General features: G+C 38.5%; 240 protein-coding genes, 2 tRNA genes, 1 pseudogene, 2 riboswitches and 1 other annotated feature (1 of these 246 cut by a window edge). Of the genes and pseudogenes, 213 read left to right on the forward strand and 30 right to left on the reverse strand.

Annotation, left to right across the window (positions count from 1 at the left end):
• Nucleotides 1-663: 663 nt before the first annotated feature.
• Nucleotides 664-1692, reverse strand: coding sequence for a lactonase family protein (locus tag IEU90_RS02655; protein ID WP_188357685.1), 1029 nt, complete (start codon nucleotides 1690-1692; stop codon nucleotides 664-666).
• Between the two features lie 117 nt (nucleotides 1693-1809).
• Here IEU90_RS02655 and IEU90_RS02660 point away from each other — a divergent pair.
• The 3 genes and pseudogenes from IEU90_RS02660 to IEU90_RS02670 all read left to right on the forward strand — a co-directional run bounded on the left by IEU90_RS02660 (nucleotide 1810) and on the right by IEU90_RS02670 (nucleotide 5722).
• Nucleotides 1810-2663, forward strand: a pseudogene (locus tag IEU90_RS02660) (methyltransferase domain-containing protein).
• A gap of 176 nt (nucleotides 2664-2839) precedes the next feature.
• Nucleotides 2840-3349, forward strand: a complete 510-nt coding sequence (gene trmL, locus IEU90_RS02665) for a tRNA (uridine(34)/cytosine(34)/5-carboxymethylaminomethyluridine(34)-2'-O)-methyltransferase TrmL (protein WP_153710640.1) — start codon at nucleotides 2840-2842, stop codon at nucleotides 3347-3349.
• 21 nt (nucleotides 3350-3370) lie between these two features.
• Complete coding sequence (locus IEU90_RS02670) at nucleotides 3371-5722, forward strand: DNA translocase FtsK (protein ID WP_153710639.1); 2352 nt, start codon at nucleotides 3371-3373, stop codon at nucleotides 5720-5722.
• Nucleotides 5723-5819: 97 nt separating this feature from the next.
• On the opposite strand, the gene IEU90_RS02675 is transcribed toward IEU90_RS02670, so the two are convergent.
• Nucleotides 5820-5939, reverse strand: coding sequence for a DUF4044 domain-containing protein (locus tag IEU90_RS02675; RefSeq protein WP_003666746.1), 120 nt, complete (start codon nucleotides 5937-5939; stop codon nucleotides 5820-5822).
• A gap of 126 nt (nucleotides 5940-6065) precedes the next feature.
• On the opposite strand from IEU90_RS02675, the gene IEU90_RS02680 reads away from it, so the two are divergent.
• The 27 genes from IEU90_RS02680 to IEU90_RS02810 all read left to right on the forward strand — a co-directional run bounded on the left by IEU90_RS02680 (nucleotide 6066) and on the right by IEU90_RS02810 (nucleotide 32866).
• Nucleotides 6066-6422, forward strand: coding sequence for a hypothetical protein (locus IEU90_RS02680; RefSeq protein WP_153710638.1), 357 nt, complete (start codon nucleotides 6066-6068; stop codon nucleotides 6420-6422).
• Between the two features lie 274 nt (nucleotides 6423-6696).
• Entirely contained in the window at nucleotides 6697-7125 is a 429-nt protein-coding gene (gene mraZ, locus IEU90_RS02685; protein ID WP_163705564.1) for a division/cell wall cluster transcriptional repressor MraZ, read from the forward strand.
• 15 nt (nucleotides 7126-7140) lie between these two features.
• On the forward strand, nucleotides 7141-8097 hold the full coding sequence (gene rsmH, locus IEU90_RS02690) for a 16S rRNA (cytosine(1402)-N(4))-methyltransferase RsmH (protein WP_153710637.1): 957 nt from the start codon (nucleotides 7141-7143) through the stop codon (nucleotides 8095-8097).
• 6 nt (nucleotides 8098-8103) lie between these two features.
• Nucleotides 8104-8475: a cell division protein FtsL gene (gene ftsL2, locus IEU90_RS02695; RefSeq protein ID WP_153710636.1), complete on the forward strand. Its 372-nt coding sequence runs from the start codon at nucleotides 8104-8106 to the stop codon at nucleotides 8473-8475.
• On the forward strand, nucleotides 8475-10634 hold the full coding sequence (locus IEU90_RS02700; protein ID WP_153710635.1) for a PASTA domain-containing penicillin-binding protein: 2160 nt from the start codon (nucleotides 8475-8477) through the stop codon (nucleotides 10632-10634). Before ftsL2 ends, IEU90_RS02700 begins: the two co-directional genes overlap by 1 nt.
• Nucleotides 10635-10658: 24 nt before the next feature.
• Entirely contained in the window at nucleotides 10659-11630 is a 972-nt protein-coding gene (gene mraY, locus IEU90_RS02705; RefSeq protein ID WP_153710634.1) for a phospho-N-acetylmuramoyl-pentapeptide-transferase, read from the forward strand.
• A gap of 12 nt (nucleotides 11631-11642) precedes the next feature.
• Nucleotides 11643-13016, forward strand: a complete 1374-nt coding sequence (gene murD / locus IEU90_RS02710; protein ID WP_153710633.1) for a UDP-N-acetylmuramoyl-L-alanine--D-glutamate ligase — start codon at nucleotides 11643-11645, stop codon at nucleotides 13014-13016.
• 1 nt (nucleotide 13017) lies between these two features.
• Nucleotides 13018-14130, forward strand: a complete 1113-nt coding sequence (murG, locus tag IEU90_RS02715) for an undecaprenyldiphospho-muramoylpentapeptide beta-N-acetylglucosaminyltransferase (protein WP_153710632.1) — start codon at nucleotides 13018-13020, stop codon at nucleotides 14128-14130.
• A 26-nt stretch (nucleotides 14131-14156) separates the two neighbouring features.
• Nucleotides 14157-15005 (forward strand): cell division protein FtsQ/DivIB, encoded by an 849-nt coding sequence (locus IEU90_RS02720; protein ID WP_188357686.1) that lies wholly within the window; start codon nucleotides 14157-14159, stop codon nucleotides 15003-15005.
• A 122-nt stretch (nucleotides 15006-15127) separates the two neighbouring features.
• Nucleotides 15128-16501: a cell division protein FtsA gene (gene ftsA / locus IEU90_RS02725; protein WP_153710630.1), complete on the forward strand. Its 1374-nt coding sequence runs from the start codon at nucleotides 15128-15130 to the stop codon at nucleotides 16499-16501.
• Nucleotides 16502-16521: 20 nt separating this feature from the next.
• On the forward strand, nucleotides 16522-17769 hold the full coding sequence (ftsZ, locus tag IEU90_RS02730) for a cell division protein FtsZ (protein WP_153710629.1): 1248 nt from the start codon (nucleotides 16522-16524) through the stop codon (nucleotides 17767-17769).
• 72 nt (nucleotides 17770-17841) lie between these two features.
• Nucleotides 17842-18261: a cell division protein SepF gene (locus IEU90_RS02735; protein ID WP_153710628.1), complete on the forward strand. Its 420-nt coding sequence runs from the start codon at nucleotides 17842-17844 to the stop codon at nucleotides 18259-18261.
• An 18-nt stretch (nucleotides 18262-18279) separates the two neighbouring features.
• On the forward strand, nucleotides 18280-18540 hold the full coding sequence (locus IEU90_RS02740; RefSeq protein ID WP_153710627.1) for a YggT family protein: 261 nt from the start codon (nucleotides 18280-18282) through the stop codon (nucleotides 18538-18540).
• A gap of 19 nt (nucleotides 18541-18559) precedes the next feature.
• On the forward strand, nucleotides 18560-19345 hold the full coding sequence (locus IEU90_RS02745) for a YlmH family RNA-binding protein (RefSeq protein WP_153710626.1): 786 nt from the start codon (nucleotides 18560-18562) through the stop codon (nucleotides 19343-19345).
• Between the two features lie 21 nt (nucleotides 19346-19366).
• Nucleotides 19367-20110, forward strand: a complete 744-nt coding sequence (locus IEU90_RS02750; RefSeq protein WP_153710625.1) for a DivIVA domain-containing protein — start codon at nucleotides 19367-19369, stop codon at nucleotides 20108-20110.
• Nucleotides 20111-20131: 21 nt separating this feature from the next.
• Nucleotides 20132-20351, forward strand: a binding site (T-box leader).
• Between the two features lie 55 nt (nucleotides 20352-20406).
• A complete protein-coding gene (gene ileS / locus IEU90_RS02755) occupies nucleotides 20407-23202 on the forward strand; it encodes an isoleucine--tRNA ligase (protein ID WP_188357687.1) in 2796 nt (931 codons plus the stop codon).
• Nucleotides 23203-23316: 114 nt separating this feature from the next.
• Entirely contained in the window at nucleotides 23317-23520 is a 204-nt protein-coding gene (locus IEU90_RS02760; RefSeq protein WP_153710623.1) for a cold-shock protein, read from the forward strand.
• Nucleotides 23521-23533: 13 nt separating this feature from the next.
• Entirely contained in the window at nucleotides 23534-24085 is a 552-nt protein-coding gene (locus IEU90_RS02765) for an NUDIX hydrolase (protein WP_153710622.1), read from the forward strand.
• Nucleotides 24078-24347, forward strand: coding sequence for a hypothetical protein (locus tag IEU90_RS02770; protein ID WP_188357688.1), 270 nt, complete (start codon nucleotides 24078-24080; stop codon nucleotides 24345-24347). Before IEU90_RS02765 ends, IEU90_RS02770 begins: the two co-directional genes overlap by 8 nt.
• 11 nt (nucleotides 24348-24358) lie before the next feature.
• Complete coding sequence (locus IEU90_RS02775; RefSeq protein ID WP_153710621.1) at nucleotides 24359-25054, forward strand: 5'-methylthioadenosine/adenosylhomocysteine nucleosidase; 696 nt, start codon at nucleotides 24359-24361, stop codon at nucleotides 25052-25054.
• Nucleotides 25055-25079: 25 nt separating this feature from the next.
• Complete coding sequence (locus IEU90_RS02780) at nucleotides 25080-26234, forward strand: cysteine desulfurase family protein (protein ID WP_188357689.1); 1155 nt, start codon at nucleotides 25080-25082, stop codon at nucleotides 26232-26234.
• A 1-nt stretch (nucleotide 26235) separates the two neighbouring features.
• Nucleotides 26236-26574, forward strand: coding sequence for a DUF1831 domain-containing protein (locus IEU90_RS02785; RefSeq protein ID WP_153710620.1), 339 nt, complete (start codon nucleotides 26236-26238; stop codon nucleotides 26572-26574).
• Between the two features lie 107 nt (nucleotides 26575-26681).
• Nucleotides 26682-27815 carry a tRNA 2-thiouridine(34) synthase MnmA gene (mnmA, locus tag IEU90_RS02790; protein WP_153710619.1) on the forward strand — a complete coding sequence of 378 codons (1134 nt, stop codon included), beginning with the start codon at nucleotides 26682-26684 and terminating at the stop codon, nucleotides 27813-27815.
• 133 nt (nucleotides 27816-27948) lie between these two features.
• The gene (locus IEU90_RS02795; protein WP_153710618.1) at nucleotides 27949-28605 is read left to right on the forward strand and encodes a histidine phosphatase family protein; all 657 of its coding nucleotides are present in this window, start codon (nucleotides 27949-27951) and stop codon (nucleotides 28603-28605) included.
• A gap of 13 nt (nucleotides 28606-28618) precedes the next feature.
• Nucleotides 28619-29302 (forward strand): tetratricopeptide repeat protein, encoded by a 684-nt coding sequence (locus tag IEU90_RS02800; protein WP_153710617.1) that lies wholly within the window; start codon nucleotides 28619-28621, stop codon nucleotides 29300-29302.
• A gap of 21 nt (nucleotides 29303-29323) precedes the next feature.
• On the forward strand, nucleotides 29324-31822 hold the full coding sequence (gene recD2 / locus IEU90_RS02805) for an SF1B family DNA helicase RecD2 (protein ID WP_153710616.1): 2499 nt from the start codon (nucleotides 29324-29326) through the stop codon (nucleotides 31820-31822).
• Between the two features lie 69 nt (nucleotides 31823-31891).
• On the forward strand, nucleotides 31892-32866 hold the full coding sequence (locus tag IEU90_RS02810; RefSeq protein ID WP_153710615.1) for a ribose-phosphate diphosphokinase: 975 nt from the start codon (nucleotides 31892-31894) through the stop codon (nucleotides 32864-32866).
• Between the two features lie 59 nt (nucleotides 32867-32925).
• Here IEU90_RS02810 and dapF read toward each other — a convergent pair whose 3' ends face one another.
• Nucleotides 32926-33921, reverse strand: coding sequence for a diaminopimelate epimerase (dapF, locus tag IEU90_RS02815; protein ID WP_153710614.1), 996 nt, complete (start codon nucleotides 33919-33921; stop codon nucleotides 32926-32928).
• Nucleotides 33922-33931: 10 nt separating this feature from the next.
• Nucleotides 33932-35290 carry an aspartate kinase gene (locus tag IEU90_RS02820; RefSeq protein WP_153710613.1) on the reverse strand — a complete coding sequence of 453 codons (1359 nt, stop codon included), beginning with the start codon at nucleotides 35288-35290 and terminating at the stop codon, nucleotides 33932-33934.
• A 205-nt stretch (nucleotides 35291-35495) separates the two neighbouring features.
• A riboswitch (Lysine riboswitch) is annotated at nucleotides 35496-35675 on the forward strand.
• A 95-nt stretch (nucleotides 35676-35770) separates the two neighbouring features.
• On the opposite strand from IEU90_RS02820, the gene lysA reads away from it, so the two are divergent.
• The 12 genes from lysA (at nucleotide 35771) to IEU90_RS02880 (ending at nucleotide 46885) form a co-directional block, all read left to right on the forward strand.
• Nucleotides 35771-37081 carry a diaminopimelate decarboxylase gene (lysA, locus tag IEU90_RS02825; RefSeq protein WP_153710612.1) on the forward strand — a complete coding sequence of 437 codons (1311 nt, stop codon included), beginning with the start codon at nucleotides 35771-35773 and terminating at the stop codon, nucleotides 37079-37081.
• A gap of 35 nt (nucleotides 37082-37116) precedes the next feature.
• Nucleotides 37117-37827, forward strand: a complete 711-nt coding sequence (gene dapD, locus IEU90_RS02830; RefSeq protein WP_153710611.1) for a 2,3,4,5-tetrahydropyridine-2,6-dicarboxylate N-acetyltransferase — start codon at nucleotides 37117-37119, stop codon at nucleotides 37825-37827.
• 13 nt (nucleotides 37828-37840) lie between these two features.
• Complete coding sequence (locus IEU90_RS02835) at nucleotides 37841-38986, forward strand: N-acetyldiaminopimelate deacetylase (RefSeq protein ID WP_188357690.1); 1146 nt, start codon at nucleotides 37841-37843, stop codon at nucleotides 38984-38986.
• A 26-nt stretch (nucleotides 38987-39012) separates the two neighbouring features.
• On the forward strand, nucleotides 39013-39936 hold the full coding sequence (dapA, locus tag IEU90_RS02840) for a 4-hydroxy-tetrahydrodipicolinate synthase (RefSeq protein ID WP_153710609.1): 924 nt from the start codon (nucleotides 39013-39015) through the stop codon (nucleotides 39934-39936).
• A 3-nt stretch (nucleotides 39937-39939) separates the two neighbouring features.
• Nucleotides 39940-40719 carry a 4-hydroxy-tetrahydrodipicolinate reductase gene (dapB, locus tag IEU90_RS02845; RefSeq protein WP_153710608.1) on the forward strand — a complete coding sequence of 260 codons (780 nt, stop codon included), beginning with the start codon at nucleotides 39940-39942 and terminating at the stop codon, nucleotides 40717-40719.
• Between the two features lie 12 nt (nucleotides 40720-40731).
• Entirely contained in the window at nucleotides 40732-41916 is a 1185-nt protein-coding gene (locus IEU90_RS02850; protein WP_188357691.1) for an aminotransferase class I/II-fold pyridoxal phosphate-dependent enzyme, read from the forward strand.
• A 19-nt stretch (nucleotides 41917-41935) separates the two neighbouring features.
• Nucleotides 41936-42994 (forward strand): aspartate-semialdehyde dehydrogenase, encoded by a 1059-nt coding sequence (locus IEU90_RS02855; protein ID WP_153710606.1) that lies wholly within the window; start codon nucleotides 41936-41938, stop codon nucleotides 42992-42994.
• A 13-nt stretch (nucleotides 42995-43007) separates the two neighbouring features.
• Complete coding sequence (locus tag IEU90_RS02860; RefSeq protein WP_153710605.1) at nucleotides 43008-44150, forward strand: glycerate kinase family protein; 1143 nt, start codon at nucleotides 43008-43010, stop codon at nucleotides 44148-44150.
• Between the two features lie 155 nt (nucleotides 44151-44305).
• Nucleotides 44306-44656, forward strand: coding sequence for a hypothetical protein (locus tag IEU90_RS02865; protein WP_153710604.1), 351 nt, complete (start codon nucleotides 44306-44308; stop codon nucleotides 44654-44656).
• The gene (locus IEU90_RS02870) at nucleotides 44649-44945 is read left to right on the forward strand and encodes a hypothetical protein (RefSeq protein ID WP_153710603.1); all 297 of its coding nucleotides are present in this window, start codon (nucleotides 44649-44651) and stop codon (nucleotides 44943-44945) included. The genes IEU90_RS02865 and IEU90_RS02870 overlap by 8 nt, the downstream gene beginning before the upstream one ends.
• A gap of 168 nt (nucleotides 44946-45113) precedes the next feature.
• Complete coding sequence (locus tag IEU90_RS02875; RefSeq protein ID WP_188357692.1) at nucleotides 45114-46529, forward strand: C40 family peptidase; 1416 nt, start codon at nucleotides 45114-45116, stop codon at nucleotides 46527-46529.
• Between the two features lie 152 nt (nucleotides 46530-46681).
• Nucleotides 46682-46885 (forward strand): hypothetical protein, encoded by a 204-nt coding sequence (locus tag IEU90_RS02880; RefSeq protein WP_153710601.1) that lies wholly within the window; start codon nucleotides 46682-46684, stop codon nucleotides 46883-46885.
• Between the two features lie 137 nt (nucleotides 46886-47022).
• Here IEU90_RS02880 and IEU90_RS02885 read toward each other — a convergent pair whose 3' ends face one another.
• On the reverse strand, nucleotides 47023-47967 hold the full coding sequence (locus IEU90_RS02885) for a diacylglycerol/lipid kinase family protein (protein ID WP_153710600.1): 945 nt from the start codon (nucleotides 47965-47967) through the stop codon (nucleotides 47023-47025).
• Between the two features lie 204 nt (nucleotides 47968-48171).
• Nucleotides 48172-48384, reverse strand: a complete 213-nt coding sequence (locus IEU90_RS02890) for a DNA-directed RNA polymerase subunit epsilon (protein WP_153710599.1) — start codon at nucleotides 48382-48384, stop codon at nucleotides 48172-48174.
• 137 nt (nucleotides 48385-48521) lie between these two features.
• On the opposite strand from IEU90_RS02890, the gene IEU90_RS02895 reads away from it, so the two are divergent.
• Nucleotides 48522-48998: a hypothetical protein gene (locus IEU90_RS02895; protein ID WP_153710598.1), complete on the forward strand. Its 477-nt coding sequence runs from the start codon at nucleotides 48522-48524 to the stop codon at nucleotides 48996-48998.
• Between the two features lie 99 nt (nucleotides 48999-49097).
• Here IEU90_RS02895 and def read toward each other — a convergent pair whose 3' ends face one another.
• Nucleotides 49098-49658: a peptide deformylase gene (gene def, locus IEU90_RS02900; RefSeq protein ID WP_153710597.1), complete on the reverse strand. Its 561-nt coding sequence runs from the start codon at nucleotides 49656-49658 to the stop codon at nucleotides 49098-49100.
• A 256-nt stretch (nucleotides 49659-49914) separates the two neighbouring features.
• Between def and pdhA the strand changes: the two genes are divergently transcribed.
• The 16 genes from pdhA to holA all read left to right on the forward strand — a co-directional run bounded on the left by pdhA (nucleotide 49915) and on the right by holA (nucleotide 66205).
• Nucleotides 49915-51021 carry a pyruvate dehydrogenase (acetyl-transferring) E1 component subunit alpha gene (gene pdhA / locus IEU90_RS02905; RefSeq protein ID WP_153710596.1) on the forward strand — a complete coding sequence of 369 codons (1107 nt, stop codon included), beginning with the start codon at nucleotides 49915-49917 and terminating at the stop codon, nucleotides 51019-51021.
• 2 nt (nucleotides 51022-51023) lie between these two features.
• Complete coding sequence (locus IEU90_RS02910; protein WP_153710595.1) at nucleotides 51024-52001, forward strand: alpha-ketoacid dehydrogenase subunit beta; 978 nt, start codon at nucleotides 51024-51026, stop codon at nucleotides 51999-52001.
• 33 nt (nucleotides 52002-52034) lie between these two features.
• The gene (locus tag IEU90_RS02915) at nucleotides 52035-53351 is read left to right on the forward strand and encodes a 2-oxo acid dehydrogenase subunit E2 (RefSeq protein WP_153710594.1); all 1317 of its coding nucleotides are present in this window, start codon (nucleotides 52035-52037) and stop codon (nucleotides 53349-53351) included.
• A gap of 6 nt (nucleotides 53352-53357) precedes the next feature.
• On the forward strand, nucleotides 53358-54785 hold the full coding sequence (lpdA, locus tag IEU90_RS02920; protein ID WP_153710593.1) for a dihydrolipoyl dehydrogenase: 1428 nt from the start codon (nucleotides 53358-53360) through the stop codon (nucleotides 54783-54785).
• A gap of 137 nt (nucleotides 54786-54922) precedes the next feature.
• Complete coding sequence (locus tag IEU90_RS02925) at nucleotides 54923-55216, forward strand: UPF0223 family protein (protein WP_153710592.1); 294 nt, start codon at nucleotides 54923-54925, stop codon at nucleotides 55214-55216.
• Complete coding sequence (locus IEU90_RS02930; protein ID WP_188357693.1) at nucleotides 55209-55982, forward strand: inositol monophosphatase family protein; 774 nt, start codon at nucleotides 55209-55211, stop codon at nucleotides 55980-55982. The genes IEU90_RS02925 and IEU90_RS02930 overlap by 8 nt, the downstream gene beginning before the upstream one ends.
• A 111-nt stretch (nucleotides 55983-56093) precedes the next feature.
• Complete coding sequence (gene typA, locus IEU90_RS02935) at nucleotides 56094-57938, forward strand: translational GTPase TypA (RefSeq protein WP_153710591.1); 1845 nt, start codon at nucleotides 56094-56096, stop codon at nucleotides 57936-57938.
• A gap of 93 nt (nucleotides 57939-58031) precedes the next feature.
• Nucleotides 58032-59255 carry an FtsW/RodA/SpoVE family cell cycle protein gene (locus tag IEU90_RS02940; RefSeq protein ID WP_182597925.1) on the forward strand — a complete coding sequence of 408 codons (1224 nt, stop codon included), beginning with the start codon at nucleotides 58032-58034 and terminating at the stop codon, nucleotides 59253-59255.
• On the forward strand, nucleotides 59248-59532 hold the full coding sequence (locus IEU90_RS02945; protein WP_153710590.1) for a YlbG family protein: 285 nt from the start codon (nucleotides 59248-59250) through the stop codon (nucleotides 59530-59532). The genes IEU90_RS02940 and IEU90_RS02945 overlap by 8 nt, the downstream gene beginning before the upstream one ends.
• Nucleotides 59529-60086 (forward strand): 16S rRNA (guanine(966)-N(2))-methyltransferase RsmD, encoded by a 558-nt coding sequence (gene rsmD, locus IEU90_RS02950; protein ID WP_153710589.1) that lies wholly within the window; start codon nucleotides 59529-59531, stop codon nucleotides 60084-60086. Before IEU90_RS02945 ends, rsmD begins: the two co-directional genes overlap by 4 nt.
• Before the next feature lie 5 nt (nucleotides 60087-60091).
• Nucleotides 60092-60613: a pantetheine-phosphate adenylyltransferase gene (gene coaD / locus IEU90_RS02955; RefSeq protein ID WP_153710588.1), complete on the forward strand. Its 522-nt coding sequence runs from the start codon at nucleotides 60092-60094 to the stop codon at nucleotides 60611-60613.
• Entirely contained in the window at nucleotides 60597-61649 is a 1053-nt protein-coding gene (locus tag IEU90_RS02960) for a SepM family pheromone-processing serine protease (RefSeq protein WP_153710587.1), read from the forward strand. The genes coaD and IEU90_RS02960 overlap by 17 nt, the downstream gene beginning before the upstream one ends.
• An 88-nt stretch (nucleotides 61650-61737) precedes the next feature.
• Nucleotides 61738-62373, forward strand: a complete 636-nt coding sequence (locus tag IEU90_RS02965; protein WP_188357694.1) for a helix-hairpin-helix domain-containing protein — start codon at nucleotides 61738-61740, stop codon at nucleotides 62371-62373.
• Between the two features lie 60 nt (nucleotides 62374-62433).
• Nucleotides 62434-62919: a ComE operon protein 2 gene (locus IEU90_RS02970; protein ID WP_153710585.1), complete on the forward strand. Its 486-nt coding sequence runs from the start codon at nucleotides 62434-62436 to the stop codon at nucleotides 62917-62919.
• Between the two features lie 221 nt (nucleotides 62920-63140).
• Complete coding sequence (locus IEU90_RS02975) at nucleotides 63141-65192, forward strand: DNA internalization-related competence protein ComEC/Rec2 (RefSeq protein WP_229723567.1); 2052 nt, start codon at nucleotides 63141-63143, stop codon at nucleotides 65190-65192.
• Nucleotides 65162-66205: a DNA polymerase III subunit delta gene (gene holA, locus IEU90_RS02980; RefSeq protein WP_153710583.1), complete on the forward strand. Its 1044-nt coding sequence runs from the start codon at nucleotides 65162-65164 to the stop codon at nucleotides 66203-66205. Before IEU90_RS02975 ends, holA begins: the two co-directional genes overlap by 31 nt.
• Nucleotides 66206-66351: 146 nt before the next feature.
• Here holA and rpsT read toward each other — a convergent pair whose 3' ends face one another.
• The gene (rpsT, locus tag IEU90_RS02985) at nucleotides 66352-66606 is read right to left on the reverse strand and encodes a 30S ribosomal protein S20 (protein ID WP_003666832.1); all 255 of its coding nucleotides are present in this window, start codon (nucleotides 66604-66606) and stop codon (nucleotides 66352-66354) included.
• Nucleotides 66607-66866: 260 nt separating this feature from the next.
• On the opposite strand from rpsT, the gene rpsO reads away from it, so the two are divergent.
• From rpsO to IEU90_RS03025, 8 genes are all read left to right on the forward strand, one after another.
• Complete coding sequence (rpsO, locus tag IEU90_RS02990; RefSeq protein ID WP_003666833.1) at nucleotides 66867-67136, forward strand: 30S ribosomal protein S15; 270 nt, start codon at nucleotides 66867-66869, stop codon at nucleotides 67134-67136.
• Nucleotides 67137-67312: 176 nt separating this feature from the next.
• Nucleotides 67313-69094, forward strand: coding sequence for a ribonuclease J (locus IEU90_RS02995; RefSeq protein WP_188357695.1), 1782 nt, complete (start codon nucleotides 67313-67315; stop codon nucleotides 69092-69094).
• 168 nt (nucleotides 69095-69262) lie between these two features.
• Nucleotides 69263-70168, forward strand: a complete 906-nt coding sequence (locus IEU90_RS03000; RefSeq protein ID WP_188357696.1) for a hypothetical protein — start codon at nucleotides 69263-69265, stop codon at nucleotides 70166-70168.
• A gap of 178 nt (nucleotides 70169-70346) precedes the next feature.
• Nucleotides 70347-71537, forward strand: coding sequence for an elongation factor Tu (tuf, locus tag IEU90_RS03005; protein WP_153710580.1), 1191 nt, complete (start codon nucleotides 70347-70349; stop codon nucleotides 71535-71537).
• A gap of 196 nt (nucleotides 71538-71733) precedes the next feature.
• A complete protein-coding gene (tig, locus tag IEU90_RS03010) occupies nucleotides 71734-73044 on the forward strand; it encodes a trigger factor (protein WP_153710579.1) in 1311 nt (436 codons plus the stop codon).
• A gap of 139 nt (nucleotides 73045-73183) precedes the next feature.
• Nucleotides 73184-74434, forward strand: a complete 1251-nt coding sequence (clpX, locus tag IEU90_RS03015; RefSeq protein ID WP_153710578.1) for an ATP-dependent Clp protease ATP-binding subunit ClpX — start codon at nucleotides 73184-73186, stop codon at nucleotides 74432-74434.
• Nucleotides 74435-74457: 23 nt separating this feature from the next.
• Nucleotides 74458-75048 carry a ribosome biogenesis GTP-binding protein YihA/YsxC gene (gene yihA, locus IEU90_RS03020; protein WP_153710577.1) on the forward strand — a complete coding sequence of 197 codons (591 nt, stop codon included), beginning with the start codon at nucleotides 74458-74460 and terminating at the stop codon, nucleotides 75046-75048.
• Nucleotide 75049: 1 nt separating this feature from the next.
• The gene (locus tag IEU90_RS03025; RefSeq protein WP_153710576.1) at nucleotides 75050-75349 is read left to right on the forward strand and encodes a nucleoside triphosphate pyrophosphohydrolase family protein; all 300 of its coding nucleotides are present in this window, start codon (nucleotides 75050-75052) and stop codon (nucleotides 75347-75349) included.
• A 42-nt stretch (nucleotides 75350-75391) separates the two neighbouring features.
• Here the strand turns inward: IEU90_RS03025 and IEU90_RS03030 are convergent, their stop codons facing one another.
• Nucleotides 75392-75535, reverse strand: a complete 144-nt coding sequence (locus tag IEU90_RS03030) for an SPJ_0845 family protein (RefSeq protein ID WP_163705215.1) — start codon at nucleotides 75533-75535, stop codon at nucleotides 75392-75394.
• Between the two features lie 143 nt (nucleotides 75536-75678).
• Here IEU90_RS03030 and uvrC point away from each other — a divergent pair, with 143 nt between their 5' ends.
• The 4 genes from uvrC to IEU90_RS03050 all read left to right on the forward strand — a co-directional run bounded on the left by uvrC (nucleotide 75679) and on the right by IEU90_RS03050 (nucleotide 80684).
• Nucleotides 75679-77490: an excinuclease ABC subunit UvrC gene (gene uvrC, locus IEU90_RS03035; RefSeq protein ID WP_153710575.1), complete on the forward strand. Its 1812-nt coding sequence runs from the start codon at nucleotides 75679-75681 to the stop codon at nucleotides 77488-77490.
• A gap of 63 nt (nucleotides 77491-77553) precedes the next feature.
• Complete coding sequence (gene obgE, locus IEU90_RS03040) at nucleotides 77554-78873, forward strand: GTPase ObgE (RefSeq protein ID WP_153710574.1); 1320 nt, start codon at nucleotides 77554-77556, stop codon at nucleotides 78871-78873.
• Nucleotides 78874-78905: 32 nt separating this feature from the next.
• On the forward strand, nucleotides 78906-79835 hold the full coding sequence (rnz, locus tag IEU90_RS03045; RefSeq protein ID WP_153710573.1) for a ribonuclease Z: 930 nt from the start codon (nucleotides 78906-78908) through the stop codon (nucleotides 79833-79835).
• Between the two features lie 15 nt (nucleotides 79836-79850).
• The gene (locus IEU90_RS03050) at nucleotides 79851-80684 is read left to right on the forward strand and encodes an SDR family NAD(P)-dependent oxidoreductase (protein WP_153710572.1); all 834 of its coding nucleotides are present in this window, start codon (nucleotides 79851-79853) and stop codon (nucleotides 80682-80684) included.
• Nucleotides 80685-80794: 110 nt separating this feature from the next.
• On the opposite strand, the gene IEU90_RS03055 is transcribed toward IEU90_RS03050, so the two are convergent.
• The 9 genes from IEU90_RS03055 to IEU90_RS03095 form a co-directional block, all read right to left on the reverse strand.
• Complete coding sequence (locus IEU90_RS03055) at nucleotides 80795-81964, reverse strand: tyrosine-type recombinase/integrase (RefSeq protein WP_153710571.1); 1170 nt, start codon at nucleotides 81962-81964, stop codon at nucleotides 80795-80797.
• A 447-nt stretch (nucleotides 81965-82411) separates the two neighbouring features.
• On the reverse strand, nucleotides 82412-82564 hold the full coding sequence (locus IEU90_RS03060; protein WP_188357697.1) for a hypothetical protein: 153 nt from the start codon (nucleotides 82562-82564) through the stop codon (nucleotides 82412-82414).
• A gap of 44 nt (nucleotides 82565-82608) precedes the next feature.
• Nucleotides 82609-82998 (reverse strand): hypothetical protein, encoded by a 390-nt coding sequence (locus tag IEU90_RS03065; protein ID WP_188357698.1) that lies wholly within the window; start codon nucleotides 82996-82998, stop codon nucleotides 82609-82611.
• Entirely contained in the window at nucleotides 82998-83462 is a 465-nt protein-coding gene (locus IEU90_RS03070) for a hypothetical protein (RefSeq protein WP_188357699.1), read from the reverse strand. Before IEU90_RS03070 ends, IEU90_RS03065 begins: the two co-directional genes overlap by 1 nt.
• Nucleotides 83463-83495: 33 nt before the next feature.
• On the reverse strand, nucleotides 83496-83813 hold the full coding sequence (locus tag IEU90_RS03075) for a hypothetical protein (protein WP_229723568.1): 318 nt from the start codon (nucleotides 83811-83813) through the stop codon (nucleotides 83496-83498).
• A 118-nt stretch (nucleotides 83814-83931) separates the two neighbouring features.
• Complete coding sequence (locus IEU90_RS03080; protein ID WP_188357700.1) at nucleotides 83932-84393, reverse strand: hypothetical protein; 462 nt, start codon at nucleotides 84391-84393, stop codon at nucleotides 83932-83934.
• Between the two features lie 224 nt (nucleotides 84394-84617).
• A complete protein-coding gene (locus IEU90_RS03085) occupies nucleotides 84618-85187 on the reverse strand; it encodes a hypothetical protein (protein WP_188357701.1) in 570 nt (189 codons plus the stop codon).
• 56 nt (nucleotides 85188-85243) lie between these two features.
• On the reverse strand, nucleotides 85244-85672 hold the full coding sequence (locus IEU90_RS03090) for an ImmA/IrrE family metallo-endopeptidase (RefSeq protein ID WP_188357702.1): 429 nt from the start codon (nucleotides 85670-85672) through the stop codon (nucleotides 85244-85246).
• On the reverse strand, nucleotides 85672-85980 hold the full coding sequence (locus IEU90_RS03095; protein WP_188357802.1) for a helix-turn-helix domain-containing protein: 309 nt from the start codon (nucleotides 85978-85980) through the stop codon (nucleotides 85672-85674). The genes IEU90_RS03090 and IEU90_RS03095 overlap by 1 nt, the downstream gene beginning before the upstream one ends.
• A gap of 256 nt (nucleotides 85981-86236) precedes the next feature.
• On the opposite strand from IEU90_RS03095, the gene IEU90_RS03100 reads away from it, so the two are divergent.
• The 54 genes from IEU90_RS03100 (at nucleotide 86237) to IEU90_RS03370 (ending at nucleotide 127244) form a co-directional block, all read left to right on the forward strand.
• Nucleotides 86237-86446, forward strand: a complete 210-nt coding sequence (locus tag IEU90_RS03100) for an XRE family transcriptional regulator (protein ID WP_188357703.1) — start codon at nucleotides 86237-86239, stop codon at nucleotides 86444-86446.
• Between the two features lie 188 nt (nucleotides 86447-86634).
• Nucleotides 86635-86874: a hypothetical protein gene (locus IEU90_RS03105; RefSeq protein ID WP_153710564.1), complete on the forward strand. Its 240-nt coding sequence runs from the start codon at nucleotides 86635-86637 to the stop codon at nucleotides 86872-86874.
• A 145-nt stretch (nucleotides 86875-87019) separates the two neighbouring features.
• A complete protein-coding gene (locus tag IEU90_RS03110; protein ID WP_188357704.1) occupies nucleotides 87020-87274 on the forward strand; it encodes a helix-turn-helix domain-containing protein in 255 nt (84 codons plus the stop codon).
• The gene (locus IEU90_RS03115; RefSeq protein WP_188357705.1) at nucleotides 87267-87443 is read left to right on the forward strand and encodes a hypothetical protein; all 177 of its coding nucleotides are present in this window, start codon (nucleotides 87267-87269) and stop codon (nucleotides 87441-87443) included. The genes IEU90_RS03110 and IEU90_RS03115 overlap by 8 nt, the downstream gene beginning before the upstream one ends.
• A 39-nt stretch (nucleotides 87444-87482) precedes the next feature.
• Complete coding sequence (locus IEU90_RS03120; protein WP_143958557.1) at nucleotides 87483-87713, forward strand: hypothetical protein; 231 nt, start codon at nucleotides 87483-87485, stop codon at nucleotides 87711-87713.
• Nucleotides 87706-88638 carry a recombinase RecT gene (locus IEU90_RS03125; RefSeq protein ID WP_188357706.1) on the forward strand — a complete coding sequence of 311 codons (933 nt, stop codon included), beginning with the start codon at nucleotides 87706-87708 and terminating at the stop codon, nucleotides 88636-88638. Before IEU90_RS03120 ends, IEU90_RS03125 begins: the two co-directional genes overlap by 8 nt.
• On the forward strand, nucleotides 88622-89443 hold the full coding sequence (locus tag IEU90_RS03130) for a PD-(D/E)XK nuclease-like domain-containing protein (protein ID WP_188357803.1): 822 nt from the start codon (nucleotides 88622-88624) through the stop codon (nucleotides 89441-89443). Before IEU90_RS03125 ends, IEU90_RS03130 begins: the two co-directional genes overlap by 17 nt.
• 3 nt (nucleotides 89444-89446) lie before the next feature.
• Entirely contained in the window at nucleotides 89447-90373 is a 927-nt protein-coding gene (locus IEU90_RS11275) for a conserved phage C-terminal domain-containing protein (RefSeq protein ID WP_229723570.1), read from the forward strand.
• A 3-nt stretch (nucleotides 90374-90376) separates the two neighbouring features.
• On the forward strand, nucleotides 90377-90706 hold the full coding sequence (locus tag IEU90_RS03140) for a hypothetical protein (RefSeq protein ID WP_188357707.1): 330 nt from the start codon (nucleotides 90377-90379) through the stop codon (nucleotides 90704-90706).
• On the forward strand, nucleotides 90703-91230 hold the full coding sequence (locus IEU90_RS03145) for a hypothetical protein (RefSeq protein ID WP_188357708.1): 528 nt from the start codon (nucleotides 90703-90705) through the stop codon (nucleotides 91228-91230). The genes IEU90_RS03140 and IEU90_RS03145 overlap by 4 nt, the downstream gene beginning before the upstream one ends.
• Nucleotides 91231-91287: 57 nt before the next feature.
• Entirely contained in the window at nucleotides 91288-91716 is a 429-nt protein-coding gene (locus IEU90_RS03150) for a DUF1064 domain-containing protein (RefSeq protein ID WP_229723572.1), read from the forward strand.
• Between the two features lie 118 nt (nucleotides 91717-91834).
• On the forward strand, nucleotides 91835-92521 hold the full coding sequence (locus tag IEU90_RS03155) for a Rha family transcriptional regulator (RefSeq protein ID WP_188357709.1): 687 nt from the start codon (nucleotides 91835-91837) through the stop codon (nucleotides 92519-92521).
• Nucleotides 92522-92660: 139 nt separating this feature from the next.
• Nucleotides 92661-92957, forward strand: a complete 297-nt coding sequence (locus tag IEU90_RS03160; RefSeq protein WP_188357710.1) for a hypothetical protein — start codon at nucleotides 92661-92663, stop codon at nucleotides 92955-92957.
• A gap of 1 nt (nucleotide 92958) precedes the next feature.
• Nucleotides 92959-93150 carry a hypothetical protein gene (locus IEU90_RS03165; RefSeq protein WP_153701609.1) on the forward strand — a complete coding sequence of 64 codons (192 nt, stop codon included), beginning with the start codon at nucleotides 92959-92961 and terminating at the stop codon, nucleotides 93148-93150.
• Nucleotides 93150-93413, forward strand: a complete 264-nt coding sequence (locus tag IEU90_RS03170) for a hypothetical protein (protein WP_188357711.1) — start codon at nucleotides 93150-93152, stop codon at nucleotides 93411-93413. The genes IEU90_RS03165 and IEU90_RS03170 overlap by 1 nt, the downstream gene beginning before the upstream one ends.
• On the forward strand, nucleotides 93414-93764 hold the full coding sequence (locus tag IEU90_RS03175) for a hypothetical protein (protein ID WP_153711023.1): 351 nt from the start codon (nucleotides 93414-93416) through the stop codon (nucleotides 93762-93764).
• A 105-nt stretch (nucleotides 93765-93869) separates the two neighbouring features.
• On the forward strand, nucleotides 93870-94307 hold the full coding sequence (locus tag IEU90_RS03180; protein ID WP_188357712.1) for a hypothetical protein: 438 nt from the start codon (nucleotides 93870-93872) through the stop codon (nucleotides 94305-94307).
• Nucleotides 94295-94441, forward strand: coding sequence for a hypothetical protein (locus IEU90_RS03185; RefSeq protein WP_153711022.1), 147 nt, complete (start codon nucleotides 94295-94297; stop codon nucleotides 94439-94441). The genes IEU90_RS03180 and IEU90_RS03185 overlap by 13 nt, the downstream gene beginning before the upstream one ends.
• 10 nt (nucleotides 94442-94451) lie before the next feature.
• Nucleotides 94452-94628 carry a hypothetical protein gene (locus IEU90_RS03190; RefSeq protein WP_153711021.1) on the forward strand — a complete coding sequence of 59 codons (177 nt, stop codon included), beginning with the start codon at nucleotides 94452-94454 and terminating at the stop codon, nucleotides 94626-94628.
• Between the two features lie 81 nt (nucleotides 94629-94709).
• Nucleotides 94710-95132 (forward strand): transcriptional regulator, encoded by a 423-nt coding sequence (locus tag IEU90_RS03195; RefSeq protein WP_188357713.1) that lies wholly within the window; start codon nucleotides 94710-94712, stop codon nucleotides 95130-95132.
• 625 nt (nucleotides 95133-95757) lie between these two features.
• Nucleotides 95758-95830, forward strand: a tRNA-Asn gene (locus IEU90_RS03200).
• A gap of 243 nt (nucleotides 95831-96073) precedes the next feature.
• A complete protein-coding gene (locus IEU90_RS03205) occupies nucleotides 96074-96394 on the forward strand; it encodes a type II toxin-antitoxin system RelE/ParE family toxin (protein WP_188357714.1) in 321 nt (106 codons plus the stop codon).
• Entirely contained in the window at nucleotides 96387-97502 is a 1116-nt protein-coding gene (locus IEU90_RS03210) for a HigA family addiction module antitoxin (protein WP_188357715.1), read from the forward strand. The genes IEU90_RS03205 and IEU90_RS03210 overlap by 8 nt, the downstream gene beginning before the upstream one ends.
• 30 nt (nucleotides 97503-97532) lie before the next feature.
• The gene (locus IEU90_RS03215) at nucleotides 97533-97805 is read left to right on the forward strand and encodes a hypothetical protein (RefSeq protein WP_188357716.1); all 273 of its coding nucleotides are present in this window, start codon (nucleotides 97533-97535) and stop codon (nucleotides 97803-97805) included.
• A gap of 37 nt (nucleotides 97806-97842) precedes the next feature.
• Nucleotides 97843-98025: a hypothetical protein gene (locus IEU90_RS03220; RefSeq protein ID WP_188357804.1), complete on the forward strand. Its 183-nt coding sequence runs from the start codon at nucleotides 97843-97845 to the stop codon at nucleotides 98023-98025.
• Nucleotides 98026-98081: 56 nt separating this feature from the next.
• The gene (locus IEU90_RS03225; protein WP_188357717.1) at nucleotides 98082-98330 is read left to right on the forward strand and encodes a hypothetical protein; all 249 of its coding nucleotides are present in this window, start codon (nucleotides 98082-98084) and stop codon (nucleotides 98328-98330) included.
• Nucleotides 98323-98859: an HNH endonuclease gene (locus tag IEU90_RS03230; RefSeq protein ID WP_188357718.1), complete on the forward strand. Its 537-nt coding sequence runs from the start codon at nucleotides 98323-98325 to the stop codon at nucleotides 98857-98859. Before IEU90_RS03225 ends, IEU90_RS03230 begins: the two co-directional genes overlap by 8 nt.
• A 124-nt stretch (nucleotides 98860-98983) precedes the next feature.
• The gene (locus IEU90_RS03235) at nucleotides 98984-99439 is read left to right on the forward strand and encodes a phage terminase small subunit P27 family (RefSeq protein ID WP_188357719.1); all 456 of its coding nucleotides are present in this window, start codon (nucleotides 98984-98986) and stop codon (nucleotides 99437-99439) included.
• Nucleotides 99436-101310, forward strand: a complete 1875-nt coding sequence (locus IEU90_RS03240) for a terminase large subunit (RefSeq protein WP_188357720.1) — start codon at nucleotides 99436-99438, stop codon at nucleotides 101308-101310. The genes IEU90_RS03235 and IEU90_RS03240 overlap by 4 nt, the downstream gene beginning before the upstream one ends.
• The gene (locus IEU90_RS11500) at nucleotides 101303-101482 is read left to right on the forward strand and encodes a DUF1056 family protein (protein ID WP_188357721.1); all 180 of its coding nucleotides are present in this window, start codon (nucleotides 101303-101305) and stop codon (nucleotides 101480-101482) included. The genes IEU90_RS03240 and IEU90_RS11500 overlap by 8 nt, the downstream gene beginning before the upstream one ends.
• 17 nt (nucleotides 101483-101499) lie before the next feature.
• Nucleotides 101500-102690: a phage portal protein gene (locus IEU90_RS03250; RefSeq protein WP_188357722.1), complete on the forward strand. Its 1191-nt coding sequence runs from the start codon at nucleotides 101500-101502 to the stop codon at nucleotides 102688-102690.
• Complete coding sequence (locus IEU90_RS03255; RefSeq protein WP_443093930.1) at nucleotides 102677-103399, forward strand: head maturation protease, ClpP-related; 723 nt, start codon at nucleotides 102677-102679, stop codon at nucleotides 103397-103399. Before IEU90_RS03250 ends, IEU90_RS03255 begins: the two co-directional genes overlap by 14 nt.
• Nucleotides 103400-104575 (forward strand): phage major capsid protein, encoded by a 1176-nt coding sequence (locus tag IEU90_RS03260; RefSeq protein ID WP_188357723.1) that lies wholly within the window; start codon nucleotides 103400-103402, stop codon nucleotides 104573-104575.
• A gap of 19 nt (nucleotides 104576-104594) precedes the next feature.
• Nucleotides 104595-104948: a head-tail connector protein gene (locus tag IEU90_RS03265; RefSeq protein WP_094502288.1), complete on the forward strand. Its 354-nt coding sequence runs from the start codon at nucleotides 104595-104597 to the stop codon at nucleotides 104946-104948.
• Entirely contained in the window at nucleotides 104935-105312 is a 378-nt protein-coding gene (locus IEU90_RS03270; protein WP_188357724.1) for a phage head closure protein, read from the forward strand. The genes IEU90_RS03265 and IEU90_RS03270 overlap by 14 nt, the downstream gene beginning before the upstream one ends.
• The gene (locus IEU90_RS03275) at nucleotides 105296-105724 is read left to right on the forward strand and encodes a hypothetical protein (RefSeq protein WP_188357725.1); all 429 of its coding nucleotides are present in this window, start codon (nucleotides 105296-105298) and stop codon (nucleotides 105722-105724) included. The genes IEU90_RS03270 and IEU90_RS03275 overlap by 17 nt, the downstream gene beginning before the upstream one ends.
• The gene (locus IEU90_RS03280) at nucleotides 105724-106095 is read left to right on the forward strand and encodes a DUF806 family protein (protein ID WP_188357726.1); all 372 of its coding nucleotides are present in this window, start codon (nucleotides 105724-105726) and stop codon (nucleotides 106093-106095) included. Before IEU90_RS03275 ends, IEU90_RS03280 begins: the two co-directional genes overlap by 1 nt.
• Before the next feature lie 17 nt (nucleotides 106096-106112).
• A complete protein-coding gene (locus IEU90_RS03285) occupies nucleotides 106113-106724 on the forward strand; it encodes a phage tail protein (protein ID WP_144226913.1) in 612 nt (203 codons plus the stop codon).
• A 123-nt stretch (nucleotides 106725-106847) separates the two neighbouring features.
• Nucleotides 106848-107204, forward strand: coding sequence for a phage tail tube assembly chaperone (locus tag IEU90_RS03290; RefSeq protein WP_188357727.1), 357 nt, complete (start codon nucleotides 106848-106850; stop codon nucleotides 107202-107204).
• A gap of 231 nt (nucleotides 107205-107435) precedes the next feature.
• Nucleotides 107436-112091, forward strand: a complete 4656-nt coding sequence (locus tag IEU90_RS03300; RefSeq protein WP_188357728.1) for a tape measure protein — start codon at nucleotides 107436-107438, stop codon at nucleotides 112089-112091.
• Nucleotides 112092-112106: 15 nt separating this feature from the next.
• Nucleotides 112107-112982: a phage tail domain-containing protein gene (locus tag IEU90_RS03305; RefSeq protein ID WP_188357729.1), complete on the forward strand. Its 876-nt coding sequence runs from the start codon at nucleotides 112107-112109 to the stop codon at nucleotides 112980-112982.
• A 12-nt stretch (nucleotides 112983-112994) separates the two neighbouring features.
• Entirely contained in the window at nucleotides 112995-115661 is a 2667-nt protein-coding gene (locus IEU90_RS03310; RefSeq protein WP_188357730.1) for an NlpC/P60 family protein, read from the forward strand.
• A gap of 1 nt (nucleotide 115662) precedes the next feature.
• On the forward strand, nucleotides 115663-119286 hold the full coding sequence (locus IEU90_RS03315) for a gp58-like family protein (RefSeq protein WP_188357731.1): 3624 nt from the start codon (nucleotides 115663-115665) through the stop codon (nucleotides 119284-119286).
• Between the two features lie 31 nt (nucleotides 119287-119317).
• On the forward strand, nucleotides 119318-119485 hold the full coding sequence (locus tag IEU90_RS03320; protein WP_179225363.1) for a hypothetical protein: 168 nt from the start codon (nucleotides 119318-119320) through the stop codon (nucleotides 119483-119485).
• Between the two features lie 13 nt (nucleotides 119486-119498).
• Nucleotides 119499-119750, forward strand: a complete 252-nt coding sequence (locus IEU90_RS03325; protein ID WP_188357732.1) for a hypothetical protein — start codon at nucleotides 119499-119501, stop codon at nucleotides 119748-119750.
• A 12-nt stretch (nucleotides 119751-119762) separates the two neighbouring features.
• On the forward strand, nucleotides 119763-120239 hold the full coding sequence (locus tag IEU90_RS03330) for an alpha-amylase (protein WP_086131925.1): 477 nt from the start codon (nucleotides 119763-119765) through the stop codon (nucleotides 120237-120239).
• An 11-nt stretch (nucleotides 120240-120250) separates the two neighbouring features.
• The gene (locus IEU90_RS03335) at nucleotides 120251-120436 is read left to right on the forward strand and encodes a hypothetical protein (protein ID WP_086131924.1); all 186 of its coding nucleotides are present in this window, start codon (nucleotides 120251-120253) and stop codon (nucleotides 120434-120436) included.
• Between the two features lie 12 nt (nucleotides 120437-120448).
• The gene (locus IEU90_RS03340; RefSeq protein ID WP_188357733.1) at nucleotides 120449-120937 is read left to right on the forward strand and encodes a hypothetical protein; all 489 of its coding nucleotides are present in this window, start codon (nucleotides 120449-120451) and stop codon (nucleotides 120935-120937) included.
• Nucleotides 120938-120949: 12 nt separating this feature from the next.
• Nucleotides 120950-121267, forward strand: coding sequence for a hypothetical protein (locus tag IEU90_RS03345; RefSeq protein ID WP_188357734.1), 318 nt, complete (start codon nucleotides 120950-120952; stop codon nucleotides 121265-121267).
• On the forward strand, nucleotides 121264-121704 hold the full coding sequence (locus tag IEU90_RS03350; protein WP_188357735.1) for a phage holin, LLH family: 441 nt from the start codon (nucleotides 121264-121266) through the stop codon (nucleotides 121702-121704). The genes IEU90_RS03345 and IEU90_RS03350 overlap by 4 nt, the downstream gene beginning before the upstream one ends.
• Nucleotides 121697-123133, forward strand: a complete 1437-nt coding sequence (locus IEU90_RS03355) for a GH25 family lysozyme (protein WP_188357736.1) — start codon at nucleotides 121697-121699, stop codon at nucleotides 123131-123133. The genes IEU90_RS03350 and IEU90_RS03355 overlap by 8 nt, the downstream gene beginning before the upstream one ends.
• Before the next feature lie 518 nt (nucleotides 123134-123651).
• A complete protein-coding gene (gene recJ / locus IEU90_RS03360; RefSeq protein ID WP_153709784.1) occupies nucleotides 123652-125979 on the forward strand; it encodes a single-stranded-DNA-specific exonuclease RecJ in 2328 nt (775 codons plus the stop codon).
• Between the two features lie 17 nt (nucleotides 125980-125996).
• Complete coding sequence (locus IEU90_RS03365; protein ID WP_153709783.1) at nucleotides 125997-126515, forward strand: adenine phosphoribosyltransferase; 519 nt, start codon at nucleotides 125997-125999, stop codon at nucleotides 126513-126515.
• 111 nt (nucleotides 126516-126626) lie between these two features.
• Complete coding sequence (locus tag IEU90_RS03370; protein ID WP_153709782.1) at nucleotides 126627-127244, forward strand: DUF308 domain-containing protein; 618 nt, start codon at nucleotides 126627-126629, stop codon at nucleotides 127242-127244.
• 123 nt (nucleotides 127245-127367) lie between these two features.
• Here IEU90_RS03370 and IEU90_RS03375 read toward each other — a convergent pair.
• Nucleotides 127368-127455, reverse strand: a tRNA-Ser gene (locus IEU90_RS03375).
• Between the two features lie 161 nt (nucleotides 127456-127616).
• Between IEU90_RS03375 and IEU90_RS03380 the strand changes: the two genes are divergently transcribed.
• On the forward strand, nucleotides 127617-128288 hold the full coding sequence (locus IEU90_RS03380) for a ribonuclease H family protein (protein ID WP_153709781.1): 672 nt from the start codon (nucleotides 127617-127619) through the stop codon (nucleotides 128286-128288).
• A gap of 36 nt (nucleotides 128289-128324) precedes the next feature.
• A complete protein-coding gene (locus tag IEU90_RS03385; RefSeq protein ID WP_188357737.1) occupies nucleotides 128325-129485 on the forward strand; it encodes a hydroxymethylglutaryl-CoA synthase in 1161 nt (386 codons plus the stop codon).
• A 64-nt stretch (nucleotides 129486-129549) separates the two neighbouring features.
• Here IEU90_RS03385 and lexA read toward each other — a convergent pair whose 3' ends face one another.
• Nucleotides 129550-130176 (reverse strand): transcriptional repressor LexA, encoded by a 627-nt coding sequence (lexA, locus tag IEU90_RS03390; protein WP_153709779.1) that lies wholly within the window; start codon nucleotides 130174-130176, stop codon nucleotides 129550-129552.
• A 127-nt stretch (nucleotides 130177-130303) separates the two neighbouring features.
• Here lexA and IEU90_RS03395 point away from each other — a divergent pair, with 127 nt between their 5' ends.
• The gene (locus IEU90_RS03395; protein WP_153709778.1) at nucleotides 130304-130555 is read left to right on the forward strand and encodes a DUF896 domain-containing protein; all 252 of its coding nucleotides are present in this window, start codon (nucleotides 130304-130306) and stop codon (nucleotides 130553-130555) included.
• 73 nt (nucleotides 130556-130628) lie between these two features.
• Nucleotides 130629-130856 carry a YneF family protein gene (locus tag IEU90_RS03400; RefSeq protein ID WP_003666855.1) on the forward strand — a complete coding sequence of 76 codons (228 nt, stop codon included), beginning with the start codon at nucleotides 130629-130631 and terminating at the stop codon, nucleotides 130854-130856.
• A 43-nt stretch (nucleotides 130857-130899) separates the two neighbouring features.
• Here the strand turns inward: IEU90_RS03400 and IEU90_RS03405 are convergent, their stop codons facing one another.
• Nucleotides 130900-131538: a lysophospholipid acyltransferase family protein gene (locus tag IEU90_RS03405; protein ID WP_188357738.1), complete on the reverse strand. Its 639-nt coding sequence runs from the start codon at nucleotides 131536-131538 to the stop codon at nucleotides 130900-130902.
• A gap of 94 nt (nucleotides 131539-131632) precedes the next feature.
• Here IEU90_RS03405 and IEU90_RS03410 point away from each other — a divergent pair, with 94 nt between their 5' ends.
• From IEU90_RS03410 to ribF, 20 genes are all read left to right on the forward strand, one after another.
• Entirely contained in the window at nucleotides 131633-132388 is a 756-nt protein-coding gene (locus IEU90_RS03410) for a tRNA1(Val) (adenine(37)-N6)-methyltransferase (RefSeq protein ID WP_153709776.1), read from the forward strand.
• Nucleotides 132378-132668, forward strand: coding sequence for a GIY-YIG nuclease family protein (locus IEU90_RS03415; protein WP_153709775.1), 291 nt, complete (start codon nucleotides 132378-132380; stop codon nucleotides 132666-132668). Before IEU90_RS03410 ends, IEU90_RS03415 begins: the two co-directional genes overlap by 11 nt.
• Before the next feature lies 1 nt (nucleotide 132669).
• The gene (locus IEU90_RS03420; protein ID WP_153709774.1) at nucleotides 132670-133662 is read left to right on the forward strand and encodes a D-2-hydroxyacid dehydrogenase; all 993 of its coding nucleotides are present in this window, start codon (nucleotides 132670-132672) and stop codon (nucleotides 133660-133662) included.
• Between the two features lie 162 nt (nucleotides 133663-133824).
• On the forward strand, nucleotides 133825-134616 hold the full coding sequence (rpsB, locus tag IEU90_RS03425; protein WP_153709773.1) for a 30S ribosomal protein S2: 792 nt from the start codon (nucleotides 133825-133827) through the stop codon (nucleotides 134614-134616).
• Between the two features lie 99 nt (nucleotides 134617-134715).
• The gene (tsf, locus tag IEU90_RS03430; protein WP_163705235.1) at nucleotides 134716-135591 is read left to right on the forward strand and encodes a translation elongation factor Ts; all 876 of its coding nucleotides are present in this window, start codon (nucleotides 134716-134718) and stop codon (nucleotides 135589-135591) included.
• Nucleotides 135592-135672: 81 nt separating this feature from the next.
• Entirely contained in the window at nucleotides 135673-136395 is a 723-nt protein-coding gene (pyrH, locus tag IEU90_RS03435) for a UMP kinase (protein WP_153709771.1), read from the forward strand.
• A 4-nt stretch (nucleotides 136396-136399) separates the two neighbouring features.
• Entirely contained in the window at nucleotides 136400-136963 is a 564-nt protein-coding gene (gene frr, locus IEU90_RS03440) for a ribosome recycling factor (protein ID WP_153709770.1), read from the forward strand.
• Nucleotides 136964-137188: 225 nt separating this feature from the next.
• Nucleotides 137189-137968 (forward strand): undecaprenyl pyrophosphate synthase, encoded by a 780-nt coding sequence (gene uppS, locus IEU90_RS03445; RefSeq protein WP_153709769.1) that lies wholly within the window; start codon nucleotides 137189-137191, stop codon nucleotides 137966-137968.
• 19 nt (nucleotides 137969-137987) lie between these two features.
• On the forward strand, nucleotides 137988-138773 hold the full coding sequence (locus IEU90_RS03450; RefSeq protein ID WP_153709768.1) for a phosphatidate cytidylyltransferase: 786 nt from the start codon (nucleotides 137988-137990) through the stop codon (nucleotides 138771-138773).
• 22 nt (nucleotides 138774-138795) lie between these two features.
• Nucleotides 138796-140070 (forward strand): RIP metalloprotease RseP, encoded by a 1275-nt coding sequence (gene rseP, locus IEU90_RS03455; RefSeq protein WP_153709767.1) that lies wholly within the window; start codon nucleotides 138796-138798, stop codon nucleotides 140068-140070.
• A 23-nt stretch (nucleotides 140071-140093) separates the two neighbouring features.
• Complete coding sequence (locus tag IEU90_RS03460) at nucleotides 140094-141827, forward strand: proline--tRNA ligase (RefSeq protein WP_188357739.1); 1734 nt, start codon at nucleotides 140094-140096, stop codon at nucleotides 141825-141827.
• A gap of 75 nt (nucleotides 141828-141902) precedes the next feature.
• Entirely contained in the window at nucleotides 141903-146231 is a 4329-nt protein-coding gene (locus IEU90_RS03465; protein ID WP_188357740.1) for a PolC-type DNA polymerase III, read from the forward strand.
• Between the two features lie 132 nt (nucleotides 146232-146363).
• Nucleotides 146364-146837 (forward strand): ribosome maturation factor RimP, encoded by a 474-nt coding sequence (gene rimP, locus IEU90_RS03470; RefSeq protein WP_153709765.1) that lies wholly within the window; start codon nucleotides 146364-146366, stop codon nucleotides 146835-146837.
• A gap of 20 nt (nucleotides 146838-146857) precedes the next feature.
• Nucleotides 146858-148051, forward strand: a complete 1194-nt coding sequence (gene nusA / locus IEU90_RS03475) for a transcription termination factor NusA (protein WP_188357741.1) — start codon at nucleotides 146858-146860, stop codon at nucleotides 148049-148051.
• Nucleotides 148052-148087: 36 nt separating this feature from the next.
• Complete coding sequence (rnpM, locus tag IEU90_RS03480; RefSeq protein ID WP_153709817.1) at nucleotides 148088-148390, forward strand: RNase P modulator RnpM; 303 nt, start codon at nucleotides 148088-148090, stop codon at nucleotides 148388-148390.
• Nucleotides 148377-148688, forward strand: coding sequence for a L7Ae/L30e/S12e/Gadd45 family ribosomal protein (locus IEU90_RS03485; protein WP_153709763.1), 312 nt, complete (start codon nucleotides 148377-148379; stop codon nucleotides 148686-148688). The genes rnpM and IEU90_RS03485 overlap by 14 nt, the downstream gene beginning before the upstream one ends.
• Nucleotides 148689-148701: 13 nt before the next feature.
• Nucleotides 148702-150966 (forward strand): translation initiation factor IF-2, encoded by a 2265-nt coding sequence (infB, locus tag IEU90_RS03490; RefSeq protein WP_153709762.1) that lies wholly within the window; start codon nucleotides 148702-148704, stop codon nucleotides 150964-150966.
• Nucleotides 150967-150985: 19 nt separating this feature from the next.
• Complete coding sequence (rbfA, locus tag IEU90_RS03495) at nucleotides 150986-151345, forward strand: 30S ribosome-binding factor RbfA (protein ID WP_153709761.1); 360 nt, start codon at nucleotides 150986-150988, stop codon at nucleotides 151343-151345.
• A gap of 176 nt (nucleotides 151346-151521) precedes the next feature.
• Entirely contained in the window at nucleotides 151522-152427 is a 906-nt protein-coding gene (truB, locus tag IEU90_RS03500) for a tRNA pseudouridine(55) synthase TruB (protein WP_153709760.1), read from the forward strand.
• 14 nt (nucleotides 152428-152441) lie between these two features.
• Nucleotides 152442-153386 carry a riboflavin biosynthesis protein RibF gene (ribF, locus tag IEU90_RS03505; RefSeq protein ID WP_153709759.1) on the forward strand — a complete coding sequence of 315 codons (945 nt, stop codon included), beginning with the start codon at nucleotides 152442-152444 and terminating at the stop codon, nucleotides 153384-153386.
• Between the two features lie 66 nt (nucleotides 153387-153452).
• On the opposite strand, the gene IEU90_RS03510 is transcribed toward ribF, so the two are convergent.
• Entirely contained in the window at nucleotides 153453-153824 is a 372-nt protein-coding gene (locus tag IEU90_RS03510; RefSeq protein WP_153709758.1) for a hypothetical protein, read from the reverse strand.
• A gap of 118 nt (nucleotides 153825-153942) precedes the next feature.
• Between IEU90_RS03510 and hrcA the strand changes: the two genes are divergently transcribed.
• The 8 genes from hrcA (at nucleotide 153943) to IEU90_RS03550 (ending at nucleotide 163760) form a co-directional block, all read left to right on the forward strand.
• The gene (gene hrcA, locus IEU90_RS03515) at nucleotides 153943-154995 is read left to right on the forward strand and encodes a heat-inducible transcriptional repressor HrcA (protein ID WP_188357742.1); all 1053 of its coding nucleotides are present in this window, start codon (nucleotides 153943-153945) and stop codon (nucleotides 154993-154995) included.
• Nucleotides 154996-155007: 12 nt separating this feature from the next.
• Complete coding sequence (grpE, locus tag IEU90_RS03520; RefSeq protein WP_153709756.1) at nucleotides 155008-155580, forward strand: nucleotide exchange factor GrpE; 573 nt, start codon at nucleotides 155008-155010, stop codon at nucleotides 155578-155580.
• 24 nt (nucleotides 155581-155604) lie between these two features.
• Nucleotides 155605-157473, forward strand: a complete 1869-nt coding sequence (dnaK, locus tag IEU90_RS03525) for a molecular chaperone DnaK (RefSeq protein WP_188357743.1) — start codon at nucleotides 155605-155607, stop codon at nucleotides 157471-157473.
• A 125-nt stretch (nucleotides 157474-157598) separates the two neighbouring features.
• The gene (dnaJ, locus tag IEU90_RS03530) at nucleotides 157599-158747 is read left to right on the forward strand and encodes a molecular chaperone DnaJ (protein WP_153709754.1); all 1149 of its coding nucleotides are present in this window, start codon (nucleotides 157599-157601) and stop codon (nucleotides 158745-158747) included.
• Nucleotides 158748-158890: 143 nt separating this feature from the next.
• Nucleotides 158891-160726, forward strand: coding sequence for a translation elongation factor 4 (gene lepA, locus IEU90_RS03535; protein ID WP_153709753.1), 1836 nt, complete (start codon nucleotides 158891-158893; stop codon nucleotides 160724-160726).
• A gap of 233 nt (nucleotides 160727-160959) precedes the next feature.
• Entirely contained in the window at nucleotides 160960-162375 is a 1416-nt protein-coding gene (locus IEU90_RS03540) for a C69 family dipeptidase (protein ID WP_188357744.1), read from the forward strand.
• A gap of 73 nt (nucleotides 162376-162448) precedes the next feature.
• Entirely contained in the window at nucleotides 162449-163528 is a 1080-nt protein-coding gene (locus IEU90_RS03545) for an Ldh family oxidoreductase (RefSeq protein WP_153709751.1), read from the forward strand.
• A gap of 58 nt (nucleotides 163529-163586) precedes the next feature.
• Nucleotides 163587-163760, forward strand: a complete 174-nt coding sequence (locus IEU90_RS03550) for a hypothetical protein (protein WP_182599158.1) — start codon at nucleotides 163587-163589, stop codon at nucleotides 163758-163760.
• A 77-nt stretch (nucleotides 163761-163837) separates the two neighbouring features.
• Here the strand turns inward: IEU90_RS03550 and IEU90_RS03555 are convergent, their stop codons facing one another.
• Nucleotides 163838-164797 (reverse strand): L-lactate dehydrogenase, encoded by a 960-nt coding sequence (locus IEU90_RS03555; RefSeq protein ID WP_153709750.1) that lies wholly within the window; start codon nucleotides 164795-164797, stop codon nucleotides 163838-163840.
• A gap of 116 nt (nucleotides 164798-164913) precedes the next feature.
• The gene (locus IEU90_RS03560; RefSeq protein WP_153709749.1) at nucleotides 164914-165093 is read right to left on the reverse strand and encodes a hypothetical protein; all 180 of its coding nucleotides are present in this window, start codon (nucleotides 165091-165093) and stop codon (nucleotides 164914-164916) included.
• 195 nt (nucleotides 165094-165288) lie between these two features.
• On the opposite strand from IEU90_RS03560, the gene IEU90_RS03565 reads away from it, so the two are divergent.
• The 6 genes from IEU90_RS03565 to dtd all read left to right on the forward strand — a co-directional run bounded on the left by IEU90_RS03565 (nucleotide 165289) and on the right by dtd (nucleotide 170544).
• Nucleotides 165289-165594 carry a hypothetical protein gene (locus IEU90_RS03565; protein ID WP_153709816.1) on the forward strand — a complete coding sequence of 102 codons (306 nt, stop codon included), beginning with the start codon at nucleotides 165289-165291 and terminating at the stop codon, nucleotides 165592-165594.
• A gap of 129 nt (nucleotides 165595-165723) precedes the next feature.
• Nucleotides 165724-166683, forward strand: coding sequence for a 50S ribosomal protein L11 methyltransferase (prmA, locus tag IEU90_RS03570; RefSeq protein ID WP_188357745.1), 960 nt, complete (start codon nucleotides 165724-165726; stop codon nucleotides 166681-166683).
• A complete protein-coding gene (locus tag IEU90_RS03575; protein WP_153709747.1) occupies nucleotides 166684-167424 on the forward strand; it encodes a 16S rRNA (uracil(1498)-N(3))-methyltransferase in 741 nt (246 codons plus the stop codon).
• Between the two features lie 79 nt (nucleotides 167425-167503).
• Entirely contained in the window at nucleotides 167504-167839 is a 336-nt protein-coding gene (locus IEU90_RS03580) for a hypothetical protein (protein WP_153709746.1), read from the forward strand.
• A gap of 18 nt (nucleotides 167840-167857) precedes the next feature.
• Entirely contained in the window at nucleotides 167858-170095 is a 2238-nt protein-coding gene (locus IEU90_RS03585) for a RelA/SpoT family protein (protein WP_153709745.1), read from the forward strand.
• 11 nt (nucleotides 170096-170106) lie between these two features.
• Nucleotides 170107-170544: a D-aminoacyl-tRNA deacylase gene (dtd, locus tag IEU90_RS03590; RefSeq protein WP_188357746.1), complete on the forward strand. Its 438-nt coding sequence runs from the start codon at nucleotides 170107-170109 to the stop codon at nucleotides 170542-170544.
• 110 nt (nucleotides 170545-170654) lie between these two features.
• Here the strand turns inward: dtd and IEU90_RS03595 are convergent, their stop codons facing one another.
• Nucleotides 170655-171503, reverse strand: a complete 849-nt coding sequence (locus IEU90_RS03595) for a fructosamine kinase family protein (RefSeq protein ID WP_153709744.1) — start codon at nucleotides 171501-171503, stop codon at nucleotides 170655-170657.
• Between the two features lie 383 nt (nucleotides 171504-171886).
• Between IEU90_RS03595 and aspS the strand changes: the two genes are divergently transcribed.
• On the forward strand, nucleotides 171887-173689 hold the full coding sequence (gene aspS, locus IEU90_RS03600) for an aspartate--tRNA ligase (protein WP_188357747.1): 1803 nt from the start codon (nucleotides 171887-171889) through the stop codon (nucleotides 173687-173689).
• A gap of 59 nt (nucleotides 173690-173748) precedes the next feature.
• Here aspS and IEU90_RS03605 read toward each other — a convergent pair whose 3' ends face one another.
• On the reverse strand, nucleotides 173749-174489 hold the full coding sequence (locus tag IEU90_RS03605; protein ID WP_153709742.1) for an amino acid ABC transporter ATP-binding protein: 741 nt from the start codon (nucleotides 174487-174489) through the stop codon (nucleotides 173749-173751).
• The gene (locus IEU90_RS03610; protein WP_153709741.1) at nucleotides 174479-175987 is read right to left on the reverse strand and encodes an ABC transporter substrate-binding protein/permease; all 1509 of its coding nucleotides are present in this window, start codon (nucleotides 175985-175987) and stop codon (nucleotides 174479-174481) included. Before IEU90_RS03610 ends, IEU90_RS03605 begins: the two co-directional genes overlap by 11 nt.
• A 299-nt stretch (nucleotides 175988-176286) precedes the next feature.
• Between IEU90_RS03610 and rpsU the strand changes: the two genes are divergently transcribed.
• The 18 genes from rpsU (at nucleotide 176287) to pepT (ending at nucleotide 195281) form a co-directional block, all read left to right on the forward strand.
• The gene (gene rpsU, locus IEU90_RS03615; RefSeq protein WP_003674289.1) at nucleotides 176287-176478 is read left to right on the forward strand and encodes a 30S ribosomal protein S21; all 192 of its coding nucleotides are present in this window, start codon (nucleotides 176287-176289) and stop codon (nucleotides 176476-176478) included.
• Nucleotides 176479-176537: 59 nt separating this feature from the next.
• A complete protein-coding gene (locus IEU90_RS03620) occupies nucleotides 176538-176984 on the forward strand; it encodes a GatB/YqeY domain-containing protein (protein ID WP_153709740.1) in 447 nt (148 codons plus the stop codon).
• Between the two features lie 110 nt (nucleotides 176985-177094).
• On the forward strand, nucleotides 177095-178072 hold the full coding sequence (bsh, locus tag IEU90_RS03625; protein WP_153709739.1) for a choloylglycine hydrolase: 978 nt from the start codon (nucleotides 177095-177097) through the stop codon (nucleotides 178070-178072).
• A gap of 151 nt (nucleotides 178073-178223) precedes the next feature.
• Entirely contained in the window at nucleotides 178224-179456 is a 1233-nt protein-coding gene (locus tag IEU90_RS03630; RefSeq protein ID WP_153709738.1) for an argininosuccinate synthase, read from the forward strand.
• Nucleotides 179446-180834 carry an argininosuccinate lyase gene (gene argH / locus IEU90_RS03635; protein ID WP_153709737.1) on the forward strand — a complete coding sequence of 463 codons (1389 nt, stop codon included), beginning with the start codon at nucleotides 179446-179448 and terminating at the stop codon, nucleotides 180832-180834. Before IEU90_RS03630 ends, argH begins: the two co-directional genes overlap by 11 nt.
• Nucleotides 180835-180966: 132 nt before the next feature.
• Nucleotides 180967-181968 carry a PhoH family protein gene (locus tag IEU90_RS03640; protein WP_153709736.1) on the forward strand — a complete coding sequence of 334 codons (1002 nt, stop codon included), beginning with the start codon at nucleotides 180967-180969 and terminating at the stop codon, nucleotides 181966-181968.
• The gene (ybeY, locus tag IEU90_RS03645) at nucleotides 181968-182447 is read left to right on the forward strand and encodes an rRNA maturation RNase YbeY (RefSeq protein ID WP_153709735.1); all 480 of its coding nucleotides are present in this window, start codon (nucleotides 181968-181970) and stop codon (nucleotides 182445-182447) included. The genes IEU90_RS03640 and ybeY overlap by 1 nt, the downstream gene beginning before the upstream one ends.
• Nucleotides 182431-182826, forward strand: coding sequence for a diacylglycerol kinase family protein (locus IEU90_RS03650; protein ID WP_153709815.1), 396 nt, complete (start codon nucleotides 182431-182433; stop codon nucleotides 182824-182826). Before ybeY ends, IEU90_RS03650 begins: the two co-directional genes overlap by 17 nt.
• 12 nt (nucleotides 182827-182838) lie before the next feature.
• Nucleotides 182839-183744: a GTPase Era gene (gene era, locus IEU90_RS03655; protein WP_188357748.1), complete on the forward strand. Its 906-nt coding sequence runs from the start codon at nucleotides 182839-182841 to the stop codon at nucleotides 183742-183744.
• A gap of 15 nt (nucleotides 183745-183759) precedes the next feature.
• Nucleotides 183760-184545, forward strand: coding sequence for a DNA repair protein RecO (recO, locus tag IEU90_RS03660; protein ID WP_153709733.1), 786 nt, complete (start codon nucleotides 183760-183762; stop codon nucleotides 184543-184545).
• Between the two features lie 261 nt (nucleotides 184546-184806).
• A complete protein-coding gene (glyQ, locus tag IEU90_RS03665) occupies nucleotides 184807-185793 on the forward strand; it encodes a glycine--tRNA ligase subunit alpha (RefSeq protein ID WP_153709732.1) in 987 nt (328 codons plus the stop codon).
• A 1-nt stretch (nucleotide 185794) separates the two neighbouring features.
• Entirely contained in the window at nucleotides 185795-187870 is a 2076-nt protein-coding gene (gene glyS, locus IEU90_RS03670) for a glycine--tRNA ligase subunit beta (protein ID WP_153709731.1), read from the forward strand.
• Between the two features lie 129 nt (nucleotides 187871-187999).
• The gene (gene dnaG / locus IEU90_RS03675; RefSeq protein WP_153709730.1) at nucleotides 188000-189850 is read left to right on the forward strand and encodes a DNA primase; all 1851 of its coding nucleotides are present in this window, start codon (nucleotides 188000-188002) and stop codon (nucleotides 189848-189850) included.
• 1 nt (nucleotide 189851) lies between these two features.
• The gene (gene rpoD / locus IEU90_RS03680) at nucleotides 189852-190994 is read left to right on the forward strand and encodes an RNA polymerase sigma factor RpoD (RefSeq protein WP_153709729.1); all 1143 of its coding nucleotides are present in this window, start codon (nucleotides 189852-189854) and stop codon (nucleotides 190992-190994) included.
• Between the two features lie 217 nt (nucleotides 190995-191211).
• Entirely contained in the window at nucleotides 191212-192396 is a 1185-nt protein-coding gene (locus IEU90_RS03685; RefSeq protein ID WP_153709728.1) for an aminotransferase class I/II-fold pyridoxal phosphate-dependent enzyme, read from the forward strand.
• A gap of 97 nt (nucleotides 192397-192493) precedes the next feature.
• Nucleotides 192494-193201, forward strand: coding sequence for a tRNA (adenine(22)-N(1))-methyltransferase (locus IEU90_RS03690; RefSeq protein WP_302117231.1), 708 nt, complete (start codon nucleotides 192494-192496; stop codon nucleotides 193199-193201).
• The gene (locus tag IEU90_RS03695) at nucleotides 193188-194015 is read left to right on the forward strand and encodes a Nif3-like dinuclear metal center hexameric protein (protein ID WP_153709726.1); all 828 of its coding nucleotides are present in this window, start codon (nucleotides 193188-193190) and stop codon (nucleotides 194013-194015) included. Before IEU90_RS03690 ends, IEU90_RS03695 begins: the two co-directional genes overlap by 14 nt.
• 18 nt (nucleotides 194016-194033) lie before the next feature.
• Nucleotides 194034-195281 (forward strand): peptidase T, encoded by a 1248-nt coding sequence (gene pepT, locus IEU90_RS03700; protein ID WP_153709725.1) that lies wholly within the window; start codon nucleotides 194034-194036, stop codon nucleotides 195279-195281.
• 56 nt (nucleotides 195282-195337) lie between these two features.
• Here pepT and IEU90_RS03705 read toward each other — a convergent pair whose 3' ends face one another.
• Nucleotides 195338-195580, reverse strand: coding sequence for a YjzD family protein (locus IEU90_RS03705; protein WP_153709814.1), 243 nt, complete (start codon nucleotides 195578-195580; stop codon nucleotides 195338-195340).
• Between the two features lie 84 nt (nucleotides 195581-195664).
• Here IEU90_RS03705 and dnaE point away from each other — a divergent pair, with 84 nt between their 5' ends.
• From dnaE to IEU90_RS03810, 21 genes are all read left to right on the forward strand, one after another.
• On the forward strand, nucleotides 195665-199012 hold the full coding sequence (gene dnaE / locus IEU90_RS03710; RefSeq protein WP_188357749.1) for a DNA polymerase III subunit alpha: 3348 nt from the start codon (nucleotides 195665-195667) through the stop codon (nucleotides 199010-199012).
• A gap of 188 nt (nucleotides 199013-199200) precedes the next feature.
• The gene (gene pyk / locus IEU90_RS03715) at nucleotides 199201-200622 is read left to right on the forward strand and encodes a pyruvate kinase (protein WP_153709724.1); all 1422 of its coding nucleotides are present in this window, start codon (nucleotides 199201-199203) and stop codon (nucleotides 200620-200622) included.
• A gap of 180 nt (nucleotides 200623-200802) precedes the next feature.
• The gene (locus tag IEU90_RS03720) at nucleotides 200803-201684 is read left to right on the forward strand and encodes a CvfB family protein (protein WP_153709723.1); all 882 of its coding nucleotides are present in this window, start codon (nucleotides 200803-200805) and stop codon (nucleotides 201682-201684) included.
• On the forward strand, nucleotides 201684-202577 hold the full coding sequence (locus tag IEU90_RS03725; RefSeq protein WP_153709722.1) for a tyrosine recombinase: 894 nt from the start codon (nucleotides 201684-201686) through the stop codon (nucleotides 202575-202577). The genes IEU90_RS03720 and IEU90_RS03725 overlap by 1 nt, the downstream gene beginning before the upstream one ends.
• 13 nt (nucleotides 202578-202590) lie before the next feature.
• Nucleotides 202591-202947: a reductase gene (locus IEU90_RS03730; protein WP_153709721.1), complete on the forward strand. Its 357-nt coding sequence runs from the start codon at nucleotides 202591-202593 to the stop codon at nucleotides 202945-202947.
• Nucleotides 202940-203731: a segregation and condensation protein A gene (locus IEU90_RS03735; protein ID WP_153709720.1), complete on the forward strand. Its 792-nt coding sequence runs from the start codon at nucleotides 202940-202942 to the stop codon at nucleotides 203729-203731. Before IEU90_RS03730 ends, IEU90_RS03735 begins: the two co-directional genes overlap by 8 nt.
• On the forward strand, nucleotides 203694-204299 hold the full coding sequence (gene scpB, locus IEU90_RS03740; RefSeq protein ID WP_229723575.1) for an SMC-Scp complex subunit ScpB: 606 nt from the start codon (nucleotides 203694-203696) through the stop codon (nucleotides 204297-204299). Before IEU90_RS03735 ends, scpB begins: the two co-directional genes overlap by 38 nt.
• Nucleotides 204300-205013: a pseudouridine synthase gene (locus IEU90_RS03745; protein WP_153709719.1), complete on the forward strand. Its 714-nt coding sequence runs from the start codon at nucleotides 204300-204302 to the stop codon at nucleotides 205011-205013. It abuts the gene before it with no gap.
• 116 nt (nucleotides 205014-205129) lie between these two features.
• Nucleotides 205130-205255, forward strand: a riboswitch (FMN riboswitch).
• A 115-nt stretch (nucleotides 205256-205370) separates the two neighbouring features.
• A complete protein-coding gene (locus IEU90_RS03750; RefSeq protein ID WP_153709718.1) occupies nucleotides 205371-205949 on the forward strand; it encodes an ECF transporter S component in 579 nt (192 codons plus the stop codon).
• Between the two features lie 177 nt (nucleotides 205950-206126).
• The gene (locus tag IEU90_RS03755; RefSeq protein WP_153709717.1) at nucleotides 206127-207155 is read left to right on the forward strand and encodes a helix-turn-helix domain-containing protein; all 1029 of its coding nucleotides are present in this window, start codon (nucleotides 206127-206129) and stop codon (nucleotides 207153-207155) included.
• On the forward strand, nucleotides 207145-208584 hold the full coding sequence (locus IEU90_RS03760) for a RecQ family ATP-dependent DNA helicase (RefSeq protein ID WP_188357750.1): 1440 nt from the start codon (nucleotides 207145-207147) through the stop codon (nucleotides 208582-208584). The genes IEU90_RS03755 and IEU90_RS03760 overlap by 11 nt, the downstream gene beginning before the upstream one ends.
• An 82-nt stretch (nucleotides 208585-208666) precedes the next feature.
• Nucleotides 208667-209257, forward strand: coding sequence for a LysM domain-containing protein (locus tag IEU90_RS03765; RefSeq protein WP_153709715.1), 591 nt, complete (start codon nucleotides 208667-208669; stop codon nucleotides 209255-209257).
• Between the two features lie 56 nt (nucleotides 209258-209313).
• On the forward strand, nucleotides 209314-210000 hold the full coding sequence (gene cmk / locus IEU90_RS03770; RefSeq protein WP_153709714.1) for a (d)CMP kinase: 687 nt from the start codon (nucleotides 209314-209316) through the stop codon (nucleotides 209998-210000).
• Nucleotides 210001-210072: 72 nt separating this feature from the next.
• Nucleotides 210073-211323, forward strand: coding sequence for a 30S ribosomal protein S1 (gene rpsA / locus IEU90_RS03775; RefSeq protein WP_188357751.1), 1251 nt, complete (start codon nucleotides 210073-210075; stop codon nucleotides 211321-211323).
• Between the two features lie 91 nt (nucleotides 211324-211414).
• Nucleotides 211415-212728 (forward strand): ribosome biogenesis GTPase Der, encoded by a 1314-nt coding sequence (gene der, locus IEU90_RS03780; RefSeq protein WP_153709712.1) that lies wholly within the window; start codon nucleotides 211415-211417, stop codon nucleotides 212726-212728.
• Between the two features lie 209 nt (nucleotides 212729-212937).
• Nucleotides 212938-213213: a non-specific DNA-binding protein Hbs gene (hbs, locus tag IEU90_RS03785; protein WP_003666054.1), complete on the forward strand. Its 276-nt coding sequence runs from the start codon at nucleotides 212938-212940 to the stop codon at nucleotides 213211-213213.
• Between the two features lie 172 nt (nucleotides 213214-213385).
• Nucleotides 213386-214651: a tetratricopeptide repeat protein gene (locus tag IEU90_RS03790; protein WP_188357752.1), complete on the forward strand. Its 1266-nt coding sequence runs from the start codon at nucleotides 213386-213388 to the stop codon at nucleotides 214649-214651.
• A gap of 125 nt (nucleotides 214652-214776) precedes the next feature.
• Nucleotides 214777-215988: a CCA tRNA nucleotidyltransferase gene (locus IEU90_RS03795; RefSeq protein WP_153709710.1), complete on the forward strand. Its 1212-nt coding sequence runs from the start codon at nucleotides 214777-214779 to the stop codon at nucleotides 215986-215988.
• 1 nt (nucleotide 215989) lies between these two features.
• Nucleotides 215990-217900 (forward strand): ABC-F family ATP-binding cassette domain-containing protein, encoded by a 1911-nt coding sequence (locus tag IEU90_RS03800; protein ID WP_153709709.1) that lies wholly within the window; start codon nucleotides 215990-215992, stop codon nucleotides 217898-217900.
• Nucleotides 217901-217919: 19 nt separating this feature from the next.
• Nucleotides 217920-218882 (forward strand): thymidylate synthase, encoded by a 963-nt coding sequence (locus IEU90_RS03805; protein WP_153709708.1) that lies wholly within the window; start codon nucleotides 217920-217922, stop codon nucleotides 218880-218882.
• A gap of 12 nt (nucleotides 218883-218894) precedes the next feature.
• Nucleotides 218895-219392, forward strand: coding sequence for a dihydrofolate reductase (locus IEU90_RS03810; protein ID WP_153709707.1), 498 nt, complete (start codon nucleotides 218895-218897; stop codon nucleotides 219390-219392).
• On the opposite strand, the gene trhA is transcribed toward IEU90_RS03810, so the two are convergent.
• Nucleotides 219372-220016: a PAQR family membrane homeostasis protein TrhA gene (gene trhA / locus IEU90_RS03815; RefSeq protein WP_153709706.1), complete on the reverse strand. Its 645-nt coding sequence runs from the start codon at nucleotides 220014-220016 to the stop codon at nucleotides 219372-219374. The genes IEU90_RS03810 and trhA overlap by 21 nt on opposite strands.
• Nucleotides 220017-220194: 178 nt before the next feature.
• Between trhA and IEU90_RS03820 the strand changes: the two genes are divergently transcribed.
• The 9 genes from IEU90_RS03820 (at nucleotide 220195) to IEU90_RS03860 (ending at nucleotide 228737) form a co-directional block, all read left to right on the forward strand.
• Entirely contained in the window at nucleotides 220195-221037 is an 843-nt protein-coding gene (locus tag IEU90_RS03820; RefSeq protein WP_153709705.1) for a DegV family protein, read from the forward strand.
• 102 nt (nucleotides 221038-221139) lie between these two features.
• On the forward strand, nucleotides 221140-222060 hold the full coding sequence (locus tag IEU90_RS03825) for an SGNH/GDSL hydrolase family protein (RefSeq protein ID WP_153709704.1): 921 nt from the start codon (nucleotides 221140-221142) through the stop codon (nucleotides 222058-222060).
• A gap of 2 nt (nucleotides 222061-222062) precedes the next feature.
• Nucleotides 222063-222665, forward strand: coding sequence for a YpmS family protein (locus IEU90_RS03830; protein WP_188357753.1), 603 nt, complete (start codon nucleotides 222063-222065; stop codon nucleotides 222663-222665).
• Between the two features lie 18 nt (nucleotides 222666-222683).
• Nucleotides 222684-222908, forward strand: coding sequence for a YozE family protein (locus IEU90_RS03835; RefSeq protein ID WP_153709702.1), 225 nt, complete (start codon nucleotides 222684-222686; stop codon nucleotides 222906-222908).
• A gap of 13 nt (nucleotides 222909-222921) precedes the next feature.
• A complete protein-coding gene (gene ylqF, locus IEU90_RS03840; RefSeq protein ID WP_153709701.1) occupies nucleotides 222922-223794 on the forward strand; it encodes a ribosome biogenesis GTPase YlqF in 873 nt (290 codons plus the stop codon).
• The gene (rnhB, locus tag IEU90_RS03845) at nucleotides 223787-224557 is read left to right on the forward strand and encodes a ribonuclease HII (protein WP_153709700.1); all 771 of its coding nucleotides are present in this window, start codon (nucleotides 223787-223789) and stop codon (nucleotides 224555-224557) included. Before ylqF ends, rnhB begins: the two co-directional genes overlap by 8 nt.
• A 50-nt stretch (nucleotides 224558-224607) precedes the next feature.
• Nucleotides 224608-225474, forward strand: coding sequence for a DNA-processing protein DprA (gene dprA / locus IEU90_RS03850; protein ID WP_153709699.1), 867 nt, complete (start codon nucleotides 224608-224610; stop codon nucleotides 225472-225474).
• Nucleotides 225475-225604: 130 nt separating this feature from the next.
• Nucleotides 225605-227725: a type I DNA topoisomerase gene (gene topA, locus IEU90_RS03855; protein WP_153709698.1), complete on the forward strand. Its 2121-nt coding sequence runs from the start codon at nucleotides 225605-225607 to the stop codon at nucleotides 227723-227725.
• A 133-nt stretch (nucleotides 227726-227858) separates the two neighbouring features.
• A complete protein-coding gene (locus tag IEU90_RS03860) occupies nucleotides 227859-228737 on the forward strand; it encodes an aldose 1-epimerase family protein (protein ID WP_153709697.1) in 879 nt (292 codons plus the stop codon).
• Nucleotides 228738-228845: 108 nt separating this feature from the next.
• On the opposite strand, the gene plsY is transcribed toward IEU90_RS03860, so the two are convergent.
• Nucleotides 228846-229475 carry a glycerol-3-phosphate 1-O-acyltransferase PlsY gene (gene plsY / locus IEU90_RS03865; RefSeq protein WP_153709696.1) on the reverse strand — a complete coding sequence of 210 codons (630 nt, stop codon included), beginning with the start codon at nucleotides 229473-229475 and terminating at the stop codon, nucleotides 228846-228848.
• A 210-nt stretch (nucleotides 229476-229685) separates the two neighbouring features.
• Here plsY and parE point away from each other — a divergent pair, with 210 nt between their 5' ends.
• Nucleotides 229686-230686: the 5' portion of a DNA topoisomerase IV subunit B gene (parE, locus tag IEU90_RS03870; RefSeq protein ID WP_220477787.1), read on the forward strand. Its footprint extends 1021 nt past the window's final position; the window shows 1001 of its 2022 coding nt (coding positions 1-1001); the start codon lies at nucleotides 229686-229688; its stop codon lies beyond the right edge, outside the window.

A 230686-nucleotide genomic window follows, 5' to 3' on the forward strand; every position in this document is an offset into this window, starting at 1 on the left:
TGCCGAACACAGAAGTTAAGCTTCAACACGCCGAAAGTAGTTGGGGGATCGCTCCCTGCGAGGATAGGGCGTTGCCACGCTAATAATAAAAGAGGGTTACATATCGCTTTTGGTATGTAACCCTCTTTTAGTGCTTTCTTGATTCAGTTAAGTGCATAAGCGAAACGAACACACGAAACAAAAAGTAAGCAGTCAATAGTAGTACGTATTGAAAAAATAGGGTCATGAGCTACCAACATGGTAATTTATGACCCTGTTATTATTTATGGCATTCTGCTTACTGTGATGATTCTTTTTAGTTATTTTACGGCTAATTAAATAAATACTTGCTAAAAGCTACAAGAAGGCGATAACTACAGGTAGCACGTTTTTTATTATCTTAACGTGCTCAATCCCGATCATTCGAAAGTTGAAACTTTAAGCCATGTTTATTTCTCTATTTTTGAGGAATATAAATAAAAGTCTGTCAAATTAAGGGAAATTCTTGTATCATTATTCATGGAGGTTACCTTCTTTTCTGTGTGATTTGGCGATTTCATTGTATCAGAGGGCGGACCTCTTTTTTATTTTAAAAGAAAAAAGTCTGATATTGATATCGAAAGTAGTGTTTCTATATCAATATCAGATATTATAGAGCCAATAATTGCAGTTATGTTACGCTATTTACTTCCATTTCATAACACAAACTGGTTCTGGACAAGCTACATCTTTTTGCAGAAGAGTCAGCTTACCAGTTGTTGGATCCCGCTTGTAAAGGGTAAGATTATCTGTGTTTTGGTTTGAAGCTAAAAGGTAATGTTCATCTTGGTTTAAGTTAAAGTCGCGTGGGAAGTCACCTTCAGTAGAAATAGACTGGATATGCTTAACGGTGAAATCCGGTTGAATTTCAAAGACAGCAATTGTGTTTTCTCCCCGATTAGAAGTGTATACAAATTTACCATCGCTTGAAATACGGATAGCTGCTGCTCCATTATGGGCAGTCCAGGTTGAAGGAATCGTTTTAATTATTTGTAAGTGCTTGAAAGAAGCATCCGAACTGTTGTACTTCAATACTTCTAATTTACTGCTTAATTCCCCTAATAGGTATGCATATTTGCCATTTGGGTGGAATGCAATATGACGGGTTCCAAAACCATCCTCACATTTGTAACGTGAAACAGCTGTTAGTTTGCCATTGTCAGATACATCGTAGACAACAACAAGATCCATTCCTAGATCACAAACTACTAACCGATTGTCGGGAGTTAAGTCAGCATAATGAACATGAGGAGCTTCTTGTTCTGGTTGTGGACCAGTTGCACCCTCATGCAAAACCGAATCAGTTTGGGTAAGGGTGCCGTCTGAATTAATCTTGAACACATCTACTTTAGCAGTGTGGTAATTAGCACTGTAAAGCAAATGACGTTTCTCATCGACACCTACATATGCAGGTGGTGCACCGGCTGCTAAGACTTCACTTAACATCTTTGCGTTATTGTCATCTAAGGAATATGAAGCAACTCCCCCTTGATCATCTACTTGCTTAATAGCATAAATCCGACCGTCTTGGCCCACCTGTAGATACGCTGGCTTTTGTGATGGGATTGCCAGACTTACATCGGTAATTTTTTCTCGATCAGTATCAAGTGTGACCTTGTAAATTCCTTTACTTGTCTTTTTGGTATAGGTTCCAATTAGAAATTGTTCAATCAATTCAATTTCCTCCTTTTTGAAAATGCTTACCTATATAATAGCAATTTGCCCACTGTAATTCTAGCTGTGATACACTGTTCTTAGTATTTTTTATTATTAGTTAATGGAGGAAAGAACGTGAAGAAAGTAGAACGTCAGCGTGAATTAGTAAAAAGTAATATTGATCTGTTCCAATGTCCCGTATGCGAGCAGCCAATGAAAAAAATAGAAGGAAATAGTCTTGTTTGTATTAATAACCATCGCTTTGACTTTAACCGGCATGGATATCTTCATTTCCTTAATGGTGCCGCCAACACTGAATATGGTAGTGAAATGTTTAATTCGCGCCGGCAGCTCCTAAATGCGGGACTATTTAGTCCTATTATTGAAGGAATCAGTAAATTGCTGCCAGCAAAGTCAATGAAGATTTTGGATGTTGGTACTGGTGAAGGAACACCATTAATGCAATTAAACGCTCTTCGTTTGAAATATTCTGATACAATGATTGGATTCGACATTTCTAAACCAGGAATAACTTTAGCAACCCAATTACCTCTAGCAGCATTTTTTTTGTTGCTGATTTACGGAAATTACCATTTACTGCACAAAGTTTTGATTTGATTTTAGAATTATTTTCTCCTTCAGATTATCAAGAATTTAATCGGGTCTTAAAAAATAATGGAATGCTAATTAAGGTAATTCCTAATGCTAATTATTTAATTGAATTGCGCCATCTTTTATACCAAGATGGGGAGCGTAACTATCAATACGATAATTCACGGGTTGTGGAATTATTTAAACAGCACTATCCGAATAGTCAGATTAAAAAAATAAAGTATCGTTTCGATATTCCAAATGGGTTGCAAGAGGCATTATTGGAGATGACTCCGTTGCATTGGGGAGAAAATGCTAAAAAATTATCCCGAGAAGAACTTGACCAACTAACAACAATCACTGTTGATGTTAGTTTATTAATTACGAAAAAAAGTTAATTTAATATTGCATCTGCGATAATTTAGTGCTAAATTATTATAAGAAATCGTTTGATAATTGACATCGAAACGTATAAATTCGTTGGTGATTATCAAGGAGTACTTCATTAAAGCAGCGTTTCGCCGTGCCCACACCGAGACCCTGCTTTTTTTATTTGTTTAAGGAGATTTTTATTATGACAAACCATATTGTCCTGTTTGAACCGCTTTTTCCAGCTAATACCGGGAATATTGCTCGTACTTGTGCAGGTACGAATACCGAGCTGCATTTAATAAAGCCCCTTGGATTCTCAACAGATGATAAACATATGAAGCGAGCTGGACTGGATTATTGGGACAAAGTAAAAATTACATATCATGAAGACTTGCCTTCATTTATGAAAACAATTCCTGATATCAACCGCTTATACATTGTTTCAAAATTTGCCACGCATGATTACACCGATGTAGATTATACTGGTGAAGGGGATCATTATTTCTTGTTTGGAAAAGAGACAACAGGGCTACCAGAACGGTTTATGCAAAGATATCCTGAAAATGCTATTCGGATTCCTCAAAATGATGAAAATATTCGGGCATTAAACCTTTCAAATAGCGCCGCAATTGTTATTTATGAAGCGCTGCGGCAGCAGAACTTTCCCCGATTAGCGCGTGTCCACCGTTATGAATTTGATAAATTAAAATAAGATTAGGGAGGCAATAATAAGATGGCGAGAAGAAGAAAAGTATCATCCCGCCGGACAAAAGGGCAGACAAAAAAGAAAAAACAGCAATATCGGTTAATTGATAACTTGCTTGGTGTTATTGTTTGCCTGTTAATGTTAGTTGGCTTATTTAATCTAGGAGTATTAGGTACTTTCCTTGACAACTGTTTTAAAATCTTTGTTGGTGAATCTTATCCGCTCGCAATGGTTATTGTATTTCTGTATGGCTTATGTTTTGCACTTTATAGTCATTGGCCACATTTTAAGAAACGTTGGGTTGCTGGTACACTTATCGCTTATACTGGGTTCTTAATGTGGCTGCAAACTGTTATGTTTCAGCGTTTGAATCTTCACGCCAAAATAATTGAAACTACTTGGAATAGTCTTAGTAAGGTTATCTTTAATGGTGATTCGACAGTTTCTGTGGGCGGGGGGATGATTGGTGCTTATTTATATAACGGAAGCAATATTTTAATTTCTGAAGTTGGGACGGCCATTTTAGCATGGTTATTAATGATTATCGGAATTATTATTTTCTTCGCTTTGCCATGGCGTGACTTCTTGGTAAAACTAGGAATTGGAATTAAAAAATCTGGAACAGCAATGGCAAATGCCCATGAACAATTAATAAAAAAGAGGTCTGAGAATGTACCAAAATCAGTCCCTGCTTCTTCAATCAGCGCCCCAATTGCTAGAGCATCGCGACAGGTAAAGGATTTCTTTACTGATCAAGAGCCTGAGACACCGACCTCACCACTAGCATCAGCTGCAGTTTCATCATCTCCTGCTCCAGCAAGCGAACCAACCATTCGTGTGGCAAGTGAAAGCCAGAATGATGAAGAAAGTAATATCAATGGGGACGACACTTCTTCTGAAAATCAAACAGACTCCGAGGTAACATTAACCGGAATCGATGCTAAAGAAGATGATGATTATCAATTACCGCCAATTAGCTTATTGAGTCAAGTGAAGGCGACCGATCAGCAAGAAGACTTGCGTAATATTAAGAAAAATACGCAAACTCTTCAGCAGACATTAAAATCTTTTGGTGTCGATGCCACAGTTGAAAATGTTAATCTTGGACCTTCAGTGACAAAGTATGAGTTACGACCTGCAGTGGGAGTAAAAGTCAGTCGGATTACTCATTTAGCCGATGATTTAGCCCTTGCTTTAGCGGCAAAGGATATTCGGATTGAGGCTCCTATTCCTGGAAAATCACTGATTGGAATTGAAGTGCCAAACCAGCAAATTGCCACTGTTGGATTTAGGGATATGGTTGAGAATGCTCCTAATAATGACAAACCGATGGAAGTACCTCTTGGCAGAAGCGTTACTGGCGATGTTAAGATGGCAGACTTAACCAAGATGCCGCACCTCTTAATTGCAGGAGCAACGGGGAGTGGGAAATCGGTTGCTATTAATGTAATTATCACAAGTATCCTATTAAAAGCTAAACCCCATCAGGTTAAAATGTTGATGATTGATCCCAAGAAAGTTGAATTAAGTGTTTATAACGGTATCCCTCATCTACTAAGCCCAGTAGTTTCAGAGCCTAAGAAAGCGGCGCGGGCACTTGGTAAGGTGGTTGCTGAAATGGAGCGCCGATATGAATTATTTGCTAAATTCGGAGTACGAAATCTTGATGGATATAATAAATTTGTCCAGCAACAGAATGATGAGCATCCCGAAGATTCGCAGGCTAAATTACCATTGGTGTTAGTAATTGTTGACGAATTAGCGGATTTAATGATGACTGTTTCTCACGACGTTGAAGATGCAATTGTCCGAATTGCTCAAATGGGACGTGCTGCTGGTATTCATATGATTTTAGCAACGCAGCGTCCATCGGTGGATGTTATTACCGGATTAATCAAAGCCAATGTCCCATCACGGATTGCTTTTGCCGTTTCGAGTGGGATTGACTCACGAACTATTATTGATACTAACGGAGCTGAAAAACTCCTTGGTCGCGGGGATATGTTATTTGAACCGATCGACCAAAATAAGCCTGTTCGAATTCAAGGAGCATTTATTTCTGATCATGATGTTGAAGCAGTAGTTGATTTTATTAAGAGTGAGAGTGCTGCTGAATATGATGATAATATGGTTGTAACAGATAATGAAATTGAACAAGAAGAGCAGGCTGAAGAGGAAGATGAATTATTTCCAGAGGCATTAGATTTCGTGGTTGATCAGCAGAAAGCATCGACTTCGCTAATCCAACGTCGCTTTAGAATTGGTTATAATCGTGCTGCACGGATTATTGACGATATGGAACAACGTGGATTTATTGGACCCGCTAATGGTTCAAAACCACGAGAAGTTTATAAACAAAAGGATGAAAATACACTTTAATAGTTTATAATTCAAAACACAAATGGGGCTCCAGTATTCGGTAAAGCCGAATACTGGAGCCCCATTTGTATATAAAACGATTGAGATCTTTAATGAGTTAAATTAAGTTTAAGGATGCTACTGCGCCAAAAATTAATGAGCCGAGCATTGCAATTAACATTAGCCAAATTGCAACCATGGTAATTTTTTGGAAACGAGTTTTCTTTTTTCGTTGCATTATTAACCATCCTTCCATTTTTATCAGTAATAGTAGTGTACCGCATTTTAATTGTCTTTTTCAAATCTTGTTTTAGATTATGTTAAACTAAAACTATTTAGGTCATTAAGAAAGGGATTGAAAATCTTGACGGTTAATATTAAAGTCATTATTTTAGAGATTATCTTATTATTAATAGTAGGAGTTGCAGAACATCTTTTATTGAAGATCTCACATAAGGTAAAAAAAAATAAACATTTGTGGTGGGAATGGACAATTATTTTGTGGATCTTAATTATTTTTAATTTAGGATTTTATTGGCCAGCCTATCCAATTGCTGTTTGGATGATTTTAGCGTTGATATTAATTGGTATTCAAATAGTTCATAATCATGAATTCATTTATCGCCGTTATTGGCCAGTTTTTTGGCGCTATTCTGCATATTATGCGTTAATTATATATATTGGTAGCTTGGTTTTTTCTTCATGGTTACCGCTTGTTTAAGAGGGTGGGAAATATCTCAACCTCTTTAAATATTTTAAAGGATAAAAATTTCATAGCGCCGTAGTTAACTAGTAGTTTGACCTCTGATTAGTACTGTATCAACCTGTCCATCCTTCTAGTACTTTCCAACTTTTATTTATTGTTTTAATTTTAGGGAATTTACAGACTATTTAGAACATCTATTACTTTTTGATAAAATTCATAAAATTACGTGGTGAGAAGTGGGGGATTGTGGTAGACTTGACCTATAAAGTGGTAAGGGAGGTTATTAGTCGTGTTAATGGGCGAATTTACGCACACTATTGACGCTAAGGGTCGACTAATAATTCCAGCCAAATTTCGAGAACAATTGGGGACACACTTTATTGTTACTCGGGGGTTAGATGGGTGCTTGTTTGGGTACCCATTAAAAGAATGGGAACTTTTAGAACAGAAACTAAAAGCTTTACCACTAACAAAGCGCGATGCACGTGCATTTGTGCGTTTTTTATATTCTGCTGCGACTGATTGTGAAATCGACAAGCAGGGGCGGATTAATATTCCCTCGACCTTGCGAGCCCACGCAGCACTTGAAAAAAAGTGCGTTATAGTTGGCGTCTCCAACCGGTTAGAAGTTTGGAGCGAAGATCGGTGGAACAAGTTTACGAGTGATACAGCAGATAATTTTGATGAAATTGCAGAAGATCTTAATATTGATTTTTAATGGAGGTTTTAGTTGATGGCAGAATTTAAACATGTAACGGTACTTTTGAAGGAGGCCGTAGCAGGATTAAATGTGCAATCAACTGGCACTTACGTTGATGCAACATTAGGTGGTGGTGGCCACACGCAGGCGATATTACAACAGCTAGCGGGTGGTCATCTGTATTCTTTTGATCAAGATCAGACTGCAATTGAATATAATAAAGAACACCTAAAAACAGAGATTAATCAACACAAATTAACATTAGTAGAAGACAATTTTCGTAACCTAAAAGCGGAATTAAATCAATATAATGTCAATCGCATTGATGGTATTCTTTATGATTTAGGAGTTTCATCGCCACAGTTTGATGATGCTAAACGTGGTTTTAGTTATCAACATGATGCGCCGCTAGATATGCGAATGAATCAGGAACAAGCATTATCGGCGATGGAAGTGGTTAACGATTGGCCATACGAGCGTTTAGTTAAGATCCTTTACCGATATGGTGAAGAAAAGTTTGCCAAGTCGATTGCAAGAAAAATTGAACAGCGTCGTGCGGTAACGCCAATCAGGACAACATTTGAGTTGGTTGACGTAATTAAAGAAGCGATTCCGGCAGCAGCCCGGCGACATGGCGGTCATCCCGCTAAGAAGAGTTTTCAAGCAATTCGGATTGCCGTTAATGATGAACTGGGTGCTCTAGAGGAATCGTTGGAGCAAGCACTGACCTTGTTGAATGTTGGCGGACGGATTAGTGTAATTACATTCCAATCATTAGAAGACAGATTAGTTAAGACAATGTTTCGGGAGAAAACATCCTTGAGTGCTAATGTGCCACAAGGATTACCTGTAATTCCAGCAGGAATGGAGCCAAGTTTTAAACTAATTAACAAAAAACCAATCATAGCTAGTAATCAAGAATTAGTTGCAAATCATCGTGCGCATAGTGCCAAGTTGAGAATAATTGAAAGAATTAAAGAAGGAAAGTGACATATTATGGTTTCAAATGCGGCAAGGCAATTAGCAGGACAAGAACAGCCTCTGCAAATGCCAGAGAAGAAGACTTATCGTCAGCCACAAACATCACCGCAACCAGTTAGGTGGTCAAAGTTTGAACGTTTTTTGGTAGCTGCGGGGAGTTTAATTACGTTAGTTTTAATGATTAGTCTTCTTTCAACAAAAATTAGTATTAATAATCAGCAACGACATTTGCAAGATGTTCAAACACAAATTAGTAAAGCGAAAAGTAGTAATACAAGTTCGCAGCAAGAAATTGCCGAATTGACGAGTCAATCGCATTTGAAATCAGCAGCGCATAAATATGGATTAACAGATAAAAATTCAAATGTAAGGAACGTTAATAAATAATGAATAAGAAGCCACAACGAACGAAAAATAGGGGACATAGAGAAAACCGAGGGACCTTTGGCAAATGGCTCTTTCTAATCACGGTTGGATTGTTTACCTTATTTATCGTTCGTTTTGCGTATATCGCAATAAATAAAGATGTTCAACACGTTAATTTACGGTCACAAGCCGAGCAGATTTATACTCAGCAACGCATAATTCAGGCGCGACGGGGCGATATTTATGATGCCGATGGAAATGCACTGGCAACTGATACTAGCAAGTATACCCTATATGCTGTTTTAGATCGGACGCAAAAATCTTCTGATGGTAAGCCGCTCTATGTTAAAGACCGCCAGAAAACCGCTAAGATTTTATCTCAATATATAAACCTTAAACCGGCTCAAATTGAAAAAGCCCTAAAGCCAAAGGGACAAGCATATCAGGTTGAATTCGGGAGTGCTGGGAGTAATCTTTCTGCGTCAACAATGCAAAAAATAAAAAAGCATCATTTACCGGGAATCAATTTTATTGCTACTCCAGCGCGTCAATATCCAGAAGGTGAATTTGCTTCCCAGATAATTGGGATGGCAACTCCCAAGGTAAAGACTAAGAATGGAACAGACGAAACTAACTTAGTCGGTCAATTAGGCTTAGAAGGATATTTTGATAAAGAGCTTACCGGAGTAAACGGTTTGCGAAAAGATAAGCAAGATGTATACGGGTACCAAATTGCAAATTCAAAACAAGTAATGAGAAAAGCAGTGAATGGGGATAACATTTACACAACCCTTGACTCCCAAACGCAGCATTTCCTCGAGAATAAAATTAACAAGGCTTATAAGAGTTCAAATGCTAATTCAATGACTGCGGTTGTGATGGAAGCAAAAACAGGTAAGATCATTGCTGCCACACAGCGACCAACCCTTCATGCCGAAAATAATCCTGTCTGGCGAAACATGCTAGTACAGGATGCTTATGAGCCCGGCTCTGTAATGAAAATATTGACTTTAGCAGCTGCTATCGATACGGGTCACTTTAATCCTAATGCGACCTTTAATTCAGGAACTTGGGCAATGGGTGGTGGAAAAATTACCGACTGGTCAAGTTCTGGATGGGGAACTATTTCCTATAAAGATGCTTTTGATATGTCTAGTAATGTTGGTTTTGCTCATGTTGAACAGGATATGGGTGCCGATACTTGGATGAAGTATATCAAACGTTTTGGATTACTTAAAAAAGTTAATGTTACTGGAATGGGTAATGAAGTAAATGGGTATACCACCTTTAAGGGCGCGCTTGCCCAAGCTAATACCGCTTTTGGTCAAGGGATAACGGTAAATGCGATGCAGATGATGCAAGCGTTTAGTGCAATTGGTAATAATGGCAAGATGATGAAGCCGTATATTGTTAGTCGGATTGTAGATGGTAATAACGGAAAAACCGTTAAAAAGGTAAAGCCAGAAGTTGTTGGCCATCCAATAAAAGCGTCGACCGCAAAGAAAGTGCTTGGCTATATGCAGGGTGTTATTTATGATCAAAAAGGATTAGGTCATGATTATCAAATCAAAGGGTATCGCATTGCCGGAAAGACTGCCACCGCGCAAATTGGTGGAGCGCATGGTTACTCAACTGGTGATACCAATTACCTGTACTCATTTGTTGGGATGGCTCCTGCTAAAAATCCTAAATATATTATGTACGTAACGCTTCGGCAACCGCAGAACTTAAAGAAACCAGCTACTAAGCAAATTGCGAGTGTCTTTAATCCAACAATGAAAATGCTGTTAAGTCAGCAAAAAGTAGCGGAAAAAGCTAAGCGAAAAGTTATTACTATGCCTAATGTTATTGGCGAGACAACTCAGAAGGCTAATAGTCAATTGTCTAAAAAGGGAATGCAGGTTGTTGTAGTTGGCTCTAAAGGAAAAGTTAAGCAACAATCTGCTGAGCCTAATCAACAGGTACTGACTGATCAACATGTTATTTTGGATGCGGGTGGTGAATATCGGATGCCTGATATTTCCGGCTGGAGTTCTGCCGATGTTCAGCAGCTTGCCAAAATTCTAAAGTTAAATGTAAAAGAAAATGGTACAGGCTACGTCACTCAGCAAAGCATCTCACCAAACACACCAATTAAGCGTGGCACAACATTAACTGTTCAATATGAAGCTAAAAACTAGCATATAAACTAATTGGAGGTAAACATGAATTTCTTAAGTGCAGTTTTGACAATTCTTAGTTCATTTTTAATCACATTCCTATTAATGCCCTCACTAATTAAATATTTCCGGGCAAAAAAAGAAGGACAACAGATTCGAAAAGAAGGTCCGACTTGGCATGCTAAAAAAGCAGGAACACCAACGATGGGCGGCTTACTATTTATTTTTTCAGCGGTAGTAACCGTTTTATGGGTAGCTGCTTGGCAAGGATTAATGACTAATACATTATGGGCCTTGCTCTTTGTTCTGGTTGTCTATGGCTTAATTGGAATGTGGGATGATAGCATTAAGATCTTTCACCATCAAAATGAGGGATTTAAACCATGGCAAAAGGCGTTATGTCAAGTGTTAGCAGCAATGGTCTTTACTGTTATCTATCAGCATGAAGGATTCCAAATGGGCTTTGGGACAACTCAAATTGGTTGGCTTTACGGCTTATTCATTATTTTTTGGATTGTTGGTTTTTCTAATGCGGTCAACCTGACTGATGGCCTAGATGGGCTAGTTAGTGGTTTATCAATCATTTCATTTGCTGCGTATTTGATTATTGCACTGGTAAACTTAAACCAACCCGGCTATCCTGAAATTGCCCTTTTCTGTTTAGCAATGATTGGAACGTTGCTTGGTTTCTTCCCATACAACCATAAACCTGCCAAAATTTTTATGGGTGACATGGGATCGTTAGCTATTGGGGCTTCACTTGCTGCTGTTTCATTACTGCTGCATCATGAATGGTCGTTGCTGGTTATTGGGATTGTTTATGTTTGCGAAACCGCTAGTGTTATCCTTCAAGTGGCTTCATTTAAGACAACAGGTAAACGAATCTTTAAGATGACTCCAATCCATCATCATTTTGAAATGAGCGGCTGGAGTGAATGGAAAATTGATATTGTTTTTTGGCTTATTGGTTTGGTAGCATCAATTATTGCTGTTACGACAATCTTATTAGTTGGTTAGGAGTAAGAATAAATGAAGAAAATTGACAAATATCAAGGGAAAAAAGTTCTTGTAATGGGATTTGGAATTAGCGGAATTAATGCTGCTCATTTGCTAGTAAAACTCGGTGCAAATGTTACAGCTAATGATAAAGCAACTCCTAAAGATAATAAGGTTATTGAGGATTTAGAAGCTGACGGTATTAAAGTTATTACTGGTGATAACCCGCTTTCGCTTGCTAATGAAGGTTTTGACATAGTAGTTAAAAATCCAGGAATACCATATGATAATTCACTTGTAGCAGAATTTGTAAAAAAAGGGACGCCAATTATTACAGAAGCAGAACTAGGCTGGCAAATTTTTGATGGGCATTTAGTAAGTGTTACTGGAAGTAATGGTAAAACAACAACCACTACGTTGACTCAATTAATGATTGCTGAAAATGCAAAACATCAAGTAAAGTATGCAGGTAATATTGGAATCTCATTTAGTAAGGTTGCAGAAAGCTTGGGACCTGATGATACTCTTGTTACTGAATTATCAAGTTTCCAGTTATTGGGTGCGCCAACGATTCATCCGCATATTGCAATTATTACTAATATCTTTTCAAATCACCTGGATTATCATAAGACACGGGAAAATTATATTAATGCTAAGCTGAATATTACGCGTAATCAAACTAAAGATGACTTTTTAGTGATTAACTGGGACCGGGATGAATGGCAGAAAATTGCTCAACGGAGCCAGGCAACTATTGTTCCCTTCTCGCGATTAAATAAGAGCCATGACGGAAGCTACGTTGAAAATGGAATTATTTATTGGCGTGGCGAAAAAGTTATGGCGACAAAGGATATTCGTCTCATCGGGCCGCAAAATGTTGAAAATGCCTTGGCAGCAATTGCAGCAGCAAAACTAAGCGGTGTTACAAATGAGGCCATCGAAAAAGTGCTAACAACATTTAGCGGGGTTCGTCACCGTCTCCAATATGTGCTGGAATATCAAGATCGTCTTTTCTATAATGATTCAAAGTCAACTGACATTGAGGCCACTGAAGTAGCGCTTCAAGGGTTTAATCGACCAGTAATTCTTTTAGCAGGGGGACTTGATCGTGGATATACATTTGAGCGCCTTGTTCCTTATTTTAAAAAGCATGTTAAAGCAATTATCGTTTTTGGAGAATGCAAGGATAAGATGAAGGATGCTGCTGAACGAGCGGGAATCCCTTCGATTGTTGAAAGTGAGAATGCAATTATCGCTGTACCTGAAGCTTGGAAACTAAGTGAACCTGGGGATGTTATTTTATTATCACCGGCTAATGCAAGCTGGGATCAATTCCCTAGTTTTGAAGTTCGTGGTGATAAATTTATCGAAGCAGTTGAAAAATTAACAGGAAAGAAGGAGCAATAAGATGCGATTATTAGTATCAGGCGGTGGTACAGGCGGCCATATTTATCCGGCATTAGCATTGATTGAACGCCTTAAAGAAGTTGAACCAGATACCGAAGTACTATATGTTGGAACAACTCGTGGACTTGAAAATAAAATCGTTCCAGATGCTGGAATTAAGCTTGAAACGATGCATATGCAGGGATTTAAACGGTCACTTTCCTTAGAAAATATTAAGACTGTCTATTTATTTTTGAATTCTGTTCACCATGCTAAAAAGATTGTCAAAGATTTTAAGCCGGATGTGGTTCTTGGAACTGGAGGCTATGTTAGCGGGGCAGTTTTATATGCTGCTGCCAAAAAACACATTCCAACGGTTATTCACGAACAGAACAGTGTTGTTGGCGTTACAAATAAATTTTTAAGCCGTTATGTAGATCAGATTGCAATTGCATTTGAGGCCGCGCGTAACCAATTTCCAGCTGATAAAGTTACAATGGCAGGAAATCCTCGTGCCCAACAAGTCGCTGCTCAAAAAGATAGTGATTTTTCATGGACAAGCTATGGTCTAAAGGATGACGTGCCAACATTAATGGTTTTTGGTGGTAGTCAAGGAGCACCAAAAATTAATAAGACGGTCGTCGATGCTATTCCTGAATTTAATAAACGACCATATCAGGTTATCTTTGCAACTGGGCAAAAGCGTTATGATGATGTAAAAAAGCAATTAGAAACGGCAAACATTAAACCGGCTGATAATGTTAAAGTAGTACCTTACATAAAGGATATGCCAGCTAAAATGCCTAAAGTAGCAGCGTTAGTATCGCGGGCAGGAGCGACTACTATTGCTGAAGTAACAGCGCTGGGGGTTCCAACAATCCTCATTCCTAGTCCTTACGTTACTGCAAATCATCAAGTAAAAAATGCTCAGGCGCTAGTAAAAAATAATGCGGGGCTGATGATTACTGAAGATAAGTTAGATGTGCGTTCCTTGTTAACTCAGGCCGATAAAATTATGGAAAACGCTCAACTACGTGAAGAGATGGCTGCAGCCGCTCGAAAGATGGGCCGACCAGATGCTGCAGATCGGTTGATCAAGGTCTTGCATAAGGCAATTGATGAGCATCAAAATTAAAAAATAAACTGGAAGGAGGAGAAAAAGTGGAAAATAATAAATCGGCTGTTGAACATCATAAATACTCAGAGCGTTTAACAGAACTAGAAAAGCGAAGTGTTGCTGCTCAACAACGGCAACGGAATAAAAAATCTGCTAAAGCTCATATTGGGAATAAGATCCATGGGATTAAAGTTAAGCGTTATGTTTCCAATGGTGAACGGGTATTAAAGTTAGTTGTTTTATTTAGCTTAATTCTCCTCCTGATGCTTTATATTATTTCGCCTTATAGTAAGGTTAAGAACTTGGAAGTAAACGGAAACCATGATCTGACAAAAGCACAGGTTGAAAAAGAAACTAAGATTTATCCGGGACGTTTTATCTGGGGAGTGTACCTAGGTCGGCACCAAATTATTAATGATGTCAAAAAACAAAATCCGCAAATAAAAAATTTAGTGATTAAGGTAACCGGCCCGCAGTCTCTCCAGTTAGTAATAAAAGAAAATGCGCTCTTAGGGACAGCAGTAATGAATAATGATACATATGCGGTTTTAGCAAATGGTCAGTTACAACGAACAAAAACTGCTGACAATGGAATTGCTTATAAACGTTTTGATGGTCACCGAGAGGCTCTGGCAACAACTGCTGGTCAACTTGGTAAATTAAAACCAGCAATCAGAAATGGTATCTCAAGTGTGAGCTATCAGCCAACTAAGGAATATCCTGATCGAATTATTATTTATATGCGCGATGGCAATACGGTTTATGCTGACTTAAATACAGTTGGTGATAAGCTTGCCTACTATCCGGCAATTGCAGCTAATATGAAAGATAAAGGGGTAATTGACCTTCAGGTAGGAGCATATTCTTACAGTTATGATTCTAAGGATAAATGATTTTGTGAAAAACCTTGATAATTCTCTTTTTTGTCATTGTTTATGTGTGGTAAAATCTTATGTAGGTTAAATAAATTATAAATAATTCAGTTAATAATAGTCTTAGGAGGGTTCCTTTTAGAATGAATAATTCAGAAGTATACGTTGGATTAGATATTGGAACCACCTCGATCAAGGCACTGGTGTGTGAAAGTGTTAAGGGTCAGTTGAAAGTTATTGGTGTTGGTGTAGAACGATCGGCAGGATTAAACCGAGGAGTTATTGTCGACATTGATAAAACCGCCCAGGCAATTTCGGCGGCGGTAGCACAGGCCGAGGAAAAGTCCAACGTTGAAATTAAAAGTGTTGTAGTTGGCTTACCGGCAAATTACTTACAAATGCAACGGGTTCACGGTATGATTACAATTGCAACAAGAGGACAGTCAAGAGAGATTGTCAACCAAGATGTAATTGATGTTGCGCGAGAAGCATTAACGCAAAGTATTCCACCGGAACGTGAAATAATCGATTTAATTCCAACAGAATTTACTGTGGATGGTTTCTCTGGTATTAAAGATCCTCGGGGGATGGTCGGCGTTCGTTTAGAAATGAAGGCGACTCTTTATACGGGTCCTAAGACCATTATTCATAATACAAAGAAAGCTGTTCAACAGGCAGGGTATGATATTAAAGATTTTGTTATTACACCAATCGCTACAGACTTTAATCTCTTAAATGATGGGGAACAGGACTTCGGAACGGTTGTAATTGATTTAGGCGGTGGTCAAACCACTACCAGTATCATTCATGATCATCAATTAAAGTATACTTATGTTGATTCTGAAGGCGGAAAATATATTACAAAAGATATTTCTACCGTTATGAATACATCATTAAAAAATGCCGAACAGCTTAAGCTTAACCATGGATATGCAATGGCATCCTTAGCTGATGAAGATGTGCAGGTAGATGTTGATGTTGTTGGTCAAAATGAACCTGTTCAATATTCAGAGCAGTATTTATCAGAAATAATTGAAGCACGGGTACGACAAATTTTTGATCGTATCCAAAGCAAACTAAAAGCTATCCATGCTCCTGAATTACCTGGGGGCGTGGTATTAATTGGCGGAGTGGCTGCTTTACCAGGTATTAAAGAACTTGCTGAACAGTACTTTACTGGTAATATTAAGGTGAGTGTCCCAGAACAAATGGGGATTCGTCACCCTCGCTACGCTGTTAGTTTGGCGTTGGGAATGTATGAAAATCAATTGTCGGATATTGATCGTTTAATTAAGCAAACAGTCCAACGAATTGATACAATTAAGAGTCCACATGAAGAAAAGACACAGTCAATTAGTACTAATAGTCAAAGATGGACGGAAGAACCTACTAAATTACAGCAAACACAGCGACAAGTACAACAGCGTCCAGTTGCTGAGGAACCGCAGCCAAAAAAGAAGAAGCAAAACGGTCTTGGTAACCGGTTTAAAAATATTTTTAATAACCTATTTGACTAATTTAACGGAGGAATACTGCTATGGATAACGAAACGTTCACTAACGAAAACCAATTCGCGGAAGCACGAATCAAAGTAATTGGTGTCGGTGGTGGTGGCGGTAATGCCGTCAACCGAATGATTGCTGAAAAAGTGCAGGGAGTTGACTTTATTGTTGCTAACACCGATTTACAAGCATTAAATAATTCTGAAGCTACGACTAAGATTCGTCTCGGACCTAAGTTAACTAAAGGTTTAGGTGCGGGTTCCAATCCTGAAGTTGGTGAAAAAGCTGCTCAAGAAAGTGAAGAGCAAATTAAAAAAGCCTTAGAAGGAGCCGATATGGTCTTTATCACGGCCGGAATGGGCGGTGGTACTGGTACAGGTGCAGCACCGGTTGTTGCTAAGCTTGCAAAAGATAGCGGAGCATTAACTGTTGGTGTTGTTACTCGGCCATTCTCATTTGAAGGACCGCGGCGGGCACGATATGCTGCTGAGGGACTTGAAAAATTAAAGTCAAATGTTGACACTTTAATTATTGTTGCTAATAATCGTTTATTAGAAATGATTGATAAGAAGACCCCAATGATGGAAGCATTTAAGGAAGCAGATAATGTTCTTCGTCAAGGTGTACAAGGAATTTCTGACTTAATTGTTACTCCTGGATATATTAATCTTGACTTTGCTGATATTAAGACTTTAATGTCTAACCAAGGTTCTGCCTTAATGGGGGTTGGTGCTTCAACCGGTGAAAACCGTGCAACAGAAGCTACTAAGAAGGCTATTTCTTCTCCATTGCTTGAAGTATCAATTGATGGGGCCCAACATGTCTTAATGGACATTACGGGTGGTAAGGACTTATCAATGTTTGAAGCGCAAGAAGCTTCTGATGTTATTAAGCAAGCTGCTGGGACCAATGTTGATATTTCATTTGGTATGTCTCTTAATGAGTCAATGGGTGATGAAGTACGAGTTACTGTAATCGCTACTGGAATCGATAAGAAAAAGAAGATCCAACAACAAAAGCCAGCAGAAAATGATGCTCCGCGGGTAACACGTTCTGTTTCACGTGAAGAACAACCAGTTGAACAACCCAAGTCACGTGATCCTTTTGATGGATGGAATGATCCAACAGCCGACACCAATAACCAAAATCGTAATTCTGATAATGAGTTCTCTCATGTTACTAAACCAGAATTCAATGTATTTAACGATGATGCGGCTAATACGGATGACAATGATGATACTAACTTATCGACTCCACCGTTCTTCAAGAATCGTCGTAAGTAAAATATTAAGTTAAAGAGGTGGATCAAATAATCCGCCTTTTTATGTCTAAACTCATTAAGGAGGTTAAATACAATGGCAGCAAATTTCCTAAAAAGTTTATTTGGTGATGAAGACATTGATGAACAAGAATACTATGAAACAAGTGATCAAAATTCTGTAGCATCAACAACGAATTCAAATAATAAAGTTGTATCAATCAATAGCGGCCGTGTAAATCAAATGAGTCAAATTTCGTTATATGAACCGCGTCTTTATGCTGATGTAAAACAAATTGCCTCACAGTTGCTTGAAGGACATGCAGTAATTGTTAATTTTACGCAAATGGATTCAAGTGTTGCTGCGCGGTTAGTGGACTTTTTAAATGGGACAGTCTTTGCAATTGACGGTGAGATGAAACGGATTGGCAAAGAGATTTTTCTATGTACACCAAAAAATTATGAGATTTCTGGTAATTTAACAAGTAATTTAAAAAATGATAGTGATAAATTTTAATCACTAAAAGGAGTTTATATGATCGCGTTTTTGTTATGGGCAATTAACCAATTAGTTGATGCTTATATTTTAGTAATCGTTGTGTGGTGTATTATGTCTTGGTTTCCTAATGCTCGCAATTCACGATTGGGCGATATTATCAACAGGTTAGTCGAACCATATATGCGTTGGTTTGACTTTATCCCGCCAATCGGTGGAATTAGTTTTGCCCCAATGGTTGCTATCTTAGTTTTATGTTTTGTACAGGCTGGGTTAGCACAGCTTTCAGCAATCTTTTAATAATTAAGAGGGAGTAATTTTGAACGAAAATAATATTAAACAGCACTTTCGTCCAGATGAAGCACCGCTTATCGACCAAGTTAATGACTGGACAGCTACTGCTGAAGGCCAATATCGTCCTATCCTAACTCCTTTTTTAAATCCACGTGAACGTTTTATTGTTCAAACGATTGTTAATCGCAATAACAATGTTAAAATAAAAATGTATGGTGGTTGGCAAGGCGCAGAGATGCAACGAGTTTTAATTTATCCGCCTTATTATGAACCCTCTATAGAAGATTTTGCTCTTCAGATTTTAGAAGTTAATTATCCTATCAAGTTTTCGGAACTGCACCATCGTCAAATTATGGGAACTTTGATTGGTGAAGGACTGGAGCGTAATGCGTTTGGTGACATTTTAACGGATGGGATCCATTGGCAGGTTATTGTGTCAAAAACGATGGCTGAATATTTACGTAAAAACGTTGATCATGTTGGCAGGATAAAGGTCAAATGGATTCAAATTGCTGATGAAGCAGTTTTGACACCTGAAGACGAGTGGACACCATTGGTCACAACGGTTTCATCATTACGACTAGATGCTATCATAGCAGCGGGTTTTAACTACTCACGGAATCGAGCAAAGCAGTTAATAGAGCACGGTCAGGTTCGGTTAAACTGGGAAGAAATTAATCGTCCAGATTATCAAGTCGATGTACATGATTTGATTTCTGTTCGACATGGAGGACGGCTCAGGATCGACATGACTAATGGAAAAACAAAAAAAGATAAAGAAAGAATTACCATTTCGATTGTAAATGCGTAATTTGAATGGAGGAATTTACTCATGAGTTTGACGGTTGATCAAATTAACAATAAAGAATTTAGTACTAAGATGCGGGGATACAATCCTGAAGAAGTTCAAGAATTCATTCAGGAAGTTTCACAAACTGTTCAAGAATTGATAACTGAAAATAATAACTTACAGGAACAAGTACGGGCTAATGATAGTAAAATTAAGTACTTCGCTGACTTAAAGGATTCCTTGAACAAATCAATTCTTGTTGCACAAGAAGCAGCGGATAAGGTTAAGAATAATGCTAAACGTGAAGCAGATATTATGATTCGTGAAGCACAAAAACAAGCAACTGATATTGTTTCAGAGGCTAATGACAAATCAAATCAAGTAATTGAAGATGCTGCTAACTCTACTAAGAAATTGACAAGTGAAACTAATGACCTTCGTAAGCAAACGCGGATCTTCCGTCAACGACTCCAAGTAATGCTTGAATCACAATTAGAAGTTATTAAGAGTAACGAATGGGATAAGCTTTTGGAAAATGATGATTTGAGTAAATATGATGAAATTGAAAAAATTTTGGGAAGTCGTCTTGACAGCAGTTCAGCAACCAGTGTAGAATCAACTGCAACAACTGCTAGTGAAGAACAACCTGCTCAATCAGAGCAACAATCAACTGCTCCTGCTGAACAGCCAGCAGAAGATGCTGCTCCAGCTTCAGAAGCTGATACCAATGATGATAAGGGGAGTTCACCTGAAACTGTTGTTGTCTTCCCAGATAATAACAAGTAATATCACTAGTATCGTATTTTAATAAAATCGGTGAAGAGAAGTGGAATAATTAAATAACATTAAAGCGAGTCAACAATTGGTGAGAGGTTGATAATGTTTAATTATTCCTGATCATCTCGGAGTACCTCATTTGAGCTTAGTAAGGTGAGGCGGTTCATTATCGTTATCTAATGACTTAAGGAAACTTTAAATATTAAAGTTTTGAATCCGGGTGGTACCGCGAAGAAGCTTCGTCCCAGTAATGGGAAGAAGCTTTTTTTATTAAAATACAAGAATTGATGAAAGGGGTAATTAAAATGCGTGTTAAAGATACGTTAAACCTTGGCCGTACAAAATTTCCAATGCGTGGGAAATTACCTGTTACAGAAGCACAACGGGAACAGCTATGGGAAGAAAATAAAGTTTATGAATTACGACAAAAATTAAATGAGGGCAAGCCAACATTTGTCCTTCATGATGGCCCTCCATATGCTAATGGTAATATTCACATTGGTCACGCAATGAATAAAATTTCTAAAGACTTTATTGTGCGTTACAAGTCCATGTCCGGATATCGTTCTCCTTACGTCCCCGGTTGGGATACTCACGGTTTACCGATTGAACACCAATTAACAAAATCTGGTTATGATCGAAAAAAGATGAGCTTAACGGAATTCCGTGACCTATGTCGAGAATATGCATTAAAGCAGGTTGACAAGCAACGAACTGACTTTAAGCGTTTAGGTGTCAGTGGTGAATGGGATCACCCATACCTTACTCTTGATAAAGAATTTGAAGCTGCTCAGATTCGCGTATTTGGTGAATTTGCAAAGAAGGGGCTTTTATATCAGGCTAAGAAGCCGGTATACTGGTCTTGGTCTTCAGAGTCTGCCTTGGCGGAAGCTGAAGTTGAATATCATGATGTTGTTGCTAAGACAGCTTTCTTTGCTGAACAAGTTAAAGATGGTAAAGGACGCTTAGACAATAATACATACATGGTTGTTTGGACTACCACTCCATGGACAGTACCTGCTTCTGAAGCCGTTGCAGTTAATCCTAAATTTGATTATTCAGTTGTAAAACCTGCTAATGATGATCGGAAGTTTGTCGTTGCAACAGATCTTCTTGAAAAGTTAGCTGAAAAACTTGGGTGGGAAGATTATGAAGTTGTTGATCATTTTGCTGGTCAAGAGCTTGAAGGAATGACAACCCAACACCCATACCTTGACCGTGATCTCTTGGTAGGATTAGCCGATTATGTTACTGCTGATGCCGGTACCGGTTTAGTTCACACAGCTCCTGGTTATGGGGACGATGACTACAACTTTGGTAAGAAATATGATTTGCCAATTTTTGCACCGATTACTGATCAAGGGGTATTAACAAAGGATAATGGTGAAGGATTTGAAGGTGTCTTCTACCAAGATGCTGATGATGTTTCCCTACAAAAGCTAGAAGAAAATAATGCATTGCTTCTTCAAGAACCGCTTCAACACAGCTACCCATTTGATTGGCGGACAAAGAAACCAATCATTTTCCGGGCAACTGATCAATGGTTTGTTTCAATCGATAAGATGCGTCAAGATATTTTAGATGCTCTTGAAGATGTGAAGTACCATCCAGAATGGGGAAAGGTTCGTCTTCGTAACATGATCAAGGATCGTGGCGACTGGGTAATTTCTCGTCAACGTGTCTGGGGTGTACCGCTACCGGTATTCTATGCTGAAGATGGCACACCAATTATGGAAGAAGAAACAATTAATCATGTTGCTGACTTATTTGCTAAGTATGGTTCTAATGTTTGGTTTGAACGGGATGCAAAAGATCTTTTGCCAGAAGGATATACTAATGAACATTCACCAAATGGTAAGTTTACTAAGGAAACTGACATTATGGATGTTTGGTTCGATTCTGGTTCTTCACATCAAGGTGTCTTAGCTGAACGTGATTACTTAACATATCCAGCAGATCTTTATCTTGAAGGATCTGACCAGTACCGTGGTTGGTTCAATTCTAGTTTGATCACGAGTGTTGTTTGTTCTGGTCATGCTCCATACAAAGAAATTGTTTCGCAAGGATTTACGCTTGATAAGCGCGGCAACAAGATGAGTAAATCTCAAGGAAATGTTATTGACCCTAACAAAGTTGTTCAACAAATGGGTGCAGAAATTATTCGTTTATGGGTAATGAGTGCTGATACTTCTGCCGATGTACGGGTTTCGATGGGAACTTTCCAACAGATTTCTGAAGCTTACCGGAAATTAAGAAATACTTTCCGATTCTTACTAGCTAATACCGCTGATTTCAATCCAGAAGAAAATACCGTATCATACGAAAAACTTCAGTCAGTTGACAAATATATGCTGGTTAAGCTCAATCATTTCTTAAAGAAGATGCGGGAAGACTTTGATAATTACGACTTCCTAAATGCATACAAGCTTTTAATCAATTTCGTTAATAATGACCTTTCTGCTTTCTACATGAACGTTGCAAAAGATGTCTTGTATATTGAAGCAGAAAACTCAGAAGTTCGTCGTTCAATGCAGACAGTCTTCTATGATATCTTATTGACACTGGTTAAGCTTCTTACCCCAGTTCTTCCTCATACCACTGAAGAAGTCTGGAGTTATATGAATGAACCAGAAGACTTTGTTCAATTAACAGAAATTCCTGATCCACGTACTTTTGACAATGAAGAAGAATTATTGAACAAGTGGGATGACTTTATGGAAGTTCGGTCACATGTACTCAAGAGTCTCGAAGAAGCACGGAATGCTAAATTAATTGGTAAGTCCCTTGAAGCACAAGTAGACCTTTACTTAACAGATAGTCAAAAGCAATTGCTTGATAGTCTTAATGAAAATGTCCAATTGTTGCTCGGAGTTTCTGCCCTTCATGAACATGCCGCTGATGAAGCTCCTGCTGATGTTGACCAATATAATGATGGTGTTGCAGTTAAGGTTACAACTGCTAAGGGTGAAACCTGTGCTCGTTGTCGAATGGTCAAAGAGGATGTTGGCAGTGATTCGGCTTACCCTGAACTATGTGCTCGTTGTGCTGCAATCGTTCGCAAGAATTTCCCTGAAACAGTTGATGAGGGCTTAGAAAACTAATAATATCTAAAAATTAGCGGATTTCGCTAACCGGTAAATGACAATTATTTTTAAGCGGTGTAAAATACCAAGTGACGCTTGTTGCTTGGTATTTTATTTTGGAGTTGGTAAAAAATGCTCAAAGGAAGAGTTAAAAGTTTTGATGAACAAAAGGGGTGGGGATTTATTACAGTTCCTCACGAAGGTGAAATTTTTGTTCATTACAGCGGGATTGAAGGAACACGCCATCGGATCCTCCATCCGGGTGAAGAAGTATCGTTGGTAATTGTTCAAGGGAAAAAGGGACCGCAAGCAGCACATGTACGTGTTTTAGGATAAGGAAGGATTTTATATGGATTTTGAAGAACGTCCAATAAGCAGTAAAATAGTTTTTCATGGGCATTTAATTGATGTTGAAGTTCAACAAGTGATAACCCCATATGGAAATCAAACGCAACGAGAAATCGTTCATCATGCACCAGCAATCGCTATTTTAGCTCTTACTGCTGATGACAAAATGATTCTTGAAAAACAGTGGCGGGCACCAATTGCGAAAACGACTCTTGAAATTCCTGCTGGAAAGCTTGATCAACGTGATGCTGATAATGCGGTTCATGCTGCTAAACGGGAATTAAACGAAGAAACACGGTATGAAGCAACAAACTTGAAAAAGGTCTCTTCATTCTATACTTCTGTTGGCTGCATGGATGAATACATGACCCTATACTTAGCCACGGGATTAAAGCGTGTTACTACTGAACTGCCACAAGATCAGGATGAACAATTAGTTTTAAGCGAAGTAACTTTACCACAAGCACTTGAAATGATTGATCGGGGCGAAATTGAAGATGCTAAGACAATCATGGCAATCTATTACTGGCGAGGAATGAACAGACGTGGATAATAAACAACAAGATGAGCAGCAATCACGGATGTCGCGTAGTCAATACCGTCAACAACAGCGACAAGCAGAACAGCAATCAAGTGATGAACCATTAACAGGGGCAGCTGACCACATTTATAGTCGAGAGGCTGCAGCTGGTCAACGTCATGATGAAACGGTTGCAGAAAAGACGGCACGATTAAAACGACGACTAAATATAGCAATCGTTGCCCTGATTGTAGCAATTATTATTGTTTACTTAATATTATTTTATGTTGGATAAAGGAGAAAATTATGCGATTTGGAATTATTTGTGCAATGCCAGAAGAGATTAAAGAACTAACTGCAAAGCTCACGGCAAGGCAAGAAAAGCGAATTGGCGGAAAAGAATACCTTTTTGGCAAGATTAATAACCAAGAAGTTGTTCTTGTCGAATCTGGAATTGGTAAGGTTGAGGCTGGAATAACCACTGAACACCTAATTACTGATTGTGGAGCTGATGTCGTAATTAATTCAGGTTCAGCTGGAGGAATTGGCGCGGGATTGCATGTTGGTGATATTGTAATCTCAACAGAAACAGCTTATCACGATGTTGACGCAACTGCCTTTAATTACCGTTATGGCCAGTTGCCAGGAAAAGAACCACGATTTAAAGCATCAGAACAATGGGGCAAGGCCTTAGAAAAAGCGGGCGAAAAAACTGGCTTAAATGTAAAACGCGGTTTGATTGTTTCTGGTGATCAATTTATTGCAAGTACAGATGCAATAAAAGGAATTCTAAATCATTTTCCAGACGCGCTTTCTAGCGAAATGGAAGGAGCAGCTGTTGGCCAAGTCGCAACTGACCACCACGTTCCATATGTTGTAGTGCGTGCAATGTCTGATACGGGTGATGAAGATGCTGGTGTTAGTTTTGATGATTTTATCATTGATGCCGGAAAACGTTCAGCAAACATGCTATTACAGCTTTTCGGCGATTTAGATAAGTAATACGTAAATGGAAGGATGAAAACTTGTGAGTGAGATTTATTTGGATAATGCAGCAACAACCCCGATGACCCCGGAAGTGATTGCCGAGGTAACCAAACAAATGCAAGAATCGTGGGGGAATGCTTCCACTGGTTACTCATATGGTCGGCACGCTAAATTAGTGATGGAAGACAGCCGTCATGTTTTAGCACAAAGTATTAATGCTGATGATAATGAAATTGTGTTTACTAGCGGGGGAACAGAGAGTGATAATACTGCCATTATTCAAACAGCTTTTAAGCGGCAAAAACTTGGTAAGCATATTATCACAACCGCAATTGAGCACGAGGCCGTTTTAAAACCGCTTCACTTTCTAGAAGAACACGGTTTTGAGGTAACGTACCTGCCAGTTGATGAAAATGGTAATATCTCAATTGATGATTTTAAGGCTGCCCTTCGTGATGATACGATTTTAGTAACTATCATGATGGAAAATAATGAAGTTGGTAGTCAAATGCCTATTCATGAAATTGGCGAAATCTTGAAAGACCATCAAGCGTGGTTTCATACAGATGCTGTTCAAGCATATGGTCTCTTACCAATTGATGTGAAGGCGGATCACATTGATATGCTTTCAACGTCAGCTCATAAAATTAATGGCCCCAAAATGATGGGATTCTTATATCGGCGTGACGGTATTAGTTTTCCAAGTTTCATTAAGGGGGGCGACCAAGAAACTAAACGACGCGCCGGAACTGAAAATGTTCCCGGTATTGCAGGTTTTGCTAAAGCTGTAGAATTGAATACTCCAGAGGTAAAAGAAGAGCGGCGCAACCGATATTATGAGTTTAAACAGAAGATTGTCGACGCACTTAAGGAAAATAATGTTAACTTTGAAATTAATGGTCAAATTAATAAAACGCATGTCCTTAATTTATGGTTTAAAGGAATTTCAACCTATGTAATTCAAACAGACCTTGATCTTGCAGGAATTGCAGTTTCAGGTGGTTCCGCATGTACTGCAGGAAGTATTGAGCCTTCACATGTCTTAACAGCGATGTTTGGTCCAGATAGTCCACGAATTAGTGAGTCGATTCGAATTAGTTTTGGTGGTTTAAATACTGAAGAAGATATCGATAAATTAATTTCAACGATTATTAAAATTGTTGAAAAGCTAAAACAAATTAATGGAGAAAAATAAAATGGAATTTACAAAAACAGTCCAGATTTCTGGTGATAAGGATAAATATTCGATTAGCCCGGCAATAAAAAAATATGCGTTGCTTGACCTTGGCTTTGAGCAAACTAAACGTGGGAATTTTGAATATCTTGGAAGCCTTGATACTGATAATCCATTTAAACCGGTCGCTCGTCTTCGTATTTTGATTAATAGTAATCTAGATGGTTTTAAAATGGAGACACTCTCAGGAAATGGTTTGCGGAAAGTTAATATTTTTAATCATCAACGCGCAAATGAATTTGTTCAACAATATCATTATATTTTAGATGAGATGGTTGCCCGACAAATATTTACTAAATAAAAACTGTGCAGGCACGGTAATACTCTGGTACAATTGTTATCACTGGATGCATGCGACCTTCAATCGTAGATTATTCCAGAATCTATACGAAATGATGGTGATAATTAATGGCTGATAATAGTCATACACGTGTTGTGGTAGGAATGAGTGGAGGCGTTGATTCTTCAGTCACAGCCCTCCTATTAAAACGCCAGGGTTATGATGTAGTTGGTGTCTTTATGAAGAATTGGGATGACACTGATGAAAATGGTGTTTGTACTGCCACTGAAGATTACAAAGATGTAGCCAAGGTTGCTGCTAAGATTGGGATTCCATATTATTCCGTTAACTTTGAAAAGGAATACTGGGACCGGGTTTTCAAGTACTTCATTGCCGAATACAAGAAGGGACGGACCCCCAATCCCGATGTTATTTGTAATAAAGAAATTAAGTTTAAAGCCTTTATTGATTACGCAAATCAATTAGGGGCAGATTATGTTGCAACGGGACATTATGCCAACGTAAAGCGGGACGCAAATGGCCGGATGCACTTAATGCGGGCAAAAGATCAGCATAAGGACCAAACTTACTTTTTAAGCCAGCTTGATTACAAACAGTTAGATAAGGTAATGTTTCCATTAGCTAATTATACTAAGCCTGAGATTCGTCAGATTGCCGAAGAAGCGGGGCTTGCTACTGCTAATAAGAAGGATTCAGTTGGAATTTGTTTTATTGGTGAAGACGGTCATTTTCGGGAATTTTTAAGTCAATATATTCCTGCTCAACCAGGTAATATGGAGACACTTGACGGTAAGGTCGTGGGTAAACATATGGGCCTTATGTACTACACTATTGGACAACGACGGGGCCTTGGTCTTGGTGGCAATAAACAAAGTAATGAGCCATGGTTTGTAATTGGCAAGGACATGAGTAAAAATGTTCTCTACGTTGGTCAGGGTTATGATAATGATCACCTTTATGCCACTCACCTTGAAGCCAGTGACATTCACTGGGTTGATGATGTTGTTAGTCGATACGGCCGTGATTTTCATTGTACTGCCAAGTTCCGTTACCGTCAGACTGATGTTGGTGTTACTGTCCACTTATCTGATGATGATCAGATGGTAACTGTTGAATTTGATGATCCTGCGCGGGCCATCACTCCAGGTCAGGCGGTAGTCTTTTACGATGGTGAAGAATGTCTTGGAAGTGCCATTATTGACCGTGCCTACAGTCATGACCGACAACTTCAGTACGTTTAATTCATATTTAAACCTTAAGAGGGCAGAAGTAAGTTAGCTTTTGCCTTCTTAAATATACATAAGATAATAACTCTGTGATAAACAATTGCCGCAAACTCTGGTAAGATAGTAAATAAAAGGAGTAACGACAGAGATGACAAAAGTTTACTTAATTCGGCACGGGAAAACGCAATGGAATTTAGAATCTCGTTATCAAGGTGCCAATGGTGACTCACCATTATTAAAGAATAGTTATCGTGAAATTGAATTACTAGCGGGTTCTCTACAAAAAGTCCCCTTTGCGCACGCATATACTAGTCCTTTAAAGCGTGCACAAAAGACGGCACAGGCTTTGTTAATCCATTTAAATCAAGATATTCCGTTGACAATCGATAGCCGATTAAAGGAATTCAACCTTGGAGAGATGGAGGGGATGCACTTTGAAGATGTTGCTGCAAAGTGGCCTGAAGTCTTAAAGAACTTTCGTCATCACCCTGATAAGTACGATGAATCGTTAGTTAAAGGTGAAAGCTTTGCTGCAGTAATTACACGTTTTCGGGCGGCAATTGAAGAATATTGCCGGCGGTACCCTGACGGTAATATTTTAATTATTTCACATGGTGCTGCTTTAAATGCGGCTATTAATGCATTAATTGGTACTCCTCTCGCGCACTTGAAAGACCGTGGCGGATTAAGCAATACCTCGACAACTATCCTTACAACTGAAGATGCTAGTCATTTCAGACTAGAAAAATGGAATGATACATCTTACCTTCACAAAAATAAGGTTGATCCAACCGATACCATTTAAGAGGTGATATTTAATGACAGAGAAAAAAGACTTTCGCGATCCTAAGAAAAAGGAAACGGAGAAATTAGTTCATAAATTAGTAGAAGCAATCGATGAACACCCAGAAAAAGTAAATAATTACTATGATTTAGGTTCTTTGTTAACCCGGTTAAATGATTATCAACAGGCAGAAGAACTTTTTATGAAGGCCTTAGGAATTTTTGAAGCTAAGGGCGATACGGATGCTATGAATCTTTTGAACTATGGACTCGGCAATCTTTACTATGAAGTTGGTAAAGTCAATGCAGCTATTAATCTTTATAACAAAATTGATGATCCAAAGCTAAAGGGAGATTCATACCTTATGTTAGCGCAAAGCTATATGAAGAAGGGGCAGCACAAACAAGCAGTTGCTTATGGGTTAACGGCTCTTGAATTACGTTCCGACGATCCTGAAATTAATCAGGTAATTGGAGATTCATTATTAGCACTTGGTGAATTTAAGCAAGCAAAAACTTATTATGATGCAATCCTCAAATATCATCCTGGTCGTGCAGATACGCAATTTAATCGGGGGATTGTTGCAATGGTACTTGGTGAGCCGTACAAGGATTATCTTGCTCAAGCTAAACAGTTAGATCCAAGCTATTACCATAAGAGTGAACGGCGACTAAATGATATTGAAAAGACGCTTCAAACAACTCAAAAGAAAGATTAGTAACGTGAAAGGATGACTTCTATGGCTGAAGAACTCGACCTATTTAAGACGCCAACGGAGCCGTCTTTTTTTATTGGTCAAGTACAATCAGAAATTTTTAATAGCCCTGATTCTTTTTTTAAGGTACTTATTGTTTCGGTAGAAGAAGCAAATTTTGATTGGCATGAACCGGAAATTACGGTAACAGGAAGCTTTGGTGATTTAAGTGATGATCAGACTTATCGATTTGAAGGAAAAATTGTAGAACATCCGCGATATGGCCAACAGTTTCAAGCTACTTCCTATCATGCAAACCGACCAACAAGTAAGGACGGGTTAATTAGCTTTTTATCAGGAAAACAATTTGCAGGAATTGGGGAAAAGACTGCTGAAAAGATTGTTGATAAATTGGGGACCGATGCAATTGATAGAATTATTGCGGATCCGCATGTTTTAGATAGTCTAAAACTCCGTAAAGCAGTAAAAGACGCGTTGATTGATAACCTGCGAGCAAATCAAGGAATGGATCAAATTATTATTGGTTTAAATGACCTTGGATTTGGTGCTAATCTTAGTAGTGCAATTTTTGATAAATATGGTGATGAGACCCTTCATATAATCAATGAAAATCCTTACCAACTAGCTGCTGAAATTGATGGAATTAGCTTTAATCGTGCTGATCAAGTAGCTCAGCGATTAGAAATTGCTCCTGATGATCCGCGGCGCATTAATGCTGCAATTATTCAAACACTTGATGATTTAACAATGGAAACAGGAGATACTTATACGACCACGAAGCCGTTACTTCAGCAAACGATCCAGTTGCTTGTTCAAGGGAGCGGCGGGCAAGTATCAACTGACTTAATTACTGACCAGATTGTAGAATTAGAGAAGAACCAAGGTATTCGTTATGCCGATGAAAAGATCTATCCGACGGCCCTATATAATGCAGAATGGCAAATTGCAGATCACTTACACCGCCTTTTAACAGTAGAGCAAGAAACTTTACCAGCTAAGACTGTAGATAAAGTCGTTTCGAAGGTAGCTGACCAATCTGGAATAACTTATGATCAAGTTCAAACAGAAGCAATTAAGACGGCCCTAAATAGCAAAGTAATGTTATTAACGGGAGGACCAGGTACAGGCAAGACAACGATCATAAAGGGAATTGTTGCTAGTTATGCAAGAATTCATGATATATCACTAGATGTTGATGAATATAAGGAAAAATCATTTCCTGTATTATTAGCTGCTCCAACTGGGCGGGCAGCTAAGCGGATGAGTGAAGCTACTGATCTACCAGCAAGTACGATTCACCGCTTATTAGGGCTTAACGGTCGAGAAATGCCAACTGATTTGAATGCCCGCGACCTGGAAGGATCATTATTAATTATTGATGAGATGTCGATGGTTGATACGCTTTTGTTTAAGACCCTTATTCAGGCTGTACCAACTTCAATGCATGTGGTTTTAGTTGGTGATAAAGATCAGCTGCCATCAGTTGGACCCGGGCAAGTTTTCCATGATTTATTAGACTTTGCCGAATTGCCGAAAGTTGAACTAACAAATATCCATCGGCAAGCTGCTGATTCAACAATTATTCCATTAGCTCACGCGATTAAAGAGGGAAAACTGCCACCAGATTTAGTCAATAAAAAACCAGATCGCTCGTTTATTTCCTGTCACGCTAATCAAGTCCCGAGTGTTGTTCAACAGATTATTGACCTTTCAAAGAAACGAGACTACTCGGCTAACGATATCCAAATTTTAGCGCCAATGTACCGTGGACAAGCCGGAATTGATCGCTTAAATGAACTTGCACAGCAGGCATATAATCCGCCAGCTAATGGGAAACAGGAAATTGAGTTTAGGGGACAAATATTGCGGGTAGGAGATAAGGTTCTTCAACTTGTTAATGTGCCGGAAAAGAATATTTTTAATGGTGATATTGGAAAAATAACAGCAATTGAAAATAGTAAGACGGCAGGCAAACGGAACGAATCAATTACCGTTGATTTTGACGGTAACGAGGTAACCTATAGTCGAATGGAATGGAACCAGTTACGGTTGGCATATTGCATTTCAATTCATAAGGCACAGGGAAGTCAGTTTAAGATGGTATTACTTCCCATTGTTCAGCAATTTAGTCGAATGCTTCAACGAAATCTTTTATATACGGCAATCACACGTGCTGCAGAAAAACTAGTGATGATTGGAGAACCATACGCCGTTATGACTAGTGTGAAAAATGAGGCTGTTAATCGGCGGACCTCTTTGGTTGATCGTCTTGGAAAGGTGTGGAGTAGGCATGGTGAATTAAAGTCGCCTGAAGAACGCTCAACAAGTTCGTTAACAAAGGATCTTGCCGAGAGCAGGGATGATAGCAGGTCTATTCACAAAAAAGAAGTTGCACAACCACAGTCAACAAGTAACAATCCTCGACAATATATTTTGACCGCGGACCTTATTAATTCAGATGCTATTGATCCGTTGATCGGGATGGATAATATTAGTTTACAAAGTCTGCATCAAGGCAAATAATACTTGATTGAACACTAATTTGTTGTCATAATAGTTATGATTATTGTCGAACTTTAAAGGAGTACAAAAATGACCCAGATTAAAAATGCCGATAATGTGCGTCTATTTTCATTAAATTCAAATCCTAAGCTTGCTGAGCAAATTGCCCAACGAGTAGGAATTCCATTGAGCAAAGCGTCAATTAGTCACTTTGCTGATGGGGAGATTAAAATTACTATCGACGAGAGTATTCGTGGTTGTGAAGTTTATGTAATTCAGTCCGTTTCTGATCCAGTTAACACTAACCTAATGGAATTATTAATTATGGTTGATGCTTTACGACGGGCCAGTGCTGCTAAGATTAATGTTGTGATGCCATATTATGGTTATGCACGACAAGATCGGAAAGCGCGGAGCCGTGAACCAATTACAGCTAAGTTAATTGCTAACCTTCTTGAAATGGACCAAATTAGTCGATTGGTAACAATTGATTTACATGCTCCTCAGGTTCAAGGTTTCTTTGATATTCCGGTTGACCACTTACAAGCAACGAGTCTCTTCACTAAGTATATTGAAGATCAAAACCTAGGGGACGATGTTGTCGTAGTTGCCCCCGACCATGCTGGTGTTAACCTTGCACGGAAGTATGCAGAACATATTAAGGCATCAATTGCTATTATCGATAACCGTAATGATGAAGTTCGTGAACGAGTTGACCAAGAAGTTCCGCAATATGTAATTGGTGATGTAAAGGGTAAAACGGCAATTATTGTTGACGATATTGTTGACACTGGTGTACGGATGGACCTCTCTGCACAAGCATTAAAAAACTTTGGTGCAGCTAAAGTTTACGGGATTGCTACCCATGCTGTCCTCTCTGCAGATGCAGTAAATACTCTCCAAAAATCGCCGCTTGAAAAAATGATTGTAACTGATACAATCCAACTACCAAAAGAAAAGGAATTTCCAAAGTTAGTCCAATTGTCGGTAGATGATTTATTGAAAGAGGCAATTGTTCGAATTCACAATAACCAATCAATTGATACATTATTTAACCGCAAATAACATATAAAAAAGTTCGTTTAGCTCTCGCAAATGGAGAACTAAACGAACTCTTTTTGTATTTAGAATGTTAGTGCCGGTAATGAGTTGACAAATGCTAAGTAAGCTTGGTTTTCGTTGCTTTCTGTTATGTTTTTGCTTAATGCAGGCAAATCTGCTTGATGTAATGCGGACTCTTCTGCGGTAAGAGTGTGGGTAAACGTGGCATTACCGATTAATTCAATCCAATAATTATAATTATCACGGTGAAGAATCGTTTTAACCATTCCACCAGGATTGTAAACATTGATTGGTTCATTAAAGGAGGCCATATCCGGATGGGTGAGGGCTAACGCTAAACTAGTGGCCGACATTCCGGTTCCGCAAGCATTTGTAAAACCAACTCCCCGTTCAAACGTCTTAACAAAAAGTTCATTGTGACCGAGAATATATCCAAAATTAACATTTACACCATCATTAAAATAGGGATTATCGCTATTTAGCCGTGTACCTAATTCTTTAAGCGCTGGTCCGTGTAAAGTTTCTTTGTTAACAAAACTAATTAAATGCGGGTTAGGAACAGCAAGCGCTGAGAAATATAAGCCAGGATAAAGTTCTGGGACAAGGGTGTTTAGTAGCCGCTGCCGACCTAAGTTATTAAATGGAAGGGCGGTATGATCGAATTTAACCGGTGAAATTTCGACCGCAAAGGCAGGAACACCAGGTGCTAAATCATCATGTTTACGGACGCGAAGGCTAGCATTCATCGTGTCGACTTTAAAATCGGTTAAATTATCACGTTCGGCAACGTAACGGGCAACGGTTCGCAGGCCATTGCCGCACATTGACGCTTCACTCCCATCCGCGTTTATTACGCGCATTTGTGCTACAGAGCCTGAACGGGTTGGCTCATTTACAACTAAAACACCGTCGGCACCGCCAAGAATACCATTTGAGGGATCGGTTATTTTTTGCGTGAAGTTAATAAGTTCTTCATCTGAAAGTGGATTTTGTAATTGTGTTTGATCAAGAATGAAAAAGGCATTTTGTGATCCATGTACTTTTAATAATTGCACCATAAGCTTCCTCCTAGTTTACAAAAAAGCGGTGATAAATTGCGCGGACTGCTTCATCAGCATCGTTATCGTCTGTCCCAATCATAATTGCAATCTGTGAAGACCCCTGATTGATCATTGTAACAGAGATCCGTTTTTCAGCAAGTGAAACTAAAATATCTGAGATAACTCCCGTTCGATCACGCATTCCTTCACCGACAACCATGGTGATGGCATAATTGTCAATCCATTCTAAGCGGTCGGGATTAATTTCTTCTTGAATTTCATTACAAATTGTATCAATCAATTGGTCATTGATGGCATTTCGGTCCAGAATAATCGTAATGTCGTCTATTCCAGAAGGCATATGTTCATATGAAATGTTATGCTTTGCCAGAATCCGCAGAATACGGAGGGTAAAACCGGCCTGCTTATTGAGTAAGTATTTGTGAAGGTATAGAGCAGCAAAATGTTTGCCGCTTACAACACCCGTCACGATATCACTTGGTTGGAAATCCTTGTCAGGGACGATCATTGTTCCTGGCTTATCAGGATCATTGGTATTTCGTACATTGATTGGAATATTTCCCTGAATAGCAGGAATTAATGCCTCATCGTGAAAAACGGAGAAACCGGCATAAGATAATTCACGCATTTCGCGATAAGTCATTTTTGTGATTGGTTGCGGATTATCAACTATTTGGGGGTTGGCAGCATAGATAGCATCAACATCTGTAAAGTTTTCATAAGTTGACGCGTGTAAACCACATGCTAAAATAGCGCCGGTGATATCTGAACCGCCACGAGAAAAAGTGGCAATGTGTCCGGCAAGGGTGATACCGTAAAAACCTGGGAAGACCAACAGTTCACTGTCACTAAATGCAAATTGGCTTAAGTTAGCATAGGTTTCTGGGATAACGCTTGCATTATTGGGGGTTCCTGTGACCGTAATTCCGGCTTCACTAGGAGTTACAAACCGTGCTTCATAGCCGAGGTGTTGTAAAATAATTGCCATTAGTTGAGCATTTAAGCGTTCACCATGTGCTTTAAATGCTGCTAAAAGGTAACTATCATTAGGGTAAACTTGGCGGGGTAGGCCTTCCAGTCGTTCTTTTAATGGCGTTAGGTTATCTGCTGGTAAATCAAAGTAGTCAGCAATATCTCGGTATCGGTTTAGAATTTGTTCAACGATCTTGCTTGGATCTTGGTCGTTTATTACCGCATTGGCATATTTGATTAATAAATCAGTGACCTTAATATCTTCGGAAAAGCGTTTCCCTGGTGCAGATGTAACAATTACCCGTCTTTGCGGATCAGAGGTAATAATATTAATCGCATTTTGGAAGGCTTCACCGTTTGCAAGGGAACTGCCACCGAATTTTACAACTTTCATGATTGAAACTCCTTTGAGATGATTAGGGTTGCTAATTTATCCCTAAAATAATTTAATCGAATTCTAACATATTGATAGCGACATGCAAGTCTTTATATTGCATAAGTTAAGTCAAAAAATGTTTTTTACATCTAATAGATTAAAAAATATTTTTTTAATTTAATGATAAGTATTGACATTCTCATAAAAGACTTATAAGCTATGTATAAATCGAAGAGGCGCGACCGACACTAGTAAGCTAATTTAGTTTGCCAAACGATAAGGTTAGTTGAACAGGGAAGTTGCCGAAGCACTTAATTTGGCATTATTAAGTAGCTGGGTCGTGGTTGAATAAGCTACGGACTGTCGCAGGACAATAGGAGCCTGCGTTGCGCTATCGACAAATCAGAATGGATAAAGTGAATTCCACTGTTTGTTTGCGCAAACAGTGGAATTTTTTTATGCGACCTCTTTACTACAAATCTTGTGGAGGAATTATAAATGAATGAACAAATTACTGATCAACAAATAAATTCAGCTGGTCATTTAATGATTGGTGGTTGTGATGCAGTTGAGTTAGCTCATCAATATGGTACCCCGTTAGTTGTTTATGACGTTCAACAAATTCGCCGACAAATTCGTGCTTTCAAGCATGTTTTTGAAGAAAATAATGTTGAGTATGCGGTTAGCTATGCAAGTAAAGCTTTTGCGGCTATTGCGATGTATCAAGTAGTTGCAGCGGAGGGCGGCCACACGGATGTTGTTTCTGGTGGTGAATTATACACAGCGATTAAAGCTGGTTTCCCAATGGCTAATGTTAGCTTTCACGGAAATAATAAATCACGTGAAGAATTAGAAATGGCAATTGATCATCATGTTGGAACGATCATGATTGATAACTTCCACGAGATTGAGTTACTAACAGATGTGTTAGAAGAACGTGATGTAAAGGTCAACGTGATGCTTCGGATTACTCCGGGTATCTCTGCTCATACAAATAAGTACATTCAAACAGGGCAGGTTGACAGTAAGTTTGGGTTTGATCTTCAATCTGGACAGGCTGATGAAGCATTAGCAAAAGTTCTTGCAAATCCACGAATGCAGATGAAGGGTTTGCACGCTCATATTGGTTCACAAATTTTTGAACTTGCCGGATTTAAAGGAGTCGCCAAGAAGCTGGTTGAAGTTGCTGCTCATTGGCAAGAAAAGTTTAATTATCAAGCTTCGGTAATTAACGTTGGCGGTGGATTTGGCATTCGTTATGTAAAAGACGATACACCGCTTGCTCCTGAAGAATTTGTTGAAGCAATTATCAAGGCAATTAAAGATGAAATCAATAAAACAAACCTTATGATGCCAGCTATTTGGATTGAACCAGGTCGTTCTATTGCTGGTCCGGCTGGATATAATCTTTATACGGTTGGTTCACGTAAAGCTGTTCCCGGATTAAGACCTTACGTAACAGTAGATGGCGGGATGGGTGATAACATTCGGCCAGCACTTTACGAGGCACAATATGAAACAGTATTAGCAAGTGATCCTCGTGCAAACCTAGTTGAACATGTTCGATTAGCAGGTAAGTATTGTGAATCAGGTGATATTCTTAGTCAGGATCAGGCTTTACCAGCAACGAAGCCGGGGGATGTTTTAGCAATGCTTGATACAGGGGCCTATGGTTATTCAATGGCTTCAAATTATAACCGTAATCCACGGCCAGCAGTAGTTTTCGCTGAAGATGGTAAAGCACAAGTTGTTATTAAACGTGAAACCTATGATGACTTAATTCATTTAGATGAACCATATCGACAATAAAGAGACATATATAAAGGAAGAAAGAGGTAAATAAAATGGCTGAATTAGATGCACAAGCAATTATTAACTACATTAGTAACGCTCCTAAAAAGACTCCGGTAAAGGTATATCTTAAGGGTAACTTAAAGGATTTGGAATTTCCTGCAGAAGTTGAAGCATTTGTAGAACAACGTACAGGAGTTATTTTTGGTGACTGGACCATTATTGAACCATTATTAAAGCAATATAGTTCAGCAATTGAATCTTACCATGTAGAAAATGATGCCCGAAATTCAGCGGTTCCATTGCTTGACCTTAAGAATATTAATGCGCGGATTGAACCAGGAGCAATTATTAGGGATAAGGTCCTTATTGGCGATAATGCCGTAATTATGATGGGGGCAACAATTAATATTGGTGCTGAAATTGGTGCTGATTCGATGATTGATATGGGCGCAGTCCTTGGTGGCCGAGCAATTGTCGGCCGTCATTGTCATATCGGTGCTGGAACAGTTTTAGCCGGGGTTGTTGAACCTGCTTCTGCTGAACCAGTTAGAATTGATGACAATGTAATGATTGGTGCAAATGCAGTAGTAATCGAAGGAGTTCATGTTGGTGAAGGAGCCGTAATTGCCGCTGGTGCGATTGTAACTCATGATGTTGCCCCTCATACAATGGTTGCTGGTGTACCAGCCAAATTTATTAAGAACGTTGATGATCAGACTGCTGGCAAGACAGAATTAGAGGACGATTTGCGGAAGCTTTAGGAGGAGATTGGATATGCTAACAGAAGAAGAGTTAATTCATATTCGTCGCCACCTTCACCAAATCCCCGAACTGGCTTTACAGGAAGTTGAAACTCATCAGTACTTGGCTGATACAATTGCTAACTTTAACCATGAATTTTTAGAAGTTCGGACTCCCGAAGAATTACCAACGGCATTAATGGTCCTTGTTCATGGTCAGCACCCGCAGCGTACGATCGGCTACCGTACTGATATAGACGCTTTGCCTGTTGAGGAGCAAACTGGTTTGCCATATTCCTCAACTCATTCAGGTGTAATGCACGCGTGTGGGCATGACATTCATATGACAGTTGCTCTTGGCGTATTAAATTACTTTAGTGAGCATCAACCACAAGATAATTTGCTGTTTTTCTTTCAACCAGCAGAGGAAAGTGAAAATGGTGGTAAGCGGGCATATGAACTTGGCCTGTTTAAGGGTAAATGGTGTCCTGATGAATTTTATGGGTTACACGATAATCCTGATTTGCCAGCTGGTGCAATTGGTTGTCGGATGGGGACATTATTTGCAGGAACTACTGAAGTTAACATTGACCTTAATGGTAAGGGCGGACATGCTGCTTATCCACAAGATGCTAATGATACGGTTGTTGCTGCTGCTGCATTGATTCTCCAAGTCCAAACAGTAATTTCACGAAGCATTGATCCGATTCAAAGCGGTGTTATCACACTCGGTAAAATTGACGGTGGAACAATTCGGAATGTAATTGCTGGACATACGCGAATTGAAGGAACTATTCGGGGATTAACCCAAACAATGATCGAAACAATTGATCAACGGTTAAAAGATTTATGCGAAGGAATTGGCCGCAGTTTTAATATGGATGTTGAGCTTGAGCTAAACCAAGGCGGTTATTGGCCAGTTGAGAATAATCCTGAATTAACAAAACGATTTATCCAATATATGAAAACAACATCAGCAGTTAATTTTATTGAAACTGAACCGGCAATGACCGGCGAAGATTTTGGTTATTTATTAGCTAAATTCCCAGGAACCATGTTTTGGCTTGGTGTTGAAGATAATTCGCAGCTACATTCAGCTACTCTTACGCCAAATGAGGCTGCCATTAAACGCGGTGTTGATGCAATTATCGGTTTTCTTGAATACCGGATGCAGAATTAATGGTTAAGTATGATGGAGGAAATAAAATGACATTATTAGAAAAGGCAGACTTAATGACAGCAATCGTCACTCCTTTTGATAAGGAAGGAGAAATTGACTATGCTAGTTTGGAACGATTAACGAATTATTTGATTGAACATGGCAGTAATGGCTTTGTTATTGGCGGAACGACTGGTGAAACCCCTGAATTAAGCCATGATGAAAAAATTGAACTTTATAAGCACTTTGAAAAGATAGTTAATGGCCGTGTTCCGGTAATTGCAGGAACAGGAAGTAATAACACCAAAGAAACAATTTCTTTTACTAATGAAGTTGCTCAATTTGATGGAATTGACTATGCTCTTGTAGTTGTTCCTCCTTATAACAAGCCTAACCAACGAGGAATGGAAGCTCATTTTACGACGGTTGCTGACAATGTTGATCTGCCAATTGTTATTTATAATATTCCTGGACGAACCGGTGTAAAAATGACTCAAGAAACCGTTGTTAAATTGTCTCACCATCCGAATATTGCCGCTGTAAAGCAATGTGCATCTTTAGAAGAGCTTGAATATATCGTTGAACACCGTGATCCTAACTTTGCTGTCTTTACCGGTGAGGATGCTCAAGCGTTAACTGCGCGCGTTTTAGGAGGAGATGGAGTGATTTCGGTTGCTTCTCATGCTTACATTGACCAAATGCGGCAGATGTATGATGCCTTATACAAGGGTGACTACCAAACTGCTGGAAAACTACAACGGTGGTTAACGCCACGGATGGCCGCCCTATTTATGTTCCCGTCACCATCACCGGTTAAGGCAGTTTTGAATGCTCAAGGTTTTAGTACTGGTAGTTGTCGTTTACCAATCCTACCGTTGAATGAAGAAGAAAAACGGGAGCTAGAAGGTGCGTTATCATTACCTGCTAATTCATTAACAACAAAGAACTTACCATTAAACTTGGGGGAATAGATAATGAAAAAAGTTTTAATTGCTGGTGCGACTGGTGCAATGGGGCAAAAAGCTGTTGACCTTGTTAATTCGCTTGAAGGATTTGAAATTACTGCAGCACTTGCACCACATTTAACACGCGAAAACATGACCGAATATCACCTTGCATCATCTGTTCATCCTTATCAAAGTTTATCTGAAATTGAAGATCGGGTTGCCGATATTTGGATTGATTTTACGTTGCCGAATGCGGTTTATTCAAATGTTAAGTTTGCAATTGAACATGAGATGAAACCAATTGTGGGGACAACCGGATTGACTGATGAGCAACAAGCAGAACTAGTGACCCTTAGTAAGGAAAAACACCTTGGCGGACTAATTGCTGCTAATTTTGGAATGTCAGCGGTCCTTCTTATGAAATTTGCTCAAGAGGCTGCAAAATATTTTCCTGATGTTGAAATTATTGAAATGCATCATGGTGATAAAAAGGATGCACCGTCTGGAACCGCATTAAGTACTGCAAAATTGATTGACCAGGTTCGGCCCGTCCATGAAACAAATCCGACTGAAACAGAAAGCCTTTCTGGCGCACGCGGTGGTGATTATCATGGTATTAAGATCCACGCTGTGCGGTTGCCTGGTTATATTGCTCATGAACAAGTCCTTTTTGGCGGTGATGGCGAGGCATTAACAATCCGTCAAGATTCATTTGACCGTCAATCATTCATGAATGGGGTTAAAGTTGCGCTTGAAAAAATTGATGATTTATCCGAATTAGTAATTGGCTTAGAAAATATTTTATAAGAGGGTGAAGAAATGCCAAAGCTCGATGCCGAGTTAAAAACAACCATTAATGACCGCCTGGCTGCTGTTCCGCCTGCGCAGATTCGTGCTTTTGACGAAGAAATTTCTGCTATTCCGGGCTTAGTAAAATTGACCCTGGGTGAACCGGACTTTGCAGTTCCAGACCATGTTAAAGAAGCAGCAATCAATAGTATTCAAAATGACGATTCGCATTATTCAGCAAGTAAAGGAAAGATTGAATTACGGCAGGCAATTAGTAAGTACCTTGAGCAAAGCCGACACGTTCAATATGATCCTGCTACAGAAATTGTAGTAACAATTGGGGCAACAGAAGCGGTAACAGCCACGACTTTTGCAATGTTAAATCCCGGTGATAAGGTAATTATTCCGACTCCGGCCTTTTCATTGTATTTTCCCAGTGTTTCTTTGACGGGGGCAGAAACTGTTAAGGTAAACACTGCTGATGATGGATTCTTGCTGTCTGCTGACCGGTTAGAAGAAGTTTTAGCCAAAGAAGGCTCCGCAGTAAAAGCAGTTCTTTTAAACTATCCTAATAATCCAACTGGGCGGTCGTATACAGAAGATGAGTTAAGAGCATTAGCAAGGGTGATTGAGAAGCATCATATCTATGCAATTGTTGATGAGATTTATAGTTCATTGATGTATGATCATCCTTTCTACTCACTTGCGACGCTTTTGCCAGAACAAACTATTTTAATTAGTGGTTTATCAAAATCGCATGCCATGACTGGCTACCGGTTAGGGTATGTAGCAGCACCAGCGGAATTTATTGCGGCAATGTCAAAAATGCATTCATTTATGGTGACGGCACCAAATGATACTGCCCAGGCCGCTGCGATTGAAGCTCTTGAAAATGGTGAAGATGATCCGCAAGAATTTAAACAAGTATATCGGCAACGTCGCGATAAGCTTGCTGCAGCGATGCGTGAAATGGGATTTGAAATTGCCCTGCCTGATGGCGCATTCTATATTTTTGCTCAGATTCCCGCTGAATTTGGGGATGATGACATGGCCTTTGCGCGTAAATTAGCACATGAAGCTAAAGTTGGTGTGATTCCGGGAAATGCATTTGGTCCCGGCGGAGAAGGACATATTCGTTTATCATACGCTGCAGCAGATACTGTTATTGATACAGCAATTGAACGATTACAAAATTTTATGGATAATTTAGCATAAGCTGAAAGAAGGAACTAAGATGAGTAAGGAATATAACGTTGCAATTTTAGGTGCTACTGGTGCGGTTGGAACACGGATGATTCAACAGTTAGAACAGTCAACGATCCCGGTAAAGAATGTTAAGCTACTAGCATCAGCTAAGTCGGCAGGCAAGCAGTTGTCATTCAAAGGGCAACCAGTCACGGTTGAAGAAACGACTCCTGCTTCATTTGATGGAGTTGATATTGTCCTTTCGTCAGCTGGTGGATCCGTATCGAAGAAGTTTCTTCCGGAAGCCGTTAAGCGTGGTGCTGTTTGTGTTGATAACACTAGTGCATTCCGGATGGAACCAGATGTACCACTAGTGGTTCCTGAAGTAAATGAAGAAGCATTAAAGGATCATCATGGAATTGTTGCTAACCCCAACTGCTCTACTATTCAAATGGTGGTGGCACTCGAACCAATTAGACAGGCTTTTGGATTAAACCAGATTATCGTTTCAACTTACCAAGCTGCATCTGGAGCCGGTCAATCGGCGTTAAATGAACTGCGTCAAGAATCACAGGACTATCTTGATGGTAAGGATATGAAAGCTGATGCTAAGATTTTGCCAACAAAGGGCGACAAGAAGCATTATCCATTAGCATTTAATTTACTTCCGCAAATCGATGTCTTTGAAGATGATGGTTATTCTCATGAAGAATGGAAAATGATTCATGAAACAAAGAAGATCATGCTTAACGATATGAATGCCAAGGATATTAAGGTTACGGCGACCTGTGTCCGGGTACCGGTACCAATTGCTCATGGTGAATCAATTTACTTTACAGTTGATGATCCAACGGTAACTGTTGATCAATTACGAGCAGTATTAAAGGATGCTCCCGGGGTTGTACTTCAGGATGATCCTGCCCACCAAGTTTATCCACAGCCAATTAATGCGGTTGGCAAGCGGGATACTTTTGTTGGCCGGCTTCGTGCTGATGAGGAAACCCCTGGGGCCTTCAACATGTGGGTTGTTGCAGATAACCTACTTAAGGGTGCTGCTTGGAATACAGTTGAAAATGCAGAACGTTTGGTAGCAAATGGATTAATTTAAGGGATAATCAGTGATGAAGTTTGTAATTGCGCCGGATTCATTTAAAGGCGGATTAACGGCAAAGGAAGCTGCCAAAGTAATGGCCGATGGAATTAAAAGAGTTTATCCAGATGCCGAATACGTTTTAGTTCCGATGGCTGATGGTGGTGAAGGAACTGTCCAATCCTTAATTGACGCTACCAATGGCCGAAAAGTAACTGCTCGCGTTCATAATCCGTTAAATAAGTTAGTTACTGCTGAATATGGTCTCCTTGGTAATAGTAAAACAGCAGTAATTGAAATGGCAGCAGCAAGCGGCCTCCAATTTGTTGATGGAAATACTGCTAATCCCCTCATTACGACGACATATGGAACCGGAGAGCTGGTTAAAGATGCCCTTAATCATGGTGTTGAGAAAATAATCATTGGAATTGGCGGAAGTGCAACCGTCGATGGTGGAGCAGGATTAGCGCAAGCTCTTGGAGCACGTTTACTTGATGCTGATAACCGTGAAATTGGTTTAGGCGGTGGTGCATTAAAGGACCTAGCGCAAATAGATTTCACTCACTTAGATTCAAGGTTAAAAAAGGTAACCATTCAAGTTGCATCAGATGTTACTAACCCCTTAACTGGGAAAGATGGAGCGGCAGCGGTATTCGGACCACAAAAAGGGGCCGATGAGAAGATGGTTGATATGCTGGATAAGAACCTCCATCATTATGCCCAAAAGATTGTTGAATGTGGCGGTGCTAATGTTGAAAGAATTGCAGGAGCTGGAGCTGCAGGTGGGCTTGGTGCAGGATTAGTGGCTTTTACAGGAGCAGTCATGAAACGGGGAGTGGAATTAGTTATTGAAGCGACCCAGTTACGAAAAAAAGCGATTGGCGCTGACTATGTTTTTACCGGTGAGGGCGGAATTGATTTCCAAACAAAATTTGGTAAAACACCATATGGAGTCGCCCAAGCAACAAAAAAGGTTGCACCCAATGCTCCGGTAATTGTTTTAGCAGGAAATATTGGTAAAGGTGTAGATAAACTATATTCATCAACAGCAATTGATGCAATTTTCGCTACTCCACAAGGTGCTAAACCATTAAAACAAGCACTAACAGATGCACCTGCAGACATTGCACAGACAGCAGAAAATGTTGCGCGTTTAATTAAGGCAAGCAGTTAATAAGAAATAAAAATAGTGGGAAACAACTACCTTTGATGAGGAGGGTGTTTCTCACTATTTTTGTAATGGTGTCGATTATTAATAACTACTAACTTGGCTTAGAATCTCAAAGACCGTATAATAAATTGGAAGATAATTGAGGAGTTTAAATTAAAATGGAAGAAAATAATTATCAATATGATGAAAATGGCTTTCGTGAGGATCTAAAGAATGACCCGGATGTACTTCACCAGCCAGATGCTGATCGTACCCAGCGCGATTTAGTTACACTTGACTATGATGAAACGATGGCATTTCTTAATGGTGAAAAAGAAGTAAAGACTGTTTATGATTTTTCGGATGAAGTTTTAGATGAGATTAAGAAAAAATACCCAACTCTTAACGATACGCCGATTGATAAAGTAATTATGGAAAAATACCAGCAAATTTTGTCAGCGCGATATAATGAATCGCAAGCAAATAATAAGACGATTCATGCTGATGATAGTGAGGAAAAAGATGAATAGTTTAATAACTTTTATTATTTCAATTGCCTTTTTAGGACTGGTGATCTGGGAAAATCGTTTACATGGCCAATTGGGCTTTTTGGCAAGTCAGCGTCCAGATAAAATTACGAAAGATTTTGTCCGCGTTATTCGTCAAGAAAGGTGGCTAAATTGGGTTTTATGTATTCTTGCAATTATTGTTTTTTTAACAACTAGCCGCTATTCAATCTTATTAATGAGTATTATTACGATTATTGAATTATTATTAGTAAGCCGAATGGATCATGTAAAAAATGAAATGATGGATTAAATCTTGCTTTACTAGGCTTAAACTTATTTTTTAAGAAAAAGTAACGTTTTTTAAGAACACTCTAATAATTGCTATACGCTTTTGGAAAATAATGGTAAAGTTAAATTGTGTATTTCACTTTTTATTGTTTGTTTATTTTGAGGATTTTTGGGAGGGTGTTTTATTTATATGAGTAAAAGAACACATCATTCGAATAGTCATCGGTCTCACGGGGTCGTTGCGGGAGCAGTTAGTGCCCTCAGTTTATTGGCAGTATCAACGCAAGCTGTAAATGCTGAACAGCTAACGGTTAAGACGGGGGATACGATTTGGGGACTTGCTAAACAGCATGGACTTTCAGTTAGTGCGCTAGAACAAGCAAACCCATCAGTTAAGAAGCTGAGTGATAGCGTTGACTTAATCACGGTTGGTCAACAATTAACGTTACTGTCTGTTCACGATGCAAGTGCAGATTTAAATGCTGATGGCAGTTATACTGTTAAACCTGGTGATACTCTTAGCTCAATTGCTAACCGGTATAACATTACAGTAAATCAATTGATGGTTTGGAATAACTTAGGTGCTAATGACTCCTTATACATTGGTCAGCAACTAAGTGTAACAGGACCCGTTGTTTCTGCAAAAGTAATGGCACCGGTTCAGCAATCACAACAAGCTGCACCAGTTTCAACAGGTCAAGTACAAGTACCTGCTGCAAGCTCAGTATCTCAACAAGCTGTCACTAGTACTCAAGTAGTTTCTAACTCTGCAGTTGTGCAACAACCAGTAGCTGCTAGTGCTTATCAAAACGCAGCTAGTTCTGCTGCTGTAACCAGTGATGATTCATCTGTAGCTGTTCCTAACGTACAAAGTGCTGTTTCTACAGCAGGTTCAACAGCAGTTAACAATAAGATAGAAGCAGCTAGTGCAGTACAAACTGATAATACTCAGCCGACATCTGTTTCAGCTAATAATAGCGTTGCTCCACAAGCACAACCTACTTCAACTACTGTTAATAATGCCGTGCTATATGGTCAATCATTTGTTCAGGCAGCTCCAGTAGCAAGCCAAACGCCAGTGGCACAAACGGCTCCCGCTTCACAAGCAACTGTTGCGCCACAAAGCAATGCTGCTCCTGTTTCACAACAGCCAGTTGCAGCATCAGAGGCACAACCGCAACAATCACAGGTGACTAATCAACCAGTACAACAAGCTGCACCTAATGCTGGTCAAGATCTTCAACATGGGTCTGTTGTTAGTCTAGCTACCAAAATTGCTAACTCTAACAGCGTTCCATATGTATGGGGCGGTGAAAACCTTAGTGGCATGGATTGTTCTGGTTTAGTTAAGTATGTTTATGCCAATGCAGAAGGAAAGCAGTTACCACACTATACAGGTGCGCTTGAAAACTGTGTTGACCAGCATCCTGTTAGTGAGGCTAAACCGGGTGACCTTCTGTTCTGGGGGAACCACGGATCAACTTACCATACTGCAATTTATACCGGAAATAATCAATATGTAGCTGCTGCTAAGCCGGGGACTAATGTTGCTACTTACACTATTAGCCCATACTTCAATCCAAGTTTTGCCGGAACTGTTAAATAATCGTTGATAGATTATTAGAGACTTTTCATTAGATAGTAACAAAGATGTAACTTAAAAGGGGTTAACATTCTTCTGTGCTCGTGTTATCTTACTTATATTGCAATTCCAGTATTGCTCTAAAAATATTTCACATTTATTGGGGAGTGTTAGATATGAGTAACAAACATGAAATTGAAGAAGATTTATACCGTGCGCAGTCTCGCTTAGATGATTTATGTAAACAAGAGGGACAGCAGTGTGCAGGCACCCAAACTGTTACTATTCAGCCAAAATATGGTGAAGAGATGCAATCCTTGCGTGAGGAGTGTAGTCAGTTACGAATTATTTTAGAAGCGATGGAAGCTTCTGAGGATTAAATTATAAATATGACCAAAAATAAAGCGTGACAGGAGCTATTCGTTGCTTCCTCCTCACGCTTTTGTCGTAAAAAGTATAAATAATAGGGTTCCAGAAATTGGCTTTACCAACTGCTGGAACCCTATTTGTATTTTATCTATTTCCGTGTTTGCCAAATTGGGTATTGTGTTATATCGAGAGCAATGTCAATAAATCGATTACCCATTTCTTCCCCGTCCGTCTGACTAAATTCAAGTGAAGTAGTTGTAATATGAAGGTTATTACCTTGAAAATGGTGAGCAAACCGTGATTGATCAAGTTTTCCCCTTGTCAATTGAAGTAATTGCCAAGTAGTTAGCGGCCAGTTTTTTCGTTCAGCAACCACTAACTCTAGTGATGGCTTAGTTAGCGAGGCATGAGGGGCAACTCTAAAACCACCGCCAATGAATGGATGATTACTAGCAATTGCAATATATGCTTTGGGAAAAATAAATCGCTTGCGATCCTGCTGAATCATTAATGTGAAAGGCTCCTGATCATACATAACCCCGATTGCCTTTTGCAAGTAGGTAAATCGACCAATATGGTTCTTTTTATGACGCGACTTAAAAGTATTAGCACGACTAACAATCGCAGCATCAAAGCCAATTCCTAAATTATTAAGGAAGTAGCCATCTTCCCCGCGAATTGCTTCATGGTAGTGGCCAATATTAATGAACCGCGATTTGTTGGCGGTCAAAATCTGATTTAATGCTTGGTGCGGATGTAAGGAAATTCCATAGGCACGAGCAAAATCGTTACCGGTACCAGCAGGAATATAGCCAACAGGGAGAGGTGCTTTATCTAATTGCTTAGCGGTTTTCATTAAGCCATTAACGACTTGATGTAGTGTTCCATCACCACCAATTGCGATAACGATAGATGAAGTCGTAGAATGCGATTGAGCAATTTGACTTGCAAGGTATTCTCCATGATTAGGATACTTAGTCGTTTCTATATGATAATCGATTTGTTGTTGATCTAGAAGCGGCTTGATAGTGGCCCATGCCTTTTCAGCATTGCCATTACCAGCATGACGGTTGAGGATGATGGAATAATTCATCAATGTTCCTCCTTTGATAATGCTAAAAAGCGAAGAATAAGAGAATGGGGAATAGACCTCCCTAACAAAACTGGCACAGTACAAACTGTTTATCGTTTCCAATCTTGTAGTTGGTTTCCACATTATCTTACTAATGTTTGTTAAATTGTTGAGGCTGGGAGAAAATGGTTGCTTTCTCCCAGCCTCGCGGTTAATAATTAAAGATTAAAACGTCGTTAGCTTGAAATTAGGGTTTTGCTTTTCGTATGCAAGGGCCTTTTCATCAAGTTGTTCTACAAATTCGATATTATAATCTGTATTATGTTCAACCATTAATAATGCTTCAGCTTCTGAATCGGCTTCAAGGTATAATGATTGAGTATTTTCACGAACCGGACGTTTAGTCTTATCAGCTTGGTAGTATACTTTAAAAGTCATACTGTTAAAAACTCCTTAATTAAAGATATTATGCAGTAATTTACCTTACTTATTCTATCACATATGACCTAATGTGTCCTAAATTTTCCTAACATGGTATTATTAAATAAAAGTAAAGGTCAAAGAGGTGTTTGGAAATGAGTATATTTATAATATGCATTATTGCGGCAATAATTGTTATTATCCTCTATCTAGCAATTCACCGGTTAGTTCTTAACCGTGCAACAATGATGGTTAGAAATAATGCACAAAAGGTAACTGATACGGCCTTAAATGATTGTTTAAAGAAATCTCTTCATTGGAATAAGAGCCTGGACTCGCAAATTGTTGCAGATGTATGGGGGAAAGGTGTTCTTGCGTTTGAATATCACTTTGACTATAAAAAGGATGATATTAGCTTGGACGACTTTACTAAACAAAAATTAGCAAGTTTGCTTGATGAGTATGCAAATCAACATCATTTGCAAACGGCGCCTAAAGCTAAGCAGGCATTTGTAATAACTGATTGGTGGACTTATGAGGGGATCCTTCACATTGACATAGCATATTTAGTTAATGAAGCAACAGTTGAATATATTGATGATTTAAAACGCTTAAATCAAAACAGTAAATAAAGAAAATAACAAAATGAAGTGCCCGGTAATTGTTAGATAGAAGCCTAACTATTACCGGGCGCTTTTTATATGGATAATACAGTTCTCAAGTGCTTTTTGCTAACTGATCATTACCGTATCAGCAGGAGCTTCAAATGGTTGTTCTTTATTGATGTGATCATAAAAAAGAACACCATGTAAATGATCGATTTCATGCTGGCAAACAATTGCCGGATAGTGCTTTAGCCGAACCTTATGTGTTTCACCATCAACATCTTGGTAACGTAAAGTAATTCGATCATGACGTGGGACGTATCCCGGAACGTCTTTATCAACTGAGAGACAACCTTCGCCTTCTGTAAGTGCACCGTATTGAACGGATTCGCTAACAATTACTGGGTTAATAATTACATCCTTGAATAATGGATCGCCATCTTCATCTGGTGAAGGGACTAATACTGCAGCCATTTGTTTTGAAACGCCAACTTGTGGAGCGGCAAGCCCAACGCCGGCCCGTAATTTATATTTTTCACATAACTCGGGATCTTGGCTAACTTCTAGATACTGCATCATATCTTTTGCTAATTTTTGGTCTTCATCAGATAGAGGAAATGAGACCTTAGCAGCCCGTTTGCGCAAAACAGGGTTGCCATCACGGGTAATATCTTTCATTAAATACATTACTCACTATACCTCCATTTAAAAATTCGTCATATATTAGTCTATCATATCTACCAGAAATTGCTAATAAAGATATATTTAGTTAAAAGAATATCATTTTATTAACGGAAACGTTTACTTTCGACAAGAAATTGCGACATTTTCGTTGATTAAGTTCATGAAAGCGCTTGTATTATTCAAACAATCAGTTATACTAGAAATGTAGGTAGGCAATCGCTTACATGATGTTAATTGGATTTGGAAAGGAATGTTAAATATGGCCAATACCAAAGCTGTTAATTTTGCTGAGATTAAAGCCAATGAAGGGGCTCCATATGCAAAGCCTGTACAGATTCTTGATGAAAACGGTAACGTTGTAAACAAGGACCTAATGGCTAATTTCAGTGATGATTTATTAGTTGATTTAATGAAGAAAATGGTTTGGGAACGTGCTTTGCATGAACAAACGATGAGTTTCTCTAAGCAAGGTCGTTTAGGCTTTTATGCACCAACCTGGGGTGAAGAAGCATCTGAAATGGGAACTGCTGCTGCATTTAAGAAGCAAGACTTCTTATTCCCAGCATACCGTGACTTGCCACAACTAATTCAACACGGGGCAACAGTTGCTCAAATGTACTTATGGTCAAAGGGGCACATCAAAGGAAACCTTTTTGATGCACGCGCTCTTCGTCCACAAATTATTATCGGTGCCCAAATGGTCGAAATGGCTGGTGGTGCACTTGGAATTAAGAAAAATGGTGAAGAAGATACTGTTGCCTATGCTTATACTGGTGAAGGTGGTTCTTCACAAGGTGATACTTATGAAGGAATGAACTTTGCTGGGGCATTCCAAGCACCTGCCGTATTTATTATTCAAAATAACGGTTGGGCTATTTCATTCCCACGTAAATTACAAACTGAAGCACAAACAATTGCACAAAAAGGTGTTGCCGCTGGTATCCCTGGTGTTCAAGTTGACGGAATGGATGTTTTGGCTTGCTATGAAGTTGCTAAGGAAGCTCGTGAATTTGCTGCTGCCGGTAATGGTCCTGTATTAATTGAAACGCTAACTTACCGGTTTGGTGCACACAGTTCTGCTGGTGACGATCCTAGTCGTTATCGGACAGATGAAGAAACAAAGCCATGGTTTGACAAGGATCCGCTAATTCGGCTTCGTAAGTACTTGACTAAGAATGGTCTTTGGTCTGAAGAAGAAGAACAAAAGTATACTGACGAATGCAAGCAAAGCTTTAAGGAAGCAATGAAGGAAGCTGACTCTGTAGAACCAGAAAAGGTTAGCGATATGCTGAAGCGGACATTTGAAGTTCCAACTCCAGATATTAAAGAACAAATTAAAAAGTACGAAGAAAAGGAGTCGAAGTAATCATGGCTAAAAAGACTTATATCAAAGCAATTACTGAAGGTATTGACATTGCTTTAGCCGAAGATCCTAAGACTTTAGTATTCGGTGAAGATGTTGGTAAAAATGGTGGTGTTTTCCGGGCTACAAATGGTCTTCAGGAAAAGTACGGTGTTGACCGGGTATTCAGTACACCACTTGCCGAATCAGGTATCTTAGGGATGTCAATTGGACTAGCAGCTACTGGCTGGCGTCCAGTTCCAGAAATTCAATTTATGGGCTTTACATTTGAAGCAATGGACTCAATTGCAGCTCAAATGTCACGGATGCGTTTCCAATACAATGGTACTCGCCATGCACCAATTACCATTCGGACTCCTTATGGTGGCGGAACCCATACTGCTGAATTACACGGGGATGATCTTGAAAACTTCTTCGTTGGTATTCCAGGATTACGGGTTGTTGCTCCAAGTTCAGCATATGATGCCAAAGGATTAATTATTTCAGCTATTGAAAATAATGATCCAGTTCTCTTCCTTGAGAACCTCCGTCTTTACCGTTCTGTAAAAGGCGAAGTTCCAGATGATAAATACACGGTTCCGTTGGATAAGGCTAATGTTGTCCAAGAAGGAACGGATGTAACGATTATCGCTTATGGTGGGGAAGTTTCTGAAGCACAAAAGGCTGCTAAGAAGTTAGAAAAGGATAATATTTCAGCTGAAATTATTGACTTACGTTCGCTTTATCCACTTGATACAGATACAATTTTTGAATCGCTTAAGAAGACTCACCGGGTTGTTATTGCTCAAGAAGCACAAAAGATGGCTGGCGTTGGTGCACAAGTAGCTTCAGCAATTTCTGAAGGGGCAATTATGTACCTTGACGCACCAGTTACCCGAGTTGCAGCTCCTAACTCAGTTTACCCATTCCCACAAGCCGAAAATGTATGGCTTCCAGGAGCACGTGAAATTGAGGATGCCGCACGTGAAGTAGTTAACTACTAATAGAGTGTGGATTAGAAAGGAAGATAATACGATATGGCATATATTTTTAGATTACCAGAAATGGGTGAAGGTTTAACTGAAGGTGACGTTGCATCTTGGCTCATTAAAGAAGGTGACAAGATTAAGGCGGATGATGCTTTAATCGAAATCCAAACTGATAAGTCAACTACTCAGTTGGTATCACCAGTTGATGGAACCGTTACTAAGTTATTTGTTAATGAAGATGACCATGTAGAGAAAGGCGACAAGCTTGCTGAAATCGATGATGGTAAGTCTGAAACAAGTACGAATGTAGAAGTTGAAGATAGCGATGATGATGAAGCACCAGCAGAGGAGCCAAAAGAAGAGGCACCAGCTGCTAAAGAAGAAAGTGCCGCACCAGCTCAAGGGGGAGTTGCACCATTAGCTGAACCTAATAAGTTAGTAATGGCAATGCCTTCTGTTCGTCAATATGCACGTGATAAGGGTGTTGATATTTCTCTTGTCCAACCAAGCGGTAATCATGGACAAGTCCTTAAAGAAGATATTGACAACTTTAATGGAGCTGCTGCAACCGCACCTGCTAAGAGCGAACAAACTGCTACATCAGCTGCTCCTGCTAAAGCTGCTGGAAACACGATTAAGCCATACGAGGGTGCTGGTGAAGATGCGGAAACGCGTGAACCATTGTCAAGCATGCGGAAGATTATTGCAAAGAATATGCGTAAATCCGTTGAAATTAGCCCAATGATTACATTGTTTGATGATGTTGAAGTTTCTAAGTTAATGGCTCAACGTAAGAAGTACAAGCCAGTTGCTGCAGAACAAGGTGTTCACTTAACCTTCTTACCATATGTAGTTAAGGCGTTAGTGGCAACGATGAAGAAGTTCCCAGAGTTTAACTGCTCAATCGACGACAGTACAATGGAATTAGTTCAAAAGCATTACTACAACATTGGGATTGCTACAAATACTGATCATGGTCTATATGTACCGAACATCAAGAAGGCTGATTCAAAGAGCATGATTGAGATCGCTAAGGAAATCGCGGATAATGCTCAAGCAGCCGAAGATAATAAGTTGAGCCCAGACTCAATGGCTGGTACATCAATGACGATTTCTAACATTGGTTCAATGCGTGGTAAGTGGTTTACTCCAATTATCAATCAACCAGAAGTTGCTATTTTAGGTGTTGGTACAATTGCTACTGAACCTATTGTTAACGAACAAGGTGAGATTGTTGTTGGTCACATGATGAAGCTATCATTGACTGTTGATCACCGGTTAATTGATGGTGGTTTGGGACAAAATGCCCTTAATTACTTGAAGAAGTTATTGCATGACCCTGAATTGCTTGCGTTGGAGGCTTAGGATAATATGGCTGATGTTGAACAAAAAGATACAGTAATCGTTGGTGGAGGTCCTGGTGGTTATGTTGCCGCTATTCGTGCTTCTGAATTAGGACAAAAAGTTACTTTAATTGAAAAGGGTGATCCAGGTCTTGGCGGTGTTTGCTTGAATGTGGGCTGTGTCCCTTCAAAGGCACTTATTGCGGCAGGACACCGTTATCAACAAACACTTGATTCTTCAGTTTATGGAATCTCAAAGACCGATGCCAAACTAGACTTCACAAAGACCCAAGACTGGAAGGATCACAAGGTTGTTGACCGAATGACTCGTGGTGTCAAGATGCTCTTAAAGAAGCATAAAGTTGAAATTATCGATGGGGAAGCAATCCTTGATAATGATCACCAGCTTCGGGTTATTAAGCCGGGTCCTAAACAATTTATGGACAACGATAATGGTCGGACAATTGCGTGGAAGAACCTAATCTTGGCAACCGGTAGTCGTCCAGTTGAAATCCCTCATTTTAAATTCGAAGGTCGGGTTATTGACTCAACTGGCGGACTTAACCTTAAAGAAGTGCCAAGTGAACTAGTTGTTATCGGTGGTGGTTACATTGGTACTGAATTAGCAGGGGCATATGCTAACTTAGGAGCACATGTAACAATTATTGAAGGTACAGACTCAATCCTAGGCGGTTTTGACCATGATATGGTTGATATTGTTGTTAAGAATCTTGAAAAGAAGGGTGTTGACATCGTAACGAAAGCGATGGCTAAGAACTCTCAACAAGATGATGACAGCGTAACCGTTACTTATGAAGTAGATGGTGCAGAAAAGAGTATTAAGGCTGACTATTGTATGGTATCAGTAGGTCGTAAGCCAAATACTGATGACTTTGGTCTTGACATGACCAGTGTTAAACTCAATGACCACCATCAAGTAATCGTTGACCAACAGGGGCGGACTAATGTACCTGGTATTTGGGCAATTGGTGATATTGTTCCAGGACCTGCTTTAGCTCATAAGGCGTTCTTTGAAGCAAAAACCGCTGCAGGAGCAATTTCAGGCAAGAATACAGCAAATGACTGGGTTGGCGTACCAATGGTTTGTTTTGCTGATCCTGAATTGGCTCAAGTCGGCATGACGCCAGATCAAGCAAAGGATAAGGGTATTGAAGTATCAACAGCTCAATTCCCATTTGCTGGTAACGCTCGTGCGGTTTCTCTTGATTCACCTGAAGGATTTATTCGCCTTATTTACACTAAAGATAAGAAGAACGTTATTGGTGCTCAAGGTGTTGGCCCAGGAGTAAGTGATCTTGCAGGGGAACTTTCATTAATCGTTAACTGTGGAATGAATGTTGAAGATGTTGCTTTGACAATTCATCCGCACCCAACATTGAATGAACCGGTTCAAGAAGCTGCAGATATTGCACTTGGGTTCCCAACTCATATTTAACAGAATCTTTCCTAAAAATTAGTTCAGGACGAAAAATATTCGTTCTGAACTTTTTTATATTCTTTTTATTGTCCTTAGTTTCTAATTTTTAGATTGGATTGTATAATACAAGTAGCAAAATAATGGAGGGTCAAAGAATGAATTCACAAAACTATAGTTATCCGCTTGATCCATCATGGACAACTAAAGAAATGGAGCAGGTAATTGCCATGTTCCGGGCGGTTGAAGATGCTTATGAAGTCGGCATTGACCGCAGTAAAGTCTTAGACTGTTACCGTACGTTTAAGCAAGTTGTTCCTTCAAAAGCTGAAGAGAAGCAACTTGGCCGAGAATTTGAAAAGAGTTCTGGCTATGTTCTTTACCAAGTTGTAAAAGCAGCGCAAGAATCGTCAGATAAGAAGATTAAAATGGTTGGGCGAGAAAATGATTAGTATTAAAGAGTTAGATCAGCAAGCCCAGCAAATAGTTCGTCAGGCGGGTCAAAACGCATTTGAAAAAATGGGAGAAGACTATCAGGTCGATATAAAAACAAATTATACGGATTTAGTAACGACAATTGATCGCGAAAATGAACAGTTGATAAACAATCAATTGCGTAAAATTGATCCAGATAGTCAGATTCTAAGTGAAGAGGGATTTGGTGACCGCCAAATAACTAACATGCAAGGACATGTGTGGATTGTTGACCCCATTGATGGAACAATGAATTTTGTCAAACAGCACAATAATTTTGCTGTTATGCTGGCATTATATGTTGATGGCAGTCCGGTACTTGGTTATATTCTTGATGTAATTAACGGCCGCCTTTATCATGGACGTCGTGGGGATGGTGTCTATGTTAATGATAAAAAAATTAATCAGCCAGCGAACCTCGGTCTACGTGAAAGTCTTTTAGCAATGAATAGAACGCTAACTTTGAGCGGTAACCCATCATTGAAAGAAATCGCACAAGAAGCAATTGGCTTAAGAATGTATGGCAGTGCTGGAATTGAAATGATTGATGTAATTACTGGGCAGCTGGGTGCTTATATTTCTAATTTAAAGCCATGGGATCTTGCTGCTGGCCGAATGTTGGCAGAAGAATTAGGCTTAGTTGTGAAATCAATTGACGGTCGATCCATTAATGTGTTATCATCTAATCTTGTATTAGTAGCAACGAGGCAGGTTAGTCGAGACATTCGACAGATCATCAATTAGTTGTCGAGGCTGTGACCGCGATGTCACAGTTTTTTTATGAAATTGGCTATTGATAAGCCGCTGCTGTTCGACTTAATAAAATAATGATATGACGAAAGGGAGAATCAAGTTTTGAAAACTCGTGACGACATTCGTAACATTGCGATTATTGCCCACGTTGACCATGGTAAGACTACTTTGGTTAACGAAATGTTAAAGCAATCAGATACTTTACCAGAACACTTTTCAATTGAAGATCGTGCGATGGATACTAACGCTATTGAACGTGAGCGTGGTATTACTATTCTTTCAAAGAATACTGCTGTTAAATATGAAGGCCACCAAATTAATATTTTGGATACACCAGGACACGCTGACTTCGGTGGTGAAGTTGAACGTGTTATGAAGATGGTTGATGGTGTATTGCTTGTTGTTGACGCATTTGAAGGAACAATGCCTCAAACACGGTTTGTTCTTAAGAAGGCACTTGAACAGCACTTAACACCAATCGTTGTAATTAATAAGGTTGACCGTAAAGGTGCACGTCCTGAAGAAGTTGTTGACGAAGTACTTGACCTCTTTATTGAATTAGGTGCTGATGAAGATCAACTTGACTTCCCAGTTGTTTATACTTCTGCAATGAACGGTACTTCAAGTTATGATTCAGATGTTTCTACGCAAGAACACACCATGAAGCCATTATTTGATACCATCATCAAGACAATCCCAGCACCAATTGACAACTCTGATGAACCGCTTCAATTCCAAGTTGCCATCTTGGATTACAATGATTTCGTTGGTCGAATTGGTATTGGTCGCGTTGTTCGTGGTAAGATCAAGGTTGGTGATAACGTTACTGTTATGAAGCTTGATGGTACCAAGCATAATTTCCGTGTTACTAAGCTTTTTGGTTTCTTCGGTTTGAAGCGTCTTGAGATTCAAGAAGCAAAGGCTGGAGACTTGATTGCTGTTTCAGGGATGGAAGATATTAATGTTGGTGAAACTGTTACTGATCCAAACCACCCAGAAGCACTTACTCCATTACGAATTGATCCGCCTACGCTTCAAATGACATTCCGGACTAATGATTCACCATTTGCCGGCCGTGAAGGTAAGTTTGTTACTGCTCGTCAACTTGAAGATCGCTTACGTCATGAATTACACACAGATGTTTCATTACGTGTTGATGACACTGATGAACCAGGTGCATGGACTGTTTCTGGTCGTGGCGAGTTACACCTCTCCATCTTGATTGAAACAATGCGTCGTGAAGGATATGAACTTCAAGTTTCTCGTCCAGAAGTTATTTATCGTGAAATTGATGGTACAATGTGTGAACCATTTGAAGAAGTTCAAATTGATACACCAGATGAGTACACCGGTGCCGTAATTGATAGTTTAGCTAAGCGAAAAGGTGAAATGAAGAACATGGAACCTTCTAAGAACGGTCAAACTCGGTTGATTTTCTTGGCACCTTCACGGGGATTAATTGGTTACTCTACAGAATTTATGACAATGACTCGTGGATACGGGATTATGAACCATACTTTTGAAAAGTACGCCCCAGTTATTAAGAACTGGAACCCTGGTCGTCAAAAGGGTACCCTTGTTTCAATGAATGCTGGTAAGGCTACTACCTACGCAATGATGGGTATTGAAAGCCGTGGACAGTTATTGATTGATCCAGGTACGGAAGTATATGAAGGTATGATTGTTGGTGAAAACAGTCGTGAAAATGACATCACTGTTAACATCACCAAGGGTAAGAACTTGACAAACGTTCGTGCTGCAGGTTCAGACGAAATGGCTCATATCAAGACTCCTACTCACTTCTCCCTTGAAGAATCACTTGAATTCTTAAACGAGGATGAATATTGTGAAATTACACCTGAAAATATTCGTCTTCGGAAAAAGATTCTTAATACTAATGCACGGGAAAAGGAAGCAAAACGTCGTCGTGCTGCTTCACGGAAGTAAATATTTAAAAAAGCTTGGGAGGCTGACTGGCTTCTCAGGCTTTTTTTTGTTGTATAATAATGATTGTATTTTATCTTTAGGTAGGTGCACTTTGTGAGTAAAAAGAAACTAAGATTCCGTAAGATTCGTTCTGTATGGAATAATATCCGCTACCTTGATTATTACATTTTGGTCCCATACCTTGCTTTATGTTTGATTGGGATTGTAATGGTCTATTCTGCGAGTGCTTCCATTGAGATGCAAAATGGTGGATCACCGCTAGGATATCTAATAAAACAAACAATATATGTCTTAATAGGTGTAACGGTAATGGCAATTTTAGCTAATTACCCTTTAAGACATTACCGTACGCCGAAGTTTTTGCGTGATTCAACGTTAGTGGTCGGTGCGCTCCTTGTAATCGTACTAGTATTTAGTAGGGCGGTTAATGGGGCAAAGGGCTGGATATCTTTAGGATTCTTTAATATCCAGCCAGTTGAAATCTGCAAATTATATTTTATTTTGTATTTGTCAGATCGCATGGATAAAATTCGTCAACGTGGACAGCATTTTACGACTGATGCTAAAGGACCCTGGCTAATTGTAATTGTATTTCTTGGCTTAATTGTGATTCAACCTGACATCGGGGGGATGGCAATTAATGCCGCAATTATTGCTATTATGCTTTTAGCAGCTGATTATAAGTGGGGATTTGGATTAGGGATAATTCTTGTGCTACCTGCTGTAGGTTATCTGGGCCTTGAAAGACTAGTGGAAACTGGAATGCTTCAGGGTGGCGGATATCAAGTTGCTCGTTTTGTCGCGTTCTTAAATCCGTTTGGAAATGCGAGCGGGTCAGGAAGCCAATTAGTTAACTCCTATTACGCAATCAGTAACGGTGGCGTGTTTGGTGTTGGTCTTGGAAATAGTATCCAAAAGTTAGGATATCTTCCAGAACCAAATACCGATTTCATTATGTCGATTACTAGTGAAGAACTAGGATTAGTAGGTGTTACTGTGATTTTGGTTACCTTATTATTTTTGATTTGTCGGATAATTCAGGTTGGGGTCCGTGCTGACAGTTTATATGAAACATTGATTTGCTACGGCTCTGCTACATTCTTAACGGTTGAAACACTTTTTAATATTGGTGGGGTTCTCGGCTTATTGCCGATTACAGGAGTTACTTTTCCATTTATTAGCTATGGTGGTTCAAGTATGTTGATCTTATCAGCTACTGTCGGAATTGTAATGAATATTAGTATGCAGCAAAATCGTGAACGGTTAGTGATGGGAAAGCCATTTATTCCAGAAGCGGGAGGCGAAAAGGATGTTTAAATTAATTCCGCGTCGATCGCTAATAATTTATATTAATAATAACCGTGTAATTCGGGCACTGCGTCATTATGGTCAAATTGATTACATTTCACGCCGAATGCATTATGTGGTAATGTATGTAGACCAGAGTGACGTTGAAAAGATAAAGGAAAAGGTAAGTCGATTACGTGCGGTAAGAAAAGTCGAATTATCAGCACGCCCAGATTTAGATCCAACTTTAACGGATCTTGAAGTAACAGGGCTTTATCGACTACATGATGAGGATGATAAGAAATGAGAGTAGTTGCAGGAGACTTTGGTGGTCGTAAACTTAGTGCTGTTCCTGGAATGACAACACGACCAACAACAGATAAAGTGAAAGAAGCTTTATTTAATATTATTGGTCCTTATTTTGATGAAGGAACAAGTCTTGATTTGTATGCGGGAAGTGGCGGTCTAAGTATTGAAGCTGTTTCACGTGGTATCAAGCGGGCAGTTCTTGTTGACCGTCAGTATCAAGCAATTAAAACGATCAAAAAGAATATTGCTGTTACAAAGCACGAGGAACAGTTTGATGTCTATAAGATGGATGCCCATAAAGCATTAAATTTATTTAAAAAAGATGGTTTAAGATTTAATTTAGTATTTTTAGACCCTCCATACGCTAAGCAACAAATTGTTAATGACTTAACAAAAATGGTAGAGAATGATTTGCTGGCAGATGATGCCATTATAGTTGCCGAGACTGATCAAAATGCAAATTTACCAACTGATTTATCCGGATTTAGATTTATTCGTCGGCAAGAATATGGAATAACGGTATTGACTATTTATCAACGTGAAAGGAAGTAAGAATAATGAAAGTTGCAGTATTTCCAGGATCCTTTGACCCATTAACTCTTGGACACTTGGACCTAATTAAGCGGGGGAGTGCCCTGTTTGATCAATTGGCAGTTGCGGTTATGACAAACGAGAGCAAGAATCCATTGTTTACCGTGGAAGAACGAGTGGCGCAAATTAAAGAAGCAGTTAGCGGATTAGATAATGTTTCTGTTATTACAACAGAAGGTTTAACAGTTAACCTTATGAATCGGATTGGTGCCGATTATTTAATGCGCGGTCTCAGAAATACAACCGATTTTCAGTATGAACGGGATATCGCGGCAATGAATAACTTTTTGGATGATCAGTGCGAAACGGTCTTCTTCCTTGCAAAGCCAGAATATCAGCATTTATCAAGTAGCTTACTAAAGGAAGTCACATCAGCTGGTGGTGACATTTCTGCTTACTTACCAGCCAATATTAACGAAGCATTGAAAAAACGGCTAGCAGAACGCGAAATGTTACGGGTTAAGCAAGATAATGAAGAAACAAGATAATGTAATATTACGACGAATCGGTGTCGTTTTAGGACTGGTTCTACTATTAGGATGTTTCCTGTTTTGGCCGTTAAATTCATACATTGAAAGTCCCGGTACGGCAGCTGATTTACAATCATTTGTAAAAATAAAAGGGCATCCAGATCGCTATAAGGGTAGTTTTATGTTAACTTCGGTCGCAATTCAACGTGCTCACCCAGCTACTTATTTATATGCGAAAATGGTACCATATATGTCGATTGAAAGTGCCGATGATGTAACGGGTGGACAAAATAGCGCAACCTTTGACCGTGTCCAAAAGTTTTACATGGATAGTTCAATTAATGAGGCAATTGCGGTAGCTTATCAAGCAGCGCATCAGAAAGTAGATCGGCATTATTTAGGGATCTATGTTCTTCAGGTCCAGCCTAATTCCAAATTTAAACGTGATATTCATGTCGGCGATACAATTACTAAGGTTGATGGACGACACTTTAATACGGCGCAAGGATTTCAAAAGTACATTGCTGCTAAAAAAGTTGGTACACCATTAGCAGTTACCTATACTCGCGATGGTAAAACTAAAACGGTAACCCACCCACTAGTCAAAATTGCCAATACCAATAAAACCGGAATAGGGATTATTTTAACGAATAACATGCAGGTAAAAACAAAGATTCCGGTTAAGGTTGATGCTGGGCAATATGGGGGGCCTTCTGGCGGACTGATGTTTAGTTTGCAGATTTATCAACAAATTAGCGGTAAAGATTTACAGCATGGTCGTAAAATAGCTGGAACAGGAACAATAAGTTCAGATGGAACAGTAGGTGAAATTGGTGGTATTGATAAAAAGGTGATTGCTGCCCATCGTGCTGGCGCAACAATTTTCTTTGCTCCATATATCAAGCCAACAAAAGAAATCTTAAAATATGAAGAAGGCCATATGACCAATTATCAAATGGCGAAAAAAGCAGCTAAGAAATATGCTCCAGGAATGAAAGTTGTTCCAGTAACTTCTTTTGACGAAGCTGTAAACTACTTACAGACACATAAATAACTAAAAAAGTGTGATACCAGAATTGGATCACGCTTTTTTAATGCAAAAATTAAATTTTTACGTATTTATAATATAGGGGGGTGAAAGGATGGAACAATTAGCAGCGATTTGGGACCGGTATCGGCTGCAAATAATTATCTTAATGATTATAGCCGCTATTGGTGGATACTGGGTAACTAGCAGACATGATAACGATTTGCCTATTTCAAATACAAATACTAATGCTGTTTTAGCAAGTAGTGATAGCAGAGAGAGTATGATGAATTCTAAGCCGGCTAAGTCATCAGTGGCAATTGATATAAAAGGTGCGGTGAAAAGACCGGGCGTTTATCAATTAAAAGCAGAAGATCGCGTAAATGAAGCATTAAGTATCGCTGGCGGGCCGTTACCCAATGCTGATTTGCGCCAAGTAAACCTAGCTAAACAACTGACTGACCAGCAAATGATCTATATACCGGTCCAAGGTGAAACCATTCAAGGACCAGTTGAAACAGGCACTTCTTCTGTAGATGGAGGCCAAGCTGCTAACTCTTCAATGGTGAATTTAAATACCGCAACTAAAGAACAACTGTGCCAAATTACAGGAATTGGCGATAAAAAAGCAGATTTGATTTTACAATATCGCCAGGATCACGGTCAATTTAAGAACGTTGAAGAACTAAAAGAGATAAACGGCTTTGGTGATAAGACGGTTGCTAAATTGAAAGATCACTTATCTGTCTAATTTTTAATTTGATGAAAGTTTTTGCTATACTATACTTCAAATAAAGAGGAGTGAAATATTATGAAACAGAGAATTGGTTGGGATCAGTATTTTATGATTCAAGCAGCATTACTAGCATCGCGGAGTACTTGCAATCGTCTGTCGGTCGGGGCTGTTTTGGTGCGTGATAAGCGAATAATTGCCGGCGGATATAATGGTTCTGTTGCAGGAGATGATCATTGTATAGATGAAGGCTGCTATTTACGAAATGGACATTGTGTGCGAACCATCCACGCAGAAATGAATGCATTATTACAATGTGCAAAGTTTGGCGTTTCTGCAGATGGGGCGAGCCTTTATGTAACTGATTTTCCCTGTTTACAATGTACAAAGAGTTTATTACAGACTGGGATTAAGGAGATAAATTATATTCGTAATTACCATAATGATGACTATGCAATGAAATTAATTAAACTAAAAAATGTTGAACTTCATCAAATTAAATTAGATAGTAATATTTTAGAACAGGTAAATCTGGATCAATACATTAATCCAGAGCAGAATTAGCATATCCATCATTTTTGGATTTTTCCAGCGTTGACTGCTGGATTAGTAACCGCTAGTTTTTTCGGTTCACACTGGTTAGTTTTTTTGTTGCTACTACTATTTTTTCGCTTAAATTAAAGCGTAAAATAGTGCTGAGGATTAGCAGCCTGATATGTGTTTTAATGCTGGGCTTTTGTTTGGTAGTAAAGCGAAATTTGGCGATGAGAGCGGCCAGTGAGCAGGTGAAAATTAAGCAGACGTTATTGGTATACCCAGATAATTTAAAGATTTCTGGAAATTTCATGACGGGGATTGCAAAAGATTTGCGTACTGGGCAACAGGAACTAATTTCTTTCTCGTTAAGATCGAGGCAACAGGCGAATTATATTAATAATCTAACAAAAACTTCTGTTTGGGAAGTTGATGGTCAAATCCAACCAATAATTCCAAATACAAATGAGAATCAATTTGATAAATTGCACTATAGTTACCATCTCCGGATTTGTAACGAATTCCGAATTGATCGAATAATGCTGATCGCTGAGCATGATCATGGAATGAAGAGAATATGTCATGAATGGAGAAAAAAGCTCAGTTTATATTTTAATCGCTTACCATATCCAATTAATGCTTATTGCCAGCAACTAATCATTGGTAACAGTAATGAGGATTCTGCAGAATTAATGATTAGTGTTAAGAAATTAGGACTATTGCATTTGTTCTGTATTTCGGGGATGCATATTGTGCTCTTAACAGTTTTGCTTCGGCGAATATTGGTTCAATTATGGTGGACAAGAGAAATAATTGATTTATTTTTGATTCTCTTATTACCTGTTTACCTAATTATCGGTGGAGGAGCAACGAGTTTAATCCGGGCGACAATAATGGCAGAACTAGGGTTACTTCACGAATATCTTCATTTAGATCAGCTTGACGGGTGGTCCATTAGTTTATTAATCGGTTTAATGATTGACCCAATGCTGCTACTAACTTTAGGGGGCCAGTTAAGCTATTTATTATCCTTTGTATTACAAGTGCTTCCATCATCAATTCATGGGTTTAAACAGTCTCTCTTTTTGAATTTAATAAGTTTACCCTCATTGTTGAGTTACGTATACGAAGTTCATTTTTTAAGCTTTTTAGTTAGTTATTTAATTATTCCGTTATTTGGCGCTATTATTTTTCCAGCTGTGTTAATTGGCGCAGTTAGTTTTAATATTTGCCCGTTCTTAACGTATGTGATTAATAGTGGTTTGCGACATTTTCAACATCTGTTAGACTGGTTATCAAGTTTTCCGGGAATGATTCATTTTGGCAAGCCACCATTATTATTGGCAATATTACTATTCTTGCTAACATTATTAGTATTCTCTCAAGGATTTTCACCCCAATTATGGCAAGTACTAATTTTAATGTATGTTATAACTGGAGGAATTATTCACTTTCCGTTTAATGGGGAAGTTACTTTTGTTGATATTGGTCAAGGTGACTCCATAATTATTCGTGAACCATTTAACCGCCGTGTGTTAATGATCGATACTGGAGGCAAGTTAAACTTTAGAAAGCCTGAGTGGGCTAATGTGGGAAACCACCAAAATGATGCACAACGAATAACGATTAATTACTTAAAAAGCAAGGGGATAAGCCATTTAGATGCGATTTATTTGAGTCATCACGATACTGATCATGTTGGATACTTAACGACAATTTTAGATAATATGAAGGTGAAATGTATAATTGTTCCGGCTGGTATGGAACAGCAGGCTAGTTTTCTTAATAAGGTTAATTGCGCTAACCAAAAGGCAGTAAGGATAATTCCGGTGACTAATGCGATGAAAATTCCTAAGCTGCCGTTACAGATCTTACATCCTTTTACAACTGGAGAAGGGAAAAATGAAGATTCATTGGTTTTAACTGGAAATTTTGGTGGTAAAACTTTTCTTTTTACTGGCGATTTGGATCAGCAAAATGAACAAAAAGTAATTCAAAAATATCCACAATTAAAAATTGATATTTTAAAAGCAGGGCATCATGGGAGTAAGACGTCTAGTAACCTGTCTTTTCTTCAAACGATTGGCCCTAGGTATGCAATAATTTCTGCTGGACGTTTTAATCGGTATCATCACCCAGATAAAATAACAATTGATCATTTTCAAATGTTAAATATAAATTATTTATCGACGCAACGTTTTGGAATGATACAATATATATACTTTGGTCAAAAAGGAAAATTGAAAACTACATTGAGGGGAGATGAAACAAAATGGACGTTACCCAATTATCTGCGCAACTAAAAACAAAGACGCCAGCGATGGTATATTTAGTTCTAGGAACTCAACAGGTACTTCAACAAGAAGCAATTGATAAATTTATAGGACTTATTCCTGAAAACGAACGTGTTATGAATATTGGGCGTTATGACATGGAAACTACACCATTAGCAGTAGCTTTAGATGATGCGATGGCAACCCCTTTTTTTGGTGAACGGCGCTTAGTTATCGTTAATAAGCCTTTTTTTCTAACAGGCGAAAAAAAACATTCGAAAGTTGAACATGACTTAGATAGCTTAAAAAAGTATCTTGAACATCCAGAATCGTCAACAATTCTTGTATTTACAGCACCTTATGAAAAACTTGATGGACGCAAAGGAATTGTAAAACAATTAAAAAAGACAGCAGTCCTAGTTGATGCTAGTCCCCTTAATGAGCAACAAGCGCGGCAAAAGGTATCACAACAATTAGCAACTGATGATTTTGAGATTACGTCAGGGGCATTAGATGAATTGGTCCAGCGAACAAATGCAGATTATGAAATGATGAATGCTAATTTGGCAAAATTAAAGATTTTAGCATATCAAGGGAAAAAAATCGATCAACAAATGGTCGCAGCATTGGTTCCGCAATCATTGGATGAAAATGTTTTTGACTTAGTAACGGCCGTCCTCCAACATAATCAAACGAGAGCTTTAGATTTGTATCAACAACTACTTGCAGGACAGCAGCCACCATTAAGAATAAATGCGGTTCTAGTAGGGCAGTTCCGTTTATTGATTCAAATTAAAACCTTAAGCAATCGCGGCCTCAGTCAGGGAAGTTTAGCAAGTAAGCTCAACGTTCACCCTTATCGAGTTAAGCTTGGCTTAAAGACTATTCGTAATTTTTCAATGGAAAGTCTTGAAAATGCTTATTTAGGTTTAATTCGGATAGAACAATCGTTAAAAACGACTCAACGTGATCCTTCATTGCTGTTTCAGTTGTTTATGTTGCAATATTCTCAACAAAATAAAAAACAATTGATTAAGAAATAGAATCTTTTTAGAAAAATCCCTAGAGTTAAGTCAAAATTAGCTCTAGGGATTTTTGCTATGTAAAGATAAAATGGTCTAATTATTTGCATTTTGAGTGAAATTTAAAAATAAAAAGAGCAACCATTAAATTTAGTTGCTCCTTTTATTTACTTAGCGTAACGTGCTGAAAGACGTGACTTGTCACGTGCAGCCTTGTTAGCCTTGATAAGACCCTTAGAGTGGGCACGGTCAATTGCTGAGATAGCAGCCTTGTATAAGTCATCAAGGTTATCTGCGCCAGCAAGCTTTGCCTTGTCGAACTTCTTAATAGCAGTCCGCATTTGGCTTAATTGTGAAGCATTCCGTGCTTCAGCTTTTTCACTAGTCCGAACACGTTCAATTGCTGATTTGATGATTGGCATGAGTTTCACCTCCGTTACCCGATTTTCAGTTGACCAGAATTTTCAACATTTGTCATTATACAAAAGACTAGCCAGCAATGCAATAGCTAACGCGGATCAAGTCAAAATTTACTAGAAATAGTTGCATCATTAAGAAATATTATGTATATTTGTATAGGTTACTTCAATAAAGTAGCAATTGCCTCTTCTCAGTTTAGCGATCCTCACCGACGTTATACTTAGAACTTAGGCGGATAAATATTGAAAGGTGGGAAAATAGCATGGCTATTTCAAAAGAACGTAAAGATCAAATTATTAAGGAATTTGCAACACACGAAGGAGACACTGGTTCAACACAAGTTCAAGTTGCTGTTTTAACTGCAGACATTAACGAATTGAACGACCACCTTCGTACACACAAGCATGATTACCACTCACAACGTGGTTTAATGAAGAAGATCGGTCACCGTCGTAACTTATTAGCTTACTTACGTCGGACTGACTTACCTGCATACCGTGAACTTATTCAAAAGTTAGGCTTACGTCGGTAATTACTATTGCCCAGGCACTCTACCTTTACTTGAAGGTAGGGTGTTTTTGTTTTTATTCCATAATTCTCATTGATTGTGGTAAGATATTTATAGCTATTATGAACGATAGAAAATTCTTACTGATATACGATTAGTTAGTAAGAGGTTCAAAACTAAATATCAAAGGAGCCAAATCAATGAATAATAATATTAAGATTATTCCTTTTGGTGGTGTACGTGAAAATGGAAAAAACATGTATGCCGTTGAGATTGAAGACCAAATTTTTATTTTAGATACTGGGTTAAAATACCCAGAAAATGAGCTAATGGGGATAGATGTTGTCATTCCTGATTGGGAATATTTACGTGAGCATAAGGATAGAATTGTTGGTGTCTTTTTAACTCATGGACATGCTGACTCGATTGGCGCTTTGCCATACTTCTTAATGGACTTTAATGTTCCGGTCTTTGGTAGTGAAATGACAATTGCTTTAGCAAAGCTGGCGGTTAAGAGCCACAAAGAAGTTAAGAAATTTAAGGATTTCCATGTTGTAGATGCCTCAACCGCGATTGATTTTAACGATGTGACTGTTTCTTTCTTCCAGACAACTCACACAATTCCTGAAACATTGGGAATTGTCTTAGAAACTAAGGCAGGGAATATTGTATACACTGGGGACTTTAAGTTTGATCAAACCGCTAAAAAGGGTTATCAGACAGATTTAGCACGATTAGCCGAAATTGGTTCACAAGGAGTGTTAGCGCTTTTAAGTGATTCTGCTGGGGCTGGAATCACAGGAGCATCTGCCCGAGAACAAGATATTGGTGAGTATATTAAAGAAACTTTCAAGTATCAAAATGGCCGGATTATTGTTGCTAGTGTTGCATCTAATATTATGCGTGTTCAGCAAATTATTAATGCAGCAATTGCAGTAGATCGAAAAATTGTCTTGTCCGGTGAAGATATTGAACAAATTATTGATACCGCAATGGATTTGGGTAAATTAGACTTGCCGGATGATCTTTTTATTAGCCGAAAAGAAGCTGAAAAATTAGAGCCTAATCAGGTTGTTATTTTGGAGACTGGTAAAATGGGTGAGCCAATCAAATCCTTGCAGCAAATTGCTAATGGCGATAACCCTAATTTACAACTAACAGGGACAGACCTTGTGTTTGTAACAACAACTCCTTCGTATGCGCAAGAGACAGAAGTGCAAAAGACAAAGGATATGATTTATCGGACGGGAGCAGAAGTTAAATTTATCTCTGATGATTTAAATCCTTCTGGACATGCTAATCAAAATGATGAACAGTTAATGTTAAACTTCATGAAGCCAAAATTCTTTATTCCTATTCAGGGAGAATATCGGTTGTTGGATCGTCATGCTGAATTAGCAGAGGAAGTTGGAATCCCTAAAGAAAATATCTTTATTGTTAATAAAGGGGACGTTTTAACTTATAAAAACGGTAAATTCCATGTTGGTGAACATATCGATGTAAGTAATACGATGATTGATGGTACGGGTGTTGGTGATATTGGTAATATTGTTCTCCGTGATCGGCGTGTTCTGTCTGAAGATGGGATTTTTGTTGTTGTAGCAACAATCGATCGCAAGAAGAAGAAAATTGTGGCCCGTCCGCAAATTACATCTCGTGGTTTTGTGTTTGTTAAGACTAATCGTCAACTTATGCAACAAAGTGCGGACCTGGTAGAAAAGATTGTTCAAGAAAATCTTGACCAAAAAGAGTTTGATTGGAGTCACTTAAAACAAGATGTTCGTGATAAGCTGAACCGTTTCTTATTCGATCAGACAAAGCGTCATCCGGTAATCTTACCAGTAATTATGGAAATTAATCAGCATGCAAAGAGAAATAAGAATGTTGCTGAGAAAAAAGAAGAAGCTCCAGCAAAACAACGGTCAAATAAAGAGCATCATCGTGGTCGTGGCAGAAAGCGAGCGGCAAGAGAAAATAAATAGTTACAAGTGATGTTGCTATTATGCTAATAGGCTGGGAAAAAGCAAAAAGTTTTTTCTCAGCCTTTATGCATTTCAATAATTAAATTTCTTTTTATGTGAATATATATTTGAACGTGTCATAATTAAAAATGATGAAGATTGCATTTGATTTAGAAAAAGGGTGATACGATGAATGAAGCCCAGCAAGATAAATACCTTCAAGCCAAAAAATTAGTTGACGAAGAGCAGTGGCAAGATGCTAGTGAAATTTTAGAGGGACTTGTAACTGAAGTCGATGATTCTGAAGTAGGGCGATTAACTATTATTGCCCTATATCATACACAGCAGTTCACAAGGGCATGTACGTATTTATTTGAGTATTTAGAAGTGATGTTTGATGATTTTACAGATGCTCAGATTGCTATTAGTATTTTAGTTCAAAATGAATTGTTTATTTTAGCAAGGCAGGTAATTAGTAGCCTTTCCCAATGGCAAGATGAGTTACTGTCCTTAGTAGTTGCAGGCGAAGAAAAGTCACGACAAGAATACCAGGAGACACTGCAGGCACGATTGCGAGACTTTTACCATCTAGGCGATTATTCTCTTACTGAGCAGCAGAGCAGGTTGCAAGCAGGCTTTAAATTACCATTAAATGAATTCATTACAGGCTCTAAATTTTTACTTCGTGATCCATATACTCATCCGCTTGTAAAATCAAGTTTAGTTGAATTACTGTGTAAATTACAGGTGAATGATCCGGTTACTATTTATTGGCTAGATAAAACTGAATACACTGTAATACCAGCCGATTTATTGCCGTTGAATGGATTGCCAATTGTTGCTGAGGGAAAAAGATTAATTTCAATTAAATGCGGAAACCAGAATCCTCAAACGGAAAGGTTAGCAAATCAAGAATTTCAGCTGCAGGCAATGTTTTTATATCCGCGGGTAGAACAAACGATTGTTGATATTGATGAATGGATTAATATTTTAATTGGGCGAATTGAAGGAAAAACAATTGAAGAAGAGTCTGATGCAGCTAAGTGGCAATCCCGTTTAGGAGAACAGATTGATGAATTAATGGAAAAACATTAGTCAAATACATTTACAAATGCGCAGATAGTTGATATTATATTTAAGAATTCTTCTTCAGAGCCTAAGATTAAAGCTTTCAATTGGCGAAAAGAAGTTGTACAATATGTATAAGGGTATGTCGGCCACCGTTTATGGTGTGCTGGCATTATACTTGTAAATTATCAGGAGGTTTTCATTAATGGCTGAAAAAGAACATTATGAACGTACAAAACCCCACGTTAACATTGGTACTATTGGCCACGTTGACCACGGGAAGACTACTTTAACTGCTGCTATTACAAAGGTATTGGCAGCCAAAGGTTTAGCAAAGGCAGAAGATTACGCTGATATCGATGCTGCTCCAGAAGAAAAGGAACGTGGTATCACTATCAACACTGCCCACGTTGAATACGAAACTGAAAAGCGTCACTACGCACATATCGATGCCCCTGGACACGCTGACTACGTTAAGAACATGATCACTGGTGCTGCACAAATGGATGGTGCTATCCTTGTTGTTGCTGCTACTGATGGTCCTATGCCACAAACTCGTGAACACATTCTTCTTGCTCGTCAGGTTGGTGTTCAATACATCGTTGTCTTCTTAAACAAGACTGACTTAGTTGACGATGACGAATTAGTTGACTTAGTTGAAATGGAAGTTCGTGACTTACTTAGCGAATACGATTTCCCTGGTGATGATATTCCAGTTATTCGTGGTTCCGCTCTTAAGGCACTTGAAGGTGACCCAGAACAAGAAAAGGTTATCCTTCACTTAATGGATGTTATTGATGATTACATTCCAACTCCAAAGCGTCCTACTGACAAGCCATTCATGATGCCTGTCGAAGACGTATTTACTATCACTGGTCGTGGTACTGTTGCTTCTGGTCGTATCGATCGTGGTACTGTTAAGATTGGTGACGAAGTTGAAATCGTTGGTTTAACTGATGACGTTCTTAAGTCAACTGTTACTGGTTTGGAAATGTTCCACAAGACTCTTGACCTTGGTGAAGCTGGGGACAACGTTGGTGTACTTCTTCGTGGTATTTCACACGATCAAATCCAACGTGGTCAAGTTTTGGCTGAACCAGGTTCAATCCAAACTCACAAGAACTTCAAGGGTGAAGTTTATGTTATGACCAAGGAAGAAGGGGGTCGTCACACTCCATTCTTCTCAAACTACCGTCCACAATTCTACTTCCACACAACTGATGTTACTGGTACTATTGAATTGCCAGATGGTGTAGAAATGGTTATGCCTGGTGATAACGTTACATTTACTGTTAACTTACAAAAGCCAGTTGCTCTTGAAAAGGGTCTTAAGTTCACTATTCGTGAAGGTGGACACACTGTTGGTGCCGGTGTTGTATCTGACATCTTAGACTAATTTTAAGTGCATGTGCGCTAAAAAGGCTTGGGTTTTCCCAAGTCTTTTTTCTTTAGGAGATTTATTTGAAAAATAACTAGTTGATCAGCTCGCAATAAGTTGCAATTACTGGTCTCCTACGGTAAACTAATATAGTATGTAAAGACTAATTGTTTTTATTAATTAGTCAAATTGATTTGTTATTGGAGGAAATAAAATGTCAGCAAAATGGGAACGCGATAGCGATGCCAGCAAAGGTACATTGACATTTGAAATTGATGTCGACACTATTAACAAGGGAATTGACGAAGCATTCGTTGAAACTCGTAAAAAGATTACTGTTCCGGGCTTCCGGAAGGGTCGTGTCCCACGTCAAATCTTTAACCAAATGTACGGTGAAGAATCATTATATCAAGATGCATTAAACAAGGTATTGCCTGATGCATATAACGAAGCTGTAAAGGAAACTAATATTCAACCTGTTGATCAGCCTAAGATTGATATTAAGAGTATGGAAAAGGGTCAACCATGGGTATTAACTGCTGAAGTTGACGTTATGCCAGAAGTAAAATTAGGTGAATATAAGGGCATGGAAGTTCCAGCTCAAGACACTACTGTTACTGATGCTGATGTTGATGATGCACTTGAAACTAAGCGTCAACAACAAGCTGAACTTGTATTAAAAGAAGACAAGCCAGCTGAAAAGGGTGACACAGTTGTTATTGACTATACTGGTAGTGTAGATGGCAAGAAGTTTGATGGTGGTTCCGCAGAAAACTATTCTCTTGAATTGGGATCAGGATCATTCATCCCTGGATTTGAAGATCAATTGATTGGTCACAATGCTGATGAAGATGTTAATGTAAATGTTACTTTCCCTGAAGATTACCATGAAAAGTCTCTTGCAGGTAAAGACGCATTATTCGAAGTTAAGATCCACGAAATCAAGGAAAAGCAATTACCAGAACTTGATGATGATTTTGCAAAGGATGTTGACGAAGACGTTGATACTTTAGCAGAATTGAAGGAAAAGACTAAGAAACAACTTCAAGAAGAAAAGGATAACCAAGCAAAGGCTGCTATTGAAGATGCTGCTATCAACAAGGCTGTTGCCAATGCTGAAATTGAAGATATTCCACAAGCAATGCTGGACGATGATACTAACCGTCAAATGCAACAATACTTAGCTGGAATGCAGCAACAAGGAATTAGTCCTCAAATGTACTTCCAAATTACTGGTACAAAGGAAGAAGACTTGAAGAAGCAATTTGCTAATGACGCTGCGCAACGTGTAAAGACTAATCTTGTATTAGAAGCAATTGTTGACGATGCTAAGTTAGATGCTACTGAAGACGAAATTGCTAAGGAAGTTTCTGATCTTGCTAAGCAATACGGAATGGAAGAAGATGCTGTGAAGAAGGCATTATCAAACGATATGTTAACTCATGACATCAAGATCCGGAAGGCAGTTGACTTGGTTGCTGATTCAGCAAAGCAAGTTAAGGACGATAAAAAGTCTGACAAATAAGTAATTAGCTTAATGATTACTAATCAAAATGTCCAATCACTTTGATTGGGCGTTTTTTTTGCCAAGGAGAGTTTAATTAGTCGAAATTAAACGGTAATTTTGTTATTATGTTTTAATAAGTCTTAGAGGAGGTCCATTTATGTTTGAAGATACCAGTGGTATGGATTCAGTTCACTGTTCATTTTGTGGAAAATCACAGGATGAAGTAAAAAAAATTGTTGCTGGTCCTGGTGTTTATATTTGTAACGAATGTGTAGACCTTTGTAAACAAATTATTGATCAAGAACTAGCAGAAGATGAAGCAAAAAAGGCATTTCGTGTTCCAACGCCAGAAGAAATTGTTACAGAACTTGATGATTATGTAATTGGTCAAGGCGATGCAAAGAAAACATTAGCAGTTGCTGTCTATAATCACTATAAGCGTGTCAATGCAATGATGAGTGGCGATAACAACGATACTGAATTGCAGAAAAGTAACATTGCAGTGATTGGGCCAACAGGTTCAGGGAAAACATATCTTGCCCAATCATTAGCACGAATCCTTAATGTACCGTTTGCTATTGCAGATGCAACTACCTTAACTGAAGCTGGTTATGTGGGTGAAGACGTTGAAAATATTATCCTAAAGTTGCTCCAGGCGGCTGAATTTGATGTTGAACGAGCAGAAAAAGGGATAATCTACATTGACGAAATTGACAAAATTGCTAAGAAAAGTGAAAACGTCTCAATTACCCGTGATGTTTCAGGTGAAGGAGTTCAGCAAGCCCTATTAAAGATTCTTGAAGGGACAATTGCTAATGTACCGCCTCAGGGAGGACGAAAGCATCCACAGCAAGAGTTTATTCAAGTAGATACTAAAAATATTCTCTTTATTGTAGGTGGAGCCTTTGATGGAATTGAAACAATTGTCAAAGAACGTCTTGGTGATAAGACAATTGGATTTGGTACGGATTCCCGAGAAGCTGAAACTGTTACTGATAAAAACATTTTGCAACATGTTATTCCCGAGGACCTACTTAAGTTTGGATTAATTCCAGAATTTATTGGTCGGTTACCAGTAATGACAGCTCTTGAGAAACTTGATGAAGATGACCTCGTTCGAATTCTTACAGAGCCTAAAAATGCCCTAGTTAAACAATATAAGGAGTTAATTCGGCTTGATGGCAGTGAATTAACCTTTACTGATGGTGCATTACGTGCAATGGCGCAGTTAGCAATAAAACGTAATACCGGTGCTCGTGGGTTGCGCTCGATTATTGAAGATGTTATGCGGGATGTAATGTTTGACTTACCAAGTCGCAAGGATGTTGAAAAAGTTATTATTGATAAACGATGTGTAACTCAGCATACAGAACCTCGTTACGTTTTAAAAGACGAAAAAGCTTCTTAAAAGGTAGGAGATGAGGGATTGGCATGGAAGTTCACAATGTAGATTTGACAATTAGTGCGGTAAGTGATGAACAGTATCCAAAAACTAATATTCCAGAAATTGCATTAGTTGGTCGTTCTAATGTTGGAAAATCATCATTAACCAATGTTTTAATTAATCGGCGGAATTTTGCTCATACATCAAGCCAGCCTGGTAAAACGCAAACTTTAAATTTTTATAATGTTGAAGATAAAGTATATTTTGTTGATGTGCCAGGTTATGGGTATGCAAAGGTTTCAAAAAAGGAACGAGAACGTTTTGGGCAAATGATTGAGCAGTATTTGACCCAGCGCGAGCAATTGCGTGGAGTTATCCAGTTAGTGGATGCTCGACATGCACCAACTCCTGACGATGTTAATATGTATAATTGGCTACAATATTATAATATTCCGACATTGGTTGTTGGAACTAAAATTGATAAGGTAAAGCGGAGTGCGCGGAACCGTCAGCTAAGTCTTATCAAAAAGACCCTTGAAGTTGATAAGTCGACACCGATTATTTTATTCTCTGCGACAGAAAAAAAGGGTAAAGATGATGTTTGGCAATGGATTGAAGAGCGAATGGGGAAGAACTAAGTTGGATTTTAATGAATACCAAAATGCAGCAAAACGAACCTTATATGGAAACGAACAAGTACTGACGAATTGTGCATTAGGATTAGCAGGTGAGTCAGGACAAGTTGTTGATTTAGTAAAAAATTATACTTTTCGGGGACGTAAGTTAGATCGCAAAGAACTCATTCATGAAATGGGTGACGTTTTATGGTACTTATCCCAGATAGCAGAATGGGCAGATATTCCATTTGAAGAAGTAGCTAAGGCAAACATTGACGAGTTAAATCGGCGATATCCGGCTGGTTTCAAAAAACAAGGTTAAATAATAAGCGGGGATATGAATTCATCACATCTCCGCTTATTTTTAATCTTTCTTATCTGCTTTGTCGGTATTCTTTTTCTTGTCCTTATCCACTTTTTCTACTTTTGCTTTTGGCTTTTTCGGGTCAACTGCAAATTGATCAAATAATTTGTCGAGCTGCTCGTTTCTTCTAGTAACTAATCCCATTTGTAAAAGCTCCTTTTCTATATTTGACAAAATGCTAGCATAAATCTTAATAAATAACAATTATTTCTAAACACTTCTTTTGCCAAGGTAATGCTTTTTCAGATATAATATAGTGTTAACAAATTTTTCGGAGGGATTCTACTATGGCCAGTGAACATTTAGAGCATAAACTAGCATTGTTACCTGACAAGCCAGGATGCTACCTGATGAAAAATATTAATGATCAGATAATTTATGTTGGTAAAGCTAAAAATTTAAAAAATCGAGTGCGTTCATATTTTAAGAGTAGTCATACTGGTAAAGTTGCTAAAATGGTATCAGAGGTTGCAGACTTTGAAACAATTGTAACTTCTACTAATAAGGAATCCTTTTTACTTGAAATAACGTTAATTCAAAAACATCAACCGTATTTTAATATTAAGTTAAAAAAAGGAACTGGCTATCCTTACATAAAGATAACCAATGAGCGTGATCCGCAAATTAAAATTGTAAGTAAAATAAAAAAAGATGGCGGATACTACTTCGGTCCATACCCGAATGTTTATGCCGCTGAAGAGACAATGCATTTTATCCAAAAGGTTTACCCATTAAGGCGTTGTAATGGGTATCAGGGGCGTCCCTGCTTGTATTATCATATGGGTCAATGCTTGGGAGCTTGTTTTAAAAAGGTTCCGCAACGCGAGTATGATCACCAAATAAAAAGAATTAAATCATTCCTAAATGGGAATACCACCACAGTGAAGCGACAATTAACCGACAAGATGCTCAAAGCAGCCGATAGCATGGAATTTGAGCGTGCTGCTGAGATTCGTGACCAGCTTCATTACATTGAGGTGACTGTTGAAAAACAAAAGATTATTTCAAATGATAAAACACCTCGTGACTTATTTAATTTCTATATGGATAAAGGGTGGTTATCAATTCAGATTTTCTTTATTCGGCAAGCACGATTGATGAAACGGGAGAAAAAATTATTTCCAATTGTTGACACAGCAACAGAAGAAATGACCAGTTTTATTCTTCAATTTTATAATCGACGGAATAATATCTTGCCTCATGAAATCTTGTTGCCTAAAGGGCTTCCTAATAAAGAAATTAGTGAGATCTTAGGGGTACCGGTTAGGACACCAGTTCGTGGGGAGAAACGGGACCTGTTAGCGATGGCCCAGGAGAATGCACGGTTGTCGCTTGATGAAAAATTCCGTTTATTAGAAATGGATCAAAGTAAAACAACCGGTGCGATGAAGGAAATTACAGACGCACTTGGCCTTCCGGAGGGACACCGAATTGAAGCTTTTGATCATTCCCATATTCAAGGAGCCGATCCTGTAAGTGCGATGGTTGTATTTATTAATGGGGAGCCAGCTAAAAACTTTTATCGTAAGTATAAGTTGAAAACCGTAGTTAATCATGCTGATGAGGCGGCTAGTACAAGGGAAGTTATTCGTCGCCGTTATTCAAGGTTATTAAAAGAAAATAAGCCCATGCCTGATATGATTTTCATGGATGGCGGTGAGATTCAAATGGATGCAGTTAAGGATGTCTTAGAAAATGAATTAGGGCTTGATATTCCAGTAGTGGGAATGGTGAAAAATGATAAGCACCAAACTGCCGATTTATTATTTGGTGATGACGATCATCATATTAACCTGAATCCGCGTAGTCAGGGCTTTTACTTAGTTCAACGGATTCAAGATGAGGTTCACCGATTTGCTATCACGTTTCATCGCCGTGTTCACACAAAGCACTCCCTAAGCTCACGGTTAGATGAGATTAAAGGCGTTGGTCCGCGAACACGAACAAAGTTACTTAAAAAGTACGGTTCAATTACTAAAATTGCCCAAGCGTCAGTTGATGAGATTCATTCATTAGGGATTAATCGTTCAACAGCACAATTAATTAAAGTATCACTTCAAAAAAATGCGGAAGTAGCAAAGCGAAGTAGTCATGACTGATTTTGACACACATTAAATTTTTAAATATACTAAATATTAGACTAAAGAACGGAGACATTCATTATGAATATGTTTGTTGATCAAATAAAGATTGAAGTACATGCTGGTAAGGGTGGCGATGGAATGGTTGCGTTTCGTCGCGAAAAATATGTTCCAAACGGTGGACCCGCTGGCGGTGATGGGGGCCGTGGCGGTAGTATTATCTTAAAAGTGGATGAAGGTTTAAGAACTTTAATGGACTTTCGCTATCACCGAATCTTTAAAGCAAAAAATGGTGGTAATGGAATGAGTAAACAAATGACGGGACCAAGTGCTGAAGATACTATTATTGCCGTCCCCCAGGGAACAACCGTTAGAGACTTAGATACCGGTGAAATTGTTGGTGACCTAGTTGAACAAGGTCAAGAACTCGTTGTCGCTAAAGGTGGACGCGGGGGCCGTGGAAACATCCATTTTGCTAGTGCTAAGAATCCGGCTCCTGAAATTGCAGAAAACGGTGAACCGGGAGAAGATCATTATTTAGAACTAGAACTAAAAATGTTAGCCGATGTTGGGTTAATTGGGTTCCCATCTGTTGGAAAATCAACATTATTATCGGTTGTAACTGGTGCTAAACCTAAGATTGCCGCTTATGAATTTACAACGCTAACTCCTAACTTGGGGATGGTAATGCTACCGGATGGTCGTGATTTTGCAATGGCAGATATGCCTGGATTAATTGAGGGGGCATCCAAAGGTGTTGGGCTTGGATTAAAGTTCCTGCGGCATATCGAACGGACCCGTGTTCTTCTTCATCTTGTTGATATGAGTAGTGAAGATCCGCATCAAGCGATTGAACGCTACCGACAGATTAATAAAGAGCTTGCAAATTATGATCCTGAATTATTAAAACGTCCACAAATAGTAGTGGCTACTAAGATGGACTTACCTAATTCCGATGATAATTTAGCTACATTTAAAGCAGACCTAGCCACAGATAAGACTTTAGAAAGTCAACCTGAAATATTCCCAATTTCGGCGGTAACTCATCAAGGTGTTCAGCAATTAATGCAATTGACTGCTGACCTATTGGATAAGACACCATCATTTGATAGTGAGAGCCATGATAAGGAGCTGACTGCTGAATATCGTGCAGCTGCCCCTGAAAAGACAGATAGCACGGCTGACTTTACTATCACTAAAGATGAAGATGGTACGTGGGTCCTTGGCGGTGAGAAGCTTATTCGGCTATTTAAGATGACTGACTTAACTCATGAAGAAAGTCAACTGCGGTTTGCTCGTCAATTGCGGCACATGGGGGTTGATGATGCGTTAAGAGCTAAGGGTGTCCAAGATGGCGACCTTGTAAGAATCGAAAAATTTGTCTTTGAATTTATTCAGTAAAATTATATGCAACGAAGGTAGGAAAGTTATCAATGCAACTAGAATTTTTAGGAACAGGCGCCGGTTCACCAAGTAAGCAGCGTAATGTAGCAAGTGTTGCGTTGCGATTATTAGAAGAACGGAATGCAATTTGGCTGTTTGATGTTGGTGAAGCTACGCAACATCAGATTCTGCACACAACTATTCGTCCACGTAAAATAGAAAAAATTTTCATTACTCATTTACATGGCGATCATATTTTTGGATTACCAGGATTATTAAGTTCTCGTTCATTTCAAGGAGGGACTGAGCCGTTAACGATTTATGGACCGGTTGGCATAAAGCAATATGTCCAAACTTCTTTACAAGTAAGCGAATCGCGACTAAGCTATCCCTTGCACTTTGTTGAATTAACTGATGATGGCGAATTATTTAATGATCATGGTTTTAGAGTAGTTGCTCGTAAACTGGATCATAAAATTGCCTGTTTCGGTTATCGAATTGAAGAAGCTGATCATCCTGGAGAACTACAAGTTGAAAAATTACGAGAACAAAATGTGCCATCGGGACCGATTTATGGTCAACTGAAAGCAGGAAAAACGGTAACGCTTCCTGATGGCCGCACCTTAGATGGTCATGATTTTATCGGGAAACCGCAACCGGGGAGAATTGTTGCTATCCTGGGCGATACAAGACAAACACATAATGCTGTTTTATTAGCACAGAACGCTGATGTATTAGTACATGAGAGTACTTTTGCCAAAGATGAAACAAAAATGGCACATAGTTACTATCATTCAACTAGTAAACAAGCAGCTGAAATTGCTAAAAAAGCTGGCGTAAAAAAATTATTATTAAATCATATTTCGGCTCGCTATACAGGAAAAGCTGCTTACCAGTTAGCTTATCAAGTTCGAAATATTGTTCCTGATACTCGCGTTGTGAATGACTTTGATGTGATTGATATTCCATTCAAAAAATGAAAAGAGATGGCGAAAATGTTAAAAAGAGTAAAGATGTTACGCTTTTTACGAAATGAAGTAGTATTAATTACAGGTGGCTCAAGTGGAATTGGAAGAGAATTGGCTTTTGAAGCTGCCCGTCGTGGTGCGATAGTTGTAGTTGCTGCTCGTAATCTGGAAAAGTTACAAGAAGTAGCGAAAAAATGTTTGATTTTATCTGGCCGACCAGCATTTGCCTACCAGCTCGATGTTACCGATCCTGATCAGATTGATGCTGTCCTATCAAAAGTTCAACATGAAGTAGGCGGAATTGATGTTCTAATTAATTCTGCTGGGTTAGGTGATTTTATTCCCGCTGTTAAGGAATCATACCAGTCGATGGAAAGAATGGTTCATACTAATTTATTAGCATTAATGTATATTAGCCGCTGTGTTGCTAAGCAAATGATGGATCAAGGATACGGCGCAATTATTAATATGGGTTCGCTAGCTGGTAAACTTCCAACGCCAAATAGTGCCGTTTATTCGGCAACTAAGGCGGGAGTAATTCAATTTGACAATGTTTTGCGAATGGAAGTAGCGGATTATGGAGTTCAAGTATTAACAGTAAATCCAGGACCAATTGATACACCGTTCTTTGATAAAGCTGATAATGACTACACTTATCGCGCTCATTTGCCAAAATGGATGTTTATATCTCCAGAAGATTTGGCGCGTCGAATTTGGAATAATGTAGGGTATAAAACACGAGAAATTAATGTTCCAGGATACGTGGCCTATCTTGGCTGGGCTTACCAAGTTATCCCCGGTCTAGGCGACTGGGCTATTAAAAAGTTTTTTGACTTCCAACAAGATAAAAAGAATTTATAATGGTAACCCTTGAATTGACTGGTATTACAGCGATTGTGGCTTCTTTCAGAACTACTAAAGGGGCATAAAAGGGGCAAAAATAAAAGAGTTGGTCATGAACCAGCCCTTTTTCAGTTTAAAGTTTTGTCGATTAAGTTTACCTCATCATTGAATTTATCAGTAGCATTTTTAGTAACATGAAGGTAAATTCGACGAGTAATTTCACCGTCTTCATGACCAACTCGTTGCTGAATAACTCTTAAAGGAATGCCAAGATCAGCTAAGTTTGAGATGTGAGTATGCCGAAAGATATGAGTAGTAACATGCTTGTCTATTCCCTCAGAAGCCTGTTTTAAGAAAGAATTCATTGTATCAAGGTAAACTGGCACTGTTCGGCTTGAACGCACAATATGACGACTAAACAGCCAATCACTAGGGGATTTATCTTGCATATTACGTTTAACAATATTCGTAGCTGTTGGTGAAAGAATAACTTGTCTCGTACTTGATAGTGTCTTAGTCGAATGGCTTTTATAATGCTTAGCAGGTTTGTGTTTATATTCCATCGTACCATTTACATCAACAAAGTAATGATTATCATGTTGAAGTACATCTTTAACTTGTAAAGCACTTAATTCTCCATATCGTAACCCGGTTAAATATTGAAATTCAATAATATCACGGTACAGAAATGCTTTATGCTTAGTGCAGTAGTTGATAATTATTTTATACTCATCTTTGGTTAGATATTTATTTTCAATTCGTTCCCGTTTTTCACGGGATTCATTACGCCAATTAACTTCAACTTTTTCAATCGGGTTTGCAGCAAGTTCTCCATGACTAACAGCCCATTTGAACATAATAGATAAGGCTTTCCTAATTGCTCGAACAGTACTATTTTTTAACGGTTTCTTTGGATTATAAAGTCTTTCCTCCAAATAATTGTTAAAGTAGGTAGTAGTAATGTTTTTAGCGATAGTATGCTCTCCAATATCATCTACGACTTTATCTAAAAGATTCTTGTTGGTTTGATAGGTCTTAAGGGCTACCCGTTTTTCGTATGCTGTCAGGAACTTATCTCGAAGCTTGCCTAGTTCAATATTGGTTTCATGTGCTTGTTCTTTGCTAAGTGATTTTCTAATTTTAACTTCTAGCTCTCTGGTAGCCGTTTTAACGACTTGTGGGGTCTTCTTTCCATAAGTAACGGAAACTCGCTTGTAGCGCCCAGTGAGGGTAGATTTGAACCGTTCTGTATACTTATATCGAACTTTATTTCCTGTAGTTACTTTTTCAATCCACATAATTGTTCCTCCATTCTGGTAGATACAAATGTTATAATGAAGGAGTTAAAAATAGGGATGTGAACTTTATTTTTAACTCCATAGTCTGTCTCCTATTGCCGTAGAAGATAGACTTTTTTGATTTTATAGTGTTATATCGCTTATACAAACTGGTGTTCTTTTGAAGTGCTTTTTAAAACGGTCACGGAATTGACCGCTTTAAATTAGTAGAAGCAGGAGGGCGCGAGACACGCAGGGGCTCGCGCCCCTTAGGCATTGCCTAGCGCTTGATTTCAATAATTATCAAGAGTAGAATTAAAAGTGTGAAATTAGTCATGAGGTTCATCTCCTTTCGGTAGTCGTTAAATCACAGCTTGCTGTGATAGACTACTTAGAAAGGAGTATGTACCTCTTTTTTTATATAGGGCAATGCCTAAAAGTTCGTAGGGGGATGCTTTTGAATAATAATTATTCGTCTTTCTCTCTAAAGTTCTTTTCAAACCATTTGATGATTTCTTTGCGTTCTTCTTCAGTTGCGTCTGCGTCTATGTTTAAATGAGTCGTTTTTAAATCAGAAAGGGATTTATTATTGGAATCTTTGTTAATTTTATTATGTGCCATTATTATTCACCATTTTTAATGTTGTTAGAGCTTGAACATAAAGTTCAACGTAATACTAGCGAAACGATAACAGAAACAACTCCTGCTACTGCACTAATTCCACCAATAATGATTGTGCCCCAGAAAAATCTCCTAGTTTCTTTTTGCTGTTCTCTTTGAAATTCACGTTCTTTTAAGATTGAGTTTTCAATAACATTAGGAATTTGTTCAAATTTATCATCAATATGTTTTGAAAGAGCATCTATTTTTGTATCAATAGTTTCAATCTTCGCATTTAGATATTCTTTAGTAACGTATTTATCATTCATATTTCCGCCACCTCCATTACCATTATTATACATTGGAGGGATATTAGTATCTGCTGGATTACCTGGAATATTGTTTGTTCGTCGATTGAAATTAAGTATTTTTGTTTCACTAGGCCTTTCTTGCATTATTTTTTACTCCAAATTGGTATGACGGTTTCAAAAAAACAGCCCTTTTTTACAGCAACATTAAATCCCTCATCTTCATCAGTTTTCTTTGTTACTGCTAGCTCAACATTTAAGGAATGAATATTATTTGCCTTAATTAGTTTTCCGTCAATGTGTACTGGAAATCCAACTCCAAAAGTTGTAGAACCGATTTTGGAAGGAACAGGACCATAAATTTGATCTAGATATATTTGTTCTTCTAAGTCAGAATCTTCTGAAAGAACAGTAAGGTAAAGATACCAATCACCATTTTCTAGTAGCTTTTGGAAAACTTCGCCAAAATTAACGGAACACTTTAAATAAAAATCAATAGAGCCATCCCTTTCTAAAAAGATTTGAGTATCAGGATTGGGGGAATCCACTTTCTTGTTAATTTGATTTTGAAAGCTAAAATAAGCTATGTTAACATCACGATAATTTTTCATTTCATTATATCCTTTCTCCAGAGAGTTTTTTAATTAAAAGGATCTTGTCCTTGTTGTAATTGATAAGTATCCTGAATTTCCCCAGATGTTTTCATTGTATCCGGTACAGACTGGACAGCTTGTGTCGTTAGCTGGTGGCAATCCATTGCTATTTGATTGTGAAGCTTGCTGTGAATTGCTTTGCTGAGTTGATTGCACAGCTTGTTGCTGAGAACCATTCTGACTGCTTTGTTGAGTGGAAGTTTGGCTAACTTTGCTATCGCTAGAAGTAGCAGAGCTAGACGAACTTTGCGGATCTTTCTTGCTTTCCTTATGTGTCTTGTGATGTTTAACAGCCTTAGTAGTAGTCACCGATGAACTACTACTTTTTTATTTGATTTCTGCGATGCAGAGTTACTACATGCAGCAAGTGACATCCCCATAAGTGCGGTTGCACAAATTAAACCTATCTTTTTCATTTTAATTTCCCCTAATCAACTTCGCCTGTCTTAAAGTTAAAATTGTACTTTTCACCTGTAGTATCTGTGCTTTTAAACCATCCTTTTCCAGAGTAAGAAGATTTTGCAAAAGTACCACTAGCTTTATCTTTAAATACAATTGATAACTTAGTATTGTTCTTCTTTTGATATTTGTTAACTTGTTTATAAGTATCTTCAAGATAACTTTCTAATCCATAGTCATTGACGGTTTCAACATAATCATCAGCAATGTAAACAGTTAAAATATTGCCTTTAACTTTTACTTTCTTAAAATCAGCATTTTCATTTGTTTGAGCATAAGCGTTTAACTCGGTTACTAATCCAGATTTACTAGCCCAAATAGTTGTTGAATTGAAAAATAAACCTAATGTTAAAGAAATAAAAAATACTAAATATAATCTGAAATGCTTCATTATATTCTCCCCAATAGATGTTAATTTAATCGATTTCATAGAAGAGGCCCTTTAACTTATCAAATTAAGCGCCGACATGATAAAATAAAATCCTGCTAAAGAACAGGTGAGACCAATATATCCCAAGACTTTATGATTACGATTATAATAATATGTTCCAGATATTCCGCAAACTAGCGTTATGATTATAAGTATTAACATTTTAATGAGTTCCTTTCTTTTATAAGCAAAATGCCTAAAAGTCTATTACAATGGGCTTACTATTATTCGGTAACATCTTGAATTTGTTCGATTAGAGTTTCACCATCATCGTTTGTAGGTCCTTTGGTGTCAGGGCTTGATTTTGCTCCCCCATTAGCATTGTCTTTAGCAAAAAATGGTTCAAAGTAACAAGCAGTTGTACCGGCTCCTAAATTACCAAGATCAGAAGTTTGAACTGCATGTCCATAATTATTCGAGAATTTATCTTTACTAAAAGCAATTATGAAATTAGCTCCGTCGTTGTTGCCTTGATAAAATGCAATTCCGTTACGTTGAAATTGTGATGGTGTATTATCGATAATCGATTGAATGTTTTTAGCAAACTTAGTGCGCTGAGCCAATGAACTAACTTTTGGCGTTTTCTTTAAAACATATACTGTATAGGAATTGTCATCGGTATTAGTAACTTTCTTAATAGGAATATTTTTTCCCGCTTTTGTTGAATTTAAATACTTCATTAAGACTTTAGGATCATTAGATTGTGAGGCATCTTGTTTCAAATCAGCATTTGCTGTGTTAACAAATAATGCAATTCCCATAAACATCCCTAATATCATAAGTAACTTTTTCATTTTTCAATTACTCCTCGTATAGCTTTTAACGTCGATCACGCTTGGACGTAAATTAATTATTTCACATAATATTCCCAAATTTTGTCCCTTACTACATCAGAAAGATAGTGAGGGACATGGAAAGCTTGCATAAAGTTTGCGCTATTAGCACATTGAATATCTGTATCCTGGCAGTAAAACGGGATTAAAAGTTTGATAGCACCGACATTTGCTTTATACTCTACTGATTCTTTACCAGTAAAACTAGCGTGGTAGAACACTACATCCCCAACATCTCCATGAATGACGTGAGCTAGTTCATGAGCAAATTGGAATATAATTTCTTCCGGCCTATGCCAATTAAGATTCATTACGACACGTCGATATTCATAACTACTACCAGGTGGAGTGTAAGGAGAGAAATGCTCCCATACGACATCGATTTTGTATTCCCTAGCTTTTTCTAATAGGTAATCGCAAACTTCTTCTGCTTGTTGATACAACATTACTTACCACCACGCAATAACCGTTTCATGTATTCCAGATCTTCTGTTGGAATTTGCCGGCCTTCGTAGGTGAAGACAGTATCTTCGTCTGCAAGGTCGGCTGTTTTTGTTTCTTTCGTATCTCGCCCTAAAAGGTAATCAGTTGAGACATTGAAATAATCAGCTACTTTTGCAAGTTTATCTGATGATGGAACTGATTTTTTCCATTTATAAAGATAGTTTTTACTAAAGCCGAGGTCAGCTTCTACGTCCACAATAGACTTACCTTGTTTATCAGCCAGCCTCTTAATTCTGTCAAATACTGTAATTTCAGCCATAATATTAATCTTCCCTTAAACTAAGAATTATCTATCTAAAAAGGTAGAAAAATATGTTGACATCTATCAAATAAGGCAATATACTTTACATTGTAAGTTAATGAATTAGCAAAGTCAAAACCTTAATTGACAATGTTTTCAACACTTTATATCTAACTATTAAGCTAATTTGTTAGCTTATTTTTATACACATAGTCTACCACCATTGGTAGATTTTAACAATAAAAATTAGAAAGTAGGTGAAGCTATGAGTGAACTTTCTTACAAAGAAAAATTAAAAGTACAACTTATGCGTAATAGAGAACTTGGCTTAGAGCCATCATCGCAAAAAGCAATCGCTGAAAAATTTGGTTTAAGTCGAGTTTATGTAGGAACAGTAATTGAAAATCATCAACATGGTCCCAAAGCAGATGAGTGGCGGAAGAAGTTCGCTGCCTACGCTGGTATGGAGGTGTGAGAGTGGACTCGGAGTCAAACAGTTTAAAACTTCAGCTCGACAAAGAAATTCTTAGGGAGACTTTGAAAACAAAAAGCCTGATCAAGAGGGCAATTCTGATCAAGCTGTATTCGTTGCTTAGATGATTACTAATCATCATTACCCTAATTAAAGAGTTTGGACTGAAATATGAAGGGAAGTGATTAATAATGATGGCTAACAACTGGAAAACCAAGAAAGAGATCATGGAAGATTATGGATATTCAGAAGGTACTTTCTATAGCCGGTGCAAAGAGTGTTCGCTGCTACCGGATTACCGTGACGCGATTATTCGTGATGGTGGTCAACGAACCTATGTTGATGAAAATCGATTCCAAGATTTCCTTAGGTATCGGTCTGAACAATACCGAAAGAGAATGCTTGATCCTCATTTGAAAGAAGGTAATTAAGTGGCGTTGTTAATCGGATTACCAATATTAATTATTGCAATGTGTTTGTTATATGCATTGGTATACAGCTTATTGTATGAGCGGAATAAACCATTGCTATTGAAAGAGAAGTATCGGAAGAAACATTAGTAGGAGGTAGATTTTAATGCTCAAAAATAGATTAAAAATTCTATTAGCAATGCACCAAATGAAAATTAAGGATCTTATGGAGATATCGGGATTAACACGCAGCACTATTTCAAACATAGCAAATAATCGTGTTGCAAATATCAGCACTGAAAATTTAGATAAGTTGATGAATATTTTTGGAGTTACTCCTAATGAATTTTGGGATTATAAACCAGAGCCGAAAGCAAGCAGGATTCAAAACATTGAGAGGAAGCGTGAGGATAATGACTGAATTGGCTAATTCAAAACTTATGGCCTTTACTATGGGAACGTGGATCACTTACTGCTTAGGTGTTGGTGCTTACGATGGAGCAGTATTCTTGCTGTTCTTCTACTCACTAATGTTATGGGATTTAAACGCAAAAAAAGCCACCGGATCCGACACATCCGATGGCAAATAGTAAAACCTATATGTAAATAGAATTTGAGGTAATTATAACATGAATGAATACACACGTACTAGACTTTTGAGAATTCGTGATATTTTAGCTCGTCACGTCAACGCAATTGACATGGCCTTAGACTTCCAAGCAACTGACTTAGAGATAGCACAGGAGCTTAGTTTATTACTTAATCAAACTGATAAAGGAAGCCACTTTAAACAAGATTGCAAAGAAGTAGAAGCTGAGGCATATCGCCTAGCTGATGAGGAGGGACTAGTTCATGAATAACCAAGTAGCACAACAGCAGAAACCAACTAAGCTAACCGATCTTGTATTAGATCGTGTTAAACAAATGCAAGATACGCAGGATTTATCACTACCGAAGAATTACAACGCTTCTAATGCGCTTAATGCGGCCTTTCTTGAATTGCAAAAGGTACAAGACCGTAATCATCGGCCAGCCTTAGAAGTATGTTCGCATGACTCGATTGTTAAGTCCTTGTTAGATATGACACTGCAAGGACTATCACCAGCTAAAGATCAATGTTACTTCATCGTTTATGGCAAAGAGCTTCAAATGCAACGTAGCTATTTTGGTACTGTTGCAGCAGTTAAACGACTTGATGGTGTTAAGAAAGTTAGGGCAGAAGTTGTTCACGAAAAAGATGACTTTGAAATTGGAGCTAATGAAGACATGGAGCTAGTCGTTAAGAGGTTCGTCCCTAAGTTTGAAAATCAAGATAATCAAATTATTGGGGCTTTTGCCATGATTAAGACTGATGAAGGTACTGACTTTACTGTTATGACCAAGAAAGAGATTGATCAGTCGTGGGCACAAACTCGGCAAAAGAATAACAAGGTACAGCAGAACTTTAGCCAAGAAATGGCAAAACGAACTGTGTTAAATCGTGCCGCCAAGATGTTTATTAATACGTCTGATGATAGTGACCTTTTAACTGGTGCTATCAACGACACTACCAGCAATGAGTATGACGATGAACGGCGTGATGTCACACCTGTTGAAGAAGAAAAGCAAAGTACTGATGAACTGCTAGAAGGATTTCAAAAGTCACAAGAAGCGAAGGCTAAGGGGGTAAGTAATAATGGCAACAGCAACGAAGGCAAAGAAGAAGCAAGTGAAGAAGTCGCAGACGGACAAACAGAACTCTTTAGCAGAGGAACAATCAAGCCAGCCGATGAAGCTGACAGCTGATAATTACTACTCTCATGAGACCAGTTGGCAGTATATGAGCGTATCGTTGTTCAAAGATTTTGAGAAGTGTGAAGCTCGTGCATTAGCTAAGCTCAAAGAAGATTGGAAACCTGCATCAAGCTCTGTTCCTCTTCTTGTTGGTAACTACGTTCATTCTTACTTTGAAAGTGCCAAGAGCCATCAAGACTTTATCGAAGAGAATAAGAAGGAACTCATAACCAAACCAACTAAAAATGATCCAAACGGCCACCTCAGAGCTGAATTTAAGAGTGCTAACAGCATGATTCAGACGCTACAAGCCGATGATATGTTTAACTACTTCTACGCTCCAGGTGATAAAGAGGTAATCGTAACGGGAGAAATTGACGGCTACTTGTGGAAAGGCAAGATTGACAGCCTTGTACTTGATAAAGGGTATTTTTGTGACTTAAAAACAGTCGATGACATTCATGAAAGGCATTTTAATACCGATGTAGCAGTTCCAAACTTTATTTATGATCGTGAGTATGATCTTCAAATGGCTGTGTATCAAGAATTAATTAAGCAAACTTTTGGAGTATTCTGCAAGCCATATATCTTTGCTGTAAGTAAGCAAACACCTCCAGACCACGACGCGTTTAAATTTGAGGGTATGACTGATAAATATGCTATGCAAGATGACATACGAAAGATTAAAGAACTACAACCGCATTTCTGGAAAGTAATGACTGGTGAAGTGGCACCAATATCCTGTGGCAAATGTGATTACTGTCGCGAAACGAAGACGTTAAGTAGTTTTACTAATGCAAGTGAAATCGAGGTATAGGACATGAGCAAACTATTACTTGATGAAAGACCGTTGCAAGTTCAAGCGTCGTTAGCTGGAGTGCTGAAAAGCTTAGACGAAGCTGTTATTCTCCAGCAGCTTCACTATTGGCTTCAACGCTCTAATACAGTAAGAGACAATCATAAGTGGGTCTATAACAGCATGGCTGATTGGAATAAACAGTTCCCTTGGCTTTCTAGAAAGGCTCTATCGAACCACTTTAAGAAATTAGAAAAACGAGGGCTAATTATTACAGGCAACTATAATAAATTATCTTTTGACAAAACAAAGTGGTATCGAATTGACTATGACGCATTTTCCCATTTGGAACAACGATTGGGTAGAAACTACCCAACGAATGGGAAGAATGTACCCAATGGAGACGGTAAAAACTACCCAATCGAAGAGGAAGAATCTACCCAACCAATACCACTAGACTACCAAGAGACTACACAAAAGACTACTACAAGAGATAAAGGGCAGGCACAGCCAGCCCAGCCTTCCATTGCTGCACAGCGGCGAGAGGTTGTTGAATATCTCAATCAAAAAACGGATAAGCACTTTAAGCCGAATGCTGATGGCAATAAGCGAATTATTGAACCCCGACTCAAAGAAGGCTACACAGTCGATGAGATGAAAAAAGTAATCGACAACATGTATTTATTGTGGCACGGGGTAACGTTTAGAAACGGCGAACCAGGCGACAATTACTTGAAGCCAGAAACGCTATTTCGCTCATCAAAGATTGACGGGTACTTAAACGCAAACCCTAGTACGGCTAATAATCAAAGACAAAGGTATGGCAAACGTGCGCCAATTAACGAGCCAATGCCTGAATGGTTTAAACATGAACAAGAGCAAAAGGAACAGGGTGAACCTGATCAAGGTAATTGGATGGATCAACTACCAGATGAGAGTGAGGTGCAGTAACAAATGACTAAGGATGAAGCACGGGCTAAGTGGGCTGTTGCTAAGCGTATGGTGCAGATAACTCAAGATGAATGGGAAAGCCATAATGTTGAGGCACGGGCAATCAAATTCGTTAAAACCAAGCTACAGATAGCGATTTATTATCTGTCACAGTTAGACGAACATGATAGCAACTACACCATTCCCTTTACAGGAAACCAAATGAAAAAAGTTTTAAAAGCACCGGTTACAAAACAAAATGTTAAAGATGCAGCTGAATGGTGCCACCAGTGTCGTTTGCTCCGAGATAAAGCCTGTGCGACATGGAATTACGAGGAGGCAAAGACAGCATGAATGCAAATAGTTATATAACCACCGATGAGCTGATTTACACGATCAATCATAGTCAAGAGATTGATCGTGGCGATGAAATGGGACCTACGGCTATTAAGCGGGGTAAGTATATTTATGTCTATCGCACATGGCAGGACGCACGAGACGAAGAAGAGCGTAAGCCGATGTGGCAGATGATGATTCCTGTTAATATCAAAAGCTTATCAGAATTATACGAACGAGAAGACTTAGATGCTGATGATTTAGAAAGTAAAGGCTTCTGGCCTCTGATTGAACTCATTAGCAAGTATGCACATACACCATTAGTTTTTCGAGGCACAGCGCTAAGTGATAATGACAAAGAAGAACTGAGGCACCGACTAATGGGATATTTCAAAGATCATAGTTTCGGCGAGGATTACCGTAACGGACGCTTAGACGCAATGTACGGTGTCATGTGCCAGCTTGGCATGGAAGACGATTACGACACAACCAAAGGCTCGTATAAAGCTATGAAAATTAAGGCAGGTGTTGAGAGTGTTTAAACTTATTTTGTTATTAGGCATTTTCGCCTGCGGCTATGCAATGGGGGTTCATAACCGATGAACCATTTTGGCAAGAAAGTAGAAGTTGACGGCTACAAGTTTGATAGCGAAAAAGAAGCTAATTTCTATCTACGCTTTGTTAAAACTTGTGGCAAACGATATGAAGTTCATAAAAGTTTTGAACTGATTAGCAAGTTTCCAGTAGGCGGATATAAACAGCGAAGCATAACATATGCGCCAGACTTTGTTGTGTATGGCGCTGATGGGTCCATAGAGCACGTTTACGACGTAAAGAGTGGAATTAATCAACAAGCAGTCGATACGGCAGCTAAGATACGTTTTAAGCTGTTTTCGCTAAAGACAGGATTACCAGTTGAAGTAGTGGTTCCTCGCAAACACGATTTCAAGATGAAATTATACGGCTTTACTACTAATCGTATTCAAGACCCACACAGTCGTTATGACCGTCACGGTAACATGAAGTGAAAGAAGAACGGTGAGCCAATGTATGACTACTACGACGTTCATAAATCGGTGAACTACGACATAAGGGACACAATCGGGTGGTAAAGCGAGCCATCTACGAAGCGGAGGGAATTAAAGAATGACAGAAGAATTAGTAATCATGCGTGATCGACAAGCGGTCACAACCAGTTTGCAAGTAGCAAGAGATTTTGAGAAAAACCACAAGGATGTATTAAAAGCATGGAAAAATTTGGCAGCGCAAAATTGCGCCACCAAAAATATGTTTGTAGAAGGAACTTATGTAAATCGTGGTAAAGAATATCCAATGCTTTACATGAATCGTGACGGCTTCTCACTTTTAGCAATGGGCTTCACTGGCAAGAAAGCTCTTCAATTCAAGTTGAAGTACATTGATGCTTTCAACCAGATGGAAAAGCAACTTCAACAACAGAAGCCCCTTAGCTTACCTGAACAGATAAGCTTGATTGCTAAAGGCTATGAGAACCTTTCAGCAGACGTGGAAGACATTAAGAATCGAATGGGCTTGCCTAGTAACATGGCTCTTGCATTCTCTAAGAAGCGTAACGCAAAGATTATCAATGTTCTAGGCGGTAAGAAATCCAACGCATACTGTGACAAGAACGTTCGAGCCAAGACTTATCGTGCATTGTTCAGCTCGTATCGTGAGACGTTCGATCAAGACCGATACAACGACTTACCGATGAAAGACTTTGACAAGGCAATTGATTTTGTTAACAACTGGTATCCGCCGTTTGAATTGCAACAAGAAATTCAGCAGACCAATGCACAGTTAGCAATTGTTTAGGAGGTCAAAGATGATGATTAAACGAACTTGCAAGCGTCAAATTGCTAAAGCAAAGCACATGCTAGCGTGGCACGATCATACGAGTTATGAATGGTCGTAGTGATAGCGGAAAGGCTAGAAAGCCAAGGAGGTGGAAGTGATGAAAACACAAGTAACTGAAACTCAATACATTTGTGATGTCTGTGGTACCGTAGCTAATGGCGATTTTTGGATAGATATGCACGTCAACGATGATTATATAGACAGCTATTATTGTCCAATTGATTTATGCAAAGAATGCATGAAGAATTATCAATACTTTCTTGAGGAACACCCTCAAGATATGATGCGTTTTGTGAATGCTCGTAGGGGTGAACCGCAATGTAGTGAGATTAACAAGAAAACTTTGATTAGAGAATTAAAACATGTATCGCAAGGGAAAACTGGAGGTAGATGAAATGCCAACTAAAGAAGAATTCAATAAAAAACTTGCTGAATTACGCAAGAAGCAAGCTGAACTAGACGAAGTTTACTATGACGAATCAGATCCGTGTGCATTTGATGGTGGCTGTATTATGGAGCTTCACCAATTAGCTGATGAGGCTTTAGCATTAGCATCAGGGCAAATTCTTAATGAAGGTGATATTTAATGCTACACAAATACAAAAAAACAGCCTTAATTGAAGCTGAACAGTTCGATGGAACAAAAGAAATAAAAGACAAATACCAAATAGTTGATAAAGCAGAATTAACTTCTGCTTACTATCAGGGAGGAAGTAGGTATTTTCTTCCTACTAGAGAAGGACTCACAGCTATTAATAAATATGGTGATTACATCGCTACTGGCGTTGATGGAGAGCATTGGGTTATCGACCAAGATATTTTTGAACGGACTTATGAGAGGTGCGACTAGATGAAACATGAAGCGGAACAAGAATTATTGAAAACACTTAATGGTCAATTGAGCGAGTTGCCAGCTGTTGCTAAGACAATGATTCAACAATATCAAATGTCTGCAATCGTTCTATCTATTTTATGCGGTGTACTTTTCATTGCTGCGTTAATTGGCACTATATGGCTGGCGCTTTATTTTTATAAGAAAAAAGAAGTATCAAATTCATATAACAATCATTATGACGATTATCTGTGGTATACGTTATTTGGTGGGATTCCACTAAATATAGTGTTGTTTGTTTCATTGACAATTAACATCGTTCACGCCTGTGCGCCAATCGCTTCGATCATTAAAGACTTGTTGAACTAGGGAGGTAATTACTTATGGCAAAATCGAAAAGTAAAAGCAAAAACCGCCGACGCAAGAAACGTCAACGGCGAGAAGAAAATAAATTAAATCGGGAGGACAAGGAACGTGCAAACGCCAGTAAAATTAATTGAGGCAATGGATTCGCTTACTGAAAATCACGAGTGGGGTGGAGCTACTGAAATGCCAGAAGATGTGCTAGCTCCTGATGATTGGCGATTAAAAGTGATCCTTAATTATCGAGCTGAAACAAAGAGACGTGATTCAAGTAAAGCTAAACAAGCAGAAGAACGTATTAAACGTTACTTTGCTATCAATAACATTAGTAATCCGTATGCTCAAGCTTTTATCTTACGCAAGATAGGTACTGCGCAGATTGAGATATTACGGATTACGGGACTTAGCAAGAATGATTACTACAATCACATCGGAATGTTATTTCGTTCAAAAAAGAATTACGGACATCTAAGAGTGTTAGACGTTGAAGCAATGCTTAGAAAAGCTAATTTGAAGCTACTTCTGGAGGGCAGACAATGGGAAAAATAATCGGTAATGCGTGTGCATATGTAGCAATGATTGCTGTTATTTTAGCAGTACTAGCCGTATCATTGATTGCTCTTGGCTTCCTATGCTGGCTAGCATTCTTTATCTGGGCGCACGTGTTTGCATTCTTCGTGTAGGGAGGAACATATGAAAACCATTTGTTTTACGATTATTTCGGCAATTGGATTATGTATTTCAGTAATTCCATTGTTCCAAAAGAGTAGTGATGAAGATGCCTTTGATAGAGCGATTGCTTCATCGATTCTCATTGCGTCAGTTATTGTTGTGCTATTTGTTTTTGGAGCATTTATCTACAGTGTATAACAAAAAAGACGCTCTACTGTGAGAACGCCCCTTTGATAATCATTTAAACAAATTAATTATATCATAAGGGGAGCAGTTACAGTGAACACCGTATTTGAAAAGTATGACCGGAAAAAATCATGTGACAAAGCCCAAGCGTGGCTAGAAGAATATTGGTACTGGAGGGACGAAGCGCAAAAAAAGAAAATTACTTTAGGATCACCTAGCTTTGACGGACAGCCTAAGGCAAGGACATATGATCCTGATAGAAGAATTATTGATTGGACGAATGCGCAGAATGAATGGAAACGTCGCGAGCTTGTGATTAAGTATATTGCTTCTAAAGGGGACGATCATGAGCTATATGCACTTATACTTGATAATCGCTTTGTTCATCACCATCGTTCAGTAACACAGGTAAGAATGGACTTAAACATCGCTGAAAGGACATTTAATCGTATGCAAGAAAAAGCATTATGGGAAGCAGCAAGGATAATTCCAGCTGATGTTCTCGTTGAAAAGTAAAGTGGCGGTGTTTTGGCGGTAAAATGGCGGTACTTTGGCGTAATTTTGAAGGAAAACGGCCTTATTATGGTATTGTCGAATGATTATAAAAACGACTTTACTTTTCAAATCACGTGCCTGAGCAAGCCTTTAATTGCTCTGCGTGTATGTATACTCACAAATGTGTACCGCAACTTGGCTTGTTAAGCCGTGTGGATCGGATAAAGCCGACCGATGGATGCAAGTTCCATAATCCACATAGGGAAGTTGCCTATGGAAACGGCGATATTCCCAGTAAATAGCTATTTATGTTTAAGACTGGCACTTACTCCTTATTAATAATTACAATGCGATGTAGAAGAGTGTTTTAGACAGTGTATTCGATTTCTCAAAATAAAAATATTCTAATTGAGTGTCAGTCTTTTATGCCGAGGTCCAAGGTGGGCACACAGCCGGTCTCGTGTGGCAAAAGCGTGGTTCGAATCCACCTCTCAGCTTTATCACGGCAAACTTAACTATGATAGGAGATGAAAGCTCCTCTTTCGTAATTGCATAGTCTTTTTTGTCTAAGCCGTGATTTAATGCAGAGATTGCTTAATTCTTAAGTAATAAAAAATGATCTAGTCGATAGCATTCTCTGTATTATGCTGATGTGGGCCAGTGGTAGGCAGGTACTCCGTTAAATCGGTAATACGGCGGTTCGATTCCGTCCATCAGCATTCAAGGCAAACCTACTTTTTAACAACAATCAACGAAAGGAGGAAGCACCTACTTACTAGATGTTTTCTTCCATTAGCCTTGATTGTCCGCAATGACGTTAAACTAGATATACATCACCCAAGTCTAGTCAAACGACTGGGCTTTTTTATTATCGTTGAAAAAGGCTTTCGATTTTGGTAAGATTAATTTAGTAAAACTGACGGTGGTGCATGAAAATCGAGCTGAGATATAGAACGCAAAAGTTGAAAAAATTATGTACCGATAATTTTAAAAAAGCTAGAAAAACTTGGGGAGCTGAGATAGCTGAAGCGCTATATGCTCTAATTGATTTACTAGGAGCATCTAGTAACCTGCAAGATGTTAATGCTATGCAAATTTATAATTTGCATAGTTTAGAAGGTAACAGAGCGGGCGAATATGCATTAGATATAAAAGGTCGATCTAACAGTTATCGTTTAATTTTCATTCCGTTAAATAATGAAGTAACCAAAGAAAATTTGGTGATGTTTTATAAGAGTATCAGTATTATAAGGATTGAGGAGGTTTCGAAACACTATGAATAAAATTAGTAATGATTCGTTGGCTGCTTTTCATCCGGGCTTCTATATAAAGAAATACTTAGATGCTCAAGGGATGAAACAAAGTGAACTAGCGAATAGACTAAATGTTAGTGAAAAGGTTGTAAGCAATTTAGTAAATGGCAAAATTAATTTAACTGATGATATGGCAGAAGGCTTAGCTTTGGTGTTCGGAACATCAGTCGGCCTGTGGTTGAATCTTAATAAAATATACTTTGATAAGAAACGCAAAATTGAAGAAAATAAAAAAATCAAAGAGGATGAAAAAATTTTGAAGCAAATGGATTACTCTTTTTGGAGTAATCATGGCTTTGTAAAGAAAACACGAAAGGCAGGAGAAAAGGTTAAAGAACTAAGAAGATTTTTCCAAATTTCTTCGCTTAATACCTTGAAAAGTCCAGATTTTCTTGTCCAGTATAAGACGGCGGTAGCTGATGTTCAGGAGAAAAATATTATTAATTCTAATGCTTGGGTTCAAACAGCTCTAAATTTGGCAAACAAAATTGAAGTCAATGAATTAAATCTTGACTATTTAAGAAACAGTTTGGATGAAATCCGCGGGATGACTTCTGAAGATCCAGAAAGATTTATGCCTAAGTTGAATGATATTTTCAAAAAATCTGGAGTGGCTTTTGTCATTGTTCCTAATTTAAAAAACTGTGGAATAAACGGTGCCGTTAAATGGTTGGGGAAGCAAAAGGTGCTGCTTGCCATAAATGACAGAAGAAAGTATTCTGATGTTTTTTGGTTTGCTCTTTTTCATGAAATAAAACATGTTTTTCAAAGAAAAATTGGTCACACGATTGTATCTGCAGATGATAATATTGGAATAACAAGCGTTTTAGATTTAAATAAGCTTGAGGAAGAAGCTGATTCTTTTGCAAGAGATTTTCTAATTAGTCCTAGTGATTACAATTCGTTTGTGAATAACAGTGACTATTCTTATAGTGCCGTTGTTAGTTTTTCAAAACAAATAGGAATTCAACCAGGTATTCTTGTTGGAAGATTACAACGTGATAATCTTATTAGATATAATCAATTAAATGGCTTAAAAATTAAATACAAGATTATAATAAACACTAAGTCAGCTTAACGGCTGGCTTTTTTATTTGGAGATAATTATATGGACTGGATTTCATATGTATTTACGGCTTTATTGGCAGTTAACTTGGGCGTAGAAATTTATTTGATTGTAAAGAAACACAAGGAAGATAAGGCGAAGTACCGTTTCGTTGTCTGCAAACAGGATGGTAAAAATTTGATCCCAATTGATAGCTTTGATTGCGCATCAGATGCGCACCAGCATTATGTCTATCGGGCTGACACAATGGTTGTCCGTATTGCGGCATACGAGTTGGACTACTACTATAAGGAGCTCAAGCATGCGGTGGACTAAGAATTGGGGTACTGTGAGTAGCGGTGCCGAATTACATATGTTAGCTCACGCTGAACGAACGAGAAAACGATTAGCAAAGAAAAAGTGGGACGATAAGAACAAGGATAAGAATCGGATATATCGTTATCGTTCATATGCTCGTAAGTTTATTCGTGATTTAGCTACTGATGACGACTTGAAAGAATTAGACGAACTAATACATAAAAGATTAAATGATTAAGGCGATAGCAATAGCTACCGTCTTTTATTTTGCCAAAATTATAGGAGGAATCTATTATGAGTAAAGTTATTACACGTTTTAAGGTATATGAAGATGATTGGTCTTTAAGACAACATAAAGAACCTATGGGGTTTGGTTTAGAAGATTGGTTGAACCAGTTAGCAAAGAAGTATGACAAGGTTGAAGTTGTAGGCTTTCAGCATGGGCAAAGCAATGACACTAGCCATGAGACTCTTACTGGAGAGATTAAATATGAACCTTATGAAACATTATATGTTATTGCCAAAGTAATTAAGTATGCCTAGATTCAGGAGATGTAGACAACCCGATTGTCATGCAATGGTACAGTTCCCTAATCACTATTGCACTCAGCACTTTGAACACGAGGCAGAATACTTAGCCAATCGTCAACGGTGGGCACGTAAGCATAGTGAACAGTATCAGCATAAAGAAAGACATTACAATCATCACTATAATATGGTTACACGTAATCGTAATGATAATAGAAGTGAACAGTATAAGTTCTATCGGAGTAAACAGTGGGTTGATTTAAGACAAGCAACACTTAATCGTGATCACTATTTATGTCAGTATTGCAAAGCTTATGGTAAGCTGACGCCAAACAGTAAGACTGTGGATCATATAGTTCCTATAGCTTATGACAGTACTATTAGAGCTGATCAAGGAAACCTGGCGACTATCTGTCGAGAGTGTCACCGATTAAAAACACAGTGGGAACAAAAATATTATGGAACTGCTCAAAACATAGCTAAAAAGGATGTCACTGAAATCCACGATATCCACCGGATAGTAATCTTAATGCACCAGAAATAAAAACATCCCCCCGGTAGGGTAGCTTAGAAGAGAGCGGCACACAATGTCGACGTCTTGCATGCAAGCAATAATTTTTAATTTTTTACCCCAGGGGGGCTAAAAGGAACGAAAGGAGGCTCAAACTGTGATGAAAAAGGTCTATTATCAGCAGAATAACGGGCATTTACCGCCTAAACCACCGCATTATTTGGGCACTCTAGCGAGCTCGTGTTGGCGTAAAATCGTGCCCTTTTTAGAGGCTACTGGACGAGTAGAGCGAATCGATATTGGATTAGTTGAACAATACTGTGCTAACTACGAAATCTATCGAAATGCCTATCAAGATATTCAAGAAAATGGCATTCAAGCGAAGATTTACACATCTCTTCAAGATTCAACTGGTACCGTTATCGGTAAAGACTTCGTTGGCTTTAGGAAAAATCCAGCAGTGGCCACCATGAAGGATGCCCTTAATCAGTTGAATTCGGTTGGTGTGCAGCTCGGCCTTTCGCCTAAGGGACGACAAGAATTGATGCGAATTGCTAGTCACAAGAAAGAGAAATCAATGGCTGAACAGTTGAAGGAGGCTGGACTTGTATGATTGATTTAACACAAAGCCATGATGTGCTAGGTGCATATCATAATATTGGCTTTAATGGAGTACGTAAGGAATTTACTGATCCGGCTACCAAGTATGCTCTGGATGTCATGGATGAGAAGGTACAAGCTGGCTATCTTATGAAGCTAGCCTGTTTTCGTCACTTACGGGACTTACAGCGATATCAGGGAGGAAGCTTTAACTTCTACTACGATGTTAACGAAGTAGATAAGATTCTGAAGTTTGCCGCAATTGCTCCTAATGTTGACACTGGAGAACCTACTAAACTAATGCCTTGGCAAAAATTCATTTTTGCAATGCTATTCGGTTGGCGTGACTATGATACAAACACCAAGCGATTCACTCGAGTAGTTTTATCGGTTGCTCGTGGCCAAGGTAAATCCTACTTAATGGCTATCTATATGGCCTACTCATTCCTCATTGAATCGATGGGGCTATCTAATCAGGACTTTCTTGTAACGGCTGAAAATTATGACCAAACGGGTAAACTTTACGGATACATTGCGAATATGTTGAAGAGTATCATTGACCAGCAACCCGTTTTTAAGAAGCTTGCTGAAGAAGATGACCTGGTAATTCATGAACATACCGGAATTTCAATGCGAAAGTTTAATAACAATCTTAGACCGCTATCGTTTAACGCTGGTAAGTATGACTCTTATCACTTTACGACAGCGGTTTTTGATGAGGTTGGTAATATCAAGTCCCGTGAAGGAACAAAGAAAATCGTTTCTGGACAGGTTAAAGTGCCTAATCATCAATACATTGAGATTTCTACTTCTTATCCTGACCCGTCCGTGCCTTTCCATGAGGAACAGAAGATGATTCAACAAGTCATGGAACAAGACTTCAGCCGGGAAGCTGACCGGACATTAGGCTTGATTTGGGCCCAGGATAGCCTGGACGAAACCTTCAAGGAAGAAACATGGATTAAGTCAAATCCTCTACTAGGGCTACCAAGCCAACATGATATTCTCCTTGATGGCTTACGTGATAAACGTGACGCTGATATGCTTGCCGGAACAGTAGACGACTTCCAAAATAAAAACCTCAATCTCTGGTTGCAAGAAGCTACTAACAGCTATCTAAAACTATCTGACATCGAAAGAGCGATTATTCCGAGTTTTGATATTCGAGGTCGTGACGTTTACATCGGTTTTGACTACTCGATGTTCTCTGATAATACGGCAATTGCCTTTGTTTATCCTTATCAAGACGGGGATGGACGGCAAAAGTGGCACATTGAACAACATAGCTTTATCCCGTGGGAAAAAGCAGGTTCAATTCAAGCTAAGGAAAAGCAAGATGGTATCGACTATCGTGAGCTATCTAAAAAAGGATACTGTACGATTACTAGTCACCCACAAGGCTTGATTAACGATGACCAAGTTTATAGTTGGTTACTTAATTATGTTGAAGAGAATAACCTACACGTGATTTTCTTCGGTTACGATGCCTGGGGAGCTACTAATGCGATTAAGCAAATGGATATTAATACCAATTTTCCACTTGAAGCTATTCGGCAACGAACTAGCGAACTGAAAGACCCAACGAAATTCTTACAAAAGATTTTTGTTGAAGGCAACTGTAGCCGATTAGACGATAAAATCATGGGAAAGGCGTTAATCAATGCTGAAATCTACGAAGACAAGATTGGCATTCAAGTAGATAAGGCCAAGGCAACCTTAAAAATTGATGTTGTCGATGCAATTATTGACGCATTATACCAAGGAATGTATCACTTTGAGGATTTTGGAATTGCTAACGACAAGTCTAAGCAGGCTGAACTCATGACAGAGGAACAGGTTAAAGCTTGGTTTGAAAGTAAGGATAGTGGTTTGCTCGATGATTAAAGATATTTTTACAAGTATTTGGAAGTATTTCGATATTATTTGCTTCCTTGGTTCGATATTATTTGCAATCTGGGGATGCTTTTTATTGAGCTTTGCAGTTGGTATCTTCGGTATCGCTGTTGGCTTGATTCTAGTTGGTTATCTATCGGAGAAGATAGCTAGCCTTCAATAGAAAGGAGGTGAAAGCTATTGCCGTTATTTAATCAAAAAATTAGTCCGGGATTATCGATTGCAGATGATACTGATATTCTGCACTTCTTAAATCCTGATAATTCAGATAAGTATGTAGACGCTCGGACTGCTTTGAAGAACTCTGACATTTATTCAATTGTTTTTCAGTTAAGTGCTGATTTAGCAAACGGAAAACTTAAAGCAGACGCGCCTCGGGCACAGGGGATTCTTAATAACCCGACACAAACGAGTAATGCGCACGCTTTTTGGCAATCAATGTTCGCGCAACTACTGCTAGGCGGTGAGTGTTTTGCTTATCGTTGGCGGAATCAAAATGGAACTGATATGACATGGGAGTACCTGCGACCTTCGCAAGTTACTCCTTTTCTTTTAGAAGATGGTTCCGGATTGATTTACAACATTAACTTTGATGAGCCAGAAGTTGGCGTAATGGAAGCTGTTCCCCAATCTGATTTAATCCACATTCGATTGTTATCACAAAACGGTGGGAAGACTGGGGTTAGTCCTTTGAGTGCACTAGCTAATGAGCTACAAATTAAGGACAAGTCAAACAAGCTTACCTTGAGCGCTCTGGGGCGTTCTATCATTGCTCCGGGTATTTTATCGGTTAAGCACGGAGGATTGCTTAGCGATGAGGACAAGGCTTCTCGTAGCCGTAAATTTATGAAGCAGACCTCAAAGTCGGAAAATGGACCGATTGTAATTGATGACTTAGAAGAATACACACCGCTTGAAGTTAAAAGTAATGTTGCTCAACTGCTTAATCAAGTTAGTTGGACAGGTGCTCAAATTGCCAAGGTGTACGGCGTTTCTGACAGTATTATTAATGGCCAAGGTGATCAGCAATCGTCTATTCAAATGATGGGGAATGCCTATGTAAAGTCTCTAGCTCGGTATGCTAAGGCTGTAACTGGCGAACTGAATAATAAGCTCAATGCAAACATTAATTTCGATTTACGTTCTGCAATTGACCCGCTTGGGGATGAGTATGCTTCTACGATTTCCAATTTACAGAAGAATGGGACACTGGGCGCTAATCAAGCCGCCTGGTTGCTTCAACAAGCAAACTATCTTCCAAGTGATATGCCTGAAAAAGAACAAACAAAGGTACAAGTTCAGCCAGTTCAAATGGTTTCTTCTGATGATAAACAATCAACGGAAGGAGGTGATAACGATGACAAAGATTAATGTTAAAGGTGCCGTTGTTAGCAATGATGATGCTGATATCTACGATTGGTTAGGTTACGACTGTGTTAGCCCTAATATGGTTGAAGACGTCCTTAATAATAGCGATGGGGATGTTGAAGTTGATATCGCCTCTGGTGGTGGTAGCGTGTTTGCTGCCTCAGAAATCTATACAATGCTAAAAGCATACTCTGGCAAGGTAGTAGTTAACATCCAAGGACTAGCTGCTTCTGCTGCGTCTGTAATTGCGATGGCGGGGGATGAAATCAACATGAGCCCTACCAGTCAAATGATGATTCATAAAGCCTCTACTATTTCCATGGGGAATGCGGATGACTTTGTGCATGATTCTAAGATGTTAGATGTTACGGACCAGTCAATTGTCAACGCTTATGAAGCTAAGACGGGAATGGATCGTGACAATATCTTACAGTTAATGGCTAATGAAACTTGGATGACTGCTCAAGATGCAGTTGACAAGGGCTTTGCTGATAACGTTTCAACCGGTTCAGCACAACCACAGGTAGTTAATGCAATTGGGACACCGGTTCTAAGTAATAATGCAATTAGTAAAGTGAAAAACCTTTTGGCTAAGGTACGTAGTGCTAAGCCTGAAAATAAGGTGGAAACGCCTAAGAATACTGAAAAGAAGCCAACTCCTAGTCTCAAAGATCAGAAATTGGCTTTACTATTTGGCAAGGAGGAAGATTAAATGCCAACTATCAATCAATTAAATGACGCTTGGATTTCAAAGGGTCAAGAAGTTTCTGATTTAAATGCCAAGCTGAATGCAGCAGTCCTTGATGATAGCTTTTCCAAGGACAAGTTTACAGAATTAAAGGATCAACGTGATAACTTAGCTGCTCAACGCGATGCTATCAAAGACCAACTTGATGAGGCACGGGCAATGGAAGTTAAGAACATGAAGTCTGAAGATAAAAAGCCTTTAAACAAGAAAGAATTGGATATCAAGGACCAATTTGTTAAGGACTTCAAGAACATGGTTACTTCTGGAAAGACTGGTGCCGGTAACGGTGGCCTTACTATTCCAGATGATATCCAATACGCTATTCATAAGCTAGTACGGCAATTTGCTACGCTTCAAAATCTTGTTAATGTTGAATCAGTTACTACAATGACTGGTTCACGGACATATGAAAAGCTTAGTGATATTACTCCAATGAGTGATTTAGATGATGAAACAGCGGCTATTCCTGATATGGATGACCCTGAATTAACTCTGATTAAGTATGCAATTCATCGTTACGCGGCTATTCAAACCGTTACTAATAGTCTCTTGAAGGATACTGTTGAAAACATTCTTGCATGGTTGTCAGATTGGGTTGCTAAGAAGGTTACGGTTACTCGTAATGCAAAGATTATTGAAGCAATGGGTAAGCCAGCTAAGAAGCCAACTATTGCTAACTTTGATGACATTAAGGATCTTGAAAACAACACTCTTGACCCTGCGTTAATGCCAAGTGCAAGTTTTGTTACTAACCAATCTGGTTACAACGTGCTTTCCAAGGTTAAGGATGCTCAAGGCCGTTACATGCTTCAGCGCGATGTTACTCAACCAGATGTTTATCGGTTAGACGGTAAGACAATTACTGTTATTGCTGACAAGTGGTTACCTGATATTTCGGGTGCACATCCACTTTATTATGGTGACTTGAAACAAGGAATTACACTTTATGACCGTGAACATATGTCACTGCTTTCAACTAATATTGGTGCAGGTGCATTTGAACATGACCTTTACAAGGTTCGTGTCATCGACCGGTTTGATGTTCAAGTCATCGATGATGGCGCCTGGGCTACTGCTTCATTCAAGATGGTTGCTAACCAACAAGCAACCACTCCAGAAGCTTCTGGTAAGACTGCCTAATTGAAAGTGAGTGATCATCATGAGTGATGAAACACCTAGCCTTGATAAGCTGGTACCACGAGTACGTGAAATGCTCTATCTTGATGACGATAGTGATGACCAGTTACTAAACTCATACGTCAAAGCGGCGACCTCATTTATCCATAATGCGATTGGTGAAGACATTAATGGGTTTTATGATGATTCACGAGTAGTGTCGTTAGTTGATATTGCTGTTATGTCATTAGCGGGAACTTACTACCAAAATAGATTAGCTTTGTCTGACGTACAAACATATACGGTTGATTTAACTGTAAATAGCATTATTGGTCAATTACGTGGCTTATATAATACTTTTGCTGAAAAAGGGGATGACGATAATGGCGAGAAGTAGTTATCGTTATCCTCTTTATCGTATGCGTCATAAAGCTCAATTTGGTTCTATTAAAAGTCATCAGAATAAGATGGGTGTTAATGTCTCTAGCTTTGTTGATGAATTTACTCTCCACTATGCCAAAGTTAATTTGAGCATTTCACAAAGATATGGTGCAACGGGTTCAACTTTAGAGCATTCAACCATCATTGCCATTCGCCACAATAACAAAGTTAAAGAGCCAATGTTAGTAAAATTGGCAGATGGCATTCTCTATACCATTACAAACATTTCAGCTAACAATGATAACTACCTTTCTTATGACTTGCTTACCTTAGAAAAACATATGAAAGGTGGCGGTGGCGCTAATGGCAGAAATGGATGAATTTCTTGAAAATTGGCTTAAAAAAGTCAAAGCAATCAGCATTGATTTAACGCCAAAGGACCAAGAAAAGATTACTGCAGAAGGTGGCAAAGTTTTTGAAGAGAAATTGACACAAATTACTCGGCAAAAGCACTACTCAAATCACGATGATAAGAAGTACGGCCACGCAGCTGATCATATTGCTGTTATGAATTCTGATGTAGATGGTGATCATAATGGCGCTGTTACTGTTGGATGGGATAATCGTTACCATGCGATGAATATGATGCGCTTGAATGATGGCTATAAAGGATATACTGCTGATCATTTTGTTACTAATCTAATCCAGGATAGCAATGTTTCTAACGCGGTGTTAAAAGCACAGTCAGAGGCATATCAACGATTTCTTGATCAGAAAGGGGATGAGGATTAATGCTTGCTGTTTTACGTGCTCAAAATTTACTTATGGGCATGAAAGATAGTGTGTTGGACGAAGTATATACGAATAATCTTCCAGCAGAAGAAGTTGATGATTCAACTCGATCTGTTGCATTAATTACTGATGTTCGTTCTGATCTAGCATTGCCTGGTAATGATGATTTTCATGCCCAGAATAAAGAAATTGAAGTTCAAATTTATTACAAACTTGATGGGGATGATCCTGACGAGTTTGAAACTAAGTTAAAACATTTATTTATACAAAACGAGTGGTCAATGATTGATGATCGTGGCCATACAGTTGATCCGGAAACGCAGCAATTAACTGCGACGTTTTATTTTGTGTTTTTTGAAATTGAAAATTAAGAAAGAAGGAATAACTAATGCTATTACATGGTATTTCCACTGCATGGATTGCAGTTAAAAGCCAAGATGGTAAAAGCCTATCCAAAGGTGATACAGGTTTATCACAAAATGGATTACTAGAATTAGATCATTCAGTCCTAGGGGTAGCTAGTGCTGAACTAAAAGGACTCGATGGTTCTAAGCTTGAAAAGATTTCGGGTAATAACTCTATCCAATTCTCATATGCTGATCCGCTTAACCCAACTTGTTCACTTACGGTCAATAGTTTATCCATGGATGTTTTAGCTAAGATCGTTGGGATGGAAAAACAAGGTGGAGGTTGGCAAATGAAAGATAATAAGCCAACTACGGCTTTAATTGTTAAAGCACCATCGTTGGTTTCAGATGCATTTGTTTACTTCTGCTTCCCATCAGGTAACTTTTTAATGGGTGATAAGAAGCTGGATTCTGATAGTGATTCCAAGAAAACACCAGTAACAGATGCTCTTTCCTTTGCAGCAGTTGATGATCCAAATATTAATGATATGTACCGGATTTACAGTACTGTTGATTCGGATTGGAAAGATGAACAAACAATGTTTAAGGAATTGTTCCCAGACTATAGTGCAACTACAACCCCTGCTGCTTAGATTTAATAAAAACATAAGTCGCCAATGAAAATCACAATACATAAATAAGCGTACGAAAGCGTTAAAAAATTAAACGTAATCGTACGCTTTTAATATGGGCGGCTATTAGAAAGGAAAAATGTTATGCAAATCTATGTTAAACAACTAAAGCGAAAGTTTAATGTGCCAACCTCCCATAAGAATATGCGTCGTGTTCTTGTTATGCAGAAGTTCTTTGCATCAATGAACAATGTTAAAGGAAAAACTGCTGAACAAATTTTTGATCTTCAAATTAAGGCAATGGACGAAGCGGATAAGTTCTTAAAGGTTGTCTTAAATATGAAAGACAAGGAGATCGATCGTTTAGACAGTGAAGTTAACGAAGAAGGTAATGATGCCACTGTTGATGTTGTTAATTATGTATGTCAACGGTTAATGGGTCAGACCGATAAGCAAATTACCGAAGAAAAGAGGCAGGTTCGTGAAAACCCAAAAAAATAAATTGGAAAAAGCATGAATGGGAGTTACAAAATCAAATAGAAGATTTTGACCTAAATGCTAAACACGCCATTGAACAGTTTGGTTGGAGTATTGAAGCTTTCGATAATGCTGACTACTACCGGTATAACGAAATTATGAAGGCTAAGGAACATAAAGAACGACCAGCAGATCCATTAACGGCAATCGCAGGAATTCGAATTGCTCAAGCAAAAAGGAAAGGAGGCGTAAAGCGTGGCTAAAGTTAGTAATGTGATGGCGACCAAGGTTGCTCTTGATATGGTTGAGGCAAGTAGTGCCGTTAAAAATTTAACAACATTAGTTAACAGCCATACTCAGGCATGGAAAGCTCAAACTGCTGCTTTACATTCAGCGGGTGACTACGTTGGGGCGGCTAAAGCTAAATATGAAGGGTTAGGTAATGCTATCAGCGCTCAACGAGAAAAGATTGAAGCCCTAGAACGTAAGCAGTCAGAAATGAACAATATTGATAAAAAGACCGCAGATCAATACATGGAACTACGATCTAAACTTAACCAATATCGTTCAGAAATGGATAAACTTGATACTTCAACTGCTAAAGGAGAGGCACGTTCTAAAGAGCTTGCTGAGCAAATTGCAAAGACTAAAGAACAATTAAATGGGTTAGACACTGGTACAGTTAAATCTGCTGAACAATTCCTTAGATACGGCCAGCAGGTTGACCGTGCTAAAGCAAAGCTAGCTAGCCTCGAAGCTCAACAACAAAGAGCTGCTCAACAGATCGATGTTGAAAACAGTGGTGTAATTCGCTTAACTGCTTCAATGCGGACACAGGCTGCATTAGCTACGGCTACCGCTGAACGTCTCCGCTCAGAAGGTAATAGTTATCAAGCAATGGGTGTTGAAGTAAACGGATTACGCGCCAAGCTTGATAGTTTACGTCAGATTCAATCGCGAGAAGCAGAATTATTAGCAAGTACTAAAGCAAGATCCGGTGAAACATCCGAAGCCTATATGAGACAAGCAACTCGGGTAGAGGAATTAGGAACCAAAATTCAAGAAACTCGTTCAAAACTTAATGAATTAAACGAGACAATGAGTAAAACGCCCCATGGTTGGTTAGCGGGAGTATCTGCTCGTTTAGATAATATTCAAGGCAAGGCAGATCGAGTATCAACCTCCTTTGGTCGAATTTTTGGTGCAACGGCAGCAGCTAATATGTTTACTGGTGCTTTGGGATCTGTTCAAGCAAGAGTTGGAGATTTAACTAAAGCAGGTATTGATTATAATATTGAACAAAATAAGATGATAGCCACTTGGACTACCCTTACTGGTTCTGCTAAAAAAGCTGGTCCATTAGTTGACTCTATTAACAATATGTCAAAGGCTACTGGTCAGAATGTTGATATTGTTAATGAACTTGAGCAAGGTTTCTATCACTTGAATTCTAGTAAAAAGCAAGCTGATGGAATGACAAGCTCATTGCTTAATATGGCTGATGCAGTTGGGCTAAATGGTGATCAAATTAAAGCCGTTGAACAAGATATGGTTCATGGAATGGCAACAGGTAAGATCACTCAGGGAGAGTTAAACCAAATCGGTTCATATTTCCCAATGATTGATGAAGCAATGGCCAAACACTTTAATACAACTGTTGCTGGGATGCGTCAAATGGCATCTGCTGGTAAGATTAGTGCCAAAGATTTACAAGAAGTTTTTGAGCAGTTAGGGAATGGAAAGTATAAGGAAGCTGCCGAAAATATGATGAATTCATATTTTGGGGTTTTCCGGACAATCCAGTCTAGGACACCTCAACTAGTTGGAGATATCACTAAACCATTTATGAATATCAGTAATCCTTTCCTTAAATCTGTGCGAAACTGGGTTAATGATAAATCTACAGACGCTGAGTTTACTAAACTTGGGAATCAAATGGCCCGCTCCATGAATCAGATTATTAGTGCGTTTGGAGGTACTAATGTTAGTGCAACTAAATTGATGGATAACGCTATTCGTGGTTTAACTGCTGGTGTACAAGAATTTGGGGATATTGTTTCAAGTCACCATACTCAAATTGCCAATTTCTTTAGTGCATTTAAGGCTGGCTCGGCAGCACAAGCTAAGATTTTTGCATCTGTTTTTATGGACTTATCAAAAGTTATGCTTCCAGTCCTTGACGCAATGGCGAAATTTCCTAAGACTAGCGCTGCTTTGATTACGAGTTTTCTTCTAGCTTCAAGAGCGGTTAAAACTCTTCAAGCTGGTATTAAGGGACTAGAAACTATTAAAACAGTAAGTGAAATGATCGGAACTTTTAGTCAAAAAATAAAAGATATTCCTGTCCAAAAAACTACTGTTATTAATGCGGTAACAGAAAAGGCTACAGGGAAGGTTAAAGCCTTTAGTGTTTCCGTTAGTCATGTCCAGAAATCTTTTGAAACAACTGGACGGGCAAAAGTAGCGAGTGGAATAAGTAATATCAAGAAATTTGGCTTAGCGATTCGCCAAACTCCACGTCGTGTAATAGCAACAGTTCGCGCAGCCACAAATAGTGCAATAGTAGGGATCAAAAGAGTTAGTACAACTATTCGAACCTTACCTAAGCGTATTGTTGTTAGTACAGTTAGCGCTGTTAGAAGTATTTTTAATCTACAAAATGCTTCACGAATTGCCTCAGTAGGAGTAAGAACATCCTTTACAATAATTGGTGCTAGCGCTAAGATGGCAGGCTTAGCAATTGATGCTATGGGTGGACCCATTGGTATAGCTATAATGGCATTTACTGCTTTATATACTCATAGTGCCAAATTTCGAAAATTTACTAATGGAATCGTAAACTCTACAAAATCAATGGCTGGTAAAGTTGGCCGTTGGTTTGGTAATATGGCTACTTCTGCTGGTAAGCATATCAATAGAATGGCACAATCTGCTAAGCGCGGTTGGAATAATATGAATCGTACTTCTCAGCAGTCAAGCCAACGAGAAATTAGGCTTCACAATCAAATGGCACAACGTAATCAACGTGCTGCTCAACAAATGTGGTCTAGGTTGAGTCGATCATGGCTTCAAGGATGGAATCTAAACAATCGATTAACGCGTCAAGGAGTTCAACAACAGATTCAACAGCACAGAACAATGTCTACAAGGATTGCTGTATTTAACACGCAACTGTGGAATCGTTCAAGGCAAGCATTTACTAAAGGCTGGAATGATCTGCGTAATTCGACTAGAAATGGTACGAATAACATTAATAATGAATTTAACCAAATGAAGGTTGCTGTAGGTCAACGAGTTCAGCAAGCAATGAATGATGCTAAGAACCATTTCCAACGAGGATATTCGGATATTAAATCTAATACATCTGGATGGCGTGGTGATATGGCTAATATTTGGAGCGACACTCGTGGAAAGATTGGTAATATTGCTGATAATTTACGCGGGGATGCAACCAATAAGTTTTCTGATATGCACTCTAAATTGAATGATCTAACCGATGGTGGATTAGGCAAAATGGAAGACGCTTGGCATAATCGACTAGAATCTATTGCGGGTATTGTATCGAGTTCTGGTAAACATATCTGGCAACAATTTGTTGATGTGCTAAAATCTCTGGCTAAGCCATTCAAAGACTTAATTAACGATATTGCTAAAGGTATTAACTGGGTTCTTGATCACGTTGGTGGCGATGGTAAGCTAGGTGAATTTAACTTTAGTTTTGGTAGCTATGCAACCGGTACGCCTGATGGAGGAATTCTACACGACCAAGTTGCTTTACTAAATGATGGAAGTGGACCTCATTATCAAGAAATGGTCCATCGTGCATCTACTGGTGAAACTTTCATGTTACCGGCCAAGCGTAATATGCTTTTTCCTCTGCAAAAAGGGGATGAAGTCCTTGATGGTGAGCGTTCTCATAGATTAGCTACGATGATGCAAATACCAATTCCACATGCGAATGGTGCGATTGGTGACTTCTTTAGTGGGCTGTGGAATGGAGCTAAGGAACTTGAAGATATTGCAGAAGATGCCTTAAAGAATGTTGTTGGCTTTGGTAAGTCGTTATTCGGCCACTTTATTGCCAGTGTCACTCCTAAGAGTACAGATAAGCTTAATAGTGGATTAAAGCTAAACTTACCTGGCTTCTATGCTGAGCATTTGAAGAATTGGTTGAAGAAACAACTTGATGATATTCATTCTGCTGATAGTCCAGCGGGTACTATGTCTAAAGAGGCGTTTGCAAAAGCTGCAAGACGAGCTGCCCAATCTTTAGGACAAAGTATTTCTAGTGGAGACATTGATCATTTATACTGGCAAGCATTCACAGAATCTTCTGTTAACCCAGCACAAAATGGTGGATATGATGATCATGATGGTACCGGTTTACCGATTGGACTATTTCAATTTAAACGTTCAACGTGGAATGCAGCTGTAAGAGCTATGGGCGGGAAACATAATAATATCCATTCTGCAGTTGACCAAATTGCCGCTGTTCTTGCTGATAGAACTTGGCGTTCAGATTTCCCTCCAATTGGTGTTAAGCGTGGCTGGACTCCTCACGGCTATGCTAATGGTGGTATTGCAACTACTCCATCCATCTTTGGGGAAGCTGGACCAGAAATGGCTATTCCGCTAGACACTATGAAGTCAACACGGGCTTGGCAACTATTGCGTCAAGTAGTTAATTACTATTCTGGTGAGCAAACGACTAACAACAATAAAACTACTCTTGTTGATCTGTCAAAAGTTGAAAAGAAATTTGATACTGTTTTAGCACAGAATACAGCATTGATTAATGCAATCGAACGCTTAATTGGTGTGACTGATTCAGCTAATAATCCAACTGCTCGTTATCGACGAACGCAACGTGATATTAATTTAGCTCAAGCACAATCGTTAACAGGGATTTAAAAGGAGTGATTATGTGTGTCGGGTAAAGACTTGAATATTGTTGGTTATCAATATAACTATCCAAAGCTTTTTATCAAGCCACCTGATGGGGATGAAATAGATGCAGAAACTATTACATCAGGACTCCATTTTCTTGATGATGATTCAGATCCAATATTAACAACAACGTATACTACCGATACGGGGGTTGATGGTTCTGTTTATTCAACATCACAAGTTGGGAAAAATGTAATCAATGCACGTTTTTATTTAACTTATGGTGACTGGTATGATTACAAGATGAAAAAGCATGAAATTGCTCAATTCTTCATGCAAAAAGGACTCTATCGTATTCGCAGTGATGCTGAGCCGGGTATTGTTAAATTTGTACGAGCTGGTAATTTTACGATTAAAAATCCAGAAGATCGTAGCCATGTAGTACAATTTTCAATTCCTTTTGATAATCCATCCGGTGTCAAATGGTCATTACCATATAGTGATGATTTAATGACTTATGATCAAAATTTATGGCAATATGGGATGAACCTACCTAATGGGATTGATTTAAAATACCACTTTGTTAATGAACATCGTTTTAAGATTTGGAATGCTAGTGATATTACGATTGACCCAGCACAACGGTATGATCTTAAAATTATTGTCACAGGGCAGACCGGGAAGTTTGATATGGTTAACCAAACCACAGGTGATGAGATAGTCTACGTTAATAGCTTGCAACCAAATGACCAATTAGTTTGGGATGATATGTATTGCTATCTGAATGGTGAATTATGTACTGATGCAACTAACTTGGCTTGGATGAGATTAGCTCCCGGATGGAATGAATTTAAGATATATGGCTATAACAAAGTAGATATAAGATTTCATTTTCGTTTTGTTTATCTTAATTAGGAGGTGGGTCAGATGACAATATCTGTTTTAGAAGCATTAGAACAACATCGTTATGTATATTTTGGCTTTGAATCACACCCCACCGATAAAGACCCTTGGCAGGCAACCCCAATTATGGCTTATTCGGATAATTTAGTCAGTTGGGAAGTCATAACGCGTTTAAAACAATTAGAAGGCTTACGCGACGGATTCCTAATTAAGATAGAAGATCGATATTACATTATCGGGACTGGTGCCTTTTATGTAACAACAGATTTTTATAATTTTGAAAAGCTGGATTATTTGAAGGATGACAAGAACTATAAGAATGTGTGGGCACCAGAAATATTTAAAGATACAAATGGAAAGTATCATATTGTTTACTGTGCAGGGGATGCAGAAGCCGGGATCTTAAATGATTACATTGCTGACTTTGACCCGCAAACTAACAAGATTACAAGCGAGGGACAAGCTATTACATTTGTTGATGGAGCAATTGATAATAGTTACCGAATTGATCCAGACATCTGCTTAATAGATGGAGTCTACTATCTGACAATTGGTGGTAACTATATATTTAGCTCGAATAATTATCTTGGTCCTTATCAGAAGTTTCCGGTTAACTTTGCACCTACACCTCAAAAATATAGTAATCATAGTAGTGGTATTGCTGGCTGGGTTGAAGGGCCTAATATGTTTGTTGATGGTAATAGTGTTCGGCTATTTGCAGATCAAACTGAGGGGAATGGACTAGTATTTCGTTCATCTACTATTGATGACATGTTTAACTGGGCTGATACAGAAAAGACTCGAGCAACATTTAAAATGCGGCACGGGTCTATTTTTGTTAATGATAAAATCACTGCTCAGGTTCCAGCTGAGTTTAACCATGCGCCAAAGTTTAATCCTCAAATCACAATTCAAGGAATTCATACTACTAAACCGGTACCGTTAACATGTTTTCTTAAATCATCTTTCCAAGTTCAATATGAGAATAATCAGACTAATCAGTTGCAGTTCGTGGCATATAATGATGGGTCACCATCTTTTGCTCTAATTGCTAATGAATCAACTATCGAGTTTAATAACGACCTATATATCATTAAGAATATCGAACAAGATAGGACTGGAACTTCGCTGTATACCGTCACGGCTATGCAATATGTTAATAGTGAAATTGGTCGGGTCTTTCAGAAGAATGTACGCAGTGGTACACTAACTTATTCTATTGATGAAGTACTAGATTTCTTTTTAAACGACGAAGCTGCTAATCCATTTGGCTTTTCATATCATGTGTTTGGAGACTTTTCAAAACAGCAAATTGAAAATCTAGGTGGATGTTCTGGAAAAGATATGATTAGTAAGATTGTTTCAACTTGGCCTGGCACGATTATCAAACCATCTGGAAAACGAGTAGACGTATACTCATCTGATCAATTTTTAAGAAACTATCAGCGACGAATTGTATATCAACATGATTCAACTAATATGAAGTTGATTGAAGATAGTACGACTATTGTCAATCAGATTACTTGTGTTGGTGGATCATATTCAACTGACGATTCGACAGGTGGTGAGTCTGTATCTGGAAGTGCAGACAGTTCTACGACTATTACTGATGGTGAAGAACAAGTCGAAAGTGGTCAAGATAATACCGCAGACTTTCAAGCAGACGCTAAGAAGTATCTAGGTGTTCCGTATGTATGGGGTGGTCATAATAAGGCTAATCCATTTGCAGGAATGGATTGTTCTGGTTATGTATCACAGGTTTATCATGACTTTGGAATTGAAATTCCAGCATATACGATCGCAATGGAGAATAACTTCCGGGAGATTCCACGATCAGAAATTAAACCAGGTGATGTTGGCTTTTATGGTCCGCATGGAGGAACTCATCATATTTGTTTGATTTTGGATAAGAATACTCAAATTTATGAGCCGGAACCAGGACAGAGTTGTAAGACAGCTACTATCGATAGTTTCCCGCCAGATTGGTATGGCCGTAATGACGAAATGCAGGCCAAGATCAGCACTAAGAAAATAGAATCAGTTCCTACTGAAAGTATTAAAACAGTAGAGACCTATAACGGGGGAAGCTATACTCCAGAAACTACTACCCAACAAACCCAGTATTATTTTCAGCCGTTTACTTTAACGGATGAACACTCAGTGGAAGAGTGGGGCTTGCATCCTGCCTCATCAACATTGCAAGATGACAGATTTAAGGATGCTAACGCTATGCGAGAATATGCCCGTACTCAGTTAGTGTTGGAGCCATCTGTTTCAATTGAAATTGTTTTGAACACTAATGAAATGCCAATCCCAGGTGAACAAGTGTATTTAACAATTCCAGAAGTAGACGATCGAACTTTGCTAGGTGAGACTGATACTCAACATGCTTATAATACTAAAGTTACTTTAGTTGGCTATACCTGGTATCCATATAATCCTTCACAAGGAACCGATAATATTTATCAGAATTTGCCGGCAACATTGTTACACTCGCAAACTTCATTAACTAAACTTGAGCAACTAGCTAATGCCATGTTTGATCGAATTCCACAAGTATTTTATGGGCAACACGATCCATCGGCTAATCAAGCAGTTAAAAATGGTGCAATTTGGGTAAAACCGATTGTTGATCAAACTACTTCTTCAAATAATGCTGATAAAGATTTAACGATAGGAGGTGAGACATAGAATGGCAGAAAATAATCAGCTCTCAGACGAAGCAAAAAATAATTCAACAGATACTTCATCAACTGATGCTTCCTCAGCGGTGATTGGAAATCATGAAAATGCTGTTGTTCCTCATAAAATTAGCAATCATGACAAATTGGTTCAAACGATGGTCATGGTTGACGGCGAATGGATTAATGTTAATGATACTAATGACCAAGCCAATATGAAGGAGGATATGCACAAAGTTAATAAGAAAGTTGTTGAAGCCCAAAAGGGAATTGTTGAAGCGAAAAACTCAGCCGAATCAGCGGTAAAATATGCTGACTCGGCTGTTAGTGCATCTAAGGTAAATAGTGATGCGATTGTTGCACAGAGTTCAGCTATTAGTGAAGCCAAAGAAGCGGCTGACGATGCGGCAAGCAAAGCACAATTTATAAAGGAAAATGCCAGCAGTGAAGCAGCTGCAATTAGAAATCAGGTTGCAGACGTTGCTAACAATGTTTCCTCTGTGAAGGCAGATGTTGCAAGTGCCACTAGTGACGTTGCTAATCTTAAAGTTGATGTTCAAGCTAATAGTGCTGCGATTATTAAGACTAATGAAGCAGTTAGTGTCCAATCAAAAAGCTCATCAGATGCAATCAATGAGTTGAAGATTGCTAACGGTCAAGTTGAATCAATTGCTAAAGACGCTAAAAATAATGCTACAGTTGCAAAACAGACTGCAGATACAGCAACTACATTAGCGCAAGACGCAAAGAGTAATGCTGTACTTGCCACCCAAACAGCTACCAGTGCTACTGTTGAAGCGACGAATGCTACTAGTACTGCCACCAAAGCAGAACTGTCTGTTAGTGGTTTAACTACTAGAGTTACTGCAGTTGAAGGAGATAACAAAAAACTCAGTAATCAGATTACATCGACAGAAACCATTCTCCAGCAAGCAAAAGACCAGTTACTACAAAAGGCTGATAAGTCAGTCGTTGACCAAGCTAATAATTTAATTAGTCAACTGTCAGCTGAGCAAAAGACAATGGCCGATCAGATTAATCAGAAGGTATCATCTACTGAGTATCAGACGTTGAAGGATAAAGTTAATAATCTAAGAATAGGCGGTCGAAACTTAATACCAAATAGTGGCACTGATATTGTTGTTGAGTCTAAAACAACGGATGCTTATCCTCAATGGGACAATCATTTACTTTATTCATCTTTGCAGAGTAATACTACCTATACGTTTTCTGTTTCGGCAACGAATACCAATGGTGTAGAGCAAGCTTCTGTAAGAATCTTTAAGGAAAACTTGGATGGTAAATTTATCAATAAAGAAGCAGCTCATTGGTATTTCAACGCTGATGGCAAACGTCGTAGCTTTACTTTTACAACTCCTAATGATGCTATTCCTTATGATATTTGGCTGTATGCGGGTCATATGGGAAAGAGCGAAGGAAAAAACTTTGTTACAACTTATCATCATCCTCAATTAGAAATGGGAAATGTTGAGTCTGATTATTCCCCCAACCCTGATGATGCTATTGCTTCAATCAAGAAAAACTCAACTGCTATTGATGAGAATAGTAAAGCGCTCAAATTAAAGGCAGATGCAACGGAGGTAAATAACCTAAAAGGCACTGTCAATTCTCATTCTGCTTCTATTAATCTCTTTAGTGACCAGTTAAAGAGTATGGTTACTGAATCTAAAGTTAATGACATTATTAATGGAAAAGGATTCACTACGCAAAACACTGTACAGTCGCTGATTGATCAGAAGAGTAACACGATGAGTGAGAGCATCGTTAAGCTGTCTAATGATGTCAGAAACAACGGTGGTGGCATTAACCTTCTAAGGTCTACCGATGTCTTTAGTAAAGCCTATTGGATTTACGATAATATTGAGAATCGGTATAAAGATAGTCTTGTAGAGCTTGAAAAAGTTGGAACTACTGCCTCACGTATATATCAGAGCTTATCTGTTGAAGCAACAGAGCACGTTTTCTCGGTATCATTTGATGCACAGATTAGTGATGACTGTACTGATACAGATGTAATCGTTTCATGTGGTCCTTACGATGCACTTCAAAATGTTCGCGTAACTGGTAAAGATCTTAAACATTATAAGGTTGAAAACTGGACGTGGGCCAGCACATCAAACAATTTTAGCCTGTACGTGGGAAACGGTAAGATTCGATTGTCCAAGTTGAAGTTAGAGTATGGCCCAGTTGCTACTCCGTACGCTCCAGCACCTAGCGACAATGCTAGCGTTAACCAACTTCAATCTGTCACAGCATCAATTGACGGTTTACAGTCAGCAGTAACAAATTACCAAAAGGATGCTTCGTCAAAGTACACGCAACTCTCGGACTTAATGCAATCAAAGGTTAACAAAGGCGACCTTGAATCAGTCAGAACTCAATTAGCTAGTTCAATTAATGAGCGTATACAAAAAGGTAACTTGATTACTCAATTCAACTTAGAGGCTGGACGTACCCTAATTCAATCTAACAAGATTTACTTTGATGCTGATTCATTTGTCATGAGTCCAAATTCAAAAGCTTTTATTCCAAGTGCTTACATCACTGATATTAATGCAGATAAAATTACTACAGGAACTTTAGATGCAGCTAAGCTTCATGTTAAAAATTTTAGTGCTGATGATATAACTGGTGGAACGCTCAAAGGTGTTGTAGTTAAAACCGGTACTAGTGATCAGTACTTTCAAACTTCACAAAATAATATCTATTGGGTGAAGAGAGGCGGTACCTCTTTAATAGGTAATGACACTTACCTTAATACAGATAATGGACTGACCATTGCTGACACTGAGAATATTCTTTTAACAACTTGGGGTGGTGCTAATGCTAACGGAGATAATATCATAAATAACTCAGGTAATGCAGGGCATCCTAAGATTGTAGTGGACATGAATGGTAGCTGGGACCCTGACGATCCAAATGGCTCATCATGGGGTAGCGGTCCTAGAAATTCGGAAATTGTTCAGTGGGTAGGTAATAAAGAATACTCATTACTAGAACGTAGCAAAGGATTTACATTTCACCTTGACGATGGTAATAATGAATCTAAATTCAAGATTCAAAAAGATAATAAGGTTGGCTTCTATGTTGGAGGTGGTAGCGATGGTAACGAAATTCAAATTGCCGGATCTGGACCAATCAAACTTCAAGGAAAATATCTTGATGATGGTTTCGATGATGGCATGACCCACACGCTTGGCAATCTCCAAGTTGATAATCTTCACGTCCGTAAGTGGCTAGGAGTTGATCAAAGCAAGAACGCCATTGTCAAGACAAGCCAGGGGCCCGTTACTATTAATGCTTATGAAACGGCGGAATATTATTTTGGCGACATTGGTGAAGGACAAACGAGCGCTGATGGGATTGCTTATATAGGAATTGAAAAGTTATTTAACGAAACCGTTAATACAACTATTCCTTATCATGTATTTATTACTGCTTATGGACCAGGTGATATCTGGGTCGATCAACGTGAACATAATCGTTTTGTTGTAAAGTCGGATCAACCTAATCTCAAATTTAGTTGGGAAATTAAAGCCAAACGTAAAGGTTATGAACAAACACGTTTACAGAATGTTGATGATAAATTAAATCATATGGCAGCTACGAGTTAGTCGTGGCTTTTTATTTAGGAGGAATTTTATTATGGATAATTTAAAAGTTGAAGCAAATGATGTTATCACAGAATACCGTGCGAAGAACAGTCAATTAGAATTTGATAATACTGTTTTACGCCTACAGGTTAAGAAACTACAAAATAAAATTAATGAATTAACTGCAGATAAAAAGAATGCCAAAAAGGAAAATAAGTAGGAGGTAGATCACTATGCCAATGAATATTTATCGCAATCGGCTTAGCTACGACTTTGACTCACAAGGTAATACTACAGATGCAATGGTTGGCTTTAACGGGCTGAATGACCAAGGTGAAACAGCAATGGCCACGATTAAAGTTACAAAGGAAATGTTAGGTGAAGGCAAGACTTTTGATAATGTATCAAATAAAGATATTACGGAATTAGCTAAGCAAAAATGGATGCAGTATATTCAACCAGAATCGACCTCAGCACAGCAATAGGAGGGATAGTCTATGGATGGCTTTCCAAAGATTGATCTCTGGAACGAACCTTCGCCTTTCCAGAATTCACAAGCCTACGAACAAAAGAATCACAACTGGGATGTCTTACGGAATTACGGTAATTATATTGGGAGTTATCTCAAGGGAATTACTGATTCGTGGGACACTCGCTTTTCAGCACAAATTAATCAGATTCCGCAACCAAATGAAGTTGTTGATGCGCGGGTAGATATTAATCGCCACACATTCCCAACTTTACATGATCACTTGGTTAACATTGAAGAAACTAAGTTGAGCTACGCTGAAGCAACTGATATAGATGAAACAATCCCAGAAGACGAGATACCGGGTGAAATCCTAAAAATTACCGATTTAACGACTTCGTCCGATAAGTTGCGTTACGAAAATGTCGGTACAGTCGGTTTCGCACTTCCTCGAGTAGGGTATTCAGAAACGATGATAAGCAACCTGACAATTAATCCTGATTAGAGGTGATTGATATGGCAAAGAATACACACGTTTATTTAATGCAAGAAGATAGCTCTGGAGATAAGCGAACTGTCTATCCAGTAACCGATGTTAGTGCGATTATCGGTTTGAACAACAGTAAGGGTGACTTGCTATCCCAGATTCAAAGCATTGAGAAGCGACTAACGGCACTAGAAAAGAAAGTTAATTATCAATAGGAGTGGATATAGATGGCTACAGGAACAAAAGCATATATTGAAGATCACGATGGGAATAAGATTCTTCCAGCAACTGATTGGTCAATGGTTCAAAACAAGCCGGGTAACTTAGCAACCACTAATCAATTGCCCGTATTAGGTCCATGGCAACGCGATGGGATCATTTACAAAAATGGAGCATATGATTGGGATCATGTAAACAATGGTTATAACTGTGCATATAGAATTGCAGATCTTGGTGGCTTTAAGCTTGTGGAATTACGATTGGCCTTTGGTGTAAATCGTGATATTACTGATGACATAGAAGTTATTGATTTGCCTGCTATTATTCGCCCTGATGGGAATGAAGAATTATGGAGTGCAACTGGTACGCGAGGTGTTTTCATCCATACTACGCCTGATGGGAATGTTCACGTTTACTGCCAGAAGTTTGGCGATGGCGACAAATATACCCACGATGGGCTATTGACATATCATACGGTTTACTTCACGACTGTCTAGAGGTGATTAGTAGTGGATAAATTATTGATGGCGAATTGGATTACAATGCATTCTTTTCTAAGTCTTAACTGGGATGAGTGGGGATCGATTGTAGCAATTTTAACGGCTATTGTATTAATTTTACGGTGGGCGTTGAATAGAGCGCATAAGCAGCTTTTTGAACCAGTTAATCGTGCCATTCACGAATTAAAGATTAGTGTAGATAAATCAAGCAGTCGTTTAGCGCGTTCAGAAGATCGACTTGAAAGAGGAGACAAAATCTTTGTTCGTCACGATGAAGAACTAAAAGATCACGAAAGACGAATTACGAATTTGGAGGAAAGAAAATGACTAAATTAATTACAGATCTTGGAAATTGGTTTATTTCATCTGGCACTGCAGCAGTGCTTTTTATTTTTGCCTGGAAATACCTTAAACCGGTTTTGGAAGCGAAGAAACTGCATGCCAAGACGCTACAAGAAAAAGAGTTATTAGATGTCCTAGAGAAATTAGCGGACAATGCAGTCACTAGTTTGGAAAGCAACCGAGCCTTAACCGGACATGATAAGTTTAAAGTGGCTACCCAAACTGTCGGAAGTACATTAGCTGAGAAGGGCTTTAATGTAAGTCAATCAACTGTGGAACATGCTGTCCAAACAGCTTATGAGAAGAGCAACTTAACACCAACTAACACCCAAGCTCAAATTAAGACAGGCGTTATTGACAATACCAACGCATCAGAAATTCCAACAGGAAAAATTAAGACGGGTGTGATTAATAATGGTTAGATCACTAGTAATTGATGTTTCTGCATATCAACCACAAGCTACTTACTATAGCTTCTGGGAAAAATGGAAAGCTCGTGGAATTCGCGGGGCAATTATTAAATTATCTGAAAGTACTTATTGGCGTAATCAATATGGTGCTGGACAGATTGCAGCAGCTAAACATATCGGCCTTAAAGTCAGTGGTTATCACTTTAGCCGCTTTATTGGCGATGGCAACCGTGCACGCTTAGAAGCCAATACGGCTATTGCTACAGCTAATACGATGGGACTTGAACATGGTAGTGCATTAGTCCTTGATTATGAAGAACGTGCAGGCTACCAATCAGCAAACACTTTAGCAGCAATCATTTTCTGTAATGCTGTTAAACAAGCTGGTTTTATTCCAGTGTTCTATTCATATTCGGGAATGCGTGATTTATGGGATTACGAGGCCATCTACAAGGCAACAGGTGCCAAACTTTGGATTGCATCTTATCCAACAATGGCAGGAGTTACTCAGCCAGATTATGAGTACTTCCCAGCAATTAGCACTCATACTGATGCTTGGCAATTTAGTAGTAATGCATGGGGCGAACAAATTGATATTAGTGTAGATTTTACAGGAGTGTTTACAATGTCAGAAAAAGTAACAAGCGGTGGAAATTTAGATTCCGTTCGTTTCGATGATAATAAATTAATTGTTAGTGGCTGGTTTGCCTCCGAGCAAGCACAAGGGAAGCCTTATGCCTACGCCATCATAACCAATGAGCAAGGTAATCAGGAATATGGTCGAACACAGGTTAATATCACCAGTCGACCAGATGTTCCTAAAGTTTATCCAGATATTCCAAACGGAGCTAATTCAGGCTTTAATGCAAGTTTTGATTATACTAACCAAATGAAAGGTCAGAAGTTGCATCTGATTTTTCGTTATACAGACGATGCTGCAGGCAATGGTAACTTTGCTGATTACGTATCATTATTAGATTTAACGAAGAGTGCTGCTAATCTTGATAACATTGACACAGTTGTCTTTAGCAATAAGCTACAAGTTAGCGGTTGGTTTGCTAGCGATATGTCGTTGGGGTTAAACTATTGTTACTTAATTCTTTATGATGTAACTAATAAATGTGAAGTCCAACGAATTAAATACGAACCAGTTCAACGTGATGATGTCAAAAAGGCTTATCCAGCTATTTTCAATAGCAATTTATCAGGCTTTAGTGGTCAATTTGATTATTCGCCAAGCCTGATTGGTCGTCAGTTGCAAGTAATTGCACGCTATTCAGATAATGAGCAAGGTGAGGGGAACCATATTGATTATTGGTTTAACCCAATTAAAGGCCCAACAATGCCAGTATTGGATGGTAAATCTGAAACAGAAGTATTAGTCCATGAATTTTCAGCAACAAAAGCAGAGAATAACTTAATTAGTTTGAAATTCAAATAGTAGGAATAAATTCCCTAGTAGTTGTTACGTTTTCGATAATAGCTACTAGGGGATTTTTATGTTAAAATCAAATGTGCATCACTGATTAATGTGTGATGCATAGAGAGCGCCCTAAGCGCCCACAACCGGTAATTAAGGTGTCCTAGTGGACATCTTTTCTTTTATTTATGTTATAATTGCTTTTAATATATGAGTGGTACAAAATTAAAACGGCATCTCTTTATAAAGAGGGTGCCGTTGATTTGTATAAGGGGCATAAAAGGGGCAAAAAATTTAAAAACTCTAAAAAATCGTTGATATTGAGTAAGAATTAAAGGAGAGCTAAAGCATTGACACACATGTGATTAGCTGATATAACGGTATTTGTTATAAGTAGAAAATACTTCCAACAAGATAAGAAGAATTTGTAATCTTGATGATGGTTGTCCAGATAATTGAAATAATAAAGTGAAAAACAAAGAGACTGAGATTTCCCAGCCTCTTGTTTAGTTTGGCGTTGAAATGGTGGTTTAATTTAAATGATTGATGCAAAGTTTAAGTGGCAGATTGCAGACAATGATTCATCAGATACTATTAATGTGTTAACAAAGGAATTAGGGATTTCTAAAATATTAGCAACGTTATTAGTTCAACGGGGGATTAATAATGTCGAACAAGCAAAAAAATATTTTAAACCAACGATGGATGAAATTCATGATCCGCATCAGCTACATGACATGGATAAGGCTGTTGAACGAATTGAAAAGGCAATTGAAAATCAAGAGCAAATTACAGTCTACGGTGATTATGATGCAGATGGGATTACAAGTACGGCCTTAATGTATGAAACATTGGTATCGATTGGGGCTAACGTAAATTATTATGTCCCTAATCGCTTTACTGATGGTTATGGTCCCAATGCCCAAGCTTACCAACGACTGATTAATGATGGAACGCAGCTTTTTATTACTGTGGATAATGGTGTGAGCGGGAAAGATGTTATCGATGAAGTAATGAAAAAAGGTATTGATGTTATCGTCACTGATCATCATGAATTACCTGCTGAATTACCTAATGCAGTAGCAATTGTCCATCCGCGTTATCCCGGCAGTGATTATCCTTTTCCAGACTTGTCCGGCGTAGGAGTAGCATTTAAAGTAGCCTGGGCATTAACTGATGAATTTCCGGTTGAACAGCTTGATTTAGTTGCTATTGGTGAAATTGCAGATGTAGTTAATGTTACAGGTGAAAATCATGCATTAATTACTTATGGTATTCAACAATTACGTCAGGGAATGCGGCCGGGATTAGCAGCTTTAATGAAGCTTGCAGGTATTAATCCGGCTAATCTTACTGACCAGGATATTGGTTTTGGAATTGCACCACGGTTAAATGCCCTTGGGCGAATAGCAGATGCTAATGATGGCGTTAAATTATTAACAAGTTTAGATGAGGATGAATCTCAGCAACTAGCTAAGGAAGTTGATCAAGCTAATAAAGAACGTCAGCAGTTAGTTGCTAAGATTATGGTAGAGGCTGATAAACAGGCGAGCAGCGTTGAGAACCAAAATAAAAAGGTCCTATTAATTGTTGGTAAAAACTGGCATCAAGGAGTCTTGGGTATTGTAGCAAGCCGCATTATGAATAAAACTGGCAAGCCCACAATTATCGTTTCAATGGATAAACAAAATCCAAGTGTAGTAAAGGGATCTGGGAGAAGTCCTGAAGCTTTTAACTTATTTAAGGCATTAGAAGCTCATCGGGAACTATTTACAACATTTGGCGGTCATCCTGCAGCATGTGGACTATCATTAACTGAAGACAACATTAGTGCTTTAGAAAGAGCCTTAGAGGATGAAGCAGAGCAACAGGGGTTTGATCAAACTGTAAAACAGGTTTTACCAATTGCTATGTCAATCAATCCGAATGATATTAATCTGCAATTATATAATGATATTCAACGGATTGCTCCATTTGGTCCTGGGAATATAGAGCCTCTTTTTAGGTTAAATGGTGTTCAAATTGCTGACGTAAAAACGATGGGGCAAGATGGTCAGCATTTAAGGTTTTCGATAATCACTGAAACAGGTAAGATTACTGTCGTGGCATTTGGTCAGGGAGACTTAGCACCGCTTTTAAGTTCGCCGACTGGGGAAACTAATTTGGCAGTAAAGATTAGTTTGAATGAATGGCGAGGAAAACAAAGCATTCAACTAATGCTAGAAGATTTACAGATTAATGGAACAGTAATTGTTGATGAGCGTACAAACAAACTTACACCGCAATTGTTTACGGCACATGATTATTATATTGTTCAGGAATCTAAACTACGTGAAAACATTGCACCTCATGTTACGCCAGGACATGCATTATCGGTCGAGGAAGCTCGGCAAACAGACTTTGCAGGTAAAAGGGTTACCTTAGTTGATTGTCCGGTTAGCGAAGAAACATTAAAAGAGATTTTTGAAGCAGATAAGGGAGAACCGGCAGTCATTCGGTTACTACTCTACCAACGCAAAAGTGCATATTTAGCTGGACTCCCGTCACGGACAGATTTTGCCCAGCTTTATCGATTTATTTATAAACAAAAACAATTGAATTGGTCTGCTCAGTTACAAGCAATTAGTCGTTATTTAAAAATTAATATTGATCGATTAAATTTTATGATTCAAGTGTTTTCTGAGGCTGGATTTGTTACAATAAAGAGTGATGTGTTGAGCTTTAATAATTTAGTTGATAAAACTGATTTAACACAAACAAAACGGTATAAAAAACAATTAGCACAGTACAAAATTGAACAGCAGTTATTGTTTAATGACACAGCAACTGTTGCCAAATGGTTATTACAATATCTTAATTTAGATTGAAGGAGACTATTTATCTCATGGCTTTAGACCTTTACAAATATGTAGCTAGTGTTCCGGATTATCCAGAAAAAGGTGTTATTTTCCGTGACATTCTGCCATTGATGGCTGATGGGGCTGCTTTTAAGCAAGCAACCGACGAATTAGTTGATTATGCTAAAGATAAAAAAGTTGATATGGTAGTAGGACCAGAAGCGCGTGGCTTTATCGTTGGGTGCCCTATTGCTCGTGAGTTGGGAGTAGGCTTTGCGCCAGCACGAAAAAAGGGAAAACTGCCTCGTAAAGCAATTAGTGCAACTTATAGTTTGGAATACGGAACTGCTACTCTTCAAATGGAAGCTGACGCGATTAAACCTGGACAACGTGTTTTAGTTGTAGATGATCTTTTAGCTACTGGTGGAACGATCTCGGCAACTATTGATATGGTTGAACAAATGGGCGGCATTGTAGTTGGCTGCGCATTTTTAATCGAATTAAAAGATCTTCATGGTCGTGATAAAATTAAGGATTACGATATGAAAGCATTAATGGAATTTTAATCAGGAGGAGGGGCTGGAAAACTGGCCTTTTTTCTTTTTAAATTTTAGTTGTATCAATTAGGACATTGCGAGACAATATCAATATGTAAATAAAAAGGAGTAAGTTAATTTATGATTTTCCTAGTAATAATGGGTGCACTGTTTTTGATTCTTGGTGGATTTTACCTTGCTAACTCATGGCAACAATACCGTGAATGGAAGAGTGGAACCATTATTGTTGTTTTAAGTATTATTGCGATTGTTTATGGTGCAATCAACCTACCTTATTTCCACCACAATAATTCTACGGCAACTAATCAAAGTAGTTCGTCTTCCCGTGTTGCGCAGTCAAATAGTTTTTCTTCTTTCTCTAATGGCTTTGCTCTTGGTAACTCAAGTGCTAATGAAGCCCAACAAGAAAATAAAACGATGGCTGTTTTGCGGCAAATGCAAAAGGGATATTCGAAACTTGGGACTGTTGACTATAATGAAGATAGCAAAACTTTCCAAATTACCCCGACAGATGATAATACAGTTGAGGCATTAAAGGCATTAGCACAGGATCCTAGTCAAGCTGAGCAAATGGGATGGCCCAACTTAACCAAATCAATTAAAAGCAATTCAGGTCAAGTTTCAAAAGCATTAGGGGATGGTTATTCAATAAGCATTATGAACCCTGGTGACTCAAGTAAGGCGCTATATACTGCTAAAGATGGAAAAACAACCTATGATATTGCAGAGCAAAACTAATTCAACGACAGCTAACCAATACAAGTTAGCTGCCTTTTTTATTATGAGTGCAAATTTAAAAATAAAAAATGCTGATATATCAATGTTTTAACAACTATTGAATATCAGCAAGACTTTTCAAAAAGGAGACAAGGGGATTTGAACCCCTGCACGCTTTTACACGCCTAACGGTTTTCGAAACCGTCCTCTTCAGCCACTTGAGTATGTCTCCATATTTATTAACTTTATTATTGTAACAAAAAAATAATAAAGCGTAAAGGAATTATTAGATAGTGGTAAAAATAGGAAGCCTAGTTTTGCAGAAACGATTTTGAACTGATATGATATCTTAATGTATGATATAACGTTTTACAAGTTTAATAGGGGATTTTTATGGCAAAGAAATATTATGCAGTGAAAAAAGGACGGCAACCGGGAATTTATCAAAGCTGGGCAGAATGCCAAAGACAGGTTAACGGATATCCTAATGCTAAGTTTAAAGGATTCGCAACGATTATAGGTGCTAAGCAGTGGTTAAATGCACAAGAGAAAACTGTGATGCCAATTCAAAAAAGTATAAATGCTTCTGATGCTATCTACATTTATACTGATGGTGGTTCACGCAACCATGGAAATAAATTAGGTCAACACGTTAAAAGTGATGATAAGGCAGCTTGGGCATACTTAATTCAGACTAACGATAAAAATTATACAGGTACTGATGGTGAGCTGGGCGCAACAAATAATAAGATGGAAATAACAGCGTTGGTCTATGCGTTAAAGAAGTTAATAACACTTAATTTACAAAACAAAAAAATTATTGCAATTTTAGATTCACACTATGTTCTTGACCCGATTGTTCAAGGGTGGTTAACTAACTGGCAGCGTTGTGGATGGGTAACCACTAGTGGTAAGCCAGTGGCAAACCAAATGCTGTGGAAAGAGATAGCTCACCTTCTGCCTCGATTTACTGATCTACATTTTGATTGGACTAAGGGACATTCGACTAATGCTGGAAATAATCAGGTTGATGAATTATTAAATCAAACAATGGATAAGTTATAATATTAAATAAATAATCTTAGTAAAAGGATGAGAGAAATGAGAATTGGTATTGATAGAATGGCATTTGCAACGACAAATGAATATGTAGACCTTGTTGAATTAGCAAAGGAGAGGGGTGTAGATCCTAATAAATTTACGATTGGGATTGGTCAAGATCAGCAAGCCGTTGTGCCACCAACGCAGGATATTGTTACTTTAGGTGCGGCAGCTGCGCAGAAATTACTAACCCCTGACTTGGCTAAAAATATCTCAACGGTAATTGTTGCTACAGAATCCGGAATTGACAATTCTAAAGCAAGTGCTATTTATATTAAGCGATTACTGGGGCTTAATGATTTCACGCGAACAGTAGAAATGAAAGAAGCATGTTATTCGGCAACAGCCGGTATGCAATTTGCCAAGGGATTAGTAGCACTCAATCCTCAAGAAACCGTTCTTGTGATCGCAGCTGATATTGCGCGCTATGGGTTAAATACTCCTGGGGAAGTTACACAAGGCGCTGGGGCAGTAGCAATGTTAATTTCTTCTAATCCTCACCTTTTATCGCTAGAGGATACAACCGTCGCTTATAGTCAGGATATTATGGATTTCTGGCGGCCCCTGTATGCAACAGAAGCATTAGTTGACGGAAAATACTCAACAAATGTTTATATCGATTTCTTCTTGCGGACATTTAACCGTTACCAGCAATTAACCGGACGCGGACTTGAAGATTTTGTAGCACTTACGTTTCATATGCCGTTTACTAAAATGGGTAAAAAGGGTCTAGAAGGGTTGCTGGGTGATCGAAATGATGAAACAGCAAATCATTTGCGAGACGAATTAACAGCTAGCCAACTTTTTTCGCGGAAAGTTGGTAACCTGTATACAGGATCCTTATATTTATCGCTGATGTCGCTTCTTCAAAATAGTAAAGATCTAACAGCAGGTAGCCGGATCGGACTGTTCAGTTATGGTTCTGGTGCTGAAGGGGAATTTTACACTGGAATTTTAGAAGAGGGGTATCAGAAATATATGAATGATGTTGCGCAAGAATTAGCAAATCGTCAGCAAGTGTCGGTAGCCCAGTATGAAAAAATGTTTAATAGCCAGCTAGGAATGAATGATAAAGATATTGAATTTGATGACGCCAATGATCATTCAACTTTTATCTTGAAAGGGCAGAAAAATCATCAGCGTATTTATCAAATCAAATAATATTTTAAACGTAAAAAGCAACTGGAACTTTATGTTATCTCCAGTTGCTTTTTTATAAGTATCTCTAAAAGATATGGTCACGGAATAAGCCGACAACTTTGCCTAAGATCTTAACATTATCTAAGAAGATAGGTTCCATAGTGTCGTTTTCTGGCTGTAGACGAAACCGATCTTTTTCCTTGTAAAAGCGTTTGCAGGTTGCTTCATTGTCATCGTTCATCGCAATAACAATCTCACCGTTTTTGGCTGTAGCCTGTTTACGGACAATAACTTGATCACCGTTAAAGATTCCGGCTTTGATCATACTAGTACCGCGAATAGTAAGCATGAAAAGGTCATTGTTATCTTGAATGGTAGGAGGTATCGGAAAAAATTCAGTAGCATTTTCAACTGCCAAAATCGGTTGACCAGCTGTAACTACACCTAGCATTGGAATTTCTTTTTGGGTAGGCTTTACTCCCAAAATATCAAGACCCTTTGGAGTGATTTCCAAGGCTCGTGGTTTAGAAGGGTCCTTTTGTAAGAAACCTTGTTCAATCAAGCGGGAAATATGTCCGTGAACAGTGGATGTAGAAGATAATCCGACAGCACTACAAATCTCGCGGACAGTCGGTGGATAGCCGTGATCTTCAACTTGTTTATGGATATAATTTAGTACGGCCATTTGTTTATTTTTCGCTGCCTTTGCCATATTGACACCTCATTATCATTAATTGTGTTAAGCTTATCATAGATGGACGCATATTTCAAACGTACGTTCGTGATTTGCATTATTTTTATAAAATAAGTAAAATCAGTCTTGCTAAGGAGATGATATGATGGCTGAATCTAAAGAACAAGAAGAGCTTTTAAAGCGAATCAATGAGCTTGCTCATAAAAATAAAGAAGAAGGTCTAACTGAAGAAGAAACTAAAGAACGAGAACGCTTACGAAAGGAATATTTAAAGAATTTCCGGGAAGCAATGCGTAGCAACATTGAAATGATGCGAATCTTTGATAAAGAGGGTAAAGAAGTAACGCCAGAAAAAGTTCGTGAAATCCAACGTAAAAAAGGGCTTCGTGATGATTAAAGACAATTTGGCCTTTTCAAAAATTACTCTTTCGTGTAAGATGGATAGGTAACGAGCAAAGGAGGAAGTAATTGTGGGTATGACGATCATGCTAATGATTCTTGCACTATTAGTCGGTTTAGTTATCGGCTTCTTTGGTGCACGTAAATACATGGAAAACTACCTCCGCAATAATCCACCGATTTCGGAAGAGATGCTGCGGACAATGATGCTTCAAATGGGGCAAAAACCATCAAGTCGTAAATTACATCAAATGATGCAAGCGATGAAAGCACAAGCAAAAAAATCAAATCGTAAATAATATAAAAGGATGTGATTTTTATCACATCCTTTTATTTAGCGAATTAAAATTCATCGTCTTTAGGTTTAGGTGGGACAATATATTTGTATTCGGGATTAATCTGCTTATCGAGCTTGTCAAAGGCGTCTTGCATTTGTTTTTCCAAAGCAGCCTGTACCTCAGGAGTAAGTCGCTGCTTACGGTCAATGTAAATTGGGTCGCCGAATGCAATGTGCCGTGGCTTGCGAGTAAACAATTGGCTAAACTTTAATGGCCCTTGGTAAACGGCGGGAACTAAAGGGACATTAGCCATTTTTGCAATAACAGTCGCGCCTCCTTTTAGTTTCGATGAATAACGTGATCCGCTCGGGAAAATAATTGTTGATAGATCTGTTTTCTTTAAAATAGTAACTGGTTTTTTGATTGCAGAAGGGCCTGGATTCTTTCGATCAACCGGATAAGCATTAAGCGCTTTTAAGAACCGACTAGCAAACGGATTTTTAAAGAGCTCTTTTTTAGCCATAAAACTGAATTTTTTAGGCCAAACAGCAAGAGCTAGGAGTACAGGGTCCATCCATGTACGGTGAGGAGCAATAATAATATAATTGCCATCTGGGATTTTTTCCCGATTATATATTTGGGGACGACCGTTAATCAATGTTAAAAATGGATTAACGATTTTTACAAGGAAAGTGTAGAGCATGTTAATCTTCCAATCTATAACAAAATAAAGTTTTCGTTCATCAGTATGACGAAAAAAAGCTAATCTTGCAAGTATAAAAATAATGGAGAAAAGAATGGAAAATAAAAGAATCTTAAAAAAAGATGAAAGAATTGATCAATTATATAGTCAAGATGTACGAATAATACAAAACCCTCATTATTTTGCTTTTTCACTGGACGCAGTATTATTAGCTGATTTTGTTCGCGTGAATCATCGGCAAAAAATAAAAATTGTTGATCTATGTGCTGGCAATGGTGCAATTGGTCTTTTCCTTCATGATAAATTAGGGGGAACCTTTACAGAAGTGGAATTGCAACCCAAAATTGCTGATATGGCAAGCCGTTCAATCGCATTAAATAACTTACAAGATCGTTACACAGTTGTTAATGATGACATTGCTAATATTAATAAATACGTTCCAAAAGATTCAGTTGATATTGTTCTCTGTAACCCTCCCTATTTTCCGGTTACAGCTCAAAGTCAAAAAAATCCTAATAAAGCTTTGGCAATTGCGCGTCATGAAATAGCTACTAATTTAACAACGGTTATTCAAAAGATGAGCGGGTTATTAAAGATGAACGGACATGGCTATCTTGTTCACCGTCCGGATCGATTGGGCGAAATTCTTCAAGTTTGTCAGAAAAATCGATTGGCGCCTAAAAGAGTACAATTTATTTATCCTAAACCGGATCGAGATGCTAATATTTTATTGCTTGAGCTGATTAAAGATGGGAAGCCAGGAGGAATGAAAATTGTTCCGCCATTAATCGTTCATGAAAGTGATGGTAGTTATACCGCTGCGGTTCGGGAGCTATTATATGGCAAGTGAGAATTACTATATTTACGTCCTTTACTGTGCTGATGATACCCTTTACTGTGGGTTTACTAACAATGTTGAGCGCCGTGTTCATACACACCAAGTTTATCAGGGAGCAAAGTATACGCGTGTTAAGAAACGGCATCCGCTAAAACTTATTTATTCAGAGGAATTCACATCAAAGCATGATGCTTTAAGTGCCGAATACCATTTCAAGCATCAAACGCGACGCCAAAAAGAAAATTACTTAAAAGAACATGGCGTTAATTTATTAAATTTACGGAGGAATTGATATGAAAATTTATGTATATGGTGTATACAGCGATGAGGTACCTTATATTAAGGAATGGCAGGATGAGCATCCAGAAGTTACTGTTGAAACAACAACAGAACTTTTGAATGAAAAGAGTGTTCAACTTGCTAAAGGAAGCGATGGGGTTGTTGTTTTTCAGCAAAAGCCTTATCCAGATGAGGCATTACGGCAATTAGCTTTAAATGGAATTACCAAAATGTCTTTACGAAATGTTGGAGTAGACAATATTAACCACCAGTTGGCAACTGAACTGGGTTTTCAAATTACAAACGTGCCTGTTTACTCACCGGCTGCAATTGCGGAATTTTCAGTTACCCAAGCGCTTAACCTTTTACGCCGAACAAAAGAATTTTACCTAAAACTAGCTAAGGGAGACTATAATTGGGCGCCGCATATTGCTAAAGAAATGAATAAACAAGTAGTAGGGATTGTTGGAACCGGTAATATTGGATCGACTGCTGCCAAAATTTTTGCTGGTTTTGGCGCTAAGGTAATCGCATATAGCCGTCACAAAAATAAAGAACTAGACGGAATTGTCGAATATGTTAGCTTAGAAGAATTATATAAACGTGCAACTATTATCTCTCTATACTTACCTCATGTTCCTGCAACTGATAAGATGCTTAATAAAGAGACCTTCTCAATGATGCGCGATGGAGTTTTGCTTATTAATACAGCAAGAGGGCCGTTGGTAGATGAAGAGGCGTTAATTGCGGCATTAGACAGTGGTAAAGTCGGTGGAGCGGCTTTAGATGTGATGACTGGAGAAACTAAGATCTTTAATCAGCAAATTGACGAACAGAGTGTTGATTATAATGAATTTAAGAATTTAGTTAAACGGCCAAATGTTTTAATCACACCGCATATTGCATTTTATACTGATCAGGCCATTAAAAACATGGTTAAAATGAGCCTATCTGCTAATCTGGATTTAATTACAACTGGAACATCTGATAAGTTGGTTAAATTTTAAAATAAGTTAGTGAAAAAGCTTGTCAGGTAGTAAGCTTTTTTGTATACTATATTTCGGTGTTACACGCCAATTTCACACCCAGAACGATGGTGGTGAGGGTGCTTTATTTAAGTCCCATTGCCAGGAGAAGACTGGGGAGGAAAAACAATTTGGAGGTATATTATGTCTGTTGTATCTATGAAGCAATTGCTTGAAGCCGGTGTCCACTTTGGTCACCAAACTCGTCGTTGGAATCCTAAGATGGAAGAATACATCTTTACTGAACGTAACGGTATTTACATCATTGACTTACAAAAGACTGTTAAGTTAATTGATACTGCTTACAACTACATGAAGGATGTTGCTGCTAACGGCGGTATTGCCTTATTTGTTGGTACAAAGAAGCAAGCTCAAGATGCTATTGAAGAAGAAGCAACTCGTGCAGGTCAATACTACGTTAACCATCGTTGGTTAGGTGGTACTTTAACTAACTGGAAGACTATCCAATCACGGATTGCTCGTTTGAAAGAACTTAAGAAGATGAGCGAAGACGGTACATTTGATGTTCTTCCTAAGAAGGAAGTTGCCGTTTTAACTAAGCAACGTGAAAAGCTTGAACGTTTCCTTGGTGGTATTGAAGATATGCCACGGATCCCAGATGTTATGTTCATCGTAGATCCTCACAAGGAACAAATTGCTGTTAAGGAAGCTCAAAAGTTACACATCCCAATCGTTGCCATGGTTGATACTAACACTGACCCAGACGACATTGATTACGTTATCCCATCAAACGATGATGCTATCCGTGCCGTTCGCTTAATCACTTCAAAGATGGCTGATGCATTTGTTGAAGGTAAGCAAGGTCAAGATGATGCTCAACAAGAAGTTGCTGCTGATGACAACGCTGCTAATGAAACTGTTACTGAAGATTCATTAAAGAACTTAAAGAACAGCGTTGAAGGTAAAGAAGACTAAAATATTAATTCTTGGGCTGTTTTGTACGGACCATTCTGGCCTGAGTACTGAACAGCCCTTTTTTCAACTAAGATATTAAATAAAAGGAGAGATTTCGTCATGGCTGAAATTAAAGCTGCTCAAGTTATGCAATTACGTAAAAAGTCCGGTGCCGGTATCATGGATGCTAAAAAGGCATTAGTTGCTAGTGATGGTGACATGGACAAGGCAATGGACTATCTTCGGGAAAAGGGTATCGCAAAAGCTGCCAAGAAGAGTGATCGTGTTGCAGCTGAAGGTTTAGCTGATATTGCTGTTAATGGCAACACTGCTGCAATTGTTGAATTAAACTCAGAAACTGACTTTGTGGCTGCTAGTGAACCATTCAAGGACTTATTAAAGAAGGTTACTAAGTTAATTAGTGAAAATAAGCCTGCTAATGTTGAAGAAGCATTAGAAATTAAGACTGAAAATGGCACATTAAATGATGATATTATCAGTACTACACAAAAGACTGGTGAAAAGGTTAGCCTTCGTCGGTTCACTGTTGTAGAAAAGAACGATGGTGACAGTTTTGGTGCATACTTACACCAAGGTGGTCAAATTGCAGCATTAGTTGTCTTAGAAGGCGCTGATGACGATACTGCTAAGGATGTTGCAATGCACGTTGCAGCTATTAATCCAGAATTCATGACTCGTGATGATGTTTCTCAAGAACGTCTTGACCATGAACGTGCTATCTTTAAGGAAGAAACCTTAAACGAAGGTAAGCCTGAAAAGATTGTTGACAAGATTGTTGAAGGTCGTTTAAACAAGTTCCTTTCACAAATTTGCTTGGCTGATCAAGACTTTGTTAAGGACTCTGACCAAACTGTTGAACAATATGTTACAAGTAAAAATGGTAAATTGAAGTCCTTTATTCGTTACGAAGTTGGTGAAGGAATCGAAAAAAAGCAAGATGACTTCGCTCAAGAAGTTAAAGACCAAATGAACTAAGCGTTCGGTCGGTAGGAGGACGTACTCAATGTAGTACGTCCTTTTTTAGAAATTAGCTTGCAAATTCAAGGAGGATATCGCATGGCAGACATTAAGTATAAGCGAGTTATATTAAAGCTTAGTGGAGAAGCATTAGCAGGAGATAAAGGTTTCGGAATTAATCCACCGGTATTAAAAGACGTTGCTAAAGAACTAAAAGAAGTTCATGACTTAGGAGTTCAAATTGCTATCGTTGTTGGTGGCGGTAATATGTGGCGTGGTGTTACTGGTGCTGAACTAGGGATGGAACGTGCTCAGGCTGACTATATTGGAATGTTAGCAACGATTATGAACGCCTTGTCATTACAAGATGCTCTCGAATCAATTGATGTTCCAACGCGGGTACAAACATCGATTGAAATGCGTCAGATTGCTGAACCATATATTCGGCGTAAAGCAATTCGGCACTTAGAAAAAGATCGAATTGTTATTTTCGCTGGTGGAACGGGAAGCCCATACTTCTCTACTGATACAACAGCTGCGTTACGGGCTGCTGAAATCAATGCTGATGCAATTCTTATGGGGAAAAATGGTGTTGATGGCGTTTACTCTGCTGATCCAAATAAAGTAAAGGACGCTACCAAATTCGATCATTTGACACATATGGATATTATCGAAAAGAATTTGCATGTAATGGATACTACTGCCAGCTCATTATCAATGGACAACCACATTCCATTGGTAGTCTTTAATCTGAATACACCAGGAAACATCATGAAAGTAGTAACTGGCGAAGAAGTTGGTACGACAATTGAAGGAGACTAATAATATGGCTACAGGAAAAGATATTTTAAATGATGCCAAGAAAAAAATGGCAAAATCAGGTGATGCCTTGCAACGGACCCTTGCAGACATTCGTGCAGGTCAAGCTAATGCTAGTTTATTAAATTCAGTTAAGGTTGAATACTATGGGGCACCTACTCCATTAAACCAAGTTGCATCAATTACAATTCCAGAAGCGCGTCAATTGTTAATTACGCCTTACGATGAGAGTGTACTTGAAGAAATTGAAAAGGCAATTTATGCTTCAAATCTGGGATTAACTCCACAAAACGACGGAAGTTCAATTCGGTTGATTATTCCCCAATTAACGGAAGATCGGCGAAAAGAATTAGTAAAAGATGTAAAAGCAGAATTAGAAAAGGCCAAAGTTGCTGTTCGAAATGTACGTCGTGAAGCAATGGATGACCTAAAGAAGGGGAACAAGAGCGGGGACTTTAATGATGATGAATTTCATGATCTTGAAAAGAAAGTCCAAAATGAAACTGATGCTGGAATTAAAAACCTTGAAGATATTGCAAGTGCAAAAGAAAAGGAATTAATGGAAGGCTAATTTCTTTGGTTGTAAAAGGTTGTGAACCTAAAACGAGTCCACAGCCTTTTATTTTTGTCAAATTTCGAGTGCTTATGCTAAAACTATGTAACAATTTATTGCGGATTAACAAAAGAAATTTTGCCTCTGGTATAATAAAGGCTATAATTAATTGGCGGGATTTAATTTTCAAGTTTTAACATTGTGACGAATGTTTCGCTAATTAATCCTAAGTACATAATAAAAATGGAGGAACAGTTAGTGTTTTCCAAAAATAAAAATGACAAAATAAATCAACAACTTGATATGGAAAGGATTCCTAATCATGTTGCTATTATTATGGATGGTAATGGTAGATGGGCACAAAAACGCCATCTTCCGCGAGTAGCCGGTCATAAACAAGGAATGCAGACTGTAAAAGAAGTTACAATTGCTGCCAGTGAACTGGGAATAAAAGTCCTATCGCTATATGCCTTTTCAACTGAGAATTGGAAACGGCCTTCTTCCGAGGTTAGCTATTTAATGCAGTTACCCGTTCGGTTTTTTTCAACCTTTGTGCCAGATTTGGTTAAACATAATGTTAAGGTAACTGTAATGGGTGATATCACGCGGCTTCCAGAATCGACCCAGCAAGCGGTTCGTGATGCAATGGCAGACACCGCTAATTGTGATGGGATGATCTTAAACTTTGCTTTGAATTATGGTAGTCGTGATGAGCTAACTCAAGCTGCGCAAAAACTTGCTGAAGATGTTAAGTCTGGCAGCCTTGATATTACTGACATTACTGAAACTACATTTAGCAACTATCTTATGTCGGCACAATTAGGTGAATATGCCGATCCGGATCTTTTGATTAGGACAAGTGGTGAGGAACGAATCAGTAATTTTATGCTTTGGCAAATTGCTTATAGTGAATTAGAGTTTGTTTCGGAGCATTGGCCAGACTTCAATGCCAAATCACTTGAAAATGCAATTATTGCATATCAAGGACGTCATCGACGATTTGGTGGTTTAAAAAATCAATAATTAATAAGGGGATTTTGTTTTGAAAACAAGAATAACGACCGCGGTAATTGCACTTGCAATTTTTATACCGCTTATAGTGTATGGTCATTGGCCACTAACAATTGCAGCAGTTGCACTTGGGATTGTTGCAATGTCAGAAGTGTTAGTAATGAAAAAAATGTTTGTAATATCATTTGAAGCTTTAGTTAGTTATTTGGGTGTTGCCCTATTGATTCTGCCTGATAGCTGGCTTGACTTTTTACCCAGCGTTGCAACGCGGTGGTTTGGCTTCTATATTTTAGTAGTCTTACTCTTATTACATACAGTCATTCGGAAGCAGCGTTTTACTTTTGATGATGCTGGTGTTTTGACATTAGCAATGCTCTATATTGGAATCGGATTCCATTACTTTATTACTGCTCGTGCAATTAACTTTCAAACATTGTTATATGGAATGCTAATTGTTTGGATCACAGATAGTGGGGCTTATTTAATTGGACGAAAGATTGGTAAAAACAAACTTGCTCCTAAGATTAGTCCGAATAAAACTTGGGAAGGCTCGATTGGCGGAACTGTAGCAGCTATTATTATTTTAGCTGTCTATTGTTACTTTATTCCTGTCGGTGCGGGCTGGGTAACGATGATATTTGTTACTCTAATTCTTTCAATATTTGGTCAATTTGGTGATTTGATTGAATCATCATTAAAACGCTACTATGGAGTGAAAGATTCGGGAAAGATTCTTCCTGGACATGGTGGTATTCTTGACCGTTTTGATAGCATGTTAATTGTTATGCCAATGCTTCATTTATTAGGGATCATTTAATTAAAGGTAAGGAAGAGATTTTTTGATAATAACAATTATTACATTTATTATTGTTTTTGGAATCCTTGTCCTTGTTCATGAATACGGCCACTATTATTTTGCTAAACGAGCAGGAATTTTAGTTCGTGAATTTTCAATAGGTATGGGGCCAAAAATTTGGTGGAAACGAAAAAATGGTACTACCTATACAATTCGAATTCTACCGTTGGGTGGATATGTTCGTTTAGCTGGTGCTGACGATGAAGACCAAGATGAATTAAAACCAGGGACGCCACTGACAATTCAATTAAATGATCAAGATAAAGTTATCAGTATTAATGCCAGTGATAAGACAACCCTATTTCAAGGAATCCCCCTTCAATTGGCTGCCTGTGATTTAGAAGATGGTTTATGGATAAAAGGATACGTCAATGGCGATGAAGATCAACTAAAAGTATACAGTGTTGACCATGATGCAATGATTATTGAACGTGATGGCACTGAAGTACAGATTGCACCACGAGATGTACAATTTCGCTCTGCAAGTCTTCCGGCGCGAATGATGACTAACTTTGCAGGACCAATGAATAACTTTATTTTGTCATTAGTAGTATTTATCATTCTTGGATTTACCTTAACAGGTGTTCCAACCAATAGTAATCAATTAGGCCATGTTAATACAGGCTCTGTTGCAGCTAAAGCGGGCTTAACTGCGGGAGATCGAATTACAAAAGTCAATAACCAGAAAATAAACAACTGGACGGATCTTTCAACAAATATTTCTAGTAAGCCTAATAAAACCGTAACGATTACATATGAACGGGGGAAGCACACTTATCAAACTAAGCTTAAACCTAAAGCGGTGGAACGCGGTCACCAAAAAGTGGGACAAATTGGAATTGTTGAGAAACAAGAGACTGGCCTTGCAGCCCGCTTAAAGTTTGGTTGGCAGCAATTTATTCAGGCTGGTACATTGATATTTAGTGTTCTTGGTCATATGGTAACTCATGGCTTTAGCTTAAATGATTTAGGAGGTCCAGTCGCAATTTATGCTGGTACTTCACAAGCTACTTCATTAGGAATCAATGGTGTCTTAAACTTCTTGGCGCTATTATCTATTAACTTAGGGATTGTTAACCTGCTACCAATTCCGGCATTGGACGGTGGCAAGTTACTGCTAAATATTGTTGAGGCGATAATTCGGCGGCCAATTCCAGAAAAAGCTGAAGGTATTATCACAATGATTGGTTTCTTGATTTTATTAACATTAATGGTTCTAGTAACGTGGAACGATATTCAGAGATATTTTATTCGGTAATTTAACAAAGGAGTATATTCTTTATGAAACAGTCAAAAGTATTAATTCCAACAAAAAAAGAGGCTCCAAGCGATGCGGAAGTCTTAAGCCATAAAATGATGATTCGGGCAGGCTACATTTATCAAGTATCTGCTGGTGTGTGGTCTTATTTGCCATTAGCGTATCGAGTTATTCGGAAAATTGAAGGCATTATTCGTGATGAGATGGAAAGTGCTGGCGCTATTGAAATGATGATGCCTGCACTTGTTCCTGCTGACTTATGGAAGAAGTCGGGACGTTATGAGAGTTATGGAGACAACTTATTTAAATTAACTGATCGTCGTGATCGTGAATTTATTCTTGGTCCAACTCATGAAGAAACTTTTACTGAAGTAATCCGTGATAGTATTAAGTCATATAAGAAATTACCTTTAGTTGTCTATCAGTTACAAGATAAGTTTCGTGATGAAGACCGTCCCCGTTATGGTATCCTTCGAGGAAAAGAATTTGAAATGTTAGATGGTTATTCCTTCTCTGCAGATCAAAAAGGGCTCGATGATGCTTATGAATTACAGGCTAAGGCTTACCGTAATATTTTTGATCGGATTGGTCTGAATTATAAAGTGATTTTAGCTGATTCAGGAACAATTGGAGGCAAAAACTCGCAAGAATTCTCTGCACCTGCGGAAATCGGAGAAGATGTTATTGCTTATACTGATGGTGATTATGCAGCTAATCTTGAGAAGGCGGTAAGTAAATTTACCGGAGTTCAACAAACAGCCGCTCAAGCACCGTTAGAAAAGAAAGCAACTCCTGGAGCGCATACGGTTGATGAGGCTGCTGAGAGTCTTGATATGGATTCTAGCCAAGTAATCAAATCAATGTTGTACATTGCTAAGATGGGCGAGAATGAATATCAACCAGTATTAGTGTTAATGCGTGGTAATGATGAAGTAAATGAAGCAAAAGTTACTAATGCGTTGGATTGCGAGGAACTTGAATTAGCTACTGAAGAAGATGCAATGAAATACCTCAATGCTCATCCAGGTTCATTAGGTCCGGTAGGCGTAAACGAAGATGTAAAGATTCTTGCTGATAATTATGTTAAGGTCTTAGTTAACATGGCATGCGGTGCAAATGAAGATGGCTACCACTATGTTAATGCTAATATTGATCGTGACTTCCGAGTTGACCAATTTGGCGATTTCCGTAATGTTAAAGAAGGAGAAATAGCTCCTGATGGAAATCCAATTAAATTTACTAATGGGATTGAAATTGGTCATATTTTTAAACTTGGAACTCTCTATTCTCAAAAGTTAGGGGCACAAGTTCTAGATCAAAATGGTCGGTTAACAGATGTAATTATGGGATGTTATGGAATTGGTGTATCACGCTTACTATCCGCATTTGCAGAACAAAATGCCGACGAAAATGGATTAGTATGGCCAGACAGCATTGCTCCATTTGACATTCACGTTATTCCTGTTAATGCTAAAAAAGAAGATCAAATGGCAATGGCAGATAAGATTGACCAACAGCTAACCGAAGCGGGTTATGAGGTTCTTGTTGATGACCGTAAAGAACGAGCTGGAGTAAAATTTGCCGATTCTGACTTAATTGGGATTCCTATTCGAGTTACTGTTGGTAAGAAAGCTCAAGATGGAATTGTTGAAATTAAGATTCGCAAAACTGGTGAAACTGTAGAAGTTAAGCAAGAAGAATTAGTAAATACAATTGGCATCTTATTAAAGCAATTAAACGAAGAAGCAAATAAATAATTTAAATTAATGTGGTTGCGATGTTATGATAGATAACGTTATTCGCACCACATTTTTAAGTAGGAGGATTAGAACGTGGGATTAAGTCGCCAAGAATTATTTGGAAAACTACTAGAACAGATTCATTTTCCCGAAAAAGACAATTCTGCATTCAGAAATGCCGCAGTTCAATCGGTTGTTGTTCATAAAAAGTCTCGTCATTGGGAGTTTCACTTAATCTTTAATAAAGCCTTGCCATATGATCTTTTTACTCAATTTAATCAAAGCTTAGAATTAGGGTTTAAGGATATTGCAAAAGTTAGCTTAAAAATTAGTACACCGATGACTGAACTTGATGGGACTCAGATCGCTAATTATTGGCAGTTTATTATTAACCATGCAGTTAGCGATTCGCCAATGCTTCAGCAAGCTTGCTTACAAACAGCGCCCGAAGTAAAAGACGGTCGGGTAACGTTAGTGGTTGAAAATGAACTTATCAAAGACCTATTAGCGCAAAAAGCATTAGATACAATTGAAAATTCTTACCAAGAACTTGGCTTTCCAAAATTTAGGATTCATCCTTTTGTAGATCAATCGGCTTCCCAAGCCAAAATTGAGGAGCTTAAAGCTAAGCATGAAAAAGCGGATGCCGCTCTTGCTGCTAAGGCGGCTGCCCGTATTAAGAAAAATGAAGCAACTAAGGCTACTAAAAAGAGTGCACCAGTTGCTCCTGCTGATGGTCCAGTTCAATTAGGACGGTTAATTGATAGTAAGCAAAATATTGTGCAAATGAAGGAGATTGAGGGTGAAGAGCGCTCTGTAGTTGTTGAAGGATACGTCTTTAATGCTGAAATCCGCGAATTACGATCTGGACGCCAATTATTAACATTTGAAATAACTGATTACACATCATCGTTTGCTGTAAAGAAGTTCTCCCGAAATAGTGATGAAGAAGCCCAGTTTGCAAATATTAAGGCGGGAATGTGGTTGAAAGTTCGTGGTCCGGTTCAGGAAGACACGTGGATGCGGGACTTAGTAATTACTGCCTACGATGTAAATGAAGTTACTCATACAGAACGGCAAGATCAAGCACCAAAAGATGAGAAACGAGTAGAACTCCATACTCATACTACAATGAGTCAGATGGACGCCACTAATTCAATTACCGAACTGGCCACCCGTGCGCACAAGTGGGGGCATCCAGCAATTGCGGTGACTGATCACGGAAATGTACAAGCTTTTCCGGAAGCATTTAGCGTTGCCCAAAAAACAGGAATTAAAATGATATATGGGATGGAAGCAAACGTTGTTGATGACGGAATCCCATTAGTATATAACGAAAATCATCAATTACTTGCCCACCAGACATATGTTATCTTTGATGTGGAAACAACTGGTTTATCAGCAATCTATGATAAGGTAATTGAATTGTCTGCTGTTAAGATGCAGGATGGTAATGTTTTAGAACGCTTTGACGAATTTATTGACCCGGGATTTCCATTATCAGAACAAACAACTAACTTGACTAGTATCACCACTGAAATGGTTCAAGGTTCGAAAACTGAAGAAGAAGTTTTCAAAATGTTTAAGGACTTCTGTAAGGGATCTATCATCGCTGGGCATAATGTGTCATTTGATATGGGCTTTATGAACACTGGCTATGAACGTCACCAAATGGAAAGAATTACAGAACCGGTAATTGATACGTTACCTTTAGCACGGTTCCTTTATCCTGATATGCGTGGATACCGGTTAAATACACTTAGTAAGAAATTTAAAGTTGCCTTAGAGCATCACCACCGGGCTAATTATGATTCTGAAGCAACCGGACACTTACTTTATAAGTTCTTGAAAGATGCTGAGGCTCGTTATGACGTAAAGTATGTTGATGACTTGAATAAACACATGGAAGAAAATAATGCTTATCGTCATGCACGTCCTTTCCACGTTACAATTTTTGCACAGACGCAAGCCGGGTTAAAAAACTTATTTAAGTTAGTATCCCTGTCAAACGTTGAGTACTTCTATCGGGTACCACGGATTCCACGAACAGTTCTTACAAAATATCGTGAAGGATTGTTATTAGGAACCGCTTGTTCATCTGGAGAAGTATTTACAGCCATGATGGAAAAAGGGTATTCACAAGCTTTAGAAAAGGCTCGTTACTATGATTTTATTGAAATTCAGCCTAAACCAAACTATGCACCATTACTTGAACAACAGGTGATCGCGGATGAAGCCCACCTTGAAGATATTTTGAAGAATATGGTGAAATTGGGGGATGAACTTGATAAAACAGTTGTTGCAACCGGTGATGTTCATTATTTAGATCCGCATGATGGAATTTATCGCAAGATCCTAATTAATTCACAGGGTGGCGCTAACCCATTAAACAGAACAGAACGTCCAGATGTTCACTTCCGGACAACTGATGAGATGCTTAAAGAATTTTCATTCCTTGGTGAAGAAAAAGCTCACGAAGTTGTTGTTGAAAATAGTAATAAAATTGCTGATGAAATTGATGATAGTATTCGGCCGGTGAAGGACAAACTTTATCCGCCACATATGAAGGGTGCCGAACAAGAAATCCAAGATCGGACATGGAATACGGCAAGAAAATGGTATGGCGATCCGCTGCCGCAGTTAGTGCAAGACCGAATTGAACTGGAATTGAATAGTATTGTAAAAAATGGGTTCTCCGTGCATTACTTAATTGCCCAGCGACTAGTTGCAAAGTCTAATAAAGACGGATACTTAGTTGGATCGCGGGGTTCTGTTGGTTCAAGTGTTGTTGCAACACTGTCGGGAATTACAGAAGTTAACCCGTTACCACCTCATTATCGATGCCCAAATTGCCAATTTACACATTTCTATACCCAGGGTGAATACAGTTCAGGCTTTGATTTGCCAGATAAAAAGTGCCCTAAATGTGGAACTTTAATGGTAAAAGATGGACATGATATTCCTTTCCAAACTTTCCTTGGGTTTAAAGGAAATAAGGTTCCAGATATCGATTTGAACTTCTCCGGTGACTATCAACCGATTGCCCATAATTACATGAAAGTGTTGTTTGGCGAAAAAAATGTATTTCGTGCCGGAACAATTGGAACGGTCGCTGATAAGACGGCGTACGGTTATGTTAAAGCCTACGAACGAGATACCGAAAAGGAATTCCGAAAGGCTGAAGAAGATCGATTGGCTAAAGGTGCAACCGGGGTTAAGCGAACAACCGGACAGCACCCAGCTGGAATTATTATTGTTCCAGATGATATGGATATTTATGACTTTACCCCTGTGCAGTATCCTGCTGATGATCAAACTGCGGCCTGGGAAACGACACACTTTGATTTCCACTCGATCCACGATAACATTCTTAAAATGGATATTTTAGGGCATGATGACCCAACGATGATTCGTGCTTTACAAGATTTGTCGGGGATTGATCCGCAATCAATTCCGATGGATGATCCAGGGGTGATGGCGCTTTTCTCAAGTCCTAAAGTTTTAGGTGTAACTGAAGAACAGATTCAAAGTAAGACTGGTACTTTAGGATTGCCTGAATTCGGAACGCGATTTGTTCGAGGGATGTTAGAAGATACACACCCGAAGAATTATTCACAATTGCTACAAATTTCTGGCCTTTCTCACGGAACCGGTGTGTGGCTGGATAATGCCCAGGAATTAATTAGGCAGGGAATTGCAACAATCGCCAATGTTATTGGTTGTCGTGATAACATTATGACCGACTTGATTCACTATGGAATGGATTCGGAAATTGCCTTCCAGATTATGGAGCACGTGCGAAAAGGACGCGGTATTCCAGATGAATGGCAAACGAAAATGCATGAGGCAAATGTTCCGCAATGGTACATGGATTCATGTTTAAAGATTAAATATATGTTCCCGCGGGCGCACGCTGCTGCCTATGTCTTAATGGCGTTGCGGATTGCCTACTTTAAGGTCTATTTCCCGTTAGTTTATTATTGTGCGTTTTTCTCAGTCCGCGCTGATGATTTTGATGTGGTCGCTATGTCGCATGGTAAAGACGCAGTTAAACAGCGAATGAAAGAAATAAATGATAAAGGAAACGATGCCAGTGCAAAGGAAAAGAACTTATTGACAATCCTTGAATTGGCAAATGAAATGTTAGAGCGTGGGTTCAAATTTAAGATGGTTGACATTGAAAAATCAGATGCGTCTGACTGGTTAATCGATGGCGATTCGTTAATTGCCCCATTTCGTGCAGTTCCTGGTTTGGGATTGAATGTTGCTAAACAAATTGTGGCTGCACGTGAAGAACGACCATTTCTTTCTAAAGAGGATTTGGCAGAGCGGGGAAAAGTTTCGCAAACCCTTATTGATTTCTTGACGGATAATCATGTACTAGATAAGCTGCCTGACGAGAATCAGCTCAGCTTGTTTTAAGCAATAACTTTGGAAGAAAGCTTCATTACTTGCCAGTAGACAAGTTACATGCTACAATGATTATGGTAAATAACTCGTGGGAGTGAGCAGAGATGCTCGCTCTTTTTATTGCAAATAATGGAGGTGACACGTTTGAGCAGTGTTGTAGAAACTGTGACAGATCTTGTAACGCCGATTTTACAAGACCATGATTTTTACTTGTATGATTTAGAATTTGTAAAAGAAGGTAAGAGCTGGTACCTCCGCGTTTACATTGATAAGGACGGCGGAATTACACTTGAAGACTGTGCTATTGTTAGTGATGAATTAAGTGAGGCATTAGACAATGTTGAACCTGATCCAATCCCACAGGCTTACTTTTTAGAGGTATCTTCACCAGGTGCAGAACGTCCGCTTAAGAAAGAAGAAGACTATCAGCGGGCAATTGATCATTACATTCACATTTCTCTTTACCAACAGATTAATGGTCAAAAAGTTTATGAAGGTACACTGACGCAATTATCAGAAAAAGAAATTACGTTAGATTACTTAGATAAGACTCGCCATCGGCAGATTACGATTGATCGTAAGAAAATTGCACAGGCCAGATTAGCGATTAAATTCTAGCATTAAAGGAGTGTCAAAAGTTGAGTAAGCCAAAGATTAATACTGAAATGATTGGCGCCCTAGATTATCTTGAAAAAGAAAAGGGTATCAAAAAAGAAATTGTTATTGAAGCATTGGAGCAGGCTTTAGAGTCCGCCTATAAGCAAAATTACGGTGATAAAAATGTCGAAGTAGAATTTAATTCTATTACTGGCAATATCAAAGTGTATGCCGTAAAAACAATTACTGATGACGAAGAAGCGGTTGAAGCGGATAGTAACGAATTTATGAGTTTAGCGGATGCACGTAAACTTCCCCATGGACAAGGGTATGATATTGGTGATGAGATTCGTGAAGAAGTTACTCCTCGTGACTTTGGACGAATTGCTGCTCAAACCGCAAAGCAAGTTGTAATGCAACGCCTTCGTGAAGAAGAACGAAAAATTATTTACGATAAGTACAAGACATATGAAAATGAAATTATTACGGGAGAAGTTTCTCGTGAAGATAAGCGTTTTACATATGTTGACTTAGGAGACGGTGTAGAAGGTGCGATGGGCTTTAGAGATAAGATGACTAATGAGCATTACCGAGTTCATGATCGTATCCAAGTTTATGTAACAAAAGTAAATGACGATCGGCGTGGTCCGCAAATCTTTGTTAGTCGAACAGCCCCCGAATTGTTAAAGCGATTATTTGAGCGTGAAGTACCTGAAATTAAGGACGGAACTGTCTTAATTGAAAATATTGCTCGTGAAGCCGGTGATCGCGCTAAAGTTGCTGTGTACTCAAATGATCCGAACGTTGATCCTGTCGGTACCTGTGTAGGCCCACGTGGTTCGCGTGTTCAAGCAATTGTTAATGAACTTGATGGCGAAAACATGGATATTGTTGAATATGTTAAGGATCCTGCTGAGTTTATTGCAAATGCTTTGAACCCAGCTGAAGTATTAGACGTTATTTTTAATGAGGATAAGCCGGCAACCGATACTGAAGACAGTACGACAGAAGAAGACGGTGAAGAGCAAGCTGAGCGTTCATGTACAGTAGTTGTACCGGATAACCAGCTATCATTAGCAATTGGTAAACGGGGACAAAATGCACGATTAGCTGCACGGTTGACCAAGTATAAGATTGATATTAAATCAGCTTCTGAAATGGCAGAAAATGACCAAGCAGCTGAAGATGAACCAATGGCTGATTCAGAAGAAGACACAGAGAACAGTGAAGACTAACTATTAAAGTAATTATTAAGCAGCGGGGTGAAAATGATGAAAAAGAGAAAAATACCGATGCGTAAAGACATTGTTACTGGTGAAATGATGCCTAAGCGACAGTTAATTCGGGTAGTAAAAAATAAGGAAGATGAGGTTTCCTTAGACCCGACTGGTAAAAAGCCTGGCCGTGGTGCATATGTTGCAGTTGATGTTGAAATTGCAAAACGTGCTAAGAAAGAAAAAACTTTTGAAAAGGCCTTTCATGTTCAACTAGATGAATCATTCTATGATGAATTAATCAAGTATGCTGATCACTTACAGGCACGGCAAAAGTTATTTGGCAATGATCAAAAATAATCAATCGGTTTTAAACCTATTAGGAATTGCCCGACGAGCACGGCAACTCCAGAGCGGTGAAGAGATCGTTTTAAAAAATATTCAAACTAAAAAGGCAAAGTTTGTGTTCCTCGCATCTGATGCAGGAAGAGCAAGTGCTAAGAAAATTACTGATAAATGTAAATTTTACGGTGTTCCTTTCTCAACAGATTTTACAAGGAGCCAGCTCAGTCAGGCAACGGGGCAATCACGAACCGTTTTTTGTGTGATGCAATCAGGTTTTGCAAGAAAGTTTGAGGAACTACTAACGATGAAATAAGGAGCGTGAGCATATGGCTAAGGAACGAATTTATGAATTAGCTAAGGAATTAAAAATGCCTAGCAAGGACTTAGTTAATATGGCTAATCAACAAGGAATGGGAGTTAAAAGTCACATGTCTTCTGTTACCCCAGATCAGGCACAACAATTACGTCAACTTGCAAGTGGCGGACAAAAACCAACTAACAAGCAACAAGCTACTAAACAAAAACCACATAGTAGCAATAATAACAAGCAAAATAACCACCATGCACAAAATCATGGTGGTCAACACCAAGACAAGGCACAAAATGAACGTCCCCAAAAGAAAAATAACCACCAGAACAATGGTAGGACGTCAGATAATCATCAACATCAAAACAATAAGGGCGGTCGTTTTGGCGGCAGCTTGAATAACGATCAAGGCCGTAACGGCAAACGATTCAATAAGAAGAATAAGAAAAATAAAAAGCACAATAAGAATAAGCGGTTAAAGGAAGTAGCTCATAAGCAGCCTACTCAACGTAAGGATAAGCCGCTCCCAGAAGTATTAGAATATACTGATGGAATGAATGCTCAAGACTTAGGAAAGATTTTACACCGGTCCCCAGCTGAAATTGTTAAAAAACTATTTATGCTCGGTGTAATGATTAATCAAAATCAGTCACTTGATAAGGATACTATTGAATTATTAGCAACTGATTATGGTATTGAAGCTAAAGAAAAGGTTCAAGTCGATGTTTCAGATATCGATAAGATGTTTGAAGATGAGCAGAATAATACTGAAAATCAAGTTTCACGTCCTGCAGTTGTTACTGTAATGGGACATGTTGACCATGGTAAGACTACCTTGCTTGATAAGTTACGTCATTCTCATGTTACTGAACATGAAGCAGGGGGGATTACGCAGGAAATTGGTGCCTACCAAGTACATTATAACGACCACTTGATTACGTTCCTTGATACACCAGGACATGCGGCCTTTACTGAAATGCGTGCGCGGGGAGCTAACATTACGGATATCACCGTTTTAGTTGTGGCAGCTGATGATGGTGTTATGCCGCAAACTGTCGAAGCCATTCACCACGCACAGGCAGCTGAGACACCGATTATTGTTGCGGTTAACAAGATTGATAAACCAGGTGCTAATCCAGACCGTGTAACTGAAGAATTAGCCAAGTATAACTTAATCCCAGAAGACTGGGGTGGTGACACTATTTTTGTTAAGATTTCTGCTAAGTTTGGCAAGAACCTTGATGAATTGCTTGATATGATTCTCCTCCAAGCGGAAATGATGGAACTTAAAGCTAACCCAGATCAAAATGCAGCTGGTTCAGTTGTTGAAGCTCGTCTTGACCAAGGTCGGGGGTCTGTTGCAACTATTTTGGTTCAACAAGGGACGCTTCATGTTGGAGATCCAATTGTTGTTGGTAATACATTTGGTCGTGTTCGGACAATGACTAACGAAAATGGTCGGCGGATTAAAGAAGCTACTCCATCTACACCTGTCGAAATTACGGGGTTAAATGAAGTCCCTGAAGCTGGGGATCGTTTTGTTGTCTTTGATGATGAAAAGACTGCGCGTGCCGCTGGTGAAGAGCGTGCTAAGCGGGCTATGGATAAAGAACGTCAAAAGACTTCCCATGTAACATTGGATAACTTATTTGCCACAATGAAGAAAGGTCAAATGAAGACGCTGCCAATCATTATTAAGGCAGACGTTCAAGGATCTGTTGAGGCATTAAGCCAGAGTCTTCAAAAGATTAAAGTTGATGGTGTTCGAGTTGATATTATTCACCAAGCAGTTGGTGCAATTAATCAAAGCGATGTTACTTTAGCTGAAGCATCTAACGCGGTTATCATTGGATTTAACGTTCGGCCAACAGCTGTAGCTAAAACACTAGCTGATTCTAATAGTATTGATATCCGTCTTCATCGCGTTATCTACGATGCAATCGAAGAAGTTGAAGATGCGATGAAGGGAATGCTTGAACCAGTTTACAAAGAAGAAACAATTGGTCAAGTTGAAGTACGGCAAATCTATAAGGCTTCTAAGATCGGAACAATTGCTGGGGGAATGGTTACTTCTGGTAAGATTACCCGAGATGCAAAGGTACGATTAGTTCGTGATGGTGTTGTTATTTATGAAGGAGAACTAGGTAGTCTTAAACGCTTCAAAGATGATGTTAAAGAAGTTAAACAAGGTTATGAATGTGGTTTAACTATTGAAAATTATAATGACATCAAGGAAATGGATGTTATTGAAGCCTACAAGATGAAGGAAGTTCCTGTTAAGTAAAGCTGAGGGAGAGATAAAGATGCCAAGTAAACAATATCGAGTAGATCGTTTAGCTCAAGAAATTCAAAAAGACGTTGATGAAATCTTGTTAAAGCGCGTTCGTGATCCACGTGTGCAAAATGTTACAATTACAGGTGTGGATGTTACTGGTGATCTCCAGCAAGCAACTATTTACTATAGTATTTTGTCCGATCTTGCTTCAGATGCTGAAAAAGCACAAGCGGGATTAGATAAGGCAACTGGTCTGATTCGGAGTGAATTAGGCGCACGTCTTAATATTTTCAAGACTCCGGAAATTAAATTTGTAAAAGACCCATCAGTTGCTTATGGTAGTCGGATTGATCAACTCATTAACGACTTACACAAAAAGGAAAAATAATTAGTAAAAAAGAGTTGTGACATAGGCTCTATTAATGATACAAAAGTGAACAACGCGGTATACAAATGGCATCTAAAGTCCGGTAAAGTCGAACTCTAGATGCCTATTTGTGATTGCTGGGCGTGAAAATAAAGCCATTTATGACGGCTATCACGCTCCTTTTTGGAGGAATAATAATGGACGGAATAATCCCTTTGTATAAAGAACGTGGTATGACTAGTTTTGCTTGTGTTAGTCGACTACGCCAAATTTTAAAAACTAAAAAAATTGGTCATTCAGGAACCCTTGATCCAGGAGTTGCAGGTGTTTTACCGATTTGTGTTGGCAACGCAACAAAGGTAGTCGACTATTTAATGAGTTCTGGAAAACAATACCAAGGAGAATTATTAATTGGTTTTGCAACCACTACTCAAGACCTTGATGGTGAAAAGATTGCGGAGAAAACGGTTGACAGCGAAATTCCAACGAATAAAATTGTCGCAGCGATGAATAATCTTACTGGTGAGATTACCCAAATTCCACCGATGTACTCTGCTGTAAAAGTAAATGGCAAAAAGTTGTACGAATATGCACGTGCTGGTGAAACTGTCGATCGACCCAAACGTCAAGTTAAAATAAATAAATTTGAGCTGCTTAGTTCAAAATATGATAAAGAAAATAAACAGCAACGAATTCGCTTTAATGTTGAATGTAGCAAGGGAACCTATATTAGAACACTGGTTGTTGAACTTGCTCGTCAATTAGGTTATCCGGGCGTAATGAGTTTATTAACCCGATTAAAAAGCGGCGGATTTACATTGGATCAAACACTAAGCTTAGATGATGTGCGAGATGCAGTAGCTACACAAACTTTGCAACAATATATGTATCCATTAGATTATGCCTTAAAGGACTATCCACAGTTAACTCTTCAAACAGAGCAGTGGAAAAAGGTTCAAAATGGGGGCTGGCTTGCGCCAAGTGAACTTAATACTGGTAAAAATGAAATTGTGTTATTATTTGATGGACAAGTAAAAGCACTATATCATTTAGATACTAAAAATAATATGTATAAACCAACTAAAATGTTCGCAGTTAATTGAGGAGAGTGTAAGAGTTGCAAGTTATTAAAATTCACCATCCCTTTGATAAAAAACTGATTCCAGCAGGGCCAATTGTTCTTGCGATGGGCTTTTTTGATGGTGTTCATCGCGGTCACCAAGCAGTAATTGCCCGTGCTCGTGAAATTGCTCATGAGAAGGGATTACCCTTGGCAGTTTTGACATATGACCATGCTCCTGGAGTGGTTTATCGTCAATATAAGGGTGGCTTTAAGTATTTATCGACAGTAAATCGAAAATTAGAATTATTAGATGAATTAGGGGTTAACCTTGTTTATTTAATCAGTTTTACTTCATCTTTTGCCAGCTTGACACCTCAACAGTTTGTAGACCAGTATCTTGTTAGCTTTCATGCTCAAACAGTTGTCGCTGGCTTTGATCATACCTATGGGGAAGCAGAAGAAGCATCAATGGCCTTATTACCTAAATATGCTGCTGGGCGGTTTGAAGTAGTAACAGTTCCTAAACTTACTGAGGATGGAACGCAAGAAAAAGTCGGTTCACGTGAAATTCGTCAACTGATTGATAACGGCAAAGTTGAAGCTGCTAATAGGGAACTAGGATATACTTACCAAACGACTGGTCTAGTAGTTCACGGTCTTGCTCGCGGACGGACCCTTGGTTTTCCCACTATTAATGTTGAGCATCCTCAAGAAGAGCGCCTTCCAGGAATTGGCGTTTATGCTGTAACTGTCAAAATTGGCGATAAATGGTATAAGGGGATGGCTAGCGTTGGTCATAACATTACTTTTGGCGATGGAAACCAGCTTACCGTAGAAATTTATCTCTTTGATTTTCAACAGATGGTATATGGTGAAGAGGTAGTTGTACGCTGGTATAAATATTTACGTGGCGAAAAGAAATTTGATGGTGCCGATGCGTTAGTAGCACAAATGAAACGTGATGAACATGATGCTCGTCGCCAATTAAGTAAAATATAAAGGAAAAGAGGTTTGAATTTGTAGCCCATAAATATGTAGGCTAACTTTTCAAACCTCTTTTTGTAATTAATGCCGACTGCTGTGATGATTGGTTGTCTGATTAATTTTATGAATATTTCGTTCAAACTTAAATCCGCCATCAGTAACTAATTTAAAGTGACGCATTTTACCATTGAAAGGTTTTCCATTTAGACGGGCGGTCGTCCAATTCCGCATAGTATCTGTCATTGATTTAAGGTCTTTTAGCTGTCCGGGATTATTTTCCTTAATGGCAGCATCCTTTATATCTGACTGGAGACGATAAATAAGATTGTTATGATATTCTAGCAGTTCATTAGTTAATGGAGCGTTGCGGTATTTATTAAACAGTTTTTGAATTATTAACATTGCTTCTTTTGTATTCTGTGGCTGGATATAGCGCTGATCTTTATGTTTCATGGATATTCTCCTTAAAAAATTGTTTGACGTTTCTTGACTTTTAGGGTGGTAATTGGTATATTATACAGTGTGTTTAGCACTTGACCCTAATGAGTGCTAAAAGGGGAAGTGATATTCAATGCTAACACAACGTCAGAAAAAGATTCTGCAAGCGATTGTACGTCAATTTACCTCAACTGGTCAACCAGTTGGATCAAAACATTTAGCAGAAAAGTTGCCTTTTAAGGTCAGTTCAGCGACTGTCCGTAATGAGATGGCAGTTTTAGAAGACAATGATTTGATTTTAAAAGAGCACTCTTCATCAGGTCGGGTTCCATCAAAGCGTGGTTATCGATATTATGTAGATAATTTGCTTGATCCACAGGCAGTTACGGATAATGATCTGGTCGTTATTCAAAACTCACTTGGAACCGGCTTCCAAAAGATTGACGAGATTATTTCGCACTCGGCAGATATCTTATCAAACTTAACTTCATATACTGCATTTACTTTAAAACCAGAACAAGAAAGCGTTCGGTTAAGCGGTTTTCGAGTAGTTTCACTTGGTAATCATAAAGTGATTGCTATTCTTGTAACTGATAGTGGCGAAGTTGAGAACCAATCATTTACTTTACCACCAGATATCGATACTGATGCAATGCAAGCTGTTATCAGGATGATTAATGATCAGTTGGTTGGGCTTCCATTGTCTGAAGTAGTGAAACGACTAAAAGATGATATTCCGTTGCGGGTTTTGCATTATATGCATAGTCCTGATGGCTTTCTTGATATTTTTGATAATGTTTTATCCCAAGCAGCACGTGAAAGATTCTTTGTCGGCGGACGGTTAAACTTGCTTGATTTTGCAAGTACGCATGATCCCCATGTTATTCAATCTTTGTACGGATTACTAGATAAAAATGATAATTTATCAAATATTCTTGATTCTACTCTTGCGTCAGATAATGGAGTTAATGTTAAAATCGGTCAAGAAATTTCTAAGAATAAGCTGTTAGATGATTATAGTTTAATTACAGCAAGCTACAACGTTGAACAGTATGGCCGTGGGATTATTGCAGTCCTTGGGCCAACACGAATGCCTTATTCCAGAACAATCGGAATTGTAAATGCTTTTCGACAGGAATTAGCCAAGCGGTTGTTAGATTTCTACCGTCACTATTATGATTCATAGGAGGCGAGTTAATTGGCCAAAGAAAAACAAGAAGATCAACAAAAACAAACGGTCGCTGAAAATGAAAAGGCACCAAAGAAAGAAACAAAAAAAGATGATTCTAATGAAAAATTAGATCAAACTTCAAAACTAAAAGAAGAAATTGCTAGCTTGAAGAAACAGCTTGCTGATAAAGATGACAAGTATTTGCGAGCAGAAGCAGAAATTCAAAATATGACAAACCGTTTTAATAAAGAACGGGCCCAAATCCTTAAATATGATGGTCAGGACTTAGCAAAGTCAATTTTACCTGTTCTTGACAATCTTAAGCGGGCATTAGCAATTGAAGTTGTTGATGATAACGGTAAACAACTAAAAAAGGGTATTCAAATGGTTCATGATCATCTAGTAAAAGCACTAAATGATCACGGTATTACTGAAATTAAAGCTGATGGCGAAACATTTGACCCGACACTTCACCAGGCAGTCCAAACTGTTCCGGTTGAAGAAGGTCAAAGTCCTGAAACAGTTGTTAATGTTCTTCAAGCTGGATATCAACTAAAGGATCGGGTACTACGCCCTGCAATGGTAGTTGTAGCTCAATAAATTAGTGAGAGAAGGAATTAAATTATGGCAAGTAATAAGATTATTGGTATTGATTTAGGTACTACTAACTCTGCGGTTGCTGTTATGGAAGGTAATGAACCTAAGATTATCACCAACCCAGAAGGAAGTCGGACGACACCATCTGTTGTTTCATTTAAAAACGGTGAAACCCAAGTTGGGGAAGTAGCAAAGCGGCAAGCAATTACTAACCCTAACACGATCTCATCCATCAAGAGTCACATGGGTGAAGCAGGTTATACTGTTGAAGTTGATGGAAAGAAGTACACACCACAAGAAATTTCAGCAATGATCTTGCAATACATTAAGAAGTATGCTGAAGATTACATTGGTGATACGGTTACACAAGCAGTTATTACTGTTCCTGCATACTTTAACGACGCACAACGGCAAGCCACTAAAGATGCTGGTAAGATTGCTGGCTTAGATGTTAAGCGGATTATCAACGAACCAACTGCTTCATCATTAGCTTATGGTCTTGATAAGAAGGACAAAGATGAAAAGATTCTTGTTTACGACCTTGGTGGTGGAACATTTGATGTTTCTATCCTTGAATTAGGTGATGGTGTCTTCCAAGTACTTTCCACTAATGGTGATACTCATTTAGGTGGGGATGACTTCGACCAAAAGATTATGGACTGGTTAATTGCTGGTTTCAAAGAAGAACACGGTGTTGACCTATCTCAAGATAAGATGGCTCTTCAACGATTAAAGGATGCTGCTGAAAAGGCTAAGAAAGACTTGTCAGGTGTTCAGGAAGCTCAAATTAGCTTACCATTTATCTCTGCTGGTGAAAATGGCCCATTACACTTGGAGAAGACCTTAAGCCGGGCACAATTTAACCAATTAACTAATGACTTAGTTGAACGAACAAAACAACCAGTACTAAATGCTTTGAAGGATGCAGACCTTACTTTTGATGACATTGATGAAGTTATCTTAAATGGTGGTTCTACTCGTATTCCTGCTGTTCAAGAAATGGTTAAGGAATTAACGGGCAAGGAACCTAACCACTCAATTAACCCTGATGAAGCCGTTGCCCTAGGTGCTGCCATTCAAGGTGGTGTCCTTACTGGTGACGTTAAGGATGTTGTTTTACTTGATGTTACGCCACTTTCACTTGGTATTGAAACTATGGGTGGTGTATTCACTAAATTAATTGATCGTAATACAACTATTCCTACTTCAAAGAGCCAAATCTTCTCAACTGCCGCTGATAACCAACCAGCTGTTGATATTCATGTTCTTCAAGGTGAACGTCCAATGGCAGCAGATAATAAGACGTTGGGTAACTTCCAATTAACAGACATTCCTGCTGCTCCTCGTGGTGTTCCTCAAATTAAGGTTACATTTGATATCGATAAAAACGGTATTGTAAATGTTTCAGCCGAAGACCAAGGAACTCATAAGAAGCAAAACATTACTATTAAGTCTAACTCCGGCTTAAGTGATGAAGAAATTGAGCGAATGAAGAAAGATGCCGAGGAACATGCTGAAGCTGATAAGAAGAAGAAAGAAGAAGTCGACTTAAAGAACGAAGTAGATCAAGAACTCTTCCAAGTTGATAAGACTTTGAAAGAAGTTAAGGGCAAGGTTCCTGAAGATGACATTAAAAAGGCTGAAAGTGCTCGTGATGAATTAAAGAAGGCTAAAGAAAGCGGTAACCTTGATGAGATGAAGGCGAAGAAAGATGCCTTAAATAAGGTTATTCAAGATCTTAGTGTAAAGCTTTATCAACAAGCTCAAGGTGCCCAAGGTGGTGCTACTAATGGTCAGCCTGGTGGTAATAACCAACAAAATGGTAACAACAATGGTAATGATGATAATACTGTTGATGGTGATTTTAAGGACGTTACACCAGACGACAAGAAATAGCCTGCGGTAAACAGTCTTAAAATGTTAGTGTAAAAGCCAAAGGCCAGAAAAAAGGACTTTGGCTTTTACTTTCGTTTGCTGGCTGTGGTATAACTAAACAAGCAATAAAATAATGAGGTATTTATATGGCAGAACAAGATTATTATGACATTTTAGGTGTCTCTAAGGATGCATCCGAAAAAGACATCAAGCGTGCATATCGCCGGCTTGCGGCAAAATACCACCCAGATGTTAACCACGAGCCTGGTGCAGAAGAAAAATTCAAAAAGATTAACGAGGCCTATGAGACACTGAGCGATAGTCAAAAGCGTGCTCAATACGACCAGTTTGGATCGGCTGGCCCTCAAGGCGGTGGTCAAGGCTTCGGCGGCTTTGGCGGTGGTCAAGCATATTCTAACTTTGGTGGCGGCTTTGATGATATCTTTAGCCAATTCTTCGGTGGCGGTGGCCGTTCTCGTCGTGACCCGACTGCCCCACGTCAGGGACGCGATTTACAATATGCAATGACACTTGATTTTATGGATGCGGTTTTTGGTAAAACTACAACTATTAAGTATGATCGTGATGCAGAATGTAAAACTTGTCATGGTACTGGTGCTAAGCCAGGCAAATCGCCGGTAACTTGTCCTCGTTGTCACGGTGCTGGAGTAATTACCAGTGTTCGGCAAACGCCACTTGGTAATATGCAAACTCAAACAACTTGTCCAGAGTGTAACGGATCTGGAAAGATTATCAAACCAGGAGATCGTTGTGATACTTGTCATGGTGCTGGCCATGTTCATGAACGGCATGAACTCGAAGTAAAAGTTCCTGCTGGAGTTGATGATGGGCAACAAATGCGTCTTCAACACCAGGGTGATGCGGGTGAAAATGGCGGTCCTGCTGGAGACTTATACATTGTTTTCCGAGTAACACCAAGTCGAGAATTCCGTCGTGATGGTTCCACAATTTATGTTGATCGTGATATTTCGTTTGCCCAGGCTGCGTTGGGGGACGAGGTAAAAGTTAAAACTGTTCACGGAGATGTAGACCTTAAGATTCCGGCTGGTACACAGTCAGAAACTAATTTCCGATTACGTGGCAAAGGGGTTCCTCATCTTAACGGTAATGGCAATGGTGATGAACATGTTACCGTCCATGTTAAAACCCCTAAGAGCCTTAACAAGCGCCAACGTGAAGCCATGTTAGCTTTTGCAGCTGCCAGTGGTGAAAATGTTAAGGGTGTTAAGAAGACGGTTCTTGATAAACTACGTGATGCATTTGAGGATAAATAAATACTTTTATGAAGCAGGGAAGGATTAATTTTTTCTCTGCTTCTTGTATTTCCTACTTATGTTATCTAATAGAAGTTTTTCCATTGTAAACGGGGATTTGGTATACTAGATAAAGAATATTCGTTGAAAGTGAGTCTTTTTAAATGAACCTAGAAGAAATGAAAGAACGTCAAAAACACATTCGAAATTTCTCGATTGTTGCCCATATCGATCATGGAAAATCAACGCTTGCTGATCGAATTTTGGAAATGACTGATTCAATTAGCAAACGTGAGATGAAAAACCAGATTCTTGATGATATGCCATTAGAACGGGAACGAGGAATCACAATCAAATTAAATGCGGTGGCATTAACGTACCATGCTAAAGATGGTGAGGACTATATTTTCCATTTAATCGATACGCCAGGACATGTAGACTTCTCTTATGAGGTGTCACGCTCGCTTGCTGCCTGTGAAGGAGCGGTCTTAGTAGTTGATGCTACCCAGGGAGTGGAGGCACAAACACTCGCAAATGTTTATTTAGCTCTTGATAATGACCTCGAAATCCTGCCAGTTATCAACAAAATTGATTTACCGTCTGCGGATCCTGAGGGGACTAAAAAACAAATTGAAGATGAGATTGGTCTCGATACAGATGAGGCAGTTGATATTAGTGCAAAAACTGGAATGGGCGTTGATGAAGTCCTTGAGAAAATTGTAAAGGATGTTCCAGCTCCAACTGGTGACTTAACTGCACCACTAAAAGCCCTTATTTTTGACTCTAAATATGATGATTATCGCGGGGTAGTACTTAGTGTCCGGGTAGTAGAAGGAACGGTTAAGAAAGGCGATCGGATTAAATTAATGAACGGGGGCACTGAATATGAAGTTGCTGAAGTTGGTATTAATTCGCCTAAACCACTGGCTCGTGATGTCTTAATGGCTGGAGATGTTGGTTATATTACTGCCGCAATAAAGGATATTAAGGATACCCGAGTTGGTGACACCGTTACTAGTGCAGATAATCCGACTGAAAAACCTTTAGAAGGTTATCGTCAAATGACACCAATGGTATATGCAGGTCTTTACCCAACAGATAATGCTAAATTTAATGATTTGCGTGATGCGTTAGAAAAACTTCAGCTTAATGATGCGGCGTTAACATTTGAACCAGAATCATCACAGGCACTTGGTTTTGGTTTCCGTTGTGGTTTCTTGGGATTGCTTCACATGGATGTCATTCAAGAACGATTGGAACGGGAATTTAATCTTGATTTAATTACTACCGCGCCATCTGTTACCTACCATGTTGAATTAGCGGATGGAACGACCAAGGAAGTTGAAAATCCAGCTGAGATGCCTGATGCTTCTTCAATTAAGGCAATAAAGGAACCGTATGTCCGTGCATCAATCATGGTACCAAATGATTATGTTGGGCCAGTGATGGAATTATGCCAACGCAAACGCGGGGACTTTGATACAATGGAATACCTAAGCGATACGCGGGTAAACGTTATTTATCATATTCCTTTATCAGAAATTATTTTTGACTTTTTTGATAAACTAAAGAGTTCTACTCGTGGATATGCTTCTTTGGACTATGAAATTGATGGTTATCGACCAAGTAGCCTAGTTAAGATCGACATTTTGCTTAATGGAGATAAGGTTGATGCATTAAGCTTCATTGCCCACCGTGATTTTGCGGCTGAACGTGGTCGTGAAATTACAGCTAAATTAAAGAAGATTATCCCACGGCAAAACTTTGAAATACCAATTCAAGCTGCAATTGGTTCTAAGATTATTGCGCGGACTAATATTAAAGCTTATCGAAAAGATGTTACTGCACGAATCCATACTGGTGATCCAGACCGGCGTGCTAAATTATTAGACAAACAAAAGCGAGGAAAGAAACGAATGAAGGCTGTTGGAAAAGTTGATATTCCTCAAGCCGCCTTTATGGCCGTTTTGAAGACCGATGAGCAATTGGACGAGAAGTAAGCGTTGATGTAATAGGATTTAACATCTTTAAAAATCACAAAGTAGACCAATCTTTTAACATTTTTCCTTAATTTCCCCTTATGTGGGATTTTAAGGGGAAGCCAGAAGATTAGTCTACTTTTTCTTTAAGCTAAATAATGGGAGACCTTTCTTATTTATTTTTATGCAACCCTAAATCAAATGGCGTATTATAGATAATGTAATCGCTATTATGTAATTGGGAGGAATGCATTATGCAAAACAAAGATGCTTGTACATCAATTATGGTAGGTAAAAGGGCATCGCTTGATGGGACGGCATTTATCGCAAGAAATGAAGATCGTGTTAAAGCAATTGAACCCAAGCGTTTCTTAGTTAAACCAGCTGTAAAAGACCGTCATGAAACCTATGTCTCGCCATATAATAAGGTAACTGTGACATTGCCAGAAAGCGGAATGCGTTATACTTCAACTCCAAGTTTAGACCAAACTACTGGTCCTAATGAAGAAGATGGGATTAATGAGGCAAATGTAGCCGCTTCATTTACTGAGAGTGTCTATGCAAATGATCGGGTCTTGGCTTATGACCCCTATGTAAGGAATGGACTAGCAGAGGATTCTTTATGTACTTTGGTATTGCCATATATTCATTCTGCTCGTGAGGGTGTTGAATATACTGGAAAACTAATTGCAAAATTTGGTTCCGCCGAAGGAAATGGGATGCAGTTTGCGGACGCTGATAATATCTGGTATATGGAAGTAGTAACGGGTCACCAGTGGGTTGCTGTTCGAATTCCGGATGACTGCTATGCGGTAACACCTAACCAGGTTGCGATTGAAGATATTAATTTTGCCGATCCTGATAATTATATGTGGGCGGATGGCATTCAAAAATTTGTTGAAGAACACCAACTAAATCCGGATCATGATCGGTGGAATTTCCGTCATATTTTTGGTACAAGTACGCAAAAAGACCGGCACTATAATACGCCACGAACCTGGTTTGCGCAACGATACCTTAGTCCTAAGGCTTCACAAGGTCAAATGCCTGAAGATTCTGAAATGCCCTTTATTCGTAAAGCTGAATTTAAGATTGCCAACGAAGATATTCAGTATGTTTTAAAGTCTCATTTTAACGAAACGCCCTATGATCCGATGGGAGATGCTCCTGAACGAAAGACGTACCGAGCAATCTCATTATCGCGGACAGCCCAATCTCACATTTTACAAGTACGTGATCTGAATAAGTATAAGACAAGCATTCATTGGATTGAATTAGGTGTTCCGGCATTTAATCCATATGTTCCATTTTTTGCTAATGCTGATGATACAGATGAATCTTATCGGAATGTTCCTGAAAAGATGGATTTGAAATCTGCATTTTGGTTAAATGAAGCGCTAGCAGAAGTTGTTGAAAGCCATTATCAAGAATTTATCGAAAAAGATGAAGATTATCAAAAAGAATTAAATGAATGGGCACGCCGAAAGATTGCGCAAGTTGATAAAGAAACGCTGAATCTTGAAGGACAAGCGCTAACTGACTACTTAACAGAACAAAATCATGAAGTGGCAGCTCATTATAATAAACGAACAACAGAACTATTTTATGAATTGCTAACAGAGGGCTGCGAGCTTTCTCGAATGTCGTTTAAAATGGATCCTAACCTTTAAGCGTTACTCGCTCATTGACATTTCTCTCGCTAACATTAAAATATAATTAATATAGAATGAGAGAAGGATAAAGATGAGAATTAAAGAAAGTGCTGAACGACAATATTTGGAAGAAGTCTTTTCAAAGTTAAATTTTGATCAACATGCTAGCCAATTATTAGCTGATACTTTAGTGGACGCTGATTTACGAGGAATATCCTCTCACGGAATTCAGCGATTGGCTTGGTATTGTCGAATGATTAAAGAAGGGACAATTATTCCGCAAAATAAAGCTAAAGTTATTCGGGAACGTCCAGGGACCATTCTTGTTGACGCAAATCAAAATATGGGGCAGTTAGCAACTATTTTAGCCACTCATAAGATTATTGAAAAAGCAAAGAAAACTGGTGTAGCAATTGCCGTGATTCGGAATTCAAATCATTTTGGAACGGCTGGCTACTATACAAGACTAGCATTAAAAGCGGGCTTAGTAGGGATTGCACTTACTAATACGCGTCCACTTGTTGTGCCAACTAATGCAACTCAAGCCTTTTTAGGTTCTAATGCGTTTGCATTTGCTTTTCCTGCAACTCCGCACCCCTTTATGTTTGATGGGGCAACATGTGTAGTATCTGGTGGGAAAATCCAAGTTCATGATAAGAAAAATGAGCCATTACCTGGAGAATGGGCAGTCGATAAAAACCGTGAAGTAGTAACTGATGCGCAAGAAGCTGAAGATATTCTTGCAACAGCTGCATTTACAGAAGGAGAACAAAAGGGTGGCGGTGTGCTCACTCTTGGTGGAAATAGCGCGGTAAATTCAAATTATAAGGGAATGGGTAATTCGATTGTGATTGAATTACTAACCGGTATTTTAGCGCAAGGTTCAATTTCTGCAGATACCGTTAGTGGGAAGCATGATTTTAGTCAATTTGTAATGGTGTTTGACCCAGCATTCTTTGGCGATCCGGAAATGCTTAAGCAAGATGCAACGTCAATGTTAAATCGAATCCGTCAGCTTAAGCATATCCCTGGTAAAGAAATTTGGATACCTGGAGATCGTGAATACCGCTTCTTAGCGGAAAATAAAGAAAAAGGCGTTTCAATTGATGAGAAGACTTACCAAGAAATGAAAGAAATTGGTACTGAATTGAATATCCGTGTTCCTGAATAGAATATATTATTGTTTTTTGCGACGGTAATACCGATAAACTGTAAAAAAGGAGCAAAAAATGGAAAATCGTGAATTAGTAATGTTTTGGCTCGCGGGTGACCACCACTTAGCAATCAAAAATGGGTTAACCCCTGCAATCTTAGCAGATGAGCTTAAGAAAAAAGGGTATAAGGATCACCTAATAAAGGAATTTCTTAATGATTTTGCCCGCAATTTAGAGAATGATAAGTAAAGTAAAAAAGGCTCTCAACGTTTAATACCAAACGCTGAGAGCCTTTTAATAGCCCAATATTTATTCAATAATATGGCTTAGTTATTACCTTGTAATTTTGCCATACCGTTCTTGGCAACTTCTTCTAATTGCTTAGCAGAGTCTGCCATGGCCTTCTTTTCACGGTCATTAAGTGGAACTTCGATAACCTTAGCAACACCAGAACCGTTAACAACAGCTGGAGTACCAATGTAAAGGTCGTTAAGTCCGTATTCACCGTTCATTGGGGCACCGATTGGGAGAACAGAATTTTCATCACGAAGAATAGCCTTTGAAATCCGCATTAAGGCAGTAGCAACACCGTAGAATGTAGCACCCTTACGATTAATGATTTCGTAAGCCTTGTTACGAACGTCATCTTCAATCTTAAGTAATTCGTCTTCAGAAATGCCTTCATCCTTAGCGATATCAAGTAATGGCTTACCACCAACAGTAGCACTTGAGTAGGCAGCAAATTCTGAATCACCGTGTTCACCCATGATGTTGGCAATAACATCGCGTGGGTCAACATGAAGCTTCTTACTAAGAGCAACACGAAGACGAGCGGAGTCAAGTGAAGTACCTGAACCTACAACCTTGTTCTTTGGGAAGCCAGAAAGCTTTTGAACAGCGTAAGTAAGGATATCAACCGGGTTAGCAGCAACCAAGAAGATACCATCGAAACCTGACTTAACAATTGGTTCTACAACAGACTTGATAATCTTCAAGTTCTTGTCAACTAATTGAAGACGAGTTTCACCTGGCTTTTGTGGGGCACCAGCAGTGATAACAACTAAGTCAGCATCCTTGCAAGTGTCGTAATCTGCTGAGTAGATGTTCTTAGGAGCAGTGAAGGCAGTGGCATCTTCAAGGTCCATTGCGTCCCCTTCAGTCCGTTCCTTAATAATATCAACAATAGCAAATTCTTCAGCAATTCCTTGTTGAGCCATTGCGAAGGCATAACTTGAACCTACAGCACCGTCACCAACAAGAACAACTTTTTGATGGTTCTTAGACATAATAAACAGTCTCCCTTTCATCCTATGTATACATTATTTGAGATTTCTCTCACATTAATGATTATAACATTCCGCGGGAAAATTACTATAAAATTTAATAAAGTCTTCTTTATAAATTAATTAGTAAACAAGCCGGCACCTAATATTAGGATAGCCAGAATAATGGCTGGCCATAATAGGACGTGAACTAATGTACCAATTAAAAGAATCAGAAGAATTAAGCCGATAAACTTAACTGTTAAGATCCCGATTTTCCATAGCAGCCAACAGATAAGAATAGCAATTAGTAAACTCAATAAAGTAATCACCTTTCATTAAAGAATTGTGAATTAAGTATAGCATTTTTCATGAAAATTAAAGTTTAAACATAGATTAAACTTTGGAACAATGGCGACCTGTGCTAAAATATATCTATCTAGGAAGATTAATTCAATTGATCAGGAATAATAATAGAGGAGGTGGCTACCATTCTGAATCGAACTAAGCAGTTTATGCGCGATAATGATTTAATGTATAAAAAAGAGTACATTCGGCCAATGATGACACCCCAACACGTATATGTGTTCCGTTTCGGCAAACACAGGTTAAATAATCGGGTAATTGTTCGTTACTCCCATACTTGGACCGGACGATTAAAAATTAACGAGATTGACGTCCGCTTGCATCATCAGCATCATCCCCGTATTTTCTTGACTGAATCGGACTTAATTGATTATTTAGTCCATCATCTTGAAAAAGAAAAAAAACGCGAACAAGAACGTCCACGTATTAATAAAGCCAGCGAGGATAAAGAATAAGGCTTTATTAGACATAATTTAGTAAATGGGAAAAATTACCTATTATCTAAATGTACGTATCAGCAAGGGGGCTGAGAAAAAACAGAGGTGTTTTTTCCCAGCCTCTTTAGTATTTAAGGAGGGTATTAAATGGATTGGACAGCAATAAAGGTGATCACTTCTAGTGAAGCCGTTGAAGCGGTAAGCTATATTTTGACGGACGAGGGAGCTGAAGGGGTACAAATTGAAGATGCCGCTGATTTTAAAAATCTCCATAAAGGAAGATACGGGAATCATGGTGAATTTATTGATCCGGCTTCAATTCCTCATCGTCAAAGCGGCGCAGCAGTGTCGGGGTACTTCCCGCAAAACGTTTTTGTGCCGGAATTATTACCAACAATTCGGCAGCGAGTAGCAAAGCTTAAAGAGTATGGCTTAAACCCGGGTGAAAATAAGGTGTCGGCTGCTTCAGTTGATAATCAGCAATGGGCAACGGTTTGGCAAAAATATTACCACCCGCTAAGAGTAACGAACCAGTTAACGATTGTTCCGCAATGGGAAAACTACCGCCCAGAGGATCCTCAGGAAAAGTTGATTCTTCTTGATCCGGGGATGGCTTTTGGAACCGGAACTCATCCGACAACCCGCCTAATGCTTGAAGCACTGGAAAAGACTATTACTGGTAATGAATATGTGATTGATGTTGGGACCGGATCAGGAGTGTTAAGCATTGCAGCTAAGCATCTTGGTGCCGGGAAAGTCGACGCCTATGATATTGATGAAGTCGCTGTTAATTCTGCTAAAAAGAACTTAGCGCTTAATCCAGTTGCTAAAGATGTTAATGTCGGTGTTAACAGCTTGCTCGACGGTATTCACACACAGGCTGATTTGATTGTTGCAAATATGCTTGCTGAAGCCATTGTTCCGCTTATTCCGCAAGCATATGAGAATCTGAAGCCGGGCGGAAAATTCCTTGTGTCAGGAATTATTGATGATAAGGCACCTTTAATTCGTCAAAAATTACAGGAGCAGGGCTTTATCATTGATGACGAGCAGCAAATGAAAGATTGGCATGGAATGATTGCTCATAAACCGGCTGAGGTGAAATAAATGCAACGATATTTTGTAGATGTTGATCCTAGTGATGAAATTACATTACCATCAGAAGCAGCGCACCATTTATTAAAAGTAATGCGTGCTGGTATCGGAACTAAAGTAGAATTGGTTTTAGCTGATCATTGTGTATATTTAGCGACAGTTAATGTGACTGAGCCAGCTGCTAAATTAAAAATTATGCAAAAATTACCTTCTAATAGTGAATTACCGGTATCTGTTACTCTTGCATGCGGGATTCCAAAGACAAAGGAAAAGCCAGAATTAATTGTGCAAAAGTCGACAGAACTAGGTGCCGATAAAATTATCTTTTTTGAGGCAGCGCGGTCAATTAGTCATTGGCAGGGAAACAAGCAAAAAAGAAAAATCGAACGGTTACAAAAAATAGCAGAATCAGCTGCTGAACAATCACACCGAAATAAAATACCGCTTGTTGAATATTGTAAAAGCCTTGATGATTTAATAAGTGATTACCCTGCTACAAAGCGTGTAGTAGCGTGGGAAGAATCAGCTAAGCAGGGTGAGACAAGTGCGCTAGCTCATCAATTTAATGGTCTACAGGCTGGTGACTCAATGCTTGCCATTTTTGGTCCAGAAGGTGGTTTAACAGAAACGGAAATTACCAAAATGAACAATGCTGGTATTGAAGCGGTAGGGCTTGGACCGCGGATTCTCCGTACTGAAACGGCTCCCTTATATTTTATGGCAGCAATTTCGTATGCAATGGAATTGTCATAATGAGTATGCCCTACTTATGGTAAAATAAGGGACAGCTTTAATCGGTGATTTAAAAACTGAATATAGGTGTTGAGAGAGAATGGATTTTATGAAAAAAGCGTGGGCGCGTTTAGATAAAAAATTATGGATATCAAGCATTCTAGTTGGAATTGTATTGACTTTAGTAGTAGATAAGCTGCCGTTTGTTACCCGTGTGGCAATGGTGGAACTTGTTTTAATTTTAATCAACGGGCTTTTTAGTATTTGGACAGGATATTGGATTTATAAACATCAACGGAATTGGGGCGAATTATTTATTTTTCCAATTCTATACTTTATAACTGCATACCTTTTTATGCCTCGCTATACTTATTATTTTGCACTTGCATATCTAGCACTTGCATATTTATCGTGGGCAATGCACCAGCAAAAGTAGTTGAAAGGAGGTTTTTTGATGTCACAACAAAAGGAATTAACACATGAAGATGTGCAAAAAATCGTTGGATCATACATGAATGAAGAACATGTTGCCTTAGTAGAAAAGGCATATCATTTTGCAGAGGTGGCTCATCACGACCAGCGGCGCAAGTCTGGCGAACCGTATATTATTCACCCGATTCAGGTCGCGGGTATCTTAGCTAATTTACATATGGATCCTGAAACGGTTTGTGCGGGCTACCTGCATGATATTGTTGAGGATACTGGGGCAACGTTGGACGATATTAAGGAGCTTTTCGGACCAACAATTGCGATGATCGTTGATGGTGATACAAAACTTGGTAAGATTCGCTATAAATCAAATAAAGAACAAATGGCGGCGACGCACCGAAAACTATTATTAGCGATGTCAAAAGATATTCGGGTAATGATTGTTAAACTTGCAGACCGTCTCCATAATATGCGAACCCTTAATCATCTGCGTCCAGACAAGCAACGACGTATTTCAAATGAAACGCTTGAAATTTATGCCCCGATTGCGGATCGTTTGGGGATTAGTACGATTAAATGGGAATTAGAGGACCTTTCTTTACGATATTTAAACCCGCAACAATATTACCGGATCGTTCACCTGATGAATTCACGACGGGATCAGCGGGTCGATTATATTGATGATTCAATTAAGCTAATAAAAAAGGCAATTGCTGACCTTAATTTAGGACCTAATGTTGAAATATACGGCCGACCAAAGCATATCTATTCTGTATATCGTAAAATGGTGACACAGCACAAGCAATTTAGTCAGATTTATGATTTGCTTGCAGTGCGGATTGTTGTTGATTCAATTCGTGATTGTTATGCTGCATTAGGGGCTATTCATACCAATTGGAAACCGATGCCAGGCCGTTTTAAGGATTACATTGCAATGCCTAAAGCAAATGGCTATCAATCGCTGCATACGACAATTATTGGCCCAGAAGGACGACCGTTAGAAGTGCAGATTCGTACCCATAAGATGCATGAAATCGCTGAATATGGGGTTGCGGCACACTGGGCATATAAAGAAGGAAAAACAAACGGAATTCGTCAAAACCAAGATAGCCAAAAATTAAATGTGGTAAAAGAAATTCTTGAGTTGCGGAGCGAGAGTCAAGGCACCGATGAATTTATGCAAGGGATTCAAAGCGATATCTTTACTGATAAGGTTTATGCATTTACCCCTAAAGGAGACGTAATTGAAATGCCTAAGGGATCTGGCCCGCTTGATATGGCTTACCAGATTCATACTGAGGTTGGTAACCATACAACTGGTGCAAAGGTAAATGGTCGCATTGTTCCTCTTGATTATGAGATTAAGAATGGTGATATTGTTGACATTCTTACCTCTTCTTCATCTGCAGGGCCAAGCCGTGATTGGTTCGATCTTGTTTCTACTCGACGGGCAAGAAATAAGATTCGGCAGTTCTTCCGTGCACATAATCGTGAAGAGAACATTGAGCAAGGAAAACAATTACTCGAAAATGAACTGCGTGAAGCCGGATACTCACCATCAGAGCTAATGACTGATGAAAAGTGCGAAGAGGTTGCTAAAGAAGCTCATTACAATAGTAGTGATGATATGTTTGCTGCGTTAGGATTTGGTGATTTAGCACCGGTTGGGATTAGGAATCGCTTTACGGCTGATATTCGTCAACAAGCAGAGAGCGACCGTCAACAGGCTGCCGAAAAAGCAGTTCTGGAAGACCACCAGACACTTGAAAAGCCTAATGAACGTGAGCGACAAAAGCAAGCTAAAGCGTCAAGCGAGGGCGTTGTTGTTGAAGGCGTAGATAACCTGCTTGTCCGCTTAAGCCATTGTTGCAGCCCGATCCCAGGGGATGCTATTACTGGTTATATTACTAAAGGCCGTGGAGTATCTGTCCATCGTGATGATTGTCCTAACATTAAGGCTGCTCGTAAAAATGGTGAACGGATCGTTAGTGTATATTGGGCAAACCCAAATGGCGATAAGACTAATTATAATGCAGACCTTGAAGTACAGGGCTATAATCGGAACGGCTTATTGAATGATGTCCTTAGATCAGTTAATAACAGTACACGTTTCTTAAATTCAGTTAATGGTAAAGTTGACCACAATAAGATGGTAACGATTAGCTTAACCATTGGGGTTCGAAATTTACGGCAGTTACAACTTATCATGGATGGTCTAAAAAATATTCCTGATGTTTATGTTGTTAAACGTATTATTCGCTAGGAGGATTTAAAGTGCGCATTGTCTTACAAAAAGTAAATCGTGCAGCAGTTTCGATTGATGATGAAGTTGTTGGTAAAATAAAGCAGGGTTATTTACTATTAGTTGGCATTGCTCCCGACGATACGGAAGAAAAGCTAGATTATCTAGTACATAAGATTACTAATTTACGTATCTTTGAAGATGAGAATGGTAAAATGAATAAAGGACTTCGTGATGTTAACGGAGCAATTTTATCAGTCTCACAATTTACTCTTTATGCGGATACAAAACATGGTAACCGTCCTGGATTTTCACAAGCAGCACGTCCTGAGATTGCAGAACCTTTATATAATCTGTTTAATCAAAAGTTAGCTGCTACTGGTATCCCGGTTGAAACTGGTCATTTTGGGGCAATGATGAAAATTGATTTAGAAAATGACGGTCCAACGACGATTATCTATGAGCGCTAAATAACTGTGAAAAGTTTTTCGACGTTATTAAATTAACCGATAAAAAATGAGGTTTGATTTACACTAATTGTAAATGAAACCTCATTCGCAGTTTAAAATCAATTATTCTCTTAGAACTGCCTTAAAATTTGATCAACTGCGCCACCATAGCTTTCGCCAAATAAAACTAAATGCATGCACAAATAGTAAAAACGATACCACGATAGACGCTCATCTAGTTCGTCATCAAATGGGAAAATACTGCTATAAGCTTGATAAAAACTATTATCAAAACCACCGAAAACAGTTGTCATTGCTAAGTCAAACTCACGATCACCAAATAAGGCATCCGGATCAATTAAAAAAGGCTCATGATTACCAGCAAATAAGAAATTTCCCGCCCATAAGTCGCCATGGAGTAAACTAGGAATGACCTCATGTTTTTGATAATAATCAGCGAATTTATTAACCATTCGTTGATAATGCTCCTGACGCCACTTGTTCCAACGACCACGCTGGTTTGCTACGGCCACTTCCGGCTCTAACCGTTGATGAATGTAAAAGTCAACCCAGCTTGAATTCCAAGAATTATCTTTGACGAGCGCTTTTGTTTGGTGGTTATCCATAAAGCCAAACTTATCATTATGTTGCTGATGCATCTTAGCTACTGCAAGACCGAGATCTTCTTGATTACCCCATGTTTCATCAAGCCAGTTTAAGATTAAGTATGCATTTCCATCAATTTCTCCGTGATAAATTGGTGTGGGTGTATTAATGATTTTGCCGATAGCTTTAAGCCCATTAATTTCATGATTAAAGTAAGTTTGAGAATGATTGGGCTGAACCTTGATAAAATATTTTTTATCATCATCAGTCGTAGCTTGATAGGCTAAATTAATATCGCCGCCACTAACGGGTTTAATTGTTGTAATTTTTTCTAAGGGAAGTTGTTTAAACCATGCAGAATTAGGATTTTTCAAGGATAATCCCTCCTTTATTAAATTACTCTATTTATACCATTTTTGTGTGATAATTGTTAAATGAAGTTGATTGGTAAGACACTGGATAAGCTTAGTATTGACATTTATTAAGCTATCGAGTAAGGTAAAAATGTAAATTAAAGAATATTAATAGCTATTGATAAAGAATGCTCGAGTACTTGGAATTGTCAGCGATTGGAGAAGGGTGTAAGCTCCAAATCTTTCAAGCTCGATTGACACTTTTGAAGCTGAGCATTATGCTCCGCCGTTTTGGCGTTATTTATGAGTGATACCAAGGTGGTACCGTGCATTTGCACCCTTGTAATTTCAAGGGTGTTTTTTATTTAAATTGTTATTAAAGTATTGAAAGAGGGAAACGGAGAATGAAAAGAACAAATTATGCTGGAGATACAAATGAACAGCAAGTTGGTCAAGAAGTTGTCTTAAAAGGTTGGGTTGCAAAACGCCGAAACCTTGGTGGACTCATTTTTATTGATTTATGGGATCGTGAGGGCATTGTTCAGCTTGTATTTAATGAAAAAGAAAATCCTGAAACATTTAAAGCAGCAAATGCTGTTCGAAACCAATATGTTCTTGAGGTTCAAGGTAAGGTTCAACTGCGGGCTGAAAAAGAAATTAACCCAGATATGAAGACTGGAAAAGTTGAAGTAGCAGTTGATAAGATCAAAGTATTAGCTAAGTCGGAAACTACGCCATTTGATATTGCTGATAATGTTGATGCATCTGAAGATTTACGGATGAAGTACCGTTATCTTGACTTACGTCGGCCAGAAATGATGCGGAACTTAAAACTTCGGAGCAAGGTTGCTTCTATTGTCCATAATTACTATGATAACGAAGGATTTATGGACGTGGAAACGCCTGATTTGACTCGTTCAACTCCTGAAGGGGCTCGTGACTACATTGTACCGTCACGGGTTTATCCAGGACATTTCTATGCCTTACCGCAGTCACCACAGCTCTTTAAACAGTTATTAATGGCTGCTGGTGTTGATAAGTATTACCAATTAGCACGTTGCTTCCGGGACGAAGACTTACGTGGTGACCGTCAACCAGAATTTACCCAAATTGATACTGAAATGAGTTTTGCTACTCCTGAGGATATTCAAACTGTTACAGAGGGCTTGATTAAACGAGTAATGAAAGAAATTGTGGGTGTCGATGTTAAGACTCCATTTCCACGAATGGAATGGCAAGAAGCTATGGACAAATATGGTTCTGATAAGCCAGACACCCGGTTTGGAATGCTGATTCATGACCTTTCTGAAATTGTTAAAAATAGTTCATTTAAGGTTTTTGCTAATACAGTTGCGGACGGTAATTACGTACGGGCCATTCGTGTTCCGGGTGGTGCTGATAAATATTCACGTAAGGATATTTCTAAGTATGAAGAATATATCAAGCGTTTTGGTGCTAAGGGACTTGCCTGGGTCAAGGTGACACCAGATGGATATAATGGTCCGGTAGCTAAATTCTTAAATGACCAAGCTGAACAAATTAATGCAGAAATGGATGCCCAAGATGGTGACTTAATTCTTTTTGTTGCTGGAAGTTTCCATGTTGTGTCAGATTCACTTGGTTACCTTCGCCGGGCAATTGCTGAAGAATTAGATATGATTAAACCAGACCAGTGGAACTACTTATGGGTTGTTAACTGGCCAATGTTTGAATATGATGAAGGATTTGGTAAGTGGATTGCTGCCCACCACCCATTTACGATGCTAAACGAAGAGGACTTGCACTATCTTGAAGACGGCGAAGATCCTCATAAAGCACATGCTCAGAGTTACGATATTATTTTAAATGGTAACGAAATTGGTGGAGGTTCTATCCGTATTCATGATCCGAAAGTGCAAGAAAAAGTGCTAAAAGCTCTTGGCTATACGAAAGAACGCGCAGAAGCCCGCTTTGGGTTCTTGCTTAAGGCTTTAACAATGGGAATGCCGCCAGAAGGAGGACTAGCATTTGGGTTAGACCGTTGGGTAATGTTACTAGCTCAAGCTGATAACATTCGGGACGTTATTCCATTCCCTAAGAACTCAAAGGCAGTGGAACCATTAACAGCCGCTCCTGGTAAGGTTAGTGAGCAACAGCTTGATGACCTTAAGATCGAATTCGATGAAAAAGTCGATTATAAGCAAGACCAGGATCCTGACGAAAAATAGATATAGTAAAAAACATCCCGCAAATAAGGATAATTCTTCCTTGTTTGCAGGATGCTTTTTTACTTAAGAACCTTTTTTAAGAAATCTTGGGCTCGAGGACTGGATGGGTGACTAAAGAATTCTTCTGGCTCACCAGTTTCTTGAATATAACCGTCTGCCATGAACCAAATTTGATCGGCGACTTCACGGGCAAATCCCATTTCATGTGTAACTACGACCATCGTCATTCCTGATTCTGCTAAATCACGCATTACTTTTAGTACTTCATCGACCATTTCAGGGTCAAGGGCACTTGTTGGTTCGTCAAATAGCATTACTTCTGGACTCATTGCTAAAGCTCGGGCAATCGCAACCCGTTGTTTTTGACCACCGGATAATTGATCAGGGTATTGCTGGGCTTTATCGGCTAAACCGACTTTTGTTAATAAATTCATTGCTGTTTTTGATGCTTGTTCTTCATCAATATTTTTTACTTTAACTGGCGCAATAGTAATGTTTTTGAGAACAGTCATATTAGGAAAGAGGTTAAAGCCTTGGAAAACCATTCCCATCTTTTCCCGTAATTGATCAAGCTTTTTATCGTTCAGACCAATTAAATTTTGTCCCTCAAAAAGGACCTGGCCACCTGTTGGCTGTTCAAGAGCATTTAGGCAGCGAAGGAAAGTACTTTTACCTGCTCCTGAAGGACCGATTACACAAATAACTTGTCCTTTGTCAACGTGTTCTGAAATGTCTTTTAAGACAATGTTATTCTTAAATTTCTTTTGAAGATTTTTGATTTCAATCATTTTAGTGGGCATGTTTCATTCTCCCTTCAAAGTAAAGTAGGACTCTGGATAATGTAAATGTAAGAATAAAGTAGATAATCATCGTAATGAATAGTGGCAGGACCCCTTTATAAGTTGCAGATTGAACCAGTTGTGTTTGGTACATTAATTCAGAAACACCGATAACAGAAACTAATGAACTATCTTTTAACAGAGTGATAAGTTCGTTTCCTAATGCTGGCCAAATATTTTTAAGTGCTTGTGGCATGATTACGTAGCGGAATGTTTCATTCTTGCTCATTCCAAGACTCCGTGCGGCTTCAGTCTGACCAAGCGGAATTGATTGAATCCCGGAACGAATTATTTCAGCAACATATGCACCAGAGTTTAATGAAACAGCAATAATCCCAGCAAGAAGGGCAGGTAACGATTGAATAATAGCACCAATTCCAAAGTAGACAAACATGATTTGAACCATCATTGGGGTTCCACGTAGAAATTCAATGTAACAAACAGCGATTGAGTGTAAGAATTTGTTCTTTGACAGACGCATTAAAGCAAAGAGAGTTCCTAATAGAAAACCGCAAATAACAGAGACTACAGTTATGATTAAGGTGTACTTAATCCCCTTAGCGAAGTAACGCCAGTAGCTAAGAACCGTATTTTGCTTTTTATAGCTCTTCATGTATTGGGATGCTTGCGGAATCCATTCTTTATTAATCAACTGTTCTTTATTAACTTTTTTGATTGTCTGATTAGCAGCATTTACTAATGAAGTATCACCTTTAGGGAATGCCATCGCTATTCCGCCGGCTGTATTTGGCAGCTTTGAATTAAAGGCATATAGGTTTGAATTATTGGCTGCATAGGCTTTAGCAGTAGCGGCATCCATTAAAACCCCATCATATTTATGAGATTGAAGTCCAATAACTAAAGAAGAGAGTTTAGCAAGTCCCTTTCCAGTTGCTTTGGGCATTTCTTTAGAGATTAGAGTAGATTGGAGAGTCCCGTTTTGAGCACCAACAGTCTTTCCGTTAAAGCTTTTTGCGCTAACTAATTTATCCTTATCTCCCTTGTTAATTAAGAAATAACTATCACCTGAGTAATAGGTATTAGAGAAATCAACACTCTTTTTCCGTTCATTTGTAACATTCATTCCAGAAATAATGGCATCAATTTTACCAGTCTCCAAGGCTACCAGTAAGGAGTCAAAGTCCATGTTTTTAATGACTAAACGAACGCCAATATCTTTAGCAAATTGCTTAGCAAGAGAAACTTCAAAACCAACATACTTAGTTTTCCCATTCTCTTTAGTTGTAAATTCATATGGAGGATAGTCAGCACTCATCCCAACAACTAAAGTACCTTTTTGTTTAATCTTTTGTAGAGAGTCGTCACTAGCAACTTGTGATGAATTTGTTGCTGACGAACTAGTTGAACTACTCTCGTTTGCGGCTAATGCAGTAATAGGGGTGCATAACATAGGAAATGCAATTATTATCAGCATTAATAAATGTTTAAAACCTTTCATAATTAATAACTCCTTTTCAGAATAGCAAAATTAAATTGTTATAAATATACACTTAAATACTTATTTATGCAATATAAAATATAAAAATAGTATAAATATACATTTACCTGTATAAATAGAAAAGCGCTTTCTTGGTTTATAGAATGGGTAAATTGCCGAATGATAATAAATTTAAATTTTTATTTAAAAGTAATGTTGACAGGGTAGGTCATGTTGGGTAAAATGTTTTTTGTAGTGAAAGGGAAGCAGTATGTCTGCGACCTCGATACGTAACTTTAAGCTCGGAGGGAGGGATCAACATGTCAAAAACAGTCGTTCGTAAGAATGAATCTTTAGACGACGCTCTTCGACGCTTTAAACGTTCAGTTTCACGTAACGGAACATTGCAAGAATATCGTAAACGTGAATTTTACGAAAAGCCAAGTGTAAAACGCAAGTTGAAATCTGAAGCGGCACGGAAGCGTAAGAACAAGCGCAGTCGTCGTTACTAAAAATGTATGCTCTCACCTGTTGCTCGGTGGGAGCTTTTTTCTATGAAAGAAGGATAAAAATGAGCTTACTACAACAATTAACATCAGATATGGTTACAGCAATGAAAAAACGTGATAAGGAGACCTTGAACGTTGTACGAATGCTAAAGGCAACTGTTCAAAATGAACAAATTGAACTTGGTCATGATTTGAATTCCAATGAAGAAATTGCGGTAATGGCACAGGAATATAAGCAACGCAAGGAATCTCTTGAAGAGTTTGAAAAAGCTGGACGTGAAGATCTGATTAGTCAAGCTAAGAAGGAATTGGCTATTGTTGAAAGTTATATGCCAAAGCAATTATCCAAAGACGAAGTTACCAATATCGTTGAAGGAGTAATTAATGAACTTAACGCATCTAGTATGAAGGACTTTGGGAAGGTAATGAAATCTGTTATGCCAAAAGTTCAAGGCCAGGCAGATGGAAAATTAGTTAACCAGGTTGTAAAAGAACAGTTAAACAAATAATAGAAAGTGCAATCAAATTGATAGCAAATACCTTGCTATGCATTTGACTGCACTTTTTTATAGTTATAACTTAAAATTAAGTTGTATATGACTGGAAAGGGGCCTTTTTTATGTGTACATCAATTATCTATACTGCGGGTGACTATTATTTTGGCCGTAACCTTGATTTGGAGGTGGATTTAGGACAGAAAATAGTAATTACTCCCCGCAATAAAACTTTAGAATTTCGTGAAATTCCCAATCTTGAACATCATTATGCAATTATTGGGATGTCAATTATTCGTGATGACTACCCGCTATACTTTGATGGGATAAATGAAAAGGGTGTAGGCATGGCAGGCCTTAATTTTAATGGCCCTGCTCACTACTTTCCGGTTCAACAAGGGAAGGATAACATTGCCTCTTTTGAATTAGTTCCATATATTCTCGCAAGTGCATCATCAGTAAATGAGGCAAAAAAGTTGCTTGCTAATGCAAATATTGCAAATCTTAATTTCTCGGATAAATTACAAGCTGCACCGCTTCACTGGATTGTCGCGGATAAGACTGGTGCATCAATTACTGTTGAATCAACCATTGAGGGTTTAAAAGTATATGATAATCCAGTTGGTGTTTTAACAAATAATCCAGAATTCCCGCGTCAATTGGTAAATCTTAGCAATTATCGCGGTATTTCGCCAACAGCTCCAGAGAATACGATTGCGCCGGAAGTTGATTTGCCAGTTTATAGTCGCGGATTTGGTAGTCATTTTCTGCCTGGCGGAATGGATTCAGAAAGCCGGTTTGTGAAAGCTACATTTGCAAAGATGCACACACCGGTTGGCAATTCTGAAGTGGAAAATATTACTAATTATTTCCATATTCTTCAATCTGTAGAACAGCAAAAAGGCTTAGATGAGATTGCGCCAAATACCTATGAGTACACAATTTATTCTGATGGTTCAAATCTATCAAAGGGAATCTTTTATTATCGGACTTATGAAAATAGTCAGATTAGTTCTGTAGATATGCATAAAGAAAATCTTGAAACGTCAGAACTAATTACTTATCGTGTTCAAAACCAGCAAGAAATTAATTATCAAAACTAGTTTTATCTTTTACTCTATTTATGCAATTATATGTTTATTTTTTGCATAAATAGAGTTTTTTTGAAAAAATATGCTAAAACTATTGATTTTTATTCATGAACCTTGTATATTTATAAACAATCAATTTCTAAATGATATGGAGGACGAGATTATGTCGAAAGAAAAAATTGTTTTAGCTTATTCTGGTGGTTTGGATACTTCAGTAGCAATTGCATGGCTCAAAAATAAGGGCTATGATGTAATTGCATGTTGTATCGACGTTGGTGAAGGTAAAGACTTAGAGGCAATTAAAGAAAAAGGTCTCCAAGTTGGTGCATGGAAATCAGTAGTGATTGATGCTAAGCGCGACTTTGCTGAACAATTTGTATTACCTGCACTTCAAGCCCATGCGATGTATGAACAAAAGTACCCATTAGTTTCAGCACTTTCTCGTCCATTAATCGTGCAAAAACTAGTAGCAGTTGCTAATCAATACGGTGCGACTGCAATTGCCCATGGTTGTACTGGAAAGGGAAATGATCAAGTGCGGTTTGAAGCTGGAATTCATGCTTTAGCCCCTGATATGAAGATTGAAGATCCTATCCGGGATTGGCACTGGTCACGGGAAGAAGAAATTCAGTACGCTAAAGATAATGGGATTCCGGTACCGATTACTAAAGCTAGTCCTTATTCAATTGATGAAAACTTATGGGGACGTGCAAATGAATGTGGAATTTTGGAAGATCCATGGGCTGCTGCTCCGGCTGACGCCTATGATCGGACAGTTTCGATTGAAGAAGCACCAGATACGCCAACTACTATCGAAATAACATTTAATGAGGGTGTACCAACTGCCATTGATGGAGAAGAGATGCCTTTAGACCAGCTAATTATGAAGCTTGATAAATTGGCAGGCAGTCATGGTATTGGCCGGATTGATCATGTTGAAAATCGGCTTGTCGGTATTAAGTCGCGGGAAATTTATGAGTGTCCAGCTGCTACTGTTTTATTAGCAGCTCATAAGGACTTGGAAGACTTGACTCAAGAACGGGAAGTTGCCCATTTCAAACCATTGATTGAACAAAAAATGAGTGAAATCATTTACAACGGCCTTTGGTATTCACCATTGATGAAGTCCTTAGTAGCCTTTATTGATAAATCCCAAGAAGTTGTTAACGGTGTTGTAAGGGTTAAATTATTTAAGGGTAATGTCATTTGTGAAGGACGGAAATCACCAAACTCACTTTATGATAAGAACCTAGCTACTTACACATCAGCTGACGAATTTGATCAAGAAGCAGCAACTGGATTTATCAAATTGTGGGAATTACCAGATAAAGTTTATGCTCAAGTACAAAATAAGAATAAACAAGATGTAAAGGAGAAGACAAGCGATGCCCATTAAGAGAATGTGGGGTGGCCGGTTTGAAGAAGCTGGTGACCAACTAGTTAACCAATTTAACGCATCAATTAACTTTGATCAGGAGATGGCAGCAGAAGACATTGAAGGTTCACTGGCTCATGTGAAAATGCTAAAAGAGACTAAGATTTTATCCGCAGCTGACGCAGATAAAATTATCGCTGGACTTGAAAAGCTGCGCGAACGATTAACTAGCGAAGGACTCCCATTTTCAATAGATAATGAAGACATTCATATGAATATTGAAGCATTACTAACAGAAGAAATTGGTCCTGTTGCTGGTAAGCTTCATACAGGGCGGAGCAGGAATGACCAGGTTGCAACTGATCTTCACCTATATGTAAAAAAACGGTTACCGATTATTATTCGTGAATTAAAGAAACTGCAAGGCGAATTAGTCGATAAGGCAGAGGAAAATGTTGAAACAATTATGCCCGGTTACACTCATATGCAGCACGCTCAGCCGATCTCTTATGGTCATTATTTGATGGCTTATTTCCAGATGTTTCAACGGGATGTTGAGCGATTTGAGTTCAATCAACAACATACCGATTTATCACCTCTAGGGGCGGCAGCATTAGCGGGTACTACTTTTCCAATTGACCGTCAACTGAGTGCAAAATATTTAGGCTTTGCTGAACCTTACCATAATTCTTTAGACGCTGTTTCTGACCGTGATTTTGCGCTGGAATTTTTGAGTAATGCTAGTATTTTGATGATGCATTTATCACGTTTATGTGAAGAACTAATTTATTGGTGCAGCTATGAATTTGGCTACCTAGAATTAGCAGACTCCTATTCGACTGGTAGTTCAATTATGCCGCAAAAGAAAAATCCGGATATGGCTGAACTAATTCGTGGAAAAGCTGGTCGTGTTTACGGTGACCTATTTGGTTTGCTGACTACAATGAAGGGGTTGCCGCTTGCTTATAATAAGGATATGCAAGAAGATAAGGAAGGTTTATTTGACGCCATAAAGACGATTTTGCCAAGCATTAAAATTATGACTGGGATGATTGCAACCTTACAAGTGAAGAAGGATGCGATGGAACATGCAACTCATCATGATTTCTCAAATGCAACAGAATTAGCGGATTACCTTGCAACAAAAGGCATTCCTTTTAGAAAAGCACATGAAATTGTCGGTGAGTTAGTATTAAAAGGGCTTAAAACCGGAACAAATCTTGTTGATATTCCATTAGAAGAGTATCGAAAAATCTCTCCTAAAATTAATGAAGATGTATATACCGTTTTACAGCCTAAAGTAGCAGTAGAGCGTCGGAATTCATATGGCGGTACAGGGTTTGAACAAGTTCGTCAACAAATTAAAATCGCTAAAGACATCTTGAAAAGTGATAAGTAATCAAAACTAAATACAAATGACGGGAGAGGGAGAAACTTAACCAGTTTTCTCAGTCTCTCTTTTTTATTGTAATTATTCTTATGCTATAATTAACGTTAAATAAAATCTGCTAAATTAAAGGAGATTGTATAGTTGGGAGAACAAAAACAGAAGATTGAACAAACTTTTCAAATTGAAAGCCCTGAAATTGAAGTTGGTTTATTAGGAACGCAAGATAAATTTGTGAGCTTAATTGAACAAGGAATGGACGTCGAAATTCGGCCCTTTGGTGAAAATTTAAAAGTAACCGGGTTGGAGGAAGATGTAAAACTTACCATTGATGTATTTCAAGCCTTAATTTCTTTACTTAATCAGGGAATTCGAATTCATAGTACTGATATTGTTAGCGCAATGAAGATGGCCCATCGTGGTACTTTAGAATATTTTGCCGACTTATACAGTGAAACTATTATAAAAGATCGACGTGGAAGATCAATTCGCGTCAAAAATTTTGGTCAGCGACAGTATGTTAATGCAATAAAGCATAATGATATTACATTTGGAATTGGCCCTGCTGGAACGGGTAAGACATATTTAGCTGTTGCAATGGCGGTAGCAGCACTGAAGAGAGGCGAAGTCGAGAGAATTATCTTAACTCGGCCAGCTGTTGAAGCAGGAGAGAGTCTAGGATTCCTGCCTGGTGATCTTCGAGAAAAAGTTGACCCCTACTTGCGACCAATCTATGATGCCCTAAATGATATTTTTGGTGCGGATCATACTCAGCGTTTAATTGACCGAGGCGTTATTGAAATTGCACCGCTTGCTTATATGCGTGGACGAACTCTTGATAGTGCATTTGTAATTTTAGATGAAGCTCAAAATACAACTAATGCACAAATGAAGATGTTTTTGACTCGTCTTGGCTTTGGGTCAAAGATGGTTGTTAATGGTGATGTTTCGCAAATTGATTTGCCCCACGGAACGCGTAGTGGTCTCATTAATGCAGAACGAATTTTGACTAATATTAAATCAATTAAGTTTGTTAAGTTTAGCGCGGAAGATGTAGTTCGTCACCCAGTAGTAGCACGCATTATTACTGCTTATGAAGATGAGACATCAAAGCGATTAGCGCAGAAAGATAAAGAGGAAAAGTAATGGACTTGGAACTTTTTGACCATACAGCAGACCACATTTCAAGTGAGCAGCAAAAAATGGTAATTGATTTATTACAGTTTGCAGCTGCTGAGTTAGGACTCGCTGAAAACACTGAAATGTCTTTAACGTTTGTCAATAATCCAGAGATAAAAAAATTAAATGCACAATATCGTAATGTTGATCGTGCAACTGATGTTTTAAGTTTTGCTGCAGAAGAATCAGGGGAAGAAACGCCGATTATTATGGATCCTGAAATGGCTGCGGAAATCCCTGCTAATTTAGGCGACCTATTCATCTCGATTGATAAAGTTGGTGAACAAGCAAAATTTTTGGGACATTCCGTTGATCGTGAATTAGGTTTTTTAGCTGTTCATGGTTTTCTTCATTTAAATGGGTATGATCATGAAGACCCTGCTGATGAAGAAAAAATGTTTGGTTTACAACGGGAGATATTAGATGACTATGGCCTCACGCGATAAACACCAGACTGAGAAAAATTATCATTTGATACAGGCAATGCGCCATGCAATCGATGGAATTATACAAGTGCTTCGTGAAGAACGAAATATGCGTTATCATCTTTTAGCAGCGTGCTGCGCTATTTTGCTTGCTGCTTTATTACGAATATCTGCAATGGAGTGGCTATGGATTTTATTAGCAATTTTTGTCGTTTTTACGGCTGAATTTCTTAATACCGTTACAGAAGCAGTTACTGATTTGATTGTTGATCATCATTACGAATTGAATGTAAAAAAAGCCAAAGACGTTGCTGCTGGTGGTGTGCTTATATCAGCAGTCTTTTCTGTTTTAGTGGGATTGATTATTTTTATCCCTCGTTTGTTAATAATTTTTAGATAGGAAGTTTTTAGTATGGATAATCCAAACTATAAGTCAGGTTTCGTTGCCATAATTGGTCGTCCTAACGTTGGTAAGTCGACGCTATTAAATTACGTTGTGGGTCAAAAAGTCGCAATTATGAGTAACGTTGCGCAAACAACTCGTAACAAGATTCAGGGAATTTATACTAGTCCTGAAGCGCAAATTGTTTTTATTGATACTCCAGGGATACATAAACCATCAACCAAATTGGGCGATTTTATGGAGAAATCAGCAATGTCAGCATTGGATGAAGTAGATGCTGTCTTATTTGTAGTTAGCGCGACTGAGAAGCGAGGCCCTGGTGATGATTTTATTATTGAACGACTAAAGAAAGTCAGTCAACCGATCTTTTTGGTCGTTAATAAAATTGATCAAGTTAATCCTAATGATCTCCCAGAAATAGTCAACCAGTATAAAGATACCCTTTCATTTAAGGATATTGTTTCGATTTCTGCGCTTCAAGGAAATAATGTCAACAATCTAATTAATGATTTAATTGAAATCCTGCCAAATGGACCGCAATATTACCCAGCCGATCAGGTTAGCGACCATCCCGAACGATTTGTTATCGCTGAAATGATCCGTGAAAAGGTGTTTTTGCTTACTCGTCAAGAAGTTCCTCATTCAGTGGCTGTTGATGTGACTTCAGTAAAACGGGAGGATGAAAATCATCTTCATATTTCCGCTAACATTATTGTTGAGCGGCCTGGTCAAAAGGGCATTATTATTGGTAAAGGCGGGAAAATGCTAAAGAAGATCGGCACAATGGCCCGCCAGGATATCGAAAGGCTACTAGGAGATAAAGTTTTCCTTCAATTGTGGGTAAAGGTTGTTCCGGATTGGCGGGATAAGTCAGCTATGCTAAAAGACTACGGTTATCGGAATAAAGATTACTAAAGGGATGATAGTTCCATGGCACGCGTAATCACGCAGTTTACCGGGATAATTATGTACCGCCAGGATTACCGCGAACGAGATTTATTAATAAAAATGCTTACTGACAAAATTGGCCCGGCAATGTTTTTTATGAAAAATGCAAAAAAACGTGGCTTTCGAATGACAGCTGACATTCTGCCGTTTACCCATGGAACGTATATCGGTTCTCTTGATGAAAATGGGCTGAGCTTTATTAACACGGCAAGTGATACAGCACAATACCACAACATTGCAAGTGATATTAATAAAAATGCGTATGTTACCTATATTCTTGCATTAGTCGATAGTGCATTTAGTGATGGTCGAAGTATTGGGGCATGGTTTAATCAGGTTGCTGCGGCCCTAGACTTAATTGAAAAAGGATTAGATGAGCAGGTAATCACGAATATAATTGAAACCCAATTATTAGTAGCATTTGGTGTTGCCCCTGTTTGGGATCGCTGCGTTGTATGCGGTCGTAATGATCTTATGCTGGATTTCTCCGAACAATATGGTGGAATGCTATGTCAAAATCATTGGCCGCTTGATGATCATCGAATGCATTTAGATCGAAAGACAGTGTATTATTTACAGCAATTTGCGACAATTAATTTACAAAAATTAAATTCGATTCGTATTAATTCAGCAACTAAACAACGGTTACAGTTAGTGTTAGATACATTGTATGATAACCAAGTAGGGTTAAATTTGAAGTCAAAGCGGTTTATTAAACAAATGAACAAATGGGAACAAAATATTGGAAAGTTGTCAATGAATGATTGACATTTACTAAATATTTTTCTATGATAAGAACGTATTTAATAGAATATCGGCAATGACAGAGATTATCGGATAGATAACCCAGCGAGCAAGGGACAGTGAAAGCCTTGTAGATGTTTATCCTTGGCACTCTAACAGCCATTGAGAAACTAAGCTGTTTTACAGAAATGTAAAAAAGTAGGGTGGAACCGCGATTAATTTCGTCCCTACAGTATCCGTTGTGATACTGTAGGGACTTTTTCATTGAAAGGGGAAGTCAAGACTATGACAAATAAATTAACTGTGCAAGACATAATCTTCACACTAGAACAATATTGGGCTGATCAAGGTTGTATGTTAATGCAGGCTTATGATAATGAAAAGGGTGCGGGGACAATGAGTCCTTATACTTTTCTTCGTGCTATTGGGCCTGAACCCTGGAATGTAGCCTACGTTGAGCCATCACGCCGACCAGCAGATGGACGTTATGGTGAAAATCCCAATCGTCTTTACCAGCATCACCAATTTCAAGTATTGATGAAGCCTTCTCCTGATAATATTCAAGAATTATATTTAGGCAGCTTAAAGGAACTTGGTATTGACCCATTAGAACATGACATTCGGTTTGTTGAAGATAACTGGGAAAACCCTTCAATGGGATGTGCCGGCGTTGGTTGGGAAGTTTGGCTTGATGGGATGGAAGTTACCCAATTTACTTACTTCCAAGTTGTTGGTGAATTACCAATGAGTCCGGTCGCAGCTGAAGTTACCTATGGCCTTGAGCGGTTAGCTGAGTACATCCAGAATGTTGATTCAGTTTATGATTTGGAATGGGCTGACGGTGTTCTATATGGTGATATCTTCCAAGAGCCTGAATATGAACACTCCAAGTATGCGTTTGAAGAAAGTAATCAGGATATGCTCCTTCAAGATTTTAATGATTATGAAAAGGAAGCAAAACGCTTGATTAAACTTGGCCTTGTTCACCCAGCATATGATTATGTATTAAAGTGCAGCCATACATTTAACCTGTTAGATGCTCGTGGCGCTGTTTCTGTTACTGAACGAGCAGGTTATTTACACCGGATTCGTATTATGGCAAAGTCAATTGCCAAAGCCTTTGTTGAAGAACGAAGAAAGCGTGGATTCCCACTAATTCATGACGAAGCAGTTCGGCAAAAGACAGTTGAAGAATATACGGAAAAAGCCGAAAAAGCAAAAGAACGAGCAGCAAAGAAAGCCGCTAAGAAAGCTCAAAAGGAGGATAAGTAGAATGGCAAACACATATTTACTAGAAGTCGGTGTTGAAGAAATGCCTGCCCATGTTGTAACTCCTAGCATCAAGCAGTTACATCAACGAGTAGCAAATTACCTTAAGGAACAACGAATTACTTTTGATGATATTCAGGAGTTTGCAACGCCACGGCGAATGGCATTGTTGATTCATGGATTAAGTGATAAGCAGCCAGATGTTGATGAGTCAGTTAAGGGGCCTGCTAAAAAAATTGCTCAAGATGCAGATGGTAATTGGACAAAGGCTGCGATTGGTTTTACCCGTGGCCAAGGCGCTACTGTTGAAGATATTGAATTCAAAAACGTAAAAGGCGTTGAATATGTTTTCGTAGAGAAGCATATTGCTGGTAAAAACGTCGCTGAAGTTCTTCAGGGGTTGCCAACAGTAATTACTTCAATGACTTTCCCAACACTTATGAAATGGGGCTATAATAATTTACAATTTATTCGTCCAATTCGGTGGCTGGTATCCTTATTGAATCAAGAAGTCGTTCCATTTAAGATTCTTGATGTTGAAGCTGGTCGAGAAACGCAGGGTCACCGTTTCTTAGGCCACCCGGTAGAAATTGCCAAAGCAGATGACTATGAAGAGTTACTAAATAATGATTTTGTTATTGCGGACCAGGCAAAGCGGAAGAAATTAATTAAGAACCAAATCGAAAAGATTGTTAATGAAAACGATTGGCAAGTTGATTGGGATGAAGATTTATTAGAAGAAGTAAATAACTTAGTTGAATGGCCGACTGCCTTTGCGGGATCATTTGATAAAAAGTATTTAGCGCTACCTGATGCTGTTTTGATCACTTCAATGAAAGATAATCAACGGTTCTTCTGTGTTCGTGACCATGACGGAAAATTATTGTCACACTTTATCTCCGTTCGAAATGGAAATACTGATTATCTTGATAATGTTATCAAAGGTAATGAACGGGTGCTTGTTCCACGGTTGGAAGACGCACAATTCTTCTATCAAGAGGATCAGAAGTTAACGATTGATGAGTATGTTGAACGACTAAAGAAAGTAAGTTTCCATGATAAAATCAGTTCAATGTACGATAAGATGCAACGGGTAGCAGTAATCGCTAATGTTCTTGGCAAGCAATTAAACTTAACAGATACGGAATTAGCTGACCTTAATCGAGCAGCTCATATTTACAAGTTTGACCTTACAACGCAGATGGTTGGTGAATTCGCTGAATTGCAAGGAATTATGGGTGAAATCTATGCAAAATTATTTGGTGAAAAAGATGATGTTGCTACGGCTATTCGGGAACACTACATGCCAATTTCTGCTGAAGGCGAATTACCACAAACTAAGATTGGGGCAATTTTAGCAATTGCTGATAAACTTGATAGTATTATGAGCTTCTTTGCTGTCGATATGATTCCAAGCGGTTCTAATGATCCATATGCTTTACGGCGCCAAGCTTTTGGAATTGTTCGGATTATTGCGGACCGTGGCTGGCACCTTCCGCTCTTAAATATTCAAACAGAGATTATTCCAGCCTTTGAAGCTGCTAACATCGAAACTAACTTTGATCTAAATAGAAATAGTGCGGAGGTTCGTACATTCTTCCTAGATCGGATTAAACAGCTTTTCCATGGTCGAAAGATCCGTCATGATGTTATTGATGCTGCTACTGATACACGTCAGGATGATGTTGCTAATATCCTCGATGCAGTGCAAACTATTGATGAGCATAAAGACGATGAAAGCTTTAAAGAAGATATTGAAGCGCTTACTCGTGTGTTGCGAATTGCTAAGAAAGATAAGCGTCCAGTTAGTGAGCTTTCTGTAAATCCTGATTTATTTGAAAACCCATCTGAAGCGAAGATGTACACCGCTGTTTCAGAGCTACCTGAAGAAGGACAGCAGACAGTAAGTGAAGCATTTGCCGCATTGCGAACATTAGCGCCAGTAATTAGTGAGTACTTTGATGAAAATATGATTATGGATAAAAACGAGGATATTCGCAATAACCGTTTAGCACAGTTAAGTATTTTGGCTAACCAAACTGCTTTAATTGGTAATTTAGACAATTTAATTGTGAAATAAGGCGTTTTGATTGTTTTGTCGAAAACTTGTGTTATCATATATACTAGTGAAATAGGGATATAGTTGGAGGTCGCATTCCGTTAGGTTGCGACCTTTCGTTGCTGTTCGCTTACTAAGTGGGGTGAATCAATGGCAAAGATACCGCGTAACGTAATTGATGAGGTACGGAATTCAGTAGATATTGGTGACGTAATTGGTCGCTACGTCCAATTACACCAAGCTGGGAAAAATTTGATTGGGTTATGTCCATTCCATGATGAAAAGACACCATCTTTTTCTGTAAATGAAGAAAAGCAGTTTTTCTATTGTTTTGGTTGTCATCGGAGCGGAAATGTATTTCAGTTTTTAATGGAACTGAAACATATTGACTTTGTTGATGCAGTTAAGGAAATAGCAAACGATAGTAACATTGAAATTCCTGAACAATATGTCAATACATCTCCAAAACCATTAAATAATGAGACGCAACAGCTTCTTAAGCTTCACGATAAGGCTGCCAAACTTTATCATCATATTCTGATTAATACTCCTGCTGGACAATCAGCACTTAATTATTTAAGAAAACGGGGAATGAGCGATGAACTCATTGATCAATTTGGGTTAGGATATGCACCTGATCAGCGAATCTTAAAGCCGTTTTTTGAGCAACAAAAGATTGATTACCAGCTTTTAAGGAAAAGCGGTCTTTTTAGTGAAAATCAACAAGGTGAATTACGTGATCGTTTTGTTGAAAGAGTTATGTATCCGATAAAAAATGGTCAGGGGCAGGTTATTGCCTTTTCGGGAAGACTATTGACTAATGAAACGGATTTGCCCAAGTATTTAAATAGTCCGGAAACGCCTATTTTCAATAAGCGGCGAACGTTATTTAATTTTGATATTGCGCGGAAGAGTGCGCGAAAAAATGGGAAATTATATTTATTTGAAGGATTTATGGATGTAATTTCTGCTTTTGGGGCTGGAGTCACAAATGGAATTGCTTCGATGGGGACAAGTTTTACTGAAGAACAGGTAGCCATTATTGGACGTGCGACTTCTCAATTAGATATTTGCTATGACGGAGATGAGCCGGGCCAAAATGCAATTGATCGTGCTATCAGTCTTGTAAATGATCATCGGTCTAAACAATTACAAGTTAAAGTTGTGCAATTGCCAGCAGGAATTGATCCTGATGAATATGTTCAAAAGTATGGTGCTAAACAATTCAGTGCGTATCTTGTCAATAAAGAAGAAACAACAGTAGAATTTTATTTACGTTTCTTGAAGAACGGAAAAAACCTGGATAATCAAAACGAATTGATGAGTTACTTAAACCAGGCGTTGAAGGTAATTGCTCAAGTTGATGCACCCCTAGAAGAAGATATGTACCTGCAACAGTTAGCAAGTGAGTTTAACTTGGACCGGCAGACTTTACGAACTCAAATTAACCAGCTCCGCCAACAGCTTGGTTTTAACCAGCGTCAACAGGTTACGCGACAGGTACCGACGCAGACGCAAGAATATCGACAACCTGTACAAGGCGAGCTCAAGTTAAGTCGCACTGAACTAGCTGAGCAGCTTTTATTAAGATATATGCTTTATGACCGTGAAGTTTGGATGCATGTTACTGCGGATAGTGATTTTCATTTTGCTCATGAAAAGTATCAGACATTATATTTGTTAGCAGCAAGTTATTTTTCTGAAAATGGAGCGTATTCTACTGCTGACTTCCTTGATTACTTAGATAAAAGCGATTTGCAAGGGACGCTTGGTCAGATTGAACATTTAAATGTTGATCAACAAGTTGACATGCGGGCAATAGATGATTGTATTAATATAATTACAGAGCAGACGCCACTAGCTGCTCAAATTGCAGATAAGCAAGCTCAATTAAAAGAGGCTAATTCTTTGCATAATACAGAATTAGCTACGCAATTAACGATTGAACTGGTAAAATTATTAAAGCAGCAACAACGTTTAAAAACGGAGGAGACTAACTAATATGGCAAAGAGTAAGAAAAAAGATGTTGTTATTTCTAACAGTGCCGACTTTGACCAACAAGAATATGACACAGCAGTTGGTAAGTTAATTCGTAATTATAAGAAACAAAAAGAAATTGAATATGATGAATTAACAACTAAGATTGCTAAGCCGTTTGAATTGAACGCTGAGGGAATTGATAACCTGCTTCAAAATATTGAAGATGCTGGAATCAGTGTTGTTGACGAAAATGGTGACCCAGATCCGCGCGCATTGAAAGCAACGGAAAAGTTATCGCAATCAGCAATGAAGGATACATCAGCTCCTACTGGTGTTAAAATTAATGATCCTGTCCGGATGTACTTAAAAGAAATTGGTCGTGTAAATCTGTTAACTGCTGATGAGGAAGTCCAACTTGCATTGCGGATTGAAAAAGGTGATGAAGTTGCCAAGCAGGAACTAGCGGAAGCCAACCTACGTCTTGTTGTTTCAATTGCTAAGCGTTATGTTGGACGGGGAATGCAATTCCTTGATTTGATTCAAGAAGGTAATATGGGATTGATGAAGGCCGTTGAAAAGTTTGATTATCGGCGTGGATTTAAGTTTTCTACTTATGCTACTTGGTGGATTCGTCAAGCAATTACCCGGGCAATCGCTGACCAGGCACGGACGATCCGTATACCGGTTCATATGGTTGAAACAATTAATAAGTTGATTCGAATCCAACGTCAGCTACTACAGGATCTTGGTCGTGAACCTTTACCAGAAGAAATTGGTGCAGAAATGGATATGCCGACTGAAAAGGTACGGAATATTCTTAAGATTGCACAAGAACCGGTTTCACTAGAAACACCGATTGGTGAAGAAGATGATTCGCACTTGGGAGACTTTATTGAAGACCAAGATGCAACTAGCCCAGCAGATCATGCTGCTTACGAAATGATGAAGAAGCAACTTGAAAATGTGTTGGATACATTAACTGATCGTGAAGAAAATGTTTTGCGGCTTCGGTTTGGTCTAGATGATGGGCGAACACGCACACTTGAAGAAGTGGGGAAAGTATTTGGTGTTACCCGTGAACGGATTCGGCAAATTGAAGCAAAAGCATTACGAAAACTACGTCACCCATCACGTTCAAAACAATTGAAGGATTTCTTGGAATAAAGTGCTTCATTATTATATATACGTAAAATAATCGAAATTACACTAAAAATCAGTTTAAGATATAATTATTTAATTATCTTAAGCTGATTTTTAATTTTATTTAATGTAAATGAGAAAAAACTTATTTTTCTATTGAAATAGTAGCATTGTTCGGGTAAAATTTTTATAAAGCGTTTTTGAAATATATTATTAAATTAAATTGAGGAGAGATCGAACAATGCCAGAATTATCTGCTGATTTATATGGAACTGTTAGTCATAAATTAGACGCGTTAAAGCCATCGGGAATTCGTGAATTCAATAAAGAAGTATCGAAAATTCCAGGAATTATTAAATTAACATTAGGAGAACCTGATATGGCTACTCCAGAACATGTTAAGCAAGCGGCTATTAAAAGTATTGAAGAAGATGACTCACACTACGCTCCGCAAATGGGGAAACCTGAATTACTTGAAGCAATTAGTAACTATATTCAAAAAACTCGGGATGTATACTACGATCCGGAGAGTGAGATCATTGCTACTGTTGGGGCGACGGAAGCCTTAGATGCAGCCCTATTCTCACTTCTTAATACAGGTGATAAAGTTATCGTTCCAACACCGGTCTTTTCGTTGTACTTTCCGTTGATTGCGATGACCGGTGCAACTGTGGTTCAGGTTGATACTTCAGCAGATAATTTTGTTTTAACTCCAGAACGACTTGAAAAAGTTATCGAAGAAGAAGGCAAGGGAGTAAAAGCTGTTATCCTTAACTATCCAAGCAATCCTACTGGACGTGAATATCCTAAGGAAGTATTAGAAGGGTTGGCAGAAGTGATTAAAAAACATCACTTGTACGCAATTGCTGATGAAATTTATAGTGAGTTAGTATATGGGGTAGAACATTACTCTATTGCAACGTTAATTCCAGAACGGACAATTTTTATTTCTGGATTATCAAAGTCGCATGCAATGACTGGCTACCGTTTGGGGTATGTTGCGGCACCGGCCAAGATCATGACTAATATCTCAAAGATGCACGCATTTTTAGTCACAACAGTCACAAACAGTGTTCAAATGGCTGCTGCTGAGGCTTTGACAAACGGGCTAAATGATCCGGTTGAATTTCGCAAGATTTATCAACATCGGCGTGATTTGTTAGTCAAGGGTCTTAAAGAACTTGGTTTTGAAATGTTAACGCCGGAAGGAGCATTTTATCTGTTTGCTAAAATTCCTGCTCAGTTTGGTAAAGATGATGTTACATTTGCAAAGCGTCTTGCTAAAGAGGCAAAAGTTGGTGTAACTCCAGGTAGCGCATTTGGTAAGGGTGGCGATGGCTATGTTCGTCTTTCCTATGCTTCCTCTGATGAAAACTTAAAAGAAGCTATCAAACGAATTGGTGAATTCTTAAATAGCCTATCTTAAGAAAATAGAAAGTGACGATAGAAATCCAAAGCGATATCTACCGCACTTTCTATTTTTGTTATAATTGACATATTAAATAGATAAAGGAATGATTTTTGTGGATGAAAAGCACTTATCAGCAAGGCTAGCTTGTGTGGCTTCACTTGTACCAGCGGGCGCACGAGTTGCTGATATTGGTTCAGATCATGCATACTTGCCGGCTGCATTGGTATTAGACGGTAAAATTAACTTTGCAATTGCTGGTGAAGTTGTGAAGGGACCTTATGAAAATGCTGTTCATGAGATAAAGGCCCACCAACTTGAAAATAAAATTGTCCCTCGTTTAGCTGATGGTCTAGCAGCCATTAGAACTGCTGATAATATCGATACGATAACAATCGCCGGAATGGGCGGGAGTTTAATTGCTTCAATTTTAGAAAAAGGTAAGGATAAGCTAAAAGGGGTTAAAAGACTAGTTCTCCAGCCTAATGTGGGGGAAAGTCAATTACGGAAATGGTTAATGGATAACCGTTATCAAATAATGACGGAAAAAATAATTGAAGAAGATAATCATATCTATGAAATAATTGTTGCTGAACCATCAATTGTTCCATTTCGGTATAGCCAGTATGAACTTGATTTTGGCCCATTCCTTTTAGAAAATAAGGGCCCGGTTTTCAAGAAAAAATGGCAAGAATATATTCAGCGGGAAACACATGTTATTAAACAGATGCAACAGGCACAACAACCGCCAGTTCAAAAAATTAATGAGCTGAACCAGGTTTTATTAGAAGTGAAGGAAGCGATTGCAGATGACGACCGGTAATCAATTAATTGAACGTTTTGAAAAATATGCTAATCCGCAGCTAGCAGAAAAATGGGATCATGTTGGGCTACAGGTGGGTAATCCTGAACTGCCCATTACCCGTTTGATGACAACGCTAGATGTTCGGCCTGAAGTAGTTAACGAAGCGATTAGCCGAAAAGTTGATTTTATTTTTGCTCATCATCCAATTATGTTTCACCCAGCAAAAGACTTGGATACACGTAATCCTCAAAATAGAATGTATGCTGACTTACTAGCAAATAATATCACCGTCTATGCTGCCCATACTAACTTGGATACTGCTAATGGCGGAATGAATGATTGGTTAGCTGCTCAATTGCATTTGGAAAAATTATCCCCGTTAGTGCCAGCTGGTAATGATCCTGTTAGTGGTGATGAAGTTGGCATGGGGCGTGTTGGTGAATTGACGAATGAGATGACACCACGTGAATTTGCTCAGTACTGCATGGATATGTTTCAGGTAAAGGGATTACGTTTAATAGTTAATCCTCTTGATCAGGGTAAGCAACTTAAACGGGTGGCTATTCTTGGCGGCTCAGGGCAGGATTTTTACCAGCAAGCACTTGCTATGAATGCTGACGCCTATGTAACAGGGGATGTTAGTTATCATTTCGCCCATGATATGATTGCTAACCACTTAACGGTAGTCGATCCTGGACATCACATTGAAGTAATTGCCGCCCATCAGCTGGCTGCCTTAATTTCACAATGGCGTGACCAAAATAACTGGCAGTTTGATGTAATAGAGAGTAAAGTTAATACTGAACCGTTTACATTTATTGTGAATGAATAATATAAGGAGATGCTAGTTATGAGTGAGGAAAAATATGAAGGATTATTACCTCGGTTCCTAAAATATGTTAAAACTGAAACCAGGTCAAACCCTGATTCAGAAACTATTCCTTCTGACCCTAAAGAGACGGCATTTTTAAACGAATTAAAGGATGAGCTAGTTGCTTTAGGATTAAGTGATGTTCATATCAATCCACAGAGTTCATATTTGGTGGCAACTATTCCTAGTAATATTGACAAGAAGGTTCCAACAGTTGGTTTTATTGCGCACGTGGATACTGCTGATTTTAATGCTCATAATGTTAACCCGCAAATTGTGGAGAATTATGATGGAGCATCAGATATTAAACTTGATGAACAGGGTCAGTATACCCTAACAACTGCTGAATTTCCGTCATTAAAGAAATATCAAGGAAACACCTTAATTACTACTGATGGCTCAACCTTACTTGGAGCAGACGATAAATCAGGAGTTGCTGAAATAATAACAATGGCTGCTTATTTAATGGCGCATCCTGAAATCAAACATGGAACGATAAAGATTGGTTTAGGACCTGACGAAGAGATTGGTACTGGTGCTGACCATTTTGACGTTACTGATTTTGGTGCTGATTTTGCATATACTGTTGATGGGGGACCACTTGGCGAACTTGAATATGAAACATTCAATGCTGCTCAAGCTGAAATAGAGATTCAAGGAAAAGACGTTCATACAGGGGTTGCTAAGGGTACCATGATCAATGCTATCCAAGTTGCCATTGATTTACAAAATAGTCTACCAGCTCATGATCGGGCGGAACGGACTGATGGTCGTCAAGGGTTCTATCACCTGTATAAGTTTAATGGGACTGTTGACCATGCATCTATGACTTACCTAATTCGCGATCATGATAAAGAAACTTTTGTTGAACGAAAACATCTACTGGAGCGGATTGTAGCTGGCTTGAATGATGAACTTGGAGCTGACCGCGTAACAATGAACCTGTATGACCAGTACTATAATTTGAAAGATGCGCTAAAGGATCATATGGAAGTTGTTGAGATTGCAAAACATGCAATGGAAAACTTAGGCATTAAACCTGATATTTATCCAGTTCGTGGCGGAACAGATGGTTCAACAATTTCATATAAGGGATTACCAACACCAAATCTTTTTGCTGGTGGTGAAAATATGCATTCACGGTATGAATACGTTTCCTTGCAGACCATGGAAAAAGCGTTAGATACCCTTCTTGAGATTGTCCGGTTGACCGCCAAAGAAAATTAATTGTTTTAGGACAAAATAAAAAGGATCGAGTCTACAAAAAACTCAATCCTTTTTATTTAGTTATTCTTTTCACTGGGATTTGCATCTGCAGTAATCTTATCAACGCAATTAATAACAATCAATCCCATGATTACGGAACACCAGCCGACAAGGGTATAATCTGGTGTCATGGATTCTAGTTGACCTGTGATGTAAGCTAGGACCTCTCCCAGAATAAGTGCCCAAATACCGGCAACAATATTCTTTGATAAAAAGTTCATGTTGGTCATCCCCTTTGAAGTCATACCATATTCTAGCATATTTATTATTGTTTTTGAAAGGGCCACCTTAATTTCTCTATTTATAAACTGATTTGATATAATTTTATTGAGAGGTGAAACGAAGTGGATTTTACGCCCTTAGATGTTAAGAGTAGTTATAGTTTATTAAAAAGTCCGACACGAATTACAGATTTAGTTGCAGCAGCCAAGGAGCGTGGCTATAAGGCATTAGCATTAACAGATGAGAACGTCTTATACGGTGCGGTAGAATTTTATAATGAAGCTAAAAAAGCCGGTATAAAGCCAATTATCGGTCTTCGGATGGTTATCGCATTAAATGATATCGATGGGACCAAGCTAAGTCTAATATTCTTGGCAAAAAACCAACAAGGATATCAGCATTTAATGGATCTATCAACGCTTTATCAAACGAGAAAAAATAAAAAATTAGCCTTAACAATCAAGCAAATTCAGCCTTTGATGGGGGATTTATTTATTATTGTTCCTGTGCAGAGTACCGTTTTTAGTGTTATTACACAACCAACTTCAATTTTGACGGAATTATCTAAGGTAGCAGATGAAAATAGTCTGTTGCTGGGAATAAATCCACAATTAGATAATGTTCAGCTTGTTACACTGCAACAATTATCAAAAAAAATGTCATTGCCCTTGGTAGGGACTTCGCCAGTTGAATATTTAAATGCGAATGATCTCTTTGCTAGTCATGTCTTGCAAGCAATCGGTGCTGGTGCAGAATTGAAAGATCCGGCCGTAGATGCTGGTAGGTTAGGTGAAGATTATCTACAAGCACAGGAAAAAATAATCCAAGCATACCAAGAGGAAGGTATTATTAATGCGGCACAAAAAACGGTCGAGGTTGCTGATCAATGTAATGTTGAATTGCAATTTAAATCCCCGGTTTTACCACATTTTAAAACTCCTGATGGCATATCCTCCCAACAATACTTACGCTCTTTGTGCATTGCGGGACTAAGGCGACGACGAGTAGCGCAAGGAAAAACAATTCGTCAATATCAAGAACGATTAGCGATGGAATTGAGAGTAATTCATGAGATGGGGTTTGATGATTATTTTTTAATTGTGTGGGATGTAATGAATTTTGCCCATGAACATAAAATTACTACTGACCCTGGGAGGGGTTCTGCAGCTGGTTCTTTGGTGGCTTATGCTCTTGCGATTACTGAAGTTGATCCTTTGCAGTATGATTTATTGTTTGAACGTTTCCTTAATCCTGAACGAGCACAGATGCCAGATATTGACTTAGACCTTCCCGACAATCGGCGTGACGAAGTATTAAAATATGTTCATCAAAAATATGGACATGGACGAGTAGCACAGATTATTACCTTTGGAACGCTTGCGGCAAAGCAGGTTGTACGTGACGTAAGCCGTGTGTTTGGCCTTCCTCGTTATGATATGCAAAGATTGATTGATGCCTTGCCACATGGTAGTCATATGACATTGGCGACAGCTATAAAAGAATCCCAACGTTTAAAAAACTTATTAGATGACAGTCCTAAGATGCGCTTGCTAATTAAAGTCGCACAACAGCTAGAAGGATTACCGCGCCATTACTCGATTCACGCAGCGGGAATTGTACTTTCAGAACAGCCATTGCATGAGATAGTACCTCTTCAAGAAGGTAGCGACGGCTTATTAATGACTCAGTTTCCTAAAGATACTGTGGAAGCTCTCGGGCTACTAAAGATGGACTTTTTAGGATTAAAGAATTTATCAATCATGGACAACACCATGCAAATGATCAGGGAAAAAGACCCATCATTTAGTCTTCAACAAATTAATTTTAATGATTCATTAACTCTTGAACTGTTTCAACGTGGTGATACAGGAGGAATTTTCCAGTTCGAATCTAATGGGATTAGAAACGTATTAGTTAGTTTACACCCAACAAATTTTGAGGACATTGTAGCAGTAAATGCTCTTTATCGTCCTGGCCCAATGGAAAATATTTCCCACTTTACTGCTCGAAAAATGGGAAGAGAGAAGATTGGTTTTCCAGCACCGTCACTTGAAAAAATATTAGGTCCGACCTATGGAATCTTAGTCTACCAAGAACAGGTAATGCAACTAGCTTCTGCAATGGCAGGCTTTTCATTAGGGGAAGCCGACTTGCTAAGACGAGCAATGAGTAAAAAGAAGAAAGCAACGATGGATGAGATGCAGACTAAGTTCATTGCTGGTGCAGAAGAAAGGGGATATCCATCGCGGGTCGCTCAGCAGGTTTTTGAATATATAGATCGTTTTGCTAATTACGGGTTCAATCGTTCTCATGCGGTTGCATATTCAATGATGGCCTTCGAGATGGCTTACTTAAAGGTTCATTATCCTGCTGCCTTCTTTACAGCTTTAATGAATGCTGAAACTAATATTGAAAAATTAAAGCGTCATGTAAGTGATGCAAAGAAATTTGGCGTTCGAATCAGCGGTCCACGGATTAACATAAGTCAGAGCGGCTTTTTACTTTATGATGACGTGGTTTATTTTGGCCTTGCATCAATTAAGGGGGTAAGGCGCGATTTCATTGCTTCAATTATAAGGGAACGACAAGAGAATGGTAATTTCACTGATTTGCACAATTTTATTGCCCGCTTGCCTGAACAATGGCAAAAGCAAGAATTGATTGAACCATTAATTTATAGCGGAGCCTTTGATAATCTTGGCTATAATCGTGCTGAAATGATTGAAGCACTCCCTAAGTTAATCTCGGGAATTGAATTATTTGCAGGTTTTGCAGACTTTAGTGATGATCCTGCGTTACAAACAGCAATTCCGCGACGTAATGAATTTTCACTATTGACGCGCTTAACTAAAGAGAATGAATACTTGGGTGTTTACCTATCTGGGCATCCAGTTACCCAATATTATCAACTAGGTCAACAACTGGGAGCTGCCAAAATTAGTAATTTGTCCCCGAACAATGAAGTAACTCTTATAGTATTGACAAATAATATTAAAACTATATATACAAAACGCGAGCACCGCGAAATGGCTTTTGTCAATGCTACTGATGAAACCGGCTCAATTGATATTACTGTCTTCCCAAAACAGTATCAGCAATTTAAGGATCAGCTATCACAAAATAAAATATTAATTATTCGCGGAAAAACAGAACAACGCGAGGGACGAGGACTACAAATAATCGCTAATCAAATTTTAGATATAAAAGATGTTCAGCGCCACCAACCGAATAAACGATGGGTTCTAAGGATTCCCGAGCCTTTAGATACGAATTTGATTCACCAGAAATTAAATCAAATTTTTAATCAATATAGGGGGAATATTCCAGTTATTTTGTTTTATCCAGCAACTGATAGAAAAAGAATTCTTGCACGGCAGCAATGGTTAAAAGATTCTCAGAAAGTAAAAGAGGTTCTTATTGCGGTGCTGGGGCAAGAAAACGTTGTCTTGCAAGAGTTGAAAAGCAGATAATGATAATCTAAAAATTAGATAATAATTAGAAAAAATAGCTAATTTTAAAATGATAGCGCTTTTTTGCTACCTTTTGCACAAAAAATAAAGACACGTTATTTGAAAAGTGCTATCATAACAGTGTGCAAATGAGGCATACAATTACAGATGATAATTGATGCTATAGATGCAAAAGGAGAGATTCATTTATGAAGAAAACCAAGATTGTAAGTACACTTGGTCCTGCAAGTACTGATGTTGATACGATTGTTAAGTTGATCAACGCGGGAGCTAATATTTTCCGTTTCAACTTCTCACACGGTGACCACCCAGAACACTTGGGCCGAATGGAAAATGTACACAAGGCCGAAGAAATTACTGGTAAGCATGTTGGTATCATGCTTGATACTAAGGGTGCTGAAATTCGGACTACTGTTCAAAAAGAAGGTAAGATTAACTTCGAAATTGGTGACAAGGTTCGTATTTCAATGGATCCTTCAATTGAAGGTACCCATGATAAGATTGCTGTTACCTACCCAGGCTTATACGATGACACTCATGTTGGCGGTCATGTTCTTTTTGATGATGGTTTGATTGACATGGTCATTGATGAAAAAGACGATGCAAACAAAGAACTTGTCTGCCACGTATTAAACCATGGTGTTCTTGGTTCTCGTAAGGGTGTTAATGCTCCTGGTGTGTCAATCAACTTGCCAGGTATTACTGAAAAGGATAGTAGTGATATTCGTTTCGGTTTGGAAAACAAGATCAACTACATCTCAGCTTCATTCGTTCGTAAGGCTCAAGATGTTCTTGACATTCGTGAACTTCTTAAAGAAAAGAACATGGAAGACGTTCAAATCTTCCCTAAGATTGAATCTCAAGAAGGTATCGACAACTTCGAAGAAATCATTGAAGTATCTGATGGTTTAATGGTTCCTCGTGGTGACATGGGTGTTGAAATTCCTGCTCAAAATGTGCCTATCGTTCAAAAGCACATGATCAAGCGTTGTAATGAATTAGGTAAGCCAGTTATTACTGCTACTCAAATGCTTGACTCAATGCAAGAAAACCCTCGTCCAACCCGTGCCGAAGTATCAGATGTTGCTAACGCTGTATTTGATGGTACTGATGCTACTATGCTTTCTGGTGAAAGTGCTAACGGTGACTACCCAGTAGAATCTGTTGCAATGATGAACAACATTGACATCAAGGCTGAAAACCACCTTTGGGAATTCGGAACTGAAAAGTTTGATTGGGACAAGTCAGATGTAACCGAAACTATTGGTTCAGCTGTTGCTAATGCTGCTAAGGACTTAGATATTCATACTATTGTTGCTTACACTGCTTCTGGTTACACAGCTAAGATGATTTCTAAGTACCGTCCAAATGCTGATATCGTTGCCTTAACTCCAAATGAACGTGTAGAACGCGGCCTTATGATTAACTGGGGTGTTCAACCATACGTTGTTGATGAAATGAAGAACACTGATAAGATGTTCGACTTAGCTGCTAAGAAAGCGGTAGAACTTGGCTTTGCTAAGAAGGGCGACAAGATCATCATTGTTGCTGGTGTTCCTTTGGGTGTTCCAGGTGCAACCAACATGATGCGTGTTAAGACTATCGACTAATATTTAATAAATTAGTAAGACAATTTTAAAGACTTGGGAGAATTATTCTTCCAAGTTTTTTTGTTGAAAAAATTGGCTTTTACTTAGTCTGCATAAAGGTTAAATCAATTGATCCTACTAGTAAAATAATCTCCCACCGTGTAAAATCGATATAGAATAAAAAAGGATAAGTGATGTAAAATGAATTCAGCATTAGGAAAAGTTGTTACCGCGGTAATGATTGATGAGAACGATACGGATTATTTTGTTCAACCCGATCGTAACGGACAAACATACCGGTTGCCTAAAAAAGAAAGTCCGCAAATATTGCATATTGGTGGACAAGTTCGTGGCTTTGTCTATGAAAATGAAAAGCATCAATTGCAGATGACTTGTGAACATATTCCAACAATTCAAGTAGACCACTATGACTACGGGACTGTCGTCAATGTCCGACGTGATCTAGGGGTTTTTGTTGATATTGGATTGCCCAATAAGGATATCGTTGTTTCTTTAGATGATTTACCCAGTTTAAAACATCTATGGCCACAGCCAGGCGATCGTTTGCTAATGTCATTGCAAGTTGATGATAAGGATCGCCTTTGGGGGAAACTAGCGGATGATCAAATTTATCAGACAATATCGGCTGCTCCTGATAAACGCTTACTTAATCATGATACATATGCAACCGTGTATCGATTAAAAATGAGTGGGACTTTTGCAATCACTGATGATTATCATTTAGGATTTATTCATCCAAGTGAGCGGGATCAAGAGCCACGTTTAGGACAACGAGTAAAGGCACGGGTTATTGGTCTTTCATCTCATGGAAGCCTTAATTTATCACTAAAGCCACGGGCATATGAAGCAATTAGCGAAGATGCGCAGATGATTTTAACGATGCTAGAACACGATATCAATCATCGGTTACCGTATACGGATAAGACAGATCCATCAATTATTCGAAGTGTGTTTGGCATTAGCAAAGGACAATTTAAGCGAGCAGTTGGTCATTTGCTTAAAGAAAAAATTGTAGAACAACGTGATGGCCAATTAATTCTAATAAAAGAGAATCAAGATTAATGGATGATAATGTAGCTGAATTTTTAGCCTTTTTAAGAGAAGACCGCCACTTAAGCAATAACACTATTATGAGTTATCAGCGTGATCTAGGGCAGACAATGACCTATCTCCAGAATCACGGAATTTCGCAGTGGCAGCAGGTTGATCAGTATATGCTGATTGAAGTTTTAAATGAGTTTCGCCAACAAAACAAAGCCAATTCAACAATTAATCGTGTAATTTCGAGTTTACGCCAATTTTATAAGTATATGATTCGTCATCATTATCTAACGGTTAACCCAATGGAGATGATTGACCATCAATATACTTTTGATCAGCCTGCAACACCGGTAATTTTAACTGAAAAAGAAATTGAGCAATTACTTCAAGTACCAGATGTATCCACTCCTTTAGGCATTCGAGATCGTGCCCTCCTAGAAGTGATGGATGCAACAGGGATGCGGGTTAGTGAAATTATTGCATTAAATATTGTAGATCTCCACCTTGATGTTAAATTATTACAGATTACAGGTAAGAATAATCAAGAGCGAATAATTCCTCTGAGTCAACCAGCAGTAGAATGGATAGAAAAATATTTAAAAGATAGTCGTCCGCAATTAATAAAGAATAAACAAGAGACGATTGTTTTTGTAAATGCTCACGGATGCCCATTAACTCGACAGGGGATTTGGAAAAAAATGAAGGAATGGGTTACGGAAGCAAAAATAAAAAAAGAAGTTACCCCGCAAACAATGCGTTATTCATTTGCCGTTCATTTAATTGAAAACGGCGCTGATATCCAATTAATTCAGGAAATCTTAGGTTACAATGCGATGAAAGCTATTCAGCCATATTTGAAGGTATCACCGCAACAATTATCTGCTAATTATATGAAATATCATCCACGAGCATAGAAAGGAATATATAATGTTAGTTCGCTACCGAAAAGATTACCAAAAAATAGCTCTTGGGTTACTATCTCTAGTGACAGACTTGCGAAAAGATAATCGATTCATGGAAGAAATGGACTGGGCAATTGCCAGTGACTGGCCGATTTTCTTATGGAGAGACATGGATGATAGTCATTTTATCGGGATTGTTATTTTAGAAATTGGCGACTATTACGTATTGGTTCGCCGGTTATCCTTTACACCTAGTGAACGATCTGGTCATAATATATTTTCATTGTTAGACGGCGTTCATGACCAATATCCTGATAAGCGCCTTTTAGGGACTTTAGCAACCCAACCAATAATTAGTATGTGGGAGAGAAATAATGAGTGAGCAAGTGCAACCGCAAAAACCATTCCAACCAGTGATTAAGGTTCATGATTTTGAGGGGCCGCTAGATTTGTTATTACACTTAATAAAACAATCTGAAATGGATATTTATGATATTCAAATTTCGCAAATTACAAGTCAATACCTCGAATATCTACATCAGATGCAAAATCATCAATTAGAAGTTGCGGGGGAATATTTTGTAATGGCCGCCACCTTGATGGATATTAAAAGTCAGATGCTTTTACCCTCGCCACCACCAATTGATATGGAGCCAGAAATAGAAGAAGTTGATCCGCGTCAGGAATTAGTTGACCAATTACTTGAATATCAGCGGTATAAAAAGGCAGCCGATCACCTTAAAGATAAAGAGAGTTTACGACAACAGGAATATACCCGGCCAGCAATGCAAGTGCCAGCTGATATGATAAAAGCACATGTTGAACCAGGAATAAACTTGGAAGATCTACAGCAGGCGTTTACTAATGTTTTACGCCGGCAGCAATTAGCAACGCCTCTAGTTGAGACAGTGGCTGCAGAAAAGATAAGTGTAGGTCAGCGGATGAAACAAGTTTTTAAGTTTATTCAAGAAGGACCAGCACGATTCGATGATCTTTTTAGTGATATGTATACTCGTGATGGACTAGTAACTACTTTTTTAGCAATCCTTGAATTAGCAAAACACCAAGCAATTGTAATCAACCAAACAGGTTTGTTTGAACCGATAATTTTAGTGGAGGGACCTAAGAGTGGCGAATATGAAACTAACCAATCAAGCGCAGATTGAAGGATTATTATTTATCAGTGGAGATGAAGGAATTACTCTTAGTGATTTAGCAAAAATATCTGGTTTTATGAAGCCGGCAATTTTAGCAATTCTTCAAGAACTGAAAATAAAATATGAGAATGATCGGACATCTGCTTTTGTTTTATTGGAAAGCAACCAAACGTATCGTTTAGCAACTAAGCCACAACTAGCTAATGTAATCAAGCATTATTTTGAAGTGCCGCTGACTGTTCCGCTTACTAAAGCATTGTTAGAGGTGTTAGCAATTGTTGCTTATCGTCAACCAATTACACGATTAGAAATTGATGACATTCGAGGGGTTAAAAGCTCCGGGTCCCTGCAAAAATTAATGGTACGAGGATTAATTGATACTCATGGACGGTTAGACGCTCCTGGTCGACCGTTCTTATATTCAACAACTCCAGCATTCTTGAACTATTTTGGCTTAAGTAATTTAGATGAATTGCCACCGCTTCCAGATCAAGATGAATTAGATGTTAGTGATATAAATGGTGATATTTTCCTTGAAGCATTACAAACCCGCGAAAAAGGAAAGGAAGATAATTAAATGGAAAGATTACAAAAAGCAATGGCTGAGGCAGGAGTAGCGTCACGACGCGCTTCAGAAAAACTAATTCTTCAAGGGAAAGTTGCTGTTAACGGTACGATAGTAAAAGAGCTAGGGACTAAAGTAGGTACGCATGATGAGATAGTTGTAAATGGTGTACCTATCCAGCGTGAGCAGCATGTTTATTATCTATTAAATAAACCACGGGGAGTAATCTCTAGTGCTCATGATGATAAAGGGCGACGAACGGTAGTTGATATTATTCATGATGAAGATATTGATGAGCGGATTTATCCAGTTGGCCGCTTGGACTACGATACGACAGGAATTTTACTATTAACTAATGATGGGGCATTAGCCAATAAGTTAATGCATCCTAAATATGAAGTTGAAAAAACATACATTGCAAAAGTTGAGGGTATTATCAAAAACGATGAATTAAAGCAGCTGCGGTTGGGTGTTATTGTTGATGGTCGAAAAACTAAACCAGCAAAGTCCAAACTGATTAATGTTGATCGGGCAAAAAAGACCAGTCTTGTTCAGCTAACAATTCATGAGGGCAGAAACCATCAAGTAAAGAACATGTTTAAAGTAGTTGGTCATCCAGTTATTAAGTTACATCGAGAAACTTATGGTCCGCTTAATTTATACGGGTTACAACCGGGTGAATTTCGGGCGCTAAAACCTGAAGAAATTCAAATGTTGAAAAAATAAAAATTTAATATATTAGCAATAGGCTAAGTTTTATGGAATAAATGATAAGAAAAAGCCGTAAGCGTTGACATAATTAACGAAGCACATTAAAATAGTAAGTGTAAAATATTATAAACGTTTGTCTTCAAGGCGTGGTGTAATTCCCGACCGGCGGTAATAGTCCGCAACCCGCTGCATAGTGTAGTGGTTGAGCTGGTGTAATTCCAGAACCGACAGTATAGTCTGGTATAAAGAAGATTTCTGTATTAAATAATCTTTAAATGATTTATTTGCGTTGCTGACAAACTTATTAAGTCAGTAGCGCTTTTTTAATGCAGGATGCCAAATGGAGGCAATCTCAAATGGAGGTTGTTAATAATGACAATGACGCATCAACGTATTCAACGGTTAGTAGGAATAGCATGTTTAAGTGCTTTAGCATTTATTTTAATGTTTTTTGAATTTCCTGTGTTACCCATGGCTCCCTATCTAAAATTAGATTTTTCAGATGTTCCGGTTTTAATAGGGGGATATATATATGGTCCGGTAGGCGGTATTGCAATTGCTGCAATAAAATGTTTGATTCATGGAATGGTTCATGGCTTTTCACCTGCGGAATTAATTGGGGTTACGAGTGATTTTATTTCTTCATTAGCGCTTCTTCTCCCATTTTCGTGGGTATGGCGTCATCATAGTTGGACTAAGAAGAAACAAGCACTGGTGGGGATTGTTTTAAGTACAGTGATTTTGACTGTTCTAATGTCCCTTTTAAACCTGTGGGTGCTTACGCCGCTTTATATGGCTGTTTGGAATTGGAAGCCAACTTTACCAGTAGCACAGTTGGTGGCCATTGGGGTATTGCCATTTAATATTATCAAGGGTTTAGTTGTAACAATTGTATATGTAATTGTTGCAGGACGGTTAGGCTCATGGTTAGATCAGCATCGGACAATTTAAGATCAAGATTAAAAGGGCATCTAGAGTTCAGTTTTACCGGGCTTTAGATGCCATTTATGTACCGCGCTGTTTACTTTTTTATCAATCAGGGGAGTTATTTAGATAAATTGGTAATTTATTGAATTTAATACTAGTATTTTTAAATAAATTACGTATATAAATAATAGGGAGGTGAGAATGGTGACCAAGTTATTGCGTTTTTTTAGTTATCATCAGCCACGAAGAATTCGCGTAATAGAAAATACTTTAAAAAGCCGGCGGACAGTTGCAACTTTATTTTGGGCACGTCAATACAGAATCTTAGAATGGCTCGGAGCATATCGCTCTTTGACAAGGCAGGACTATGACCAAACAATTAATGGCCTTGTAAATGATGGTTTATTAATGATTGATGATCAATTACAGGCAAAATTAACGGAAAAGGGAGCTAGTCAGTTAAAAAAGGAAGAGAGCAATTTATATACTCCATCTTTCTATGATTGGTACTGGCTGGCAAATACACAGCGGATAATGCAGCGGTTATTTTTAGCTATTCAAGTTGTATCTGAATATTCATATGGACAAAGAAAGTATGTTCCATTAGCAATATCTTATGGTGAGATGCTGGCTGTAAAGCAGTGGTTTCGCCAAAACTTTCGTCAGAACATTGTTAATGAGCTTTATTCCGATTTACACCGATTAGGAAGTGCTTTAGAAAATGAAGATCCACGGTTGGCAACTGATCTCTTTAACGTGATGATTGGTCACAATTATTCTGGCTGGACAGTTAATCAAGCAAGTGCTGATTTAAATATAGGACTTGATGATGTTCAATTTTTACGGCATGATGAGATGTTGGCTATTAGTGCATATGCCCGTAACTTTCCGGGACCATTACAGCAATTATTTTTGCCATTATTCAATGAAAGCCCATTAAATCGTAGTGCACAGATAACGTTTGATTTATACGTTAAGGGACTATCGATTGAACAAATTGCACAACAGCGCCGACTAAAGCAGAATACGATTAAAGAGCATTTATTGGAGGCAGCTGTTCTAATTCCGAATAAGTTAAATTGGGATGCTTTACTGCCAGCAGATAAAAGAGTAGCACTTGGTAAATTTTATCAAGGGGATCCTACGAGCTGGGAGTTTAACGAAGATAAAGCTACTTTTTATGAATATCGCTTATATCAGATATATCAAGGAATAACTGATGGAAAATAATGAAAAAATATTACAAATATTAAAGAAGCGTTTTGGCTTTGATAAATTTCGTCCAGGTCAGAAAGAAACAATAGATGCGTTATTGGCTGGGAAAGATGCCTTAACAGTCTTACCAACAGGGGCCGGGAAATCCCTTTTATATCAGCTTCCGGCATATTTGATTTCTGGAACGGTTGTTATCGTTTCACCGCTGCTTTCATTGATGCAAGACCAAGTTGATAGGTTACATCGGCAAGGCGAAAAAAGAGTAATAATGCTGAGTGGACAAATTATTGGTCGCGAGCGGGCTAATATATTGCGTAATCTGAAATCGTTTAAATTTGTGTTTGCCTCTCCAGAAATGCTTGATAACCAAAATGTTTTAGAAGCGCTCAAAAACATTAATGTCGATTTGTTAGTAATTGATGAAGCTCACTGCATCTCACAATGGGGCCCTGATTTTCGCCCAGAATATTTACTTTTAAAGAACATTCGGCAACAACTAGGGAAACCGGCTACTTTAATGTTAACGGCAACTGCTACTCCTCGCATTCGTCAGGATATTTTGGCAAAGCTGGGAATAATAACCGCACAACAAATAATAAGACCTGTTGACCGTCCCAATATATTTTTAGCAGTACAGCAGAAGACAACGCAGAAAGAAAAAGATGAAGAACTATTGCAACTAGTCCGGAAGTTTGACGGCCCAGGAATAATATATTTTGCTAGTCGAAAATTAGCGTCTCAGATGGCAGAATGGCTTAGCTCACAGACTGATTTAAATGTTGCGGCATATCATGCAGGAGTTGCAACGATTGAACGATTTCGGATTCAAAACCAGTTTATGAATAATGAGTTACAGGTTATTTGTGCAACAAGTGCATTTGGAATGGGAATTGATAAAAACGATGTTCGTTATGTAATTCATTATCATTTACCTAGTAATTTAGAAAATTATCTACAAGAAATAGGACGAGCTGGCCGAGATGGGAAACAAAGCCTTGCCGTCCTTCTATATGCCAATGGGGATGAAATGATTCAGCGACAATTAACGAGTATTGATATTCCTCCAGCTAGTCTTTTACAACAAATAAAAGATGATAAAATTTCATCAACGATTCTTGGTGACCAGGGAGCGTTGTTTGAATTTTATTTAAATCATCAATCGACCCCTGAACAAATAATTACAATGTTTAATCAACGAAAAAGTCAAACAGAAGAAGAATTACAGAGAATGCTTGGATATATTAAAGCGGATAGTTGCAGGCGTAAGTATCTACTAAACTATTTTGGTGAAACAGAAAAGAAACAGGAAAGTATTTGTTGCGATAATGAGATGCCAGAGTGGAAGCATAAGGTTTTTTTACCAGCTCGTGCAGAGAAAACCATAACCCAAAAGCTTGACTGGCATGAGCGGCTAAAACAATTATTAAATATTACTGAAAATTAAAGTTTAGTGTAGTTGCTAGACAAGTATTAAATGATTGCGATACAATCAGAATGTTAATTCTCAAAAAGGAGGCATGATTACTTTGAGTGAGGAACGAAAAGAGAGCCGGCGGGCAAATGATGAGTTATGGGATAAAAAATTTGCTGACAATGAAGACCTTGATCGCGATGGTCACTTGTCACGGACAGAGCACCGAAAGCAGCGATCGCATAATTCGATGATCACGACGATTTTAATTGTATTAATTATTGTCCTTGCTGCTACTCCGCTTATTTACTGGATCAATAATAAGCAATCATTCAATCATCCTGTAAGAACTGAACAAGTAGCTACCAGCTCTGAAAATAGTAAAAAAAAAGTATCTCACAGTTCAAGTACCTCTAGCAAAAAATCCCCCAAGAGTAGTAGTGTGAGCGATGAAAGTTCAGTTTCTTCGTCAAGTACTGAATCAAGTTCAACCCAGCCTAGCCAGAGCTATAGCAGTACTCCGCAAAGCAGCAGTAGTTATTATCGCTATAGTAGCAGTAACCGTTATAATAATGGTTATTACCAAAATCGCAATACTCAAAATCGTTATAGCAATTATCAGCAAACACCTCGACGCTATAATAACGGTGAGACATATAATCGGTATAATAATTCAGGAAGTACAAATCATTATAATTATCGATAATCTTAAACAATCCTAGTTAGTATTAGGTTAAAATTTAGAGGAGTGAATAACAAAGAATGAACAAAGGGTTACAAGTCGCTATTGATGGTCCGGCCTCGGCAGGAAAAAGTACAGTCGCAAAATTAGTAGCAAAAAAATTTAATTATGTTTATTGTGATACGGGGGCAATGTACCGAGCAGTTACGCTGGAAGTATTAAATCAGGGAATTGACCCCAATGATGAAAAAGCTATCGCTGAAATTGCACACCAAGTAAAAATTGATTTTGAGCCGGGAGAGTCAGAACAGCGAGTATTTTTAAATGGTGAAGAAGTAACCCATGCTATTCGGTTGCCGAAAGTTGCTGAAAATGTGTCAGCTATTGCAGCTGTTCCTGAAGTTCGTGCGGAAATGACAAAGCAACAGCGCCAAATTGCTGAAAAAGGCGGTATTGTAATGGACGGACGCGATATTGGAACAACTGTTTTACCTAATGCACCAGTAAAGATTTTTATGGTAGCTAGTGCTTATGAACGTGCACGTCGTCGTTATGTTGAAAATAAGGCAAAAGGGATTGATACTACTTCCTTAGAAGATTTACAAAAGGCAATTGAATTAAGAGATAAAAAAGATTCCACAAGGAAAGTGTCACCACTGACTCAGGCAGCAGATGCGGTAAGATTAGATACAACGAATTTAACAATTGACGAAGTTGTAGATAAAATTAGTCAAATAATCAAAAAAACACAAGATGAATTAGCCTAAATACTGGAAATGTGAAACAAATTTTAGTAAAATATCATTTAGAGTTGATTGTTGCAAGGAGGATTTTTTTTAATGGCTGAAAACAACGAAAACAAAAACGATATGTTAGAAGCGCTTGATAGCATTGAACAAGTAAAGGTGGGCGATGTTGTCAAGGGTGAAGTTTTGGCAATCGATGATGATCGCCAAGCTATCGTTGGAATTAAAGATGCAGGGGTTGAAGGTGTCGTCCCTGCTAAGGAATTATCAACCAAGCCAGTTGAAGACATCAATGATGCTGTAAAAGTAGGTGACGAATTAGACTTAGTTGTCATTTCCAAGATCGGTAACGACAAGGAAAATGGTAGCTACCTTCTTTCTCACCGTCGTCTTGAAGCCCGTAAGGTATGGGATGACATTCAAAAGAAGTTTGATGAAGGTGAACACATCACCGCAAAAGTCACTCAAGCTGTTAAGGGTGGATTAGTCGTTGATGCTGGAGTTCGTGGCTTCGTCCCTGCTTCAATGATTACGGATCACTATGTTGAAGACCTTAACCAATTTAAGGGTCAAGAACTAGAATTTAAGATTGTAGAGATTGAACCAAGTGAAAACCGTTTGATTCTTTCCCACAAGGAAATTATTCAAGCTCAACACGAAAAGGCAGCAGAAAAGGTATTTTCTGAATTACAACCAGGTGATGTTGTTGAAGGTAAAGTTGCTCGTATGGCTAACTTCGGTGCTTTCATTGACCTTGGTGGTGTTGATGGATTAGTTCACGTTTCTGAAATTTCATATGATCACGTTGACAAGCCTTCTGATGTTTTGACTGCTGGTCAAGATGTTAAGGTTAAGGTATTGAGCGTTGATCCTGAACGTGAACGGATTTCATTATCTATTAAGCAGACCTTACCTGGACCATGGGATGACATTGAAGAAAAGGCTCCAGTTGATAGTGTATTAACTGGTACTGTTAAGCGCTTGACTAGTTTTGGTGCTTTTGTTGAAGTGTTCCCTGGTGTTGAAGGTTTAGTTCACATTTCACAAATTTCACATAAGCACATTGCTACACCTGCTGATGTTCTTAAGCCAGGTCAAGAAGTTCAAGTTAAGGTAATCAATGTTGATCCTGAACACCAACGTCTTGGTTTGTCAATGAAGGCTCTTGAAGAACGTCCAAAGGAAGACGAAAACAACAATAACAACGGTGAAAACTACCGTGGTCGTCGTCGTTCACGTCGTAACAATAACAACCGGAGCTTCATGAACAATGCTCCAGAAGAAGAAAGTGGCTTCTCAATGGGTGACTTAATTGGTGACAAGCTTAAGGACCTACGGAACTAGTTTCTTAAATTAATTATCTTTTAAGGGGGAAGTGACAGTATTGTTACTTCCTCTTTAATCATTTAAAAAACAAAGAAAGAAGGTGGAAAGATTGGCTAATCCAATCGTAGCAGTCGTTGGTCGTCCGAATGTTGGTAAATCAACGCTGTTTAATCGTATTGCAGGAGAACGAATTTCAATTGTAGAGGATACTCCAGGTGTTACGCGTGATCGTATTTACGCTCATGCCGAGTGGTTAGGTAAATACTTTAGTATGATTGACACTGGTGGAATTGAAATTTCAGATCAACCATTATTAACCCAAATTCGTCAACAAGCTGAAATCGCTATTGATGAAGCTGATGTTATTATTTTTGTTGTTGATGTAGAGAACGGGGTAACTGATGCCGATGAACAGGTAGCGCGGATTCTATATCGATCTGATAAGCCGGTTGTTCTTGCTGTTAATAAAGTTGATAATCCTGAACGGCGTAGTGATATTTATGATTACTATTCACTTGGCCTAGGTGAACCATATGCTGTTTCAAGTGTTCACGGTATTGGAATGGGTGATCTTTTAGATGCGGTTGTTAAACAGTTCCCAGATAATGCCGCAAATGATAAGGATGAAAGCATTCACTTTAGTTTTATTGGTCGTCCAAATGTTGGTAAATCCTCATTAGTAAATGCAATTTTAGGAGAAAACCGGGTAATTGTATCTAATGTGGCCGGAACGACGCGGGATGCAATTAATACTCAGTTTACGACAACAGATGGGCAAAAATTCACGATGGTCGATACTGCTGGTATTCGTAAAAAGGGAAAAATATATGAAAACACTGAACGTTATTCATTGATGCGTTCTATGCGGGCAATTGATGGCAGTGATGTTGTCTTAGTGGTGCTAAATGCTGAAGAAGGTATTCGGGAATTAGATAAACATATTGCAGGGTATGCTCATGAAGCTGGTTGTGGTGTCATTATCGTTGTCAATAAGTGGGATACTCTGAAAGAAAAAGATCACCGCACGATGACCGATTTTACTAACTTGATTCGGCAAGAATTCCAGTACCTTAGCTACGCACCAATTATTTTTGTTTCTGCTAAGACAAAGCAACGGTTAAATCAATTACCATCTTTAATTGAAGAAGTATATGACCACCATCGTCAACGTATTCAATCGGCTGTATTGAATGATGTTTTAATGGATGCGATTGCGGCAAACCCTACTCCGACGCAAAATGGTCGTCGCCTACGTGTTTACTATGGTACTCAAGTAGCAACGGAACCGCCGACATTTGTTATTTTTGTGAATGATCCCGACCTAATGCACTTTTCTTACGAGCGTTATTTAGAGAACCAAATTCGAAAAGCGTTTGATTTTTCTGGAACGCCAATCCACTTAATTAAGCGTCAGCGGCAGTAAAGGTTAGAGAATTCTCAATAAAATGAAAAAACATTAAAAATGCGCATAGAACTTAAGAAAACCGCTTGCCAGCAGGCTTTCTCTATGCTAATCTTAACAATGAAATGATACGAACTTCTCGTAGTTATTTCGTTAATTTTGGACCACTCAAAATTAACATTCACTGACGCGAGTTTAATACTCTCGTTGATTGTGGGAGGTGAAACAACATGGCAAACAAAGCAGAATTAGTAAGCAATGTTGCTACTGCAACTGGCTTAACCAAGAAGGATGCTACTGCAGCTGTAGATGCTGTTTTTAGTTCAATTCAAGCATCTTTAGCTAAGGGTGAAAAGGTTCAATTGATTGGCTTCGGTAACTTCGAAGTACGTCAACGTGCTGCACGTAAGGGCCGCAACCCACAAACTGGAGAAGAAATCAACATTCCTGCAAGCAAGGTACCAGCATTCAAGCCTGGTAAAGCTTTAAAGGATGCTGTTAAGTAATTTAACAGCTAAATGTTAAAGAGACTGGTAAAGAACGAAAGTTTTTTACCAGTCTCTTATTTATTCCAAGCTTTTTCAAAAAATCTGCAATCTAAATAAGCGGGCGTGTTCAATGCGTAGGCTTAGTGACTGTGATATATTTAGAAGTGATAGTAAAAAAGGAGGGCAAAAAATGACCTACTCAGAACAAATGGTTGATCAATTAGAAGCAGGTAAGTTAAAAGAAGCCCAGAATTCATTCAAACTTGCACTTATTAATGATGATGATGACATGTTATTTAGTCTCGCTGAAGAATTATATGCATTGGGCTTTTTACAACAAGTGCGAACAATTTACCTGAAATTATTAGATCGTTATCCTGATGAAGATGAATTAAAAACTAGTTTAGCAACAATTGCAATTGATGAAGGGCATAATGATGAAGCTTTATCTTATCTTGCACAAATAAAGCCGGATTCACCAGCGTATGTTCAAGCTTTATTAGTTGCTGCTGATTTATATCAAACTGAGGAGGAGTTTGAGGTTACAGAAGGCAAGCTTAAAGAAGCTTACTCAATAGCTCCGAATGAACCGGCAGTTGAATTTGCTCTTGGCGAATTTTACTTTATGGTGGGCCAATACGCAGATGCGATTCAATATTACTTTCAATTGATTAAAAATGGGTATACAGACTTTGCGAAGGTTGATATTGCGGGAAGATTGGGAATTTGTTATGCACAGAGCGGTCAGTTTAAGAAGGCACTGGGGTATTTTAAACAAGTTAAGCCCGAGTACCAGACTAGTGATATCCGTTTTCAAAAGGGATTGACTCAACTGCAATTAGGCGATAATGATGAGGCAATTACAACGTTAGAGGATTTGATTAATGATGATGACCAGTATGCATCTGCTTATCCTGAACTAGCAAAAGCTTATGAGAAAGAGAATAAATATCAGCAAGCTTTGCGAGTTGTTCAAGAAGGATTAGGTGTTGACCAGTATAATGAATACTTATATTCACTAGCTGCCGAAATCACGAGTCACCTTGGAAATCAAAAACTAATGAAGAAGTATCTTGTTAAGGCTCATGAACTTGCTCCAGATAATATGACCATTACCCTTCAATACAGTAACTTCTTATTGCATCAACATGATGACGCGGCAAATATCGAATTGTTACGTCCATTGATCAAAGAGGATGAGACTGATCCGCAGTTATACTGGAACTTGGCGCGGTCTTATCAACGGACAGACCAGCTTGATTTAGCCGGTAAATACTATGAAGCGGCGTTACCTGCTTATAATGAAAATCCAACTTTCTTAAAAGAATTAATTAATTATTATCGTGAAGCTGGGGAAACAGATAAACTCATGGACGAACTAGAACATTATTTACGCTTAGTTCCAACTGATATGGAAATGCAGGATTTATATGACCAATATGAAGACTATAAATAAATTGCAATTTTAAGGAAGACAGGAAAGATTAGGGAATTAACCGTCCACAATCTTTCCTGTCTCTTTTTAGACTTAAATTTATTTGTTATAATCAATTTTGATTATCGAAATGAGGACATGATTAAATGAAAATTAAACAGTTACCGGCTATATTTGAACCCGCACGACCAGTCTTGCAAAAGATTGAGGCTGCTGGCTATGAGGCTTACTTTGTTGGCGGTTGTGTCCGTGACACTATCTTGCATGATGAAATTCATGATATAGATATTGCTACGAGCGCTTATCCTAGTGAAATTAAGGCCATTTTTAATCACACTGTTGATACAGGAATTGAACACGGCACGGTGATGATTCTTGATCATGGAACAGGTTATGAGACCACAACTTTTAGAACTGAGTCAGGGTATCAAGATTTTCGCCGTCCAGATAAAGTAACATTTGTGCGATCCTTAAATGAGGATTTGCAACGCCGTGATTTTACGATAAATGCGTTAGCGTTACGTGAAGATGGTGAGGTTATTGATTTATTTAACGGGCTTGCGGACCTTCAAAAACGCCTTATTAGGGCTGTAGGTGACCCTAATGAGCGATTCCATGAAGACGCTCTGCGAATGATGAGGGCGGTTCGTTTTGCAAGTAAGCTTGATTTTGTAATCGATGTACCAACGTTAAAGGGGATCAAGGAAAATGCTCCATTGTTGGCAAAGATTGCTGTCGAACGGATTAGAGTTGAGCTTGAAAAGTTATTTTTAGGGCAAAATCCAGTCGCTGGGTTAAAAGATTTCATTGCTACTGGTCTATATCAGTATTGTCCTGGTTTAGCTAATACGAAAGATCAGTTAGCTACATTATTAGTATTAAATCAATGGCATTTAGAAAATGAGGCTCAAGTGTGGGCTGTCCTTGGTTTGCAACTGCAGTTAGATCAAAGCGAGATTGCTAAATTCTTAAAGAAATGGAAAACTGCTAACGATTTAATTGCTCAAGTAAAAAAGATTATCCCAGCAGTTAATGCAATTCATCAACGAAACTTAACACCATCCCTAATGTTTAGAACAGGAGATAGTGCCCTCCATGATGCTAACCAAGTTGCTAAATTATATGGTTGGGCGATTGAGGATTCGGAATTGCAAAAAGCCTATCAACGTTTACCAATTAAAAGTGCTAAAGATTTGGCAATTGATGGGAAAATGTTAATTACTAAGGCAGGGATAAAACCGGGACCAGTAATGGGGAAAATCATTCAACAGTTGACATTATTAGTGCTTAATGATGAAGTAGCTAATGATACTACAACCCTATTGAATAAAGCGCAAGAACTAGTGAAAGAGGGATAATATGCAGACAATGCGTGCTGAAGGGCTTACGAGTACCTATGGGGAAAAGACATTATTTGACAATATCTCATTTATTATTAACGAAAATGATCGAATAGGATTAATTGGTGTTAACGGGAGCGGGAAAACAAGCCTGTTAAATGTAATTAGCGGTGAAATAAATCCAGAAGGCGGCGGTCAAATTACTAAGCCAAATGACTATTCGATTGGCTACTTAAAACAACAACCCGAATTAGATGAAAGTAAAACAATAATGGAAGCTGTTTTTGAAGGCAAGCAGCCGGTTTTTGAAACAATTCGGCAATATGAATTAGCACTTGACCGTTTTACAAAGCATCCAGAAGATTCACAGACAATTGACCGTTATACAAAAATGCAGGCAAAAATGGATCAAGAAGACGCATGGGAAGCAGATAGTCGGGTAAAAACGATTCTTACCCAGTTAAAAATAAAGGATGTTAGTCAAAAAATTTCTCAACTTTCAGGAGGACAGAAAAAAAGGGTTGGATTGGCACAGGTATTAATTCAGCAACCTGACTTATTACTGCTTGATGAGCCAACTAACCACCTTGATCTTGATTCTGTAGTTTGGTTGCAAGACTTTTTGCGTAGTTATAAAGGCGCAGTTCTTGTTGTAACTCATGACCGTTATTTTCTTGACCAGATTACAAATCATATTTGGGAATTATCGTTTGGTAAGCTTTATCATTATGAAGGTAATTATCAAGATTTTGTTGAGAAAAAGGCTGAACGAGTTGAGTTAGCTAAAGATACTGAAAGAAAAAATCAACAGCTTTATAAAAAAGAACTGGCGTGGATGCGGACAGGTGCAAAGGCACGATCGACTAAGCAAAAGGGACGAATTAATCGTTTTCATGAACTAGAAGGCAAAATTGGTAACCTTAAGACTGATGAAGATATTGCAATCAACCTTGGGTCCCAACGATTGGGGAAAGATGTTATTCAGTTTAAAGATGCTAATTTAAAATTTGATGATCACCAAATTTTGCGGGACTTTGACTGGTTAGTACAAGCTGGTGACAGAATCGGAATTACTGGTGAAAATGGTGCTGGAAAAACAAGTTTATTAAATGTGATTGCACAGCGGGTTCCATTGGATAGCGGGATTCTAAAAATTGGTGAAACTGTTAAACTGGGTTACTATACTCAGCAAACGGAAGGAATTGATAATGACAAGCGGATGATTAGCTTTTTATCTGAAATTGCAGATAATGTTACCGATAAAGACGGTAATAAACTTAGTGTTACGCAATTGCTAGAGCGGTTTTTATTCCCTCGTTTTATGCATGGAACATTAATTAGAAAGCTTTCCGGGGGTGAAAAACGTCGATTATATCTTTTGAAGATTTTAATGCAACAACCTAATGTCTTATTACTAGACGAACCGACAAATGACCTAGACATTGGCACCTTAACTGTTTTAGAAGATTACTTAGATAACTTTGCTGGAACTGTCATTACGGTTTCTCATGATCGTTACTTTTTGGATAAAGTTGCAGATGATTTATTGGTCTTTCATGGGAATGGTGATATAGAACGTTATACCGGTCGTTTTACGGATTATTTAGCGGCCAAAAGCGATCAAGCAGCACAGGCTAAAGAAGATAAAAAAGGCCAAAAAATAACTGCTAAGAAGCAAACCGTAAAGCAAAAACCGGCAAAAAAAGAAAAGACAAAACTTACTTATGCTGAGCAGCTTGAATGGGATCATATTGACGAAGAGTTAGATAAACTCGATCAAGAACATCAGCAATTAGAAAGTAAAATGGCTGAAGCAGCAAGTGATTATACTAAACTAGCAAAATTACAAAAACAATTAAATGAAGTTCAGAAAAAAATTGATGATAAGACTGCTCGTTGGGAATACTTGAGTACATACGTTGACGAGTAGAGGAAAAGGAGAATCGGGAATGGCAGCAAATGTGAATGAACAACAGTATTTAGACCTTATCCGCTACGTTCTTGCTAATGGACATCAAAAAGATGATCGTACAGGAACAGGTACTAAGTCTATTTTTGGTTACCAAATGCGCTTTGATTTAACTAAAGGATTTCCAATCTTAACTACAAAAAAAGTGCCATTTGGTTTAATTAAGAGTGAACTTTTATGGTTCTTACGGGGAGATACCAATATTCGTTTCTTACTTCAACATAAAAACCACATTTGGGATGAATGGGCGTTTAAGAAATGGGTGGAAAGTGATGAATACCAAGGAACAGATATGACTGATTTTGGTCATCGCTGGCTTCAGGATCCAGAATTTAAAAAGGTTTATCTTCAGGAAAAAAAGGACTTTTGTCAGCGCATTTTAGAAGATGATAAATTTGCCCAAAAATATGGTGACCTCGGACTTGTTTATGGAAGTCAATGGCGCAAATGGAAGACCAGTCAAGGTGGTACAGTTGACCAGATTGCTAATGTTATTCACCAAATAAAAACGACGCCTGATTCACGGCGAATGATTGTTTCTGCCTGGAATCCAGAAGATGTCCCATCAATGGCGCTCCCACCATGTCACACGATGTTTCAATTTTATGTAAATGACGGCAAATTAAGCTGTCAATTATATCAACGAAGCGCTGATATCTTTTTAGGGGTACCGTTTAATATTGCAAGTTATGCTTTACTGACACATATGATCGCGCATCAATGCGGGTTGGAACCTGGTGAATTTGTTCATACGCTTGGGGATGCTCATATTTACCTAAACCACCTTGATCAGGTTAAAGAACAGTTAACGAGGACACCGCATGAGGCACCTAAGTTAATCTTACCTGCTGAACCCAAGCCAATTGATCAATATGAAATGAGTGATATAAAATTAGAAGGATATACTCATGAACCGGCGATCAAAGCTCCGGTAGCAGTTTAAGAGGATACGATGATGACAGAATTAAATTTAATTTGGGCTGAAGATTTAAATGGTTGGATTGGAAAAAATAATACAATTCCATGGCATGTTTCGGCTGATATGAAACATTTTCGTAAGCAGACGATGGGTCATCCAATTATAATGGGGCGGAAAACATTTGCGTCTTTAGGGAATAAGCCCTTACCGAAACGGAAAAATATCGTTATTACTAGTCAGAAAATAAATATTCCTGATGTTATTGTTATTCATTCTTTAGACGAATTAAAAAAATATTTAATGGAATATCCAGCTGAATATTTTGTGATTGGAGGCGCAACTATCTATCAGCAATTATTGCCGTTAGCAACTAAATTGACGCGGACGGTCATAAATGCTGATATTGCTGGTGATACAAAAATGCCAACGATCGATTATGACCGTTGGCACTTAGTTGACGAGAATGAGCATGTTGAAGAAGGACAAGTTATTTGTCGTTTTGAGAAATGGCATTTAAACGTAGAGAAGGATTGAAAAGTACATTAATATTGTTCCAATTAAAACAAATATATGCCAGATTAAGTGGGTATATGGTGTAGGGCGACTATAAAATAGTGCACCTACAGTAAATGCTAATCCCCCAAGTAATAGCAGCCCAAATCCAACTGGTCCCAGAGAATGCCATAATGGTGCAAATGCTACTAAGCATAGCCACCCCATTAAAATATAAATAATAGTTGAATATTTGCTTTTGTGCTTAAGCCAGATAGCTTTGTAGACGATTCCGATAATTGATAATCCCCAAATGACTCCAAAGATTGTCCAGCCTAACCAACCACGGATACTTACTAAACAATAAGGAGTATATGTAGCAGCAATAAGGACAAATATCATCGAGTGGTCTAAAATCTGAAAAACATGCTTGGCACGGGTAAATATCAATGCATGGAATAGAGTTGAGGAGAGGTAGAACAGAATTAGCGCACTTCCATAGATTGTAAAAGTTACAATTCGCATTGGGCTGCCGGTATGAACTGCCCGAACGATTAATAGTATTAAACCGGCAATGGATAAGCCAGCTCCGATTCCATGTGTAATAGCATTACCAATTTCAATAAGCAGAGTACGATGATCCTTTACTTTATTTTGTGTATTCATCAAAAGACCCCTTTCTAAAGACCAATGAATTCTTAAATTATTTTTGGTATACTATATGAATAGTAATTAATCCTACAAAATTAAATAAAATCTAGTATAATAGTACTTGAAATGAATTATCTAGTTTTGAATACTAGATAATTATAGCACAAATTGTTCAGGAAGAGTGGTAAGTTTCATGTCAAAGATAAAAATTGTTTGTGATTCATCAGCAGGTTTAACTGATGAAGAAATTAAAAAATATAACATTACAATTGTACCATTAAGTGTAATGATTGACGGGACGGTATATGTTGAGCGTGAAACGATTACAAATGACCAGTTCCCTGCAATGATGAAAAATGCTAACTCGCTGCCTAAGACATCCCAACCACCAATTGGTAAGTTTGTCGATGCATTCGATAAACTAGGCGAAGATGGCAGTGAAGTATTGTGTGTTACAATGATGGAATCGATTAGCGGGACAGTCCATGCGGCAGAACAGGCTGCTGGGATGACTAAAACTAAAGTTACCGTATATGATTCACAAACAACGGATCAGGGGATGGCCTTTCAGATTGTTGAAGCTGCTAAAGTGATTGAAGATGGCGGCAGTGTTGAGGATGCAATTTCAAAGATGAAAGACGTCCTTGCAAAATCAAAGTTGTATTTAGCAATTGATAATCTTGATAATTTAGTTGCTGGTGGGCGAATTAGTAAATTTGCCGGTGCGGTTTCTAATTTACTTAACATCAAGGTGATGCTACAAGTATATGGGGGACAAATCCATATTGAAGCTAAGGGACGCGGTCTTAAGTCGATCCATAAAGAATGGGGAAAGATTTTAGACGAAATGGCGCGCGGACCTAAAGTAAAACGGATTGGTATTTCACATGTTGACGCGGGTAAAGAAGTGGACCGCTTATTAGCAAACTTAAAAGAACTTTATCCTAACATTAATGTTGTTGTTCGCGAGACTGTACCAATTATTGCAACTCATACGGGAATGGGTGCTTGCTGTTTACTGTATTATACAGAATAAGTTAAAAAAGATTATCTTGAAAAATAAAGTGGAGGCTGAGAAAAAATGAAAATTTTTTCCCAGCCTCCGTCTCTTAAATATGAAATAAAGGAGTAAAAATAGATGAAAAAATGGATCAAGTGGCTCCTTTTGATTTTGGTAATTATTGGTATTGGCGGAGGTGGCTGGTATGCTATTCATGCGCCAAAGTCGTCTAATAGTTCTGAAATTAAGACGCCAAAGTATGTTGAAAAGAAGAATGTTAAAGTAGTTGCGTTAGGTGATTCCCTTACTCATGGTGAAGGTGATGAAACTAATAATGGTGGTTATGTTGGCATTATCAAAAATAAAATCGAACATCGGTATCGACAAACCCAAGTCACTACCGTCAATTATGGAGTAACAGGTGATCGTTCAGACCAGATTCTTGATCGTTTAACTCAGCAGACACAATTACGAAAGGATTTACAGGACGCTGATGTAATTACAATGACAGTTGGTGGAAATGATTTGATGCAAATCCTTGAAAAAAATGTCATGGGTTCTGAAAATCAAGTAACGAATAGTGTTGAACGTGGTGAAAAAGTTTATCAGCAAAAACTTAATAAGCTATTCGGGGCGGTACGAAAAGAAAATCCGCGAGCACCGATTTTCGTAATGAGTATTTATAACCCGTTTTACACATATTTTCCTGACGTGACAATTATTAACCAATCAATTAACAAATGGAATCAAACGACAAAATCTGCAATGAATAATTATAAATATATGTATTTTGTAAATATCAATAAGATAATGTCGTATGGTCAATATCAAACGAAAGGTCAACAACAACAGCTAATAAAAGAAGAGGAGAAGGCAAACCAAGGTCAAGTAAGTCAAAAACGTGTTATCGCAATCATGAATCACAAAGACAAGAATTTAAATAAATATATTTCAACTGAAGACAATTTTCATCCAAACCATGCTGGATATGTAAAAATTGCGGATCAGTTATTTAAGTCCATGGAAAAACATGATAGTTGGGAATTTACACGGAGGTAACAATGAAAAAAGTTAATGGCAAAAATATTAATTGGTGGAAATGGGCATTCTTTTGTTTAGTAGCAGTAATAGTAGTTAGCTGTGGGGTGGTGTTAAATAAAGCAACCGCACCGACACCTGAGGCAGAGGTTACTAAACCAATTAAACCCAGCGACTCATCTGTTACTGTTGAGCTAAATCGAAAACAGGTTAATGCTCTTGCAGCAAATTATTTAAATGAATTCTTGAAGGGGCAGAAAGTTCGTTATGATTTCATTGTTGGAGATAAGCATGCTACTCTGACAGGGAATACCAAATTTCTTGGTGCTAGTGTTCGTTTTGCAATTAATTTTATTCCAGAACGTTTGTCAGATGGGAATGTCTTATTACGTGCTAAGGGATTGTCAGTTGGGCAATTAAACATTCCGATAAAATTTGTGATGGGCTATATTGCTAAAAATTATGATATTCCTAAATGGGTAAAGATCAATCCACAAAAGAAGACTGTTCTATTAGATCTTAATCGTTATAGCAAGCATCGTTCCTTGAAGTATTCGGCCCAAGAGATAGATATGAAAGAAGGACAATTCAAGTTCTTGATCACTGTACCAACTAATAATAAATGAGGATAGGAGGAAATTTTAATGCGGATGAGTTTTTACCAGTTCTTGATGACGCAAAGAAATCCAAATAGTGCTGATGAAGTTCAACAATTTGCTAATAACGCATTTTTTGATACTGCTTTTCCTAAACACTCAACGGATTTCGACGAGATTTCACAATATTTAGAAGAAAATGCTGATTATTTGCCATCAATGACAATTTTTGATGAGGCATGGCAAAGGTACCTCGATGTCGTAGCTAATTAGGGAGGAATTTTAAATGGCAACAATACAATGGTTTCCAGGACACATGGCCAAAGCTTTGCGTCAAATTCGCGAGCAAATGCCGTTAGTTGATATTTTATTTGAATTAGTTGATGCACGGGTCCCTTACTCATCACAAAACCCCGAAGTAGCATTAGCAGCAGGAGATAAACCAAAGCTCCTGATTATGACTAAAACCGACTTAGCTGATCGCCAGCGGTTAAATGAATGGATTGAATATTTTAAGAATCATGATCAGCCAGTCTTAGCTTTAGATTCGCGTCAAAATAATGTTGCAAAAATTGTGACAGCAAAAAGCAAAGAAATTTTGCAGGATAAACTAGCAGAAGAACAAGCTAAGGGGATGAAGAAAAGGCCAATTCGTGCGATGTGTGTAGGTGTCCCAAATGTTGGAAAATCAACGCTGTTAAATCATTTAGTAAAGAAAAATGTGGCCGCTACTGGTAACCGTCCAGGAGTAACTACCGGACAGCAATGGCTTCGTTCTTCAGCAGAATTGGAGTTGCTAGATACACCAGGAGTATTATGGCATAAATTTGCTACTCCTAAGCAAGGAACTATGCTAGCTTTAACAGGGGCAATTAAGGACAGTTTATACGCTAAGGATGATGTGGCATTATTTGCTCTTGATTATTTACGTCAGCATCAGCCAGAAATGCTAAAACAGCGTTATCATTTAACAGATGATGATTTGGATAAAAATATTTCAAATCCAGATTTACTTTTAACAATTACAACTAAAATGGGCTTTCGTGATGATTATGATCGCGCTAGTGAACGCTTAATTTTCGATTTACGAAAAAATAAACTTGGTCCGATTACACTTGAAGTGCCTGCTGACCTTAATGAGGATGGGCTAAATGAGTAAAGAAACGATTAGTCAGATTAAAGAACATCTACAAAAAATTAGTCAGCTTGATGATCCATATATTCAGTTAATAAGCACTGACTCACGAAAAGGCGTCCAAACGGCAATTGGACAATTTAAACGCCGCATAATACGGCAACAAGAGGCTCAAGCAGCTTTTAAAAACCGTTTTAAATATGAAAATCATTATTGGCAAAGTGGCTGTAAATATGTGGCAGGGATGGATGAAGTCGGTCGTGGTCCTTTAGCTGGCCCTGTTGTAACCTGTGCAGTAATTTTGAATGCCGATTTTAACTTAGTAGGGGTTACGGATTCAAAACAATTAACGCGTCATGAACGTGAAAATTTATATTTAAAGATCGTTGATGAAGCTGAAGAGGTAAGCATCGCGGTCAATGATGCTCCGGTGATTGATAAGTTAAATATTTATGCAGCAACCCAGGACGCGATGATTCGAGCAGTTAACCAGCTTCACCACCGTCCGGATCATTTAATTGTTGATGCTGTCCCGCTTAAAATCAATATTCCACAAACCACCCTAATTAAAGGTGATCAAAAAAGTATTAGCGTTGCAGCCGCAAGTATTGTTGCTAAAGAATATCGTGATCATTTAATGCGTGACTATGATTATGTTTATCCTGGATATGGTTTTGCCCAAAACATGGGATATGGGACAAAAGAACATTTAATGGGGCTTAAAAACTTAGGTGCAACACCGATTCACCGTCGTTCATTCAATCCTGTTCCGAAGTACTTAAAATAAAAAGTGCATTTTCAAAAAGCTTCCGTATATAAATAATAGGAGGCTTTTTTATGTTACAGGTAAGAGATTTTTTATTGCGACTGAGTTTGTGTCGCGGCGTTGGCTTAGTTTCAAAGTATCGCTTGTGGGAGTGTGCACGGCAAACACGGTGCTTTAATAATATAGACTATTTAATTGATCATGCTAATGTGAGTTTGCGGAGTGCTACAGCTTTGAAAAATAATTGGGGAAGTGCAGAGCTTGACGATGTGGTTGCAGCCAATGGTCAAATAGCGTTTATTACGATTGCTGATCCTTTGAATCCATTGGGGTTAAAAGAGACATATTGTCCGCCGTTAGTCCTTTTTTATCGTGGTAATTTGGGCTTACTCCATCAACCATCAATTGGGGTCGTTGGGACAAGGCAAATTACAAATTATGGACAGAGTGCTCTTCGTGGATTGCTCCCGCCATTGATTAAACATCAAATTGTAATTGTAAGTGGGTTAGCCCAGGGCGTTGATGGTTTTAGTCACGAACTAGCATTAAAGTATCGTGGACAGACCATTGGGGTGATTGGTTGTGGGATTGATCAGGTATATCCTAAAAGTCACTATTCCCTGCAAGAAGAAGTGGCTAAGTGCGGACTTTTACTTTCGGAATACGGTCTAGGTGAACCACCGTTGCCCTACCACTTCCCAGAGCGAAATAGGATTATTGCTGGGTTGAGTGAGGTTGTTTTAGTCGTAGAAGCAAAAAAGAGAAGCGGTAGCCTAATCACGGCAAATATTGGTTTAGATGAAAATCGAACAGTATGTGCGGTACCAGGTCGAATAGACGCGCCATTATCAGTTGGTTGTAATAGTCTAATTGCTGCAGGTGCTAAGCCAATCCTTAGTGCGCAGGATTTACTAGACGAATTTCAGTTGCATAACTAGGGCTTGATTTCTATCCTAAAGTTGATTAAAATATTTTGTTCAGTTAGAGATTATATTTGACATATGATGGTCAAATGGATTAATAATATTATTGAGTGAAATTTAATAAAAACGTTAGGAGCCTACCAAAATGGCAACCAAAACAACAAAATCAACGGCGAAGAAGACTACTCGCCGTCGTTCAAAAATAAAAAAGAACTTGGTGATTGTTGAGTCACCTTCAAAAGCAAAAACAATTGGGAAGTTTCTCGGTCGGTCTTACAAGGTCGTTGCTAGCTTAGGACATATTCGTGATTTGCCTAAAAGCCGGATGGGGGTAGACATTGAGAACGATTATACGCCTGATTATATTTCTATTCGTGGAAAGGGCGATGTGATTAAAGAACTACGTAAAGATGCTAAAAATGCGAAGGCTGTTTATCTTGCATCTGACCCTGACCGTGAAGGTGAAGCAATTGCGTGGCACGTTTCAAATATTCTGAAACTTGATGATAATCAGAAAAATCGTGTTACATTTAATGAAATTACAAAAGATGCGGTAAAAGAAGCATTCAAGGAACCACGAGAGATTAATATGGATCTCGTTGATGCCCAGCAAGCGCGACGGGTATTAGACCGATTGGTGGGATATTCAATCAGTCCGATTCTATGGAAAAAAGTAAAAAAGGGTTTAAGTGCCGGTCGAGTTCAATCGGTTGCACTTTACCTTATTATTCAACGCGAAAATGAAATAAAAAACTTTAAGCCTGAAGAATACTGGACGATTGATGCTGACTTTAAAAAAGGTAAAGAAGAATTTAAAGCTAGCTTTTATGGCGAAAATGGTAAAAAAGTTGCGTTAAAAAATAATGATGATGTCCAGACAATATTATCTAAAATTGATAAGAAAAAAGATTTTGAAGTTACAAAGGTTACAAGAAAAGAACGTCGTCGGCAGCCTCAACCGCCATATACTACTTCGACCATGCAACAAGATGCTAACCGTCGCTTAAATTTCCGAACACGAAAAACAATGATGGCGGCGCAAATGCTCTATGAAGGAATTGATATAAAAGAAGGGGCACCGGTTGGTCTAATTACATATATGCGGACAGATTCAACCCGAATTGCCTCAATTGCCAAGCACGAGGCATCTAACTATATTCACGAAAACTATGGTGGCGAATATGCAGCAGTTAAGCCAGTTAAAGGTAAGCTGCCAGAAGGGGCGCAGGATGCTCACGAAGCTATTCGGCCAACTTCTGTATATCGGACGCCAGCGAAGATGAAGCAATATTTGACACCCGACCAATATAAACTTTATAGCTTGATTTGGTCACGCTTTGTTGCAAGTCAAATGACAGCAGAAGTAATTGATACAATGAATGTTAACCTTCAGCAAAATGGGGTTGACTTTCGGGCAAACGGATCAAAAGTTAAATTCCCTGGTTTTACAAAAGTCTATAAACGTGGGACTGAAAAGGATAACTTATTGCCAGAACTTGCTGAAGGTGATAAGGCAAAAATGATTAAAGATGATCCAGCGCAACATTTTACCCAGCCACCAGCACGATACACTGAAGCTGCATTAATTAAAACTTTAGAGGAGAATGGTGTTGGACGTCCATCAACATATGCGCCAACTCTAGATACTATCCAACGCCGCTACTATGTTCGTTTAGTATCACGGCACTTTGAGCCAACTGAACTGGGGGAGATTGTTAATCGGATCATCGAAAAACAATTCCCAGATATTGTAAATGTTCAATTTACTGCTGACATTGAAGGAAAATTGGATGAAATTGAAGAAGGAAAGCAGAATTGGATTAATGTTGTTGATAAATTCTATCAACCGTTCTCAAAAGAAGTGGATGCTGCTGAAGAAGAAGTCGACAAGATTGAGATGAAAGATGAGTTAGCAGGGACGGATTGTGAGATTTGTGGGGCACCGATGGTTATCAAGATGGGGCGCTATGGCAAATTTTACGCTTGCTCTCGTTTCCCTAAATGTCGAAATACAAAAGCAATTGTAAAGGATATCGGAATTACATGTCCAAAATGTGGTGAAGGAACTGTTGTTGAACGAAAATCTAAAAAGAACCGTACCTTCTATGGCTGCTCTCGATATCCAGACTGTGATTTTGTCTCATGGGATAAACCAATTGGTCGTAATTGTCCCAAAGATGGGCACTTCCTTGTTGAAAAGAAGGTTAAGGGCGGAAAGCAAGTTATCTGTCCAAATGGTGATTATAAAGAAGAAGTTCAAAAGTAAAATTATAGATATACTTTTACTTATTTTTACTGAATCTTCATTGAAAAAGCTTCCAAAATCTGCTATTGTGCGTTTGGAAGCTTTTTTATATACTTAATGTTAAACGATTATCAATTGAAGGGATCGATAACAGATGGTTACTTTACAAAACCAACAATTAACTGTTCAAATTGACAAATTAGGAGCGCAATTACATAGCATTAAACGACAAGACAATGGTATTGAATACTTATGGCAGGGTGATCCTTCTTCTTGGAAACGCCAAGCTCCAATCCTGTTTCCATTTGTCGGTCGCTTAAAGGATGATCAGTACCGTTACAATGATCAAGTTTATCATCAAACGCAGCATGGCTTTGCGCGGGATCGGGAGTTTCAAGCTATCGAGCAGACACCGACGATGGTAGTAATGGAACAGCATGATGACGATAAAACACGGCAAGTATATCCATTTTCATTTAGCCTTCAAGTAAAATACTTGTTAGAAGAAGATAGTATCAAAATTAGTTATATTGTAAAAAATCCTAGTAAAAATGAGGCGCTCATCTATGCAATTGGTGCGCATCCGGGTTTTAATATGCCGTTAACAACGAAGGGAAAATTTGATCAAGTAGAACTAAGTGTACGTCCAGCTGCGAAGTATTCACGGATTGTTCTAGATGGGGCCTATAATGATTCAGCGCACCCACAAGTGATAGACATGACTGATTCGTTGCCGTTGAATCATGAGCTTTTTAATCGTGATGCGATTATTTTTAAGACTGACGGCAGTCATTTTACAGCTAAATTAACTGATAAGGATGCTAACCATGGTGTTGAAGTTGATACCTTTGCGACTGAATATGTCGGTGTTTGGTCGCAGTATCCTGCTACTGCTCCATTTGTATGTGTTGAACCATGGTGGGGGATTGCTGATAATGTAAATGCTGATGGACAATTATTGCATAAACAGGGAATGCATCGTCTTGCTCCTAATGAAATTGATAATTACAATTTTAGTATCAAACCATTTTAAAATTAGGCGAACCGTGGTATAGATTTCAAATAAAATTAAGAACGGCACAGCACAAGAATAGGGCTCCAGTGATCGGTAAATCCGAACGCTGGAACCCTATTTATACATTCATTTATTTTGCTTCTTTTGTCGGAGATAATAGCCTAACCCAAAGTTAACCATTGATTCTTTGCCTGCTAAAATTCGTCTGATATTTGATATATGGCGGTAAAGGACAATAGCTGTTAATATTCCTGCGACAATTGCTAATATCCAATCACGAATAAAGAGGGCAATCAGGAAAATGGCGGTTATTGCAGTTATGCTTGCGGCACTAACCATGCTTGTTAAGCACATAATGCCAATGAAAATTAAACAAGCGATAAGGAAAAGAAATGGATTATATGCAAGTAAGATACCGGCGCTAGTTGCCACAGCCTTGCCACCATGGAAATTATCAAAAATAGATACTGTATGACCCAGACTGGCGAATAACCCAATCAGCAGAGGATTAACGGTACCCGAAATTCCAAGAAAGTATGGCTGGCTGGCCGCCAATGTTCCCTTTAATACGTCAAAGATAAGCACCACTACACCTGCTTTAAATCCTAACGTTCGAAAAGTATTTGTCGTTCCAATGTTTCCGCTTCCTAGTTTCCGAATATCCTTGTGGTAAATATATTTACCGATCCATAAACCGGTAGGAATAGAGCCAAGTAGGTAGGCAATAATGATCATTCCAATAATTTCAAAAATCATAGAAATAGCTCCTTAATAATAGCTTTTACAGCTTTTAAGCATAGCATGAATACTAAATTTTAACCACTATGAAAAAACACCATTTGCTAAAATGCCAAGTTTTGAGTATCATTCATTATGAATTGAAATTGTACAATTTTTATCTTTACAATGAATAAATGTAAATGGTACAATAGCTTTCCGAACATACGTTTTAATATAAATTTGGCAATGGGAGGTCATTTTGTGGCCAAAGAAAAAGTAAAATATGATGCCTCGTCCATTCAAGTATTAAAGGGACTTGAGGCAGTTAGAAAAAGACCCGGAATGTACATCGGATCGACTGATGCACGCGGGTTACATCACTTAGTATATGAAATTGTTGATAATGCTGTAGACGAAGCTTTATCTGGTTATGGTGACGAGATAAACGTTACGATTGAGGCTGATAATGCGATTACGGTTCAAGATCACGGTCGCGGGATGCCTGTTGGGATGCATGCTTCCGGTAAACCGACACCGGAAGTTATTATGACGGTCCTTCATGCTGGTGGAAAATTTGGTCAGTCTGATGGTTATAAGACGTCTGGTGGATTACACGGGGTTGGTGCATCAGTTGTCAACGCACTATCAACGCACTTAACGCTAACAATTGTTCGTGATAATGTCCGGTATCAAGAAATATTTAAGGACGGCGGAAAACCAGTCGGAACATTAAAAAAATTAGGAAAAACTAAAGAGAGTAATGGGACGACTGTTTCTTTTAAGCCTGATCCTAAGATTTTTTCAACAACCGTCTATGACTACAACACCTTGGCTAATCGTCTTCGTGAATCTGCCTTTTTATTAAAGGGAATAAAGATAACCCTTACTGATAAACGGGCAGGACAAGAAAAACAGGATGTCTTTCAATTTAATGACGGTATCCAAGAATTCGTATCTTACCTCAATGAAGGCAAAGATGTGTTAGGAAAAATCCTATACTTTGACGGTAAGCAAGATGGCGTTGAAGTTGAAGTAGCTGCGCAATATAATGACGGATACTCTGAAAGCTTGTTATCATTTGTCAATAATGTCCGCACACCAGATGGCGGTACTCATGAGGCAGGCTTTAGAAGTGCTTGGACAAAGACTTTTAATGAGTATGCAAAAAAAGTTGGCCTGTTAAAAACTAATGATAAGAACCTAGAAGGTAGCGACGTTCGTGAAGGTTTGACGGCTGTAATATCAGT

It is taken from the genome of Limosilactobacillus caviae (assembly GCF_014635905.1).
Taxonomy (GTDB): domain Bacteria; phylum Bacillota; class Bacilli; order Lactobacillales; family Lactobacillaceae; genus Limosilactobacillus; species Limosilactobacillus caviae.

Bases quoted from the DNA above. Each gene is read 5' to 3' on its own strand.
- tuf (WP_153710580.1), top strand. From the start codon at position 70,347: ATGGCTGAAAAAGAACATTATGAACGTACAAAACCCCACGTTAACATT.
- IEU90_RS03110 (WP_188357704.1), top strand. From the start codon at position 87,020: ATGCTCAAAAATAGATTAAAAATTCTATTAGCAATGCACCAAATGAAA.
- pepT (WP_153709725.1), top strand. From the start codon at position 194,034: ATGAGTGAGGAAAAATATGAAGGATTATTACCTCGGTTCCTAAAATAT.
- IEU90_RS03460 (WP_188357739.1), top strand. From the start codon at position 140,094: ATGAAACAGTCAAAAGTATTAATTCCAACAAAAAAAGAGGCTCCAAGC.
- lysA (WP_153710612.1), top strand. From the start codon at position 35,771: ATGAATGAACAAATTACTGATCAACAAATAAATTCAGCTGGTCATTTA.
- dapB (WP_153710608.1), top strand. From the start codon at position 39,940: ATGAAAAAAGTTTTAATTGCTGGTGCGACTGGTGCAATGGGGCAAAAA.
- IEU90_RS03810 (WP_153709707.1), top strand. From the start codon at position 218,895: ATGACAGAATTAAATTTAATTTGGGCTGAAGATTTAAATGGTTGGATT.
- IEU90_RS11500 (WP_188357721.1), top strand. From the start codon at position 101,303: ATGATTAAAGATATTTTTACAAGTATTTGGAAGTATTTCGATATTATT.
- dnaG (WP_153709730.1), top strand. From the start codon at position 188,000: ATGGCAAAGATACCGCGTAACGTAATTGATGAGGTACGGAATTCAGTA.
- IEU90_RS03745 (WP_153709719.1), top strand. From the start codon at position 204,300: ATGGAAAGATTACAAAAAGCAATGGCTGAGGCAGGAGTAGCGTCACGA.
- dprA (WP_153709699.1), top strand. From the start codon at position 224,608: ATGTTACAGGTAAGAGATTTTTTATTGCGACTGAGTTTGTGTCGCGGC.
- IEU90_RS03805 (WP_153709708.1), top strand. From the start codon at position 217,920: ATGGCAGCAAATGTGAATGAACAACAGTATTTAGACCTTATCCGCTAC.
- IEU90_RS02740 (WP_153710627.1), top strand. From the start codon at position 18,280: ATGATCGCGTTTTTGTTATGGGCAATTAACCAATTAGTTGATGCTTAT.
- IEU90_RS02890 (WP_153710599.1), bottom strand. From the start codon at position 48,384: ATGACTTTTAAAGTATACTACCAAGCTGATAAGACTAAACGTCCGGTT.
- yihA (WP_153710577.1), top strand. From the start codon at position 74,458: ATGGAAGTTCACAATGTAGATTTGACAATTAGTGCGGTAAGTGATGAA.
- IEU90_RS03735 (WP_153709720.1), top strand. From the start codon at position 202,940: ATGAGTGAGCAAGTGCAACCGCAAAAACCATTCCAACCAGTGATTAAG.
- ylqF (WP_153709701.1), top strand. From the start codon at position 222,922: ATGGCAACAATACAATGGTTTCCAGGACACATGGCCAAAGCTTTGCGT.
- IEU90_RS02850 (WP_188357691.1), top strand. From the start codon at position 40,732: ATGCCAAAGCTCGATGCCGAGTTAAAAACAACCATTAATGACCGCCTG.
- IEU90_RS03335 (WP_086131924.1), top strand. From the start codon at position 120,251: ATGGCAAAGAATACACACGTTTATTTAATGCAAGAAGATAGCTCTGGA.
- IEU90_RS03190 (WP_153711021.1), top strand. From the start codon at position 94,452: ATGAAAACCATTTGTTTTACGATTATTTCGGCAATTGGATTATGTATT.
- IEU90_RS03555 (WP_153709750.1), bottom strand. From the start codon at position 164,797: ATGTCTAAGAACCATCAAAAAGTTGTTCTTGTTGGTGACGGTGCTGTA.
- IEU90_RS03330 (WP_086131925.1), top strand. From the start codon at position 119,763: ATGGATGGCTTTCCAAAGATTGATCTCTGGAACGAACCTTCGCCTTTC.
- IEU90_RS03575 (WP_153709747.1), top strand. From the start codon at position 166,684: ATGCAACGATATTTTGTAGATGTTGATCCTAGTGATGAAATTACATTA.
- plsY (WP_153709696.1), bottom strand. From the start codon at position 229,475: ATGATTTTTGAAATTATTGGAATGATCATTATTGCCTACCTACTTGGC.
- IEU90_RS03350 (WP_188357735.1), top strand. From the start codon at position 121,264: ATGACTAAATTAATTACAGATCTTGGAAATTGGTTTATTTCATCTGGC.
- IEU90_RS03605 (WP_153709742.1), bottom strand. From the start codon at position 174,489: ATGCCCACTAAAATGATTGAAATCAAAAATCTTCAAAAGAAATTTAAG.
- ftsL2 (WP_153710636.1), top strand. From the start codon at position 8,104: ATGGTTTCAAATGCGGCAAGGCAATTAGCAGGACAAGAACAGCCTCTG.
- dapD (WP_153710611.1), top strand. From the start codon at position 37,117: ATGGCTGAATTAGATGCACAAGCAATTATTAACTACATTAGTAACGCT.
- IEU90_RS03285 (WP_144226913.1), top strand. From the start codon at position 106,113: ATGCTATTACATGGTATTTCCACTGCATGGATTGCAGTTAAAAGCCAA.
- IEU90_RS03240 (WP_188357720.1), top strand. From the start codon at position 99,436: ATGATTGATTTAACACAAAGCCATGATGTGCTAGGTGCATATCATAAT.
- ftsZ (WP_153710629.1), top strand. From the start codon at position 16,522: ATGGATAACGAAACGTTCACTAACGAAAACCAATTCGCGGAAGCACGA.
- IEU90_RS03395 (WP_153709778.1), top strand. From the start codon at position 130,304: ATGGCTGAATCTAAAGAACAAGAAGAGCTTTTAAAGCGAATCAATGAG.
- IEU90_RS03230 (WP_188357718.1), top strand. From the start codon at position 98,323: ATGCCTAGATTCAGGAGATGTAGACAACCCGATTGTCATGCAATGGTA.
- IEU90_RS03795 (WP_153709710.1), top strand. From the start codon at position 214,777: ATGAAAATTAAACAGTTACCGGCTATATTTGAACCCGCACGACCAGTC.
- IEU90_RS03100 (WP_188357703.1), top strand. From the start codon at position 86,237: ATGAGTGAACTTTCTTACAAAGAAAAATTAAAAGTACAACTTATGCGT.
- IEU90_RS02670 (WP_153710639.1), top strand. From the start codon at position 3,371: ATGGCGAGAAGAAGAAAAGTATCATCCCGCCGGACAAAAGGGCAGACA.
- IEU90_RS03695 (WP_153709726.1), top strand. From the start codon at position 193,188: ATGACGACCGGTAATCAATTAATTGAACGTTTTGAAAAATATGCTAAT.
- IEU90_RS02855 (WP_153710606.1), top strand. From the start codon at position 41,936: ATGAGTAAGGAATATAACGTTGCAATTTTAGGTGCTACTGGTGCGGTT.
- IEU90_RS02760 (WP_153710623.1), top strand. From the start codon at position 23,317: ATGCTCAAAGGAAGAGTTAAAAGTTTTGATGAACAAAAGGGGTGGGGA.
- IEU90_RS03160 (WP_188357710.1), top strand. From the start codon at position 92,661: ATGAAAACACAAGTAACTGAAACTCAATACATTTGTGATGTCTGTGGT.
- IEU90_RS11275 (WP_229723570.1), top strand. From the start codon at position 89,447: ATGAGCAAACTATTACTTGATGAAAGACCGTTGCAAGTTCAAGCGTCG.
- IEU90_RS03220 (WP_188357804.1), top strand. From the start codon at position 97,843: ATGTTAGCTCACGCTGAACGAACGAGAAAACGATTAGCAAAGAAAAAG.
- recJ (WP_153709784.1), top strand. From the start codon at position 123,652: ATGATTGATGCAAAGTTTAAGTGGCAGATTGCAGACAATGATTCATCA.
- IEU90_RS03315 (WP_188357731.1), top strand. From the start codon at position 115,663: ATGGCAGAAAATAATCAGCTCTCAGACGAAGCAAAAAATAATTCAACA.
- IEU90_RS02870 (WP_153710603.1), top strand. From the start codon at position 44,649: ATGAATAGTTTAATAACTTTTATTATTTCAATTGCCTTTTTAGGACTG.
- IEU90_RS02835 (WP_188357690.1), top strand. From the start codon at position 37,841: ATGCTAACAGAAGAAGAGTTAATTCATATTCGTCGCCACCTTCACCAA.
- trmL (WP_153710640.1), top strand. From the start codon at position 2,840: ATGACAAACCATATTGTCCTGTTTGAACCGCTTTTTCCAGCTAATACC.
- infB (WP_153709762.1), top strand. From the start codon at position 148,702: ATGGCTAAGGAACGAATTTATGAATTAGCTAAGGAATTAAAAATGCCT.
- truB (WP_153709760.1), top strand. From the start codon at position 151,522: ATGGACGGAATAATCCCTTTGTATAAAGAACGTGGTATGACTAGTTTT.
- rsmH (WP_153710637.1), top strand. From the start codon at position 7,141: ATGGCAGAATTTAAACATGTAACGGTACTTTTGAAGGAGGCCGTAGCA.
- IEU90_RS03410 (WP_153709776.1), top strand. From the start codon at position 131,633: ATGGAAAATAAAAGAATCTTAAAAAAAGATGAAAGAATTGATCAATTA.
- IEU90_RS03150 (WP_229723572.1), top strand. From the start codon at position 91,288: ATGAACCATTTTGGCAAGAAAGTAGAAGTTGACGGCTACAAGTTTGAT.
- rnpM (WP_153709817.1), top strand. From the start codon at position 148,088: ATGAAAAAGAGAAAAATACCGATGCGTAAAGACATTGTTACTGGTGAA.
- frr (WP_153709770.1), top strand. From the start codon at position 136,400: ATGGCTACAGGAAAAGATATTTTAAATGATGCCAAGAAAAAAATGGCA.
- rsmD (WP_153710589.1), top strand. From the start codon at position 59,529: ATGAGAGTAGTTGCAGGAGACTTTGGTGGTCGTAAACTTAGTGCTGTT.
- IEU90_RS03275 (WP_188357725.1), top strand. From the start codon at position 105,296: ATGGCAGAAATGGATGAATTTCTTGAAAATTGGCTTAAAAAAGTCAAA.
- IEU90_RS03760 (WP_188357750.1), top strand. From the start codon at position 207,145: ATGGAAAATAATGAAAAAATATTACAAATATTAAAGAAGCGTTTTGGC.
- pdhA (WP_153710596.1), top strand. From the start codon at position 49,915: ATGGCCAATACCAAAGCTGTTAATTTTGCTGAGATTAAAGCCAATGAA.
- mnmA (WP_153710619.1), top strand. From the start codon at position 26,682: ATGGCTGATAATAGTCATACACGTGTTGTGGTAGGAATGAGTGGAGGC.
- IEU90_RS03165 (WP_153701609.1), top strand. From the start codon at position 92,959: ATGCCAACTAAAGAAGAATTCAATAAAAAACTTGCTGAATTACGCAAG.
- IEU90_RS02860 (WP_153710605.1), top strand. From the start codon at position 43,008: ATGAAGTTTGTAATTGCGCCGGATTCATTTAAAGGCGGATTAACGGCA.
- IEU90_RS03835 (WP_153709702.1), top strand. From the start codon at position 222,684: ATGCGGATGAGTTTTTACCAGTTCTTGATGACGCAAAGAAATCCAAAT.
- IEU90_RS03115 (WP_188357705.1), top strand. From the start codon at position 87,267: ATGACTGAATTGGCTAATTCAAAACTTATGGCCTTTACTATGGGAACG.
- IEU90_RS02820 (WP_153710613.1), bottom strand. From the start codon at position 35,290: ATGAAAGTTGTAAAATTCGGTGGCAGTTCCCTTGCAAACGGTGAAGCC.
- IEU90_RS03310 (WP_188357730.1), top strand. From the start codon at position 112,995: ATGACAATATCTGTTTTAGAAGCATTAGAACAACATCGTTATGTATAT.
- rpsO (WP_003666833.1), top strand. From the start codon at position 66,867: ATGGCTATTTCAAAAGAACGTAAAGATCAAATTATTAAGGAATTTGCA.
- IEU90_RS03215 (WP_188357716.1), top strand. From the start codon at position 97,533: ATGGACTGGATTTCATATGTATTTACGGCTTTATTGGCAGTTAACTTG.
- lexA (WP_153709779.1), bottom strand. From the start codon at position 130,176: ATGGCAAAGGCAGCGAAAAATAAACAAATGGCCGTACTAAATTATATC.
- IEU90_RS03290 (WP_188357727.1), top strand. From the start codon at position 106,848: ATGCAAATCTATGTTAAACAACTAAAGCGAAAGTTTAATGTGCCAACC.
- IEU90_RS03545 (WP_153709751.1), top strand. From the start codon at position 162,449: ATGAGAATTAAAGAAAGTGCTGAACGACAATATTTGGAAGAAGTCTTT.
- ileS (WP_188357687.1), top strand. From the start codon at position 20,407: ATGCGTGTTAAAGATACGTTAAACCTTGGCCGTACAAAATTTCCAATG.
- rpoD (WP_153709729.1), top strand. From the start codon at position 189,852: ATGGCAAAGAGTAAGAAAAAAGATGTTGTTATTTCTAACAGTGCCGAC.
- IEU90_RS02795 (WP_153710618.1), top strand. From the start codon at position 27,949: ATGACAAAAGTTTACTTAATTCGGCACGGGAAAACGCAATGGAATTTA.
- IEU90_RS02785 (WP_153710620.1), top strand. From the start codon at position 26,236: ATGGAATTTACAAAAACAGTCCAGATTTCTGGTGATAAGGATAAATAT.
- dapF (WP_153710614.1), bottom strand. From the start codon at position 33,921: ATGGTGCAATTATTAAAAGTACATGGATCACAAAATGCCTTTTTCATT.
- IEU90_RS03260 (WP_188357723.1), top strand. From the start codon at position 103,400: ATGCCAACTATCAATCAATTAAATGACGCTTGGATTTCAAAGGGTCAA.
- IEU90_RS03380 (WP_153709781.1), top strand. From the start codon at position 127,617: ATGGCAAAGAAATATTATGCAGTGAAAAAAGGACGGCAACCGGGAATT.
- era (WP_188357748.1), top strand. From the start codon at position 182,839: ATGGATAATCCAAACTATAAGTCAGGTTTCGTTGCCATAATTGGTCGT.
- IEU90_RS03055 (WP_153710571.1), bottom strand. From the start codon at position 81,964: ATGTGGATTGAAAAAGTAACTACAGGAAATAAAGTTCGATATAAGTAT.
- tsf (WP_163705235.1), top strand. From the start codon at position 134,716: ATGGCTGAAATTAAAGCTGCTCAAGTTATGCAATTACGTAAAAAGTCC.
- rpsB (WP_153709773.1), top strand. From the start codon at position 133,825: ATGTCTGTTGTATCTATGAAGCAATTGCTTGAAGCCGGTGTCCACTTT.
- IEU90_RS03155 (WP_188357709.1), top strand. From the start codon at position 91,835: ATGACAGAAGAATTAGTAATCATGCGTGATCGACAAGCGGTCACAACC.
- IEU90_RS03800 (WP_153709709.1), top strand. From the start codon at position 215,990: ATGCAGACAATGCGTGCTGAAGGGCTTACGAGTACCTATGGGGAAAAG.
- IEU90_RS03320 (WP_179225363.1), top strand. From the start codon at position 119,318: ATGGATAATTTAAAAGTTGAAGCAAATGATGTTATCACAGAATACCGT.
- rpsT (WP_003666832.1), bottom strand. From the start codon at position 66,606: ATGCCAATCATCAAATCAGCAATTGAACGTGTTCGGACTAGTGAAAAA.
- IEU90_RS02880 (WP_153710601.1), top strand. From the start codon at position 46,682: ATGAGTAACAAACATGAAATTGAAGAAGATTTATACCGTGCGCAGTCT.
- glyS (WP_153709731.1), top strand. From the start codon at position 185,795: ATGGCAAACACATATTTACTAGAAGTCGGTGTTGAAGAAATGCCTGCC.
- IEU90_RS02885 (WP_153710600.1), bottom strand. From the start codon at position 47,967: ATGAATTATTCCATCATCCTCAACCGTCATGCTGGTAATGGCAATGCT.
- IEU90_RS03485 (WP_153709763.1), top strand. From the start codon at position 148,377: ATGATCAAAAATAATCAATCGGTTTTAAACCTATTAGGAATTGCCCGA.
- IEU90_RS03420 (WP_153709774.1), top strand. From the start codon at position 132,670: ATGAAAATTTATGTATATGGTGTATACAGCGATGAGGTACCTTATATT.
- IEU90_RS03170 (WP_188357711.1), top strand. From the start codon at position 93,150: ATGCTACACAAATACAAAAAAACAGCCTTAATTGAAGCTGAACAGTTC.
- IEU90_RS03000 (WP_188357696.1), top strand. From the start codon at position 69,263: ATGAATGAAGCCCAGCAAGATAAATACCTTCAAGCCAAAAAATTAGTT.
- recD2 (WP_153710616.1), top strand. From the start codon at position 29,324: ATGGCTGAAGAACTCGACCTATTTAAGACGCCAACGGAGCCGTCTTTT.
- ftsA (WP_153710630.1), top strand. From the start codon at position 15,128: ATGAATAATTCAGAAGTATACGTTGGATTAGATATTGGAACCACCTCG.
- IEU90_RS02930 (WP_188357693.1), top strand. From the start codon at position 55,209: ATGATTAGTATTAAAGAGTTAGATCAGCAAGCCCAGCAAATAGTTCGT.
- IEU90_RS03060 (WP_188357697.1), bottom strand. From the start codon at position 82,564: ATGGCACATAATAAAATTAACAAAGATTCCAATAATAAATCCCTTTCT.
- IEU90_RS03130 (WP_188357803.1), top strand. From the start codon at position 88,622: ATGAAGCTGACAGCTGATAATTACTACTCTCATGAGACCAGTTGGCAG.
- rbfA (WP_153709761.1), top strand. From the start codon at position 150,986: ATGCCAAGTAAACAATATCGAGTAGATCGTTTAGCTCAAGAAATTCAA.
- aspS (WP_188357747.1), top strand. From the start codon at position 171,887: ATGAAAAGAACAAATTATGCTGGAGATACAAATGAACAGCAAGTTGGT.
- IEU90_RS03415 (WP_153709775.1), top strand. From the start codon at position 132,378: ATGGCAAGTGAGAATTACTATATTTACGTCCTTTACTGTGCTGATGAT.
- IEU90_RS03620 (WP_153709740.1), top strand. From the start codon at position 176,538: ATGAGCTTACTACAACAATTAACATCAGATATGGTTACAGCAATGAAA.
- def (WP_153710597.1), bottom strand. From the start codon at position 49,658: ATGTATTTAATGAAAGATATTACCCGTGATGGCAACCCTGTTTTGCGC.
- IEU90_RS02735 (WP_153710628.1), top strand. From the start codon at position 17,842: ATGGCAGCAAATTTCCTAAAAAGTTTATTTGGTGATGAAGACATTGAT.
- IEU90_RS03790 (WP_188357752.1), top strand. From the start codon at position 213,386: ATGACCTACTCAGAACAAATGGTTGATCAATTAGAAGCAGGTAAGTTA.
- pyrH (WP_153709771.1), top strand. From the start codon at position 135,673: ATGGCAGACATTAAGTATAAGCGAGTTATATTAAAGCTTAGTGGAGAA.
- uvrC (WP_153710575.1), top strand. From the start codon at position 75,679: ATGGCCAGTGAACATTTAGAGCATAAACTAGCATTGTTACCTGACAAG.
- glyQ (WP_153709732.1), top strand. From the start codon at position 184,807: ATGACAAATAAATTAACTGTGCAAGACATAATCTTCACACTAGAACAA.
- rnhB (WP_153709700.1), top strand. From the start codon at position 223,787: ATGAGTAAAGAAACGATTAGTCAGATTAAAGAACATCTACAAAAAATT.
- IEU90_RS03080 (WP_188357700.1), bottom strand. From the start codon at position 84,393: ATGAAATCGATTAAATTAACATCTATTGGGGAGAATATAATGAAGCAT.
- bsh (WP_153709739.1), top strand. From the start codon at position 177,095: ATGTGTACATCAATTATCTATACTGCGGGTGACTATTATTTTGGCCGT.
- rpsA (WP_188357751.1), top strand. From the start codon at position 210,073: ATGGCTGAAAACAACGAAAACAAAAACGATATGTTAGAAGCGCTTGAT.
- IEU90_RS02925 (WP_153710592.1), top strand. From the start codon at position 54,923: ATGAATTCACAAAACTATAGTTATCCGCTTGATCCATCATGGACAACT.
- coaD (WP_153710588.1), top strand. From the start codon at position 60,092: ATGAAAGTTGCAGTATTTCCAGGATCCTTTGACCCATTAACTCTTGGA.
- IEU90_RS02810 (WP_153710615.1), top strand. From the start codon at position 31,892: ATGACCCAGATTAAAAATGCCGATAATGTGCGTCTATTTTCATTAAAT.
- IEU90_RS03065 (WP_188357698.1), bottom strand. From the start codon at position 82,998: ATGCAAGAAAGGCCTAGTGAAACAAAAATACTTAATTTCAATCGACGA.
- IEU90_RS03265 (WP_094502288.1), top strand. From the start codon at position 104,595: ATGAGTGATGAAACACCTAGCCTTGATAAGCTGGTACCACGAGTACGT.
- IEU90_RS03090 (WP_188357702.1), bottom strand. From the start codon at position 85,672: ATGTTGTATCAACAAGCAGAAGAAGTTTGCGATTACCTATTAGAAAAA.
- IEU90_RS03610 (WP_153709741.1), bottom strand. From the start codon at position 175,987: ATGAAAGGTTTTAAACATTTATTAATGCTGATAATAATTGCATTTCCT.
- IEU90_RS02700 (WP_153710635.1), top strand. From the start codon at position 8,475: ATGAATAAGAAGCCACAACGAACGAAAAATAGGGGACATAGAGAAAAC.
- IEU90_RS03030 (WP_163705215.1), bottom strand. From the start codon at position 75,535: ATGGGATTAGTTACTAGAAGAAACGAGCAGCTCGACAAATTATTTGAT.
- IEU90_RS02675 (WP_003666746.1), bottom strand. From the start codon at position 5,939: ATGCAACGAAAAAAGAAAACTCGTTTCCAAAAAATTACCATGGTTGCA.
- lpdA (WP_153710593.1), top strand. From the start codon at position 53,358: ATGGCTGATGTTGAACAAAAAGATACAGTAATCGTTGGTGGAGGTCCT.
- IEU90_RS03210 (WP_188357715.1), top strand. From the start codon at position 96,387: ATGAATAAAATTAGTAATGATTCGTTGGCTGCTTTTCATCCGGGCTTC.
- dapA (WP_153710609.1), top strand. From the start codon at position 39,013: ATGACATTATTAGAAAAGGCAGACTTAATGACAGCAATCGTCACTCCT.
- recO (WP_153709733.1), top strand. From the start codon at position 183,760: ATGGCACGCGTAATCACGCAGTTTACCGGGATAATTATGTACCGCCAG.
- IEU90_RS02970 (WP_153710585.1), top strand. From the start codon at position 62,434: ATGAAACAGAGAATTGGTTGGGATCAGTATTTTATGATTCAAGCAGCA.
- IEU90_RS03630 (WP_153709738.1), top strand. From the start codon at position 178,224: ATGTCGAAAGAAAAAATTGTTTTAGCTTATTCTGGTGGTTTGGATACT.
- IEU90_RS03705 (WP_153709814.1), bottom strand. From the start codon at position 195,580: ATGCTAGAATATGGTATGACTTCAAAGGGGATGACCAACATGAACTTT.
- mraY (WP_153710634.1), top strand. From the start codon at position 10,659: ATGAATTTCTTAAGTGCAGTTTTGACAATTCTTAGTTCATTTTTAATC.
- IEU90_RS03820 (WP_153709705.1), top strand. From the start codon at position 220,195: ATGTCAAAGATAAAAATTGTTTGTGATTCATCAGCAGGTTTAACTGAT.
- IEU90_RS02775 (WP_153710621.1), top strand. From the start codon at position 24,359: ATGCGATTTGGAATTATTTGTGCAATGCCAGAAGAGATTAAAGAACTA.
- prmA (WP_188357745.1), top strand. From the start codon at position 165,724: ATGGATTGGACAGCAATAAAGGTGATCACTTCTAGTGAAGCCGTTGAA.
- IEU90_RS02995 (WP_188357695.1), top strand. From the start codon at position 67,313: ATGAATAATAATATTAAGATTATTCCTTTTGGTGGTGTACGTGAAAAT.
- IEU90_RS03125 (WP_188357706.1), top strand. From the start codon at position 87,706: ATGAATAACCAAGTAGCACAACAGCAGAAACCAACTAAGCTAACCGAT.
- IEU90_RS03385 (WP_188357737.1), top strand. From the start codon at position 128,325: ATGAGAATTGGTATTGATAGAATGGCATTTGCAACGACAAATGAATAT.
- IEU90_RS03405 (WP_188357738.1), bottom strand. From the start codon at position 131,538: ATGCTCTACACTTTCCTTGTAAAAATCGTTAATCCATTTTTAACATTG.
- IEU90_RS03650 (WP_153709815.1), top strand. From the start codon at position 182,431: ATGGCCTCACGCGATAAACACCAGACTGAGAAAAATTATCATTTGATA.
- IEU90_RS03105 (WP_153710564.1), top strand. From the start codon at position 86,635: ATGATGGCTAACAACTGGAAAACCAAGAAAGAGATCATGGAAGATTAT.
- IEU90_RS02875 (WP_188357692.1), top strand. From the start codon at position 45,114: ATGAGTAAAAGAACACATCATTCGAATAGTCATCGGTCTCACGGGGTC.
- IEU90_RS02945 (WP_153710590.1), top strand. From the start codon at position 59,248: ATGTTTAAATTAATTCCGCGTCGATCGCTAATAATTTATATTAATAAT.
- IEU90_RS03725 (WP_153709722.1), top strand. From the start codon at position 201,684: ATGGATGATAATGTAGCTGAATTTTTAGCCTTTTTAAGAGAAGACCGC.
- IEU90_RS03565 (WP_153709816.1), top strand. From the start codon at position 165,289: ATGCGCGATAATGATTTAATGTATAAAAAAGAGTACATTCGGCCAATG.
- hbs (WP_003666054.1), top strand. From the start codon at position 212,938: ATGGCAAACAAAGCAGAATTAGTAAGCAATGTTGCTACTGCAACTGGC.
- IEU90_RS03340 (WP_188357733.1), top strand. From the start codon at position 120,449: ATGGCTACAGGAACAAAAGCATATATTGAAGATCACGATGGGAATAAG.
- rnz (WP_153710573.1), top strand. From the start codon at position 78,906: ATGCAACTAGAATTTTTAGGAACAGGCGCCGGTTCACCAAGTAAGCAG.
- pyk (WP_153709724.1), top strand. From the start codon at position 199,201: ATGAAGAAAACCAAGATTGTAAGTACACTTGGTCCTGCAAGTACTGAT.
- IEU90_RS03730 (WP_153709721.1), top strand. From the start codon at position 202,591: ATGTTAGTTCGCTACCGAAAAGATTACCAAAAAATAGCTCTTGGGTTA.
- argH (WP_153709737.1), top strand. From the start codon at position 179,446: ATGCCCATTAAGAGAATGTGGGGTGGCCGGTTTGAAGAAGCTGGTGAC.
- uppS (WP_153709769.1), top strand. From the start codon at position 137,189: ATGGAGGAACAGTTAGTGTTTTCCAAAAATAAAAATGACAAAATAAAT.
- IEU90_RS03750 (WP_153709718.1), top strand. From the start codon at position 205,371: ATGACAATGACGCATCAACGTATTCAACGGTTAGTAGGAATAGCATGT.
- IEU90_RS03255 (WP_443093930.1), top strand. From the start codon at position 102,677: ATGACAAAGATTAATGTTAAAGGTGCCGTTGTTAGCAATGATGATGCT.
- topA (WP_153709698.1), top strand. From the start codon at position 225,605: ATGGCAACCAAAACAACAAAATCAACGGCGAAGAAGACTACTCGCCGT.
- IEU90_RS03120 (WP_143958557.1), top strand. From the start codon at position 87,483: ATGAATGAATACACACGTACTAGACTTTTGAGAATTCGTGATATTTTA.
- IEU90_RS03580 (WP_153709746.1), top strand. From the start codon at position 167,504: ATGGATTTTATGAAAAAAGCGTGGGCGCGTTTAGATAAAAAATTATGG.
- cmk (WP_153709714.1), top strand. From the start codon at position 209,314: ATGAACAAAGGGTTACAAGTCGCTATTGATGGTCCGGCCTCGGCAGGA.
- IEU90_RS02910 (WP_153710595.1), top strand. From the start codon at position 51,024: ATGGCTAAAAAGACTTATATCAAAGCAATTACTGAAGGTATTGACATT.
- IEU90_RS03325 (WP_188357732.1), top strand. From the start codon at position 119,499: ATGCCAATGAATATTTATCGCAATCGGCTTAGCTACGACTTTGACTCA.
- IEU90_RS03550 (WP_182599158.1), top strand. From the start codon at position 163,587: ATGGAAAATCGTGAATTAGTAATGTTTTGGCTCGCGGGTGACCACCAC.
- IEU90_RS03050 (WP_153710572.1), top strand. From the start codon at position 79,851: ATGTTAAAAAGAGTAAAGATGTTACGCTTTTTACGAAATGAAGTAGTA.
- IEU90_RS03825 (WP_153709704.1), top strand. From the start codon at position 221,140: ATGAAAAAATGGATCAAGTGGCTCCTTTTGATTTTGGTAATTATTGGT.
- IEU90_RS03270 (WP_188357724.1), top strand. From the start codon at position 104,935: ATGGCGAGAAGTAGTTATCGTTATCCTCTTTATCGTATGCGTCATAAA.
- obgE (WP_153710574.1), top strand. From the start codon at position 77,554: ATGAATATGTTTGTTGATCAAATAAAGATTGAAGTACATGCTGGTAAG.
- IEU90_RS02800 (WP_153710617.1), top strand. From the start codon at position 28,619: ATGACAGAGAAAAAAGACTTTCGCGATCCTAAGAAAAAGGAAACGGAG.
- IEU90_RS02750 (WP_153710625.1), top strand. From the start codon at position 19,367: ATGAGTTTGACGGTTGATCAAATTAACAATAAAGAATTTAGTACTAAG.
- IEU90_RS03860 (WP_153709697.1), top strand. From the start codon at position 227,859: ATGGTTACTTTACAAAACCAACAATTAACTGTTCAAATTGACAAATTA.
- IEU90_RS02960 (WP_153710587.1), top strand. From the start codon at position 60,597: ATGAAGAAACAAGATAATGTAATATTACGACGAATCGGTGTCGTTTTA.
- IEU90_RS02965 (WP_188357694.1), top strand. From the start codon at position 61,738: ATGGAACAATTAGCAGCGATTTGGGACCGGTATCGGCTGCAAATAATT.
- murG (WP_153710632.1), top strand. From the start codon at position 13,018: ATGCGATTATTAGTATCAGGCGGTGGTACAGGCGGCCATATTTATCCG.
- IEU90_RS03510 (WP_153709758.1), bottom strand. From the start codon at position 153,824: ATGAAACATAAAGATCAGCGCTATATCCAGCCACAGAATACAAAAGAA.
- IEU90_RS03370 (WP_153709782.1), top strand. From the start codon at position 126,627: ATGATTTTCCTAGTAATAATGGGTGCACTGTTTTTGATTCTTGGTGGA.
- IEU90_RS03225 (WP_188357717.1), top strand. From the start codon at position 98,082: ATGAGTAAAGTTATTACACGTTTTAAGGTATATGAAGATGATTGGTCT.
- IEU90_RS03085 (WP_188357701.1), bottom strand. From the start codon at position 85,187: ATGAAAAAGTTACTTATGATATTAGGGATGTTTATGGGAATTGCATTA.
- IEU90_RS02915 (WP_153710594.1), top strand. From the start codon at position 52,035: ATGGCATATATTTTTAGATTACCAGAAATGGGTGAAGGTTTAACTGAA.
- IEU90_RS03755 (WP_153709717.1), top strand. From the start codon at position 206,127: ATGGTGACCAAGTTATTGCGTTTTTTTAGTTATCATCAGCCACGAAGA.
- IEU90_RS03365 (WP_153709783.1), top strand. From the start codon at position 125,997: ATGGCTTTAGACCTTTACAAATATGTAGCTAGTGTTCCGGATTATCCA.
- lepA (WP_153709753.1), top strand. From the start codon at position 158,891: ATGAACCTAGAAGAAATGAAAGAACGTCAAAAACACATTCGAAATTTC.
- IEU90_RS03175 (WP_153711023.1), top strand. From the start codon at position 93,414: ATGAAACATGAAGCGGAACAAGAATTATTGAAAACACTTAATGGTCAA.
- hrcA (WP_188357742.1), top strand. From the start codon at position 153,943: ATGCTAACACAACGTCAGAAAAAGATTCTGCAAGCGATTGTACGTCAA.
- holA (WP_153710583.1), top strand. From the start codon at position 65,162: ATGGACGTTACCCAATTATCTGCGCAACTAAAAACAAAGACGCCAGCG.
- trhA (WP_153709706.1), bottom strand. From the start codon at position 220,016: ATGAATACACAAAATAAAGTAAAGGATCATCGTACTCTGCTTATTGAA.
- IEU90_RS03280 (WP_188357726.1), top strand. From the start codon at position 105,724: ATGCTTGCTGTTTTACGTGCTCAAAATTTACTTATGGGCATGAAAGAT.
- IEU90_RS02865 (WP_153710604.1), top strand. From the start codon at position 44,306: ATGGAAGAAAATAATTATCAATATGATGAAAATGGCTTTCGTGAGGAT.
- tig (WP_153710579.1), top strand. From the start codon at position 71,734: ATGTCAGCAAAATGGGAACGCGATAGCGATGCCAGCAAAGGTACATTG.
- IEU90_RS03185 (WP_153711022.1), top strand. From the start codon at position 94,295: ATGGGAAAAATAATCGGTAATGCGTGTGCATATGTAGCAATGATTGCT.
- IEU90_RS03355 (WP_188357736.1), top strand. From the start codon at position 121,697: ATGGTTAGATCACTAGTAATTGATGTTTCTGCATATCAACCACAAGCT.
- clpX (WP_153710578.1), top strand. From the start codon at position 73,184: ATGTTTGAAGATACCAGTGGTATGGATTCAGTTCACTGTTCATTTTGT.
- IEU90_RS03830 (WP_188357753.1), top strand. From the start codon at position 222,063: ATGAAAAAAGTTAATGGCAAAAATATTAATTGGTGGAAATGGGCATTC.
- IEU90_RS03140 (WP_188357707.1), top strand. From the start codon at position 90,377: ATGACTAAGGATGAAGCACGGGCTAAGTGGGCTGTTGCTAAGCGTATG.
- IEU90_RS03585 (WP_153709745.1), top strand. From the start codon at position 167,858: ATGTCACAACAAAAGGAATTAACACATGAAGATGTGCAAAAAATCGTT.
- IEU90_RS03685 (WP_153709728.1), top strand. From the start codon at position 191,212: ATGCCAGAATTATCTGCTGATTTATATGGAACTGTTAGTCATAAATTA.
- dnaK (WP_188357743.1), top strand. From the start codon at position 155,605: ATGGCAAGTAATAAGATTATTGGTATTGATTTAGGTACTACTAACTCT.
- rpsU (WP_003674289.1), top strand. From the start codon at position 176,287: ATGTCAAAAACAGTCGTTCGTAAGAATGAATCTTTAGACGACGCTCTT.
- IEU90_RS03145 (WP_188357708.1), top strand. From the start codon at position 90,703: ATGAATGCAAATAGTTATATAACCACCGATGAGCTGATTTACACGATC.
- murD (WP_153710633.1), top strand. From the start codon at position 11,643: ATGAAGAAAATTGACAAATATCAAGGGAAAAAAGTTCTTGTAATGGGA.
- IEU90_RS03070 (WP_188357699.1), bottom strand. From the start codon at position 83,462: ATGAAAAATTATCGTGATGTTAACATAGCTTATTTTAGCTTTCAAAAT.
- IEU90_RS02765 (WP_153710622.1), top strand. From the start codon at position 23,534: ATGGATTTTGAAGAACGTCCAATAAGCAGTAAAATAGTTTTTCATGGG.
- IEU90_RS02895 (WP_153710598.1), top strand. From the start codon at position 48,522: ATGAGTATATTTATAATATGCATTATTGCGGCAATAATTGTTATTATC.
- dnaJ (WP_153709754.1), top strand. From the start codon at position 157,599: ATGGCAGAACAAGATTATTATGACATTTTAGGTGTCTCTAAGGATGCA.
- ybeY (WP_153709735.1), top strand. From the start codon at position 181,968: ATGGACTTGGAACTTTTTGACCATACAGCAGACCACATTTCAAGTGAG.
- IEU90_RS03720 (WP_153709723.1), top strand. From the start codon at position 200,803: ATGAATTCAGCATTAGGAAAAGTTGTTACCGCGGTAATGATTGATGAG.
- IEU90_RS03540 (WP_188357744.1), top strand. From the start codon at position 160,960: ATGCAAAACAAAGATGCTTGTACATCAATTATGGTAGGTAAAAGGGCA.